We start from the raw sequence: 230,686 nt of genomic DNA on the forward strand, positions 1-230,686 counted from the left end.
CGAGGATCCGGCCGCAACGCTACTATTTCAAGCAGACCTTCGGCTTCGGCGGCGAGCAGGAAGACGTCCCCGACGGTCCCAACCAGATCGCGGGCAAGCGCGACATCGACCGCCTCACGGTCATCGTCGGGCGCTTTGCAGTGGGCGACTTCTTCGACGGCAATTCCTACGCCAAGGACCCGCGCGCCGATTTTCATGAACTGGGCGATGTGGTCGTCCGCCGCCTATGATTTCCCGGCTGACCTGCCCGGTTACACTCGCGGCGCGGTGGTGGAGCTCAACCGCAAGGACTGGGCGGTGCGCGCCGGCGTGTTCCAGGTGCCCAATGCACCGAACAGCGACGTGCTGGTCTCCAACGCCAACAATGGCGGCGCGGTGGTGGAATTCGAAGGCCGCTACTCGATCTTCGATCAACCCGGCAAGCTGCGTGTCGGCGTGTTCGGCAATCGCGGCAACACCGGCAATTATCGCCAGGCGCTCGCGATCGAGGACGCCAACCCCGGGCTCGACATCAACGACGTGATGGCCGGTATCCGCAAGGACAACACCAAGTACGGCTTCTACCTGAACGGCGAGCAGCAGATCGCAACCGATGTCGGCCTGTTCGGCCGCCTGAGCTGGAACGACGGCCGGAACGAGATCCTGTCGTTCACCGACGTCGACCGCAGCGTCTCCGGCGGCGTGTCGATCAAGGGCAGCACTTGGGGCCGGGCGAACGACACGATCGGCATCGGCGGCGCAGTCAACGGTCTGTCGTCAGCGCATCGCGACTACCTCGCCGCCGGCGGCCTCGGCCTTTTGATCGGCGACGGCGCGCTCAACTACAGTCCGGAGCGGATCTTCGAAACCTACTACGCCTATCAGGTCAACAAGAGCCTGACGCTGACCGCGGACTATCAGTTCATCACCAACCCCGCCTACAACGCCGACCGCGGCCCGGTGCACATCTTCTCCGGCCGGCTGCACGGCGAGTTCTGATCCCGAAGTCATTGCGAGCGAAGCGAAGCAAACCATAGTTCCGCACGCGCGGAGGCATGGATTGCTTCGTCGCTTCGCTCCTCGCAATGACGGATTGACCGAGGTTGGGCACGGCCACGCCAACGCTCTCTCCCCACTCAGATATATGTAGACCCCCCGGGCTTGCCGCAAGCCCGGGGTCATCCCGTAGAACGCGCGCCCAATCGAACGGAGGAGTGCGCGATGCGGGAACATGCTGTGGTGATTGCCGGCGGAGGACCGACCGGGCTGATGCTGGCTTGCGAGCTGGCGTTGGCCGGCGTTGACGTTGCGATTGTCGAGCGGCGCGAGAATCCGGACCTGATCGGCGCGCGGGCAGGCGGTCTGCACGCACGCACCATCGAGGTGCTCGATCAGCGCGGCATCGGCGACCGCTTCGTCGCGCTGGGGACGCGGCATCCAGCGGTGCTGTTCCACTCCCATCTGGTTCCGCTGGGGATCAGCGACTTCCCGACCCGGCGCAATTTCACGCTGGGGCTGCGGCAGAACCATATCGAGAGCGTGCTTGGCGAATGGGCCGAGCAACTGGCGGTGCCGATCGAGCACGGGCGCGACGTGACCGGCTTCACGCAGGACGACGATGGCGTCGATGTGGCGCTGTCGGATGGCCAGGTGCTCCGGGCACGCTATCTGGTCGGCTGCGACGGCGGCCGCAGCATCGTCCGCAAGACGGCCGGCATCGAATTCGCCGGATGGGATCCGACCAGGAGCTGGCTGATCGCCGAGGCCGAGATGTCGGACGAACCGGAATGGGGCTTTCGCCAGGACGACGCCGGCATCTATGCCATCGGCAAGGTGGAAGACGGTGAACGGGTGCGGCTCGTGCTGACCGAGCGGCAACTCGGCACCGACAGAGAGCCGACCCTGCGCGACGTCAGCGAGCGGCTGGCCGCGGTATACGGCGCTGATTTCGGCATCCACAGCCCGGTCTGGATATCACGCTTCACCGACATGACCCGGCAGGCCATGACCTACCGCAAGCAGCGCGTGCTGCTGGCGGGCGATGCCGCCCACGTGCATCCGCCGATGGGCGGACAGGGTCTCAATATCGGCGTGCAGGACGCGGTGAACCTGGGCTGGAAGCTCGCCCAGGTGGTCAAGCTGACATCGCCGGACGGCCTGCTCGATAGCTATCAGGCCGAACGGCATCCCGTGGCGGCCCGCGTGCTGCGCAACACCATGGCCCACGTCGCGCTCAGCCGGACCGACGCGCGCAGCAAAGCGCTGCACGAGATCGTCTCCGAACTGCTGCGCATGGACGAGCCGCGCCGAAAATTCGCCGCGATGATGTCGGGCCTCGACCTGCACTACGATCTCGGCGACGGCCACCCGCTGCTCGGACGCCGCATGCCCGATCTCGATCTGGTGACGGCGAGCGGCCCGCTGCCGGTCTTCGCGCTGCTGCACGGCGCGCGGCCGGTGCTGCTCAACTTTGGCGAGCCCGGCAGCTTCGACATCACGGGATGGGCTGACCGGGTTCAGCTGGCCGACGCCGATTGCGCCGGCACGTTGGAGCTTCCCGCGCTCGGAACGGTTGCGGCGCCCGGCGCGGTGCTGGTCCGGCCCGACGGCTACGTGGCGTGGGTCGGAGACCGGAGCCAGTCGGGCCTCGCCGAGGCGCTGACCAAATGGTTCGGCGCGCCAGCTGCGTGACAAGATAGGGCCCCGGCGTTGGCAGCATCGGGACCGCGTCCCCTCTCCCGCTTGCGGGGGAGGGTTAGGGTGGGGGCTCTCTCCGCGTGTCACATCGTGGAGAGAGCCCCCACCCGCCGCGCTATGCGCGGCGACCTCCCCCGCAAGCGGGAGAGGTGAACCGAAACCGCGCCCCTACCCCGCCGGCTGGAACGAATCCGCGCGCGCCATTGCCCAGGCGTCGCGGAAGCGGGGATCCTGGGTGCCTTCAAGCAGTTCGCCCGGGCGCAGCGCCGGGTAAAGCTGTGCGAAGGTGCGGACGTCGGTGGTCGAGCTCCGCTGCGAGAAGTGGATCGGGCGCAGATCCTTGGTGTGCTCGAGGCCGGCGGCCGCGAGCAGCTCGGTCAGCGCGTGCAGGGTCGAGTGGTGGTAGTTGTACACGCGCTCGATCTTGTCGGGCACGTAGAGCGCGCGGTTGCGGATCGGGTCCTGCGACGTGACGCCGGTCGGGCAGCGATCGGTGTGGCAGCTCAGGGACTGGATGCAGCCGAGCGCGAACATGAAGCCGCGCGCCGAATTGCACCAGTCGGCCCCGATCGCCATCGCGCGCGCCAGGTCGAAAGCGGTCGCGATCTTGCCGGAGGCGCCGATCTTGATGCGGTCGCGCGCCCCGATGCCGATCAGCGCGTTGTGGACGAAACTGACGCCCTCGCGCATCGGCATGCCCAGATGGTCCATGAACTCGAGCGGCGCGGCGCCGGTGCCGCCTTCATTGCCGTCGACCACGATGAAGTCGGGATAGAGCCCGCTCTCCTTCATCGCCTTGCAAATCGCGAGGAATTCCCAGCGATGGCCGATGCACATCTTGAAGCCGGCCGGCTTGCCGCCGGACAGCTTGCGCATCTGCGCGATGAATTCCATCATCTGCAGCGGCGTCGAGAACGCCTTGTGATAGGCCGGCGAGATGCAGTCCTCGCCCATCGGCACGCCCCGGATCTTGGAAATCTCCTCGGAGACCTTCGCGGCCGGCAGCACGCCGCCATGGGCCGGGCTTGGCGCCCTGGCTGATCTTGAGCTCGACCATCTTGATCTGGTCGTCGCCCGCGACGCTTGCGAACAGCTCCGGATTGAAGGTGCCGTCGCGGTTGCGGCAGCCGAAATAGCCGGAGCCGACCTCCCAGATGATGTCGCCGCCCATCTCGCGGTGATAGGGGCTGACGCCGCCCTCGCCGGTGTCATGGGCGAAGCCGCCCTTCTTGGCGCCGGCATTCAGCGCCCGCACCGCGTTCGGGCTGAGTGCGCCGAAGCTCATCGCCGAGATGTTGAAGACCGAGGCCGAATACGGCTTGGTGCAGTCGGGGCCGCCGATGGTGATGCGGAATTTCTCGTCGGCACGCGGCTTCGGCGCCACCGAGTGGTGCATCCACTCATAGCCCTCGCGGTAGACATCCTCCTGGGTGCCGAACGGCCGCTTGTCGAGCACCGCCTTGGCGCGCTGATAGACCACCGCGCGGGTATCGCGGGAGAACGGCATGCCGTCCTTCTCGCTCTCGAAGAAATACTGCCGCATCTCCGGGCGGATTTCCTCGAGCAGGAAGCGGACATGCGCCGAGATCGGGTAGTTGCGGAGCACCGCATGGTTCTTCTGCGTCAGGTCGCGGATGCCGAGCAATGTCAGCGCGCCGAAGATCGCCAGCGGGACCACAACGATCTTGAAGACCTTGTGGTCGAAAATCCCGACCAGCAACAGAAGTGCAGTGACGACGGCGCAGATCGTCAGCACGATGAAGCGCGGCGAGAACGGAAGCAGCATCGTATCCATCAAATCCCTCCGGTCTGCCTTGAATACCCCGTCGGCCGTAAGCTAATCCAACTCGCGGAACAAGTGCACTACGGTTATACGGCCGAGCAGTCACAGATGTGACAACCGCCCGGATGGGCGGGTACGGCACCAGTCAAATTTAAACGAAATCGCCTTTTGCAGTGCAACGCAGTGGAGCTCCACAAAGACTGCGCCCCCTCTCCCGCTTGCGGGCAGGGCCCTTGCCAAAATATCGAAAACAACCCCATGCAAAGTAGCCGGCGGACACGGCAACTTGACTCGTCGGGCAAATCAGCGGCATTCTTCCATTATCCAGAAATCGTACAGACACCCCTCGCCCTGGCGGGCTATCGCGCTGCGCTTGCGGGGGCGATTCGCATCACATCTGGGAAAACCTTGGTGCGTTACTTCCCTGTGGCCATCCTTCGAGACGCCCGCCGTTGGCGGGCTCCTCAGGATGACGGGGTAATTGCTCAGCTTGCTCAGTGTCATCACACGCGCACGCGGGTGATCCAGTATTCCAGAGACGCCTCCGCTTGAATCGAGGAGCCGCGGCGTACTGGATCACCTGGTCGAGTGCCGGGCGATGACAGCGGTGGACGAGGATATACGTGTTGTTTCGTGCCTAAACTGTAGATCCTCATGGTGCGGAGCGCCGCTTGCGGCGCGTCTCGAATCACGAGGCCAAGCACCTGCGCGGCCGACGAAGACGCATATGCGATTGCCTGCGCTTGCGGGGGAGTGAGGAGAGTGCACTGTTCGCATCAATGGTCGTGCGGCCGCATTTCGTGGGGGATATGCCCCGCCTTCAGGCCGTCGCTGGCGAGCCACGCGTTGGTGGTGTCGAGAGCGCGGGCGATATGATCGGATGTCCGGGAGAAATCGTAGGGCGAACCGACCAGCGGGCAGAGCGGCGGCACCACGAAATACTCGACGTCGGGACCGATGTTCTCGAGCTCGTTGACGAGCTGCCGCGCGATCAGCAGCGTCAGCGCATGCAGCGCATTGGCGAGCGCGCCGACCGGTGGCGCCTGGTTGGCGCAGGCATATCCGGTCGGCAGCACGATCAGGCGCTTTGCCCCATGCTTCACGGCGACGCGGACCGGTGTGTTGCTGGAGATCGCGCCATCGGCGAGGAAATGATCGCGGTAGTGCACCGGCGTGAATGCGCCGGGGATCGCGGTCGATGCGACGATCGCCTCCGCGGTCGAGCCTTCCGACAGCACCACGCTGTCGCCGCTGATGATGTCCGTCGTGACGATGTGGATCGGGAGCCGCGCGTCCTCGAGATTACGGAACGGGATGTAATCCTCGATCAGCCTGCGGACCCCGTCATGCGGGATCAGGAAGTCGCGCCGCCACAGGAAGCCCACCAGTGTCCGCCAGGTGACCGGAAACACGTCCTGCCGGTTCAGGCCGCGCCAGATCTCGGCCAGCCGTGCCACGCCCGACACGGTCGGGTCGCCGGCATAGAACGCGCCGTTCAAGGCGCCGACGCTGGAGCCGACCACCATATCGGCGGCCACGCCATGCGCGGCCAGCGCCTGCAGCATGCCGACCTGGATCGCGCCAAAGCTGCCGCCGCCGGCGAACACAAAGGCGGTCTTCGGGGCATCCGGATCGGTGATGGACAAGGTGCTGCTCCCTGGGTCGCCGCGTTCAGGAAACGGCTGCGCGGCGTTGGCGGGATTTATAGCAGTCGGGGATTAGACGGCGCCACATACACAGATGTCGTCCTGGCGAAAGCCAGGACCAATAACCACAAATGAAAAAGGCTGGAGCCCGATGGGGCCCCAGCCTTTGTCCAATCAGCAACGGTGGTTGATGGTGTGGACGGCCCCCTACGGCATCAGTGTGCCAGAATGAGGTTGTTGTAAATCTCAGACAAGGAGACCGTCCGTGAGAGAGATTATCCGTATTGGGATGGATACGTCGAAGCATATTTTTGTGCTGCATGGAGTTGACGCGGCGGAACAGCCGGTGTTGCGCAAGAAGCTGTCGCGCAAGCAGGTGCTTGAGTTTTTTGCCAAGCTTCCGCCGACGGTGATCGGGATGGAGGCCTGCGGGGCGTCGCAATATTGGGCGCGCGAGCTTTCCAGGCTGGGCCATGAGGTGAAGCTGATGGCGCCGCAATTGGTTAAACCCTACGTGATGCGGAACAAGAATGACGGGCGTGATGCAGAAGGCCTGTGTGAGGCGATGAGCCGGCCGAGCATGCGCTTTGTTGGGGGGGTGGGGTGGGGGGGTGGGGGGTGTGTGCCGGTGAAGACGGCCGAGCAGCAGGCTGCGCTGATGCTGATGGGGGTCCGCGACGGACTGATCGCCCGGCGCACCCAATTGACCAACACGATCCGCGGCCATGCGGCGGAGTATGGCCTGATCGCGCCCAAGGGACTGGAGGCGATCGAACCACTGCTGGCGCGGATCGCGCAGGACGAGACGCTTCCCGCTCTGGCGCGCGAGCTGTTTGTCGTGCTGGGTCGGGAGTGCGTCAGGCTCGAGGGCGAGTTGGAGGTGGTTGAGGCCAGGCTGATGGCCTGGCACCGCGGCGATGCCACGGGCCGGCGCCTGGCTCAGATCCCCTCGGTCGGTCCGATCATTGCAACGATGCTGGTGATGAAGACACCTGATCCGGGCGCGTTCCGCTCCGGTCGTCACTTTGCGGCTTGGCTGGGATTGACACCCAAGGACCATTCCACCGCAGGCAAGACCAGGCTCGGCAAGATTACCCGGGCGGGCGATGAGGACCTGCGCCGTCTGCTGGTCGTCGGGGCCACGGCGGTGATCCAGCAGGCCAGGCGGGGGCGCAGTCATCACTCGCGCTGGCTGCTGGCGCTGATCAAGCGTAAGCCGCCGAAGCTTGCGGCCGTAGCGCTCGCCAACAAGGTGGCGCGCATCGTCTGGAAGCTGATGGTGACGGGTGAGAGTTATGACGCCGCACGGCTGAATGCCGCGACGACGGGTACCGCTTAACAGATTGGCCGGCTGGCGGGCTCGCTCGTCAGCCGACCCGGAGCTGCAAGAGCAGATGGAGCGATCGATCGAGCAACGATGCGAGACAATCCGTGGGACCCATCGGCCGTCAACAGGTCGCGTGGTTGTTTGGAACTCGCATCGCGCAAACCATCTTGGCCAGCGATCCATTCGATCGCACTCAACAGGCCGGACATATGGATGCAAGCGATCCGATCAATCCCAGAAAGCTCTTGTGCCACGGGGGCCGTCCACATATGGGTCCCGGCTCGCGCTTCGCTTGCGCCGGGACGACAACTAGCGCTCGACGAACGCCTTCTCGATCACGAAGTGACCGGGGGTGTTGCCGCTGCCTTCCTTGAAGCCGCGGGTCTCGAACAGCTGCTTCAGCTCTTCCAGCATCGCGGGGCTGCCGCACATCATGATGCGGTCGGTCTCGATGTCGAGCGGACCCTGATGCAGGTCGGCAAACAGCTGATTCGACGTGATCAGGTCGGTGATGCGGCCGCGGTTGCGGAACGGCTCGCGCGTCACGGTCGGATAGTAGAAGAGCTTCTCGGACAGCAGCGGCCCGAACAGTTCGTCGTCGCGCAGCTTGGCGACCAGCTCCTCGCCATAGGCGAGCTCGGAGACCTGGCGGCAGCCATGCACCAGCAGGATCTGATCGTAGCGATCGTAGACCTCGGGGTCCTTGATCAGGCTCGCGAACGGCGCAAGGCCGGTGCCGGTCGACAGCAGCATCAGCCGCTTGCCGGGGATCAAATTGTCGGTGATCAGCGTGCCGCGTCGCCTTGCGGCCGACCAGGATGGTGTCGCCCTCGCGGATCTTCTGCAGCTTGGAGGTGAGCGGGCCGTCCTGCACCTTGATCGAGAAGAACTCGAGCTCTTCCTCGTGATTGGCGCTCGCCATCGAATAGGCGCGCAGCAGCGGCCGGCCATCGACCTCGAGGCCGATCATGGCAAACTGGCCATTCTGGAAGCGGAAACCGGAATCGCGGGTGGCTCGGAAGCTGAAAAGCGTGTCGGTCCAGTGCTGAACAGAAAGAACTTTCTCTCGATAGAACGCGCTCATGGGTTTTCGTTTTCTCGACTGATCAGATTTAGAATGATTTGATTTCTAGACTGCTCGCGACGGCGCTGAAGTGGCCGAAATCATTGAAGATCTCGCGTGTCCATTGCGCCAATGCATGAGATAGTCAAGATCAACTGGCGTGCAATTGCGATCTCAGAATGGCAGTCGTTCGATTTCGCGCAGAGGTTCAGCCACGACATCGTTAACATGTGGTGCTGCAGGTAATTTACTTGCCGAGATCGGCACCGATCTGGCAATTAATTGCTACGAAAACCGCGGTGAAGGGAAAATGATCTCGTGGTCCTGATCAGCCAGCGAATCTTCCTGGAAACCATCAAAAAATATTGTTTGGCGCGCTCCATTGCCGTCGAGGTGCGGTCCGGCGGCTGGCTGGTCATCATGACCAAGGGCGACGCGCGGCGGCTTGCGATCGGCTACGACATCGGGCTGAACAGCGCGGTCGCGCATCAGGTCGCCAACGACAAATCGGCCTGCGCCGAAGTGCTGGCATCGGCCGGCATGTCGGCCATTCCGCACAGCCTGTTTCTCGGCAGCAAGCTCAGCAAGCACATCCCCGGATCGGACTCGCTGGATGCGATGTTGCTTCTGCTCGCGCAGCATCCGCACGGCCTCGTCGTCAAGCCCAATGAGGGGACCTCCGGCGAGCTCGTCTTCCGCGTGACGACACGAACGCAGCTGGAGACGGCGGTCGCCCGCATCCTCGCTGCGCATCCGAGCCTTGCGATCTCGCCTTATGCCGAGATCAAGGACGAGGTGCGCGTCGTGCTGCTCGATGATCGCGCGCTGATCGTCTACCGCAAGACACGGCCGTCGGTGGTCGGCGACGGCGTCCACTCGCTGCGCGCGCTGGCGCAGGCGACCGCGACGGCAGAACAGCTGAAGGCCCTCCCCGAGGACTTCGATGCCGCCGCGCTCGACGCCGTTCCGCCGGCCGGCGAACGGCTTCTGCTCAACTGGCGGCACAATCTCGATGCCGGCGCCGAGCCGGTGCTGCTCACCGATGTTGCGACACGCGACGATTGCGTCGCGCTCGCGATCGAGGCCGCGCAAGCCGTCGGCATCCGCTTCGCCTCCATCGACGTCGTGCACGTTGATGGCGCGTGGCAGGTGCTTGAAGTGAATTCCGGCGTGAAGATGGAGACGCTGGGCCGCCGCCATCCGGCGCTGGTCGAGGCGGCGTATCACGCGGCGCTATAATTTAAATCGACGCCGTGTTCGCCTAAGCAGCGTGCCACGCGCTTCCCTTGAGCGCCCGATCAGTCTCGCGGGTGCTCTTTCTCATAGCCGGCGACGATCAGTTCCGATTGCTCGACCTGTGCCGTGAGACGGTCGATCTCGGCCTGCGTCTCCGGAAACACGTCAGCGCCTGCCAAATTTCCGGATTGCAACTCCGCGAGCAGTTCACGATTCTTCGTGATCTGCTCGCGGTGCCAATCGATTTCGGGATCGTCTTGCATAGATCTATGTCTTTATTGGACAGGGCTTACGACGCCAGTTCGCGCAGCAACGCGGCTGGATAAACCGGTTTGGCAAAAAATTTGACGCCGTCAGGCAGATCGCTGGGCGGCGCCAGACCCGAGATCACGAGCACGCGCACGCGTGGGTCGCAATCGAGGGCCAATTGTGCGAGTTCGATGCCGTTCATTCTGCCCGTGAGCTTGATATCGGTGACCAGCAGCGACGGGTGACGCATCTTGACGGCCAGCGCTGCCGTCTCGGCATCTTCGCACTGGATGACGTCGAAGCGGCCCTCTTTCAACAACAGCGCAATCATGTCGCGCTGGATCGTGTCGTCTTCGACCACAATTGCGGTCTGGTGAATTGACCTCGCGTAGCCCATGGCAACCTCCAAACGGTCAACCCCAGTGTCAATGACTGAGGACGCTTATTGTTCTGGTTCCAGGCTCGATAACCGGCAGGTTCCGGCGGACGTTTGCAAGTTCCGAGCGGAACAACATTCGAGGTTGCCGCGTCATTGATGAGCGACGAGCCAGATGGTTCGGGCCTGGGGAAAGGAAGTCTTGCCAGGAGGCAAAGCTGATGAAGAACGCTGAACGGCCGGATCAGGATTTTTCTGAACCCTACAAAGCCGACGCGGCGGCTGGCCCGCCCAGCTATCTATCGTCTCGACGACGGGTCGAAGACCCGGTCCCGGATGCCAATGACACGCGGCATCAGGCGATGGAGCGAGAGACGACCGGTTCGCCTGGCAATCCCCTTGGCGCTCGCCTGCCGCACGACATCGTTTCCGAGATGGAAGCGGAGCTCAAGCAGCAGGTCGATCGGCTTGTCGCGGAGCGACACTAGCCGGTGAAGCGACGAGTTCGCAGACTTCAACAGCGGAATCTCGCCTGCCGATGATACTCCTGAGATCGCGGTGTGGAAACTCGAAGCAAGATCCCCGCCGGATCGATGGAGTTTTGATGAGAGCGATCCTTGGACGCGCGATCTTCCAGGTCATGGTTGTTCTGGCGGCGGTCGGCATCGTTGCCATCGCTTCCATGGCGGTCCACGGCGGCTACGCGCGTGCGGCAGTACAGCTTGCCGCAAAATTCTCGCCGCCATTTTGATTCATTCAGCGGCTTGCTCATCCCGCCCAAGGGAGTACGCTGATGCGCATTAATCGATCCGGATACAGATTATGCGCAAACTTGTTTTGAGCTTCCTTGCAATCATGGCGTTCGTCGCTGCCTTCAATCCTCCGGCCGCCAACGCCGTGTTCTGGCGCGGCGTCACCGCCCCGACGAACATCGACATCCACGGATATCCGATCATCAAGGAGCCGCCGCCGAGCACATGCCAGTTGATCCATGTGAACGGATTCTGGGTCCGGCAGTGCCTGGATTTGTCGCATCGCTATTGGCGATGAACGAAGTTGCGGTTCGTCGGCACGGTTCGGGACCGCTTGGAAAGCCGCGCGCGTTGCGCAAGACCCCTCACCCGGATTGCGTCTGCAACGCAATCCGGCCTCTCCCGCAAGGAGAGAGGCCGGACTTCGAGGCTAGTTCGCTCCGCCCGCCGAATCGTCGAGCGCCTTGAAGGCGTCTTCGAGCTGCGGTGAGAGCGCCACGTTGAGCTTCTCGCCGGTCGGCAGGCGGGCGACGAACCACTTGTTGTAGAGCGGGATGATGTCGCGGTTCGAGGCGAGCTTGCGGAAGGCACGCTCGACCACGTCCTTCATCTGCGGCTCGCCCTTGCGGTACATGATGCCGTAGGGATCGTAGGACAGATAGTCACCGGTGACGCGGAACTTGTCCTGCGACTTGTGCCGCGCAATCAGGCCGTAAAGCAGGATGTCGTCGGTCGCGAACGCATCCGCCTTGCCGTCCACCAGCATCTGGTAGGACTGCTCATGGTCGCCGGCGGTCACGATGTTGAGGCCGAGCTGTTGCTTGGCGTCGGCATTGTGCATCGCCTGCTCGTTGGTGGTGCCCTTGGTCACCACCACCGTCTTGCCCTTCAAGTCGGCGACCTGGTTGACGCCGGAGGCCTTCGGCACCATCAGCTTGGTGCCGGCCACGAACATCAGCGGCGAGAACGCGACCTGCTTGCCGCGCTCGGCATTCGCCGTGGTCGATCCGCATTCGAGATCGATCTTCTTGTCGACGACCGCCGGAATGCGGTCGTCGGAGGTGACCTTGACGTAGTCGACCTTGAGGTTGGCGTCGTCGACCTCGGCCGCGATCTCGTCAACGATCGCATCGCACAGCTCGAGGCTGTAGCCGATCGGCCGGTTGGAGTGATCGAGGAACGAGAACGGCGGCGAGCTTTCGCGATAGCCGATCCGCACCGCGTGCGTGGCCTTGATGTTGGCGAGCGTGGGGCTGAGCCCCTCGCCCGCCGGCTGTGCGGACACCGGTCCGATCAGCAGGCTTGCCGCCAGCAGGCATGCCGACAGCAGGCATGTCGACAGTAGAGGCGCCTCAGCCCGTATCGGCCTCCAGCGGGCGCGATGCATGCATCCCTCCCGTCAATGACCGGCCATCACGGCGCCGGGCACCGCATCCTGCGGCACCGCGTCGTCGGGCCCGAGTTCGTGCTCGGCCTTCAGCTCGCCCTCCCACTTCGCGACCACGGCGGTGGCCAGCGAGTTGCCGATCACGTTGGTGGCGCTGCGGCCCATGTCGAGGAAGGTGTCGATGCCCATGATCATCAACAGTCCCGCCTCGGGGATGCCGAACTGGCCGAGCGTCGAGGCGATCACGACGAGGGAGGCGCGCGGCACGCCGGCGACCCCCTTCGAGGTGATCATCAGTGTCGCCAGCATCGCGAATTGCGTGCCGAGCGACATCTCGATGTGGTAGGTCTGCGCGATGAAGATGCTCGCGAAGGTGCAGTACATCATCGTGCCGTCGAGATTGAAGGAGTAGCCGAGCGGCAGCACGAAGGCCGAGATCCGCGAGGAGGCGCCGAACCTGTTCAACCCCTCCAGCGTCTTCGGGTAGGCCGCCTCCGAGGAGGCGGTCGAGAACGCGATCATCAGCGGCTCGCGGATCAGCCGCAGCAGATGGCTGTAACGCGGTCCGATCACGATGAAGCCGACGATGACCAGGATGCCCCACAGGATCAGCAGCGACAGGTAGAAGCCGCCCATGAAGACGATCAGCTTCCAGAGCACGCCGAGGCCGTTCTTCGAGACGGTCGCCATGATGGCGGCCCACACCGCGATCGGTGCGAACAGCATCACATAGCCGGTGACCTTGAAGCATGATGTGGGCGAGATCGTCGATCAGGCTCATGATCGGCTTGGCGCGCTCAGGCATGGCGCCGAGCGCCACCGCGAAGAACACCGCGAACACGACGATCTGCAGGATCTCGTTCTGCGCCATCGCATCCGCGATCGAGGTCGGGATCAGATGGGTCAGGAATTTCTCGATCGAGAAGGCCGAGACCGGCAGGCCGGTCGACTGGGCCTTGTCGGGCAGCGTGCCGGGGAAATTGGCGCCGGGCTGCAACAGGTTGACCATCACGAGGCCGAGCAGCAGCGAGACAAAGGAGGCGGAGACGAACCAGCCCATGGTCTTGGCAAAGATGCGCCCGAGCTTGGCGCCGCTTCCCATATGGGCGATGCCGCCGACGAGGGTCGCGAACACGAGTGGCGCGATGATCATCTTGATCAGGCGCAGGAACAGCATTGCGATCAGGTTGACGTCGGCTGCGATCTCGGCACGGCTGTCAGGAAAGTAGTTGAAGACGATCGTTCCCATTGCGATGCCAAGGACCATCGCAAGCAGGATGTATTGCGTAAACCTGTTCGACATTCTCTTACCCCCGTAAGTTCCCGGCGAAGGGCAAGTGTGGCAGATTTACGCAGCTACGCAACACGCTTCGCGCCACGCGGGACTTTGCCGATCTGTTCCCGTTGTGGAATGCCAGCGCTGGGACTAGAGCCTTTTCCGTTCCGATGAATCGGAACGGGGCTCCAGATTCATGTTTTGACGCATTTTCTTTACGCGAACCGGTTTCCACTTCGCTCGAAAATGCTCTAGCGTTCATGCAGCGCACAATCTGTGCAACACGCTGCGCGCGTCGCAGTCAAACTGCATGCGAAACGACCAACGCGAGGGGAGACACCGCCAATGAACGACACCGTCAATCGCCAGATCCTGCTTGTTGAAAAGCCGACCGGCAAGCTTGGCCCCGAGCATTTTCGCCTGACCAAGGGCGCGGTCCCCGCGCCGAAGGATGGCGAGGCGCTGGTGCGGACGCGCTACATCTCGCTCGACGCCGCCAACCGCGCCTGGATGCACGGCGCCACCTATCGCGCTGCGGTGGAAGCCAACACCGTGATGGCCGGCGGCAGCATCGCCGAAGTGGTGTCGTCGAATGACCCCGGCCTGAAGCCGGGCGATATCGTGTTCGGCGACACCGGCTGGCAGGACTATGCCGCCGTGCCCACCAAGCACCTGGCCAGGATGCCGAAGCTCGAGCCGATGACGCATCTGCTCAGCGTCTATGGCATTGCCGGCCTGACCGCCTATTTCGGCCTGCTCCATGTCGGCAAGCCGAAGGAAGGCGAGACCGTGGTGGTGTCGGCGGCCGCCGGCTCGGTCGGCTCGATCGTCGGCCAGATCGCCAAGATCAAGGGCTGCCGCGTGGTCGGCATTGCCGGCGGCAAGGACAAGTGCCACTGGCTGACCTCCGAACTCGGCTTCGACGCCGCGGTCGATTACAAGGACGGCGCCACCTACAAGGCGCTGCGCGCAGCGGCGCCCAAGGGCATCGACGTCTATTTCGACAATGTCGGCGGCGACATCCTGGAGGCCTGCCTGGCCCAGATGAACAATCGCGGCCGGATCGCCTGCTGCGGCGCGATCTCGCAATATGACGGCGTGCCCTCCGCGCACGGCCCGCGCGGCGTGCCCGGCCTGATCGTGGTGAAGCGGCTGATCATGCAAGGCTTCATCGTGATGGACTACATGGACCAGCGCGATGCCGCGCTCGCCGACCTGCAATCCTGGGTCTCCTCGGGCAAGCTCAAGGTCCAGGAAGACGTCATCGACGGCATCGAGAACACGCCGCAGGCGCTGATCGGCCTGCTCGCCGGCGAAAACCGCGGCAAGCGCATGGTGAGGGTGTAGCCCGGAGCACGGTGCGGAGGGTGGGCTAAGCGAAGCGTAACCCACCATCTTCCGTGCCGCGAACGGTGGGTTACGCCTTCGGATAACCCACCCCTTGCTATCAATCCCGTCATCCTGAGGTGCGCGCTCTTGCGCGCCTCGAAGGGTGCACGGCCCGGACGCCGCCGCGCAGAGAGAGTCGGGCCGTTCGCCCTTCGAGGCTCGCTCCGCTCGCACCTCAGGGTGACGGGGAAAGACTTGAGCGTGGAGCGCGCGGCTCTAATGCACCGTGCCCGGCGCCTGCGGTGCGGCTTGCGGCGTGGCCGCCTTGCCTTTCTTCGCCTTGCGCCAGTTCTCGAAATTCTGAACCACGACGAAGAACGCCGGCACGAACAGCACCGCGAGGCAGGTTGAGGCGATCATCCCGGAGAACACCGTGATGCCGATCGATTTGCGGGCGTTGGCGCCGGCGCCGGTCGCGATCACCAGCGGCAGCACGCCGAGGATGAAGGCGAACGACGTCATCAGGATCGGCCGGAACCGGGCGCGCGCCGCGTCGATCGCCGACTCCAGCACCGGCTTGCCGTCGCGCACATGGTGCTCGAGCGCCACCTCGACGATCAGGATCGCGTTCTTGGCCGACAGCGCGATCAGCAGGATGGTGCCGATCTGGGTGTAGAGGTTGTTCTCGATCCGAAGCAATGTCAGCACCAGCATGGGCCCGAGCAGCGACAGCGGCACCGCCAGGATCACCGAGATCGGCGCGTACCAGCTCTCATATTGTCCGGCGAGCACGAGATAGACCAGCAGCAGCGCCAGCGCGAACACGAGGTAGATCTGGCTGCCGACCTCCTTCTCCTGGTACGACATCGCCGTCCACTCATAGCCGGTCCCGGGCGGCAGCGTCTTCGCGGCGATCTCCTCCATCAGCGTCATCGACTGGCCGGAGCTGTAGCCCTGCGACGGCAGGCCGATGATGGTCGCGGACGGATAGAGGTTATAGAGACTGATCAGCGACGGCCCGACCGACGGCGTGATCTTCGCCACGGTGCCGAGCGGGATCATGTCGCCATTGCTGTTGCGCACCATCATGTTCTCGATGTCGCGCAGCGTCAGGCGGTATTGCGCATCGGCCTGGGTGTAGACCTGGAAGGTGCGGCCGAACTTGGTGAACTGGTTGACGTAGCTCGCGCCGAGATAGGACGACAGCGTCGAGAAGATCTGATCGGTGGTGACGTGCAGCGTCTCGGTCTTGACGCGGTCGACCTGGACGTCGAACTGCGGCACCATCGAGCGGAACGACGACTGCACCCGCTGCAGCGCGCTTTGCGTCTGCGCATTGCTGACGACAGCGCCGGTGACCGCCTGCAGCTTGCCGTAATCGGCGTTGCCGTCACGGAGCTGCACCTGCATGGCAAAGCCGGCGGCATTGCCGATGCCCTGGATCGGCGGCGGCGGGATCACCAGGATCCGCGCCTCCGGAATCACCGCAAGCTTGTCGTTGAGGCCGTAGACCAGCGAGCGCAGATCCTCGCCGGGCCCGCGCGAGCCCCAATCCTTCAGGATCACATAGGCGACGCCGGCATTGGCGAGGCTCGACGAGTTGTCGAGCGCGGAGATGCCGGCGATGGCGACCACCTGCTCGACACCCGGCGTCTTGCGGGCGATGTCGGTGACCTGATCGAGTACCCGCTGGGTGCGATCGATCGCGGCGCCGTCGGGTAATTGCACCGCGGCCAGCAGGTAACCCTGGTCCTCGATCGGAATGAAGCCGGTCGGCACCCGTGACAATCCGTAGCCGGCAATTCCGATCAGGATCAGCGCGACGAGGACCGAGGTCTTGGCGTGACCGGCGATGCTGCCGATCGTCCGCGTGTAGCCCCGCTCCACCCGGTCATAGACCGCGTTGAAGCCGCGGTAGAAGACATTGCGCTGCTCCGGCGGCACCGGCCGTCGCAGCCACAGCGCGCATTGCGTCGGCTTCAAGGTCGCAGCATTGACGGCGCTGAGCAGCGCGGTTGCTGCGATCACCAGGGCGAATTGCGCGTACATCCGGCCGGTCAGCCCCGGCAGGAAGGCCGCCGGCAGGAACACCGAGATCAGCACCAGCGTGATGCCGACGATCGGCGCGAACAATTCGTCCACTCGCCTTGATCGCGGCATCGTGCCCGGACATGCCGCGCTCGATATTGTGCGCGGCCCCTTCGACCACCACGATGGCGTCATCGACCACGATGCCGATCGCCAGCACGATCGCAAACAGCGTCGAGAGATTGATGGTGAAGCCGAGCGCGGCCATCGCCGCGAACGCGCCGATGATGGTGACCGGCACCGTGGTCGCAGGCACCAGCATCGCCCGCCAGTCCTGCAGGAACACCAGGATCACGACCAGCACCAGCAGGCCGGCCTCGATCAGCGTCCGGTAGACCTCGTCGATCGAGGCCTGGACGAATTTGGTGGTGTCGAACGGCGTGTCGTATTTGATGTCCTGCGGGAACTGTTTGGCGAGCTGCGCCACCTTCTTCTGCACTTCCTTCTCGACCTGCAGCGCGTTGGCACCCGGCGACAGGAATACGCCGATGCCGGTGGCCGGCTTCTGGTTGAGCGAGAACACCTGGCTGTAGGTCTGCGCCCCGAGCTCGACCGAGCCGAGATCGCGGACGCGGATGACGTCGCCGACATTGCCCGTCTTGACGATGATGTTCTCGAACTGGCTCGCATCGTCGAGCCGGCCGTTGACGTTCAGCGTGTACTGGAACACATGCCCCTGCGGCGCGGGCGGCGCGCCGACCTGACCTGCGGTGACCTGCTGGCTCTGCTGCTGGATCGCCTGGATGACGTCCTGCGGCATCAGTCCACGCGCCTGCAGCTTGTTCGGATCGAGCCACACCCGCATCGAATACTGCCCGGCGCCGAACACGGTGACGTTGCCGACGCCCGGCAGACGCGACAGCTCGTCGCGAATGTTGATGGTGGCATAGTTCGACAGGAACAGGCTGTCGTAGGTCTTGTTCGGCGAGGTCAGTGTCACGAACAGCAGGATCGAGGTCGACCGCTTCTGCACCGTGACGCCCTGGTTCTGCACCGCGGTCGGCAGTTGCGACAGTGCCGAGGAGACGCGGTTCTGCACCAGCACCTGCGCGAAGTTGAGGTCGGTGCCGATCTTGAAGGTCACCGTCAGCGTGTAGGTGCCGTCGGCGCCGCTGTAGGACTGCATGTAGAGCATGTCCTCGACGCCGTTGACCTGCTGCTCGATCGGCAGCGCTACGGTGTCGATCACGGTTTTTGCCGACGCGCCGGGATAGCGCGTCGTCACCTGGACCGTCGGCGGCACCACATCGGGATATTGCGCGACCGCGAGATTGAACAGCGCGACGCCGCCGATCAGGATCATCAGGATCGCGATGACGTTGGAAAGGACCGGTCGCTCGATGAAGAATTTCGAGATCATGGCGCGCCCCTCACTTGGCCGGTGCCGGCGTCGCGTCGCCCTTCTGCATCTGCGGATCGACCTTCTGCCCCGGGATCGCGCGCAGCAATCCGGCGGTCACGACGCGGTCGTCCGCCTTCAGCCCGCTCTCGATGACGCGCAAGCCCTCATCGAGCGGACCGGTCGCCACCTTGCGCTGCTCGACCACATTGTCCGCATTGACGACCAGCACGTAGCGGCCGCCCTGGTCGCTACCGATCGCAACGTCAGGCACCAGCAGCGCATTGTCCTGCTTATCGATCGGCACGCGAACGCGGACATAGAAGCCGGGCAGCAGCACGCGATCCGGATTGGGCACCAGGCCGCGAACGGCAAGCGTACCGGTCGACTGACTGACGGTGGGCGAGAGATAATCGAGCTTGCCCTTGTGTGGATAGCCGGTCTCGGTCTGCAACCCGACCTCGATCGGCAACTGCCTGATCTCGGCGGTCGTCATGCCGCGGCGGCGCGCTTCGTCGCGGACACGCTGCACGTCCTGCTCGTTGACATTGAAATTCACGTAGATCGGGTCGAGCTGCACGATGGTGGCAAGCTGTGTCGGCGACGCGACGCCGACCAGTTCGCCGACCGAGACCAGATGGTTGCTGACGATGCCGTCGAACGGTGCGGCCACATTGGTGTAGCCGTAATTGACCGCTGCGATCTTGGTGTTGACCTGGGCCTGCTGCAGATTGGCCTGGGCGTTGTCCCGGGTCGAGGTCGAGGTATCGAGTGTCGCTTGCGAGACCGCCTGCCGCTGCACCAGGTCCGCTTGCCGCTTGAAGTCGGCCTCGGCCTGCTTGAGCGTCGCCTGCGCGCCCACTTCCGCGGCCTGCGCCTGCTCCAGCTTCAGCTTGTAGGTCTCGGGCTCGATCGTGAACAGGGTGGTCCCCTCCTTCACCGGCGAGCCGTCCTGATAGTTGATCGACTGCAGAAAGCCTTGCACGCGCGCGACCAGATCGACGGTCTTGATCGGCGCGGTGTTTCCGGTGGCGTCCAGGTAGCGCGTGATGGCGCGCTGCACCGGCGGCGCGACTTCGACCTTGGGCGGCGGCGGCGCAACAAAACTGTTTTGCTCGCAGGCACTTAAACTGACAACGGCCGCTACGGCGAAGGCGATGCGCGGAAGCGGCGCATTTCGCAGCCGCACAAAATCGCTCTGACTGAAATGTGCCGACGCGCGCGCATGCCTCATTTCCGAGCCTCAGTCCGAATGACCTAATTCAAAGATGTCGAAGCGAGCAAAAAATTCAGCCGGCTTCTTCCATAGCAACAATCCGCTTGCAGCGGAACTCGAAAGCGAAAATGATGCCGCTCGCGAAGGTTGTTAGAGCAAAATTATTTCAGACTCAGTTCAGTTGAGCCGGAGGCTTCCGGCGCGACGAGAGGATTTATTCAAATGATCAACGCGTTGACACGTGCAACGAGGCTCTTCGCATGGCTTGCGCTTGCGGCACTGATGAGCACCGCACCAGCCTTGTCGCAGGCGCCGACCCAGGCGCAGCGCGACGCCATCAAGTCGCAATGCCGCAACGATTACATCGCACACTGCTCCAGCGTGCCGCCCGGCGGCGAAGCGTCACTGCAATGCCTGCAGAAAAACATGGCAAGCCTCGGACCTGGCTGCGCCAGCGCCGTGAAGGCCGCGGAAGCACCGGCCGCTGCTCCCGCAGCAGCCAAGACCGACGCGGCTCCGGCGGCGACGGCGGCCAAGCCCGCAGAGACGGCGGCACCGAAGGCCGCGGCTGCAAAGCCAAGCAGCGCACAGATCTCCGCGATCCGCAGCGCCTGCCGCTCCGATTATCCCAAGGTCTGTGCGGGCGTGCCGACCGGCGGTGCGCCGGCGCTGCAGTGCCTCGAGAAGAACAAGGAGAAGCTTTCGCCGGCCTGCGAGAAGGCCGTGGCGGCCGCCGGCGGCGGTGGCGCCGCGGGTGCCACGACAATTGCAGCACCGGCCGCGGCTCCAGCGGCCGCGCCGGCGGTGATCGCGTTGCGGCCGCTGCGGCCGCGCGAAGAGATTTTCGTGCTGCGTTCGGCCTGCGGCGCCGACGTCCGCTCGATCTGCGGCGGCGTGCAGCCGGGCGGCGGGCGGATCGTGCAGTGCCTGGCGACCAATGCCGGCTCGCTGTCGCCGGCGTGCCGCGATGTGCTGGCGCCGTTCGCGGCGCGGTGATCCTGTTGTCACGCGACCGATCGGAGAAGGGAGCAATCGATGCTGCGTCTTGTCCTGACCGCCGTTCTGCTTTGCGGCTCAACCGCCGTCTACGCCCAGGAGCTGACATCAGCGCAACGCGACGCCTGCATGGGCGACTATCAGAAGTTCTGCAAAAGCGTGACGCCCGGCGGCGGGCGCATCATTGCCTGTCTTGCCAAGGAGAGCGACAAGCTGACGCCCGCCTGCAAGAAGGTGCTGGCAGAAGCGGAAAAGAAATAGTCGCGCAGGCGGTGAGACGATAGGTGCCCGGCGATTTGCCGGGCACGGAGCCGCAGCACCTTGTTGTCACAAACAGGCCAACCAACCTCACTCCGGGAGAGATCGCGAACGAAGTGGAATCGAATACGGAACGATTCTGCCCGTTCCTTCGGAACAACCGAATTTTTTGCCATATGCGATTGCCCTGCCCGCAAGCGGGAGAGGTGCAGCCAGACTGCCGCCATCCCGCCTCATCCTAACGCCGTCCTGCTACTGGCCCAGCCGCGCATTTTCCCTCTGGCGTTCCCGCCAGAGGGCGATTAGTCTGGACCAAATTGTAAGTACACTGTCAATCTGGGAGGCAGACGTTGCGGATCGCCGTGATCGGCGGAGGGCCCGGCGGGCTCTATTTCGCCTATCTCTGGAAGAAGCGTCATCCTGACGCCGAGATCGATCTGTTCGAGCAGAACGCCGCCGGCGCCACCTGGGGCTTCGGCGTGGTGTTCTCCGAGCAGGCGCTGGAGTTCCTGCGCGCCGACGATCCCGAGACGGTCGACGCCATCACCCCGCGGATGGAGAGCTGGAAGAACATCACGCTCAATTTGCGCGGCGAGAGCGTCGAGATCGACGGCGTCGGGTTCTCCTCGATCGGCCGGCTGGCGCTGCTGACGATCCTGCAAGAGCGCGTGCGCAGCACTGGCGTCACGCCGCGCTTCGACACCATTGTGCAATCGGTCGACCAGCTCAGGGGTTACGACCTGATCGTCGCCGCCGACGGGTTGAACTCGATGGTCCGCCGCGATTTTGAGGCCGCGTTCGGCGCGTCGGTCTCGCATTCGACCAACAAATTCGCCTGGTACGGCACCACCAAGACCTTCGCGACGTTGTCGCAGACCTTCGTGGCGACCGAGCGCGGCAACTTCAACGCCCATCACTATCGCTATGCAAAGGACATGAGCACCTTCCTGGTCGAGTGCGACGCGGCGACCTGGGCGGCCTATGGCTTTGCCGACAAGACGATCGAGGAATCGCAGGCGATCTGCGAACAGGTGTTCGCCGCGACCTTGGACGGTCACAAGCTGATCTCGAACAAATCGGTGTGGCGCAATTTCCCATGGATCTGGAACGAGCGCTGGTCGCACGGCAACATGGTGCTGATCGGTGACGCGCTGCATTCCGCGCATTTCTCGATCGGCTCGGGCACCCGGCTCGCGATCGAGGATGCGATCGCGCTGACCAAGGCGCTGGAGACCGAAAGCCGCATCGCCGCTGCGCTTGCCCGCTACGAGGCCGAGCGCAAGCCGATCGTGAAGAAGCTCGTCACTGCGGCGCGGACCAGCGCCGACTGGTACGAGCATTTCCCCGCGCATATGAAGCGCGACCCGATGGATTTCGCCTACAGCTACATCACCCGCTCCGGCCGGATCGACGATGCGCGGTTGCGCGCGATGTCGCCGGCCTTCATGGCCCGTTTTGAGGCCGCAAAGGGACGCTCATGACTGGGATCGCCGACCTGGTTCCGCAGGACAATCCCGGTGCACGCGAGATCGGCTTCACGATCCCCGAACGCTACAATGCGAGCCGCATCCTGTTCGACAATCTCGGCAACGGCAACGCCGAACGCCTGGCGCTGACTGGTCCCGCCGGCACGCGGACCTATCGCGAGCTGTGCACTGACGCAGCGCGCTGGGGCCACGCATTTCAATCGCTCGGGCTGCAACGCGGCGACCGCGTGCTGCTGTTCCTCGACGACACGCCGGCCTATCCGGCGGCCTTCTTCGGTGCGGTGCGCGCCGGTTTCGTGCCGCTGCTCATCAACACGCTGACGACGCCGGAGCTGCTACAATTCTATCTGTCCGACGCCGGCGCGCAGGTCGCCGTCACCGATGCGGAGTTCTGTTCGCGCTTCAACGTCGAGGCCTGCAAGGACACGCCGCTGCGCACGTTGATCGTGGTCAATGGCGCCGCCGGCGATCATGCGGTTGCCGAGGCGCGCAACGCCGGCGAATGGCTGCAAGAATTTCCAGGCGAGCTCGACGAGGCCGACACCCACCGCAACGAGATGGCGTTCTGGATGTATTCCTCGGGCTCGACCGGCCGCCCCAAGGGCATCGTGCATCTGCAGCACGACATGGCCTATAGCGAGCGCGCCTTTGCCCGCAGTGTGCTGAAGCTCGAGCCCGGAGACATCTGCTTCTCGGTGCCGAAGATCTTCTTCGCCTATGGCTTCGGCAATTCGATCACGTTTCCCTTCTCGGTCGGCGCCGCGACGCTGCTGCTGCCGGGCCAGCCGAAGCCGGCCGCGATCTTCGCCGCCATCGCGCAGTACCGGCCGACCGTGTTCTTCGGCCTGCCGACGCTCTACATTACCCTGACCAAGGCCGAAGGCGCCGAGCAAGCCGACTTCTCCTCGCTGCGGATGGCGGTCTCGGCCGCCGAGGTGCTGTCGGCCGACGTGTTCAACGGCTGGAAGCGGCTCACCGGGCTCGAGATCATCGAAGGGCTCGGCTCGACCGAGGTGCTGCACGTCTATCTCAGTAACCGCGCGGAGCAGAAGAAGCTCGGCGCCGCGGGCCTGCGCGTGCCCGGCTACGAGATCATGCTGCGCGACAGCGACGGCCGCGAGGTCGGCGACAATGAGGAAGGCATCCTGTGGGTGCGCGGCGATTCCGCGACGCCGCTGTACTGGAACCGGCCGGACAAGACCGCCGAGACCGTGCGCGAGGGCGGCTGGATCTACACCGGCGACCGTTTTGTGCGCGACAGCGACGGCTTCCACTTCTTCCGCGGCCGCGCCGACGATCTGATCAAGATCTCCGGCCAGTGGGTCTATCCGCTGGAGGTCGAGCTGTGCCTTGCCGATCACCCTGACGTCCGCGAATGCGCCGTCTACGCCGCCGAATTGCCTGACCGCCGCATGACGCTGCGCGCCGTGGTGGTGATGAACAAGGCCGGCTTCGACACCAATGAGGCGACGCGACGGCTGCAGGACTACGTCAAGGCAAAGCTGTTGCCGTACAAATATCCGCGCGAGGTAAAATTCATCGACGAGCTGCCGAAGACCGGCACCGGCAAGATTGATCGCCAGGCGGTGATGCGGATGTGATGGGCCGGTCGATGGACGCGACCACCGCAAATTCGGTGTCGTCCTGGCGAAAGCCAGGACCCATAACCACAAATGCCTATTGTTGCACTGGGCTGTGGCCCCAGCTTTTAACCTCATAAACAGTGGTGCTTATGGGTCCCGGATCGCGCTTCGCTTGTCCGGGACGACGGAGAATGCGGCCGCCACCCATCTTCCCTAACTGCCGGCAGCGCCCAGCCCCGTCCCGCCATACAGCCACGCGATATCGTCGCACCACTCGGCTTGCGACTTCGCGCTCATGATCGCGTTGCGGATGCGGGCGTGGTCGCCGGCGGGATGGTAGACGTGCTCGCCGATCGCGCGTGACATCAGCTGCACGCGCGCCGTGCGCGGGAAGCGTTGCGCGCGGTAGGCGTCGAGCGCTGCCGGCTGATCATCATGACTGGCCAGCATGTGCGACAGGCAGACCGCGTCCTCCATCGCCTGACAGGCGCCCTGCGCGAAATATTGCAGCATCGGATGCGCGGCGTCGCCGAGCAGCACCACGCGGCCGTCGATCCAGCGCTCGGTGGGGTCGCGGTCGCACAGCACCCAGAGCTTCCAGTTGGTGCCGTGGCGGATGATGTCCTGTGCCCGCTCATGGACGTGGATAAAGCCCCTCATCACTTCATCCTCGGAGACCGGCTTGCCCGCGACCGGCTCCGGCGCATCGTTGTGATAGGTGACGACGAGGTTGAACACCTTCCAGCCCGAGAGCGGATAATGCACGATGTGGCATTTCGGGCCGGCCCACAACGTGGCCGCGTTCCAGCGCAGATCCTCCGGCATCTGCTCGGTCGGGATCACGGAGCGATAGGTAGTGTGGCCGGAGACGCGCGGCGGGCCATCCGCCGTCACCTGCTTGCGGATGTTGGACCACAACCCGTCGGCGCCGATCAGCAAGCGTCCGGTGATGCGCTCGCCACTGGCGAGCTTTGCGGTCACCGACGAACCGTCCTGCTCGTAACCTATCACCTCGCTGGACACGCGCAGTTCGATCAGCTCATGGTTATGGCACGCGCGCAGGAACACACCATGCAGATCACCGCGATGCACGACGGCATAGGGATTGCCGAACCGCGTGCGGAAGGCGTCGCCGAGATCGATATGGGTAATCTCATCGGCGGTCAGCGCATCCATCAGCCGGAGCTGGTCGATATAGACCGCCATGTTGCGCGCGGCTTCGCCGACGCCGAGATAGTCGAAGGCGTGGAACGCGTTCGGCCCAAGCTGGATGCCGGCGCCGATCTCGCCGAGCGCGGCGGCCTTCTCCAAGAGGATCGAGCGGATGCCCTTCTGCGCGAGGCCGAGCGCCACGGCGAGGCCGCCGATGCCGCCGCCCGCGATCAGGACAGGTCTCGTCTCAGCCATCAGCCCGACCTCCCCAGATGTTCGAGCGCATCCTCGGCGCGCAGCGGCACGCGCGACGCCTCGTTGTTGAGGTCGACAAGTTGGGTCAAGAGCGAGAGAAGCGTCTTGCGATCGGCCGGCTTCAGCGGCTGCAGCATCCGCGCCTGTGCCTTGTCGACCGAGGGCATGATGTCGTTGAGCACGGAAGCGCCGGCCTTGGTGAGGTAGAGCAGCTTGACGCGCTTGTCCTCCGGCGCCGGCTTGCGCACGACGTATTCCTTGGCTTGCAAGCGCTCGATCACATTGCCGAGCGTCGAGCGGTCGAACGCGATCACCGCCGAGAGCCGGGTGGCGTCGATGCCGGGGTGGGTCGAGATCGTGACCAGCGCGGCGTATTGCACCGGCGTCAGGTCGAACGCCTTGCATTCCTCGATGAACAACGCGACCGCAATCTGCTGCATGCGCCGGAACAGGTAGCCGGGCGCGGTGTAGACCGCGTCCATGGTGACGGGTCTTGGCTTGCTATTCGGCATCGGGCTGCTTGTCCGGGGCGGCATCGGCGAACGCCTTGATTTGTTTTGCGGCCGCTTCGGCCTTGAGCAGGCGCGGATAGGCCGACACGTCGACGCCGAAGCGCCGCGCATTGGCGAGCTGCGGCACCAGGCAGAGATCGGCGAGCGTCGGCTGGTCGCCAAAGCAGAACGGCCCGGCCTCCTCAGCGATCAGGGTCTCGCAGGCCGACAGGCCTTCGCGATTGGCCCAGGCCGCCCACTCCGTCACCTGCTCCTCGGGCAGGCCGAGCTGGCGCAGCCGCGCCAGCACCTTCAGATTCTGTACCGGGTGGGTGTCGCAGGCGATCGCCTGCGCGAACGCGCGCACCTTGGCGCGCCGCAGCGGGTCTTTCGGCAGCAGCGGCGGATTGGGATTGGTCTCGTCGAGCCACTCGATGATCGCGAGCGACTGGGTGAGGATCGCGCCGGCATCGCTCTCCAGGGTCGGCACCAGCCCCTGCGGATTGATCGCGAGATAGGCCGGCGCGCATTGCTCGCCCTTGCGCAAATGATGCGGCAGATGCTCTGAAGTCAGCCCTTTCAGATTGAGGGCGATCCGGACCCGGTAGGACGCGCTGCTCCGGAAATAGCCATGCAGCTTCATCGGAACCTCCCTTGCATTTCCTCATTGGCTAGAGCTTTTCCATTCCGATGGAATCGGAACGGAGCTCTAGATTCAAGTTTTAACGCGTTTTCTTCACGCGAACCGGTATCCACTTCGCTCGAAAACGCTCCGGCTTCATTGACGCTAGCCATATTGTAAGTATACTGTCAATCAATTGAACCGACAAGAATGATGGGAGGATTGCCATGGAAGCCGTGCAGAAGACCCCCGAGCGCGAGGCGTTCTACAAGAAGATCGACGGCCAAAACCTCTCGGCGCTCTGGAACGTGATGAACGATCTGATCACGCCGGAGCCAAGGAGCGCCTGCCGTCCGCATCTGTGGAAGTTCGACCAGATCCGCGATTACATGAACGAGGCCGGCAGCCTGATCACGTCCAAGGAAGCCGAGCGCCGCGTGCTGGTGCTGGAAAATCCCGGGCTGCGCGGCCAGTCCAAGATCACGACCTCGCTGTTTGCCGGCGTGCAGATGGTGGTGCCGGGCGACATCGCCCCCGCCCATCGTCACGCCCAGTCCGCGCTGCGCTTCGTGCTCGAGGGCAAGGGCGCCTTCACTGCCGTTGACGGCGAACGCACCGCGATGTCGCCGGGCGACTTCGTCATCACACCGTCGATGACCTGGCACGACCATTCCAACGAAACCAGTGAGCCGATGTTCTGGCTCGACGGGCTCGACATCCCGATGGTGCAGTTCTTCGACTGTTCGTTCGCCGAGGGCGCCAAGGAGGATCAGCAATCGATCTCCAAGCCGGCCGGCGCCAGCTTCGCGCGCTACGGTCACAATCTGCTGCCGATCGACCAGAAGCGGGCCTCGAAGACCTCGCCGATCTTCAACTACCCCTATGAATACACCCGCGAGGCGCTGGAGAAGGCCAGGGTCGGCGACGAATGGGATGCCTGCCACGGCCTCAAGCTGAAATTCTCCAACCCCGAGACCGGCGATTTTGCGATGCCGACCATCGGAACCTTCATCCAGCTGCTGCCGAAGGGCTTCAAGACCGCGCGCTATCGGTCGACCGATGCCACCGTGTTCGCCGCGATCGAGGGCAAGGGCCGCACCCGGGTCGGCGACCAGACTTTCGAGTGGGGACCGCGCGACCTGTTCGTGGTGCCGAGCTGGCACTGGGTCACCCACGAGGCCGACGCCGACTCCGTGCTGTTCTCGTTCTCCGACCGCCCGGTGCAGCAGAAGCTCGACCTGTTCCGCGAGGACCGGGGCAACGCGTAAGAGGCGCAGCAAAGTGTAATGCTGTCGCGAAGCGCGACCCGGGACCCATAACCACAGGGTTTTGTTGTTCGAGGTGCTGGAGCCCCAGCCGCTTCTAACAACGACATCCTGTGGTTATGGGTCCCTGCTTTCGCAGGGACGACAGCGTGCATTGTGGTTCGCACAGTGCGTCTCACCGCCAGTGCAGCAGCCGCGTCTCCAGCAGGTTGATCAGCTTCCCCACCGCAAGCCCGAACAGCGACAGGATCACGACGCCGGCGAGCAGCTGATCGGTCTGCATCAGGTTGCCGGCCTGCAGCACGAAGGCGCCGATGCCGTATTGCGCGCCGATCATCTCGGCGCTGACGACGAGCAACAGCGCGACCGACGCGGTGATGCGGAAGCCGGCGAGGATCGAGGGCAGCGCGCCCGGCCAGATCACGCGGCGCACGATGGCGTGGAACGGCACGTTGAAGCTTTGCGCCATCCGGATCAAATTGCGCGGCACCGCATCGACACCGCTATAGACCGAGATCGCGGTCGAGAAGAATACCCCGAGCGCAATGGTGGCGATCTTCGGCTCCTCGCCGATCCCGAGCCACAGGATGAGCAACGGCAGCAGCGCGATCTTCGGAATCGGGAACAGCGCCGAGATGAAGGTGATGCCGACGCCGCGCGCCATCGTCGACAGCCCGATCGCGAAGCCGACAATGACGCCCGCTGCCGTGCCAATGATCCAGCCGGTGCCGATCCGCATGATCGACCACGAGAGGTGCTGCCACAGCGCCCCCGACATCGCGAGCTTGGTGATCGCAACCGCGATCGCCGACGGCGCCGGCAGGAACAGCGGGTTGACCCAGCCGGCGCTGCCGGCGAGCTGCCAGACCGCGATGACCAGCGCGAGCGCGATCCAGCCGGCATAGCGGCTGCCGCCGGGCGTGAAGCCGGCGCCGCGAAACGCGACCGGCCGCGTCGCTTCCGCCGATTGGTGCTTCGTCTCTTGCGGGGAGCGCTCAAGCATGCTGGACCTCGCGCTCGGCATCGATCGCTTCTTTCCGAATCAGCGACCATAACTCGCCCTGCAAGGCGGCCAACTGCGCGCGGGCATCAGCCGTGCCGCGCTCGGCGCGCGTCATCGGGATGGTCACGATCTCCCTGATGCGGCCAGGGCGGCGCGACAGCACCACGACGCGGTCGGCGAGCCGCACGGCTTCCTCGAGGTTATGCGTGACATAGACAGCGCCCATCGCGCCGTCGGCGAGCAGGCCGACGAAATCCTCCATCAGGAGCTCGCGGGTCTGCGAATCCAGCGCCGACAGCGGCTCGTCCATCAACAATATGGCTGGGCGAACCGCCAGCGCACGCGCGATACCGACGCGCTGGCGCATGCCGCCGGACAGCTGCTTCGGATAAGCCGCGCGAAAGTCCGACAGTCCGGTGCGGCGCAGCGCGTCGTCGATCACGGCGCGGCGCTCGCCGGCGCTCAAGGCCGCGTGCAGCAGCGGAAACGCGACGTTCTCCTCGACCGTGTTCCACGGCAGCAAAGCAAAGTCCTGGAACACGAAGGTCAACGGATTGAGGCTGCCGGCCGGCGGCGCCCCGCGCAACTCGGCGGCGCCCGCCGCGGGCCGCAGCAGGCCGCCGAGGATCGACAGCAGCGTGCTCTTGCCGCAGCCGGACGGCCCGACGATCGCGACGATCTCGCCGGCGCGAACCGTGAAGGAAACGTCGTCGAGCACGTCGAGTGCACCGAAGCGATGGCTGATATGGTCGGCGATCAGGTCCATATTGCCCCGCTTTCCCAGCTCGAACCGTCATCCTGAGGAGCGCAAAGCGCGTCTCGAAGGATGCACGGCCCCGATGCAGCCGGGCCGTCGACCCTTCGAGACGCCGCTGCGCGGCTCCTCAGGGTGACGGTGATAGAGTGGTGCACGCGATCCGACATCAATCCGCCTTCACGTAATCCTTGGCGATGATCGCGCCGGCGTCAAAGCCCTTGTCCACAAAACCCTGCCCTTGCAGCCATTTGATCTGGTTGTCGACGTTCTTCACGTCGAGCTTGCCGTCGGGATCGACATAGGCGCAGTTGCCGACCACCTGCTCGACCGGCAGGTTGGTGTATTTGGCGATGATCTCGAGCAGCGGTTTTGTTTTCTCGTTGATCGGCACCACGCCATCCTTGATCGCCGTCAGGATCACGTCGTGGTATTCGTGGTCGGCGCGGGTGAGCGCGGTGAGCAGCCTGGTCACCAGTTGTGGATTGGTCAGCGTCTTCGGCGAGGCGAAGATCGCCCCCAACTGCCACGGCTTCTCGTCGCCGACCCAGCCGAGGAATTTCGCGCCGCCCGAATCCATCAGCGTCCGCGCGGTCGAGACCGGCAGCAGCGCCGCGTCGACGGTTTCGCCCTTCAGCGCCGCGGCCGCGTTCGACAGCGATTGCAGCGGCACGATCTTCACGTCGGACAGCTTGAAGCCGTATTTGTCGGCGAGCAGGCCGAGCGAATAGTGGAAGCTGGAGCCGACCTGGGTCACCGCCACGCGCTTCCCGGCGAGATCCTTCGGGGTCTTGAGGCCGGCCGCATAGGCATTGTTGCTGGCGAAATAGCCGATCAGGGGATAGCCGGCCTTCTCGCGGCTCATGCCGCCGATCACCTTCAGCGTGCCCTTGCCGGCGAGATTGTAGAGCCCGGCGGTGAAGGCGGTGATACCGAAATCGACATCGCCTGACGTGGTCGCGACCGCGATCGGCTGTGCCGCGTCAAAGAACTTCAGCTCGACATCGAGGCCGGCGTCGCGGAAATAGCCCTTGTCCTGCGCGATGAACACCGGCGCAGAGGACGACAGACGCAACACGCCGACCTTCGCCTTCCGGAGATCATCGGCCCGCGCGATGCCGCTCGCGGCCCAGACCAGCAGACCCGCGAGTGCGAGCCGCGCCCAACCCTTCATTGCCTTCCTCCGCCTAGATTCCTTCGGGCACGGCCTGATCGCGACCGATGAACGCGCCCTGCTTGCCAAGCTGTTGTTGCAACTTTTCGACGGAAATGTCGCGCGGAATCGTATTGCCCGACAGTGCCAGCGCCGCCGCGGTTCCCGCCGCCTCGCCCATCACGAAGCAGGCACCGGAGACGCGCGCCGCCGATTGCCCTTCATGGGTCATCGAGGCGCAGCGGCCGGCGACCAGCAGATTGTCGACGCCATCAGGCACCAGCATGCGGTACGGCAACTCGTTATAGCCGCGGCTTTCCGGGATCGGCGGAAACTCGAAGATCACGTCGCCCGGCACGTGCGATTCCTTCGGCCAGCCGTTGACGCCGATCGAATCCTCGAACGAGGCGCAGCCCAGCACGTCCTCGCCGGACAGCATGTAGCCGCCGATCACGCGCCGCGTCTCGCGGATGCCGAGCTGCGGCGGCAGATCGACGATGTAGGAATTCTCGAAGCCGGGCACCGTACGCAGGAAGGCAAAGGCCTCGACCGCCTGACGGCGGCCCTCGATCTCACCGCGCGTCATGTCATCGGGATCGATGCCGGAGATGGCGCCGCCATCGCTTCGCGTCACCTGGGTGAAATTCACCCGCCATTCGATCTGCGATTTCTGCGGCCGCACGATCGCGGACTTGCGCGGGAATTTATGCGTGCCGGCGGCCTCGGCCTGCGCCATCAACGCCGGGATCGTCCGCCACGCATCGCCGGCTTTGGTCGGATCTATGCCGTTGAGGCGGAACATCATCGAGGGGTAGAGCATGCCGCCCTTGTTGTCGCCGACCTCATAGGGCGCGCCGGCCCACACTGCGAGGTCGCCGTCACCGGAGCAATCGATGAAGATGCCGGCGCGCACGGCCTGCCGGCCGGCCTTGGTTTCCACCATCAGCGCGCGGATGTGCGCGCCGTCCATGACGACGCCGGCGCCGAGCGCGTGAAACAGGATATCGACCTTGTGATGCGCCAGCAGATCGTCCGCCGCGATCTTGTAGGCCGCGGTGTCATAGGCCTGCGCAAGGATCTTGCCGAGGATCAGATGCGGCGCGTTCAATCCGCCGAGCCGGTCGATCCGCGCCAGCAGGTCGGAGGCGATGCCCTGCACCACGCGGTGCATCTCGCCGAAGATGTTGGCGTGCAGCCCGCAGAAATTCGTCACGCCGGCCGCGGTGGCCATGCCGCCGAGAAAGCCGTAGCGCTCGATCAGCAGGGTCCGCCGCCCGGCGCGCGCCGCGCCGACGGCCGCCGCGATGCCGGCCGGACCGCCGCCGAGCACCACCACGTCATATTCGCCATAGACCGGGACCTGCCGCGCAGGCTCTTCGATCGTGCTCGCTCGCATCATTTCCGCCCTGAACAAAGTTGATAGGGCCAACTATGAATTGATGCGGATTGCAGTACAATCCACCAAATTATGTAATCAGCTTTCGCGAATCGAGAAAAGCTCTTGGGAAGAGCGGATGGACACGCTGGTCAACCTCGAAGCCTTCCTCGCTACCGCCGACGCCGGCGGCTTCTCCGCCGCGGCGCGCAAGCTCAACGTCGCGACGTCAGTCGTCGCCAAGCGCGTCACCCAGCTCGAGGGGCGGATCGGCACCGCGCTGTTCCACCGCTCGACCCGCCAGTTGCGGCTGACCGAGGCCGGGCAGCAATATGTGCATCGCGCCCGCGGCGTGGTTGCCGATGTCGGCGATCTCTTGTCGCGGATGGGCGAGAAGCAGCGCGACCTCACCGATCATCTGCGCGTGAAGGCGCCGACCTCGCTGACGGTGGCGCGGCTCGCCGATGCCTTCACGATCTTCCAGAAGCAGAACAAAAGCGTGAAGCTCGAGATCGTGATGATCGACCGCCCGGTCGATCCGGTGACCGAAGGTTTTGACATCGCGATCGGCGCCTTCCCGCATTCCTTCGGCGGCGTCGTCGACGAGCCGCTGTGCCGGCTGCCGCGGCTGTTGTGCGCCTCATCAGCGTATTTGAAGAAGCACGGCACGCCGAAACATCCGCGCGACCTGGTCGATCACCGCTGCCTCAGCTTCCTGCCGACCGGACCGGAATGGCCGTTCGAGGGACCCCGCGGCCGCATCAATGTCCAGGTGCGCCCGATCCTCTCGTCGAACGAGGGTAGCGTGTTGACGCAAAGCGCGATCGCCGGCAACGGCATCGCGCTGCTCTCGCATTATCTGGTCGCGGACGCGCTGCGCGACGGCGCGTTGCAGCCGATCCTCGCCGAGTTTCCGATCCCGGAACTGTGGGTGAAGGCCGCCGTTCCGGAACGCCGCATCAATGCCGCCGCGGTGCAGGCGCTGCTGAAGACACTGAAAAAGTCGCTGTCGCAATCGCTTTGACACGGCGGCGGTCTTGCCCCCTGCATGCCGACCTGAGACAAGGACGGATAAGGATCGTCCGCTTTGAAACTCCTGATGTCAGTGTCGCTTGGCCTCATCCTCGCCGCCGGACCCGCGGCGGCGATCGAGACGTGCCGGTTCATCGAGGCCAAGCCGGAACGCGAGGGCTGCTACCATCGCCAGGAGCAGGAGCTGGCGGCCAAGCGCAAGCCCGAGCCGACGATCACCCAGTCGAGCGAATCCAGGACATTCGAATCGCTGCAGCAGATGCGCCGTGACGACGAAGAGGTCTATCGCAGCATGCGTGGCATCTGCCGGGGTTGTTGAGCTGAGCGACCGAGCTTATGCCGCGCCGCTACCCCATCGGCCCGCGCGCTTCTCGGCAAAGGATGCGAGCCCTTCGGCGGCCTCGGCGGTCTGCCGCTTGGCCGAGTGCAGGTGCACGAGGCGCTTATATGCCTCATCGTCCACGCCCATGCCGCCGAACGAGCTTTCCATCGCGAGCTTCTTGGTCTCTGCCATCGCATCCGGCGCGTTGCCGAGCAGTTGCTCCACGACCTTGGCCCCTGCGCTCTCGATCGAGATCAGCAAGCGGCACCACCTCGTGCACGAGGCCGATGCGGCGGGCGTCCTCAGCGCCGAAACGTTCGCCGGTCAGCGCGTAACGGCGCACTTGGCGCACGCCGATGGCATCGCAGAGCTGCGGGATGATGATCGCAGCCGTCAGGCCCCAGCGCACCTCGGTGATCGAGAACAGGGCATTGTCGGCCGCGATCACGATATCGCAGGCTGAGATCACGCCGGTACCGCCGCCGAAACAGCCGCCCTGCACCAGCGCCACGGTCGGGACCGGCAGTGTATTGAGGCGCTGCACCGCCTCGAAGGTGGCGCGCGACGCCGCCTCGTTCTCCTCCAAAGATTTCGGCCGCACGCCGTTGATCCATTTCAGGTCGGCGCCGGCCTGGAAATGCTTGCCGTTGCCGTTCAGCACCACGACGCGCACCGGCTTGGTTGAGAGATCGTCGATCGCGGCCAGCACGCCCGCGATCAGCGCGCCGTCATAGGCATTGTTGACCTCGGGGCGATTCAGCGTGACGGTCGCGACCCCGCGCGCATCGAGGCTCCACAGGACTGGGCTGGCCGACATGACGTTTCTCCCTCGTTCGGCATTGCTGTTATCAGGCACTATGGCGAGAGGAGCTGCCTTGATCCATCACTTTCGAGCGCGCGCGGCCGCGCCGCATGCATGGCGGGTTGCGCAATGCCCTGCGCTTGTGGAAACTGACGCGACACGTTGCAAGGACTTGTTCCACTGATGCGCATTTGCATTTTCGGCGCGGGCGCCGTCGGCAGCCATTTCGCGGTCCGGCTGGCACGCGCCGGCCACGATGTGTCCTGCGTGATGCGCGGACCGCATCTCGACGCGGTCCGGTCCAACGGCTTGACGCTGAAGGTCGGCGACAGCAGCGTGACCGCGAAGGTGAAGGCGTCGGCCGATCCTGCCGAGCTCGGGCCGCAGGACGTCGTGATCAGCACGCTGAAGGCCACCGGCATCGGCGCGCTCGCAACCGGGCTGTTGCCACTATTTGAACGCGACACCGCAATCGTGTTCGCGCAGAATGGCATTCCCTGGTGGTACGACCTCGGCCTGCCGCCGCAGCATCCTGCGATCCCCGATCTCGGCTTCCTCGATCCCGGCGGGCGCCTGCGCAGCGCGATCCCGAAAGAGCGGGTCATCGGCGGCGTGATCTTCTCCTCCAATGAAGTGGTTGCGCCCGGCGTGGTGGCGAACCTGTCGCCGGATCGCAACCGCCTCCTGATCGGCGAATGCGACGATCGCCAGAGCGAGCGCATCGCCACTCTGCGTGCGGCACTTAACGACGCCGCGATCGAATCGCCCGAGGTCAAGGAGATCCGCGAGACGATCTGGTCGAAGCTACTCACCAACATGTCGATGTCGGTGCTCTGCCTGCTGACGGGTCTGACCGCACGCGGCGTCCGCGACGATCCCGACATGCAGGACATGATCCCGCGCCTGCTCGGCGAGGCCAATGCGGTGGCGACACACTACATTCCGGAGGTCAAGCGCGTCACCCGCTCAGGGCCGGCGCCGGACCACAAGCCGTCGATCCTGCAGGACTACGAGCTCGGCCGCGCCATGGAGATCGATGCGCTGGTGCGCGCACCGGCGGCGTTTGCCCGCGCAGCTAACCTTCCGACCCCGATGGTCGACCTGATGGCCGCGCTCGCGATCCAGAAGGCGCGTGACAAGGGGCTCTATCAGAGCTGACAATCCGCCCACGACGCTAACAAGCAGGGATATCGAACCATGCAAGTCAAGGACAAGGTCTGCATCGTCACCGGCGGCGCGAGCGGGATCGGCGAAGCGGTGGCGCGGGCCTATGCCGACGCCGGCGCCCGCGGCGTCGTGGTCGCCGATCTCAAGACCTCGCGCGACCGGCTCGCCAACGTTGCCGGCGACATCGACGGGCTTGCGGTCACTGCCGATGTCGGGCTCGAGGAGGACGTCAAGGCGCTGATCGCCGCGGCCGAGGACAAATATGGCCCGGTCGACGTGTTCTTCTCCAATGCCGGGCTGTCGCGCAAGGGACAGGAATCGGCGTCCGATGCCGACTGGGATGTGAGCTGGCGCGTCCATGTGATGAGCCACGTGTTCGCGGCGCGCGCGCTGGTGCCCGGCATGCTCGCGCGCGGCTCCGGCTATCTGCTCAATACGGCGTCCGCGGCGGGGCTGCTGGCCTCGCTGAACTCGATGCCTTACGGCGTGACCAAGAACGCCGCGGTCGCGCTCGCCGAACATCTCGCCATCCAGTATGGCGATCGCGGCATCCGGGTCTCCGTGCTCTGCCCGCAATCGGTGCAGACCGGAATGACGACGCCGGGCCCGAGCGCGGCGCGCGTCGACGGCGTGCTGCAGCCCGGCGAAGTGGCACGGATGGTGATCGAAGCGATGGCCGAGGAACGCTTCCTGATTCTCTCGCATCCCCAGGTGCAGGAATACATGCAGCGCAAGGCCACCAATCGCGAGCGCTGGCTGTCCGGCATGCGCCGCCTGCGCGACCGGATCTATGGCGGTGCGGCGTCATAAACCCGTCTCCCCGTCATTGCGAGGAGCGACAGCGACGAAGCAATCCATTTCCCGGCGTGCGGCGCCATGGATCGCTTCGCTTCGCTCGCAATGACGGCGGTTAGTCCTCTGGAACCGGCGCGAATCCTTCGAGCAACCCCGAGTATCTTTTCGCCACCGGCGAAGCGTAGGCGCCGCGGCGTGAGGTCGTGAGCTTGAGGCCGGCGAGCGCTTCCGCCTGCTTTACCGCGGCGGCCACGCCGTCCACCACCGGCACGCCGAATTGCGCCGACAGCTCATGGGCGAGATCGGCCATGCCGGCACAGCCGAGCACGATGGCGTCGGCGCCCTTTTCCAGCGCGCGGGCGATCTCCGCCTCTAGCTTTGGCCTGGCGCCCGACCCCGGCTTCTCCAGATCGAGCACAGCGACGTCGCAGGCGGTGACCGTTGCGCGGTCAGCAAAGCCGTAGCGGCGGACCAGTTCCTTCGAGCGGCACGATCGAGCGCGGCAGCGTGGTGACGATGCCGATGCGCTTTGCGATCTGTCCGGCCGTAACCAGCGCCGCCTCGCAGATGCCGACCACCGGGTAACGCGCCGCCGACCGCGCGGCGTCGAGCCCGGTGTCGTCGAAGCAGGCGATGATGCCGGCATCGGCGTCCGGCGTCTTCAGCAGTGCCTCGATCAGCCCGGGAACGGCGAACGCCTCGTCGTAGAAGCCTTCGATCGAGGCGGGTCCCATCGACGATGTGACGGCCACGATCTCGGTACCATCAGCGGCAACCGCCCGCGCGGCGGTGGCAATGGTCGCGGTCATCGCCGCGGTGGTGTTGGGATTGACGATCAGGATTCTGGTCATGGACGAAGATTAGTAGCCCGGATGCAGCGAAGCGCAATCCGGGACGGTGTCACAGGCGGAAAAGTCTGCCCCGGATTTCGCGGAGCCTGTCATCGGGCGCGCGTTCGCGCGACCCGTTGGCTCCATCCGACTTACGAAACAATGCCTGCTTACGCATGCTTCGCCACCCAGGCCGCGAAGCCATCTAGCACCTCGGCCATCACCTCGCGGTCGTTGCGGCCGGAGCGCTTCAGGACATGGAAGGAGTGATCCGCCTCCTGCACCAACTGCAACGTGGCGCGCGCGCCCAGCGCCTTCACCACCGGTTCGAGCATATCGAGCTCCGCCAGCGCGTCGCGCGTCCCCTGCAGGAACAGCATCGGGACCTTGACCTCGGCGAGGTGCTTGGCGCGCTCGCTCGACGGCTTGCCGGCGGGATGCAGGGGAAAGCCGAGGAACACCAGCCCGCGCACGCCGGCGAGCGGCGCTTTGGCCTGCGCCTGCGAGGTCATGCGGCCGCCGAACGACTTGCCGCCGGCGAATAGCGGCAGTTCGCCGCAACGGCGCGCAGCCTCCGCGACCGCGGCACGGACCGTCGCCTGCGCGACGGCGGGCGGATCGGGCCGCTTGCTGCTCTTCTCCATGTAGGGAAACTGATATCGCAAGGTCGCGATGCCGCGCTCGGCGAGGCCGACCGCAATCGTCTCCATCGAGGCATGCGTCATGCCGGCGCCGGCGCCGTGCGCGAACACATAGGCGCTACGGGCCTGCGCCGGGCGCAGCAGCAGTGCGGACACCGCGCTGTCGTCCGAGACCGTGATCGTGAGCGGTTGTGCGCCTGCCGCGTTCAAGATGACATCTCGAAGAATTGTTGCTCCGTCATTTCTAGCCGTAGGCGTCCATGCGCGCAAATGCCGCCGAGGAGAGCACGCCGCTCGTGAACTGGCTCACAGCCAATCGAGATTTCCTCTGCAACATTTCCGTTGTTAGACCAAGAGCCGCTACTGTAGGATGGCGCACAGCGCATCACACGCTTAACGCGAACCTGTTTCGGCGATTTTTAATATCTCATCAATATGACGCGCGGGTACCGCGAATTGGGGGATGGGGCATGCCTCGCAAGACGATCTTCTTCATCGGGCTGCTGATTGTCGCCGGCATCCTCTACCTCAAGGACGATATCGAGACGGTGGCGAGCGGCTTCCGCGTCAAGGTCGTCGACTACCAGCCGCCGGCAAAGACGGTGTGGCTGGATCAGAATGTCAGCGCCGAACGGCTGCGCTGGTTCTATCACGCCGACCAGGGCACTCGGACTTTCGGCATTCCCCTTGAGTGGTTCATGGCGCTGGAGCAGCCGACGGTCTGGCCGCTGCTCACAGCGGCACCGCGGCTCAGCGAGACCAATTATCTCGGCCGCTTCGGCTTTATTCCCGACACCGTGATTCCGGGTAGCCCCGATGCACTGCCGATCGGCTTTGCGCCGAGCGGCCCGATGGCCGACGCCAACGGCGCGCCCTGGCGCAACCCGCATAGCAAAGCCGACATGAACGGGGTCGGGCTGACCTGCTCCGCCTGCCACACCGGAAGCTTCAGCTACCGCGGTACCGAGATCGTGATCGACGGCGGGCCCGCCAACACCAATTTGTTCGAAATTCCAGAAGAGCGTCGGCGTCTCGCTGCTGTTGACGCGGTTCTGGCCGGGCCGCTTCTCGCGCTTCGCCGACGAGATCCTCGGCAAGGATGCCAGCCTCGACGAGCGCATGGCGCTGCGCGGCCAGCTCGATCTCGTGCTGAAGCAATACGCCAACATCAATTCATTGGAGAACAAGGTCGCCGCCAACAGCGTCGAGGAAGGCTATGCACGGCTCGACGCGCTCAACCGGATCGGCAACCAGGTGTTCTCGATCGACCTAAACAATCCGAACAACTACGCCTCGCATTCGGCGCCGGTGCATTTCCCGCGGATCTGGAACGCGCCTTGGTTCAGCTGGGTGCAGTATGACGGCTCGATCATGCAGCCGATGGTGCGCAATGCCGGCGAGGCGCTCGGCGTCAGCGCCGAGCTCAATCTGCTCGACGAGTCCAGGGGCCTGTTCAAATCGAGCGCGCGGATCGACGTGCTGCACGAGATGGAGCGGATGATCGCCGGCGAGCCGCCCAGCGAGGACAAGGGCTTTGGCGGCCTGGCGTCACCGAAATGGCCGGAGAGCATCCTGGGGCAGATCAACATGGATCTCGCGAAGAAGGGCGGCGAACTCTACAAGACGCATTGCCAAGGTTGCCACGGCCCGGCGATCGACAGCAAGGCGCTGCCCGCGAGCGAAGCCTTTGCGCTGTTCAAGGACAAGAAGCGCTGGATCAAGAACGACGCCGGCCAGCCGCTGCTCGACGTCGAGATGATTCCGATCAGCCATATCGGTACCGACAGCGCGCAGGCCGAAGGCCTTGCGAGCCGCACCGTCGAGACGCCCGCCAATCTGAAGATCAAGGACGGTGGTTTCGGACCGGCGCTCGGCGAATTGGTCGAGAAGACCGTCGACTACTGGTACGACCAGAACAAGACTCCGCCCGAAGACCGCAAGCGCATCAACGGCTACCGGCCGAACGAGATCCAGGCGCCACTGGCCTACAAGGTCCGGCCGCTCAACGGCATCTGGGCGACCCCGCCCTATCTGCACAACGGATCCGTGCCGACCATCTACGCGCTGCTGTCGCCGGTGAAGGATCGTCCCTCGACCTTCTACCTCGGCAACCGGGAGTACGATCCCAAGGATCTCGGCCATGTCTGGAAGGACAACATCAAGAACGCCTTCGTGCTCGACACCAGCAAGCGCGGCAACAGCAATTCCGGGCACGAATTCTCGAACGAGAAGCGCCTCGGCGTGATCGGGCCGGAGCTGAAGGAAGACGAGCGCCGCGCCTTGATCGAGTTCATCAAGACGCTTTGAGCTTCGGCCTGCTCCTCATGCCGTCGGGACGCTGAGCGGCACGCTTTGGGCGTGGTGAAACGAATCATCGGGATCGTATTGCTGCTTCGCCGCGACCAGGCGGGCGAGGTTGTCGCCCCAATAGGCTGAAGCATAGTCGTCGAGGTCGAGGTCGCAATAATTGACGTAGGACGCGCCCGGCATGAAAGGGCGCATCGCCGCATAGACCCTTGCGACGTCAGCGAGATGCGCCGCGGTGTCGGCGGATCGGCTCCAGCTCGAGAAATACTGGATACAGTACTGCGTGCCGGCGCGGCGCGGGAATGCGGTGGCCTCGGCGGCAACATCGGCGATCCGACCGCCATAGGAATCGCACAGCAGCACGATGCCGCCCGGCACGATCGGCGCGACCGCCGCCATCATGGCTTCGATGCCGTCGGAGGCGAGCGGCGTCAGCACATAGTCCGACTTCGCCTTCATCAGCACCGACTCATAGGCGAGCGGTCCGGCAAAGTGCTTGACCGCATCGAGGAAGGCGAGCGATTGCACCGACAGCGCCGATGACGGCGGCCGCACCGCCGTCAATCGCCGGAGTTCGCTGCGCAGCTCGCTCTCGCTGCCGACCGACTGGCCAATGCAGCGCATCGTGATCAGGCCGTGGCCGGCCGGGCCGACCTTCATGATCGAGGTGATGTTCGACGGCGCATTCGGCGCCCAGTCCTGCCAGGCGGCGAACAATTGCGCGGCGTGGGCCTGCGACAGTTTCCAGGAGACACCGAACACCCGCGTCGTCTTCAAGGGAAACACCTCGATCTTGAACTCGGTCGCGATGCCGAAGCTGCCACCGCCGCCGCCGCGGCAGGCCCACCAGAGGTCCGGCTCCGATGTCGCATTGGCCTGCAGCACACGCGCCTGGGCGTCGACGACATTCGCCTGCAGCAGGCCGTCGCAGGTCAGTCCATGCGAGCGCGCGAGCAGGCCGTGGCCGCCGCCGGTGAGGTGGCCGGAGATGCCGACGGTTGGGCAACTCCCTGCCTGCAGTGCGAGGCCCTGGGCGGCCAACGCGGAATAGAGCGCGTACAGCGATACGCCGGAGCCTGCCGTGACGAGGTTCGAGGCCTTGTCGACCACAATCTGCTTCAATCCGCGCACGTCGATCGCAACCCCGGACGATTGCGACAGGCCTTCATAGGAATGCCCTCCGCAGCGAACGGCGAAGCTCAATCCGTTGCTGCGCACCCAGTCGACCATCACGGCAACCGCGTGCTCGGTCTTGCAGATCGCACGCAGCGCCGGCGCCAATTGCTTGCGCTTGCTCGCGGCAGGCAGGTAATCCGCATAGTGCGCGTCCTGCGGCCGCAGGAACTGAACGTCGGCCGCCGGCAGGTTCGGCAATGGCGGCAGCGGCGCCACGGCCCCCGCCGGCGGCGCGGCGATCTCGGCGTCGGCGGCGGCAACCGGCGCATCGGATGGCAAGAACTCGCCGACGCGAAGCGGATGTTCCATGGCGAACCCTCAGACCTCGGGAATTGCCGGGTTGACGATCGGCGCGTGGACGGGGTTGTGGATATGGATGTCGGGCAGCGGCCTCGCCGGTGCCTTGCCGAACAGCGAGGCGATGTGATCGACGAGGCCCTGGCACACCGCCTTGTCCGGGGTCTCGTTGTTGACGCCGGGCTCGAAGGTGCCGCCGATCACGACGTGGTCGCTGCGCGGGAACAGGTAGCCGTTCTGGCCGTAGAGATATTGCAGCTCCGGCTGCGGCCGCAGCAGCGCAAGCTGTCCCTTGATCGGCATCATTTTGGTGTCGCTCCACAACGTCATCGATCCGAGCCCGGTGCAGTTGACGACGATCGGCTGCGGCACGCTGGCCAGGATATCGGACCGGTTGACGAACCGCTTCGACACGAAGCTGACGCCGCGCTGGTCGAGGTCAGCCTTCAGCCTGGCGAGCAGGACCGGCGGCTCAATCAGCAGGGTCTGGTAGATGAAGCCGGGCTTGGTGTGGTGCGCGAACGGCAAGCGCTGCAGCGGCTGCCGCGGCGGGATCAGGCCGGGCGCGAGTTGCAGCACGATGTCGAGATTGTGCGCGCGCGTCGCGGTGTAGTTCGGCCGCTCGAACACGCCGAACCCCTGCCCGATCCGATCCTTGAACGCACGATAGGCGCTCTTGATGATGTCGGTGAGCTCGCGCTCCTTGCCGGCGAATTCCACCACCGAGACGGCCCACTGGCCGCCGGCCTTGGCGGAGGTGGTCTCGAGCGGCGCGCGATCGGAATAGACCGTGACCTTGAGCCCGAGATCGAGCAGCAACGTCGCGGCGGTCAGACCCATCACGCCGGCGCCGAGCACGGCGGCTTCGGTAACCCCACGGCTTGCGGCCAGATGATCCCTGACGATGTCGCGGACCTTCGCGGCGCAGCCAAAACTCAGCGTGATGCCGGCGCCGCCATGCCCGTAATTGTGCACGATGAAGCTCTGCGAGATGGTTTCGGCATCGAGCCGGTACGATCCGTTGCGATAAGGCCGCACGCCGGCAATGCAGGCGCCGGGCTGATTGGGATCGAAGGCGAAATCTGGCGTCGGCAGGTTCGGCGTGGCCATGGCAAACCTCGCAATCCCTGTGCCGCGAGCGCGCGGTACATCAATTATCTAGAGTTGGTTCATCGTATCATACATCTCCGATGGACGTGTGACCGGCTTCACAAAAGCGCCATCACGGACGCGTCGGCATGTGGCCGGCAGGTCCGTCCTGCAAGGGTCAAAATGGATGTTCGTCGCGCGGGATCCGTAACGCCTGCTCTCAACTTTCCTTCAACTTGGGCACGGGCTGACGGCGCGCCGGGCGGGTCATGGCTTCGAGCTCGAGCAGCTGGTTGAGCTGCTCCTCGGTCAGGAGCTTTTCCTCCAGCACGATGTCGGCGACCGAGCGGTTCTCCTTCAGCGCGCGGCGCGCCACGCGCGATGAGGCCTCATAGCCGAGCGCCGGCGCCAGCGCCGTGATCAGGCCGATCGAGCCCTGCACCAGGCTGCGGCAACGCTCGCGGTCGGCCTCAATGCCGTCGACGCAGCGCTTGGTCAGCGTATCAATCGCCGCCGTCAACATGCGCAGCGAGCTCAGCACGCAATAGCCGATGGTCGGCTCGAAGGCGTTGAGCTGGAGCTGGCCGCCCTCGGCGCACATCGTCACCGTGAGATCGTGCCCGATCACGAGGAAGGCGACCTGGTTGACCACCTCCGGAATCACCGGGTTGACCTTGCCGGGCATGATCGACGAGCCGGCCTGCACCGCGGGCAGCCTGATCTCGCCGATGCCGGTCCGCGGGCCCGACGACAGCAAGCGGAGGTCGTTGCAGATCTTCGACACCTTCACCGCGACGCGTTTCAGTACGCCGGAGAACAGCACGAAAGCGCCGAGGTCGGAGGTTGCCTCGATCAGGTTCGAAGCCAGCACCATGGGCTGGCCCGACAACCGCGACAGCTCCTCGACCGCCAGCGCCGCATAGCGTGGATCGGCATTGATGCCGGTCCCGATCGCGGTGGCGCCGAGATTGACCTCGCGGAACAGACTGGAGATCTCGTTCAGCCGGGCGACGTCCTCCTTCACGGTGGCGTGGAAGGCGTCGAATTCCTGGCCGAGTGTCATCGGCACCGCATCCTGAAGCTGGGTACGGCCCATCTTCAGGACATCGGCGAACTCCACCGCCTTGCCCTTGAAGGCATAGGCAAGGTCATCGAGCGCACGCACCAGCGGCTGGGTCGCAAAGATCACCGCGAGCCGCAGCGCGGTCGGATAGGCGTCGTTGGTCGACTGCGCCATGTTGACGTCATCGTTCGGATGCAGCGTGTGATAATCGCCGGGCATCTTGCCCATCAGCCGCAGCGCGACGTTGGCGATCACCTCGTTGGCGTTCATGTTGGTCGAGGTCCCGGCGCCGCCCTGGATCGCGTCGACGACGAAGGACTCGGCATAGACCTTGTCGGTCGCGATCTGGGTGCAGGCCTTGTCGATCGCATCGGCCTTTTCCGGCGAGAGATAGCCCAGGCGCTTGTTGGCGCGGGCGGCCGCCTGCTTCACCAGCGCCAGCGCGCGGACGAATTCCGGGAAATGGCCGACCGGCACGCCGGTGATCGGAAAGTTCACCACCGCGCGCTTGGTGTGGATGCCCCACAGCGCATCGGCCGGCACATCGTCCTCGCCGAGCAGATCGTGCTCGGTGCGGGACTGCGCCTGCCCGATCGGCACGGTGCGGACGGTCGCGATCGCGAGTTCGCTGACGCCGCCGCTGTCGCCGGAGGGTGGCGCGGCGCCTGCAGTGTTGGCGGTCTCAACCTTCGATTCGGCCATCAGTCCCTCCGTTACCTGCTGCAATTCTCGTCGTCGGCGACACCAGCCATGATGCGCCCGACAGGCATCGAAAGCCAATGCCTATCGGCAAAGTCTTGCACACCGGCGAACGAAAAGGCGCGTCAAAACGGGATCGGCATGCGCGCCGCACGGGGAATTGAGGGCTTACCTTATCCGTCATGATAACAACAACTTATAGATCTACACCGCGGCTCGCGCTGCACGAGATGCGGCTGCTTTCTCCGCCCCGTCATCGCGTGCTAGATCAGCATCGACTGGCGCAAGGGCGCTGCCGACACTGAACGAACCAAGGGCCAAACCGTGTCCAACAACAACGAAGCGTTAGCCATCAAATTCCGCTGCCCAGCGGAACTCGAGGGTAAGATTCCAGCGCCGGTGCCCGCGTCATTGGGCCTTCCCGGATGGCTCAAGGCGATGCCGACGCAGGCCTTCAATGCGATGAGCAATCGCGAGGAGGATACCGTCAAGCGCTGCCCGCCATTCGTTGATGCGATGACATCGGGTTTCCTGATGCCGCTGGTCTGCGACCTCAAGATCGAGAATGGCGAGATCACATGGGACAACGACCTGCCGTCCGGAGGCGTGCTCGAATTCCCGCGCTCGCCGGTCGGATTCCACGACGAAAGCCAGGTGATCGGCTCGCCGCTGTTCGAACAGGACCGCTTCCTCATCAAGTTCGTCAATCTGTGGACCATCGAGGCGCCGGCGGGCTACTCGCTGTTCTTCACGCATCCGGCCAATCGGTTCGACCTGCCGTTCACCACACTGACCGGCATGGTCGATTGCGATCAGTTTCACGACAGCTGGATTCATTTCCCGGCGCGCTGGCACGACACCAATTTCAGCGGCACCTTGCCCAAGGGCACGCCGGTTGCGCAATGCTTCCCGGTGAAGCGCGAAAACTGGGTCGCCCAGACCGCGGCGATGACACCGGATGAAACGTCGCGCGCACAGGAACTGTCCAACAGGATGGCCCGCGAGCCTGGACTCTATCGCCGCCAGTTTCGCACGTAGATCGGGCGCAAGAGACGGCGTTCGGCGCGGCTTCCTCCATTCGTGGTCCCTGCGCAAGCAGGGACCCATACGCCGCAGCGGATGTGGTGAAGGGGCTCGTCGTTCCGGCAGTGCTTAACAATGACCATTCGTGGTTATGGGTCCCTGCTTGCGCAGGGACGACACTCGCACGGCCGGGACAATCCGTGTTCTCGCGACATGATTTGCCCGAGCTTTGCCTAGCTTAGAAATTTCGCAACCGCGCTCGGACGGAAGAAGAAGCGGCCGTGCGATGCCATGGCCAGCGCGGACGTCGTGCGGCCTATCATTTGCGGCCGGCCGCGCAACGCCAGACGCAGATTGGCTTCGCCGGCGGCGCGGTCGCCCATCTCCAGAAGACAGGCGGAGAAGCTGGTCCGCGTCAGGGGATCGTCGGGGCGCTGCGCCAGCACCTGACGGTAGAGATCCGCCGCAGCCGCGTATTCACCATCGAGTAGCAGCACGCGCGCGAGCGCGGCCAGGATATCGGGATGCCCCGGCGCCACGGTGCGCAGCTTCTCCAGAATCTCCCGCGCGCGGCCGCGCTCATTGCGATGGGGCAGGATCTGCGCGAGCAGGAGCTGCAATTCGAGGCTCGCGGGCGCGAGAGCAAGCGCGCTATCGATGACGGCAACCGCCTCGTCAAAGCGGCCGGCCGCGGCCAATTGCCCTGCCAACTCCTGAAATGCGGGAAGGAACGGCGGCCGCCGCGCGGTGGTTCGCCGCAACAGATCGATCGCCTCGCTGCGGCGACCGGCGCCGCCGAGCGCCGCGCTGAGCAGGGTTTCGAGGCCGGGATCCTCGACGCGGCGCGTGGCGCGCTCGAGCGGCGCGATCGCCTCCTCGTTGCGCCTCTGGGCCATCAGCGCCCGTGCCAGGATCGAGGCCGCGCCGACATCGGTCCGGTTTGCCTTCAACACCTCCGCCGCCAGCCGCTCGGCTTCGACGACTTGCCCCATCTGCAACGCGACCATGGCGCGTTGCAGAGCCGGGGGTGGGCTGGGCCCGCGATGGGAAGGAGGCGGAGGTTTCGGCATGCGGCCCGTCATGAGATGGTTTTCCCAGCCGTTATCACTGCCGCCGACAGAGCTCCAGCGAAAGTCGCTGCCGGGCACCAAGATACCGCCCGGTTCCGGCAACGCCCCCACGGGCCGATGTGATGCGTCCCGGCGGCTATCGGGCGACAGGCGCCGAACTACGCTCTCCCACCCGATTTTTCGACTGCTTAACCTATTCGGCCTAGCCTGAACTGCCGAAACAGGGCCCGGCTTGATGTTCGCAACTACCCTCGAAGCTATTCGGTCGACCACGTCGAAACGGACCGCCTACATCCGTGGAATCCTCGCGCTCCTGGTCATCGCCATCGTCTTCAAGGCGGTGTGGCTCGCTCAAGTCGGGCTCGGGCATGGCCGCGAGCTCGTCGATTTTGCCGCCTTCTACATCACCGCAAAGCTGGTGTGGCTGGGCACCGTGGATCAGGCCTACCAGTTCGCGAAGCTCATCGTCATCCAGAGGGAGGCATCGGGCGGGCACGATGGTTTCATGTCGTGGACCTATCCGCCGCAGTTCAGCCTGCTGCTGGCGCCGTTCGCGCTGATCCCGGTCGGGATTGCCTATTCGCTGTTCGCCGCCTCGACGCTGACGCTTTACCTTGCCGTGCTGCGCCGTCTCGCAGGCGAGAACTTTGTGCTCGTGCTCATCGTCTTCTTTCCGACCATCGGGATCACACTGGCCTGCGGGCAGAACGGCCTGCTGACGGCCGCGCTGATCGGAATGGTCTGCCTGTTCTTTGAAGAGCGGCCGATCCTCGCCGGGGCTTCCCTCGGCCTGATGATCATCAAGCCGCATCTCGCCATCGCGTTCGCGGTCTACGCCATCCTGCGGCGTTCCTGGATCGTCGTGATGACGGCCGCCGCCGTCGTGCTGGTCAGCTCAGCGATCTGTACGGCGGCTTTCGGCGTGGAGATCTGGCGCGCGTTCCTGCAGAGCGTGCGCGAGTCGTCGGTGTTCCTGGAGCAAGGAAATTACCCGATGCATCGCATGATCTCGATCTATGCCGCGTCGCGAACGGCAGGGACGTCCGCGTCGGCAGCATTCGTCGCCCAGGGCGCCGTCGCGGTCCTGGCGCTTGCCGTCGTTCTCATCGCCGCCTTCCGGGCGATACCGGCGCGCGAACGCCTCGGCCTCGTCGTGATCGTGTCGGTCTGCATCAGCCCCTACGCCTACGACTACGACTTTCTGATCTTCAGCGTCGGCCTGGCGCTGCTGTTGCCGGCGCTTCTGGCGAGCGCGCGCGAGTGGGAACGAGGCATCATTTACGCCTTGCCGATCCCGATCGGGGCGTTTGGCTACCTGCAAGCGACCCAGATGGCGTCCTCCCACAACGGCGAACAGGCGCTCGGCACGCTCTCGATCGGCGGCTTCGCAATCGTTCCGCTGATCGCGCTCATTGTCGGAATTGTGCTGCTACGCAGCTCAAGAGCGGAAGCAATCAACGAGGCCAGCGTCAGATGCGCATCCGCTTGAAGATCGTCTCCGGCAGCGCGCAGATGATCGCCATCACGAGCCAAAATCGCCTGGCCACATAGATCACGTCCCGCGGCCTCGTCACGTTGGCGCGGTAAATATCCTCCGCGACCCGATCCGGCTGCACGGTCAGGGGCGCCGGCAGCTTCATATGCGCCGTCATCTTCGTGCGCACGAATCCGGGCTTGACGGTGACGACGCGGACCGTGCCCGCGAGCGCCAGGCGATTGCGCAGGCCGGACAGAAATTGCGTGAAGCCGGCCTTGGCCGCGCCGTAGTAGTAGTTCGACGCCCGCCCGCGATCGCCCGCGACCGAGCTGACCCCGACGATGGTTCCCGAGCCGCGCGCCTCGAAGGCTTGCGCGAACTGTTCGAGCAACAGGCTCGGTGCCTCGAAATTGGTACGCATGATCGTCGTCGCAAGCTCGGGATCGGTTTGGGCACGCAGCTGATCGCCGAGTTCTCCGACAACGCACACGACGGTGTCCGGAAGCACGGAAAGCCCGGCAACGAAGCCGGCAAGCTGCCCGGTCTGCAGCACGTCGAGCGACTGAACCGTCGTGTCGACGCCGCTTCGCGTCCCGATATCGTCGGCGTTGCGCTGCGCGGCTGCGAGATCGCGGGCGGCGAGCGTCACGCGCCACCCCTCCTTTGCATAACGCAGCGCCGTCGCGTGCCCGATGTCCGAGCTGCCGCCAATCACCAGAATTGATTTTGTGCCGGTCATCAAATTCCAAGCCGTGCTGAAAGATGCGACGCGAGGCGCGTGTTCGCCCCAGTCTGCTGGCGGATGTCCCCGCAGGGCCGCAAGGCCGGGATATCCGGATTCGAATGTCGCGCGCGATTGCCGCGCGTCCTTGGCGAGGTAGAGCCGACCGCCGGCATCGACCACCAGCGCGTCGAGCTGATCAAGAAACGCGAACAGCGTGTCGCTGATGGGAAAGTCCATCGTCAGGGTGTAGCCGCGAAGCGGAAACGACATCGGCCCGCCGCCATCGCCGAGCTGCTTGAGCACCGCAAGAAACGACGCATCGCCGCGCCGGGACACCCGATCCAGGATGTCGGCAAGCACGCGGCGGGCGCGCTCGAGCGGGATCACGCATTGATACTGCACGAAACCGCGCCGGCCGTAGATCCTGTTCCAGTCGGAGATCGCATCGAGCGGAAAGAAATGGGGATCCCAGTGGACGAGCCGCTGCTTGCCCTGATGTGCAGCGCCGCGGCGGAAATACAGCTCGTTGAATACACGCATCGACGTGCCATTGAGCAGCCATCCAGGAAACAACTCCGGCACCGACAGAAGCCGGGTGCGAGGGCTGGGGAACGGCGCGAGGTCGGGCCCCAACCTATCGATGTCGCGGCGGGTGGCGTGCTCGGCCGAATAGACCAGCGACCGTCCGAGCGCCGCGCCGCGCGCAAGGCAGTCGATCCAGGCCACCGAATAGGTGGAGGACGCGTTGCCTTCCAACTGATCGATCGCTGCGTCGAGATTGCCGGCGACGCGGGTGTCTTGCCGCAGCCAGGCCGTCTCGATCGGGAGCAGCCGCAGTGTCGCCTCGAGGATCATGCCGGTCAGGCCCATGCCGCCCAGCGTCGCCGCGAACAGCGCGGCGTTTTCCGACCTTGAGCAGGAAACGATCTCACCGCCGGGCAGCGCAAGGCGGAATGAATCGACGATGTTGCCGAAGCCGCCGTCGCGATGGTGGTTCTTGCCATGAACGTCGGCTGCGATCGCACCTCCGACCGTCACGAATTTCGTGCCGGGCACGACTCTCAGGAAGAAGCCCCGCGGCTCGAACGCGGCAAGGATGTCGGCGATCGTCACGCCGGCTTCGACCGTCAACTGGGCGGTCGCGGTATCGAAGCTCCGCATCCGGCTCAGGCCGCGCGATGAAATCGTGGCTTGCGTGCCGATCGCCGCATCGCCATAGGCGCGGCCCGCTCCGCGCGCGACGACGCCGGAGCGTCCGAGCAGAGCATCCCGCGCGGCCGCGGGCGTCGGTGGCTCCAGCAGTTTGGTCGATGCCTTCGGATAGTTGCCCCAGCCGGAGAGACGAATCTCGCCCGGATCGGAGATCACGCTTGCACGTCCTGGCAATGCTACGGTCGGCATCGCTAGATGGCGGCGAGCATGATGACGCCGATCGCGCCAAGCGCGGCCCAGCTGGCGCGATCGCGCAGCGCGAACATCACGGGATCATCATCGATCAATCCGCGCTGCGCGAACAGCATCACGCGGCCGATCCAGTACATCAAGATCGGACAGCAGACCCAGAGCAGCTGCGGATGGCTGTAGAGCGCGCGAACCGTATCGGACGAGATGTAGAGCGTGAAGATCACGACGGCGTTGAAGCCCGACGCCGCGGCGAGGATCGCGACCATCGACTTGTCTTCGATCCGGTAGCCGCGCGCCGCCAGCACCGCGGCGTCCGGCTGGCTGGCGAGCTCGATATGGCGCTTCACCAGCGCCAGCGACATGAAGATGAACAGCGAGAACGCGAGCAGCCATTCCGACATCGGCACGCTGATCGCGACCGCGCCGCCGATCACCCGGACGGTGTAAAGCGTCGCCAGCACGACGACGTCGACGATCGCGATGCGCTTGAGCCGTAATGAATAGGATGTGGTCAGCACGAAATAGCCGAGCAGGACGCCGCTGAATTCGACCGATATGCACAGTGCGATCGCGAACGCGGCGGCCAGCGCGAGGGCCATCGCACCGGCAGCTTGCGGCGCCGGGATGGCGCCGCTTGCGATCGGACGGTTGCGCTTGGCCGGATGCGCGCGGTCGGCGTTGATATCGAGAATGTCGTTCAGGATGTAGGCACCCGACGCACAGAGCGAGAATGCGATCACCGCAAGCAGCGACGTCGCCGCTGACGCCGGTTCAAATTTATGCGCGGTCAGCAGCGGCACCAGCACGAGCGCATTCTTCGCATATTGATGCACCCGAAGCAGCTTCAGCCAGCTGCGCACACCGGCCGGGGCGGATCGACCGTGGCGCGCCACGCGCGACGAAAAGCCGGGCAGCGCGACTGCTTCGCCGCCGATGTAGTCGAAGCCCTGCCGGAGCACGGGCGGCAGGTCGTCGCTCCGCGAAGCCGGCGAACGGCCGTCCGGTGTAGCGGCCCAGGCCGTGAAGACGCCGAGATGCTGGGCAACCGCGCTGACGAACGGCTCGGGATGGATTTCCGAACAGAGATAGACGGGGCGGCCTTCGCCCAGCACCTGCAAAAGGAAGGTCACGACGTCGTGGTCGAACCGCGCGCGGGATGGATCGAAGCCCGATGCATCAGCAATACGTGCTGCGAGTCCCAAGGCGGTGGCAATCGCCGTGGTGACGGCGCGAAAGCGGCTTGTGATCCCGGAAGCGATATCCGCCGGGAAGGAGCTTCCCGGAACCATCACCCCGTCGACATCGACAACGAGCGGCCGGCCCTTCGAACGCAGCGGATCGCGAACGGCGTCGTTGCCGCCCTCTCCAACCCGTTCTGGAACGCTGGCTCGCATGCGCGCGGTCTTCCGGTGGCCCCCTCCCCATTGTCCCGGGCTTTCCCTAATTTGGGGTGAACTGAGGCGGCTGACGCCCGGCAGACCGTGCGCGAGCCCGTTGCGCAAACACCGTTGGGGCTTCGATGAGAGGTGAAGGGTGCGCCCATGGCGCGCATTGGGCGCAGCCAGGCGGAAAATGGCGATCCCGGGAAGACTCGAACTTCCGACCTACGGTTTAGGAAACCGTCGCTCTATCCGGCTGAGCTACGGGACCGCACCGCCCGCTAGCCGAAGCATGCGGTGCGTCGCCATCCCATAGCAGAGGTGCCGAATGATCGCCAGCCCGCGTCCCATCGGGCGCGTGCGAAGTTACGTTGAGTTCGGCGTAGCGCTTTTACGCCACTTGCCGGGCCGGGTTCGCAGCAGCATTCGGCGCGCTGGCCCGGCGCGCCGGCAGAAACTCGATCGCCTCATCCTTCAGCGAGCCGAAACGCAGCGTCATGATATCGAGCGCATAGTTCTGGTAGAGCCGCCACGGCCGGCGCGAGCCCTGTTTGGGGAACCTGGCGGCGGCGCGCTGGATATAGCCCGAGGAGAAATCCACCCAGGGCAGCTCGGTCACGGTCGGATCGTTCCGCCGCGGCGTCACTTGCGCGTAGCCGTTCGCCTTCATGTGGTTGAGGATGCGGCAGACATATTCGCAGGTCAGGTCGCATTTCAGCGTCCAGGACGCGTTGGTGTAACCGAACGCCGCGGCAAGGTTCGGCACGCCCGAATACATCAGCCCCTTGTAGTTCATGGTCTTCGACAGATCGATCGGCGCGCCGTCGACCTTGATCTCGAGCCCGCCGAGCACCTGCAGATCGAGGCCGGTCGCGGTCACCACGACATCGGCCTCGAGCACATTGCCGCTCTTGAGCTTGATGCCGCCGGGCGTGAAGGTCTCGATCTGGTCGGTCACGACAGACGATCCGCCGCTGCGCAGCGACTGAAAGAGATCGCCGTTCGGCACCAGGCAAAGCCGCTGGTCCCACGGATTGTAGCTCGGCGTGAAATGGGTGGCGACGTCGTAATCGGGGCCGAGCGCATGGCGCACGCCGCCGAGGATCAGCTTCTTCACGCGCTCCGGATCGCGCTTGCAGAGCCGGTAGAAATACATGCCGAACAGCACGTTCTTCCAGCGCGTGAGGCCGTAAGCGAGTTTTGCCGGCAGCCGCGCCCGCAGCCAGTTGGCGACCTTGTCCTCATCCGGCCGCGCCACGACATAGGTCGGCGAACGCTGCAGCATCGTGACATGCGCGGCGGTCTTGGCCATTTCCGGCACCAGCGTCACCGCGGTCGCGCCGCTGCCGATCACCACCACCTTCTTGCCGGCATAGTCGATGTCATCGGTCCACTTCTGCGGATGGACGACGCGGCCGGCGAAATCGGCGATGCCGGGGAAGTCAGGCGTGTAGCCGTGCTCATATTTGTAGTAGCCGCTGCACATGAACAGGAAGGTGCAGGTGAGACGCTCGATCGTCTTCTCCGGCCCGCGCTCGACTTCGACCGTCCATTGCGAGTCGGCCGATGACCAGTCGGCGCGCACGACGCGGTGGTTGAAGCGGATGTTCTTGTCGATGCCGTACATGCGCGCGGTCTCGCGCACATAATTGAGGATCGACGGGCCGTCGGCGATCGCCTTCGGCTCGGTCCAGGGCCGGAACGAATAGCCGAGCGTGTACATGTCGGAGTCGGAGCGGATGCCGGGATAGCGAAACAGGTCCCAGGTCCCGCCGATGCAATCGCGGCCTTCGAGAATGGCGTAGCTGCGATCCGGACAGTTGGTCTGCAGATGATAGCCGGCACCGATGCCCGACAGCCCGGCACCCACGATCAACACGTCGAAATGAGCAGACATGCCCTGACCCTCCCGCGGCACAATTGACAATCCGTATTGTCAGATAACTTGACATCTGACAATGGCGCGTGTCAATACACTTTTCATGGCAAGCAGCCGGAAAGCCCGCCTCTATGGCGGTATGGACGCCGAGGAACGCCGCGCCGAGCGGCGGCTGAAGCTGATCGATGCGGCGATCGAGGTCTATGGCGAGGTCGGCTATCGCGGCGCCACCGTGAAGGCGATCTGCGAGGCGGCCGAGCTCACCGAACGCTATTTCTACGAATCCTTTTCCAACAGCGAAGCCCTGCTGATCGCCGCCTACAACCATGTCGTCGGCCACCTCCACGAGGAAATGACGGCCGCCGCGGCGGCCGCCGGCGGCGATGCCGAGATGAGGCTGCGCGCCGCGCTGACGCTGTATTTCACCCGTTTGAAGGAGCACCCGAAGCCCGCGCGGGTCTTCCTGCTGGAGATTTCCGGCATCAGTCCGGCGGTCGATGCCGTCAAGCTCGACGCCCTGCGCGTCTTCAGCGATATCCTGGTGCCGCCGACGCTTGATCCCAGACACGGCGACAAGGCCGCCGCTGCCACGCTGCTCTCGATCGGCATGGTCGGTGCGGTCATCTCGATCGCCCTGCGCTGGGTCTCGAAGCAATATCCGCAAGCCGTCGAGGACGTCGTCGCGATCGCCGCCAGCTTCTGCCGCGTGGCGCTGGCCGAGGCCGATCGCCGCCGGGATCTGCATTTGCTGTAGCGGCGGGCTCGCGCCGCTCGCCGATTTTCGATCATGTTTCGTCGGGGTTTGCGGGCCCGGCCCTCGGGCGCGCCGCTGATTTAACTTGCATATTTGGCGGTGCGGGCCTTCTTATGCACGGTAGCGGGCGAAACAGGTCCGACCTGTTTCGTCCTGTGAAACAACAAAAATCTGCATCAGGCGGAGCTGAGCCTTTGGTCGACGTGCACAGGCTGGACGACGTGACCGCGCGCCTTGGCGACGTGGTTCTCGATCCCGCGACCTGGCCGTCCTTCATGGACGAGGTCTGCGGGGCCGTCGGCGCGACCGGGGCGGCGATGCTTCAGAGCGATATCCGCACCGAAGACATTCCGCGCACGCAATCGATCACCGACTATTTCACCAAGACCTACTTCCCGCAGAATCTTCATCTCACCGACATTCGCGCAGCGCGCGGCGTGCCGCTGATGCTCGCCGGCACCAACGTCATCACCGACGCCGACCTGTTCGGCGGCGAAACCGAGATGCTGCGCGACCCCCTCTACACGTCGCTCGGCGAGTTCGGACTGAAATGGTTTGCCGCTATCGGCTTCCGCTCCGGCCCTGCGTTGTGGGGATTGACGATCCAGCGCTCGCCGAAGGAAGGCATGTTCGACGCCGACGAGGTCAAGGCACTCTCGCGCGTGTCGGCGCGGCTCACCGAAGCCGCGACGCTCTCTGCCGTCGTCGGCCGCTCCGCAATTTCGGGCATCACCAGCGCGCTCGACCTGATTCAGGTCGCGGCGATTGCCGTCGGCCGCTTCGGCGCCGTCATCGGCATGAACGGCCAGGCGGAAGCCTGCCTCGGCCATGAACTTGCGATCCGGAACAACCGCCTCACCTTGCTCGACCGGCAGGCCAATGCCGATCTGACCAGGCTGATCGATCTGCTGGCCCACAGTTCGGACCTGCACCCGCTCCCGACATCGCCGATCGTGGTGCGCAGGATCGACAAGCGGCCAATCGTGATCCAGATGCAGCCGGTGCCTCCCGCCGCACGCTCACCGTTCCTGGGCGCGCGCGCGATCCTGTTGATCCGCGATCTCGAGGGCAACGCCGCATTCGATCAGGCGCTGCTGGCGGCGGCATTCGAGCTGACGCCGGCCCAGGCGCGCCTCGCCACGCGACTTGCGCGCGGCGATTCGATCGAGGCGGCCGCACGGGAGGCCGGCATTGCCCTTGCCACCGCGCGCAATCAGCTCAAGACGATTTTCCAGAAGACCGGCACACATCGGCAGGCGGAACTCGTCGCATTGCTGCATAGAGTGAAATGAACTATTCGAGGCGAATTGTTCCAATTACCGCCGCGCCGTTACGCTAAGAATTCTTGATACATTGCAATTGCGTACAGCGATTACTCGATCAGGCCAAATGGCTGATCTGCGACTTAAATGGTCAGGGAAATCGTCCGGTTCCAGGTGACAAGCGTCACTAAAATGGCGACAATCTGCTCACTCTGTGTCGTTCGGATTTGGTTGCAATGTCCGTGATGCCGTCACGATCATCGACGTTGGCTGTTGCCGCTTTTGTCGCCGCGTTGGCGCTGGCGCCGTTGAGCGCGCACGCGCAATGGTGGCGCGGCGCGCCGAAGGATTTTGAGGATTGCGCCGACGTCGCCGAGAAGGCGAAGTCCAGGGAAGACAAGACCGCGCAACTCGCCGACTGCAATGCCAAGTTTGCCGGACGCCGCAAGCCCGGCGGCGGCTACACCTACTACGACTTCATGCAGGATCGCAGCTTCGACATCGCCGGCCCCAATCCGACGCCGGACGAGCAGAGGAAGATCGACCAGGAATATACCGGCTATCTCGAGAAGGAGCGCCGCTCGAGCATCGTCGCGGCGTTCAATGCCAAGCAGCTCGAGCGGCAGGACAAGCAGCAGGTGCGGCCGCCGCAGCTTCAGCAGGCGTCACTGCAGAGCGAGCCAGTGCACAGCGAGCCGGCGAAAGTCCCGGCCCCGGTCGCACGGCCGGTCAAGCCGCGGGTTGCTGCTACCCCTCTTCCCAAGGTACGGCCGCAGGCAGCGAGTTGCGTGAAGGGCACGTTCTCCTGCGAATGGCCGCGGCTTTCCGAAGGATTGGACGGCCTGAAGAAACTGTTCACGCCGGCATCGCCGCCGCCGACCAAGGTTGCGAAGCGAACCGACGTCAGTCGGTAATCACCATCGCCCAGAACCTGCGGTACGGCGACTTCGGATTGTCGACGAAGGCAACACCCACGCGCTTCGCGCCTGGCATCAAGAGATTCTCGCGATGTCCCGCCGAGTTCTCCCACTGCTTCAGCATCTCGGCGAAGGCGATGAAGCCGGCGCCGATATTTTCTGCGGCGCGCTGCTTCTTCAGCGGCGCGATGCGGGTGAAGAAGCTGCCGCCCGCGGAGTGGCTGACCGATCCGGTTGCCGACATCGCCTGCGCCTGCTTCAGCGCCATCGCATTCAGCTTCGCGTCGAGCTTCACCGCGGGCATATGATTGGCGTGCCGGTAGGCACTGATCGAACCGGCATAGTCGGCGGCGTCGGCGGCCGTCGTGATGCCGAGCACGAAGGTGAGCGCGAGGAACGGCAGCTTCATTTGAGGTCTTCTCTGCAATGGCTCAGTGCGCGCGACTGCGCTTGTGGTGGCGATGCGTGACCGGCTTGCGCGCAGGCCACCCAGCCGATCGGCTCGATGCCGCAGCCGCTGCGCGCTGCTCCTGCAAACGCGCATCATAGCCCGGCGAAGGCGTCACGGTCGGCGGCGCCGCGCGCACCGGGCCGGTGCCAAGCGCAACAAGCGTGAGCAGCATGATGCAGCATCGTTTCATGATGTCACCTCCTCGGTTATCCGAATGCTATGCCAGACGATCGTCGGCGCTCACGGTCAGCGGCCATTGCGAATCTGCTCCGGTGTCAGCCCCGGCGAGCCCTTGCCGTCGGCCTCCGCCTTGCGGATCAGCGCGATGACGCGGCGCGACAACGGAGCCTCCAGGCCGCGGCGATCCGCGATCGCGGTAATCACGCCCTGCAGATAGTCGATCTCAGTACGCCGGCCACGCTGCAGATCCTCCCACATCGAGGAGCGCGCTTCGAGATCGATCTTCATGGTACGGCCGAGCAGCATGTCGAACAGCGCGTCCGGCAGCCGCAACAATGCGGGCATCCAGCTCGAAGGCAGCGGCGTCGGCGACACCGGCACAATCCCTTCGGCGCGAATCGCGGCCAAACCCTCGGCCATCTGGTCGGCGAACAGTCGTCGCCAGCCGCGCTGTGCGAGCTGCTGCCGCAGCGGAATGTTGGACAGCGCGTTGAGCGCGTTGTTGAGATTGACGATCAGCTTGCCCCACTGCACGCCGTCGATGTTGCCGGTGCCCTTCATCGCAAGACCCGGCACCGAGAGCCGCGCGGCGGTGCCGGCATCGTCCTGCGCGATCACGATGTCGCCCGAGGTCGAGCGATGGAAGCGGCCGTCGCCGAGCGCCACCACATTGAACGGCACCATCCCGCCGAGCACCTTGCGACCCGGCAGGCGGTCGCGCAGCAGCGGCACATTGCCGACGCCATTCTGCAGGCTGATCACCGCGGCATCGGCAGCTGCGTGGCGTGCGATCAGTTCGGCGATCTCGGCTGTATCGGCGCTCTTCACCGTCACCAGCACCGTCTGGACGTCGTGCAGGATCGACGGATCGTCGGACAGAATGAACCGGTCCGCGGATACCGCCCGCTCCGAGCCGTCGAAACTGCTGACCCGCAAGCCGTTGCCTGCGATCTCCTGGATCAACCGCGGCCGCGCCAGCAGCGCGACGCGGCGGCCGGACGCAGCCAGCATGCCGCCGACGAAGCACCCGATGCTTCCGGCGCCCGCGATGCCGATCGGCCGGTCCGCGTTCATCTGGCTAAACGTCCGTTCATCAGGGCTCGATAGCAGACCTGGGGTTGCCTGCCTATTTCCACGCGCCGCCGCCCGGGTGGCCCGCCTTGTAACCGTCATGGCCCGAAGCTATGTTTCCGGCTCGGGGCACGGTTGCGGCAGGAGACGATCATGGGTTTACTCGACGTACTCAACGGCATGCAGAACGGGCCCCGCGGTCCCAGCGCGCCGAGCACACCATCCGACAGCTCCAGCAGCGGCGGCAGCGGAATGTCGCCGATGACCATGGCCATCCTGGCGTTGCTCGCCTGGAAGGCGGTCAAGCATTTCTCCGGCGGCCAGCCGGGCGCGACCGCCCCTCAGCCGACGCCGGCGCAAGCGCCATCACTCCCCGGCAACGTCACCGCGAGCCTGCCCGGCGGAGCCGGTGGTGGCGGGCTCGGTGATCTGCTCAAGGGCGGCCTTGGCGGCCTGCTCGCCGGCGGCGCAGCCGGCACCGTGCTCAGCGGCGGCCTCGGCGATCTGCTCAGCCAATTGCAGCAGAAGGGCCATGGCGACGCGGCCAATTCCTGGGTCAGCAACGGCCCCAACAAGCAGATCGCGCCCGGCGATCTCGCCAACGCGCTCGGCGCCGACCAGATCGACTCGCTGGCGTCGCAGAGCGGCATGTCGCGCGACCAATTGCTGCAGGGCCTGAGCCAGTATCTGCCCGACGCGATCAATCATCTGACGCCGGACGGCCGGCTGCCGAGCGGCGACGAGCTGAACGGCCGGCTTTAGCGCCAGCGTTGATTCCATCTGAGGAGGACGACAGTCATGGGCGGCATCATCTGGGTCATCATCGTCGGCTTTGTCGCGGGGATCATCGCGCGGCTCCTGTCGCCGGGACCGAATAATCCAAACGGCTTTATTCTCACCACCGTGCTCGGTATCGCCGGCGCGTTTCTCGCGACCTTCATCGGCCAGGCCATCGGCCATTACGGTCCTGAACAGGGCGCCGGCTTCATCACCGCCACGATCGGCGCGCTGGTGGTGCTGTTCATCTGGAACCGGCTGGTCGCGGCGCGCGTGATCCCGGATATCGGAAACCGGTGACGGCGAAGCCGCACATTGGGTCAAAATCAAAATGCCCGGGCCAGGCCCGGGCATTTTCGTTTCAGCAACTACCCTGAAGGCGTGGATTGCGACGTCACTGAATGAGATGCATGCCGGCGTCCATGCGGACGAATTCGCCGGTCATGTTGCTCGACGCCGGGCTCGCCAGGAAGCAGACGAGATTGGCGATATCTTCGGCCGTTGATGCGACCTTCAGCGGCACGCGCGCGACCACGGCATCACGCACCTGCTTGGCGCCCGCCTCGCCGCGCCCCTTGGTGAACCAGGGCGTATCGATATAGCCGGGGCACACGGTGTTGACGCGAATCAACGGCGCCAGGGCGCGCGCCAGCGACTGCGTCATGGTGTTGAGCGCGCCCTTGCTCGCGGCATAGGCGACCGACGAACCGCCGCCGGAAATGCCCGCGACCGAGGAAACGTTCACCACCGCCGAGGGATGGCCGGAAGCCTTTGCGCCGGCCTCGAGCAGAGTGCGCGCAGCACGGACCATCTGGAACGGGCCGATGGTGTTGACGGCATAGATGCGCTGGAAGTCCTCCGCCGTCAGGCCGTCGAGATCGTGATGCGGCACATGCTTGGTGGTGCCGGCATTGTTGACCAGTACGTCGAGACGGCCCCAGCCCTGCGCAGCGGCTGCGATCTTCTTGCAGTCCTCATCGCGCGACACGTCGCCCTGCACCACCAGCACCTCGGCGCCTTGCTTGCGGCAGGCTTCCGCGGTCGCCTCGGCTTCCGCCTTGCTGTTGGAATAGTTGATGATGAGGCGCGCGCCCTCGGTGGCGAGGATTTGCGCGGTGGCGGCGCCGAGGCCCGATGCCGATCCCGTCACGATCGCGCACAAACCATCCTTGGACATCTGCATTTTCCTTGTTGTTGTGAGCCAGATGAACTCCGGCGGCGGCACACCATATCGCGCGGAACGACATCTGCAAACCGCGCCAAAGCCTCAGGCGCAGGTCCTCACGTATATGCGTTCAGGCCCTTCTGCAGACTGGTCCACTGCGCGTCGTCATGACCGCAGATGATCTTGACGCCGGATGCCTCGAGCCTGGCGATCTCGTCGAGCGAGTTCAGGAACTGGTCGACGTCGAGGCTGTTCCTCGGTGAGGTCCGCTGATCGAGATTGGCGCGCACGCTGAGTGCGTCGGACGCGAGCAGATATTCGCCGCTCTGATCCAGCTTGACCAGCGCGCCGGTCGTTCCCTTCGAATGTCCCGGCAGCGGGACCAGCGTCAGTTTGCCATCGCCGAACACATCCATCTGCCGGTCGAAGATCTCCATTTTCAGCGGATGATCCCAATCCGCCTTGATGTATCCGCGATCGAACGCGTTATCCGCATTCGCGGCCTCGACCTCGAGGGCGTGAACGAATATCGTCGCCCTCTCGAAGAAGGCGTTGCAGCCGCAATGATCGGTGTGCAGGTGAGAGCAGATCACCACGTCGATATCGTCGGGGCCAAGGCCAACCGCCTTCAAGCTCGTCAGCACATGATCGTCCGCCGGCATGATCGGCTGCATGTATTTGGCGAGCGTTCCGAGCCGCCCTTCTGGATCGGTCGCGACGTCGGGATGGCATCCGGTGTCGAACAGCACATTGCCCTGCGTATGCCGCAACAGCACGCAGGCGACCGGCAGATCGATCATCTCGCCGCGCACGGCGTCAGGCAGATACGTGCGCTTGGACATCCGCAGACGTCCGCCCGACAGCATATGCATCTTCATCTCGTTACCTCCCGATTTGACTTCAAACTACATATGAGTTTTTTAAAAACTCATAATCAATTTGACAGCACATTACCCAGCCTTATAGCTTCCGCGCAACGCCGCGATCGCGGCAGCGCGCTCAACGAAGCAGCTCTCTATGGACCGGCATCGTTGACATCGACCTGCGGCCGCCAGAGGGAAGCTTTGTCACGATGTACACCGTGTTCAGCGTGTTCGCTGCGACTGCAGATGCGGCGGCGTTCAAACCCTTCCTCTGCATTCCCGCGCGTCCCGACCGCGGCTATTTTCCCGATGGCGTCGAATTGTCCTATGGCGACATTGCGCGGCAGGTCTGCGCATTGCGCGAACAATACCGCGCATCGGGCTTCGGCCATGGACACCGTGCCTGTCTGTTGCTGGAGAACCGGCCCGATTTCATCGTGCATTGGCTGGCGCTCAACAGCCTTGGCGTCTCGATCGTTCCGATCAACCCGGCCTATCGCGCGGCGGAAATCGAGTATTTGATCGCACATGCCGAGCCCGACCTGATCGTCACGCTGCACGACCAGAAGGAATTGCAGAAGGCACTGGCCGGCGCGGTGCCCGTGCTTGAAGTATCCGGCGACGATCTCGGCGCGAGCGTGAGGCAGATTCCACTTGCTCGGCGGCCACCACCGCGCACCTGCGAGCCCGGAAGCGAGACCGAGGCGGCGCTGCTCTACACGTCGGGCACGACGGCGCGTCCGAAGGGCTGCATCCTGACCAACGAATACGTGGTCTCGACCGGCCGCTGGTACGTCAGCCACGGCGGCGAGGCGACGTATCATGCCGGAACGGAGCGCCTCTACAGCCCGCTGCCGCTGTTCCACATGGCCGGCCTGACGCTGACCCCGATCGCGATGATGCTGACCGGCGGCTGCCTGATCCTGCCGGAGCGCTTCAACGCGAAATTGGCCTGGCGCGACATCGTCTCCTGCCGCGCAACCGTGCTGCACTATCTCGGCGTGATCGTCGCGGCCCTGCTCGCCCAGCCGGAGACGCCGGACGAGCAGGCCCATGCGCTCCGCTTCTCGATGGGCGTCGGCGCCAATCCCGAGCAGCGCGCGCGAGCCCGCGAGCGCTTCGGCATCCCGTTCGTCGAGGGCTGGGGCATGACGGAGACCGGACGCAGTCCGTTCAACACGGTCGAGCCGCGCCATCTCGAGACCAACACGATCGGCCACAGCGTGCCCGGCCTCGAAATGACCATCCTCGATGCCGACGACAACGCTGTGCCGCCGGGCACGGTCGGTGAACTCTGCGTGCGTCATTCCGAAGCGACGCCACGGCGCGGCTTCTTCTCGGGCTATCTGAAAGACCCCGAGGCCACCGAGCAGGCCTGGCGCGGCGGCTGGTTTCACACCGGCGACAGCGCCTGGCAGCACGAGGACGGTGCCTTCGTGTTCGTCGACCGGTTGAAGCACCTCGTGCGGCGCGCCGGGGAAAACATCTCAGCCGCGCAGATCGAGGCCGTGCTCACGACGTCGCCTCTGGTCAAACAGGCGGCAGTCGTTGCCGCGCGCGATCCGATCCGCGACGAAGAGGTTGCGGCCTTCATCGTCGTCAACGACGGCGCTGCCGCTTCGCGCGCGCTCGCGCAGGAGATCTTCCATTTCTGCCGCGAGCGCCTGGCGCCATTCAAGCTGCCGGCATGGATCGCCTTCGTCGGCGAGCTGCCGCTGACCTCGACCAACAAGATCCAGAAGCACACGCTGCTCGGCGCGGACCGGGACCCGCAGGCGCATCCTGACATGATCGACCTGCGGCAAGAAAAGACCAACGCCATACGGCAATCGAACTAGAGGAAACCAGGGACAATGACATCGAGTTACGGATGGCTCGCCGCGAGCGCTGCATTGCTGATGGCCACCTTCGCAGCCACTCCATCCCGCGCGCAGATCTCCGACGACATGGTGAAGATCGGCGTGCTGACCGATCAGGCCGGCCTCTATGCCGACGCTGCCGGTCCCGGAGCGGTCGAAGCGGTCCGGATGGCGATCGCGGATTTCGGCGGCAAGGTGTTGGGCAAGCCGATCACGATGGTCGATGCCGACCACCAGAACAAGGCCGACATCGGCGCCGGCATCGCGCGGCGCTGGTATGAGCAGGAGAATGTCGACGTCATCGTCGATTTCGCCAATTCCGCCGTCGCCTTCGCCGTGCTCGAACTCACCAAGCAGAAGAACAAGGCGATGCTGGTGTCGTCGGCCGGCTCCTCCGATCTGACCGGAAAGGGCTGCTCGGCCAATTCGGTTCAGTGGACCTACAACACCTATGCGCTCGCCAACAGCACGGTTCGGGCGCTGGCCAAGGAAGGCGCAAAGAGCTGGTACTTCGTCACGGTCGACTACGCTTTCGGGCACGCCCTGCGCAACGATGCAGCCAAGACCGTGGAGAAGGTCGGCGGCAGCATCGCCGGCGAGGTGCGGCATCCGCTCAACAGCATGGATTTCTCGTCCTATCTGCTGCAGGCCCAGAGCTCGAAGGCGGACGTGATCGCCTTCGCCAACACCGGCGGTGATCTCGCCAATTCGATTCGGCAGGCGCAGGAATTCGGGATGGCGCAAAAGCAGAAGATGGCAGCCTTCCTGATGCAGACCAGCGACATTCACGCGATCGGCTTGCAGGCGGCCCAGGGGCTGCAGCTCGCGACCGCGTTCTATTGGGATCTCGACGACAAGACCCGCGACTTCGCCGCGCGCTTCATGGCCAAGACCAACAAGCGGCCGACCATGGTGCAGGCCGGTCTCTACTCGGCGGTCATGAACTATCTCAAGGCAATCGAGAAGTCCGGCACCGACGACGGCCCCAAGGTGATCGCGCAGATGAAGGACATGCCGATCGACGACTTCTTTGCCCGCAACGCATTCCTGCGCGCGGATGGCCAGCTGATCCACGACATGTATCTCGTGCAGGTGAAATCGCCGGCGGAATCCCAGGGCGCCTGGGATTACGAGAAACTGGTTCAGGTGATCCCGGGCAAGGAGGCATTTGCGACGCCCGAGGAGAGCGCATGCCCGCTGCTCAAGAAATGATTGCCCGCACGAATCCGCAAATCACAAGCAAGGCTGGACATCGCATGACCGAACTGCCGCTGCTCTTTACCCCGCTGCAACTCCGCGACCTCGAACTGAAGAACCGGATCATGGTCTCGCCGATGGCGACCTATTCGGCGCAGGACGGACGCGCCACCGATTGGCACACCGCCCATATCGGCAAGCTCGCCGCCGGCGGCGCCGGTCTCGTGTTCGTCGAGCAGAGCTCGGTGAACGTCCAGGGACGCATCACCCATGGATGCCTCGGCATCTGGGATGATACGCACATCGCGGATCATGCCGCCCTCGCCGCGCTGATCCACAGCTTCAACGCCAAGGCCGCGATCCAGATCGCACATGGCGGCCGGAAGGGCTCGGCGCAGCGGCCGTGGGAAGGCGGCAATCCGCTCGGCGAGGCCGATATCAAGGCGCGTGGCGAAGGCCCGTGGCAGATCGCGGCCTCGAGCGGCATTCCGTTCGACGACGGCTGGCCGGCACCGCAGATGATGACGTCGGAGCAGATCGATACCCTGGTCGACGACTACCGCCAGGCGTTTCGCCGCGCCAGGGCCGCCGGTTACGACGTCATCGAGCTGCACTGCGCGCACGGCTATCTGATGCACTCGTTCCTGTCGCCGCTCGCCAACAACCGCAACGACGAGTATGGCGGGTCGCGCGAAAATCGCATGCGCCTGCCGCTGCGGATCGCTGCGATCATGCGCGAGGAATGGCCTGATCACCTGCCAGCCTTCGTCCGCATCTCGTCGGTCGACGGCGTCGACATCGGCTGGTCGATCGAGGACTCCATCGCATTTGCCACCGAGCTGAAGGCGATCGGGATCGACATGGTGGACTGCTCATCGGGCGGCATGAAGCTGCCGCGCGGCAACTCGCTGGTGTCGCGCACCCCGGGCTTCCAGGTGCCGTTCGCCGAGCGCATCCAGAAGGAGGCCGGCATGCCGACGGTCGCCGTCGGGCTGATCCGCGAACCGGATTACGCGGAAACCATCTTGCGGGACGGCAAGGCGACGCTTATTGCACTCGGCCGCGAACTGCTGTGGAATCCGAACTGGCCCGCGCAGACGGCGCTGGCGCTCGGATGCGATCCGGAGTGGACGAGCTGGCCCGAGCAATATGGCTGGTGGCTGAAGCGGCGGGTGGCACAGCAGGGACGATAGCGATGCCGGTGGCGAAGAAAGATGCAGCGAACGCCGGCGCGGCCGCCGGCCCGCGGTCTTTCGACGGCCCCGATTTCCCCGGCGATACCTCGCGCGACCTGCCGAAGATGGACAATGCGGTCAAGTCGGCGCGGAGGGTGTTCGACGTGCTCGAATTCTTCGAGGAGCACCAGCGCGCAGCTTCCGCCATCGAGGTCGCAGCCGCGCTCAAATTCCCGCAGTCCAGCACCTCGGCGCTGATGCGGACGATGACCGCGTTCGGCTATCTGCATTACGACACCAGCCGCCGCACCTATATCCCGACGCCGCGGATCTCGATGCTGGGGCACTGGCTGAGCCCGGCGCTGTTCACGCGGGGGCGCCTGATCAATTTGATGAACGAACTCTCCGAGAAAACCGGGGAGACCATCATGCTCGCGGTGCGCAACGGGCTCAGCGCGCAATATGTCCATATCGTTCAGGCCAGACTGCCGATGCGGCTCTATGTCAAGGCCGGAACGCTGCGGCCGCTGGCGCGATCCGCATCGGGTTACGCGCTGCTGTCGGCCTATCCGGACAAGGAGGTCCGCCGCCTGGTGCGCCTGATCAACGCCAACGAGCCGCGACCCGATCGGCAGATCGACATCAAGGCCTTGCTGCTGGAGCTGAAGAAGGTCCGCGCCAAGGGGCATGCCTTCTCGCTCGGCCTGGTCACGCCGGGCGCGGGCGCCGTTGCCATGAACCTGCCGCCATCAGCGGAATCGAACGAGCCGCTGGTGCTGTGCGTGGCCGGACTGAACGACGCGCTGGTCACCCAGGAGACCGAGTTCGTCGACCTGATGCGGAAGGCGATCGAGTTTCATCTGGCGGACTGAACTTATGTCGCCGGTCAATTTGCTGCCGCGCGTGGCATACAAACCGAGGCGGTCGAAAGTTCACTATGCGGAATTCATGCATCGGGTCCGGCTTCATGCCATCCGCGCAAGTGGCCCTGCGGGCAACGCTTGTCACGGCTATGGCTTTTCCGCATCATTGAGCGCAAGACAACATCGCAAGCAGGGCCAGCCGAACGGCGAGCCCCAAGCCAATCAACACGAGGAACGCTGTGGCGGAGAGTGAGAACATCGTCGCCGAGACCGCGGAAAAGATTTTCGCCGATCTCGCGGATGCCCAAACCATCAATCACGATAAGCACGGCGCATGGAAGGCACCGCTGTGGCAGGCGCTGACCGAAGCCGGCCTGCCGCTCTCCTGGGTGCCCGATGATCTCGGCGGTTCCGGCGCCAGTCTCGCGGAAGGTTTCAGCGTCCTCAACGTCGCCGGACGGCACGCGATCGCTGTTCCGCTGGCCGAAACAATGCTGGCGGGCTGGCTGCTGACGCAAGGCAAGATCACCTCCCCGGAAGGCGAGATGACCGTGCTGCCGGCAAGCCCGAAGGACCGCGTCACGGTTGGCGGCGACGGCTCGCTCTCCGGCCGTGCCCGCGGCGTGCCGTTCGCGAAAGACGCAAAACATTTCGCCGTGCTGGCTGATGGCAATGGCGGCATCTCGATCGCGCTGGTCGACGCCGCGAAGTGCCGGATCGAATCCGGCATCGGGCTTGGCGGCGACCACAACGACACCGTCACGCTCGACAAGGTGCAGCCGGTCACGACCAGGCCGGCGCCGAAGGGCTTTGGCCAGGGCACGCTGATGCTGATGGGCGGCGTGGTGCGGTCGCTCCAGATCGCAGGCGCCCTGGAATCGATGCTCGACATTTCCGTGCGCTATTCCAACGAGCGCGTCGCCTTCGAGAAGAAGATCTCCAAGTTCCAGGCGGTGCAGCACAACCTCGCCCGTCTCGCCGGCGAGTCCGCCGCGGCGCTGGCTGCCGCGACTTCCGCGGCTGACAGCATCGCGAGCGCGGCATCGCTCGACAATGACGCGGTGTTCCTTGAAGCCGCCTCGGCAAAAATCCGTTGCTCGGAAGCGGCCGAGAAAGGCAGCGGCATCGCCCACCAGGCGCATGGCGCGATCGGCTTCACCATCGAGCACATCCTGCACCGCTACTCGCTGCGCGCCTTGGCATGGCGCGACGATTTCGGCTCGGAGAGCTACTGGGCGGTGGAGCTCGGCAAGCTCGTCGCCGAGCGTGGCGCCGATAAATTGTGGCCGCTGGTGGCTTCGCGCTGAGATCAGGACAGAGACATCATGACCGCAGCCCTTCGTTTCGATCCGATCCGCCTGCCGGAAAAATGCGAGCAGCTCCGCAAGGAAGTGCGCGCCTTCCTCGCCGAGGAAATCGCCGCCGGCACCTTCGATCCCCACGCGCCGAACCGCGAGGACAATGACGCGCCGGAATTCTCCCGCCGCGTCGGCGCCAAGGGCTGGCTCGGCATGACCTGGCCGAAGAAATATGGTGGCCAGGAGCGCTCGTTCCTCGAACGCTATGTCGTGACCGAGGAGATGCGGGTGGCGAACGCGCCGACCCGGCGCTTCTTCGTTGCCGACCGCCAGAGCGGGCCGGTGCTTCTGAAATACGCGCCCGAACACATCAAGATGGACATCCTGCCGCGCATCTGCCGCGGCGAGGTCTGCTTCGCGATCGGCATGAGCGAGCCGAACTCCGGCTCCGACCTGTTCGCGGCAAAGACCCGCGCCACCAAGACCGATGGCGGCTATCTGATCAACGGCACCAAGATCTGGACCTCGTCGGCGCACATCGCCGACTACATGATCGCGATCTTCCGGACCTCGCCGCCGACCAAGGAAAACCGCCGCCACGGCCTGACCCAGTTCCTGGTCAAGATGAAGCAGCCGGGCATCCAGGTGAATCCGATCGGCCAGATCACCGGCCAGTTCGAGTTCAACGAGGTGGTGTTCACCGATTACTTCGTGCCCGACGATCACGTGCTGGGCGAGGTCGACGGCGCCTGGAAGCAGGCAACATCCGAGCTCGCCTATGAACGCTCCGGCCCCGAGCGCTTCCTAGAGACCTATTACGTGCTCACCGAGCTCGTGCGTGCGGTCGGCAAGAACCCGGACACCCGCAGCGCCGAGGGTATCGGCCGCCTGGTGGCGCAGGTTCACACGATGCGCCGCATGTCGGTGTCGGTCGCGGGCATGCTGCAGGCCGGCAAGGAGCCGGTGGTGGAGGCCTCCATCGTCAAGGACATCGGCACGGTGTGGGAGCAGCAGCTGCCGCATCGCGTCCGCGATCTAGCGGCGTTCGTCGAAGAGACCGCGACCAATCGCGAGACGCTGGAAAAGCAGCTCGATTTCGCCATCAAGACCGCGCCCAAGCTGACGATTCAGGGCGGCACCACCGAAGTGCTGCGCGGCATCATCGCCCGCGGGCTTGGTTTGCGCTGACCGTCAATGGGACCGATGATCTCACCGCAAGCTCTTGCACCTCTCCCATCGGGAGAGGTCGGCGCACGGCGCCGGGTGAGGGATCACGGTCCCTCGATAGAGCACAGCCCCTCACCCGATTTGCTGGCGCAAATCGACCTCTCTCCTTGGGAGAGGTGACTCGCTTTCGCGCCGAGAGATTGAAGCCCTTACTGGAGACAACAGATGACCAAGTATACTGATATCGGCGTCGAAACCCATGGCCATGTCGGCCTGATCGAAATTCGCAAGCCGCCGCTGAACTTCTTCGACGTCGCGCTGATCAACCAGATCGCCGACGCGCTGGAGGAGTTCGACAACAACATCGAGATCCGCGCCTCGGTGCTCGCAGCCCAGGGCAAGGCGTTCTGCGCCGGCGCCAATTTCGGCGACCCGGCCCGCCAGGAGCAGGAGGAGCGGTCCAAGAGCGATCCGGCTTCCAACCTGCCGATCAACCATCTCTATGTTCAGGCGGTGCGCATCTTCCGCAACAAGAAGCCGATCGTCGCGGCGATCCACGGCGCCGCGATCGGCGGCGGCCTTGGCCTTGCGGTCTCCGCCGACTTCCGTGTCGCCTGCCCCGAGGCGCGCTTCGCGGCGAACTTTACAAAACTCGGTTTCCATCCGGGTTTCGGCCTGACCACCACGCTTCCCGAACTGATCGGCAAGAACAATGCGGAGCTGATGTTCTACACCAGCCGCCGCGTCACCGGCGAGGAAGCCTATCGCTGGGGCCTCGCCAACGTGCTGGTGCCGCAGGACCAGGTGCGGGCCGAGGCGATGAAGCTCGCGCAGGAGATCGCCGAATGCTCGCCGCTCGGACTGGTCTCGACCCGCGCCACGATGCGCGCCGGCCTCGCCGACCGCGTGCTCGCCGCAAACCAACCATGAGCTGGCCGAACAGACCAAGCTGCGCGCCACCGAGGACTTCAAGGAAGGCGTCAAGGCCACCGCCGAGCGCCGCGTCGCCAACTTCAAGGGGCGGTGAGGGCCGCGCGCCGCTCTCTCCACGGGTCGTCCCGGCGAAGGCAGGGACCCATAACCACCGGTGCGAGTGACGTGACGAGCCGTCTCCCCTTGTGCCCTTTCCGCGGGCCGCGGCGTATGGGTCCCGGGTCAAGCCCGGGACGACGTTGGGGAGATGGCTCGCTATCCCCTCGGCACCACCAGCGCATCGACGATCGTGACGCCCTGCCCCTCCGGATGCACGAGCACGGGATTGACCTCGATCTCGGCGATCTCGTTTCGGTGCTGCGCCGCCAGCACTGAAATCTGCGAGATCAACCGCGCGAGCGCGGCGACATCCGCTTTCGGCGCACCACGGAAGCCGTGCAGCAGCGGCGCGGCCTTCAGCGTCTCCAGCATCGTGGTCGCCTCAGCCTGGGCTCACCGGCGCCGGACGATAGATCACATCCTTGAACAGCTCGGTCGTGATGCCGCCGAGCCCCACCATCACCAGCGGCCCGAACGTGGCATCTAGTATGGTGCCGACGATGATCTCAACGCCCTTCTTCGCCATCGGCCCGACCAGCACGCCCTGGATCGCAGCATCCGGCCGCGCCTTCTGCACCGTCTCCAGCATGTCGCGATAGGCGATGAACGCCGCGCCCTTGGCGGCGATGTTGATGCGGACGCCGCCGACCTCGCTCTTGTGCGCGATGTCAGGCGACTGGATCTTCATGACAAGTGGAAATCCGGCCCGCTCGATCGCCGCGTCGAGCCCGTCGCGATCGATCACCAGCACCTCGTCCGGCAACGCGACGCCGGCGGCGCGCAGCAGCGACTTGCTGTCATGTTCGGAGAGTGTCTTCGCTGTGAGATGCGCAGAGAGATCGCGCATCTGCGAGTCAGATGCCGCGACCTCCGGTGCGGGCCTGAACGCTGCATAGTCCGCCAGCCGCCGCATCGCGACGCCGACATGGGTCAGCCCCGAGAGCACCACCACGCCCGACTTCGCCAGCTCCTGCCGCGCGAAGTGCGACGGCAGCGTGTAGGAATAGAACACCACCGGCTTGTTCTGCCTTGAGATCACCGGCTTCAGCTCGGCCTCCTTGAACGGCATCCGCGTCTCGCTCGACAGCGACAGCACGACCAAGGTCGCATCGACCTCGTCGGAGGCGTCGAACAGCTCGATGCTCTTCTGCAGGCCGCCGGAGGAGACGCCCTGCGCGGTGACGTCGACCGGGTTGCCCGCCGCGCCATAGGACGGCATCCATTGCTTGATCTGGCTCTGGATCGCGGCCGAAAGCTCCGGCACGCGCAGGCCCTGCATCGACACGGTATCGGCGCCCCAGATGCCGGCGCCGCCGGACACCGTCAGCACCGCGACGCGATCGCCCTTCGGCAGCGGATTGGTGGCGAACACGGCAGCAATGGTCACAGGCCTAGCCTCGTCGAGGTCGTTGGAGACGATGAAGCCGTACTTTGCGAACACCGCGTCATAGGCCGCGGACCAGCCCGCCATGCTCGCGGTGTGTGAGGCCGCCGCGCGTTCGCCGGCGCCGGAACGGCCCACTTTAGTTACGATGACAGGCTTCCTGAGCTCTGCCGCGCGCTTCGCTGCAAGCAGGAACTTGTCGACGTCGCGGATGCCTTCGATGAACAGCAGGATCACGTCGGTCGAGGGATCCTGCACCATGTAATCGAGGAATTCGCCGGCGCCGAGATCGCTCTCATTGCCGGCGCTCACGACATAGCTGAGCGCGACACCAAGCGCCTTGGCGCGATGATAGATCGCAAAGCCGATGCCGCCGCTCTGCGCGACGATGCCGATCCGCCGCTGGCTCGCAGCCAGAACGGGCGCATCCGGCTTGACGTCGACGGTCGGGCTGAAGGTCGCGGCGACCTTCTGCACCTGGCTGTAGAATCCTTCCGCGTTCGGGCCACTGATCCGCATGCCCGTTCGCTTCGCCAGCGCCGCGATCGCGTCCTGCATCGCTGCGCTGTCGCCGCCCTCCTCGGCAAAGCCGGACGAGATGATGACCGCGTTCTTGACGCCGACTGCCGCGCACTGCTCCAGCGCCGGCAGCACCGCGCGCGCCGGAATGACGATGACGGCGAGGTCGATCGGCGCGCCGATGTCGGCGATCGACTTGAAGCACTTCAAGCCGTCGATCTCGTCATAGTTCGGATTGATCGGATAGAGCCCGCCCGGATAGCCGTTCTTGCGCAGCATCGCGAGCAGCCGCCCGGGAATCTTCTCGTGATCGCGCGAGGCGCCGATCAGCGCGATGCTCTTTGGGGCGAAGAAGGTTTCGAGCGGATGCGGCATGGGGCGTTCCATTGTTCTTGTTGTCAGCCACGATATTGGATAGCGGCCACTCGCTCAATCTTTCCCGTCATCCTGAGGAGCGCGTCGCGCGTCTCGAAGGATGAACGGCCCGGTCGGTGGCCGTGCATCCTTCGAGGCTCGCTTCGCTCGCACCTCAGGATGACGGGGTTGGCGCTGCGTAGCCCGGATGGAGCGCAGCGCAATCCGGGGGCGGTCCAACCGCGGACGGAGTGGCCCCGGATTTCGTTTCGCTGCATCCGGGCTACAGATCAGTCCGTCAGCTTGAACATCACGCCGCAAAGCTGGAACTCATCGCCATCAACCGCGCAGCCCCTGGCTTTCGCGACCTCCAGCACCTTGGCCTTGTCGACGACCTTGAAGGTCAAGCCGCTCATGATCTCGCTATCGCCCTTGACGAAGCGGAAGCTAGTGTTCGGCAGCTTCACCACGGTGCCGTCGGCGGGAACGCCGACGATCCTGCTCCAATGCGCCGCCAACCCCTCGGGCTCGGGGCTCTGCATCTCGACCTCGGTGAGCGCCAGGGTCGTGTCCTTGCGGATCGACTTCTGCCAGTCCGGGCCGGCCGGCGGGTATGGCCCGAGAATGTCGTCGCTGCCGTCCGTGTGATTGAACTCGATGAAGGCGGCGCGGCAGTCGCGCGGGTGCAGCTGCACGCCGTGATAGGGCGCGTGCGTGATCACGTTGGCGGCGCGCACGCCGATCGCATTGGCCTTGGCGCCGCGCGCGTCGGGATCTTCGCAGCAGAAGATCGCCATGTAGCCGCCGCGACCGCCGGTCTTTTCCATGAAGCGGCCGGCCGCGGTGCCCGGACCCGGCTGGAACGGCGCGACCACCTCGAGCAGGATGGTATCGACCGGCAGCAGCGCGTTCTCGAGGCCGTATTTGGCGACGTTGCCGTCGCGGTAGCAGACATCGAGGCCCATGATCGCGGAAATGTCCGCGATCACGGGCGCAAGCTGCGGCGCCACCAGGCAGATCTGCCGCAGCCGCATGTATTCGGCCATGGAATTGGTCACGGCTTACTGCCCCTGGAAGGTAGGCTTGCGCTTCTCGACGAACGCCTTGGCCGCTTCCTTGTGGTCGGTGGTCTCGCCGGCACGGGTGTGGTGGATCGCCTCACCGTCGAAGCAGGCTTCGAGTGTCATGGTTTCGGCATTGTTGATGTTGCGCTTGATGTAGCCGAGCGCCACCGACGGTCCCTGCGCCAGCGAGCGCGCCAACTCCAGCGTCTCGGCCTCGATATCGGCATCAGGCACCACCTTGGAGACCATGCCGAGGTTATAGGCTTCCTGTGCCGACAGCACCGGCGACATCAGATAGAGCTCGCGCGCCTTGGCGCTGCCGAGCATCTTGGTCAGGAAATAGGTGCCGCCGTAGTCGCCGGAGAAGCCGACTTTGGCAAACGCGGTGGTGATCTTGCAGGAGGCGCTGGCGACGCGCAGATCGCAGGACAGCGCGATCGAGAGGCCTGCGCCGGCCGCCGCGCCGTCGAGCTGCGCCACCACCGGCTTCGGCATCTGATGCAGGATACGCGAGACCTCCATGCCGCGGCGTAGGTTGGCCATCTTGGCCTCGAACGGCAGCGGCGCGCGGCCTTCCGCCATCGACTTGACGTCGCCGCCGACGCAGAAAGTGCCTCCGGCGCCGCGGATCAGCACGGCACGCACCTCAGTATCGTCCTGCGCACGCCGCGCCGCCTCAACGAGGCCGCGCGTCATGTCGGGATTGAGCGCATTGCGCCGATCCGGCCGGTTCATGGTGATGGTGAGCAGGCCCTTGTCGAGGGATTGGAGAACCATCTGATTATCGCTCATGGCGTTTGGCCTTTCGTTGTTTTGGTTGTTTCCCCACCGTCATTGCGAGCGAAGCGAAGCAATCCATGCCTCAATCCTGGGAGAGATGGATTGCTTCGTCGCTATTGCTCCTCGCAATGACGGCCGAACATTGTCACTTCTTCACCATCGGGCAGCGCGACTCCGACAACGGCTGGAACGCCTGGTCGCCGGGCACGGTCGCGAGCAGCTTGTAGTCGTCCCAGCGGCCTTTCGACTCCGAAGGCTTCTTGACCTCGAACAAATACATGTCGTGCACCATGCGGCCGTCCTCGCGAATCCGGCCGTTCTTGGCAAACATGTCGTTGATCGGGGTCTCCTTCATCACCTTCATGACAGCGGCCGCATCGGTGGTGCCGGCGGCCTTCACCGCTTTCAGGTAATGCATCACAGAGGAATAGACGCCGGCCTGGGCCGAGGTCGGCACCCGCTTGGTGCGCTCCATGAAGCGCTTGGTGAAGGCGCGGGTGTCGTCATTGAGGTCCCAATAAAACGCTTCCGCGAGCAGCAGCCCCTGCGCGGTCTCAAGCCCGACGCTGTCGATATCGGTCACGAAGGCCAGCAGCGGCGAGATCTTCTGGCCGCCCTTGGTGATGCCGAACTCGGCGCCCTGCTTGATCGCGTTGATGGTGTCGCCGCCGGCATTGGCAAGCCCGATCACCTTGGCCTTGGAGGCCTGCGCCTGCAGCAGGAAGGAAGAGAAGTCCGAGGTATTGATCGGGTGCCGCACGCTGCCGAGCACCTTGCCGCCCGACTTCACCACGACATTGCTGGTGTCCTTTTCGAGGTCCTGGCCGAACGCATAGTCCGCGGTCAGGAAGAACCAGGTGTCGAGCCCGGATTTCACCGCGGCAAGGCCCGTCACATTGGCCTGCGCGAAGGTGTCGAACACGTAGTGCACGGTGTAGGGGCCGCAGGCCTCGTTGGAGAGGCGGATCGAGCCCGGGCCGTTGAACATGATGATCTTGCCGCGGGCCTTGGCGATCTCGCCGGCGGCGAGCGCCGTCGCGGACGCCGCGACGTCGAAAATCATCTCGACGCCCTGGTTATCGATCATGTCGCGGGCGATATTGGCGGCAAGGTCGGCCTTGTTGAGATGGTCGCCGACCACGATCTCGACCTTGCGGCCGAGCACCGTGCCGCCAAAATCCTCCACCGCCATCTTGGCGGCGGTCTCGCTGCCCGAACCGGTGATGTCGGCATAGAGGCTCGACATATCGAGGATGCCGCCGAGCTTCAGCGGAGGCTTGTCCTGCGCCAGCGACGCATTCGCCGAGATCGCAAACACACAGGCCAACACGCCGGCCAAAACCCGTCTCATTCAAACCCTCCCCTTGAGATGCGGACCTCATTCCATCAGGTCCGTTTCGAGGGCCGGATCATGCCGCATGCCATGCACAGCGGCAAGCCGCGGAGCTGACACGTGTTTTCCGCTGAACGGAATGGTCAAGATGTGCGAAGATCGAGCCATGCAGATTCAATCGATGAAGATTCTGTCGACGCTAGCCCGTCTTATTCATGATTGCCGGGCGGGGCAGCTGGAACATTTCCGGTCGGGGTGAAGGCGCGCGCGAACGCTTCGGCTTTTTCGCCGCTTTTCGACCCGACTTCGTGAACGCGTTGGAGGACGGCAGCGGGGTGACCGGGGGCTCATGCCCCGCGCGTCAGGGTGCTTGCGGGACCAGAGCGTTTGCCAAGCCGCGGAACAGGTCGGCGTCGGGGCACGCCGCAGCGAAGGCAAGACGGACGCGGGTGGCGGTCTCGATGACGCGGGCTGCGATCTTGAGAAGCCTGAGCCTGATCGTGTTGAACTCGGCCGTTGCCAGATCGCGCGGCTTTGGGATGGCATCGCGCACGGCGAGGATGAGCCAATAGGCGGCGGTGTGGAAGACGAGGCGGACCTGGTTGGCGAGCGCCGAGCGGCAACTGGTGCGATCGGAGGCGAGCTGGGTCTTGTGCAGCTTGATCAGGTTCTCGGCCTGTCCGCGAGCGCAATAGAGGCTGTCATAGATCCACTCAGCCGAGCCGATATCCAGGCTGGTGACGACGTAGCGGACGTCGAGCCCTTGTTGGGTTGCCTCGATGCGGGCGACGACGCGGCGCTCACGATGCCAGGAGCCGGCCGCGTGGCGGGTCTCGGTGTAGCCGCGAACCACGATCTTGTTCTCGATCGCACGTTCGGTTCGAAATGCATCACAGACCTCGTCGACCTTTCTGGCGAGCGGCTTCGTGCCGGCTAGAGCATGTTGTTTTTTGCCGGAATCGGGATTCCCAGAAGGGACAATTTCTGATTCAAACTCCATGCTGGAACGGGGGCCAGCATGGATGACGCGACCCTATTCGGAAGATCTTCGTGAACTCGCTCTGGCGCGGGCTGACGCGGGCGAGACCGTGCGTTCGATTGCAGAAGCGCTTCAGATCAGTCCTTCCTGTGTGACAAAGTGGAAGAATCTGCGGCGGGAGACCGGAGGCGTTTCTCCCGGCAAGATCGGCGGTCACAAGAAGCCGGTTCTGTCCGGCACCAATGCCGACTGGCTGCGCAAACGCATTCGCTCCGGCCCATTCACTTTGCGGAAGCTGACGCAGGAACTGGCTGCGCGCGGGATCAAGACCGACGTGCGGGCAGTGTGGACGTTCGTCCATGCCGAAGGGCTGAGCTTCAAAAAAAACGATCCTGCCGGCCGAACAAGATCGTCCCGATATCGCCCGTAAACGGACGCGCTGGAAGACCCATCAGGGCAGGATCGACGCCTCGCGCCTGGTCTTTATCGACGAGACCTGGATCAAAACCAACATGGCGCCGCTGCGAGGCTGGGGACCGAGTGGGCAACGTCTCCAGGCGTCTGCGCCTTTCGGCCATTGGAAGACCATGACCTTCATCGCGGCGCTGCGCCACGACCGGATCAGCGCGCCATGGGTCATCGACGGCCCCATCAATGGCGAGCTCTTCACCCTCTATGTCGAGCAGGTGCTGGCGCCGACCCTCGCAAAGGGTGAACTCGTCATTCTCGACAATCTCGGCAGTCACAAGGGCAAGGCGGCGCGCAACGCCATCCGCGCCACAGGAGCCCATCTGCTCTTCCTGCCGCCCTATAGCCCCGACCTCAATCCGATCGAGCAGGTCTTCGCCAAGCTCAAACACCTGATGCGAGCCGCGCAGCCGCGTGATGTCGAAGCGACTTGGCGCAAGGTCGGCGAACTCCTCGACGTCTTCTCCAAGGAGGAGTGCGCCAACTATCTCAAAAATTCAGGGTACGTTTCCGTATAAACACATCATGCTCTAGCGCGAAGATGTAATCGACGCCGTTTTGCTCGCAAAAAGTCATCGCCTCGGGGCCGGCGTAATGGCTGTCGCCGCGGAAGGTGATACGCGTATCGGGCCAGCGCCGGCGAATGCGCCGAACCAGGCGGCGCAGGTGTGCCCGCACCTCGCGGCCGCTCGGCGTCTTGCCGGGGCGCAGGATGACCGCAACAGGCCGGCTGTGCTCGGTGTCGTAGACGTGGATCGGCAGGAAGCAGTGTTCATCATAATGGGCGTTGAACAGCGAGAGTTGCTGACGGCCATGCACCACGTCGACCGTGTCGTCGATGTCGAGCGTGATTGCGCTCGGCGCTCGCGCGTAGCTGTCCATCCATAGGTCAACCAGCACAGAGCTCAGCCGGATCACCTCGCGCAGGTGTGGTGCATTCTCCAGGCGCGATAGGGTCGGCTGCGAACACAGATCCCGGCCAGTGTCCGGCAGTCGGCCGCAAGCCAGCTTGAACGCCGGATCGCCGCGTAAACGATCGAGATCATTGCCATCCTCGTAGCCACACGCGATGGCGAAGATGCGGGCGCGGATCATATCCGCAAGGCTGTGCACGATGCGTCCCGGATCGCGCCGCTCGGGGAATACGCAGGACAACTTCGCGGCCAAGCCGAGGCGCCGGTCCGCCATGGCCAGAAGCATGACGCCGCCATCCGACGTCAGCTTGCCGCCGTCGAACGAGGCTGTGATCTTCTTGCGGGAAACGGCTGGAAATGAGAACGGCAGACTCGTATCGTCGGTCATGGCGAGTGTGGCGGCCCGGATGCGCGGAGGGTGGGTGTCAGCAACCGAATCCTACGCCATCTCAGCGGCTTACGCCACGCTCGCCAGCCTCTCAACAAGCCGCTGATGAATAAGACGGGCTAGCTCGCAGCACCCTCCTCGCGTGCACGACACTGCTTGCTTGCGGCGCAAGTCACGCGGCTGGATGCAATTTCGAGATTCAGGGCGAAGGTGGTCGCGTCGCCGCTGTGGTCGATGCACGCAGCCTGCGGCTGGACGACGGCCGCGAGGTCAAGCTCGCCGGCATCGAGGTGCCGGACCGGGCGAAGGCCACCACAGTACTGTCGGCGCTGCTGGTCGGACGCGAGGTGACGCTGCGCGGACAGGACGACACGCCGGACCGCTACGGCCGGCAGCCGGCTTACGCATTCCTCGATGGCCAAGAGATGCCTGTACAAAGCGAGCTGCTGCGCCAGGGCCTCGCGCTGGTGTCGTCCGAGATCGCCGACAGGGACTGTGTCAGCACGCTGATGGTGGCGGAGGCCGAGGCGCGGGCCGCCCGATCGGGAACCTGGGCCGAGTCCACGGTCATAAAAAACGCCGAAAGTCCGGACGATATTTTGGCCGGGATCGGGCGCTTTACCGTCGTCGAGGGCAGGGTTTTGTCCGTGCGTCAGGCGGGGGCGACGACCTACCTGAATTTCGGCCGAAACTGGACACGGGACTTTGCTCTGACTATTTCAAGGCGCATAGTCCCTGCGTTTGAGGCGGCCGGGCTTGCGCCCAAGTCTCTGGAAAATCGTAGGATTCGAGTACGAGGCTGGGTGGAAGCACGACGTGGGCCGCGAATCGAATTGCTCCGGGTGGGGCAGATTGAAGTACTCGGCGGGAACTAGGGGCCCACAGGCCACGGCCTGGCCGATTACGGGACAGTTTGTGGGTTTTTGACGTGATTGAGCGCGCTGGACGGCGTGAAGATGGAACTGGCCGCCGGCTTTCGGCTGCGCTGGCGCTCGTCTGCGCGGCCCTGACGCTGTCGGCCTGCGGCAATGTCGGCCGCTTCGAGCAGGTCGCGCCGACCGCGGCGGCGGCGCCGGTGAAGCCGAACCGCGTGGTGCAGCAGACGCCCAACAGCGAGCGCGAGCATGAGCGCATCCTGTCGTCCTATGGCGGCGCCTATGACGACCCGAAGCTCGAGGCGCTGATCGGCAAGACCGTCGACCGGCTGGTCGCCGCGTCCGAACGGCCCGACCAGGCCTACAAGGTCACGATCCTCAATTCCGGCGCGGTGAACGCCTTCGCGCTGCCGACCGGCCAGCTCTATGTCACGCGCGGCCTGATCGCGCTCGCCAGCGACACCTCCGAGCTCTCCTCGGTGCTGAGCCACGAGATGGCGCATGTGCTGGCCAAGCATGCCGCGATGCGCGAGGACCAGGCGCGCCAGGCGGCGGTGGTGACGCGCGTCGTCACCGACATGAGCACCGACCCAGATCTCACGGCGCTGGCGCTCGCCAAGACCAAGCTGACGATGGCGAGCTTCTCGCGACAGCAGGAGTTCGAGGCCGACGGCATCGGCGTCGGGATCGCCGCGCGCGCGCATTTCGATCCCTACGGCGCGGCACGCTTCCTGACCGCGATGGAGCGCAATGCCGCGCTCAAGATCGGCAAGACCGCGCTCGATCCGCGCGCTCAGGACTTCACCTCGTCGCATCCGGCAACGCCGGAGCGCATCTCCAATGCGCAGACCACCGCGCGGCAATACTCATCGCCCGAGAGCAACGAGCGCGACCGCGAGACCTATCTCGCCGCGATCGACAACATCGTCTATGGCGAGGATCCCAGCGAAGGTTTTGTGCGCGGCCGCCGCTTCCTGCATCCCAAACTCGGCTTCACCTTCACCGCGCCCGACAATTTCACGCTCGACAACACCGCGCAGGCGGTGATCGGCGTGCGCGAGGGCGGCAGCCAGGCGATGCGCTTCGACGTGGTGCGGGTGCCGGCCGAGCAGTCGCTCGGCGACTACCTGAATTCCGGCTGGATGGAAGGCGTCGAGAAGTCCTCGACCGAGGACCTCAACATCAACGGCTTTCCGGCGGCATCGGCCACCGCGCATGGCGACCAGTGGCAGTTCAAGGTCTACGCGCTGCGCTTCGGTAGCGACGTCTACCGCTTCATCTTCGCCGCCAAGCAGAAATCCACCGAGAGCGAGCGCAACGCGCGCGAGACCGTCAACTCGTTCCGCCGCCTGACCCTCGACGAGATCCAGTCCGCGCGCCCGCTGCGCATCAAGGTCATCAACGTGCAGCCCGGCGACACCGTGGAATCGCTGTCGCATCGCATGGCCGGCGTCGATCATCCGGCGGAGCGCTTCCGCGTGCTCAACGGCCTCGACGCCCACGCCCAGGTGAAGCCGCGCGACCGCGTCAAGATCGTAGTGGATTGAGGCTGCACGCACCCTCACCACCGTCGTCCCGGCGAACGCCGGGGACCCGGACCCATAGCCACCGCTACCGATTGATGGAAAAAGCTGGGGCCGCAGCGCGCCCTGACAACATCTTCCTGTGGTGATGGGTCCCTGCTTCCGCAGGGACGACGTAGAGAGAGAACGCCCTACTTCGCCTTCTCCTTGAGGAAGGCAATGATGTCGGCGCGATCCTTCGGATCCTGAACCTCGTAGAACATCTTGGTGCCCGGAACCATCGCGTCGGGACCGGTGAGCCATTTGTCGAGATTGGCCTCGGTCCACACGATCTTCGAGTCCTTCAGCGCCGGCGAGTAATTGTAGCCCGAGACCGAGCCGGCAAGGCGGCCCACCACCCCCTTGTGCATCGGACCGACGTCGTTCTTCTCGATCGAATGGCAATCGCCGCAGCCCTGGTACAGCGTGGCGCCGCGCGCCGGATCACCCGCCGCGCGGGCGCTGTTGACGGCGAGCAAGATCGCGATAGCCGCCATCGCGGCGATTTTGGCCTGCCGCGGCGCTAGCACGCCTGCGATCGAACGAATGGTCATTCCGGGGGGTCTCCTGTTTGCCACCACAACAGGAGCCGCCAGGCTGCCATTCTATTCCCCGAAATTCCCCGGCCCGTAATTGCGCTGGACGCCGGCCGCATCGATCGCCGACAATCGCACTTCTTGTTGAAGTTTTTTTCGCCCGCGAGGAATATCCGCGTCATCGGCCGATCTCTATTCAAGCTGCCACCTCCGCAGCGGCGCCGGGTTTTTGGAGCATCCCCAGTGTTTCACAATCGGTTCGGCGCCGTCGCTCGACTTGCCGAACTCGGGTGCGTGCTTGCTGCGCTCACCCTCGCAGCAGCCACCGCCGCGCGCGCGGACGGTTGTCCCAAGCCGAGCGACGAAATTGCGACCGACCGGCCCGACGTCACCAATTCGAGTATCGTCGTGCCGGTCGGGAGCCTGCAGAGCGAAAACGGCATCAACCTGACCGGCCGCAACAGTGGCCGCAGCATCGACGGCAGCAACAGCCGCTGGCGGCTCGGCATTGCGCCCTGCCTCGAGGTCCTGATCGACCTGCCGAGCTATACCGGCACGATGAGATCGCCGGGTGCCTCGGGCTTCTCCGACGTCGCGCCCGGACTCAAATGGCAGATCAGCCCGGTGCCGGGAAAGGTCGACCTGTCGATCACCGCCGGCGTCGCGCTGCCGACCGGCGCAGCCGCCATCGCCGGGCGCGGCGCGCAGCCCTACATCCAGCTGCCATGGTCATGGGAGCTGCATGACGGCTGGGGCGTCAGCGGCATGTTCACGGAATTCTTCCGCCCCGCCGAGCTGACCGGCCAGCACATGTCGGAAACGACATTCGTGATCGAGAAGAAATTGACCGAGCGGATCAGCGTGTTCACCGAATATGTCGGCGACTATCCCGATGGCGCGCGGCCGACCCAGCTGATCAATTCCGGCGGCCTGTACCGGCTCACACCGACCCAGCAGCTCGATCTCCATTTCGCGTTCGGGCTCAACCGCAATTCGCCGAACTACATCGTCGGTCTCGGCTATTCGTTCCGCGTCGACGGGCTGTTTCGCTAAGCGAAGCTCGGTAGCCCGGATAGAGCGCAGCGCAATCCGGGGCAGGATTATCCGCGGTGAGAGCGGTCCCGGATTTCGCTTCGCTGCATCCGGGCTACAGGACTAATTGACTTCCGCTTCGCGCAGGCCGCTCAGCCAAAGCGCGAGCAGCGTCCACACGGCGCCCGATAACAGATACGCGCCGGCCGAGATCAGGCCGAAATGCGTCGCCAGCAGCAGCGCGGCGAGCGGCGCAAAGCCGGCGCCGAACAGCCAGGCGAAATCCGAGGTCAGCGCCGAGGCGGTGTAGCGATAGGTCCGCGCGAAGTTCGAGGCGATCGCGCCGGACGACTGGCCGAACGACAGCCCGAGCAGCACGAAGCCGAGCACCATGTAGATCGTCTCGCCGAACGCACCGGCATCGAGCAGCTGCGGGGCAAAGCCGCTGTAGACCGCGATCGCGACCGCGGAGCCCAGCAGCAGCGGCTTGCGGCCGACGCGGTCGGCGATCATGCCGGAGGCGATGATCGCGACGACGCCGACCATGGCGCCGATCATCTCGATGATCAGGAAGCGCACCGGGCTTTCCCTGGTGAACAGGAACACCCAGGACAGCGGAAACACCGTGACCATGTGGAACAGCGCAAAGCTCGCCAGCGGCGCAAAGGCGCCGAGCAGGATGTTGCGGCCCTCCTGCGCCACGGTCTCGCGCCGACGCGCGCCGGCTCGAGGTCGCGGCTTTCGAACAGCTCGGAATATTCATCCGTCGCCACCATGCGCAGCCGCGCGAACAGCGCCACCACGTTGATGGCGAAGGCGACGAAGAACGGATAGCGCCAGCCCCAATCGAAGAAATCATCCGCCGAGAGGTTGCCGGCGAAGAACGCGAACAGCGCGCTCGCCACGATCAGGCCGAGCGGCGCGCCGAGCTGCGGCACCATCGCGTACCAGCCGCGGCGATTCGCCGGCGAGTTCATCGCGAGCAGCGAGGCGAGGCCGTCCCACGCGCCGCCCCAGGCAATGCCCTGCAGGACGCGCGCGGCGGCGAGCAGCCAGATCGCCGCGACGCCGATCGTGTCGTAGCCGGGCAGGAAGGCGAGCGCGACCGTGGCGGTGCCGAGCAGGAACAGCGCGATCACGAGCTTGGCGCCCTTGCCGTGGCGGCGGTCGACCGCCATGAAGATAACGGTGCCGAGCGGCCGCGCGGCAGAAGGCCAGCGCGAAGATCCCGAATGAACAGAGCGTGCCGGTCAGTTCATTGACGAACGGGAATACCAGCTTCGGGAACACGATCACCGAGGCGATCGCGTAGACGAAGAAGTCGAAGAATTCCGACGTGCGCCCGATGATGACGCCGATGGCGATTTCGCCAGGTTTCGCCTGCCCGTGACCTGACGCGGTCGGGGTGCCGTGAGCCATTGCTGGGGCCTGTGCCATCGCCGGAGAACCGTCCTTTGGAGCCTGATCCGGAAAAGTGGAAACCGGTTTTCCGAACAGATCATGCTCAGCCTAGAGATGAGGCCACGGGCAGCCTTGCCACGCGGTCCACCTCACCTTCTGATCTCCTATCCCGCAGTGCAACATTGGACAAATTGTCCAATGTCAACTTTGCTGCATCGCAGCTACCCCTTGGCGGAACTCATAAAATTCAAGTGGGGTGAGCCGTGCGCGCCTTGAAATTATTGGCCTTATTGCCGTTCGCGGCGCTCCTTGGCGGGTGCGATTTCGTCGTCCTGGCCCCTGCCGGCGACGTCGCCGTCCAGCAGCGCGACCTCGTCGTGATCTCCACCGTCCTGATGCTCATCATCGTGCTTCCGGTGATGGCGCTGACCATCTTCTTCGCCTGGCGCTACCGCCAGTCCAATACCGCAGCCCCCTATGAGCCGGAGTGGGATCACTCCACCCAGCTCGAGCTCGTGATCTGGTCGGCGCCGCTTCTGATCATCATTTGCCTCGGTGCGCTGACCTGGATGGGCACGCATCTGCTCGATCCCTACCGCTCGCTCGGCCGCATCGCCGCCGACAAGCCGATCGAGAGCAAGGACGCCCCGCTCAATGTCGAGGTGGTCGCGCTCGACTGGAAGTGGCTGTTCATCTACCCGGACTATGGCGTCGCCGCCGTCAACGAGCTCGCAGCCCCGGTCGACCGCCCGATCCGCTTCCGCATCACGGCCTCCTCCGTGATGAATTCGTTCTACATCCCCGCCCTCGCCGGCCAGATCTACGCGATGCCCGGCATGGAGACCAAGCTGCACGCGGTCTCCAACAAGGAAGGCACGTACAGAGGCTTCTCCGCCAATTACAGCGGCGCCGGCTTCTCCGGCATGCACTTCGAGTTCAAGAGCCTCTCGACGGCCGATTTCGACAAGTGGATCGGCACCGCCAGGGCCAGCGGCAACATGCTCGGCCGCACCGACTATCTGCAGCTCGAGCGTCCGAGCCAGAACGATCCGGTCCGTCTCTATCGCTCGGTCGATCGCGATCTCTACAAGGCGATCCTCAACATGTGCGTCGAGCCCGGCAAGATGTGCATGAGCGAGATGATGGCGATCGACGCCAAGGGCGGCCTCGGCCGCGAAGGCCTCAACAACACGCTGCCGCTCACTTACGACAAATACGCCCGCCGCGGCGCGCCGCTCGGCGCCTCACCGACTTTCGTCGCCGGCATCTGCGCGATGGACGAGATCAAGGACGCGCCGTCGCGGGACGTTCTCGCGCCGCTCGACCTGACGCCGCTGCGTGGCGTCGGGCTGAAGCGCCCGCCGTTCTCTCCCGCTCATCCGTCATCGACATCCTTGCTGCTCGGCCAGCGCCCAAAATCAGACTCCTGAGGAGCGCCGCATGAATCCCGATCTCATCAAGATGATCTTCGGCCGCCTCAATCTGGACGCGCTGCCGCTGCACGAGCCGATCCTGGTCGCCACCTTCGCGGTGGTCGCGACCGGCGGGCTGGCGCTGTTCGCCATCGTCACCTACTTCCGGCTCTGGGGCTATCTGTGGCGCGAATGGTTCACCACCGTGGACCACAAGCGCATCGGCATCATGTACATGATCCTCGGCATCGTGATGCTGCTGCGCGGCTTCGCGGACGCGCTGATGATGCGCCTGCAGCAGGCGATCGCCTTCAACGGCTCCGACGGCTATCTCCCGGCCCACCATTACGACCAGATCTTCACCGCGCACGGCGTGATCATGATCTTCTTCGTGGCGATGCCGCTGGTGACGGGTCTGATGAACTACGTGGTGCCGCTGCAGATCGGCGCCCGCGACGTCTCCTTCCCCTTCCTCAACAATTTCAGCTTCTGGATGACAGTCGGCGGCGCCGTGCTGGTGATGATGTCGCTGTTCGTCGGCGAATTCGCCCGCACCGGCTGGCTCGCCTACCCGCCGCTGTCCAACATCGGCTACAGTCCTGACGTCGGCGTCGATTATTACATATGGGGACTACAGGTCGCCGGCGTCGGCACCACGCTATCGGGCATCAACCTGGTCTGTACCATCGTCAAGCTGCGCGCACCGGGCATGACGATGATGAAGATGCCGGTGTTCACCTGGACCTCGCTCTGCACCAACGTCCTGATCGTCGCCTCCTTCCCGGTGCTGACAGCGGTGCTGGCGCTGCTGTCGCTCGACCGCTACGTCGGCACCAACTTCTTCACGAACGACTTCGGCGGCAACCCGATGATGTACGTGAACCTCATCTGGATCTGGGGCCATCCCGAGGTCTACATCCTGGTGCTGCCGGCATTCGGCATCTTCTCCGAAGTGACCGCGACGTTCTCCGGCAAGCGGCTGTTCGGCTACACCTCGATGGTCTACGCCACCGTCGTCATCACCATCCTGTCCTATCTGGTCTGGCTGCATCACTTCTTCACGATGGGCTCTGGCGCCAGCGTCAACTCGTTCTTCGGCATCACCACCATGATCATCTCGATCCCGACGGGCGCGAAGATGTTCAACTGGCTGTTCACGATGTATCGCGGCCGCATTCGCTTCGAGCTGCCGATGATGTGGACGGTGGCGTTCATGCTGACCTTCGTGATCGGCGGAATGACCGGCGTGCTGCTCGCGGTACCGCCGGCCGATTTCGTGCTGCATAACAGCCTGTTCCTGATCGCGCATTTCCACAACGTGATCATCGGCGGCGTGCTGTTCGGCCTGTTCGCCGGCATCAACTACTGGTTCCCGAAGGCATTCGGCTTCAGGCTCGATCCGTTCTGGGGCAAGCTGTCGTTCTGGTTCTGGGTCTCGGGTTTCTACTTCGCCTTCATGCCGCTCTATGTGCTCGGCCTGATGGGCGTGACCCGCCGGCTCCGCGTGTTCGACGATCCATCCCTGCAGATCTGGTTCGTCATCGCGGCCTTCGGCGCCTTCCTGATCCTGCTCGGCATCGGCGCGATGCTGGTGCAGTTCGCGGTGAGCATCCTGCGCCGCGAGCAGCTGAAGGACACCACCGGCGATCCCTGGGACGCGCGCACGCTGGAATGGGCGACCTCCTCGCCACCGCCGGACTACAACTTCGCCTTTACCCCGGTGGTTTACGACAACGATGCCTGGTGGGACATGAAGCGCCGCGGCTACAGGCGGCCGCTGACCGGCTTCAAGCCGATCCACATGCCCTCCAACACCGGCACCGGCATCATCCTCGCAGCCTTCGCGACGGTGATGGGATTCGGCCTGATCTGGTACATCTGGTGGCTTGCCGCCGTCAGCTTCATTGCGCTGCTCGCGGTCGTGATCGGCCACACCTTCAACTATCACCGCGACTTCCACATCCCGGCGGATGAGGTGGTGCGGACCGAAGACGCGCGGACGCGCGTTCTCGCCGCGGGAGCCCAGACATGACCGTTGCTACCGTCTCCACACAAAGCTCCGAACCGGTCTTTCACGTCCTCGACGAGCACGCGCATCCGGAAGGCGCCAGCACCATGCTGGGTTTCTGGATCTACCTGATGAGCGACTGCCTCATCTTCGCGATGCTGTTCGCGACCTACGGCGTGCTCGGCGGCAACTATGCCGCCGGTCCGGCGCCGAAGGACCTGTTCGACCTCAAGCTCGTCGCGCTCAACACCACGATGCTGCTGCTCTCCTCGATCACGTATGGTTTTGCCATGCTGACGATGGAGAAATCGAGGATCAGCGCGACGCAGGCCTGGCTCGCGATCACCGGGCTGTTCGGCCTCGCCTTCCTCGGCATCGAGCTCACCGAGTTCGCGCACATGATCCATGAGGGCGCGACGCCGCAGCGCAGCGCCTTCCTGTCGTCGTTCTTCACGCTGGTCGGCACCCACGGCCTGCACGTCACCTTCGGCCTGGTCTGGCTGGTGACGCTGATGGTGCAGACCGCGCGCTTCGGCCTCACCGAAGCCAACCGGCGCCGGCTGATGTGTCTTTCCATGTTCTGGCACTTCCTCGACGTGGTCTGGATCGGCGTCTTCACCTTCGTCTACCTCCTGGGAATGCTGCGATGACAACAGAAGCCCGCACTCTCGAAGCCAATGCCGGCGGTCACGGCCATGATGACCATGGCGGCGCGGCCCACGGGTCGCTGAAGAGCTATCTGATCGGCTTCGGCCTCTCCGTCGTCCTCACCGCGGTGCCGTTCTGGCTGGTGATGACCGGCGCGATCGCCGACAAGCAGGTCACCGCACTGATCGTGCTGGTGCTCGCCGCGGTGCAGATCGTCGTGCACATGGTGTACTTCCTGCACCATGAACACGCGGTCCGAGAACGGCTGGACCATGATGGCGATGATCTTCACCGTGATCATGGTGGTGATCGCGCTGACCGGCTCGCTGTGGGTCATGCATCATCTCAACATCAACATGATGCCGATCCACGACATGAGCCAGATGCCGTGACGATGCGCTCTGCCGGACCATCGCTTGTGCTGCTCACGCTCGGCATGCTGGGCGTGGTGCTGCTGAGCGCACTCGGTATCTGGCAGATCGAACGCAGGACCTGGAAGCTGGCGCTGATCGAGCGGGTCGAGCAGCGGATGCATGCGGCGCCGACAGCGCCGCCGCCTCCCTCGTCATGGCCGGCGGTTACGGCCGCGAGCGACGAATATCGCCGCGTCACCGTGCGCGGCACCTTCCTCAACGCCGACGAGACGCTGGTGCAGGCCGTCACCACGGACGGCCCTGGCTTCTGGGTGCTGACCCCGCTGCAAATAGCTGACGGAACCACGGTGCTGGTCAATCGCGGCTTCGTTCCGCCTGATCGGCGCGATCCCGCGACGCGGCGCGACGGCATCCCGCAGGGCGTGCTCAGCGTGACCGGGCTGCTGCGGATGTCGGAGCCCAAGGGCGGTTTCCTGCGCAACAATGACCCCGCGGCCGGCCGCTGGTATTCGCGCGACGTCGCCGCGATCGCTGCCTTGCACGGGTTGTCGCAGGTAGCCCCCTTCTTCATCGACGCCGATGCGACGCCCAATCCGGGCGGCACCCCCATCGGCGGGCTCACGATCGTGCGGTTTCCGAACAACCACCTGATTTACGCGCTGACATGGTTCGCGCTGGCCTTTATGCTGGGCGGCGCGCTCCTGCGCGTCGTCAGCGGCAGGGGCCGCGCCGGCGCCTCCGATCCAAGGTGGGGCTTAAGGCGCGCCGCCGTGCGCCGCCTGATCGGCGCAGCCCGCAATCTGTCTCGCGACACAGGCCCAGATGCTCGAGCGCACATCGGATCTGCATGACGAAAATGCCACGGCCCGTGATGCCGTCCGCCGTGCGCGCGGCTGCCGGCATGCCGTTCGATCTCGCAGCACCCGCCGACATCGCGACCAATCGCAAGAACATGGCCCTGCTGGTCCAGCTGCGCTGGATCGCCGTGATCGGGCAGATCGCCACCATCGGCTTCGTGCAGTTCTGGATGGACGTCGCGCTGCCGCTGCTGCCGATGGCCGCCGTGATCTTCGGGCTCGTCGCGCTCAACCTCGTCAGCCTGCTGTGGCTGCGCTACCGCGCCGACATCAACAACCGCGAGCTACTGGTTGCGCTGGCGCTCGACGTTGCGGCGCTGACCGCCCTGCTCTATCTCAGCGGCGGCGCCACCAATCCTTTCACGTCGCTCTATCTGCTGCAGGTGACGCTCGGCGCGGTGCTGCTCGATGCACCCTCGACCTGGTCGCTGGTGGCGCTGGTCTGCATGAACTTCGCCTGGCTGACCAGCTACTATCGGCCGCTAGAGCTGCCGCAGGGCTTTGCCGAAGCCTTCAATCTCTATATTGCCGGCACGTTCATCGGCCTCGTGCTCGACGCCGTGCTGCTCGTGGTGTTCATGACCCGGATCAACCGCAACCTGCGCGACCGCGACCTCCGCCTCGCGGCGCTGCGCCAGCACGCGGCCGAGCAGGACCACATCGTGCAGATGGGCCTTCTGGCCTCCGGCGCCGCGCATGAGCTCGGCACCCCGCTCGCCTCGCTCTCGGTCATCCTGGGCGACTGGCGCCGGATGCCGGCGCTCGCCTCCGATCCCGAGCTGTCGCAGGACCTCGGCGAGATGGAGATCTCGGTGCAGCGTTGCAAGTCGATCGTGACAGGCATCCTGCTGTCGGCCGGCGAAGCCCGCGGCGAAGGCTCCTCGCCGACCACGGTCGCGGCGTTCCTGACCGCGCTGGTGGAGGAATGGCGGACGACGCGGCCGTCGGCGACGCTGTATTTCCGCAACGCCTTCGGCGCCGATCTGGCGATCGTCTCCGACATCGCACTCAAGCAGGCGATCTTCAACGTGCTCGACAATGCCGCCGAGGTCTCGCGTGACTGGATCGAGCTGATGGCCGAACGCAATGCCGACAAGCTTGTGCTGTCGGTGACCGATCGCGGTCCGGGCTTCTCGCGCGAGATGCTGGCGCATGTCGGCAAGCCGTATCAGTCGACTAAGGGCAGCTCCGGCAGCGGCCTCGGCCTGTTCCTGGTCGTCAATGTCGTGCGCAAGCTGGGCGGCGTGGTGACGGCGCGCAACCGGCCGGATATCGGCGCCGCGGTCAGGCTCGAGCTGCCGCTCTCGACGCTTGCGATCGGAGACCATCTTGACGGATGAACGCCAGCTCCTGATCGTCGAGGACGATTCAGGTTTTGCCCGCACGCTGAAGCGCTCGTTCGAGCGCCGCGGCTACGGCGTCGCGGTGTCGGCCTCGCTCGACGAAGTCCGCGAGCTGCTCGAGCAGCAATCGCCCGGCTATGCCGTCGTCGACCTGAAGCTCGCCGGCGGCGCATCGGGCCTTGCCTGCGTCGAAGCGCTGCACGCGCATGACCCGGATATGCTGATCGTGGTGCTGACCGGGTTCGCCAGCATCGCGACCGCGGTCGAGGCGATCAAGCTCGGCGCCTGCCACTATCTGGCCAAGCCGTCGAACACCGACGACATCGAGGCCGCGTTCCTTAAAGCGCAAGGCAACGCCGCCATCGAGGTCGGCGCGCGGCCGACCTCGATCAAGACGCTGGAATGGGAGCGCATTCACCAGACCCTGATGGAGACCGATTTCAACATCTCCGAAGCCGCGCGCCGCCTCGGCATGCACCGCCGCACCCTGGCCCGCAAGCTGGAGAAGCAGCGGGTGAAGTAGACGATAGAGGCGGATGATGCCAACGAGGAACGCGAATCCGCTCCCGATCAGCCGGCCGCCTCTCGGTCCGTTACGACATCGCGGCGACATCCGCCGCAGTGTCGATGTACTCCTGAAAATAGACCGCCTTTCCTCCGCGGTACTTGAAAACGTGGGCCCATTCGTTCTTGACGGTCTTCCCCGTTCTCTTTGCCCGCGCCGTGAGCGTACCCAAGACCACGACAGTGTCGCCCTGCTCAATCATCTCACGTGGTGCAAACTCGCTGAATTCCAGATTCTCGCCGACCTGGACGAAGAAGTTTGCAATCTGCTGCTTTCCTCTAAAGGTCCCAGCCCAAGGCAATTTATCCTGGGGACCTGGGGTTATCCACGTGCAGTCGTCATCGATCAGATCTCTCATGAGCGCCGGAATGTCACCACGTTGAAACGCCTCATAACCCTTCCTGGTTGCCTCAACATTGGATGTCATCGGATTTCTCCTCGCTGCAAATTGATGGGTCACCTTAATGTCGATCAAATAGCGGTCGGGCAGCCAGCATAGCATGCCGCGCTCCGATCGCCGTCGTCATCCGTGAAACAGCACGGGACGATTCTGGTCAGGATTGCTTACGTGGCTTTCGAGCGCCGTTCGGCGTCCGGAGGTCCCTGGCGCGGAAGCTCGAGAGAAACAGCGGGTGAAGTAGCCGATGCAGTAGCCCGGATGGAGTCAACGGGTCGCACGAATGCGTGCCCGATGACAGGCTCCACTCAGTCGGCAACAGGCCCATCGACAGACCGGACCGTCCAGCGCTACCGCCGAGCCAAGAAGACCCCTAGCAAGAATGCAACGGCAAGTGATTGAAGGGGAGCCGCCTTGGCCACTTCACTCAAGTGATGCAGCCACCGATCTTGCGGCAAAGGCTCAAAGACATCGTGCTCAGCCATCTGACGGATCGCCTCTGACGCCCGCTCTATTCGCTGTTCAGGGGTAGCACTGGAAGCAATGGAGTCTTCGTTAGCCATGTACATCCCTCAGGCATAGCACTGCAACGCAGTCCACGCTGTCTGAACAGGTCGGAGCAAGCTAAACGCGGCACTCCGACGTCCGTTGTAAGGCCAGACCAATGGATGGTACTAACGTTCGAAAACCGCTGACCGTTCCTCGGCTCCTCTAAGGGAGCGTGTTGCCGCGCAAATGCACTCAATCATCCCCGAAGAAATTCGCGATCGGACGAGGCGGGGAGGCATCGCCTTCGGATGCCATAATCGGCGCTTCGCGGCGCTCTGCCTGCTCCAGGAGCACCGGAACTTCGCGGCGTTGTTCGCTCTGCTCGATGCGCCGCTGTTGACGCCTTGCCTGCTCGGACGCAATGCGCTTCGCTTTGCGTTCAGCGTACCGCTTTCCCCGTTCCCTTTCTTCAACTTCAGATCTCCTCGCGTCCACCGCATCCGCCTGCCTCTCGACGGGCGCTTGCACAACCTTGACTGGCTCCGGGTGTACCTGCGACTGCGAAGGCGGGGTAGCTTGTTGCGTGGCGGGCTCCGGCTGGGTGGCAGGTTGCGGCGCCTGCGCGACTTCTGCTGTCGATGGCAGGACAACGCGTGCTGGTTCCGCAGGTGCTGGCGAAGAGACGCGCGTCTGAATGTTGGCAGTATCCCTGAGCGCCGAATTGGCCATGAGTAGTCCACCACCGAAACCAGCACCGAGAATCATGAAGGTTGTTCCGACGCCAGCGAAAAATATGACTGTCTTTGATGTCATGGCCCACTCTCCTCCGATGACGAGCGAACGCGCGAAAGATACCGGCGTTCCGTTTCGGATAACTCGGCAATGAGTGCCCTCGTCCGAGGGGCTGACGGTGCGGACAGCTTGGAACATCAACCTCCTCGGCTGAAGATCACGATCGAGAGCCTACCCCTTCCCACGCTCTCAGCGCGCGACGTGGCAGCAATAACGGCGTCGTCAGCAGAAGCAGTCCGCTGAGCGCGATCGCCGTCCGGACACCGGCGAAGCCCGCCAGCAGGCCCCAGAACGCGGTCAGCACCGCGATGGTTGCACTGCTGGTGATCGTCCAGGCCGAGAGCACGCGCGCGGTCCGCTCGATCTCGACCTGGGCCAGACGATAGGCCGCAAACACCGGATTGAAGATACCGGCGCAGGTGACGAGACCGAACTGAAGCGCAAAGACGACCGCGATGCCCGCGACACCGTTCGGCATGAAGGCGAGGCCGAGCGACCAGCAGGCACGCAGCGTACCGGCCGCGAGCAACACATTGTGCTGCCCGAAGCGCGCGGCCAGCGCTGGCGCGAGCCGTGCGCCGATCAGGCCGCCGATACAGGGCGCCCCGAATGCGAGTCCGTACTGCCAGGGCGCAAAGCCGAGACCGCGCAGCATCAGCACCGCAAGCAGCGGCGCTGTCGCCATGATCAGGCCGTTGACCAGCACGGTGTTGAAGAACAGCAGGCGGAGCACGGGATGCGCGAGGATCGCCCGCCATCCCTCGATCAGTCCGGCCGCGCGAAATCCCTGGGCCTGGCGCTGGGCGGGCGCAGGCTCGCTTCCGCCGATCCGCCGGATGGCCAGCGCCGAGAGCAGAAAGCTGAGCGCGTTGGCGATCACGGTCACCACCGGGCCGAACACTCCGATTGCCGCGCCGCCAAGCGGCGGCCCGATCGCGGTCGCGGTCCAGGTCGTGGCTTCGAGCCGCCCGTTCGCGATCACGAGATCGCCCGGCTCGACCAGCGCCTTCAGGCAGGCGCCGCTCGCCGCACGGAACGCGATGTCTGCGGCGGCCATGATGACGGCGACGACGACGAGCTGGACGAAGGTCAACCGTCCCAGCACGAACGCGATGGGAACGCTGATCGTCGCCGCGAAGCGGATCAGATCCATCGCGATCATCACCGGCCGCTTGCGGCGGAATTCGATCCAGGGCCCGAGCGGCACCGCCACCGCGGCCCCGGCCAGCAGCCCCACGGCCACAAGCGCCGAGACCGCCTCCGGCCTTGCATGCAGCACCAGGATCGCGAGCAGCGGGAACGCGTCGAAGGCGATCCAGGTACCGAATGTCGAGACCGTGAACGCGGTCCACAGCCAGTCGTAACCGCCCCCCAGCGACCGTCCTGCAAGCATGCCGCGCCCCTCGCCGGCTCCGCGATCTCGCCGCCAGCGCGGCGCAGCAGGTCATGAGTCGCGGCGATCAGCCAAGGGGCGATTTGTGCACGACGATATGCAAGGCCGTACGCACGACGCCGCTTCCGTGCCCGGCGAGATCGTGCACCAAAACAAAGAGCCCCGTCTCTCGACCGGGCTCTTCGAAATCCTGCAGCGTTGTTTAGGCGGCTTCGTCTTCGACGGCGGTATCGTCGCCATCGGTATCGGCATCCTCACCGTCGGCATCGCCCTCGCCTTCACCCTCGGCTTCCGCCTTGGCGCCGCGGCGCGGGCTCTTGGCGAGCTGGCCTTCGATCTCCTTGATCGCCTCGGTCTCGGTCGAGTGCTGCACAACCGCGATTTCGCGCGACAGACGGTCGAGCGCCGCTTCATAAAGCTGGCGTTCGGAGTAGGACTGCTCGGGCTGCGATTCCGAACGGTAGAGATCGCGGACCACCTCGGCGATCGCGACGATGTCGCCCGAATTGATCTTCGCTTCGTATTCCTGGGCGCGGCGCGACCACATGGTGCGCTTGACGCGGGCGCGACCCTTCAACGTCTCCAGCGCCTTCTTGACCAGCGCCGGCTCCGACAGCTTGCGCATGCCGACATTGGCGACCTTCGCCGTCGGGACGCGCAGCGTCATCTTGTCCTTCATGAAATTGATCACGAACAGCTCGAGCTTGGCGCCCGCGATCTCCTGCTCCTCGATCGCCAGGATCTGGCCGACGCCGTGAGCGGGATAGACGACGAATTCATTGGCCTTGAAGCCCTGGCGCTGGGTCACGACCTTCTTCTCTTCCGGGCGGGACGGAGCGGCCGGCTTGGCGGCAACCTTCGGAGCAGCGGCGGGGACGGCAGCCTTCGGTGCGGCCGGCTTCGGCGCGACAGCAGCAGTCTTGGGGGCGACCTTCGCAGCAGCGGGCTTCGCAGCTGCCGCTTTCGCGGCAGTCTTGGCAGTCTTTTCTGGCATCACGCTTCTTTTGTTCTTTGAGGACTTTGCAGCCGCCGCCTTCTTGGCTCCCTTCACGGGCGCCTTGGCACGGCCCTTGGTTGCGCTGCGAGCAACGACAGCGGCTTTCTTCGTCGTCTTTGAAGCACTCTTTTTACGCGTTTTCTGTGACACAGCCTGCGCGCGGAAACTGCCACGCCCCTGTTCGATGTTTGCGGGAACCTCGACGCCACAAGGTACGCATGGCAGGGGGTTCTTGGCCTGTAATGGTGCAGATATAGCACATTTTCCGCAAAAATCAATGGTTTACGCCCGATTCCGGGCATAACGGGGCATCCTCAGGTCATATGTCCGTCATTAGGGTTAAATCGGCGGCTGAACGGAGGGCCAGCGGCGGCCCAAGCCCGCCCCTATCGGGGTAATGCCGAAGAGTGCGTCAGCGAATCAGTCGCCGCTGCCCGGTTTCGGAGAAAAATATTTCTCGAACTTGCCTTCCTTGCCCTCCCACTCCTTGGCGTCCTCGGGCGAGTCCTTCTTCTGGGTGATGTTCGGCCAGCTCTTGGCATATTCGGTGTTCACCTCGAGCCACTTCTCCAGCCCCGGCTCGGTATCCGGCTTGATGGCGTCAGCCGGGCATTCCGGCTCGCACACGCCGCAATCGATGCATTCGTCAGGATGGATGACCAGCATGTTCTCGCCCTCGTAGAAGCAATCGACGGGGCAGACCTCGACGCAGTCGGTATATTTGCACTTGATGCAGGCTTCAGTGACGACGTAGGTCATCCAAAACTCCGGAACGATCGATTTTTCTGGGGTTGCGTAGCGCAGGAATACCGGGGCCGCAAGGGAAGCCGACCCTGAAAAACGCCAGTATTCTCACGCGCCTGCCACCCCAAATTGGGATAGCAAGCGCTAGATAACTACTCCTTGCCTGCTTGCAAATTGCCGGCCTGCAAATCCTCGTACAGCACGCGCGCCGAACTGGCATCGCCGCGCCGCTCGGCAAAGCCCGTGACCTTCAGCACGCGGACACTGTTGTCGAGCGCGACGGTAATGACGTCGCCCGCCTTCACCGCATGGCCCGGCGATTTCTCGCGCGTGCCGTTGATGCGGACATGACCTGATGCGACGAGTTCAGCCGCGCTGGTGCGGGCCTTCACCAGGCGCGCGTGCCACAGCCATTTGTCGAGCCGCTGTCTGTCCAAGCGTCAGACCAAGAACCAGACCAAGGGTTGGATTATTCCTTCCGGCCGGCGAGCTGCTCCTTCAGGGCAGCGAGCTTGGCGAACGGCGAGTTCGGATCGATCGGACGGTCGCGCTCGCGCGGCGCGCTCGAGGCGTAGGGCCGATGCGATGGGCCGCCCTCGCGCTTGTCGCGGCCGCCCTTGCCGAAATCGCGGCCGCCGCGGTCACGATCACCGCCCTTGCGGTCACCACCACCGAACTTGTTGTCGCGGCGACGCTCATTGTCGCGATCGCGACCCTTGCCCTCGAAGCGCTCGCGGCGCTGGCCCTTGTCCTCGCGCGGCGCGCCGTCGGCCGGCGCGGCAGCGGCCGGCCGCAGCGCCGTCAGCGGGCGCGCCTGGGCGCGGAACGCGGAAATCCTGGTGGCGGCGCGGCCGGCGATGATGCTCGCGCTTCTGGCCCTCGCCACCGCCCTCCGTGGCCTGCGCACCCTCGGCGGGCTTATTCTGGTGACGGCCGCGGTTGCGGTCGTGACCGCGATGATGCGGACGGCGCTCGTCGGAGCGACCACCGGGACGCCAGACTTCGACCATTTGCGGCTCGGCCGGCGTTTCCGCGGCGGCCTCGGCGGTTGCTGCGTCAGCGCTCGCGGTCTCCGCAGGCGCTTCGGCGGCGGACTCTGACGGTGTCTCTGCGGCAACGGCCTCCGGCGCCGTCTCCGCAACGGCTTCCACCGCAGGCGCGGGCTCGGCCGGGACTTCAGCAGCGGGGGCTTCAGCAGCGGGCGCTTCGGCAACAGCGGGCTCATCGACCGGCGCGGCGCGCTCGGCGACAGCATCCTGCTGGGTCTCGAGCACCACCGGCGTCGCTTCGCTGGCGACCACCTCGGCAAAGCCGACGTCGGGCAGCAGCGCGGCCGAAGGCGCGGGATCGCCGGACACCGGCTGATCGGCGGCGGCTTCGGCCTCAGGCGCAGCGGCGGCTTCCGGCGCATCGGCCACGACCTCGGCAGCCGCATCGACCGGCGCGTCCGCGGCGACATCAGATGTCGCCTCGACCGGCGGCGTCTCGGCGGCGATGGTCTCGGTGGTCTCGACCGGCGCAACCTCGACTGCCTTCGGCGGCAGCGGCGGACGGCGGTCCATGCGATAGCCGAGCGCGCGCAGGATGGAGGCAAAGTCCTCACCGGCGGAGCCGGTCAGCGAGGTCATCGCCTGGGTGACGACAAAGCCGCGGCCATCGAACGCACCGGCCGGCTTCTCGCCGGGCGAGGTCTCGCGCCAGGCCAGCGCCGGACGGATCAGATCGGCGAGCCGCTCGAGAATGTCGACGCGCACCGCGCGCTCGCCGCACTGGCGATAGCCGAGCACGCGATAGCCGTCGCGCGGCAGGGCCTTGTCGACCGGGAACGAGGTGCGGCCGCTCGACGCCAGATGCTGCACATTCGACAGCGCGCCCATGTCGACATTGCTCTGCTTCTCGGCCCACAGCAGCGACGCCAGCGAGCGCGCCGCGGGCTTCAGGAGCTGCGGAAAATAGATGTGATAGGCGCCGAACCGCACGCCGTATTTGCGCAGCGCGGCGCGCGAGGGCTGGTCGAGATCCTTCATCTCGGCGGCGATCTTGCTGCGCTCGAGCACGCCGAGCGCCTCGACGAGCTGGAAGGCGATGCCGCGGGCGATGCCCTGGATATCCTCGGCCTTGGACAGTTCGAACAGCGGCCCGAGCAGCTTCTCGATATGCGTCTTGAGCCAGAGATCGAGCCGGGTCTGCACGGCCTCGCGCGAGGCGCCGGTCAGCCGCTCGTCGGAAATGATGCGCAGCCGCGGATGCAGCGCGTCGTCGGCGGCCACCAGCTTGGCCACCGCATCGCCCGGTCCAGCGGATGGTACCGTCGGAGGTCAGCACGAACTGCTCGTCGGGGGCGGCGCCCAGTTTCTCGGCACGCGTATCGATCTCGCGCGCCAGCACCTGCTGGGCGGCGGCTTGCAGCGCCTTGGCGTCGCTGCCGGCCTCGGCCGCATCAGGTGCGAAGGTGAAACCATCGAGCCGGCCGATCACGTGGCCTTCCACGATCACTTCACCGGTCTTGCCAATTTCCGTATTCAAAACTGAGTTCTCCCGCAGGCGGCGCATCAATACACTGGTCCGCCTGTCAACGAAACGCTCCGTGAGCCGTTCATGCAGCGCATCGGACAATTTATTTTCGAGATCGCGCGTGATCCCCTGCCAGTGCTCCGGGTCGTAGAGCCAGTCGGGCCGGTTGGCAACGAAGGTCCAGGTCCGGATCTGCGCGATCCGGCCCGATAGCGTGTCGATATCGCCGTCGGTCCGGTTGGCCTGGTCGACCTGGGCGGCAAACCATGCGTCAGGGGATACGCCCCTTTTGCATCAGGAAGCCATACAGCGTGGTCACGAGTTCGGCATGGGCGGCCGGCGACAGCTTTCGGTAGTCCGGAACCTGGCAGGCCTCCCACAGTCGCTCCACCGCGGCCGCGCCATGCGCGAATTCGCGCACCTCGGCGTCGCGTGCGACATGTTCGAGCACGCGCAGGTCCTCGGCCACCGGGGCCCGCGTCAGTGCCTCATGATTGGGCGTCAGCGCCAGCGACACCTGCAACGCGCCGAGCGAGGCGAAATCGAGCCTGGCGTTGCGCCATTGCAGCATCTTCACGCTGTCGAAGGTGTGGTTCTGCAGCGCATTGACGAGCTCCGGCTCGAACGGCGCGCAGCGGCCGGTGGTGCCGAAGGTGCCGTTGCGCGTGGCGCGGCCGGCACGGCCGGCGATCTGCGCGAATTCGGCCGGCGTCAGCCGGCGGAACTGGTAGCCGTCATATTTGCGGTCGGAGGCGAAGGCGACGTGATCGACATCGAGATTGAGCCCCATGCCGACCGCGTCGGTGGCGACGAGATAATCGACGTCGCCGTTCTGGAACATCTCGACCTGCGCATTGCGCGTGCGGGGCGAGAGCGAGCCCAGCACCACGGCCGCGCCGCCATGCTGGCGGCGGATCAGTTCGGCAATCGCGTAGACTTCATCGGCGGAGAACGCGACGATCGCGGTGCGCCGCGGCTGCCGCGTGATCTTGCGGTCGCCGGCGAATTCGAGCTGCGACAGCCTCGGCCGCGTGACGATCGAGGCGCCCGGCAACAGCCGCTCGATGATCGGCCGCATAGTCGCAGCCCCAAGCAGCAGCGTCTCGTCGCGGCCGCGGCGATTGAGCATGCGATCGGTGAACACATGCCCACGCTCGAGATCGGCCGCGATCTGGATCTCGTCGACCGCGAGGAACGAAACATCGAGATCGCGCGGCATCGCTTCCACGGTCGAGACCCAGAAGCGCGGCGCCTTCGGCTTGATCTTCTCTTCGCCGGTGATCAGCGCGACATTGTCGACGCCGGCGCGGGCCGCGACCTTGTTGTAGACCTCGCGCGCGAGCAGCCGCAGCGGCAGCCCGATCAGGCCGGACGAATGCGCCAGCATGCGCTCGATCGCGAGATGCGTCTTGCCGGTGTTGGTCGGCCCCAGCACCGCAGTGACGCCTGCGCCGGGCACGCGGTCATTTCCGAACGAAGTTGAGAAAGCCATATTTTGCAGGTGTTTCTTTTATTGAAGGCGATATCCCCAACCCGTCATCCTGAGGTGCGAGCGAAGCGAGCCTCGAAGGATGCACGGCCAAGATCTATCCGCACGTTCTGATCGAACCTTCCTCTCGCGGACAGAGCGGGGCTGTCGCCCTTCGAGACGGCCGCTGCGCGGCCTCCTCAGGGTGACGGTCTGGCTGCATGTTTCGCATTGGCAGCGTGTTTCGCAAAATCTGTCTCACAATGCGACGCTTTCTGCGCCCGGCTTAAGCTTCGGAACGACTCCGGAACGAATCGCGCCCGAATCGGTGACTCCATTCCAGACCTGAAACGTTCACCGCAACATCTCGGGCAGGCTGATGGCGGCGGCACTAGATCAAGTTTGAGAGGGCTCCACAAGCACGGGATATGCGGACTGAATTCCTTAAATTCCAGAGGCGGCCGAGTCGAATCAGAAGCGGACAAGAGTCAACTGGATTCCGGTGACGTTCGTTGCATTCCTTGAACCGGTCACCTTCCCTGACCCGTCATCCCCGCGCAAAGGCTTCGCCTTTGTCGCTGGAGGAGCGCAAAGCGCGTCTCGAAGGAGCACGGCCCCGCTGGTGGCCGTCGATCCTTCGAGACGCGCGCAAGAGCGCGCTCCTCAGGATGACGGTCAAGCACTTCCGCTGCTCACCCCTACTGCGTCTTCGCCACGCGCGGCGGCGCGGCTGTGGTGACGAACGAGGTGGCTTCCAGCATGGCCTGGCCGAGCGGGGTCGGGATCGTCATGCGGAACGGCACCAGAAGGCGGGTGCCCGCGATCGGCACGAAGGCGATCTCGATGTTGCGCTGGGCGGCGAGATATTTGATGACAGGGCGATCCGGGATGTAGCCCGAAACAGGCACGAAATAGAGCGCGCAGACCAGCGCCGGGCCGTGATAGCCGCGCTCGGCTTTCACGATCTCGACCCGCTTGAAATCGAGCTTGAGGTCGTAGCGCATGCGGCCGTCGAACACGCCGGCGCCGGTGCGGCAGACATCCGGGCTCATCAATTCGGCATTGCCGGGCGCGCGCAGGAACGAGCCGGTCATCGGATCGAACACGTTCTTCTTCTGCGCATCGGTCACCGGAAGCCGGTCGGCATCGACTGGCGGCTCCGGCTCGATCGTGGATTCCTTGATGCCGCCATTGGCGAGCACCATCCGGATCGTCTCCGACTTCTTCGAGGTGGTGGTGGTCGCGGTGTAGGACGAGGCTGTCAGCGCGCCGTTGACGACGCGGCCCTGCGAGGCGCCCGAGCCGCTGCCGCCGGAAAACGCCTTCAGGATGCCCGCGGTGCCGCCCTGGGCCGAGGCCGAGAAGCTGTCGTCGCCGATTTCGATGGTCCAGCTGCCCTTGCCGACCGGGATACCGGCCAGCGTCGCCTCATACTGGGCGTCGAGCCGCCCCTGCGCGCTCGCGCGCTCGGCGCAAAACAGCAAGAGGGCACCGGCGCACAGACCGACGAGCCGGCCGAGCGGGGGCAAAAGGGCAATGGCGGTGGTCACTTAACCTACCTGACGGTCCTGCTATCGGCGCTCTTTCGTCATCCATCTGGACGTTCAATTCGGCCGGACAACGCGCGCATCTGTTATGGAACCAAGACTTGCAGCCGAATACGCCCTTTATATGGTTGCCATATCCGCTGTTAAGTGGCTGGTAGCGCTTATGAACCGCCATTTCCCGCGACGTCCATGCGGCGATATAATCTTGACGCTCGGGTATTCTCCCCCTATACACCCGCGGTTCCTGGAAAATGGACGCGAATTCAAAACCCCCGCGCGGGCCGCGTGATTGCACGCGCCGCCAGAGGCGGGGATGCAATAAGGATTTTGGTAATGTCCCGGCGCTGCGAACTGACGGCCAAGGGCCCCCAGACGGGCCACAAGGTGAGCCACTCCAACATCAAGACCAAGCGGCGCTTCCTGCCGAACCTGGCCAACGTGACCTTCATCTCGGACGCGCTCGGCCGCAACGTGCGCCTGCGCGTCTCGACCAATGCGCTGAAGAGCGTCGACCACAATGGCGGGCTCGACGCCTATCTGCTCAAGGCCAAGGCCGACGTGCTGTCGCCCCGCGCGCTGGACCTCAAGCGCGCGATCGAGAAGAAGGTCGGCAAGCCGGTTTTTGTGAAGAAGGCGAGCTGAGCTAGACCGAACGCGGAATACGCGGAGAGAGTTTTGAACGGCCGGGTCGGATGACCCGGCCGTTTTTGTTTTGCGACAATTCGACCATCGGAGAAGTAAGCGAACCCTATGCCGCAGACAAACCACCCGCTATGATCGCAGGAACGAGAACACTCAACTGCGATAACGAAGGGGTGGCTGTTGGCAGTCAATGTCGAAGAGCTGAGGGGGATCGCGGCCCAGCGCGAGCGTTACCTAGGTCAACTCAATCGCCTAAAGAAACTCAACAAACAGACATCCTGCGTGGAGGCTGCGGTTTCCAGCCCTGCGAGACTTTGCGTGCGGGCACGAGTTCGTTCGTCATCTACGGCGAGCCACAAAGCGGCAAGACGGAAATGATGATCTGCCTTACCGCAAAATTACTCGACGATGGAAACCGAGTTATCATTCACTTATTGAATGACAGCGTTCAACTGCTCCAACAGAATCTTGATAGATTTCAGCGATCAAATCTGTCGCCAGCCGCACGTAACTTCTCTGACGTCATTGATCCCGAGTACTCTTTCGCGACGGGATTCCATGTCATCTTCTGCAAGAAGAATGCTAGCGATCTCGCAAAGCTGAATCAAAAGCTAGAACGCGTGCGCGAGAAGGTCGTAATCGACGACGAAGCCGACTTCGCGACACCGAACGCGCTGATCAACAAGGGCGACGTAACGCGGATCCTGGGATTGCTCTCGATATTATAGCAGCCGAGACGAAGCCCATCCGCATTCTTGACCCGATGATGGGCTCCGGTACGGTTCTGGCCGTTGCCCGCGCTAAGGGGCATACCGCATTGGGCGTAGATATTGACCCCTTGGCCGTCTTGCTTACTCGCGTTTGGACTAGCGAGATCGACGTGAATAAAGTCGAGCGCAAGGCCTCTGAGATTCTGGTGCGCGCTCGGAGCGACTTTGGCTGCCGACGTACCGCCGACGCGTACCCGCGCCATGCTGACGACGAGACACGAAAGTTCATTCGATACTGGTTCGATCCGTATGCGCGTCGTCAGTTGGCGGCTCTAGCGGAAGCTATTCATAGGGTCCAAGACAGCCATACGAGAGAGGCGCTTTGGTGCGCTTTCTCGCGTCTTATCATCACGAAACAAGCCGGCGCGTCTCTTGCGATGGACCTTTCGCACAGCCGCCCGCACAAGGTTTTCGAAACCGCTCCGGTGAAGCCGTTTGGGAAGTTTCTTACGGCAACAGGTCACGTTCTCAAGAATTGCATTCGACAAGATCAAGCTCACAACAGTCCCGCGACACACGCCGCACTTGGCGACGCACGATCATTGGCGATCGCCAGCGGAGCCATCGATCTTGTGCTGACCTCTCCACCCTACCTGAACGCAATTGACTACATGCGCTGTAGCAAGTTTTCGCTAGTTTGGATGGGCTACAATATTAAGGAGCTCACGGACATCCGAGCGGAGAGTGTTGGGAATGAGACGAGCGACAAAGATGCTCACAAGGATGACGTCATTAAGAATATCATGTCGGATCTCAAATTGAGCCCTCGTTTGTCCCCGAGACATGAGGCCGTACTTGCTCATTATATCGAGGACATGCGCCAAGCTGTTGCAGAGGCGGCACGCGTTCTCAAGCCAGGTGGCAGAGCCATTTATGTAGTGGGAGAAAATACGGTTCGCGGGACGTTCATTCCAAACGCAAAGATTGTATCTGCGGTCGCGGAAAGAGCAGGTCTAAAAAATGAAACAAAACGCGTTAGGCTCCTGCCAGCCAACCGTCGCTACCTGCCTCCTCCATCCGTTGGGAACGGCCGAGAGTCGCTCGATGGGCGCATGCGGCGGGAGGTAATCTTGTCATTTTCTAAACCTGGCTAGGAAAATCCGCACTGGCGGAGCCTAAGCGTCTGCCCCAACGCGTGCGTCGTCATACTTTGGCACCGGCGAATTCGCCGACGTCGCGGCAGCTGCCGATCACGCACTCCTAATCGTGACACGTCGCGAGGGCAGGACGGATCGCGCCGCCACCCACCTCACTTCGGCGACCGCAGTCCCGGCGACATCACCCACGCGTTGATGCGCGAGGCGGTTTCGGCCTGACGGGCCATGCGGATCAGGCGGTCGCGTGCGACGCCGGGCGGCATGACGCGGGCCTGGTCGCGCAGGCGGATCGATTCATCCGCAAGGTGTTGCTCCGGGGATCTGCGCGGGTTGGGAAGGCTGTTCTGCATCACGCTGCTCCATTGCATCCGAAGGCGGGAGCGCAACTGGCGTTCTCGGTCACCGGCAGTGCCGGACATTCGCGCGGTGATGAGCCGAGACTACGCCTGCGGGGCGCGGCTTGACGGTGCAGTAGTGAACACAGCGAAGGAAATCGACTGCGACCTTTTGAAGGGAGTTGGAGCCACGCGGGCTAGGCCCCGGGAGCTGGCGCCCCCGGGGGGAGTGCACGGCCCTGGCTTTGGGGGCAGGAAATTGCAAGGCCGTGCAGGCCGGTAACCAGCCCGCAGCATCAAGTCGGAACCGCAGCGCAAGTTCCACGGCCTCGGCGGCCGTGCGGAAAAAACGAATTTCGCCAGCAAGTTCAAGGCGACACACCCCGTCCAGTCCGCGCGAAGAAAATATTCCTCTTCCCCGAGACCCCAACTCAGCATTACAAGACCGCGTCCCGCCTCCTCTGAGAGGGGCGTATCGCGATCGTCACGGACGTTGGGTGCGGGATGCGGTGGACGCGAGAAGCGCGCGAGACGAGCGCGCCTCATCGCGGACGGCGAAATCGTGCAGGCCTGACGCCCTAGCGGCAGGTGTCTCTTCACAAGACGCAAACGCGTCCAGTGAAGACGGTGACAAACAAGCCCAGTCTCGCCGGGGAGAGCACGTATAAGCCGTAAACCAACCGCGCGGGGAACGCCGGGATCGCCCGGCCGTACCTGTGGTCCTACCTCCCGAGCTTTTTGTTGCTCGGGACCTATGGGTGCGTGCTGGCACCCGGCGTTCCCCGCGCCCTCTGCTCATCAGCGAGGGTCAAGCTACAGCGCAGCTCGGGCCGATCGTGCCGCGAGATCGCGAGCGCATACCCTCTCCTGCTGTCTGACAGGTGAATCGATCCGACCACGACGTGCATGCGCCGCGCCGGAGAGGATTCTTCTTTGCGTGATGATGCGCGGAGTAAAACAATCCATCGCGTCGCGTGAGGAGAGATGGATTGCTTTCCGCCTTCGCTAAAGCGACGGCGCGACACGCCTCGCAATGACGACGGCGCGAGGTTTATGGCAAGTCAACTGACAGCTGCTGCCAATGACAGCGGTGTCATCGCTTCCATCACGCGCACATCACACGAATCTCTATGTGATGCGTCGAAAGCGCGTGAAAAAAGCCTTAACGCACACGCCATGCACAGCGAAGAAAGCCTCTAAATCACGGCAAAAAGAGCCTGTCGCGGCGACGTTAATCACAAACTCACGCGCATCATCACGAGCGCATGAGGCGCATGCAAAACGCCACGATCTCTTCCAACTCATGGTGTGCAAACAAGCCGTCCGACACGAATGCGATTCGACGTGGCGACCGCCGCGCGGCTCGAACACCGTGAAGGACATCACGGCCGGCACAACTGATTGTGAGGCATGTGCGCCGCACTCTTGGGAAGAAGCCTGGCCGTTCTTACATCACGTCCAAAGAACGACCCCAATAAAGGAATTGGTCAATGCAAGTTCGCGCAGCCGATCCGCGCGGAAGACTGGTGCCTGCGCTCGCAACCGCCGCCGTGGCGGTGCTGGCCACGGCAGTCCTCGTCATCCTCGAATTCAACCCGCCCCGCGATGTGCAGGCCGCGGCCGAGCCCGGCATGATCACCTCCGCCGCCGCCAGTAGAGCCGGCGCCACGGTGCTGCCGACCGATCCGGTCACGACCGGCAGCGTGCGCTACCGCTGAGGTTATTAGGAGGTCTCTCCCTCGCCCCGCTCTTGCGGGGTCGAGACGAGCGAAGCTCGCTCTTAGAGGGTTGCGGTGAGGGGCTCTCTCCGCCAGCAAGACTCGCGGACGTACCTGTACCCCTCACCCGGATCGCATTGCGCTACGCTCCATGCGATCCGACCTCTCCCCGCAAGCGGGGCGAGGTAAGAAACGCCCCGCACGCGGGGAGATTTTGATAATCATTCCACATCGCGGCAGGCCACCGCACACTCACTGATTTCGCCAGCCTCGCTATTGGACCCCCGCCGCATTTTCGCATCCCTGCCCCGGCGTCTCGTCGCAAGCCTGCCTCCCTCGACCTCACGTAAGCTCTCCCTCGCGAACAATAAGAACGCCACAGGGAGGCTCACGATGATCTGGAAGGCCATCACGGCAGCACTCGCGCTTGCGCTCGCGACACAGGCGCACGCCGCCGAGAAGAAATATGGCGCTGGGACCAGCGACACCGAGATCAAGCTCGGACAGACCTCGCCATTCTCCGGCGCGGCGTCGGCCTACAGCGTGATCGCGAAGACGCAGGCCGCCTATTTCAAAATGATCAACGACCAGGGCGGCGTGAACGGGCGCAAGATCAATCTGATCACGCTCGACGACGGCTACTCGCCGCCGAAGACGGTGGAGCAGACCCGCAAGCTGGTCGAGCAGGAGGAGGTCGCCGCGATCCTCAATCCGCTGGGTACGCCGACCGGCCTTGCGGTGCGCAAATATCTCAACGACAAGAAAGTGCCGCAGCTGTTCGTCGGCGCCGGCGCCACGCTGTGGGGCGACTATCAGCATTATCCGTGGTCGATCGGCTTTCAGCCGTCGTACCAGGCCGAGACCGCCGTCTATGCGAAATATGTGCTGACACAAAAGCCGGACGCCAGGATCGCGCTGTTCTACCAGAACGACGACGCCGGCAAGGATTACGGCAACGGCTTCAAGAAGGGGTTGGGACCGGAGAACACCGCCAGGATGGTGGTGGCGGAGACCACCTACGAATCCACCGATCCGACCGTCGACAGCCAGATCGTGAAGCTGAAAGCCTCCGGCGCCAACGTGCTGTTCATGCACGCGATCCCCAAGCAGGCCGCGCAGGCGATCAAGAAGATCGGCGAGATCGGCTGGAAGCCGGACCTGTTCTTCCTCGCCGCGACCTCGACCTCGGTGTCCTCGGTGCTGAAGCCCGCCGGCTTCGAATACGCCAAGGACATCATCTCGTCCTACTCGCTGAAGGATCCGAACGATCCGCAGTGGAAGGACGATAAGGACGTGATCGCCTGGCAGGCCTTCATGAAGAACTATTTCCCGGACGGCAATCTGCAGGACCAGCTGATCGTCTACGGCTATGTGGTGGCGGAGGCGACGGTGCAGGTGCTCAAGCAATGCGGCGACGACCTCACCCACGAGAACATCATGAAGCAGGCCGCCAACCTCGACATCGCGCTGCCGATGTTCCTGCCCGGCATCAAGGTGAAGACCTCGCCGACCGACTACTTCCCGGTCGAGGCGATGCGGCTGCAGAAGTTCAGCGGCGAAACCTGGCAGCTGTTCGGCGACACCATCGGGAATGATTGAGGTGAGGTTGTTGAACGCGAACTATCCACACCAAGATTGTCGTCCCTGCGAAAGCAGGGACCCCTAACCACGAATGTCCGTGTGGCATGACGCTGGGACCGCAGCCGACTACAACGGCAGGCTGCGGTGGTTGATGGTGTGGACGGCCCCCTACGGCATCAGTGTGCCAGAATGAGGTTGTTGTAAATCTCAGACAAGGAGACCGTCCGTGAGAGAGATTATCCGTATTGGGATGGATACGTCGAAGCATATTTTTGTGCTGCATGGAGTTGACGCGGCGGAACAGCCGGTGTTGCGCAAGAAGCTGTCGCGCAAGCAGGTGCTTGAGTTTTTTGCCAAGCTTCCGCCGACGGTGATCGGGATGGAGGCCTGCGGGGCGTCGCAATATTGGGCGCGCGAGCTTTCCAGGCTGGGCCATGAGGTGAAGCTGATGGCGCCGCAATTGGTTAAACCCTACGTGATGCGGAACAAGAATGACGGGCGTGATGCAGAAGGCCTGTGTGAGGCGATGAGCCGGCCGAGCATGCGCTTTGTGCCGGTGAAGACGGCCGAGCAGCAGGCTGCGCTGATGCTGATGGGGGTCCGCGACGGACTGATCGCCCCGGCGCACCCAATTGACCAACACGATCCGCGGCCATGCGGCGGAGTATGGCCTGATCGCGCCCAAGGGACTGGAGGCGATCGAACCACTGCTGGCGCGGATCGCGCAGGACGAGACGCTTCCCGCTCTGGCGCGCGAGCTGTTTGTCGTGCTGGGTCGGGAGTGCGTCAGGCTCGAGGGCGAGTTGGAGGTGGTTGAGGCCAGGCTGATGGCCTGGCACCGCGGCGATGCCACGGGCCGGCGCCTGGCTCAGATCCCCTCGGTCGGTCCGATCATTGCAACGATGCTGGTGATGAAGACACCTGATCCGGGCGCGTTCCGCTCCGGTCGTCACTTTGCGGCTTGGCTGGGATTGACACCCAAGGACCATTCCACCGCAGGCAAGACCAGGCTCGGCAAGATTACCCGGGCGGGCGATGAGGACCTGCGCCGTCTGCTGGTCGTCGGGGCCACGGCGGTGATCCAGCAGGCCAGGCGGGGGCGCGGTCATCACTCGCGGCTGGCTGCTGGCGCTGATCAAGCGTAAGCCGCCGAAGCTTGCGGCCGTAGCGCTCGCCAACAAGGTGGCGCGCATCGTCTGGAAGCTGATGGTGACGGGTGAGAGTTATGACGCCGCACGGCTGAATGCCGCGACGACGGGTACCGCTTAACAGATTGGCCGGCTGGCGGGCTCGCTCGTCAGCCGACCCGGAGCTGCAAGAGCAGATGGAGCGATCGATCGAGCAACGATGCGAGACAATCCGTGGGACCCATCGGCCGTCAACAGGTCGCGTGGTTGTTTGGAACTCGCATCGCGCAAACCATCTTGGCCAGCGATCCATTCGATCGCACTCAACAGGCCGGACATATGGATGCAAGCGATCCGATCAATCCCAGAAAGCTCTTGTGCCACGGGGGCCGTCCACATATGGGTCCCGGCTCGCGCTTCGCTTGGCCGGGACGACGAGGAGGTTAGACTCCCTTCGCCAACAACGGCCGGAACGACGGGAGGCTACACCCCCTTCTCCAACAGCACCCGAAAATCCGCCCGCGCCCGCTGCGCCTCGGCCCGCGCCGCCTCCGACGCATCGCCGAGACCGAAGTAACCGTGAATGAGGCCTTCGCCGGTATGATACGTCACGGGCACGCCGGCCGCCTGCAACGCCTTGGCGTAGGCATGGCCCTCGTCGCGCAGCGGGTCGAACCAGGCGGTGGTGACGACCGCCGGCGCGACACCGGCGAGAGACTTCGCGCGCAGCGGCGAGACCCGCCAGTCGGCGCTCTGCGCGGGATCTGCGAGGTAATGCCCCGCGAACCACTGCATCGTCGCACGGGTCAGGAAATAGCCCTCGGCATTCTCATCGCGCGACGGAAATCTCGCGTTCTCGCCCGCATCGGCAAAATTGCCTGCTACGTCGGTGACGGGATAGACCAGCAATTGCCCGGCGAGCCTGATGCCGGCGTCGCGGCAGGCGAGCGCCGTGGCGGCGGCGAGATTGCCGCCCGCGGAATCGCCGGCGACGCCGACGCGGGAGAAATCGCCGCCGAATTCAGCGAGGCGCGCGATCACGTCGCGGACAGCAGTGAACGCATCCTCGAAGGCGCCGGGAAAGCGCGTCTCCGGCGGGCGGCGGTAATCGACCGAGATCACCACAGCGCTGGTCTCGATCACGAGGTTGCGCGCCTGGCGGTCGTGGGTCTCGAGATCGCCGGCAACCCAGCCGCCGCCGTGGAAAAAGATCACGGTCGGCGCCGTGCCACGGCCGTTGCGATAGAGCCGCGCCCCGAGCTTGCCGGCAGCGCCCTGCACCTGAATGTCGCGCGCCACATCGACCGGCGGCGGCGGCACCGCGGCCCGCGCATCGGCCAGCGCGCGGAGCGAATCGCGGCAGCTCTGCGGCGTCATGGTTGCGGGATCGCGCAGCGGCAGCAGCGGGATGATTGTCTCAATGACGGGGTCGAGCGGAAGCGGCATGGGAATCCTTTAGGTCAGTTCAGATGCTTGGAGAGCGCGCCGGCCTCGATCGCCGCGATTTGCAGCGCGATGAAGCGGCTGTAGATGCGGGCCTGCGAGAACGCGCCGCCGGTGAACCAGAGGCCGGGCTGGCCCGTGCGCGTCCACATGTTGCGCAGCTCCTGCGTCGCCTCGTCGAAGCCCCAGACGCGGCCGACGCGCGCTGCGACGTCGTCGCCGAACAGCCTGCCCACCAGATGGTCGGGGCCCTTGTAGCCGGTGGCGAGCACAAATAGCTCGGCGTTCAGCGTCGTGCCGTCTTTCAGCGCGAGGCCATCGGCGGTAAAGCCGGTGATGTCGGCGGCCTGGATCAGGCGGATCTTGCCGTCGGCGATCAATTCGGAGCAGCCGACATTGAAGTAATAGCCGCCGCCGCGGGAGCGGAATTTCAGCGGCCAGCCGGTGCCGTCCTCGCCGAATTCGAGCCGGAAGCCGGCGCGCTCCAGCCGCGACAGCAAGGGGGCATCGAGCCGCTTCACCTCGTCGGTGATGATCCGGTGCGCGATCTTCATCACAGGCAGCGGCACGCCCGAATTGAGGATGTCGCGCACCTCGATCGGCGGACCGTCGCCGAGATAGGTCTTGTCGTAGAGCTGCGCGGGCTCGACATTGACCACCATGGTCGGGCTGCGCTGCACCATGGTGACGTCGGCGCCGGCGGCATGCAGCTCCTGGCAGATGTCATGCGCGCTGGTGCCGGTGCCGAACACGACCACCGAGCGCCCTGCCCATTCGCGTCCCGCCGCGAACGCGCTGGAATGCAGCACCTTGCCGCCGAACTGCGCGATGCCCGGGATCGTGGGGATGTTCGGCGTGCCGCTGACGCTGGTCGCGAGCACGACGTGCTTCGGATGCAGCGTACGCGGACCATCAGGCCGTTGCAGCGTCGCCGTCCAGCGCTGCGCGGTCTCGTCATAGCGCGCGCCTTCGAACGAGGTTTCGGTCCAGAAGTCGAGCTCCATGATGTCGACATAGCTCTCCAGCCAATTCGCGATCTTGTCCTTCGGGATGTAGTCCGGAAAGGTCGGCGGGAACGGCAGGTAGCGGAACAGATTGACCGGCGTCTTGTTGTGCAGCTTGAGGCCGCGATAGCGCAGCCGCCAATTGTCGCCGATGCGCTGCTGGCGATCGACGATCAGGGCATGGAGCCCAATCCGCTTGCACTCGACGGCGGCCGCGATGCCGGCATGGCCGCCGCCGACAACAAGCACGTCGGGCTCGCGGTCGGCATAGGCGCGCGAGGTCTGCCGCTGCTCCAGCCAGTCGGGCGCGGCGAAATCGCGCGCGTGTAATTGCTCGGCGGCGTGCGTAGCGCGCGCGTCGCAGATGCGGTCGAAGTCAGGCATCGTGGAGAACGTCCACGCCGCGGAATTTGCACCCCTCTCATGCAACAGGCGGACCGCGCCGGTGCCGGGGCCATTCGACGTGTCGAAGGTGAAGACCGCCTCGATCACCTCGCGTCCGGCCATCACGGCGCGCCGCGGTATCAAGGCACGGTCATCGAGACGAAAGCCGCGCGCGTTCACTGCGCCTGCGCGCGCGAGCAGCTCGGCAACCACGCGCTGCCGCCCGCTGAACGTCGCAAAATGCCAGGAAATGCCGAGGATGTTGCGCCAGTGGCTCTCGGGCGCAAACAGCGCGGAGAGAGCATCAGCGGAGCGGCTGGCGAGCGCCGCATCCAGCGTGGCGATCCAGCGCTCGGCCAGGAGTTCAGGCGTGTCCTCGGTAGCCGGGTTCAGTTGGTCCAGCATGATCGTGCTTTCTCGGGAGCAGTTGCCGTCTATCTGACAACATGCTCCCGAAAAGCACAACCATCATGCGACGTGTTGCTGCAGCGACGCCGGCTCGGCCTCACCCTCCTCGCCGGCAGGCTCGGCCTGCGCCGCAGGTGCCGCAGCGAGTTCATTGACAAGCGCAGTAGCACCGACATAGTCGGTCTTGCCGGTGCCGAGCAACGGCACCTTGTCGACGACGCGGATGTCGGCGGGCACCGCGAGCTCGGACGCGCCGACGCTCTTGGCCTGGCGCTGCATCGCGGCGCGGTCGGCATCCTTCTGCGTCGTGAGCAGCACGATGCGTTCGCCCTTGCGCGCGTCGGGGATCGAGACCGCAACCGACATCGCCTGCGGCCACAGCGCCGATGCCATGGTCTCCACCGCCGACAGCGAGACCATCTCGCCCGCGATCTTGGCAAAACGCTTGGCGCGGCCCTTGATCGCGATGAAGCCCTGCGCATCGACGGTGACGATGTCGCCGGTGTCGTGCCAGCCTTCCGGCAGCGGCTCGAGCACGCCGGGATTTTCGGCGCGGAGGTAGCCTATCATCACGTTCGGACCCTTCACCGACAGCCGTCCGCCTTCCTCGATGCCGGGGACCGGATCGAGGCGGTATTGCATCAGCGGCGAAATGCGGCCGACGGTGCCCTGGCGGTTTGCCATCGGCGTGTTCATTGCCAGCACCGGCGCGGTCTCAGTGACGCCATAGCCTTCGAGGATGCGGATGCCGTAGCGTTCCATGTAGATCTGCCGCGTGCGCTCCTTCACCGCTTCCGCGCCGGCAATGACCAGCCTAAGCGTGCGGAAATCATAGGCATGCGCCGAGCGGGCGTAGCCGGTGAGGAAGGTGTCGGTGCCGAACAGGATAGTGGCACCGGTCTGGTAGATCAGCTCGGGCACGATCCGGTAGTGCAGCGGCGACGGATACATGAAGATCGGAATGCCGCCGAGCAGCGGCATCATCATGCCGCCGGTCAGACCAAACGAATGGAACACCGGCAGGACGTTGAACACCTTGTCGTTGGCATTGGCATCGACCCGCGCCAGCGCCTGCGCCGCATTGGCGAGGATGTTGCGGTGGGACAGCACGACACCCTTCGGCGTGCCTTCCGAACCCGAGGTGAACAGGATGACCGCGGGATCGTTGGCCTGGCGGGCGACGCGCGGCGCGATGCCGGCGCGGAAGCCTGCGATCTTGTCGGCGAGGCCGATGTCGGCCCTGACGTCCTCGAGATAGACGACGCGCGCCTGGCCGGCCATCGCCGTGATCAGCTTGTCGAGCTTGCCCTTCTCGATGAATGCCTGCGAGGTCAGCACGGTCTTCACCTGCGCCGCCTTCATCGCGGCCAGCACGTTGACTGGACCGGCCGAGAAGTTGAGCATCGCCGGCACGCGGCCGATGGTCTGCAGCGCCATGAAGACCACAGCGACGCCGGCCGAGTTCGGCAACAGCACGCCGACATTTTCGCCGACGGCAGTGCCCTGCTCGAGCTTGCGGCTCAACACCTGCGCGCCGAGGATCAGCTTGCGATAGGTCAGCTTGGTGCCGAGCGCGTCCTCAATGATCGGCTTGCCGGTGTCGCGGTCGCGATAGGCGTGGCCGAGGCCCTCGAAGAGCGTCTGGTCGAGCATCGCGTTCTGGACCATGGCGTCGATCATGACGTCCTGCAGCGCGGCCCCGGCGGCATTGCGGCGCGCCTTGCCCTTCAGCGACTGGTCGATCGGCAGCTTCACCGGCGGCAGGATCGAGATCGTCACCTTGGGGAACCAGGAGCGCTTGATCTCGCCATTCTTGAGATAGCTGAGATGCGAACGCTGCGCGCCCTCGATCCGAACCGGGACGACGACCGCATCGGCCTTGTCGGCGATCATCGCGGTGCCGTCATAGACTTTCATCAGCGAACCGGAGACCGTGATGCGCCCTTCCGGGAAGATCACGACCGGCTCGCCGGCGGCGACCAGCTTGATCAGGTCGCGCGCGGCCAGCGGCTTGGATGGGTCCATCGTGTAGTGCTTGATCATCTTCAGGAACGGCTTGGCCCACCACGCCTTGGCGATGCCGGTGTCGACCGCGAAGCTCGCGTCGATCGGCAGCATGGCGTGCAGCAGCGGACCGTCGACCAGGCTGACATGGTTGGGCGCGATCAGCATCCGCGTGCCGGCCGGAGGCAGATTCTCCATGCCGCGCACCTCGAGGCGGAACAGCGCCCGGAACAGCAGCGCGCCGAAATCGCGCACGCCTTCCTTGCCCCACTTGTTCAGCACGAACCAGACGGTGCCGAAGCTCGCGATCGCAAGGCCGAAGAAGATCCAGGCGATCGGCAGGCCGGCAGCTTGCAGCGCGCCGACGAACACCGCGCCGGCAACCATGAAGCCTGCCTGCAGGATATTGCCGGCAGCGATGATGCGGGCGCGCTCGGACGGCGCGGTCCAGGCCTGCACGGCCGCAAACGACGGCACCACGAAAAGGCCGCCGCCGAACGCGAACAGGAAGAAATCAGCCAGCATGCGGAAGCCGCCGAACGAGGCCGCGAACGCCGCCGCGGTGACCTCCTTGCCGAGCGAGGTGGTGGCGATCGCCCAAGCGAGGTCGAGGCCGATCACGCCCATCACGATGGCGCCGATCGGCACCAGTGCGAGATTCGGGCGGACGTGGCTCAGCTGCGCGGCGAACAGCGAGCCGGCGGCAATACCGATCGCGAACACGGCGAGGCACAGCGTGACCACACCCTCGGTGCCGCCGACGCCTTCCTTGATCAGCGCAGGCAGCAGCGACAGCACGATCGCACCGACCATCCAGAACCAGGACACGATCACCATGCCGTCCCACAGCCGCTGCTCGGCATAGAGCGACTTCAACAGACGCACCGTCGAGGTCCAGGGGTTCTTGGTGATCGGCAGATCGGGCGCGGAGGGCTGCGTCACCGGAATGCGCGACGCAAATCCCCAGGACAGCACCGACAGACCCACGACGGCCGCGCAGATCCAGCCCATGTGGCTGGCGCCGGCGACGAACATGCCGCCCGCGATGGTGCCGATCAGGATTGCCATGAAGGTCGCGCCCTCGACCAGCGCGTTGCCGGTCGCGAGCTCGGAAACCGAGAGCTGGTCGGGCAGCACAGCATATTTCACCGGGCCGAACAGCGCGGCGACGATACCGAACAGCGCCAGCGCGATGAACAGCAGCGGGATCGAATGGGTGAAGAAGCCGGCTGCGGCAAAGGCCGCGGCGAAGATCTCGAAGAACTTCAGCCGGCGCGCGACGACGGATTTGATGTAGCGGTCGGCGAGTTCGCCGCCGAGTGCCGACAGCACGAAGAACGGCGCGATGAAGACCGCACCCGCGAGCTGGACCAACGCCGGCCCCTGCTCGTTGGCGACGCCATACAGCAGCATGATGACCAGCGCGTTCTTCAGCACGTTGTCGTTCAGCGCCGAGCAGAACTGCGACCAGAACAGCGGCGCGAAGCGGCGGGACGTCATCAATTCCTTGATCATGACCAGTTCCTTGGGTTAGCGCGCGCGGCGCTGGCAGGTCTGCGAATTCGCGTGGCAGAGAATGGAGAGCATGGTGAAAATGACGAAGATGCCGCAGCCTTTAGTCTTTTCCGCAACGTATCGGTTCGAACGGGCGGGGATCGGCCGCGCCGGGCGCCGCGACAATGCCCGGCAGAAATGTACGAGACCTTATCCAGGGTTGTGGTCGATCGACATCGAAACGGGCTCGCGAGGGACATGGTGAGCGCTTTGTTGAGGCTTCGGCGACAATTGCGATGTGGGCGCGTCAGGTCAGATCACTCAGGCCGCCGAACGGCGACCATCGGCAGCTGCGCGACTTGCACCGGCCACCACGCGCCGCCGCCTTGCGCGGCGCGCGCCGATCCGCGCGCCGCTGCTCCAGCACACCTGCGACGTCGCAGGCGCGGGCGATCCGCTCGATCGGGGCAGTCGCCAGTGAGAAAATGGCGCGGCCAAAGCCCTTCACGAGCTCGATCGCGTCATCGACAAAGGTGGTGGTCAATTGAAGTGCTAGGGTCTGCATGTGAGTGGCCTCCTATGCCAACTTGAGCAACGCTCAAATTATTAATACGAAAATGAACATTGTTCAAGAAGAAACGCGACGCGACCGGAAAAAACTTCAGCGGCGAACTTTGCTGATCGAGATCGCGCGCCGGTATATTGCAACTAAAGGCTTGAGATCATTGAAGGTTCGCGATGTTGCCGAAGCCGCCGGCTGCTCCATCGGCAGCGTCTATAACGAGTTCGGCGACTTCGACGGCCTGATCCTCACCGTGAACCGGGAGACCGTTCAGGCCCTGACCACGCGGCTCAAGGCTGTCCCGGCCGACGATCCCCTGCGCCAGCTGCACGGGCTTGCTGACGCCTATCTCGGCTTCGCCACCGAGCACGCCAATCTGCTGCGCTCGCTGTTCGAGCACCGGATGGAGGATGACCGACCGTTTCCGGAAGATATCCTGGCGATGGTGATGGATGCCTTCGCGCTGATGCACGCGCCGCTGGTGCGTCTGTTGCCCGATCGCGATCCCGACGACGTCGCGCTGCTGTCGCGGATGATGTTCTCTGCGGTTCACGGCATCATCACGCTGGGCCTTGAGGAGCGCATGGTCGCGGTGCCGCCGGAGCAGCTGCGCGAGCGCCTCGCGCAGTTCGTCGACACGCATCTTGCAGGGCTCGGCGCTTCGCGCAGCGATCAGGTTTGATTGCGTGCGACGCGGCCTGAGCGGGCGAGCGTCCAGAGCGGTTCAAGAAACACTACCCCGGTGCCTCCCGCGCGGAAGATGAGCTTGAACTCGATCCGTCCGTCCGCGGTGATGGAGGCGGAATGCAGGCCCGCATTGCCGTCATATCGCAAGACGTCGTCGAGGACAGCCCCGGTGAAGCCGCCGGAAAAGCCGGGTCCAGGCGTGCGGCTGTGAGGCATGGCCGGTCCGTTCACGAGATAGCCGGTGGCAGCACCGTCACGATCGACATTGGTCACGATCATCATGAATTGGCGATGCGAGTTGATCCATCCTTCGTGGCTCACCCACACGCCGAGAAAACGGCGGACATTGTCCGGCACGTCGTTTGCGGGCGCGCGAATGCGAAAGGCTGGAAGCGGCAACTGCTTCTCCGCGGCCAGCGCGGTGATCCGCTCGACATCCTGATCTGGCACGATGCCGTGATCCTGCGGCGCAAGCCAGTTCGCCAATTCGGCCAGAGGGTGCCACATGCCGTTGGCAATCGGCGGCGCAGATGCGAGAGCCACGAAGGCGCTCACCGACAGGCCGGCGACCAGCAACCATCGGGGAAGCCCGGCCAGGCGGGCTGCAACGACACGGCGAGCAGACGTGCTGCGCGGGACACTCTTCGGTCCATGATCGTGCGATGGCGAAATCGGTGCGGCATCGAGCCGGTAGCCTCGGCGAGATAGCGTCTTGATGATGCGGTGGTCGTCATCGTGCAGCTTCAGGCGCAGCTCGCGGATGCATTGGACGAGCGAGTCGTCCGAAACGGCGACGTTGCCCCAGACCGCCTCGTGCAGGTCCTGCTTGGATACCAGCCGTCCAGCATTGCTGACGAGATGGCGGAGGACCGCGAATGATTTTGGCCGGAGATCAAGCTCGACGCCATCGACGCGGGCGACGCCGCGGGCGAGATCGAGCACAAAGGAATCAAATATCAAAACGGAATCAGTCGCCGGGTTCATAGAGGTCACTCCATGCCCACAGACGGCACCAATCAGAAGAATTTAGCAGGAAATTCGCCGTTCTGTCACTTCTTCATCAGGACTTCCCGGAAGCGCAGCCGATAGTCGTGAACCGGCCCGGCATCATTTCCGGGCACGCGGGAGGTTGACCATGTCGAGGATGCCGTTTGCCGGGTTGGTCGGGGCCGTTCTGGCGCTTTCGGCGGTGCAATCGGGACATGCCCGGGCGCAGGACGCCGTAAGGGTCGGGCTGGTGATGCCATTGACCGGCGTTCTGGGGCCGGTCGGCAAGCAGGCGGTCGCCGGGGCACGGCTCTACATGGCGCAGCACGGCGATATGGTCGCCGGTCGCAAGATCGAATTGATCGTCCGGGACGACGCCAGCGTGCCCGACAATGCCAAGCGCATCGCTCAGGAGCTGATCGTCAACGACAAGGTCGCGATCCTCGGCGGCGGACTGACGCCGAGCGTGCTGGCGCTCGCGCCGCTGGTCAATGAGAGCAAGACGGCGACCGTCGTCATGGTGTCGGGCACATCGATCGTGACCGAACGATCGCTCTATTTCGTCCGCACCAGCTGGACGCACGCGCAGCAGGCCAGCGTGCTGGCGGATTGGGCGGCCAGGAACGGATCGAGGCGGGCCACCATCATCGCGTCCGACTGGGCACCCGGGCATGAAGCCGCCGGCGTATTTTCGGCAAGCTTCACCGCGGCGGGCGGATCGATCGTCGAAGCGCTGAAAGTGCCGCTGGCCAATCCCGATTTTGCGCCGTTCCTGCAGCGCGCGCGGGACGGCAATCCCGATACCCTGTTCATTTTCGTGCCGGCAAGCCAGGCCGCCATCCTGGCCAAGCAATTTGTCGAGCGCGGGCTGGACAAGAGCGGGATCAAGCTGATCGGCCCCGGCGACATCGCTGACGACGAGGACCTGCCGGGAATGAGCGATGCCATGATCGGCATGATCACGGCCGGATTCTACTCTGCCGCTCATCCATCCGACCTGAACCGCGCCTATGTCGCAGCGTTCCGCAAGGCCAATGCCAACGTCCGTCCGAACTTTATCAGCGTCAGCGCCTATGACGGTATGCATCTGATCTACGAGGCGCTGAAGGCGACCGGCGGCAAAACCAATGGCGACGCACTGATCGAAGCCATGAAGGGCATGGCTTGGGAAAGCCCGCGCGGTCCGATGTCGATCGACCCGAAGACGCGCGATGTCGTCCACGACATCTACATTCGCAAGGTCGAGAGGGTCGGCGGCGAGCTCTACAGCGTCGAGCACGAGACCTTCAAGGCGATCAAGGACCCCGCCAAGGTCGCGAACAAGTAAGCCAGGCGGCGAAGCCGGTCGGGCCTGGCGCCGCTCCGACGCGTCAGACCCGGGTGCGGGCGATCGTGCCGGCGACGATCTGCATGGCGACGCCGAGCACCCAGCCCGCCATGATCACCGCGGTCCAGGCGATATCCGGCTCGCTGCGCAGCACGACGACGCCGACCGAGAAGAACGCGACCATGGTCGCGAGGAAGGTGCCGATCGCGCTGAGCAGCTCCGCCGCGTCGATCTTGCGCGTCGAGCTCCCGTCCTTCGGATGAAACAGCTTTGGCGGCGTGTCGATGCCGAGATAGAAGCCGATCGCGCCGCCCAGCATCATGATCAACAGGAACGCCTGCGACGTCAGCGCCGAGACGCTCGAGCCGACATGGATGGCGACGAACAGACCGCTGGCTGCTCCCGCCAAGGCGAGGCCGAAGCGCTCCAGGATATGGGCAAATTTTCTGACGCGGCGACGCATTGCTTTGCCTCATCAATGAATTGCACCACTGGTCAGGCTAGGCCTTTTCGTTACGCCGCGAAAGCCGTCTCGCCTCAAATGGCCGCGACCTCGGGGCGCTTTTGTGCGCCAGTTCACACCTATCGCGGCGCCGAGTGATTAAAGATCGATCCAAGGTAGCAATCGATCCGGCCCCTGCTACGCTGCGCCATCCGCTTCATCCACTTCAGCGAGCGTCTTTCGATGCCGGCGAGCCCCAAGATCATTATCCTGTCCGACGGCACCGGCAACGCCGCTTCCAGCGTCTGGCGCACCAATGTCTGGCGGATATTCCAGTCGCTGGATTTGCAGGGCAACGCGCAGGCCGCCAAGTATGATGACGGCGTCGGCACGTCGTCCTTCGTCCCGCTCGCGCTGCTCGGCGGCGCCTTCGGCTACGGCCTCAAGCGCAATATCCTGGATGCCTACAAATTCATCTGCCGCAACTACGACCACCAGAACGATTCGCAAATCTACCTGTTCGGATTCAGCCGCGGCGCATTCACCGTGCGCACGCTCGCCGCACTCATCCTCGATCAGGGCCTGATCGTCGCCGGCACCGAAGCCGAACTGCACGACGGCGCGGTGAAAGCCTATCGCGCGTACCGGGCCGCGGGCTACCACTCGATCTGGCGCATCGAGGTGCTGTTCCGCGCGCTGCGCGACTACGTCTTTGTGCCGGTGCTGGACCGCCTTCAGCGCAACAAGCCTTATGCGGAGATCGCACGGAAGTCGGTGCCAGCGATCGAGTTCATCGGCATCTGGGACACCGTCGCGGCCTATGGCCTGCCGATCGACGAGATGACACGCGGCATCTCCAACTGGGTGTGGCCGCTCGAGCTGCCGAACCGGATTCTCAGCCCGAAGGTCAAGTGGGCACGGCATGCGCTGGCGCTCGACGATGAGCGCACGACCTTCCATCCGGTGCTCTGGACGGAGCAAGAGCCGGGACAGCCCGCACCGGCCGTGCCGGCAACGATCGATGGCGAGCGTCTCGTCCAGGTGTGGTTCGTCGGCATGCATGCCAATGTCGGCGGCGGCTATCCGGACGACGCCGTCGCCTTCGTGCCGCTGGCCTGGCTGGTCGACGAAGCCGTCAAGCGCGGGCTCGTGTTCAAGAGCGCGCCGATTGCCGATCCCGATGCGATCAAGGCGATCAGGTCCTCCGAGGACAAGGATGGCCGCCTCTACGATTCGCGGGCCGGCCTCGGTGCCTATTACCGGTACGGTCCCCGCAAGGTCGCCGACCTCTGCAACGATCCCTACGCCGGCGTCAGCGTGCCGATGCCGAAGATCCACGAAAGCGTGTTCGAGCGGATCGACAGCGGCGCCAATGCCTATGCCCCGATCGGACTTCCGCCGAGCTATGTGGTCGTCTCCCGCAGCGGCCAGGTGACACCCCTGGGCACCAATACCTTTGAAACGCCCAGTGGCGCGCCGGCGCGTCATGCCGCCCAGGAGAAGCTGTGGAATTTCGTCTGGATGCGGCGGATCGCTTACTTCGCCACCTTGGCGGCGTCGCTGCATTTGGCGACGTTCTGGCTGTTCCACAACCAGCACAAGGAGCACGAATTCAGCTCCTGGTTCAGGATGATCTCGGAGCTGGTGCGCTTCATCGAGTCATTCCTGCCCGCTTCGTTTCATTGGTGGACCGATTGGTATGCCGGCAACCCGGAATGGTTCGCGGGCGGCATCGTCGCCGTTATCGCGCTGATGGCTGTGGGCAGTTCGCTCAGCGCAACGATCAGCGACAGGATGCGGATCATCTGGCGTGACCGTGCGAACCCGACGCCGCTCTCCGGGATCGTGCACAATGCGATCTATCGCTTCCGGACCAGCACGATCTATCAGTGGATTCTCAATGTCGGGAAACGGCATGTCGCGCCGTTCCTGCTCACGGCCTTGCTGGTCTGGTTCGGTGCGACCCTACTCAGCCATTTCCTGTTCAATGCCGCGGACTCGATGGGCGCCTTCTGCAAGGGGACCACGGCCGACAAGCTCGTCGCCGCCGACAAGGGCATCCCGCAGGATGCGGCCGACTTCGACACCAGCGCGATCTGTGCGCCGACCGGCCTCAAGGTCCGCACCGGCTTCAAGTACGAGATCGCGATCACGATGTCGGAGCCATGGGAGGACGCCGGACGCGCGGTCACGCCCATCGGATACCGGACCTCGACCATCGAGGGCGCAAAACGCTGGCGCGGATACGCCACGATCTTCCTGCGGCGTATCCTGTTCCGGCCATGGTTCAGGCTGATCGCACGGGTCGGAGAGACCGGCGTCGACGAGTATTTCCTCGATCCCTTGCCGGCGCCGAACACCGATCCGCAAGTCTACAAGGCGTGGTTCACCGCCGATCGCAGCGGCGAGATCTTCCTCTACGTCAACCAGGCCGTCATCGGCCTGCCCTGGATCTACAAATGGTTCTACGGCGATCACAAGGGCAGGGCGAAGGTCACGGTGAAGTTGCTCTAGACAGCTGCAACCGCAGCGGAACGGTCCGCACGGCGTGATCCATCTGTGATCCAGCCGATAGTTTCGGTTGCAAATTTTATTACATACTCCTCTTGCTAGACGAACCGCCCGACGCCCGGAACGATCCGGCGCGACACGTCGGATCTCCTGCAGCGCTGACGCGCCAGGTTCATATCGAGCGGATATTTCTCATCAGTGATTTGGAGGCGTCACCATGATTTCCACAATTCAGGCGTTTCCAACCACCGACGGCATCTTCGTGGTTTGGGAGGTCGCGGCAATGATCCCGGACTGCCTCGGCTTTGCGCTCTATCGTCAGCAGCAGGGCAAGAGCGCGACCGTCGTCGACACCTGGGTCGGGTTTGACGATCAGGTGCAGGGCCACAAGGCGGGAGATCATCGTCCGAGCACCGAATGGCCGGTGCAGAAGACGAACTGGACCGATTTCCTGGCCCCGGCCGATGCGCCGGTCCGCTATGGCGTCGTGCCGGTTCTCAAGGACGGCGCCACCAAGGTGAAGCCCGCCTACGGTGCCCCAGCGACATGGACCGACTACGTCTCGGCCACGCCGTCGGGCCCGCTGAAGCCATGGTTCAACCGCGGCACGATCTCGGCACAATGGCTGTCGCGCGCGATCGGTACCACGCCGAAAGCCTCCCAGACGCTGGAGAAGGCGATCTCCACCAAGGGCAACAAGATCCGCGACTTCCTCAAGGGCGAGCTTGGCGCGCGCCTGCTCGCCCTGCTGGCCGGGGCCAAGAAGGACAAGGTCGACGTCTATGTCGCGCTTTACGAGCTCAACGACCCCGAATTGGTTGCCGCGCTGACGGCCATGAAGGGCAAGGCCCACGTCGTGCTCGGCAACAGCACCGGCAAGTCCGACGCTACCGCAAAGGAAGCCGAGAAGAACGCCGGCGTGCTGAAGAAGGCGGGCGTCGACATCGTCCGCCGCAACATCGCGCCGGCTCGTTACGCCCACAACAAGTTCGCGGTGTTCTGCGACGGCGCCGAGACACCGAAAGTGGTCTGGACCGGCAGCACCAACTGGACCCCGACCGGATTGTGCACCCAGAACAACAATGGGCTGGAGATCACCGACGACAAGATCGCGGCGGCCTATCACGAGCATTGGAAAGCGATCTACGCCGACGGCAGCAAGTCGCCGAAGGCGCTGGCCGTGGCCGGCGATCACGAATGGCCGTTCACGATCGGCAACTCGAACATCAGCGTCTGGTTCACGCCGACCACGAAGAGCGGCGATCTCAAGGAAGCGACCAAGATGATCGAGGACGCCGAGCATGGCGCGGTGTGCCTGATGCTCAATCCGGGCAACAAGGGCCTGCTCGGCCCGATCCTGCAGAAGGCACAGGACAAGAACCTCTATGTGCGCGGGGTGCTCAACAATTTCCCGGCGCAGGGCAAGGACAGTCCGAAGGATCAGCTGCAACTGCTGGCCGGCGGCGGTCAGCAGCAGGTCTTCAAGGGCAAGCAGATTGCCGACGTAATCCGGCCCGCCGGCATCGACAAGACCGCCGACTGGTGGCAGCACGAGATCAAGAACAGCGGAAAGTTCATGATCGCCGTGCACAGCAAGGTGATCGTGCTGGATCCGGCCGGCAAGAACCCGGTGGTCATGACCGGCTCGCACAATTTCTCCGACCGCGCCAGCACCAAGAACGACGACAACCTCGTCATCATCAGAGGCGATTCACGACTGGCGCTGACCTACGCCGCGCGCATCGTCAGCATCTACGGCCAGTACCGCTGGCAGGCTTGGCGCAACACGCCGCAAGGCCAGAAGGACAAGGGTCTGAAACGCAGCGACAGCTGGCTGAGCAGCCGCATCGGCAAGGGCTGGGCGCAAATCGAAACCCGGTTCTGGCTCGGCACCGCCTGAGGCCGGCGATCCATCATGACGTACGGGGCAGCGTTACCGCTCCCCCGCGCTCCTCCTCAAGCCTACGCCGCGCGGCCGACCGAGGCGTCGAGGTGCTTCAGCTTCGGCAAGACCTCCTGCTTCAGCAGCCGCAGCGAATTGTGCCAGGCTTCGGGCTTGTGCTTGTAGTCGAAACCGAACACCAGCAGCACGCCGAAGCCGCCGACCTCCTGATAGATCTTCTCGATCTTCTCGGTGACGGTCGCGGGCGAGCCGACGATCCAGTTGTTGCGGGCGCAATACTCGACCGTGACGTCGCTATCGGGCACGTCGGGCGACGCCTTCAAATAGTCCTTGAAACCAAAGTGGCCGAGCAGCGGCAGGAAGTACTCGCCCATCATCCGGCCCATCATGTCGCCGGTCGAGAGCTTCCATGCCTCCTCGTCGGTATCGGCGACGAACACCTCGCGCACCATCCGCCAGTCCTTGCGGCTCGGCTTGCGGCCGGTCTTGGCGGCACCGGCTTCGACCGAGTCCCAATGGCTGCCGACATACGCCGGGTTGAGGTTCAGGCTCATTGGGATGAAACCGCGCTCGCCTGCGAGCTTGAGCGTATCCGAGTTCTTCGACAGGCCGGCGACACCGATCGGCGGATGCGGTGCTTGCTGTGGCTTGATGTGGGGCTTGAGGAAATCGAACATCGTGTCCGGCTTGGTCACCGTCCAGAACTTGCCCTTGTGGGTCCACGGAGCCGGCTCGGTCCACATCTTCAGGATGATCTCGAGTGCCTCGCGGGTCATGTCGCGATTCTGGCCGGACATGCCGTCGACATTGAACATCGCCCAGTCGCTCGGCAGGCCTGAGGCCGCGACGCCGAAATTCAATCGTCCATTCGAGAGATGGTCGAGCATCGCAACGCGGTTCGCCAGTTCGGCCGGATGATGATACGGGAGCAGGAAGCCGCCGGGTCCGATGCGGATGTTCTTGGTCTGCAGCAGTGCCTGCGCGATCAACAGGTCCGGCGACGGATGCGGCTCCCAGGGCGCGGTGTGGTGCTCGCCGATCCAGGCTTCCTGGTAGCCGAGCTCGTCCAGCCACCGCAGCACCTGAAGATCCCAGTCGTGGCCCTCTTTCAGTCCGCACTCCGGCGGATGCGACGGCATCGCGAAGTATCCGAGTTCCATGGGTTTCCTCTCTTTGTTCGATGCGTGTCTTCCGCACGCGCTCCGGAGAGTACCTGCCCCGGCTACGGCAGAACAATGGCTTTGTCGCATGCGGCCCCGGCGGGAATTACGCGTAAGGCGTCCCCTTCAGCATGATCGCGATGCCCGAAAAGCTGCGCTCCATGATCTGCAGGAAGGCCTCGCGTGTCGAGGCCGCCGATCGGCGAGCCTTGTGCTCGCGAAGCCCCTCCGCATAGGCGACGGTCACGGCCGTCACCACCATCGACGCGGCGAGCCGGGCATCGGCATCGGCGAGCGGCCGCTTGATGGCGCCCGCCAGCACGGTTGCAAGATCATCGATCAACTCGTCACGCAACGGGCGGGGCCGCGTCAGCAATCGCGGCTCGCTGGGACATGTTCGTACGATGCGTATCAAGGCGCGCCGGCCCGTCGCTTCTGATCCGGCCCGATGCCTGCATCGCCTGGGTGGCCGACGGCGAGGACCTTGCGGGCCTCGACGCCGCGCTGACGCGGTGGTTCGGACCCGCCATGCATTGACCTCGCAGGCGAGGCCAGGCGAGACGGCGTCTCAGCGCGTCCCGAACGTGGTCTTGCCGAACAGCGCCTTCTGCGTTGAGGGCTGCGAGCGCCAGTATTGCGGCGGCGCACTCACCTCACCGCCGAGCTCGGCGGCGGCGTGCCAGCCCCAGCGCGGGTCGTAGAGCATGCCGCGGGCGAGCGCGACCATGTCGGCCTTCCCTGACCCGACGATCTCCTCCGCCTGCTTCGCTTCCGTGATCAGGCCGACGGCCATCGTGGTGACGCCGGTCGCCTCCTTCACCGCCTGTGCCGCCGGCACCTGGTAGCCCGGGCCGAGCGGAATCTTCTGCAGTGGCGAGACGCCGCCGGAGGAGACGTCCATCCAGTCGACGCCGCACTTCTTCAGCTCCTTGGCAAATTCGATGGTCTGCGCGAGGTCCCAGGCCCCCTCCACCCAGTCGGTCGCCGACACCCGCATGCCGATCGGCTTGTGATCCGGGAATACGGCGCGCACCGCGTCGAACACTTCCAGCGGGAAGCGCATGCGGTTTTCGAGCGAGCCGCCATAGCGGTCGGTCCGCTTGTTGGCGATCGGCGACAGGAACTGGTGCAGCAGATAGCCGTGCGCGCCGTGCAGCTCGAGCGCGTCGATGCCGAGCCGGTCGGCCCGCCGGGCGGCCGCGACAAAGGCCTCGCGAATGCGCTTCAGGCCGGCGTCATCGAGCGCCAGCGGCGGCGCCTCGCTTTCCTTATGCGGGACAGCCGACGGCCCAACCGTCTGCCAGCCGCCTTCGGCGGTCGGGATCAATTGCCCGCCCTCCCAGGGACGCTGGCTCGAAGCCTTGCGGCCGGCATGGGCGAGTTGCATCGCGACCGCCGCCTTCGAATGCTTGCGCACCGAGGCCAGGATCGGCTTCAGCGCCGCCTCGTTGGCATCGCTATAGAGGCCGAGGCAGCCCGGCGTGATCCGCCCGATATCCTCGACATGGGTGGCCTCGATGCAGAACATTGCGGCGCCCGACAGCGCCAGCATGTTGATGTGGGTGAAGTGCCAATCATTGGCGGAGCCGTCGTCGGCCGAATACTGGCACATCGGCGAGACCATGATCCGATTGGAGAGCTTGAGGCTGCGCAGTTCGATCGGGGAAAACAGGGTGCTCATGCGAGGGGTATCCGGGATCGGGGAAACGGCCACGATAAGATAGAGGCGGCCGCCGCGATCACCAACTGCCGCGGTCGCCGAACCGGCCGGGGCAGATCAGCAATGCGATAACGGTGGCCCGCAGGCCGGCACCTCAGTCCACCAGCGTGAATTGCAGCAGCAAATTGCGCTGGATCAGGGAGAAATTGTCGTCGGAGATCATGGTCAGCACAGTCTCGCCCTCCGCCGTGACATGGGCGTCGATGCCTTCCATGTTGTCGATCTCGTTGCCGAGATCGGCATTGAAGATCGCCGGACCGTCGACGACGGCGCCGGGCGCGATATCCGACAAAGCGAGGCGGCGGATGCGAATCCCGGCGCCGCCGAGCCAGGAGAATTTCCGCTCCAGAATCAACAGATCGCCCGACGGCAGCAGGACCGCGTCGCTGATGTCGTAATTCTCGGTGCGGCGGACGCTGAACTGGCCCGGCGTCCTGCCGCCGACCAGGAAGGCGATCAGGTTGCCGCCGGCATCGAGCCCGCGTTCGGAAAGCGCGATCAGCGTACCGGCCAGCGGCTGGCTCGGCGGTGTGGCTTTGGGCATGACCTTGGGCACGAAGACCAGCGCCTCGAGCCCCTTGTTGATGGGCAGCTTGCGCGCCGCCGCCGGCAGCGGCACCAGCTCGCCGCGCGCGCGGGTGAAGCCCTTGGCGAAATCGTAGCGCAGCACCTGGTTGACGCGCTCGAGCCCGACATAGGCAATGGAGCCGTCGAGCGCGAGCGATTCCGAATCGTACCAGCCGCGAGTGGCGGTGATCGGTTTGCCGTCAGCGCCGAGCAGCGGCGCCGCCTCGACATCGTCGAGCCCGGCCATCTCCCGGCCGCGATAGACGATGCGGCCGGTGAACCAGGTGCCCTGGTCGCTGACCGCAATGAGGCGCTCGCCCTTGGCATCGAGCCGCAGCGCGGACAGACCGCCGAAGCCGGTGAACGACGAGGTCAGGATCAGGCCGCTGCGATATTCCAGCGCGCCGAACCGCACCCGCGCACGATCGCGAATATCGAACGACGGCAGCGGCCGTGCGTTGACCTCGACAGCTGCGGGTTCGTCGACGCGGTGGCGGCCCGGCCTGCCGGGCGGTCCCGGCGTCAGCGCCGGCTGGCTCGCGCCCTGTGCCTGCGCGAGACGCGGCGATGCTGCGGCCGACAGCCCCGCCGCCATCCCATGCAGGACATGGCGGCGGCTAACGGGTGATCGCATGTCTCACGAGTGGAGACGGCGCCGCGTGCCCGGTGCGGGCGCCGAGCCGTGGGTCTCGCTGAACAGCTCGGCGAGCTTTTCGGTGATGGCGCCGCCGAGTTCTTCGGCATCCACGATGGTGACGGCGCGGCGATAGTAGCGCGTCACGTCGTGACCGATGCCGATCGCGATCAGCTCGACCGGCGAGCGGGTCTCGATCTCCTCGATGATGTGGCGCAGGTGCCGCTCGAGATAGTTGCCGGGATTGACCGACAGCGTGGAGTCGTCGACCGGCGCGCCGTCGGAAATCATCATCAGGATGCGGCGCTGCTCGGGACGCGCAAGCAGACGCTTGTGCGCCCAGTCGAGCGCCTCGCCGTCGATGTTCTCCTTGAGCAGGCCCTCGCGCATCATCAGGCCGAGATTTTTCCGCGCACGACGCCACGGCGCATCCGCCGACTTGTAGATGATGTGGCGCAGATCGTTGAGGCGGCCGGGATTGGCCGGCTTGCCGGCCGCAAGCCACGCCTCGCGCGACTGCCCGCCCTTCCAGGCGCGGGTGGTGAAGCCCAGGATCTCGACCTTGACGCCGCAACGCTCCAGCGTGCGCGCCAGGATGTCCGCGCAGGTGGCGGCAACCGTGATCGGACGACCGCGCATCGAACCTGAATTGTCGAGCAGCAGCGTCACCACGGTGTCGCGGAAGGTCGCCTCCTTCTCATGCATGAAGGACAGCGGGTGATAGGGATCGGTGACGACGCGCGACAGCCGCGCCGGATCGAGGATGCCTTCCTCGAGATCGAAATCCCAGGCGCGGTTCTGCTGTGCCATCAGGCGGCGCTGCAGGCGGTTGGCGAGCCGCGCCACGATGCCTTGCAGATGCGCGAGCTGCTTGTCGAGATAGGAGCGCAGCCGCTCGAGCTCGTCGTGATCGCAGAGATCCTCCGCGGCGATCACCTCGTCGAACTTCGGCGCAAACGCATGATATTCCGGGCCGCGCGGTTCGTTCTGGCCACGCGAATTCGGCCGCGTCGCCTCGCCCGGCGTCTCGTCGTCGCCCAGTTCGCCGTCGTCGAACGTGTCTGAGGTGGAGGCCTGCGCGCTCTCCATCGCGCTTTCGCTCATCTCTTCCGCGCTCGTCTGGGCCTGATCGGCGCTCATCTCCTGCGCAGCATCAGAATCAGGCGAACCCTCGGCACCGGACTGATCGTTCTCGCCGTCCTGGTTCTCGTCCTGGTCATCGTCGTCGTCGGAATCCATGTTGCGGTCGTCGCCGAGATCGAGCGCCGACAGCAGATCGTGGACCATATCACCGAACCTCGCCTGGTCCTCGGTGAAACGGCTGAGCTGGTCGAGCCGCGAGCCGATCTTGTCCTCCAGCGTCGGACGCCAGAGATCGACCATCTTCTTGGCGGCCGCGGGCGGCGCCATGCCGGTCAGGCGTTCGCGCACCAGCATCGCCAGCGCGTCCGACAGCGGCGCATCGGCGCGGTCGGTGATCTCGTCATACTTGCCGCGGTGAAAATGATCGTCGAGCATCGCGGTGAGGTTCTTCGCGACGCCCGCCATCCGCCGCGAGCCGATCGCCTCGACGCGCGCCTGCTCGACCGCCTCGAACACGCCGCGCGCCTGCGGGTTGCCCGGCATCAGCTTGCGATGCACCTTGGGATCGTGACAGGCGATCTTGAGCGCGATCGAATCGGCATGGCCGCGCACGATCGCCGCATCGCGCTTGGTCATCTTGCGCGCCGGCTCCGGCAGCCGCGCCTTGCCGGGCGCAAGCCCCGGCCGCTCGGCGGCGAAAGAGACCTCGAGCTCCGGCTTCTTGGCGATCGCCTTCAGGCACGCCGACACCGAGCGCTTGAACGGCTCGGTCGGCGCTTCCTTTGATCCGGGACGGAATTTGATATTGGAGGTTGTCATAGCGATTTCGTAAACCAGTGGCGCGTGACGCCGCCGGGATACCCCTCAATCGAACCGAACTCTTTATATCCATTGGCGCGGTAGAAGCCCGGCGCCTGGAAGCTCATCGTATCCAGATAGGATCGCGTCGCTCCGAAGCGCCGCGCCTCGTCTTCGATCGCCTTGATCAGCTTCGCGCCAAAACCCTTGTTGCGAAACTTCTGCTCCATCCAGAACAGCTGGATGAACAACACCGCGGTCCAGACCTCGCCGACGATGCCGCCGACGATCTCGTCGCCTTGCCGCAATGAGATGGCGAAGCGCTTGTATTTCTGCTTCCCCATCTTCTCGTTGTTGTAGCGGAGCAATCCGCCGAGCACCGCTTTCTTCGTCTGTGTGACTGTGCGCTCGACGGAGATTTTCGGCATGGACTAGCTGAGCGCCACGTTGACCGAGGATTCCGGCAACTCGACGTTGAAGCAGCGCTGGTAGAACTCGGCGACCAGCGGCCGCTCCAGCTCGTCACACTTGTTGAGGAAGGTGACGCGGAACGCGAAGCCGATGTCGTTGAAGATGTCGGCGTTCTCGGCCCAGGTGATCACTGTGCGCGGGCTCATCACCGTCGACAGGTCGCCATTGGCGAACGCGTTGCGGGTGAGATCCGCCAGCCGCACCATCTTGTTGACGATGTCGCGGCCCTCCTGGGTGCGATAGTGCTTCGCCTTCGCCAGCACGATCTCAACTTCCTCGTCATGGGCGAGGTAGTTCAGCGTGGTGACGATCGACCAGCGGTCCATCTGGCCCTGGTTGATCTGCTGGGTGCCGTGATAGAGGCCCGAGGTGTCGCCGAGGCCGACCGTGTTGGCGGTCGAGAACAGGCGGAACGCCGGGTGCGGCTTGATCACCTTGTTCTGGTCGAGCAGCGTCAGGCGGCCGGACACCTCCAGCACGCGCTGGATCACGAACATCACGTCCGGACGGCCGGCGTCGTACTCGTCGAACACCAACGCGATGTTGTGCTGCAGCGCCCAGGGCAGGATGCCGTCGCGGAATTCGGTGACCTGCTTGCCGTCCTTGACCACGATGGCATCCTTGCCGACGAGATCGATACGGCTGATGTGGCTGTCGAGGTTGACGCGCACGCAGGGCCAGTTGAGTCGGGCCGCAACCTGCTCGATGTGAGTCGATTTGCCGGTGCCGTGATAGCCGGTGACCATCACGCGGCGGTTCTTGGCAAAGCCGGCGAGGATCGCGAGCGTGGTGGCGCGGTCGAAGCGATAGTCGCTGTCGACTTCCGGCACATGCGGATCGACTTCGGAATAGGCCGGAACTTCCAGATCGCTATCGATCCCGAAGACCTGCCGAACCGACACCTTCATGTCGGGCAACCCGACGGGTTCTTGCGCTTTGGTCTGGACGGCCGTCGTCATTCATCCTCCGAGGTCCCGGGCATTCCCGAAACCAGATTTAGGTCATTTGGCTGCGGATGGGGTGCTACGCACAAGCCTAGCAGAGAGCATCGGCCGGCAGAAGCCCACGGGCAAATCAAAGTTCCGTTGTTGTATCATAAAGATAGGCGCGAAACTCGGTTTTTGGAAGGCTGCTCTGCAAATCCCGCCGTACTTTCGCCGTAGCGCCACGGCGGCCTGCCCGGCGAGGCACTTTTCAGCCCGGTGGGGAGTTGTTAGCTCTCGGACCTGTTTCACCGCACCCAGGGATTCTGTGACTTCATTCCTTGACCCATTGATCGCGTTCGTTTCGGCCCATGCCTGGCTCGCCTATCTGACGCTGTTTCTGGCCGCCCTGCTGGAAGCAGTCCCGGTGGTCGGTTCGCTGGTGCCGGGCTCGACCATCATCCTGGCGCTGAGCGCATTGGTCCCGGGCGGCGAATTGAAGCTCGTGCCGGTGCTCGCCGCCGCGGCCGCCGGCGCGATGCTCGGCGACGGCACCGCCTACCTGATCGGCTACCGCAGCCAGCGCGAGATCCTGTCGGCCTGGCCGCTCTCCAATTATCCGCGGGTGGTCGCGCAGAGCGAGGCCTTCTTCAACCGCTGGGGCGTGCTCGCGGTGTTCTTCGCCCGCTTCGTGCCGCCGATCCGCGCCTTTGTGCCGATCACCGCCGGCGCGCTCGACATGCCGCCGGCGCGCTTCTACGCGATCAACATCCCCGCGATCCTGCTCTGGGCACCGGCGCATGTGTTGCCCGGCGTGCTCGCCGTCACCGCGCTGCACGACTATGCCGGCCTGCCGCATCATCAACATGTCGGCAAGCACCTGTGGATGTTCGCGGTCGCGGGTTGCGCCGTCATCCTGTCGCTGGCGATCTGGACCATCCGCCGCCGGCATGGCGGCGGCATGATCGAACCGGCCAAGCCGGCAAAATAGCTAGATACTATTGGTCGTGCCGGCCCGCCCGGGTGCCGGGCCGACATAGCGCGCGCGGGGCCGAATCAGCTTGCCAAACTGAAGCTGCTCGCTGGCATGCGCGATCCAGCCGACGCTGCGGGCCATCGCGAACAGCGCGAGCTCGCTCCCCGCCGGCATCCGCAGCGCATGCACCAGCACCGCCAGCGCGTAGTCGATGTTGACGAACTCGCCGGTCGCTTCCGCGATCCGCTCGGGCACCTCCCTGGTGAATTTGCGCGGCGCGCCGGCCCGGGTCAGGGCCTCGAGCAGCGAGATTGCGCGCGGATCGCCCTTCTTGTAGACGCCGTGCCCGAAGCCGGCGAAGCGTTCGCCGAGCGCGACCCGCTCGCGGACCACAGGCGCAACGTCATTGTCGATCATGGTCTTGACCAGGCGCGAGGCGAGCACGCCGGCGCCGCCATGCATCGGCCCCTTCAACGCGACGAGACCCGCGATCACGGCGTCGTACAGATTGAGGCCAGTCGATGCCGCGCAGCGCGCCGTGAAGGTGGAGGCATTCAGTTCGTGATCGGCGAGCAGCACCAGCGCGCGGCGAATCAGGTCGGGCGCGTGCTTGTTGTCCGGCGTCCAGACCCGCGCCACCTGCTCATGCAGCGGCTCGGCCGATGGCACGGCGTTCAGCATGGTCGCGACCAGCAGCCGCAGGATGCGCCCGCCGACCATCGCGCGTCCATCAGGCGCGCGGGTGAAGGCACCGGGATCGGCACTCGCCGCCAGCGCCAGCACCGCGACCGTCCGGTCGATCGGCTGGGCGCGCCGCGCGGCCTCGGCGATCGACCGCATTTCATCCGAGACATGCGGGCAATTGTCGGGCGCGAACGGGTCGACGCCGGTGACGTCCCACAGCAGCGTCGCGGTGTGCTCCAGCGTGTCACGCTCGGCGAGATCGACGCAGTTCACGCCGCGATAGATCGGGCCCTGCTCGGTGATGGTCGCGATCGCCGAATCCATCACCGGCAGGTCGGCGTCGAAATTGCGAAAGCCGCGCGGCTCCGGTGACGGCACGCGGCGCTCCTTCAACCCCCTGATGTCCTCGGCGCGGTAGCGGTGGCTGCGCGAATCCGGCGACGGCTCGGAGCGGATCAGGCCGCGGCTGACATAGGCGTAGAGGGTCGCCTGCGAGATCGCGAGTTCGGCGGCGGCCTCGCGGGCGGACAGGTAAAGCTCGGCGGATTTTTTCATATTGATTTATATAATCAAGATTGATCAACTCGTCGAGAGGCTCGATCTTTAGAGGGTGAAGCAAGGAGATCGGGCCATGAACATGATTCTCACCAAGAGCCAGATCGGTCTGGATGGCGTCCCCGCTGCCGAGACCGTGTTGAGCCATGTCGACGGCGAGCGCGGCGAATTGATCATCGCCGGCGAGCATGTCGCCAACCTCGCAAGCAAGTCGAGCTTCGAGGGCGTCACGGCGCGGCTGTGGAATGGCGCCACCGGCAAGTCGCTGAGCGAAGCCAACGTCCGCGCCGGCCTCGGCGCCGCCCGCGAACGCGCCTTTGCGCGGCTGCCGGACCTGATGCCGGCGACGCGCGGCATGTCGATCGTCGACGGCTTCCGGGCCGCGATCGCAGGCCTCCGCGGCGAGAACGGGCTGGAGCACGAGGCAACCATCGTCGGCGCCTTCCCTGTGATCGCGGGCGCCCTGGTCCAGCACGCCAAGGGACATGCCCCGATCGCGCCCGACCCGAATGTCAGCCACGCGGCCGACACGCTGCGGATGCTGCGGGGGCGCAAGGCCGAGCCGCGCGAGGTTGCGGCGCTCGACGCCTATTTCGTCACCGTCTGCGACCACGGCATGAATGCATCGACCTTCACGACGCGGGTGATCGCGTCGACCCAGGCCGATCTGTTCGCGGCCGTCACCGGCGGCTACTGCGCGCTGACCGGCCCGCTGCATGGCGGCGCGCCGGAGCCGGTGCTGGAGATGCTGGACGCAATCGGCACCCGTGAGCGCATCAAGCCCTGGGTCGACGGCGCGCTGGCGCACGGCGAACGGCTGATGGGCTTTGGTCATCGGGTCTATCGCGTGCGCGATCCGCGCGCCGACGTGCTGAAGGTTGCGATCGAACGCCTGGAAGCCGACGGCGCCGACCTGCCGTTTGCCGGCGAGGTCGAGGCCTATATCCGCGCAGCGCTGCGCAAGAAGAACCCGGAGCGGCCGCTCGAGACCAATGTCGAGTTCTTCACCGCGATCCTGCTCGATGCGCTGGAAATCCCGCGCCAGGCGTTCACGCCGATCTTTGCCGTGGCCCGTGCCGCCGGCTGGACCGCGCATGCACTGGAACAGCGGCGCACCGGCCGGTTGATCCGGCCGAGCTCGTCCTATGTCGGAGCAGTGCCGAAGGGCTGAACAGCAGGAAGCATCCGACGGCGGAGCCACAAACTCTGCCGTCGTCCCTGCGGAAGCAGGGACCCGTACGCCGCGGCCTATCAATGGGACGATGGGGTCGACACCTGACGAGAACTATAACCGCTGGTGGTTATGGGCCCCTGCGTTCGCTGGGGCGACGGAGGCAAGAGCTTACGCCTCGCGCACCACGGTCTTCAGATAATTGTACGCCTTGATGATCTCGATCAGGCGATCCTCGGTGGAGCGGTCGCCGCCATTGGCGTCGGGATGGTGCTGCTTGACCAGCGCCTTGTACTTCGACTTGACGTCTTCGAGCGTCGCGCCGGCGCCGAGCCCCATCACCAGCAACGCCTTGCGCTCGGCGTTCATGACCTTGCGGGTCTCGGGCTTGGGCTCCGCGCCACCCGGTCCGGGACGCCAGCGGCCGCGGCCGTTGAGCTCGGAGAACACGTGGAACGGATCGGAGGCGGCGTCGAGCCCGCTCTCCTTCTTGCCGTTGTTGGCGCCCATCTTCCAGGTCGGACGGTGGCCGGTCAGCGCGTCCTTCTGGTAGCGCGCCACGTCGTCAGGATTCATGCCCTGGAAGAAATTGTAGGACTGGTTGTACTCGCGGACGTGATCGAGACAGAAGTGCCAATACTCGCGCGAATTCTCGCGGCCCTTCGGGGCGCGGTGCGCGCCCTTGTTCTGGCAACCCGCCCACTCGCAGGCGACGGCCTGCTCGCCGGCTTGCGCCTGGCGCTTCGCACTCACCTTGGTCGGCTTGATGCGAATGGAGTCGAAGAATTTTGATGAATCGATCGGCATGTTCTCTTTGACTACGCAATGCACAAATCTTCAAGTCTTGACATTGCGCAGACCTCGTTTCCCGCTTGCGCCATTGACGAAAAGCCGTCGCGGACCTAACTCCGCCGCCATGAGCACCAAAGACGCTATCATAAACAAGTTGCGTGAAGCTTTCTTGCCCGAAAGCCTCGACGTGGTCGATGAGTCACATCTGCATGAGGGCCACGCCGGCCACAGGCCAGGCGGCGAGACGCATTTCAGGGTATATATTGTGTCTCCCTCCTTCGAAGGGAAGAGCCGGATCGAACGCCATCGCATGATAAATGCGACGCTGGCGCAGGAACTCGCCGGCTCGGTGCATGCGCTGGCGATCCACGCCCACGGCCCCGGGGAAAAGCCGCGCTAGCTCGCGCTTGGCTCAAGACGAAGCAGTGGTTTTCCGTTATGAGAATGGGACCTCCGGCGATGGACCTGCTCCATATGTGAGCAGGTGAATGATGGATCGCATCGCCACGCTTGTTATGGGGCCATTGATGATCCCTTGCTGGCCACGTTTCCGGTCGATTGTCGCCGCCGCCGGCCTGCTCCTGATCTGCGCGTTGCGCCCGGCCTTGGCGCTGGATATGCCGAGCCCGTTCGTCCAGGAGGTGCTGATCAAGAGCATCATGGTCTCGCTCAACGACGCGGTGGCCGCGAACAATTTCGCCGTGTTCCACGCCAAGATCTCAAAGCCGTTCCGCGACCAGTTTTCGCCGGACAAACTGAAGACGATCTTCAAGGATCTGGTCGACAAGCATGCGGTGTTCGACGCCGTGGTCGCCAAGCCGATCGTCCTCGATGAGGATGCCAAGATCGACGACAAGGGCGCGTTGCGGCTGAAGGGCCATTTCGACACCACGCCCAAGCAGGTGAAGTATCAGCTCGGCTTCATCCCCTCCGACGGCGCGTGGAAGCTGTCGGGCATCTCGATCGATATCGAGTAGCGTTCGGAACAATCGCCAGACCCGTCATCCTGAGGCGCGAGCCCTTGCGAGCCTCGAAGGATGCGCGGCCACCAGCCGGGCCGTCGACCCCTCGAGACGCCGCTTCGCGGCTCCCCCAGCGACAACGGCAAAGCCGTTGCGCGGGGGTGACGGGGATAGGCTTCGTTCGCCGGACCAGGACTAGAACGCCGTCCCCGCCCGCCTCGGCTTCTTCTCGTCGGGCTCGGCGGCCTCGCGCGGGACGGCGACGATGCGCAGCGCGGTGATGCGGTTGCGCTCGCGGCGGAGCACGCGGAAGCGGAAGCCGTGGAAGGTGAAGCTCTGGCCGCGATCAGGAATCGACCGCGCCTCATGGATCACGAGGCCGGCGACCGTGGTCGCCTCCTCGTCCGGCAGGCGCCAGTCCATCGCGCGGTTCAGATCGCGGATCGGCACCGAGCCGTCGACCACCACCGAGCCGTCCGGCTGGGCGCGCACGCCGGCGACAACGACATCGTGCTCGTCGGAGATGTCGCCGACGATCTCCTCCAGAATGTCCTCCAGCGTCACCATGCCTTCGACCTCGCCATACTCGTCGACCACCAGGGCGAAGTGGGTCTTGCGGCGGCGGAACGCCTTCAGCTGTTCGGAGACCGGGCGCATCTCCGGCACGAACCAGGGCGGCAGCGCGATCGCCGAGGCATCGATCGCCGACATGTCGCCTTCATTGGCCCGCATCGCCCGCAGCAGATCCTTGGCGTGGAGCACGCCGACGATGTTCTCCGGCTTCTCGCGCCACAGCGGGATGCGGGTGTATTCGCTCGCCAGCACCTCGCGCACCAATTCCTCGGGCGGCAGGTCGGCATTGACCATGGTCATCTCGGTGCGGTGGACCATCACGTCGGAGACCTGCAGTTCGCTGAGGTCCAGCAACCCGCCGAGCATGTCGCGGTCCTGCTTCTCGACCTTGCCTTCGTGATGCAGCAGATCGACCGCGCCGCGCAGGCGTTCGGTCGGCGACAGGATGGCCTGATGCGCGCCGATCTTGATGCCAAGCAGCCGCATCAGGGCGCGGACGATCCCTTCAATGATGGTGAGAAGCGGCCCGAGCACGAACACCGTCAACCGCATCGGCCGGGCCACCAGCAGCGACACTCGGTCCGGCGCATTGATGGCGACGGTCTTGGGCAGCACTTCCGCGAAGATCACCACCAGCACCGTCATGACGCCGGTGGCATAAAGCACGCCGACATCGCCGAACCAGGCGGTGAAGATGCCGGTGGCGAGCGCGGAGGCGCCGATATTGGCGATATTGTTGCCGAGCAGCAGCGCGCCGATCATCCGCTCGCGCATCGCCATCAGGCTCGAGACGACCGTGGCCTCGCTGTTGCCCTGCTTCGACAGCCGCAACATGCTGGCGCGCGAAGCGCCGGTCAGCGCCGTCTCACTCGCCGAGAAGAAGGCGGAGACGAGCAGACAGAGCAGCACGATCGAGAAGGTCAACCATCCCACTGGCTTGATCCGTGGCTTTAAGCCTTCAGCTTGGCTTGCAGGAAGTCGCGCACCGGCTGTGGCTCGACATTGTTTGCAATCACGGCGCGGCCGACCGCCTCCAGCAGGATGAAGGTGAGCTTGCCGCGCTTGACCTTCTTGTCCTGCGCCATCAGCGCCAACAGAGCGTCGGCATCGGCAAGCCCTTCCTGCGTGAAGCCTGCGATATCCTGCAGGCGCGTCGGCAATCCTACCGCAGAAAGATGACGCGCGATGCGGGCAGCGTCGTCCGTCGAAATCATGCCGAGCTGCGCGGAGAATTCCGCCGCGAGCACCATGCCGACCGCGACACCCTCGCCATGGAACAGGCGGTCGGAGAAGCCGGTCGCGGCTTCCAGCGCATGGCCGAAAGTGTGGCCGAGATTGAGCAGCGCACGCTCGCCGGTCTCGCGCTCGTCGCGGGAGACGATGGCGGCCTTGGCGCGGCAGGAGGTCGCAATCGCGTGCTCACGCCCCGCGCCGCCCGAGAAGATGTCGGCATGGTTCTTTTCGAGCCAGGCGAAGAAGGCCTCGTCACCGAGGATGCCGTATTTCGCGACTTCGGCGTAGCCGGCGCGAAACTGGCGCGGCGACAGCGTGTCGAGCACCGAGGTGTCGGCGATCACCAGCACCGGCTGGTGGAATGCGCCGATCAGGTTCTTGCCCTGCGGCGAGTTGATACCGGTCTTGCCGCCGACGGAGGAATCGACCTGCGCCAGCAGCGAGGTCGGCACCTGCACGAAATCGACGCCGCGGCGCAGGATCGCGGCCGCGAAGCCGGCGAGATCGCCGACCACGCCGCCGCCGAGCGCGATCACCAGATCGTTGCGCTCGATCTTCGCCGCGATCAGCGCCTCGCTGACCTGCGTCAGGGTGGCGTAGCTCTTCGAGCCCTCGCCCTCCTCGACGACGATCCGCGACGTCGGCACGCCCGCGGCCGCCAGCGACGCCTCGGCCGGCTCCAGCCAGTGCCTGGCGACGGTGCGATCGGTGACAACAGCGGTCCGCACGCCGGGCCGCAGCGCCGCGACACGCTCGCCCAGCGAGGCCAGCACGTCGCGGCCGATGACGATGTCATAGGCGCGGTCGCCGAGCGCGACATCGACGGTAACGGAGGCGGAGTGTTTCAAGGGCGCAGTCATGAGGTCGCGTTCAATCCATCAGGTGGTGGCTCGCCGGCCGGACGCGCGCCGCACAGATGCGCGTGCAGGGCCTCGAGGCATTCGTCGACAATGCGGTCGTGCGGCACGTCGCGCGAGGCGATCGTCAGATCGGCGTTCTGGTAGACCGGCTCGCGCTCGCTGAGCAGCCGGTTGACGGTCGCCTCGGGGTCTGCGGTCTGCAGCAGCGGACGATCGGCGCGGCGGCGGACCCGGCGCATGATGATATCACTGTCGGCCTTGAGCCAGATCGAAACTGCGCGGTCGCGGATCCGGTTGCGGGTCTCCTCGCGCATGAAGGCGCCGCCGCCGGTCGCCAGCACGATCGGGCCGCTGTCGAGGATGCGGGCGATCACCCGCGCCTCGCCGTCGCGAAAATACGGTTCGCCGTGGGTCTCGAAAATCTCCGGGATCGTCATGCCGGCCGCCGCCTCGATCTCGGTGTCGGCATCGGTGAACGCCAGCTTGAGCCGCGCCGCCAGCCGCCGGCCAATGGTCGACTTGCCGGCCCCCATCATGCCGACCAGCACGATCGACCGCGTCCCCAGCGCGGCCGTAATGTCGGCCTCCAGGGTCGGGTGGGTGGGCGCCGGGACGGCTGCGTCGGACATCAAAAAGCTCGGATATTGGGACGAATTGTTCGGAATTCGAGCCACCTATACTACCCCCGGCGACACCGTTACCAGCGACTCTTGCAACCGCGCGGGGAACATGTTGGATGATTTCATTGGTTAATTCGCCGCCTGAGTCGCCTCCATGCCCAGCCTGTTCCGCTTCCTGACGGTCGTCGCCGTGATTTTCGGGATCGGCTACGGCATCGTCTTCGCGCTGGCGAATTTCGTGCACCCGAAACCGCGGGAAATGACCGTGACCATCCCGCCGGATAAGTTCCTCAAGAAATAGCCGCTATGATTCTGGCATGCCCGTAGCAGCCAAGATCCCCGCCGAGTCTCCCACCAGGTCCTCTGACGCCAAGCTGACCGCGCTGTTCCTCGACATGCTCGCCGCGGAACAGGGCGCCGGCGTGAACACGCTCGACGCCTACCGGCGCGACCTCACTGACTTCTCCGATTATCTCGCCCATGCCGGCGCCGATTTCGCCGGCGCCGACACCGACGCGCTGCGCGGCTACCTTGCCGACCTCGATACCAGAGGCTTCAAGTCGACGAGCGTGGCGCGGCGGCTGTCGGCGATGCGGCATCTCTATCGCTTCCTGCTCAACGAGCGGATCCGCGGCGACGATCCGGCCGCGATCCTGTCGGGGCCGAAGCGCGGCCGCGGCCTGCCCAAAGTGCTGTCGATTGCCGATGTCGACCGCATGCTGACCCGCGCCAAGGAGCTGACCCAGACCGACGTCTCGCCGGCGCAGCGGCTGCGCGCGCTGCGGCTGTATTGCCTGCTCGAGGTGCTCTACGCCACCGGGCTGCGCGTCTCCGAGCTGGTGTCGCTGCCGGTCTCCGCGGCGCGGCGCGATGCGCGGATGATCGTGGTGCGCGGCAAGGGCAACAAGGAGCGGCTAGTGCCGCTGAACGACGCTTCGCGCCAGGCGATGGCGGATTATCTCGCGGCGCTTGAGGTGATGCAGCCGAAGGCGAAGAAAACAGCGCCGTCGAAATGGCTGTTTCCGTCCTCCGGCGAGAGCGGCCATCTGACCCGGCAGCATTTCGCACGCGACCTGAAGGAGCTCGCGGCCGCCTCCGGGCTTGCGCCGCGGCTGGTCTCCCCGCATGTGCTGCGCCACGCCTTCGCCAGCCACCTGCTGCACAATGGCGCGGACCTGCGCATCGTGCAGACCCTGCTCGGCCATACCGATATCTCGACCACCCAGATCTACACCCATGTGGTCGAGGAGCGGCTGAAGAGCCTGGTCCGCGACCTGCATCCGCTCGCCGAGAAGTAAGTCCGCCGCCCGCCAGACATCGATACCTTCACCTGATCCGCCTTGACTTCCGCGTCGTCTCCGCAGAAAGAGCGTCACCTGCCTGCGATCCCGAAGCGTGCATTCCGCCCGAATGCGCGTTAACCGATTGAAGTTACAAAACTTCTCTTGCTACCGCCAAAACCGCTTCGCCCCTCGCACTGTTCCTCCCTATATTGAGTTGATGCCCGACCCGATGCGCAGCTATCTCGACTTCGAAAAACCCGTCGCCGAGCTTGAATCCAAGATCGACGAGTTGCGTGCGCTTGCCGCGAGCGGCAGCGACATCGGCGACGAGGTCGCGCGGATCGAGGACAAGGCGGCGCAGGCGCTCACCGACCTCTATGCCAATCTGACGCCGTGGCAGAAGACACTGGTGGCGCGGCATCCGCAGCGGCCGCACTTCACCGATTTCATCGGCGGCCTGATCACCGAATTCACCCCGATGGCCGGCGACCGCAAATTCGCCGACGACGAGGCTCTGATCGGCGGCTTCGGCCGCTTCCGCGGCGAGAGCATCTGCGTGGTTGGCCAGGAGAAGGGCGCCACCACCGATACCCGCATCAAGCACAATTTCGGCATGGCGCGTCCCGAGGGCTACCGCAAGGCGGTGCGCCTGATGGAGATGGCCGACCGCTTCGGCATCCCGGTGCTGTCGATCGTCGATTCCGCCGGCGCCTATCCCGGCATCGGCGCCGAGGAGCGTGGCCAGGCCGAGGCGATCGCGCGCTCGATCGGACGCCTGCCTGTCGCTCGGCGTGCCCAACGTCGCGATCGTCACCGGCGAAGGCATGTCGGGCGGCGCCATCGCCATCACCACGGCCAACCGCGTCCTGATGATGGAGCACGCGATCTACAGCGTGATCTCGCCGGAGGCGGCGTCCTCGATCCTGTGGCGCGACGGCACCAAGGCGCAGGAAGCCGCCAACAGCATGAAGATCACCGCGCAGGACATGCTGCGCTTCGGCGTGATCGACCAGATCCTGAAAGAGCCCTCCGGCGGCGCTCATCGCGACCCCGCCGCGATGATCACGATCACGGGCGATGCAATCGCCCAAGCGTTCAACGACCTACGAAATCTTGATCCGGACGCGATTCGCAAACAGCGGCGCCAGAAATTCCTGGATATCGGCCGCAAGCTGGGCTGAGGCGCCCAAACCGCGGATTTTTCGACCAAATCAGCCGATTTTGCCGTAATTGGGCCCCGAGACGGGTCTTTAACGTTCCTTGAACCATGCCTGCTACCGTGAAGGCTGTCAGCCTCGGTTCAGGTTGCGAGCAGGGGTGGTCGAAGGCTAATATTTTACACAATGGCTTCAGGGCATATTCGCCGTGTTGGGGTCGCGAAAATCGCCCGGTGGGTGTGGAGCTCGGACTTGACTCATCGCACGCTCGTACGCGCGCTTCTGACTTCGGCGGTCCTCGCCGCGGGTGTCATGCTCGCCGGCTGTGACAGCGACCAGATCTCGCTCGCCCAGAACGCCAAGGCCAACCAGCCGGTCCCGCCCAAGCTCGTCGCTGCCATGACCGAGAAGGACATGGACATGCAGTCGCCGATCCTGGTGCGGCTGTTCAAGCAGGAGGCCGAGCTCGAGGTCTGGAAGCAGACCCGCTCCGGCCAGTTCGCGCTGCTCAAGACCTATCCGATCTGCCGCTGGTCGGGCGATCTCGGCCCGAAGGTCCGCGAAGGCGACCGCCAGGCGCCCGAGGGATTCTACTCGATCAATCCGAGCCAGATGAACCCGCAGTCGGCCTATTATCTGTCGTTCAACACCGGCTACCCCAACGCGTTCGACAAGGCGCTCGGCCGCACCGGCTCGCAGCTGATGGTGCACGGCGACTGCTCCTCGCGCGGCTGCTACGCGATGACCGACGAGCAGATCGGGGAAATCTATTCGCTCGGCCGCGAGTCGTTCTTCGGCGGCCAGAAGGCGTTCCAGCTGCAGGCCTATCCGTTCCGGATGACGCCGGTGAACATGGCCAAGCACCGCAACAATCCGAACATGCCTTTCTGGAGAATGATCAAGGAAGGCTACGATCATTTCGAGGTGACGAAGCAGGAGCCGAAGGTCGACTTCTGCGAGAAGAAGTACGTGTTCGATGCCGTCAAAGCCCCGAACGCAACTCGCGATCCGGTGTTCGACGCCTCCGCGAAGTGCCCGGCCTATGTGATCCCCGAGGAGATCGCGAGCGCCGTGCGCGAGAAGGAGCAGCGGGACGCCGCCGAGACCGCCAAGCTGGTGTCCAAGGGCACGCCCGTGGCGCGCCTCAACACCGGTATCGACGGCGGCATGAACGCGATCTTCGCCTCGAAGATTCCGGAAGGAAACACCGGTCTGTCCGAAGGCGGCGACAGCCAGGCGCTGCAGTCGATGTCGCTGGCGCGCGCGCCCGGCACGATCCCCGGCACGGTCAATCCGCCGCGGCCCAATCTCGCGGTCCAGCAGGAAGAACCTGTTGTGGCGACGACGTCGTCGACTGCCCGCGTTGCCTCGGCCAACACGTCCGACAAGTCCGAAGGTTTCTTCTCGAGCTTTGCCCAGAAGGTCGGCATCGGCGGCACCGCCGACGCCAGCAAGACCACCGCACCGCCGCCGGCTCCGGTCGCTGCCGCACCGGCCAAGCCGAAGGTCGCCGAGGCCAGGCCGCAATCGGTGGTTCGCGTCGCCCCCAAGGCGGAGCCGAAGCAGGCCGCCAAGCCCGCGCCGAAGCCGCAGGCAACCAACACTGCGGCCGCCGCGCCGGCCCCCGCGGCATCGTCGACCCAACTCGCCGGCTCCGCGCCGGTCGTGCAGACCAACTCGTTCGACACCCGCTTCTCCGCGGTGAAGTAAGCGCGGCCGGCTTGCGCCGCGGCGCTCGTCGTCTCCAATCAGCGCTTCGAACAGCACAAGGTGTTATCCCCGCGAAAGCAGGGACCCCTAACCACAGGGCCGTGTTGTTGAAGCGCGCCGTGGCCGCAGCTTTTCAAGACAATTCGCATTCGTGGTTGATGGTGTGGACGGCCCCCTACGGCATCAGTGTGCCAGAATGAGGTTGTTGTAAATCTCAGACAAGGAGACCGTCCGTGAGAGAGATTATCCGTATTGGGATGGATACGTCGAAGCATATTTTTGTGCTGCATGGAGTTGACGCGGCGGAACAGCCGGTGTTGCGCAAGAAGCTGTCGCGCAAGCAGGTGCTTGAGTTTTTTGCCAAGCTTCCGCCGACGGTGATCGGGATGGAGGCCTGCGGGGCGTCGCAATATTGGGCGCGCGAGCTTTCCAGGCTGGGCCATGAGGTGAAGCTGATGGCGCCGCAATTGGTTAAACCCTACGTGATGCGGAACAAGAATGACGGGCGTGATGCAGAAGGCCTGTGTGAGGCGATGAGCCGGCCGAGCATGCGCTTTGTGCCGGTGAAGACGGCCGAGCAGCAGGCTGCGCTGATGCTGATGGGGGTCCGCGACGGACTGATCGCCCGGCGCACCCAATTGACCAACACGATCCGCGGCCATGCGGCGGAGTATGGCCTGATCGCGCCCAAGGGACTGGAGGCGATCGAACCACTGCTGGCGCGGATCGCGCAGGACGAGACGCTTCCCGCTCTGGCGCGCGAGCTGTTTGTCGTGCTGGGTCGGGAGTGCGTCAGGCTCGAGGGCGAGTTGGAGGTGGTTGAGGCCAGGCTGATGGCCTGGCACCGCGGCGATGCCACGGGCCGGCGCCTGGCTCAGATCCCCTCGGTCGGTCCGATCATTGCAACGATGCTGGTGATGAAGACACCTGATCCGGGCGCGTTCCGCTCCGGTCGTCACTTTGCGGCTTGGCTGGGATTGACACCCAAGGACCATTCCACCGCAGGCAAGACCAGGCTCGGCAAGATTACCCGGGCGGGCGATGAGGACCTGCGCCGTCTGCTGGTCGTCGGGGCCACGGCGGTGATCCAGCAGGCCAGGCGGGGGCGCGGTCATCACTCGCGCTGGCTGCTGGCGCTGATCAAGCGTAAGCCGCCGAAGCTTGCGGCCGTAGCGCTCGCCAACAAGGTGGCGCGCATCGTCTGGAAGCTGATGGTGACGGGTGAGAGTTATGACGCCGCACGGCTGAATGCCGCGACGACGGGTACCGCTTAACAGATTGGCCGGCTGGCGGGCTCGCTCGTCAGCCGACCCGGAGCTGCAAGAGCAGATGGAGCGATCGATCGAGCAACGATGCGAGACAATCCGTGGGACCCATCGGCCGTCAACAGGTCGCGTGGTTGTTTGGAACTCGCATCGCGCAAACCATCTTGGCCAGCGATCCATTCGATCGCACTCAACAGGCCGGACATATGGATGCAAGCGATCCGATCAATCCCAGAAAGCTCTTGTGCCACGGGGGCCGTCCACATATGGGTCCCTGGCTCAAGGCCGGGACGACACCGAATGTGTTGCTCCACCAGTGGGGCGCAGTTCCGCATTCTCGCGACATGCCCTCTCAATCATAGCCGCCCTTCGCCACCACATTCCTCTTGCCAACCACGCGTAGATGATCGCCAGATCATGCACGGGGCACAGCCGGGAGATTGCGATGGATGATCGGGCCATACGCACGGCGCTGCAGCGCCATTGGGAGGCGTCGGACGCGAGCGATTTCGAGCGCGAGCACGAGATCTATCGCGAGGATGCAGTGCTCGACTATCCGCAATCGGGCGAGCGGATCCGTGGCCGGCGCAACATTCAACAGAGCCGGACGGTTCAGCCGAACAAGAAGCGCTTCACGATCCAGCGCATGATCGGTAGCGGCGATCTCTGGATCACCGAATTCGTGCTGACCTATGACGGCATACCGTCTTACACGGTGAGCATCATGGAGTTCCGCGACGGTTTGGTCGCCCACGAAACGCAGTACTTCGCGGACAGGTTTGAGCCGTCACCCTCGCGCGCGCACCTTGTCGAACACGTCGGCGGACCGTCGTCGCGTTGATCAACAAGAAGATCTGCGTCGACCGGTGACGGTTACATGCCGTGACTTTCGAAGACCTTCTTGCAGCTTGAACTCAAGCTGGCTCGCTTCATCTGAAGGCAGTTCTGCACGGCGCCGTCATTGCCGAGGTCCTTGCGGCAGAAGCGCTGGGCATCGCGCGAGCATGCTGATTGTTCGGACTTGGTGCCGGCATGCTGCGCCAGCGCAGTACCGCCGCTCATCACGGCAGCGGCACAAAGGGCTATGATCGAAAGATAACGCATCGGTGAATTCCTCCCGCTGCCCAACGGCAGCCGGGGCTCTTCGTTCCCTGGGGAACGAAGATCGAACTGCCGTTGGCTCCTCCGTGGACCTCGCCCACACGCCCGATTAGGACCCATGCCGTGGTTGGCGCGTTGGAAAGGAACCCGGCTTTGGAGGACCATGCGTACCGCGGCCGAACTTCGAGCACGCCGCCTTCCAGGCGCACCAACATTCCCGATGACCATCCGCCCGACCGACGCGGACGTCACGATCGCGCATGCGATCGCCCGCAACACCGCACCTGCTCCGGAGCAAATTGCCCGCGGGCTGACCTGGGGCGCGGACGAAAAGGTGCTGCTCGTTCTCGCCACCGCGGGCTGGCTCGCCTCGCGCGGGCGCGGCGCAGCGCCGGAACGCGCCGGCAATCATGCGCTACTGGTGACGGTCGCGGCGTCGCTGCTGCCGCACGGCCTGAAGTTGCTGTTCAACCAGACCCGCCCCGACCGTCTGACCGTGGTTGGCCACCTCAACGGCGTCTCGATCTCCGGCAAGCGTGAAGACGCCTTTCCCTCCGGCCACGCACTGCATATGGGCGCGTTGGCGTCGGCGGCCGCGACGCTGCCCGCCAGCGCTCGCCGCATAATTCAGGGGCTTGCGGTCGGCCTTTCGCTGACGCGCATTGTCGTTCTCGCACACTGGACAAGCGACGTGATCGCAGGATTCGCGCTCGGAGCGGGTCTCGAGCGGCTGCTGCGCTTGTGGACCGGCTATCCAGGTGACGATCCGCAGCGGAGCAAGGCGCGATGACCGAATATGTCGTCCGCTTTCTCTTGGGCGGGGCCGTGGTGTCGGCCTTCGCGATGCTGGGTGACGTTCTGCGCCCGAAGAGCTTCGCCGGCCTGTTCGGCGCGGCGCCTTCCGTTGCGCTCGCCACGCTCGGCATCGCCGAGTACCAGCACGGCGCTGAATACGCCGCCCTGCAGAGCCGCGCGATGATCGCCGGCGCACTCGCGCTCGCCGTCTATAGCTTCGTGGTCTGCCAACTGCTGATTTCGTACCAGGTTGCGCGCAATCCCTGCAACATCGCTGTCGCTTGCCGTCTGGCTGACGATCGTGTTCGGCCTGCTGGCCCTTGCCGGAGGGCAAGCATGACGCCGGTCCGCTTCTCATCGTCGGCGCTGAGAGAGGGCAGCTGGAGCGAATATCTGATCCGCTTCGTGCTTGGCGGCGGCGCGACGGTCTTCACCGGGCTGATCAGCAGCTATTGCGGCGCGTATATCGGCGGCGCCTTCCTTGCACTTCCTGCCATTTTCTGCGCCAGCGCAACCCTGATCGAGAAGCATGAGATCCGCCGCAAGCGGCAAGCGGGACTCATTGGCACGCGGCGCGGCCAGCAAGCCACCGCGCTCGATGCCGCGGGCGCGGCGCTGGGCGCGGTCGGCATGCTGGCGTTTGCGATTGTGTTCTCGCTGACGGTGGATCGCAGCGTCGCGGCCGCCTTCATCGCCGCATCGTTTGCCTGGCTGATTTGCTCGGTTGCTGCCTGGTATGTGCGTCGCAAGATGCGATCAGCACGACGGACGCGGAAGCCGGGAAACGACCCTGTCCGGCGCAAGGCTGACCGCATCGTGCAGTGAACCTGGCAAGAACGGGGCAGAGCAATCGGTTGGACATTGAACTTCATTTTTGATCGGTGACGACCGACATTGTGTCGGCGGCCGATGCGCGGTCATTCGCGATCGCTTCAACCGTCTCGACGACACGTCGTCGTGCAGCACGGTCCCGGATCGAGCGAAAGGCCCGAAGGAGCCGGAATGTATCCGCCGCATCTTCCGCCTGCCGTTCTTTCGTCAAGACTGTCCCCGCACGATAGCCGATCCAACGAATGCAAAAATCCGTTGCGGGTCCAGGACGCAACCGGAAGCCCGTTGGCGATTCAGCACGTCCTCGCCGGGTCTGCGTTGACCTTTGTCAAGATAACGAACGCTCGTGGCGGCTATGGCCCTCGCCGGCCGGAACGGTCAGAGCCAGGCCAGGGATGGTGCCGCCCCTGCGAGCCGGAGCCGGTCCGCCGCGATCCCGACAATCCAGGAAGGGTTCCAGGCCCCGTTCGCTGGCGGCTATGGCGCCAGATACCGCAGCAGTTCCGGATCGCTTCGCACTTCGCTCGCACCGCCTTGCAGGGCAACGCGGCCGCGGTCCAGCACATAGGCGTAATCGGCGACGCGCAGCGCGAGGTCGAGGTGCTGCTCGACGATCAAGACCGAGATGCTCTTGGCGAGCTCGATCAGCCGCTCGGTGATCTCCTCGATCACGCCGATCCAGACGCCTTCGGTCGGCTCGTCCAACAGCAGCAGTTTCGGATTGCCGAGCATGGCGCGGCCGATCGCCAGCATCTTGCGCTCGCCGCCGGACAGCGTGCCGGCCGGCTGGTCGAGGCGCTGGCCGAGCTTGGGGAAGATCGCGAGCACGCGATCGACCGCGCTCGTATCGGAATTGGTCAGCGAGCCGACGGCGAGGTTGTCGCGCACCGACAGGCGGGCGAACACCGAATGCTCCTGCGGCACATAGCCGATGCCGGAGCGCACGCGCTCCTCGGTGCGGCGGCGGGTGATGTCGCGGCCGTCGAAGAACAGTTCGCCTTGCGAGCTCGCGAGCTCGCCGACGATGGTCTTCATCAGCGTGGTCTTGCCGGCGCCGTTGCGGCCGAGCACGGCGACGCCGCCGCGCCAGGGAATGCCGATGTTGACATCGAACAGGACCTGGCTGCGGCCATAACCGGCATCGAGATGCCGGATATCGAGGAAGGACTGGTCAGGCACGGCGAAGATAAATCTCCTGGACGTTTCTGTTGGCCTGGATTTCCGCGACCGTACCCGACGCCAGCACCTTGCCCTGGTCGAGCACGGTGAGGCGGTCGCAGATGTCGCGGATGAAATCGAGGTCGTGTTCGACGATGACGAGCGAGCAATGCTGCTTGATCGGCTGCAGCAGCTCGCCGGTGACGCGGCGCTCCTCGAGGCTCATGCCGCCGGTCGGCTCGTCCAGCAGCAACAGCCGCGGCTTGCCGGCGAGCGCCATCGCGATCTCGAGCCACTGCTGCTGGCCGTGCGACAGTGCCGCTGCGGCGTCATACGCTCGATCGGCGAGACGGAACTGGGTCAGCATCGTCATCACCTGATCGTGCAGCCTGTTGCGGGTGCGCGAGAGCACGAGATCGAACAGCGAGGACTGCGCCTGCAGCGCCAGCAGGATGTTGTCGTACAGCGTCAGCGTCGGCAGCACCGAGGTGATCTGGAACTTCAGGCTCATGCCGGCGCGGGCGCGCTCGGTCGGCGTGAACGCGGTGATGTCGGTGTTGACGAACGAGACCTTGCCCGTGGTCGGCACCTCGGCGCCGGCGACGCATTTCATCAGCGTGCTCTTGCCCGAGCCGTTGGGACCGATCAGGCCGTGAAACTCGTTCTCGCCGACGGTCAGCGCCGCACCGTCGAGCGCGGTGAGCTTGCCGTACACCTTGCTGATGCCCTGCGCTTCAAGGAGCGGCATTGCCGGTCTCCTTTGGCTTTGGCGCCTTGTTTGCTCCCTTGCCGAAGCTGCCGACCCGCTCGCGCTCGCCGAGCACGAAGGAGACTAGTCCGAGCGGGCGGAACATGATCACGAGCAACAGCAGCACGCCGAGGATGATCGGCCAGACGTCGCGGTAATTGTCCGACAGCCAGAAGCTGACGCCCTCGATGATCACGGTGCCGATCACCGCGCCGATCAGCGTGCCGGAGCCGCCGAACAAGACGTAGAGCACGACCTGGGTCGAGAACACGACGCCCAGCATGTTGGGCCAGACAAATCCTTCGTGGAAGGCATAGAGGCTGCCGGCGAGACCGGCGATGGTGCCGCCGACCGCGAAGATGATCGCCTTCAGATGCTGCGCCTTGTAGCCGAAGAAGGCGATGCGCTGCTCGTTCTCGCGCAGGCCGGCGAGCGCCAGCCCGAATTGCGAACGGACCAGGAAGCGGCAGAGCAGATAGACGACCACGAGGATGCCGAGCACCATGTAGTAGTAGACCGGCCCTTCCTCGAACTCGTAGCTGCCGAGCGTGAGCGGCGGGATCGACGGGATGCCGTTCTGGCCGCCGAGATAGTACCAGCCGCGCGCCAGCCGATCCGCCGCATAGGAGCCGGTCAGGGTGCCGAGCGAGACGAAGATCACGCTCGAGGGATAACGCCCGAGCAGCAGGAAGCCGCCGAGCAGCAGCGCCGCCGTGAGGCCGATCAGCATGCCGGCAGGCAGGATCAGAAGGATCGAGGTGACGTTGAGGTCGCGCGCCATCAGCGCCACGCCGTAGCCGGCGGCGCCGAAGAACAGCGCCTGGCCGAAGCTCATGATGCCGGCATAGCCCCACACCAGATCGAACGACAGCGCGAACAGCGCGAGGATCACCACGCGGGTGGCGAACACCGTGAGATAATCCTGCAGCACCCACGGCAGGACCAGTGCGATCAAGAGCACCAGCCCTTCCACGATCGGCAGGACCTTCCATCCCGCCGCTGCCACGTCCCGCCGGCGCGCTCGCGGCCGGTGCACCTTCACCCGTCACGACATCCGGTCCCTCACCGATGCGTGCGACGGCCTCTCTTGCTCCACCCATTGATTGCTCAGCATTCCTTGGGATCGACGAGACCGGCACTGCGTGCCACGATCTCATAGTTCCCGCCTTTGGCAACAGCGGTGTACATCTTCATCTTGCAGTGACGCTTGCCCGGAACCATTTCGGCGGGGCCGCCGGGCCCTTCGGCGATCTTGGCGTGATCGAGCGCGGCCGCAACCGAGTCACGGTCGACCTTGCCGGCTTCCTTGACCGCGGCTTCCCACAGCTTGAGGCCGCGATAGGTTCCGGTGGCTGCGCTGCCGGCCGCGAACAGGAAGTTGCCCGGGAAATCCTTCTCATAGGCCGCCTGGATCTTGGCGTTGAACGGATCCTCCTTGGTCAGCACCTTGAAGTAATCGAGGCAGCTCGCCAGACCCTCGATCTCGTTGGCCTGATTGATGTTGAGCGTATTCTCGTCATAGTAGACGCAGGCGAGCCGCCCGCCGTTCTTGAGGAAGCCGGCTTCATAAAGCTGCTTGAAGAACGGGCCGACGCCCGGCGGGATCACGGTGTTGAAGACGACGTCGACCTTGTTGGAGATGATGCGGTTGACGGTCGACGAGAAATCGACCTGATCGAGCGGGTAATACTCCTCGAACACGACCTCGCCGCCATTGTCCTCGATCACCTTGCGGGCGTAGACGTTGAGCGTGTGCGGCCAGACATAGTTGGCGCTCGGCAGCGCGAACTTCTTGCCGCCGTTCTTGATCAGCCACGGAATGAACTCGTCGCATTGCTGCGCCGGCGTCGGCCCGGTGCAGAACAGATAGGGCGTGCACTCCTTGCCCTCGTAGAGCTGCGGATAGATGTAGAGCGTCTTGCCGCGCGCCACGATCGGGTCCTTGATCGCGTTGCGCATCGACGAGGTGATGCCGCCCAGCACCATGTCGACCTTGTCGCGCTGGATCAGCTTGCGGACATTGCCGACCGCGACCGATTCGTTCGAGGCGGTGTCCTCGATGTAGAGTTCGAGCGGCCGGCCGAGCAGGCCGCCGCCGGCGTTGATCTCCTTGATCACCATCTTGGCGACGTTGGCGTCGGCATTGCCGGCATAGGCGATCGGGCCGGTCAGGTCGGTTGCGATGCCGACCTTGATCGGGCCCTCGGCGGCGTTGGCCCAATCGGGCCTCACCACCCAGCTTCCGACCCCGGTCGCGAGCGCGCCGGTCGCGAAGGCGAAATTGCTCATGAAGCGGCGGCGTGTGAGATTCATGCGTTCAATCGACATGGTGATTAGACCCCTTTCCCAGCAATGAGGCCTTGCGGCCGGAATTTGATGAAGGCGATGGCGAGCACGAAGACGAGGACGTCGGCGACGACGGGAGACATGACCCATGGCAGCGCCGCGCTGAGCGTGCCGATCACACCGGCGCCGGCGACCGGACCGATGAAGGAGCCGACCCCGCCGACCATCACGGCGACGAAGCCCTGGATCAGGAACCGGATGCCGAGATCGGCAAACAGGCTGAACACCGGCACGATCAGCGCGCCGGCAAGCCCGGCCAGGGCCGCGCCGAATGCAAAGGTCGCGCCGTAGATCAGCGGCGTCGAGATGCCCGACGCACGCGCCAGCGCCGGGTTTTCCAGCGTGGCGCGGACCCGAAGCCCGAAGCTCGTGCGCGCCAGCAGCAGATAGCAGCCGCCCATCACCAACAGCGTGATCACGATGATGGTGAAGCGCCAGGCCGAGATGTGGACGGAGCCGAGGTCGATCGAACCGCCGATCGGCTCCGGCACCGTGAGATAGAAGCCGCCGATCAGGCCGCGGACGCTTTCGCGGATGATCAGCCCGAGCGCATAGGTGCCGAGCATCGCCACGATCGGCGCGGCATAGAACCGCCTGATGATCAGCGCCTCCAGCACGAAGCCGAGCGCGCCGACCACAAAGGGCGCCGCGACCATGCCGACCCAGACCGGCGCACCGTGGGCGTAGGCCAGATAGGTCACGTAGGCCCCGAGCAGGACGAATTCGCCCTGCGCGAAGTTGAAGATGCCCATCATGCTGGCGATGATGCCGAGCCCGAGCACGACCAGCACGATGATCGCGCCGAAGCTCACGATCTCGAACACCGCGGCGAAGGTGCTAGCCATGGTGCCCGATCCGTTCGGCCTGTTTCTGCGACAAGCGGCGCCTCACATCTTCTTCCAGTCGCCGGCCTGTTCGAAGGCGTGCGCGGCGCGGTAGATGGTGGATTCCTCGAACATCCGGCCGACCAGCATCAGGCCGACCGGCAGGCCGTCGACCATGCCGCAGGGCAGCGACATCGCCGGGTGATGGGTGATGTCGAACGGCGCGGTGTTGGAGATCATCTCGAGCGCGCGGGCGACATACTCCTCGCGGCTGGCATTGGCCTCGGGCAACTTCGTCGCCTTCATCGGCGTGGTCGGCATCAGCAGCAGATCGTAGTCCTTGAAGGCCTTGTCATAGGCTGCGGCCAGCCGGCGGGAGATGTTGAGCGCCTTGCCGTAGAAGCGCGGACCGAAATTGTTGTTGATGTAGGTGCCGAGCATCATGAACAGCTTGGTGGTCTCGGACAGCGAATCCGCCTGACGGCGCCAGCCGCGATGGTGATCCATCAGCGAGGTCGAATAGAGGTCGCCACGGCTGAGGCCGTAGCCGTCGCCGAACATCATGGTCTGGGTCAGGCCTTCGGTGCCGATCGGCGTCCAGATCGCGCCGCCCAGCATGTGCATCGGGATCGAGACCGTTTCGACGCTCGCGCCGAGATCCTTGAAGCGCTTGGCCGCCTCATGCACGCTTTCATTCACCGCGGCCTCCGCGGTCGGCTGCTCAAAACCTTCCTTGACGATGCCGATCTTCATGCCCTTGACGCCCTTGCCGAGCGCCTTGGTGTAGTCGTCGACCTTCGGCGCCTTGATCCGGGGATCGTAGCCGTCGTCGCCGGGCCAGCACTTCCAGCAGCAGCGCGTTGTCTTCCACGGTCGCGGTCATCGGGCCGGTGTGGTCGACATAGATCTCGATCGGCATGATGCCGGTGTAGGGCACGAGGCCCCAGGTCGGCTTCATGCCGTAGGTGCCGCAGAACGAGGACGGCATGCGGATCGAGCCGCCCTGGTCGCCGCCGATTGCCATGTCGACCTCGCCGAGCGCGACCACCACGCCCGAGCCCGACGACGAGCCGCCGGCCGAATAGCCCATCTTGTGCGGATTGTGCACCGGCCCGTAGGAGCCGGTGTGGCTGCCGCCGGACAGGCAGAAATGCTCGCAGTGCGTCTTGCCGGCGATCTCGGCGCCGGCATCCAGCATGCGCGTGACGATGGTGGCGTCGAAATCGGGGATATAGCCTTCCAGTGTCGACGAGCCGTTGGTCATCGGCACGCCGGCCAGCATGATGTTGTCCTTCAGCGCCACCGTCTTGCCCTTGAGCTTGCCGGAGGCCGCGCCCTTCACCGTCGATTTGCGGTACCAGGCGTTGTGCCTGTTGTCTTCCGGTGCCGGACGATGGCCAGGCGTGCGCGGATATTTCACTTCGGGCAATTCGTCCGGCATCTGGGCGACGAGGTTGTAGGCATCGACCGAGCCCTGCATCAGGCCGCGGAACGAGGCCACGTCCTCATCGGTCAGGGACAGGCCGCACTGCTCGGCGACGGCACGAAGTTGCGTTGGCGTGGGAAGGACGACGGTCACGGCGCTCTCCTGAAGCTTTTGATCTTTGGACTTGATTCCTGGATCGGATTCCTTGGGCACGAAGCAGCAGCGGCGCGTTTGCCCCGCGCGAACCGCTCACCCCGATGTTGTATTCAAAACGGAAATATTTTCCTTTTCAAGTATTATTTCATGGATCGGTTCGGCAGGCTGTCGCATCCGGCGTCAGATCGCCTTGATCACCCTGAAGTCGAGGCCATCGGCTTCGGCAAGATACATCGGCATCCTGGCGTGGCCATTGCGCACCGTGACCGGACCGCGCGGGCCGCGATAGACGAGATTGTCCGCTGCCGCGAGCAGCGGGCGCATGTCCAGCGTGCCGGCGCGGTTGGCGGCAGCCTCCAGCAGGCAGAAGCCTTCATAGGCGGACTCGCCGCACGATCCGACCGGCGGCGCGAACGGACCGAACATCGCGCGATAGCGGTCCCTGAAATCGTCGCCGGCCTGCGAGCCGACAGAGGGGAAATAGCCGGAGGCGCAGAACAGGTTCTCGGTCTTGTCGGCGCCGATGCCGAGCAGCGCCGTTTCGTCGAAACAGCCGGCAAAGCGCAACGTGGTAGCGGCGAGCCCGGCGTCGGCGAAGGCGCGGTTGAAGGTCACGCCGTCGGTACCGATCAGCGAGATCAGCACGACATCGGGCTTCGCCGCACGGATCCGCTCCAGATGCGCCTCGTGATCGTCCTCGCCGACCGGCACGAACTCCTCGCCGACCACGAGGCCCCCGGTCTCCTTGATGTAGCGCTTCACCGCGCGGTGCGACTGCCAGGGCCAGACATAATCGCTGCCGATCAGGTACCAGCGCCCGGCGCGCTTCGCCTCGGCCAGCCAGTGGATCGACGGCCGGTTTTGCCAACGCGGCGTCTCGCCGATCGCAATAACGCCCGGCGTCCGCTCGCCGCCCTCATAGACCGGCGTGTAGATGTAGGGGATCTTGCTGCGGGTGATGAGGTTGCGCAGCGCGACACGCACCGCGCTGGTGTGCATGCCCATGATGAGATCGACCTCGTCGGAGGCGATCGCCTGCTCGGCGCGGTCGATCACCTCGTCGAGTGGGCCGCCAGCGTCGTAGACCGAGAACTCGATCTCCCGGCCAAGAATGCCGCCGCGCCGGTTGATTTCCGCAACGGCGAGCTGCGCGGTCGAGGTCGCGGCCGGCCCCCACATCCCGGGCGAACCGGAGCAACAGACGAAGCCGCCGATCCGCAGCCGGTTGCGCGCGCCGCGCGGACCGAACCCGCCACGATCCATCGGCGCAAGCAGGCGATCCGACGCCGCCGACGCCAGGTTCCTGAACAGCAGGGATGGCGGGAACGGGAGGTTTCTTGCCATGACGTTGGGCGTCGAATGCACACCTGCTCCTGTCCGGCACCCGCACGCCGCTCACGGCATCGCCCTCACGGGCGACGGTGCCACGCTAGATCGTCTTGATCACATTGAAGTCGAGACCGTCGGCCTCGGCAAGATAGATCGGCATTTCGGCACGGCCGTCGCGAATAGTGACGGTGCCGCGGGCGCCGCTGTAGACGAGGTTGCGCGCCGCGGCGGACAACGGCCCCGCGGACAGCGAGCGGGCGCGGTTGGCCGCCGCTTCGAGAAAGCGCATCCCCTCGTAGTTCGACTGTCCGACCGAGCCGATCGGCGGCGCGTGCGCCCCGAACATCGCGCGGTAGCTGATCTGGAACTCGTCATTGGCGCGCGAATCGACGCAGCCGAAATAGCCGGAGGCGCAGAACAGGTTCTCGGTCGCGTCCGGCCCGATGCCGAGCAGCACGGTCTCGTCCATCGCGCCGGCATAGCGCAGCGTGGTGGCGGCGAGTCCTGCGTCGGCGAAGGCGCGGTTGAAGGTGATGCTGTCGGTCCCGATCAGGGTGATCAGCACGACATCGGGCCGGGCCGCGCGGATCCGCGCCAGATGCGGCTCGTGATCGTCCTCGCCGAGCGGGACGAATTCCTCGCCGACCACCTGGCCGCCGGCCTCCTTGATGTAGCGCTTCACCGCGCGATGCGACTGCCAGGGCCAGACATAGTCGCTGCCGATCAAATACCAGCGCTGCGCCTTCTTGACCTCGGTGAGCCAGTGGATCGCCGGACGGCTTTCGGCGCGCGGCGTCTCGCCGATCGCCATCACGCCGGGCGTCCGCTCGCCGCCTTCATAGACCGGCGTGTAGACATAGGGGATGCGGCCGGCCGTGACCTTGCGCAGCGCGAGGCGGACCGCCGAGATATGCGACCCCATGATCACGTCGATCTCGTCGAACGCGATCGCCCGCTCGGCGCGGCGCACCACTTCCTCGATCGGCCCGCCGGCGTCGTACATCGACAATTCGACCTCGCGGCCGCGGATGCCGCCGCGCCGGTTGATCTCGGCAACCGCCAGCATGACGCTGTTGGCCGAGATCGGCCCCCAGATCCCGGGCGCGCCGGAGAAGGTGATGAAATTGCCGATCCTGAGCTTGCCGTCGGTGCCGCCACGGCGCGAAGAGCCCGGCTTGACGGTCAAAGCGAGATCGGCCGCGCAGGACGACGGATTTCGAAACAGGTGCGGCGGCGCGACGGGCAAGCCGCCATACGCCTGGAAGGAGACCGTCGAGAGCACGCCAACTCCTGTCTGGGAAGCAGTACGCAACGCAGCCAGCGGGCGGTCGCGGCATCCGCCCTTTGGTTGGGGGAATATCCTAGGGGAAAATATTGAATATTCAACAATTGAAGTGCATATAGAAATGGCATGAGTTGCCGGACATTCATTCACCGGGTCAGGAACCAGGTCTCACGCCGTGGCTAAACCGCCGAAAGAAAATTCCCCGATCACCGAACACCTCACCTACCTGCTCGCGCAAGCCAACCGGGAGATCAACCGGCAGTTGGAGACGCGGCTGGCCAAGGAAGGCGTGCCGGTCGAGCAGTGGCGCATCCTCAAAGTGCTGTCCGACGGCAACGGACACTCGATGGGCGAGCTTGCCGACGCGGTGCTGCTCAACCATCCGACGCTGACCAAGATGATCGACCGCATGGTGTCGGACGCGCTGGTCTATCGCGTGCAGGATCCGAAGGATCGCCGCAAGGTCCTGATGTTCGTCTCCGACCGAGGCAAGGCGCTGTGCCGCCGCCTGAACTCGCTGGCGGTGAGCCAGGAGGAGCACATCGTCGAGAGCTATGGCGACAAGTCGACCACCGAGCTCAAGCGCCTGCTGGAAAGCCTGATCGGCAGCGCGAACTGAGGCAATAGCCTCCGCTACGACGCCACCTCGTCCTGCGCCATCAGGCCGGCCGGCCGCACCGGCTTGAGGGCGGTATCAGCGACCGGATGGGCCAGCCGGTTGCCGACGATCATGATCGCGCACACCGCATAGCAGCAGACGCCGAGTGCGAATGTCGTGGTGATGCCGAACTGGATCGACAGCGCCATGCCGAGCACGGAAGCAAGCATCGAGGTGATGCCGTTGGTGCTCCAGAAGAAAGGCAGCAGCCCGTCATGCCGCCGCCAGATGCCGAGGCCCAGCGGGAACATCATGCCCATGCAGAAAGCCGGCGGTGCCAGCAGCGCGACCGATACCAGGATGCGGATGTCGGTCGGCGCGGAGCGCGCCCAAGCGGTGACGGCCGGCGTGAGCAGGCCTGCGGCCACCAGCGTTGCGCCCAGCGCCACGAGGCGAGCGATCAACATGGCCGGCCGCGAAGGCGCGGCACCCACAGTGGCGCTGCCGATGCCGCCGAACAGCAGGATCGTGAACAGCACGACGCTGAGCCCGTAGACCGGGTGGCCGAGGAACACCATCAGCCGTTGCATCTGCGAAATCTCGATCAGCATGAAGCCCATGCCGATCGCGGCGAAATAGGCCACCGGCGGCACCAGTGTGGCCACCGGCATCCGCCGCATCAGGCGCGTGAAGGGAATGCCGATGTAGTAGATGCAGATGCCGAGCTGGAAGACGAGCACCCATTTGATGATGCCGAGCGCTGCGTTGTTCTGCGCCTCGAATCCGTTCTTGAGGAACAGATCGGCAAGTCGCGCGGTATAGAAGAAGAATGGCTTGTCGTCGGTCGAGGCCGCGATGTTTGCCGGTAATGAATCAAGGAAGCTCTGGTCGGCCTTGCCCGATAGAAGGGTCGAGGTGACACTGTCATACGCGATATCCGGCCCGAGCAGCAGCTTGAATCCCTGTGCTTCCAGCCGGTCGCGCGCGCCCTGCCATTGCACCGCCGTGAACGCCTCGGGCCGGGTCATGACCGTGACAACGCTGCCGACATTCGCCGCAATCACATGCTGCGACAGTTCGGTCATCGGCACGCCCTGATGCTGCAGCGCCTCGGCCGCGATCGCAATCAGGCGATAGAACTCGCCGCGATAGACCGTCGGTTCGTACCAGCGCGACACCGAGAGCATGCCGCCCGGCTTCAATGCGCGGAAGAAATCGTCCCACGCCTCCACAGTGTAGAGCCTGTTCTCGGTCAGCGTCAGCCCGCCGGCTGCGGTGGCCGCCCAGGTGTCGATCAGCGAGATCTGGATCAGGTCGTAGCGATCGGGCGAGTGGTTGATGTAACTGCGCGCTTCGGCATTGACCAGCGACACGCCGGGCTGACGATGGAGATGGCCCGAATAATCGGCGAACTTGTCGGTCAGCACTTCGAAGATCGCGGGATTGATTTCGATGCCGTGAATTCGCTGCGCGCCGAAATAGAGGCCGGAGAGGATGTCGCGGCCGCCGCCGACGCCGACCACGGCCACATCGCCCGGCCGTTGCTGCACCAGATAGGGCGCGTTGATGACGTCGTCCTTGAGATAGGAAACCTTCGTCAGATCGCCGGAGAAGCGGGTGATCGGCGTCGCCGCGTCGGCATCGATGTCGAGATAGAGCTGCTCGATCCTGGTATCCGGGGTGCGCGAGAAGGACCAGCCGAACGGAATCGTAAGCCCGAGATCGGTCACGCGGATGCGCGAATAGGTGTTCCAGCGCTCGAACAACGTTCCGGTCTGCGGGGCGCCCTTGGCCCAGATCACGCCAAGATGGCTGCTGCCGGTTGCGGCAAGCGCGGTGTGAACCGCGGCGAGCGCGGCGAGACCAAGCGCGGCGTTGCGGCTCAGGCGCACATCGCTTCGGCCTTCACCGTGACGGACCACGAACCAGCCGACGGCCGCGGCGCAGGCGCCGATCCACAGCGTCGCGCTGACCGGATCGATCACCAGCAGCACGAAGATGATGCCGAGGCATCCGACCGCGGCGCCGACCAGATCGGCAGCGTAAAGCCAGCCGCCGACATAGGGCAGCCGGGTCAGGAGAATCGTGATGCAGATGCCGCCCTCGGCAAACGGAATGGTGAAGGCGAGCGCCACCACAGCGAGCGCAGACATGGCATATGCGTCGGGCACGACCAGCGGCGCATACAAAAAGGCGCACATGACAGCGACGCCGCTGAGCGCGAACCGCGCGGCGTGACAGGCAAATTCCGGCGCCACACGCTCCGGCGCATAACGGGTGGAATCCTCATAAACCTTCATTGCACCGCGCGTCAGCCCGAACATCGCAAGGGCGATGGCTCCGAAAGCGAAGTGGTAATGCACCATCACGCTGAAGAAGCGGGTGATGAGGATCTGATAGGCCAGCGTGGCCGACGCCAGCACGAAGATCGCCGGATAGTAGCGGCCGGGCATCGTCGTCGCGGTCTGCAAGGCGCGGCCTCCTGATCGAGCCTTGATCAAAGAGACGCTTTGATGCGCGTTGGCGGCTCGCCCAACGCGCCCCGGCAATATTGAAGCACAGAGCACTAACAAGTGATTGATTGGACGAGCCAATACCGACTTTGAGTAGTGGCCGGACCGTCGGCGGGCTTAGCGCGGGGTTACCAGGGAACCCAAAATCGCGAAAATAGTCCGGTCAACATGTCGGAGAGCCGGTCGCGGGCTCGTCCTCCGGATGCGCTAACGCTGCGCGCGCGGTTCCGGCTCATCCTCCTCATCGATCACAAGGATCCCCCCGTCATGACTTCGATCACGCCGTTCCTCTGGCTCGACAACAACGTCCGCGACGCCGTCGCCTTTTACAAATCGGTGTTTCCGAACGCGGAGATCGAGACCGTCAGCGATTTCATGGCGAGTTTCGAGCTCGAGGGGCAGCGGTTCTACGCGCTCAATGGCGGACCGCAGCACAAGTTCAACGAGGCGGTGTCGTTCTTCCTCAGCGTCGAGACCCAGGAGCAGGTGGATTACTTCTGGGAGAAGCTCACCGACGGCGGCCAGGAATCGCGCTGCGGCTGGCTCAAGGACCGCTTCGGCCTGTCCTGGCAGGTGATCCCGACGGCGCTGAGCCGCTATCTCGGCGATCCCGACCGCAAGGCGGCCGATCGCGCGATGCAGGCGATGCTGAAGATGCAGAAGATCATCATCGCCGATCTCGACAAGGCGTTCGCCGGCTGACGGCGATGCGGCTTCGACGGCGGGCCAGGCGCCCGCCGCGTCAGGGCTTGCGACGGCTTACGCGTAGCGGCCGTGGCAGTGCTTGTACTTCTTGCCTGAGCCGCAGGGGCAGTCCTCGTTGCGGCCGACCTTGCCCCAGCTTGACGGGTCATTCGGATTGCGGTCGGCGGCCGGCATCCCCGGCGCCAGCGAGGCCTGTGCGTAGGTGGCCTCGGTCAGGCGGGCCTGCGCGAACTCGTCCTCGCCGGTGTGGGGATCGAGCTTGTGCGCTTCCATCGGCGGCAGCGGCATCGCAGGCTCGTCCGGCGGCACGATCTCGACCCGCATCAGCTGCGCGGTGACCGCCTCGCGCAGATGCGCGCTCATCTCCTGGAAGAGATTGAAGGCTTCGGTCTTGTACTCTTGCAACGGGTCGCGCTGGCCGTAGCCGCGCAGGCCGATCACCTGGCGCAGATGGTCGAGCATGATCAGGTGCTCGCGCCAGAGATGGTCGAGCGTCTGCAACAGGATGGTCTTCTCGACGTAACGCATCACGTCGGGGCCCCATTGCGCGACCTTCGCCGCCATGCGCTCGTCGACATGATTCTCGATGCGGTTGAGCAGCTCCTCGTCGGCGATGCCCTCTTCCTTGGCCCATTCGTCGACCGGCAGGTCGACGTCGAGCACGCGCTTCAACTCTTCCTTGAGGCCCGCGGTGTCCCACTGCTCGGCATAGGCGTGCTCGGGGATGTGCTTGGCGACGACGTCCTCGACGAAGGCGTGGCGCATGTCGGTCACGGTCTCGACGACGCTGTCGTCCTTCATCAGGTCGATGCGCTGGTCGAAGATCACCTTGCGCTGGTCGTTCTGGACGTTGTCGAACTTCAAGAGGTTCTTGCGGATGTCGAAGTTGCGCGCCTCGACCTTCTGCTGGGCCTTCTCCAGCGCCTTGTTGATCCAGGGATGGATGATGGCTTCGCCTTCCTGCAGGCCGAGCCGCTGCAGCATGCTGTCGAGCCGGTCGGAGCCGAAGATGCGCATCAGATCGTCTTCCAGCGACAGGAAGAATTTCGAGCGGCCCGGGTCGCCCTGGCGGCCGGAACGGCCGCGCAGCTGGTTGTCGATACGGCGGGATTCGTGGCGCTCGGAGCCGATGATGTAAAGGCCGCCCGGCTTCTTCACCGTCTTGGCGGGCTTGTTGCCCTTGGCGGGCTCGACCTCGAAATCCTCTTCCGCCTTCAGCACCAGCTCGCGGAAGCGTTCGATGTCGGCCTTGATCAGCTCGATCTTCTTGGCCTTCTCGGCCTCGTCGGTGATCGCGGCGGTCTCCTGCTGGATCCGCATCTCGAGCGAGCCGCCGAGCTTGATGTCGGTGCCGCGGCCAGCCATGTTGGTCGCGATCGTGATCGCGCCCGGTACGCCGGCTTCCGCGACGATATAGGCTTCCTGCTCGTGGAAGCGCGCGTTCAGCACCGCGAACAGTTTTGCAGGTTTGCCCGCGCGGGCCGCCGCATAAAGCTTGTCCATGCCGGACTCGGAGCCGAAATCGATCTGCTTGTAGCCGTGCTTCTTGAGGTACTCGGCCAGCACTTCCGACTTCTCGATCGACGCCGTGCCGACCAGCACCGGCTGCAACCGCTTGTTGGCGCGCTCGATCTCGGCAAGGATCGCGGCGTATTTCTCGTTCTGGGTGCGGTAGACCTCGTCGTCCTCGTCGAGACGCGCCACCGGCAGGTTGGTCGGGATCTCCACGACCTCGAGCTTGTAGATGTCGAACAGTTCGTCGGCTTCGGTCAGCGCCGTGCCGGTCATGCCGGACAGCTTCTGGTACATCCGGAAATAGTTCTGGAAAAGTGATCGAGGCCAGCGTCTGGTTCTCGGGCTGGACCGTGACATGCTCCTTGGCTTCCAGCGCCTGGTGCAGGCCTTCCGAATAGCGCCGGCCCTGCATCATGCGTCCGGTGAACTCATCGATGATGATGACCTCGTCGTCGCGGACGATGTAATCCTTGTCGCGCGTGAACAGCGTGTGCGCGCGCAGCGCCTGGTTGACGTGATGCACGACGGAGACGTTCTCGACGTCGTACAGCGACTCGCCCTTGAGCTGGCCGGCGTCGCGCAGCAGGTTCTCGAGCTTCTCCATGCCGCCTTCGGTCAGCGTCACCGTGCGCTGCTTCTCGTCGACCTCGAAGTCGGCGGCCTTGGTGAGCTGCGGCATGAAGGTGTCGATGGTGTTGTAGAAATCCGAACGGTCGTCGAGCGGGCCGGAGATGATCAGCGGCGTGCGCGCTTCGTCGATCAGGATGGAGTCCACTTCGTCGACGATCGCGTAGAAATGCTCGCGCTGGACCATGTCCTCCAGGCGGTACTTCATGTTGTCGCGCAGATAGTCGAAGCCGTATTCGTTGTTGGTACCGTAGGTGATGTCGCAGGCATAGGCGGCCTTGCGCTCGGCGTCGTCGAGGCCGTGCACGATCACGCCGGTGGTCAGCCCCAGGAACGAATAGATCTGGCCCATCCAGCCGGAGTCGCGGCGGGCGAGGTAGTCGTTGACGGTGACGACGTGGACGCCCTTGCCGGCGAGCGCGTTGAGGTAGACCGCGAGCGTCGCGACCAGCGTCTTGCCTTCGCCGGTCTTCATCTCGGCGATGTCGCCCTCGTGCAGCACCATGCCGCCGATCAGCTGGACGTCGAAATGGCGCTGGCCGAGCGTCCGCTTGGCCGCCTCGCGCACCGTGGCGAAGGCCGGAACCAGCAGGTCGTCGAGCGTCTTGCCGCTGGCGAGCTGCTGCTTGAACTCGGCGGTGCGGGCCTTGAGCTGGTCGTCCGTCAATTTGACGAGGTCGGGCTCCAGGGCGTTGATGGCGCTGACACGGGACTGATACCCCTTGACCCGACGGTCGTTGGCGGAGCCGAAAAACTTGCGGGCGAGCGCGCCGATCATGCGAAATTCCTGTTCTTCGGTCTCGAGTTCGGTCTTGGTTCAGTCTTGAATTTCAGTCTTGGAATACAGCCTGAGATGGCCCGTCGGATCGCCTATCAACTCACCGTGACGCGCTACGGTTCGAGCCCCGACCCGGGGCTCCTCCGCCAATTGAGTGGGAAACAGGCCATCCTGGGTTCAACGGCGAAAAACGCAGCAAAATAAGCGCTCTCACCGCCGACACGGTCGGCCAGAGATATGGCCCGGTCGGGGGGTTGTCAACGCCGCCAAGATGTCAAGGAATTCATCATTTTGACAAGACTTTCGCGTTGCCAATGTAACACGATTGGGCGAGTGTCCGCCCCGCTCGAGCTTCCCCCCTTTGAGACAAGGATTTTGCATGACCACCTCGCCTCCGGAAACCAAAACCGGCCTGCGCCTCGGCCTCGCCACCCTGGCCGCCACGGGCTGTCTTGTCGCAGTGCTGGCTGCCGGCCTCCCGGTCCGCGCCGCGGAATCCGACCCGGTGCTGGCGAAGGTGAACGGTTCCGAGATCCACGCCAGCGACGTCGCGCTCGCCGAGGAGGAGCTCGGCCCGAGCCTGGCGCAGATGGACCCCGCGACCAAGAAGGACAACGTGCTGTCCTTCCTGATCGACATGAAGATCGTGTCCAAGGCCGCCGAGGACAAGAAGATCGAGAACAACGACGACTTCAAGAAGCGGCTCGCCTTCACCCGCAACCGCCTGTTGATGGACAGCCTGCTTGCCAGCGAGGGCAAGGCCGCGACCACCGACGACGCCATGAAGAAGGTCTATGAAGAGGCCTCCAAGCAGATCACCGGCGAGCAGGAGGTGCGCGCGCGCCACATCCTGGTCGAGACCGAGGACGAGGCCAAGGCGATCAAGGCCGAGCTCGACAAGGGCGCGGACTTCGCCGAGCTCGCCAAGAAGAAGTCCAAGGATCCCGGCGCCTCCGACGGCGGCGACCTCGGCTTCTTCACCAAGGAGCAGATGGTGCCCGAATTCTCCGCGGTCGCCTTCACCCTCGAGCCGGGCAAGATCTCCGATCCGGTCAAGTCGCAGTTCGGCTGGCACATCATCAAGGTCGAGGAAAAGCGCAACCGCAAGGCGCCCGACTTCGAGCAGGTGAAGGCCCAGATCGAGACCTATGTGACCCGCAAGGCCCAGGCCGACTATGTCGCCAAGCTGCGCGAGGCCGCCAAGGTCGAGCGCCTGGACAAGCCGGCCGAGACGGCCAAGGACGCGACGGCGCCGGCGGATGCCGCCAAGGATGCGCCGAAGCCCGCCGACAACAAGATGGCGCCGGCGAAGAAGTAAGCTTCGCTAAGCCAACAGCTTCAATGCGCGATGGCCGGGCTCGTCCCGGCCATTTGCGTTTTGAGGTGCGTTCGATTGATCGCGTCGTCCCGGCGCAGGCCGGGACCCATAATCCGCGGCGGAGCCCTTCTTGCCGCGGCAGCAGTTTCTTGAACAATTGATGACGGTGGTCATGGGTCCCGGCTTTCGCCGGGAAGACGCCGCTGCGCGTTCGCGCCCGAGCCCTCTCCCGCTTCAGCCGGCGAGATGTTATGCAGCGCTTCCCTCCCCGTAGCCGGAAGCCTCTCATGTCCACCGCCGTCTCCCCCCTCGCCCCGCCCGACGTTCCCGAGATGCCCGTGATCGCGGGTGTGCGGCTTGCGACTGCTGCCGCCGGCATCCGCTACAAGGGACGTACCGACGTGCTGCTCGCGCTGATGGACAACGGCACCACGGTGGCCGGCGTCTTCACCAAGTCGAAGTGCCCGTCGGCGCCGGTCGAATGGTGCCGCGCCAAGCTGAAGGGCGGGGCTGCGCGCGCGCTGGTGGTCAATTCCGGTAACGCCAACGCCTTCACCGGCAAGACCGGCAAGGCGTCCACCGCGCTGACCGCGCAGATCGCGGCGAAGGCGGTCGGCTGTTCGACGTCGGACGTGTTCCTTGCCTCCACCGGCGTGATCGGCGAGCCGCTCGACGCCACCAAATTCGACGGCGTGCTGGCGCAGCTCGCGGAGACTGCGACCCCCGATCTGTGGATGGACGCCGCCAACGCGATCATGACCACCGATACCTTCCCGAAGGTCGCCACCGCGACCGTCAAGCTCGGCAAGGCCAAGGTGACGATCAACGGCATGGCCAAGGGCGCCGGCATGATCATGCCCGACATGGCGACCATGCTGTCCTTCGTCTTCACCGACGCGCCGCTGTCGGCATCCGTGCTGCAATCCCTGCTCAAGGCCGGCGTCGAGGACACCTTCAATGCGCTGACCATCGACGGCGACACCTCGACCTCGGACACGCTGCTCGCGTTTGCGACCGGGGCTGCGGCCGCCAACGGCGCACCGAAGATTTCGCGCGCCAGCGACCCGCGCTTGAAGGCCTTCACCAAGGCGTTCCAGCAGATCCTCGCCAATCTGTCCGAACAGGTGGCACGCGACGGCGAAGGCGCGCGCAAGCTGGTCGAGGTCGTGGTCGAGGGCGCGACGACAAAGCCGTCGGCGCGCAGAATCGCGATGTCGATCGCCAATTCGCCGCTGGTGAAGACCGCGATCGCCGGCGAGGACGCCAATTGGGGGCGCGTGGTGATGGCGGTCGGCAAGGCCGGCGAGCCCGCCAACCGCGACAAGCTCTCGATATCCTTCAACGGCATCCGCGTCGCCAGGAGCGGCGCGCGCGATCCGTCCTACAATGAAAAAGAAGTGTCGGAGGCGATGAAGGCGCCGAAGATCCAGATCAAGGTCGCGCTCGGCCTCGGCAAGGCGAGAGACCGCGTGCTGACCTGCGACCTCACCAAGGAATACGTCACGATCAACGGCGATTACAGATCGTAGGGTTCACATCTCGACCCGTCATCCTGAGGAGCGCGCTCTTGCGCGCGTCTCGAAGGATGCACGGCCCTGATGGCGCCGCGTGGTAAGAGCCGGGCCGTCGACCCTTCGAGACGGCCGCTTCGCGGCCTCCTCAGGGTGACGGTGAGAGATAAGACTCGCGGCCTTAACTGCTGATCCGCGCGTCGGCGACTGCCTTCTTGAACAGCGCGTTCATCGCGTCCGCGATGCCCTGGGTCGGGCTGACCTCGAAATAGAAGCCCGGCGAGGCACAGGCCTGCATGTTCTGCGCGATCTGGCTGTTCGGCGAGGGGCCGAACGGGCCCTGATTGAACGGATCGATCCAGGTCATGTACCAGTTGTTGGTCGGCAGCTGCAGATAGGTGGTGTAGAGCACCGCGATCTTGATGTTGCGCTTCTTGATCGCATCGCAGAGCGCCGGATTGATCGGCGACTGGCAGCGATTGCTGCCGGTGATCGGCTTCAGGCAGCTTGAATTCGGCTCGTCGGCGACCCCGTCGGATACGAAGAACAGGTATTTGAGCGGCGCCGACGACGTGCCCGCGCCCGGGTTTGCGATCGCATTGTTGATCTGCGGGAAAATCGTGGTGAACTGGCTGTCCTTGTCCGCGGTGTAGGAATCGTTGTTGCCGTAGACGCCCATCAGATCGATGTTGCCGGCCGCCGACTTTGCACTCGACAGACTCGACGACAGCGAAAACAGGCTTCGCAGTCCATAGGTCTTCGAGGACGCGCCGAAGTCATAGATCGCCATGCGGAACTGGCTCGAATAGGTCTGGGTCGCCGCCGCGGTGTCCATCAATTGCTGGGTCGCGCTGCGAAGCACGTCGATCCGCGTCGTGACGCCAAGCGATTTCGCCAAATTGTAGTAGTTGTTGGGGTCGTTGTAGTCGTGGCAGGCGAAGGCGCACTGGTCGTTGGGTTTGAAGCTGTTGCCGGTGGTGGCCGTGACCAGCTTGGCGACGTCCGTCGGCGTGGCGCCGACGCCCATCGACGGCGAATTGTCGAGCAGCAGATAGAAATCGATATAGAGCGGCATGTTCGCGGTCGAGGTCGAGGTGCCCGACACCGACACCTTGCTCCGCCCCAACACGCCGAGGAACATGGTCGGGACATCTGCGGTGAATTGGACCGTCGAGGTGATGGTGCCGCCGCTCTTGGTCATGGTCGGCGTCACGCTGGTCAGCGTGAAGCCGTTCTGGTTGAAGACGTTGCCGTTGAAGATCTTCCTCGCGTCGGCCTCGCCCGCCGAGATCTCGCCGTCCGAGGTCATGGCGCCGGCCGCGATGAAGCCGGGCGATGCCTTGGCGACCGATCCGACGCTCGCCGCGTCGGCGGCGGATATCAGCTTGCTGCGGATCTGGTTGGCGCGGGAATAGTCGACCGCGCATCCGACCGCGACCAGGAGCGGCAGCAGGGCCAGACCGAAGATCATCGCGATGTTGCCGGAGCGATCGCGGCGGAAACGGCTGACGGTCCGGAGCAAGGTGCGCATGGGTTATATCGGCAGAGACAATGATGGGCTGATAAATCAGGACCCTTCACTCTGCCGACCGCGCATTAAGGCCGACTTATCGCGAATGCGGAAAAAGCGCACCGGCACAAATCGTTTGGCTGACGGCGCGTTGCTGGTTAATGAAAGCTTGCAACACCAGAAGGAACATTCGTGCTGCATGGCTGACATCAAGCTGACCCTCGTCGTCGCCTGCGCGCTGGTCGATGCCGACAAGCGCGTGCTGCTGGCGCAGCGTCCCGAAGGCAAGGCGCTGGCGGGGCTGTGGGAATTCCCCGGCGGCAAGATCGAGCCCGGCGAGCGGCCGGAACAGACCCTGATCCGCGAGCTGCACGAGGAGATCGGCATCACCGTGAGCGAGCCGTGCCTCGCGCCGCTGACCTTCGCCAGCCATGCCTACGAGACCTTCCATTTGCTGATGCCGCTCTACATCTGCCGGCGCTGGGAGGGCATGGCGGTGGCGCGCGAGGGCCAGAACCTGGCCTGGGTCCGCGCCAGCAAGCTGCGCGACTACCCGATGCCGCCCGCGGATATCCCGCTGCTGCCGCATCTGATGGATCTGTTGCTGTGATCTTAGCCTCCCCCGCTGGCGGGAGAGGCGGCTACCCAAAATATCGAAAACAACCCCATGCACAGTAGCCGGCGGCGGCCGGCGTTCGGCCAAGCGACTTGACGCGTCGGGCAACTCACAGGTATTTTCCAATATTCCGAAATCGCGCAAGCAGCCGCCGCCACGGGGGCGGTCGCATTTGGCATCTGTGCGGACTTCTGCCACGGCCACAGTCCCGATGCGGCCCGCGGACATCCCGCTGCTGCCGCATCTGATGGATTTGCTGCTGTGATCTCTTCATCCTCCCCCTTCAGGGGAGGATGAAGCCTTCACCGCCGCTTCCAGACTCGCCTTCGCCGAGCCGGGCTTCAGCGGCTTCGGCTGGCTGTCATGCGGCGCCCAGCCGGACAGCCAGACGATGTCGAAGGTGGCGCGGATGCGGCCGTCGGGGTCGGCGAAACGTTCGGCATAAATCCTGCGCCATGCGCAGCATGGTGGCGCGGCGGGTCGGGGTGTGGCGGCGCTCGCGCAGCACATTGGTCGCGCCCATCCGCCTGAGATCGGCCATCAGCGCGAACGCGCTTGAATAGCGCACCACGACGCGGTCGACGTCGGTCACCGGCAGCGCGAAGCCGGCCCGCTGCAACAGCGCGCCGATATCGCGCAGATCGGCGAATGGCACAACGCGCGGCGACACCCCGCCCTCGCACTCGGCTTCCGCCGCGGCAAAGCTCTGCCTGAGCTCGGTCAGCGTGTCGCCGCCGAGCATCGCCGCGAGCAGCAGCCCATCGCCCTTCAGCGCCCGGCGAAGTTGCGCCAGTACACCCGGCAGATCATTGACGAACTGGAGCGCCAACGCGGAGACCACGAGATCGAGCGACTCGGGCGGCAGGCCGAGCGCTTCCGTCTCAGCGAAACCGATCGTATCGACCGATCCGACTCGCCCGCGCAAGGCGTCCGCGAGCCCGTCCCCCGGCGTCCAGACGTCGGCCGCGGAAGAAAAGCTGCGCGACACCGCCAGCAAGCGGTCGGCCATGTCCTCTGTGGCGCGCTCGAGCAGGAACGTCGCCGCCCCCTCGCGCCGCGCGCGCGCCAGCCGCGCGCCAAGCAGTGCGCGATCGAACAGGATGGGGGCCGTGGCCGGGGTCGGTGCCATCCGCGCTGGTTACGCCGGACCGCCGCAGCAGGCAATGCGCGCCTTGAGCCCGTGCGGCTCAAACGCTAGCCTCGTCAGCCATGGACGCCGAGGCATCACCGACACGCTCCATTTCCGGTCACATCCAGCGTGCGCTCGGCACAGTCGGGGGCGCGTGGCTGCGCACCGCGCGGCTGGCGCTCGACATCGCGCTGCCGACGCTGTGCGTGTCGTGCCGCGAGCCGGTCGATGGTGCCGGCGTCTGCGCGGCCTGCTGGGCCAAATTGTCGTTCATCGCGCCGCCGTTCTGCCCGCGGCTCGGCATTCCCTTTGTCTACAGATCCCGGACCGGAGCTGCTGTCAATGGAGGCGATCGCCAATCCGCCCGCCTACCAGCGCGCCCGCGCCGCGGTGCGCTATGACGACGTCGCGCGCACCTTGGTGCATGCATTGAAATACCAGGATCGCACCGATCTGGCGCCGACAATGGGCCGCTGGATGGCGCGGGCGGGGAAGGAATTGCTCCAAGGCGCCGACATGCTGGTGCCGGTTCCCCTGCACTGGCGGCGCGGCTGGAGCCGGCGCTACAACCAGTCCGGCGCGCTGGCCAAGGTGATCGCACGCCAGAGCGGCGTCAAAATGGTCTCCGAGGCGCTGCGGCGCACCCGCGCCACCGAGCAGCAGATCGGGTTGTCGCGCAAGGATCGCGCCAGCAATGTGCAGGGCGCATTCGGGGTCGCCGATGAACGCAAGGCTGACATCCAGGGCCGCCGCGTGATCCTGGTCGACGACGTCCTGACCTCAGGCGCCACGGTGGATGCCTGCGCGCGGGCACTATTGCGCGCCAAAGCCGCGCAGGTCGACGTGCTGGTGTTTGCCCGGGTTGTCGATACCCACCGCGCTCCCATATAATCTGTCACTCAGGTTCAACCGAGCACACCATGACCGCTGCCATCGAAATCTATACCCGCCCGGGCTGCGGTTATTGCACCGCGGCCAAATCGCTTTTGACGCGCAAGAACGCCGCGTTCACCGAATTGAGCGTTGCGAGCAACCCGGCCTATCGCGACGAGATGTACGACCGCGCCGGCGCCGGGTCGACGTTCCCGCAGATCTTCATCGACAAGACCCATGTCGGCGGCTGCGACGAGCTCTACGCGCTCGACCGCGAGGGCAAGCTCGACGGCCTGATCAGCAACGGAGGCGGCGCCTGATGAGCACGGACAACATTTTCACCGCCGCCATGGTGCAGATGCGCACCGGATTGCTGCCCGAGCCGAGCCTCGAGCAGGGCACGCGGCTGATCCGCGAAGCCGCGGCGCAGGGCGCCAAATACGTGCTGACGCCTGAAGTCAGCAACATGATGCAGCTGAACCGCAAGGCGCTGTTCGAGCATCTGGCCAGCGAAGAGGACGACAAGTCGCTGCAAGCCTATCGCGCGCTAGCCGCCGAACTGACGATCCATCTGCATATCGGCTCGCTGGCGCTGCGCTACTCGCCGGAGAAGGCGGTCAACCGCTCGTTCCTGATCGGGCCCGAGGGCAATGTGCTCGCGAGCTACGACAAGATCCATATGTTCGACATCGATCTGCCGGGCGGCGAGAGCTATCGCGAATCGGCCAACTACCAGCCCGGCGAGACCGCCGTGATCTCCGACCTGCCCTGGGGCCGGATCGGACTGACGATCTGCTACGACGTGCGCTTCCCGGCGCTGTATCGCGCGCTCGCGGAAGCCGGCGCGTCGTTCCTCACCGTGCCATCCGCCTTCACCCGCAAGACCGGCGAAGCGCATTGGCACACGCTGCTGCGCGCCCGTGCCATCGAGACCGGCTGTTTCGTGTTCGCTGCGGCCCAGGCCGGCATGCACGAGAACAAGCGCGAGACCTTCGGGCATTCGCTGATCATCGACCCCTGGGGCGAGATCCTCGCCGAGGGTGGCGTCGAGCCCGGCGTGTTCCTGGCCGAGATCGATCCCGCCAAGGTCGAGACCGCGCGCAAGACCATCCCTTCACTTCAGCACGGCAGGCGTTTCGGCATCGCCGACCCCAAGGCCGGCCCGGAGCATCTGCACCTCGTCCGGGGTTCGGCATGATCCGCTACACGCTGCGCTGCGAGCGCGGCCATCAGTTCGAGAGCTGGTTCCAGAGCTCGTCGGCCTATGAATCGCAGGAGCGGCGTCACCTGATCGATTGCCCGGCCTGCGGCTCTGATAAGATCGAGCGCGCGATCATGGCGCCGCAAATCGTCAGCAAGAAGGGCCGCGAACCGGCGCAGCCGGCGCCAGCCGCTCCCGTCGAGGCACCTGTCAGTGAATCGACGTCACTGATGATGGCCCAGGAGCCGCGCGAGCTGCGCAGCAAGCTGAAGGAACTGCGCGACCATATCGTGAAGAACGCCGACAATGTCGGCGAGCGCTTCCCGAACGAGGCACGCAAGATGCATTACGGCGATATCGAGCATCGGCCGATCTATGGCGAGGCCTCGCCCGAAGAGGCGCGCGCGCTGATCGACGAAGGCGTCGAGGTCTCGCCGCTGCCGACGCTGCCGGAAGACCGGAATTGACCGCGACCTGGCAGGTCTGGGCGTTCCTTTCGGCTATTTTCGCCGCGCTGACCGCGATCTTCGCCAAGGTCGGCGTCGAGGGCATCAACTCCGATCTCGCCACGCTGATCCGCACCGTGGTCGTGCTGATCACGCTGTCGGCCATCCTGTTCGCGACCGGGCAATTCACCCAAGCCGGACCAATCTCGGGCAAGAGCTGGCTGTTCCTGCTGCTGTCCGGGCTCGGCACCGGCGCGTCGTGGATCTGCTATTTCCGCGCGCTGAAGCTCGGCCCCGCGACGCTGGTCGCGCCGATCGACAAGCTCAGCGTGGTGCTGGTGGCGCTGTTCGGCGCCGTGTTCCTCGGCGAGCGCCCTTCGGCCTATGGCTGGATCGGGATCGCTTTGATCTCGGCCGGCGCGGTGCTGATCGCCGTCAAGGGCTGATCTTAAGCGGCGATCAACAAGGCAACGCCAACGACGATCAGGACGATGCCCAAAACCTCACGCAGCGAGAATGGCTGCTTGAGCGAGAAATACGCCACGCCCTGCGCGAAAAGCACCTCGATCAGCGCCAGTGTGCGCACGTTGGCGGCAGCGGTGAGCGCGAACGCCAGGAACCAGAATTGCGAGGAGAACGCGCCCATGAAGCCCGCGAACATCGAGGGCCGCCACAGGCCGAGGATCTTTCGCAGCACGTCGGGCGCGCGCAGCAACAGATAGACAGACAGGATCAGCGTCTGGACGAACAGGCTCCACATCAGCGTGTAGGAGGCCGCCGTCACGAACGAGACGCCGGGCACGGCAATGATCGCGCCGCGAAAACTCACCGCCGAGATCGCGAACACCGCGGCGGCGCCGAGGCCGAGCACGGTCGGGCGCAAATCGGCAAAGCTCCTCGAGCCGCCGGGCCTGAGCGCGGTGACGACGACGCCGATGGTCGCGATCACGATTGCGATCACCTTGGCTGACGTCAGATGGTCGCCGAGGGAGATGAAGCCGAAGATCGCGGTCTGGATCGCCTCGGTCTTCATGTAGGCCGTGGTCACCACGAAGGAGCGGTCGTTCATCGCCAGCAGCATGAAGCCGGTGCCGACGATCTGGCTGAGTGCGCCGGACAACAGCCACGGCCAGAACGACTCCGCCGGCCACGGCACGCGATCGCCGGTCAGCAGCACCGCCAGCGCGAAGAACACCACCGAAAACGGCAGGCCGAACAGGAAGCGGATATTGGTCGCACCCCAGGTCCCGAGCGGCCCGGTCAGATGCCGCTGCATCGCATTGCGCGCCACCTGCCCGAACGCAGCGACGATGGTGAAGGGGATCCAGAGCGAGGCGATCGTGAGCATGCGGGAAGGGAAATGTGCCGGGCAGGAATACGCGCGCAGCGTGCCCGGCGCGACGGATGCGGTCAACCAACGCGGCGCATGACTGGGCTGCGCGACATCCACAAGGTGTCGTCCCTGCGAAAGCAGGGACCCATAACCACAGAGAGCGGTTCGTGGCACACCGGTCAGACAAGCAAGTCACTGAGGTCCCGCCACTCGGGATTATCGCGCTCGATCAGCTCGATCTTCCAGTCGCGCTTCCATTTTTTGAGCTGCTTCTCGCGCGTGATGGCTTCCTCCGCACGCTGATATGATTCGACATGCACGAGGCGATGGACGCCATATCTCTTGACGAACAGTGAGCCTGTACCGGCCTTGTGCTCATCCAGCCGTTTGTGAACGGAATTCGTCACGCCGATATACAGCGTGCCATGGCGACGGCTGGCGAGGATGTAGACATAGTACATGCTCGGAACGCAGATCTCGCCCAATTATTTGGGCCGGTGGTTATGGGTCCCTGCTTTCGCAGGGACGACACCGGATGTATCGGCGAAAGCCGGGTTAACTTCACTGACTTTAAGCCGCCAGCAAGGGGCACGCCGATACCCAAACTCCCCGTCGTCCCTGCGAAAGCAGGGACCCATAACCACAGGGAGCGGTGCGGGGCACGGCAGTCAGACAAGCAGGTCGCTGAGGTCCCGCCACTCGGGGTTTTCGCGCTCGATCAGCTCGATCTTCCAGTCCCGCTTCCATTTCTTGAGCTGCTTTTCGCGCGCGATGGCTTCTTCTGCGAGTTGGTAGGACTCGACATGCACGAGGCGATACACGCCGTACCTTTTGACAAACGACGAGCCCTTGCCGACCTTATGCTGCTCGAGCCTTGTCTGCACGGAATTCGTCACGCCGATATACAGCGTGCCATGGCGTCGGCTAGCGAGGATGTAGACGTAGTACATGCTCGGAACGCGGATCTCGCCTAGCCATGTGGGCCGGTGGCTATGGGTCCCTGCTTTCGCAGGGACGACACCTGCCGCGAGGCAACAGCGTCTCACATCGCCGCGATTCACGCCATAAGCTCGCTGTCGTCCCTGCGGAAGCAGGGACCCATAACCACAGGGAGCGGTTTGCGGCGCGGTGGTTGAGCCGGCGATGAGACGGATGGTGTCGATCGGATTCCGAAGCAGGTCCTGAGCTAAGGTCGCACTCAACAACATCGGCCGATGGTTATGGGTCCCTGCTTTCGCAGGGACGACAGCGGCCTTGTGGTTGAAGTCGCGGCAAGTTCGGAGTCCTACACCTCTTCCGCCACCACCATGTAGTTCACGTCCATGTCGGTCGAGACGCTCCATTTGTCGGCGAGCGGGTTGTAGACCACGCCGGCCTGTTCGGTGACGGCGAGATTGACGTCGCCGAGATAGCGCTCGAGCTCGGCGGGGGTGACGAACTTGCTCCAGTCATGGGTGCCGCGCGGCAGCCAGCGCAGCACGTATTCGGCGCCGACGATCGCCAGCGCAAAGCTCTTCCAGTTGCGGTTCAAGGTCGAGACCACCATCAGCCCGCCGGGCTTGAGCATGACGGCGCAGCGCTTGATGAAGGCGCCGACGTCGACGACGTGCTCGACCACCTCCATCGCCAGCACGATGTCGAAGCGCTCGCGTGCGTCCATGTCCTCCACCGTGGTGCAGCGGTAGTCGATCGACAGATGCCCCTTGTCGGCGTGCAGCTTCGCCGCAGCGATGTTGGTGGCGGAGGGATCGATCCCGATCACCTGGGCGCCGAGCCGGGTGAACGGCTCGCACAACAGCCCGGCGCCGCAGCCGATGTCGAGCAGGCGCAGGCCGGACAGGCAGCTCAGGCTCTTGGCGTTGCGCTCGAACTTGCGGCAGGCGGCGTCGCGGATATAGGTCAGGCGCAGCGGGTTGATCTTGTGCAGCGGCGCCATCTTGCCGCGCGGGTCCCACCATTCATCCGACAGTTTCGAGAACTTCGCGATTTCGGCCGGATCGACCGAGGCGGCGGTGGAATTGGAAAGCGTTGTGGTCATGATTGCGCGCGCCCCTATCGCGCGGTGATCGAATTGCGAAACGACAGCGGCGAGGCGATGGTCTTGATGGTCTCGATGCCCTCGCCGACGCCGCGGATGGTGACGTCGCCATAATTGAGCAGGCGCCCCATGATGCTCTGGTTGACGTCGACGCTCTCGACCTTGTCGAGGCTCATCTCGAAGGTGCGCCGCTTGATGAAGCCGGTTTTGTGCACGACGCGGAAATTGGTCACGTCAGTCTCGGTCGTCCAGCGATGGAACCAGGCCGCGCCGGTCCAGTACAGCGCCGCGACCGCGACCACGGCGGCGCCCGTAAGGCAGGCCAGCACCAGGCCGTCGACCGTCGTCATCCGTGACAGGATCAAGAGTGCCAGGACCAGGATCCAGGCCGCGATCGCCGGCAGATAGAACATCCAGTGCGCATTGGTGGAAATACAGCACCTTCTCGCCAGGCTGCAGGATTTCGTCGATGTAGCGTCCCATCCAATCCGCCTTCGCGTTGCCCCCGCGTTACCCTTGCGCCACAGCCGGCCTGCAACCGGTAAAACACCCCCAAAAGACCCTCGGGGGACCCCTACCAACCGGCTTGCCCCCGGGCGCGGCGCTATGTATACGCGCCTTTCGGTGCCCGCGCTTGCGGTTTTCGGCGTGGGTTAACCTACTTATCCTCTTAAAGGAATAGACGCGTCGTCATGGGCCGCCTCGTGATGAAATTCGGCGGTACGTCCGTCGCCAATATCGATCGTATCCGCAACGTCGCCCAGCACGTGAAGCGCGAGGTCGACGCCGGCCACGAGGTCGCCGTCGTCGTCTCCGCAATGTCCGGCAAGACCAACGAGCTGGTGGCCTGGTGCACCGAGGCCTCGCCGATGCACGACGCGCGCGAATATGACGCGGTGGTCGCCTCCGGCGAACAGGTCACTTCGGGCCTGCTCGCGATCGTGCTGCAGGGCATCGGCATCCAGGCGCGCTCCTGGCAGGGCTGGCAGATCCCGATCAAGACCTCGGAGGCGCATGCCTCGGCGCGCATCCTCGATATCGACGGCAGCGAGATCATCGGCCGTTTCAAGGAGCGCAAGGAAGTCGCCGTGATCGCCGGCTTCCAGGGCATCAACCCGCAGACCGGCCGCATCACCACGCTCGGCCGTGGCGGCTCGGACACTTCGGCGGTGGCGATCGCGGCCGCGCTGCGCGCCGACCGCTGCGACATCTACACCGATGTCGACGGCGTCTACACCACCGATCCGCGCGTGGTGCCGAAGGCGCGCCGGCTCGACAAGATCGCATTCGAGGACATGCTGGAGCTGGCCTCGCAGGGCGCCAAGGTGCTGCAGGTTCGCTCGGTGGAACTCGGCATGGTGCACAACATGCCGATCTTCGTACGCTCCAGCTTCGACAAGCCAGAGGATATCGACCCGCACGCCAACCAGCCGCCGGGCACGCTGATCTGCAGCGAGGAGGAAATCATGGAAATGCACGTCGTCACCGGCATCGCCTTCTCCAAGGACGAAGCCCAGATTTCCGTGCGCCAGATCGAGGACAAGCCCGGCGTCGCCGCGGCGATCTTCGGGCCGCTCGCGGATGCCAACATCAACGTCGACATGATCGTGCAGAACGTGTCGGAGGACGGCAAGACTACCGACCTCACCTTCACCGTGCCGGCCACCGACTACAACCGCGCCAGGGACACCATTACCTCCGCCAAGGCCAAGATCGGCTACGCCAGGCTCGACACCGCGACCGATGTCGCCAAGGTCTCGGTGATCGGCAGCGGCATGCGCAGCCATGCCGGCGTCGCGGCGAAGGCGTTCAAGGCGCTGGCCGATCGCAACATCAACATCCGCGCCATCACCACCTCCGAGATCAAGTTCTCGGTCCTGATCGACGCCGCCTACACCGAACTCGCGGTCCGCACGCTGCACACGCTGTACGGGCTGGACCAGGCGTAGGGCTTTGGGAAACCCTCTCCCCTTGTGGGAGAGGGTGGTTTCGATGGGTCTAGCATCGAAACCGAGTGAGGGGTCTGCCTCCGCGGATAGAGACCCCTCATCCGTCGCGGACTGCGCGTAGCCGATGCGCAGCATCGGCGTTTCCAAGAACGGCGGCCGCAGGCCGGCTGTGGCCACCTTCTCCCACAAGGGGAGAAGGAAGAGGGCCTCCGGTACCTACATCCCGGAGTTAGAATTTCTCTTAGCGGGCGCAGCATCGGGCTGACGCAGACGTTATTTGCTACTGGCAGGCGTTTTGCTTGGCAAAGCGAGCCTCGATTGGCTATACGGCCAGTCAGGTGGGCTGTCGCAAACTGTGGCACAGTTTGTGCGATCCCGAATCGGCGGGAACTGGCGCGAGCGGCGACGCCGAATGACTAAAATTGTTGTGTTTGACGAGTTTTGCGCCAACGGCCGGCCGGCCCCGTGGGCCGGCCTGGTGGGGGAGGGACTGAAGCACATGCGGAGCGCGTCGGGAGGCCCCCGCGTCCTGTTGAGGCGGCTCCGCGAAACCATGGCGGAGCAAGTCTCCGCCCAGGAACGCCTCGACAAGATCGTGGTGCTGATCGCGGCCAACATGGTGGCCGAGGTCTGCTCCTGCTACGTGCTGCGCATCGACAACACGCTCGAGCTCTACGCCACCGAGGGTCTGAACCGCGACGCCGTGCACCGCACCGTGCTGAGCGCGCATGAGGGCCTCGTCGGCCTCGTCGCCAGCGAGGCGACGCCGCTCAATCTCTCCGACGCGCAAAGCCACCCCGCCTTCGCCTACCGCCCGGAGACCGGCGAAGAGATCTACCACTCGTTCCTCGGCGTGCCGATCCTGCGCGCCGGCAACACGCTCGGCGTGCTTGTCGTGCAGAACCGCGCCAAGCGCACCTATGTCGAGGAAGAGGTCGAGGCGCTGCAGACCACCGCCATGGTGCTGGCGGAGATGATCGCCTCAGGCGAGCTTGCCGCGCTGGCCCAGCCCGGCGCCGAGCCCGCCGCGCGGCACTCGCTGCACAAGACCGGCGCGGTGCTCTCCGACGGCATCGCGCTCGGCCATGTCGTGCTGCACGAGCCGCGCGTCGTCATCACCAACTATATCGCCGAGGACCTGCCGAAGGAGATCAAGCGGCTCGACACTGCGCTCGCCAATCTGCGCGCCGATCTCGACCGCATGCTGGAGCGCGGCGACGTCGCCGAAGGCGGCGAGCATCGCGATGTGCTGGAAGCCTACCGCATGTTCGCCAACGACCAGGGCTGGTCGCACAAGCTGCATGAGGCGGTCGCCACCGGCCTCACCGCGGAAGCCGCCGTCGAACGCGTGCAGTCCGACACCCGCGCGCGCATGCTGCGCTCGACCGATCCCTATTTGCGCGACCGCCTGCACGATCTCGAGGATCTCGGCCATCGCCTGATGCGGCAACTGGTCGGCCAGGACCACGCGCCGACGCGCGAGCAGCTGCCCGACAACGCCATCCTGATCGCCCGCGCGATGGGCCCCGCAGCGCTGCTCGACTATGACCGCAAGCGGCTGCGCGGCCTCGTGCTGGAGGAAGGCACCGCGAATTCCCACGTCTCGATCGTGGCGCGCGCGCTCGGCATTCCCGCGGTCGGCGAGGTGCCGAACGCGCCCGGCATTGCCGATCCGGGCGATGCCATCATCGTCGACGGCATTTCCGGCGAGATCTATGTCCGCCCCTCCGCCGAGATCGAATCCGCCTACGCCGAGCGCGTCCGGTTCCGGGCGCGGCGGCAGGCGCAATATTCGGCGCTGCGCGACAAGCCCTGCGTGACCAAGGACGGCCAGCCGATCGAGCTCCTGATCAATGCCGGCCTGACCATCGACCTGCCGCATATCGAGGACACCGGCAGCGCCGGCATCGGCCTGTTCCGCACCGAATTGCAGTTCATGGTGAGCCCGAGCCTGCCGCGTTCGAGCGACCAGCTCGCGCTGTATCCGCACCGTGCTCGATGCCGCGGGCACCAAGCCCGTCACCTTCCGCACGCTCGACATCGGCGGCGACAAGGCGCTGCCCTACATGGAGACCGTGGTCGAGGAAAATCCCGCGCTCGGCTGGCGCGCGATCCGGCTCGGCCTCGACCGCCCCGGCCTGCTGCGCGGCCAGATCCGCGCACTGCTGCGCGCCGGCGGCGGCCGTGCGCTGAAGATCATGTTCCCGATGATCTCCGAGATCGCCGAGTTCGACCAGGCCAAGGCGATTGTCGAGCGCGAGCTGACCTATCTGCGCCAGCACGGCCATTCGCTGCCGGAGCGGATCGATATCGGCACCATGGTCGAGGTGCCGGCTCTGCTCTACCAGCTCGACGAGCTGCTGAAGAAGGTCGACTTCGTCTCGGTCGGCTCCAACGACCTGTTCCAGTTCCTGTTCGCGGTCGACCGCGGCAATGCCAAGGTCTCCGAACGCTTCGACATCCTGTCGGCGCCGATCCTGCGCGCGCTGCGCGACATCGTGCGCAAGGCCAAGATCGCGAAGAAGGCCGCTTCGCTGTGCGGTGAGATGGCGTCGAAGCCGATCGGCGCGCTGGCGCTGATTGCGCTCGGCTATCGCTCGCTGTCGCTGTCGGCGACCGCGCACGGCCCGGTCAAGGCCTTGATCCTCGACCTCGACGCCAAGAAGGCCGAGGCGATGATCAATCCGCTGCTGGACGCGCCGGTCGGCAGCGTCTCGATCCGCGGGGCGCTGACGAAGTTTGCGGAAACCGAGGGGCTGGCCTTGTAGCGACGCTGCCGTCGCCTCTGCCACCCCTTCGCGCTTTCAGCAATTCGAGACTCCGCCATGCTACCCGAAGCCAAACTCGACGTCCTGCTCGCCCATCACGCCTCGCTGGAGGCCGAGCTGCTCGGCCAGGTCAACTCCGAGCGCTATGTTGCGATCACGCGCGAGCTCGCCGAGCTCAATCCGCTGATCGATGCGGTGAAGGTCTATCGCTCTGCCCGATCGGAACTTGCCGACACCGAGGCGTTGCTGGCCGATGCGGGGACCGATCCCGAGATGCGCAGCATGGCGGAAGCCGAGCTGGAGACACTGCAGGGGCGCATCGGCGAGCTCGAGCAGGAGATCCGGATCGCGCTGCTGCCGAAGGACGCGATGGACGACCGCAACGTGGTGCTGGAAATCCGCGCCGGCACCGGCGGCGACGAGGCCTCGCTGTTCGCCGGCGACCTGTTCCGGATGTATGAGCGCTTCGCGGCCTTGCAGGGCTGGAAGGTCGAGGTGATCTCCGCGAGCGAAGGCACCGTCGGCGGCTACAAGGAAATCATCGCCGAGGTGCAGGGCCGCGGCGCCTTCGCCAAGCTGAAATTCGAGTCCGGCGTGCACCGCGTACAGCGCGTGCCCGACACCGAGACGCAAGGCCGCATCCACACCTCGGCCGCCACGGTCGCCGTGCTGCCCGAGGTCGAGGACGTCGACGTCGACGTCGACATCAAGGACACCGATTTGCGGATCGAGACCATGCGCGCCGGCGGCGCCGGCGGCCAGCACGTCAACAAGACCGAATCCGCGATCCGCATCACCCATCTGCCGACCGGCATCGTGGTGATGATGCAGGACAGCCGCTCGCAGCACAAAAACCGGGCGTCGGCGATGAACATCCTGCGCTCGCGCATCTATGACGCCGAGCGCCAGCGCGTCGATGCCGCGCGTTCCGCCGACCGCAAGGAGAAGGTCGGCTCCGGCGACCGCTCGGAGCGCATCCGCACCTATAATTTCCCGCAAGGGAGAGTCACCGACCATCGTATCAACCTGACGCTCTACAAGCTGCCGCAGGTGATCGCGGGCGAGGCGCTCGGCGAACTGATCGATGCGCTGACCACCGAGCACCAGGCCGCGCAGCTCGCGGCACAGGGCGCGGCGGCGTGAACCGATCCGGCTGCTGGCTCCATTGATCGTCGTCATCCCTGCGAAAGCAGGGACCCATAACCACAAGGCGTCATTGTTGATCCCGATATCGACCCCGACCGCCCAGATCGAAGGGCCGCGGCGTATGGGTCCCCGCTTTCGCGAGGACGACGGGCGGTTGGTGCTGCGCGAGGACACGGCGTGATGGCGCCTGTGGTCAACGCAACAGTCGAGAGCGCCCGCCGCACACTGGTTGCGCGGCTGCAATCGGCCGGCAACGATTCCGCCGAACTCGATGCACGGCTGCTGGTCGGCGCGGCGCTTGGCCTCGATCTGACCGGCATGGTCACGGGAGCGAAACGTACGCTGACCCAGGACGAAGCGGATCGCCTCGAGGGCCTGGCGCGGCGCCGCCTCGCCGGCGAACCGGTCGCGCGCATTCTCGGCATCAAGGAGTTTTGGGGGCTGCCGCTGCATCTGACCGCCGCAACGCTGGTGCCGCGCCCCGACACCGAGACCGTGGTCGAGCGCGCGCTCGAGCTGCTGCGCGCCGACGGCGCGGCGGATCGCGCGTTGCGGATCGCCGATCTCGGCACCGGTTCGGGCGCGATCCTGCTGGCGCTGCTCTCGGAACTGCCCCACGCGCATGGCTTCGGCACCGACATCTCCACAGAGGCGCTGCAGACGGCGAGCCGAAACGCCGCCGAACTCGGATTCGCCGATCGCGCGACATGGATCGCGTGCGACTATGGCGGCGCGCTGACCGGCGCGTTCGACCTGATCGTGTCCAATCCGCCCTACATCCCCTCGGCCGACATCGCCGGTCTCGACATCGAGGTGCGCGCGCACGACCCGCGCGCGACGCTCGACGGCGGGTCCGACGGGCTCGACGCCTACCGCACGCTGATTTCGCAATCTGCGGGTCTTCTGACCTTGGGTGGATTTCTGGTTGTGGAAGTCGGGCAGGGCCAGTGCGGCGACGTTGAAGCGCTGATGACGGCTTCCGGGTTATCCCCAACGGGGCCGCCCAAGGCCGATCTCGGGGGCGTTCCGAGGGCCGTTTCAGCCCGCCGGCTGCCCCGATAAAGTCCTATTGGAACGCAAAAAAACCTCTTGGAATATCCCCCGGGAACGACTACGTTCCGCCCACGACATCGGTGCTGGCCCCGTAACCGTTACGGGTGATGACCAGGGTTCAGCAGAGCCCGCCGATCGAAAGGTTCCAGGAACGCAGGTCTCATTGAGCGCAATAGCCGAAGCTGTGCTGCTCTCGACCGCCAAGCGAACGAAAGCCTGTTATTGCGCTTGAACACTTACGCACGAGAACTGGGCCTGTCTCAACGGGCGGAATGATTTTGTCGCTGGCGTGTTTGGCCGGCGGCGGTTGGGGAACGCGTCTTTGCTGAACGCGACTTTGCTGAACGAGATGGTCGGCGACATCGATGCCACTTCGAACGGTATTGCGATTCCGTGCGCCTGGGCGCACGCCGAATCGGACTCTGGGAATTGGAATCTGGGAATCGGACTTCTGAGAATTCGGACTTCTGAGAAATCGGACTGTGGACTGCAATAACTTCAGGGCTGGAATAAAAGGGCGACAGATGAGAAACGGTCAGAACAACAAGCGGATGCGCAACCGGAATAACAACAACAACAATAACAACAACAATAACCGGCGCGGCCAGAATCCCCTGACACGGGTGTACGAATCGAACGGACCCGACATCAAGATCCGCGGCACGGCCTCCCACGTGGCCGAGAAATACGTCCAGCTTGCGCGCGATGCACGCTCCTCCGGCGATCCGGTGGCAGCTGAGAACTACTACCAGCACGCTGAGCACTATTACCGGATCATCGCGGCCGCGCAGGAGCAGTTCCGGCAGAGTCAGCAGCCGCCGCGCCCTGACGCCGAGGTGACGCAGACCGAAGACGGCGACGACGACAGCGACGGCTATTCGAGCTTCGGCCAGGAGCCTGGCTTCGTGCCGCAGCAGCAACAGCCGTTCATGCGCGACAACGGCCAGCAGCCCTACCAGCAGCCGCGGGAGCATCGCGAGCGTGACCAGCAGCCGCGTGAGCACCGCGAACGCGAACAATCGTCCGCAGCCGCAGTATCAACCGCTACCGCAGAACCAGCCGCAGCCGGTGCTGGCCGATGCCGGCGGCGTCGATCGCCTGCCCTCGTTCATCACCGGCGGCGCGCAGCCGCAGGTCAACGGTGGCGCTTATGAAGCCAGCAATGGCGGCGCAGAACGCGGCGAACGGAGCGAGCGTTTTCCGCGCCGTCGCCGCCGTCCGCACGGCCCGCGCCCCGACATGGCGGCGCAGCCGGCGCCGAGCGACGACTTCAATCCGGGCAACGAGTAACGCAACTGTGCGGCCACCCTCCCCCTTCAGGGGAGGGTGAATCATTCGTGTCATGTCGCTTACGACTCCGCGTGACTGGATTTGCGCGTCGCCGTCGAGGACGGCACAAGCACCGGACGCAATGACGGGATCAGTTGCGTGCGCTCACGGCGCGCCGGGATCGCGCGATAGACCTGCTTGCTCGCTTCCACGATATGCACACCGGCGAACGGCATCGACAGCGCCGCACCGACCCGCTCCCACGCCATCGCCGAGCGCAGGAACCAGTTGCCCTGCACCGGCGGCATGAACAGCGCCTCGCCCCATGACGCCGGCGTGAACCAGGTCTGCCGCAACAACTGGGTGATCTGCGCCCGCGAATAGGGCCGGCCATGGCCGAACGGCGTGGCATCGGTGCGCGTCCAGACGCCGCGCCTGTTCGGGATGATCGCGATCAGCCGCCCCGACGGTGACAGCACCCGCCACACCTCGCGCAGCAGCCGCTCGGGATCGTCGGACATCTCCAGCGCATGCACCAGCAGCACGCGGTCGACCGCGGCATCCGGCAGCGGCATCGAGAATTCGTCGATCAGGGTCGCCAGCGCCGGCCGGCCGGTCGGCCATTTCAGCACGCCCTGGGCCGCCGGCATGAAGGCGATGCAGCGCTCGCAGGTATCACGGAACAGGCCGAGATAGGGTGTCGGATAGCCGAGCCCGAGCACGCGCAGGCCTTCCGCGTTCGGCCACCGCGCACGGATGCCACGGTTGATCAGCTGCCGCGCGACGATGCCGAGGCGCTGCGAATAGAAGTCGCGGAGGTCGATGACGTCCATGATCCTAGCCTAACATGCCCGTTACAGCCGGGGAGCGCCGAAATTTGCGTTGCCGCCGGAGCGTTAACGCCATATTTCACCCCTATATTGGGCGAGGTAAGAGCATGATCCGGAAACGGCGACGCCGGCTTTTCGAAAAAAACATGCTCTGAAATGTCCGTCCCGTTTGTTCGTGGAGATATCATGACCGCCGAAATTCGCACCTTCAGCTGCCTCACCGACAATTTCGGGTACCTGATCCACGATCCCGCCACCAAGGCGACGGCATCGATCGACGCGCCGGAGGCCGGCCCGATCATCAAGGCGCTGGAGCACGAAGGCTGGACGCTGACCGACATCCTGATCACCCATCACCATGGCGACCATGTCGGCGGCGTCGCCGAGCTGAAGCAGAAATACGGCTGCCGCGTCGTCGCGCCGCACGACAAGTCTGCCAAGATCGCCAATGTCGATCTGCGCGCCGCCAATGCGGACGTCATCAAAGTCGGCAGCCTGCTCGCGCGCGTGGTCGAGACCCCCGGCCATACGCTCGATCATATCTCCTATGTATTCGACGGCGAGAAGGCGGTGTTCGCCGCCGACACGCTGTTCTCGATCGGCTGCGGCCGGGTGTTCGAGGGCACCTATCCCATGATGTGGGATTCGCTGCTGAAACTGCGTTCGCTGCCGGACGATTTCCGTCTCTATTGCGGCCATGAATACACCGCCTCCAACGTGAAGTTCGCGCTCACCATCGAGGGCGACAATCCGCATTTGCAGGCCCGCGCCGAGGAAGTGACGAAGCTGCGCGCCGAGAACAAGCCGACGATTCCCGTGCTGCTGGGTGACGAGAAGAAGGCCAACGTGTTCCTGCGCGCCGACGAGCCTGTTGTCGCCGCCAAGCTGCACATGAAGGGCGCCGACCCGGCGCTGGTGTTCGGCGAGCTCCGCGAGCGCAAGAACAAGTCCTGATGGCCGACCTCTCGGCTGCCGACATCATCGCGCGGCTTGAGCTAAAGCCGCACCCCGAAGGCGGGCACTATCGCGAGACTTTTCGCGACCAACGCTGCGATGCCAGTGGACGCGCGCATTCGACCGCGATCTATTTCCTGCTCGCGCGCGGCGAGCGCTCGCACTGGCACCGCATCGACGCGGTGGAGATGTGGCACTATTACGCCGGCGCACCGCTGACGCTGAAGATCGCGCAGGACGGCGCGCAGCCGCATGCGATCACGCTCGGACCTGACTTCGCGCAGGGCGAACAGCCCCAGGCGATCGTGCCGGCGGGCGCCTGGCAGGCCGCGGAAAGCCGCGGCGACTGGACGCTGGTCGGCTGCACCGTCGCGCCGGGATTTGAGTTTGCGAAATTCGAGATGGCAAAGCCCGATTGGTTCCCCGGCAACTGAAAGAAGGTACTCGGGAATCGGGTGGGTAAGCGGGCACCAAGCCATTAGCTCTAGCAGTTTACTGAAAAATCCAAGGAATTGGGCGTTTGTTCTGTCGCGGGTGCCATTTTTGGGATGATTTGTTTGAGAGTTTGAAGCGCTTTGGTGGTCTGGACGCCAAGTTGGCTACGCTGCAACCAGTTTGGGGATGCGGATCAGGTTGTAGGCGATCAGATTGAGCATGAAGTCGGCAGCGACCCGAGCGATGCCGCGATGTTTGGTCTTGCGCATGGTGCCGTGCTGCTTGCCCCAGCCGAAGATGCACTCGATCATCGCCCGGCGCGATTGCGACATGCCATAGCCCGGATGCCGCGTGGTTCGTTGGTCGATGGCGCTGTTGCGGGTCTTGCCGGTTTTGGTGACGGCCTGGTTCTGCGTCACATGCGGTGTCACGTTGATGGCGCGAAGATTGGCCACATGATCGACCGTATCGTACGCTTTGTCCTCACCGGCCGTGATGCGGCAGCCGGCAACTTTGCCTCTCGCCTTCAGCATGATCTCCGAGGCTCGGCGTTCGGCGGTGCCATTGGCGTGCGTGACCATGCCGGCTACCGCCAGCCCATGCCGGTTCTCCATGGTGGCGTGGCCCATATAGCAGAGCTTCGCCTCCCGCCCGGCAGCCTTGCGATAGAGCCGGCTGTCGGGGTCGCTGGTACTCGCATGGGTGTCGTTCTTGCGCTTCTGGCCGTGGAAGTTAGCGCCGTCGTCGTCATCACCGCTGCCGTCTTTGGGGCGAAAGCTCTTCTGTGATGCCCAGGCTTCGATCAGCGTTCCGTCCACCGAGAAATGCTCGTCCGACAATAGTGGCTTGACTTGCGGATGGTTCAGAAGCCGGTTCATGAACGTCGCAAACACCTCGCCGTTCTGCAGCCGGTCGCGGTTCTTGGTGAAGGTGGTCGGGTCCCAGACGGGGGCGTCCGGCGAAAGTCCTACGAACCAGCGGTACAAAAGATTGTAGTCCAGTTGCTCCATCAACTGGCGTTCCGATCGAATGCCGTAGAACACCTGCAGCAACATTGCGCTCAGCAATTGCTCCGGAGGGATCGAGGGCCGTCCTTCGCTCGCGTAAAGCTTCCCCAAGTTACGGTTCATCTCGCCCAGCACATCGCGGACGAGCCCTCGGATCTTCCTCAGCGGATGGTTCGGAGGTACCCGTGCCTCCGGCGAGATGTACGAAAACAACCCGCCTTGATCCGCAAAATCGCCCCGCATGCGAGCCCCCGACGATTCATGATAGATAATTGAATCATCAACCGCAGCCCTTTGCGAGGGCTTTTTCAGCAGACTGCTAGGCTTCACATGAGGAAGCCAGCATGCTCAGCACCGTCGATATCACCGGCACTGCGGAATCGCGGAGCATTGAGCCGGCCATACTCTACTTCGGGACACCCGTCGTTCTGATTGGTTCGTCCAATGAAGACGGCTCGCCCAATCTGGCGCCGATGTCGTCGGCGTGGTGGGTTGGCTGGCGATGCATGCTTGGCCTCGCAAGGGCAATTCCAAGACCACCGAGAACATGATCCGCACCGGCGAATGCGTGCTCAATCTCCCATCGGTCGATCTTGTCGATGCCGTCAATGCTCTGGCGCGCACCACCGGCTCGAACCCCGTGCCGGCAGGAAAAATCAAGCGCGGTTATCGGCACGAACGGGACAAGTTCGACATCAGCGGCTTGACGCGATTGCACGGCGAGACCGTCGCCGCCCCGCGCGCCGCCGAGTGCCCGGTACAGATTGAGGCAAAGGTCGCCCACGTCCACAGAATGGCGCAGGAGGACGAGGTCTGGCGCGGCAATCTCACGGCAATCGAGGTGCGCGTGACCCGCGTGCACGCTCATCCGGGGATTTTGATGGACGGCCAAACCGACCGCATCGATCCCGACAAATGGCGGCCGCTGATCATGAGTTTTCAGCAGTTCTACGGCCTGTCGCCCCAGAAGCTGAAGCATTCCGTGCTCGGGCAAATTCCGGAAGGTGCTTACAAGCCGCCAGGCTGGCGGCCAGCCGCCTAGTGTTTCCAGACCATGTCTTTCGCCGCGATCAGGCCGCCGCCGGCGATCAGGATCGCGGCGATTGCGATGTTGGCGCTGGGCTTGGCGAAACCCGCGGCAATCAGGAACGCAGTCGAGAGCAACGGCGTGGCATAGGAGGCGGCGCCGAGCACGCGGATGTCGCCGCGCTTCATGCCGATGTCCCAGGCGAAGAACGCGGCGCCCACCGGGCCAATGCCGAGCGCGATTACCGCGAGCCATTGCAGCGGCGTCGCGGGCCACACCGTGGTTTCCGCCAGCATGTGCACCAGCGCGGCAAGCACGGCCGTCGCAAGACAGAAGCCCGCCACCGCATCCGTCGGCACCGCCTTGAGCCGGCGCGACATCACCGAATAGGCCGCCCAGACGAACGCCGCGACGAAGGCCGCCGCGAAGCCTGGAATCTGCGCGCTTGTGAAGGCGCCGGTGTTGCCGGCGAACAGCAGCACGGTGCCGGCAAGGCCTAGCAGCGCGCCGACGATGTGATGGATCGCAAGCCGCTCGCCCGGCAAGAGCGACGAGAACAGCACGATCAGCAGCGGCCAGAGATAGTTGAGCAGGCCGGCCTCGGCCGGCGGCGCGAAACGCAGCGCCAGGAAATACAGCGCGTGATAGCCGAACAGCCCGCCGACACCGACGACCCAGGCGACCAGCGGCTGCTTCAATGCGCCGAACGCTGCGGGACGGAAGAGGAAGCTTGCGAACGCGACCGCGGCGCCGATCGCAAACGTCATGGCGGCGAGCTGGAACGCCGGAATCTTGCCGGTCGCGACCGTCATGACCGACAGCAGCGACCACATCAGGATGGCGGTCAGTCCGACAAGGGTGGCAGTTCGGGTCGTCATCTGAACTCAATCCGTCGTGGCCGCCCCGGCCACGTCTCTGCTTCGCGCCTTGCGGTTGTAACGACGAAAATGCCCGGCACAAGGCCGGGCATTACGACGTGATTGATGGCACCTGCGACGCGACGACGCTTCTCGCGTCAGGCGTGATACTGGCCGCCGTTGATGGTCAGCGTCGAGCCGGTGATGAAGCCCGCTTCGTCAGCCGCGAGGAAGACCACGGCACGCGCGATCTCCTCGGGTTCGCCGAGCCGGTTGACCGGAATCTGCGGGATCACGTTCTTCTCGAGCACGTCCTTCGGCACCGCCTGCACCATCTCGGTGTTGATATAGCCCGGGCAGATCACGTTGACGGTGATGCCGCCCTTGGCGTTCTCCAGCGCGAGCGCCTTGGTGAAGCCGATATCGCCGGCCTTCGCCGCGGAGTAGTTGACCTGGCCGAACTGGCCCTTCTGGCCGTTGATCGAGGAGATCGAGATGACGCGGCCGAACTTGCGGGCGCGCATGCCCTCGATCACCTGGCGCGTCATGTTGAACAGCGAGCCGAGGTTGGTGTTGATCACGGCATTCCACTGCTCCAGCGTCATCTTGTGGAATGCAGTGTCCTTGGTGATGCCGGCATTGTTGACGAGCACGTCGACCGGACCGAGATCGGCCTCGACCTGCTTCACGCCGGCCGCGCAGGCGTCGAACGATGCGACGTCCCACTTGTAGACCGGGATGCCGCTCTCCGCCTTGAACTTCTCCGCCGCGGCGTCATTGCCGGCGTAGCTCGCCGCCACCTTGTAGCCCGCCGCTTTCATCGCCTTGCTGATTGCAGCTCCAATGCCCCGCGTTCCGCCCGTCACCAATGCAACACGTGCCATGTCCGTCTCCTCCTTGGCCGTCTTTTATAACCGGATCACTCCGGTCCTCGCACTCACTCGACAAAGCGCGATGAGATTAGGCTCAACCGTCATCGCGCTTTAGCTCGCTCTTTTGAGCATGATCCTTTCGGAAAGCCGCTTCACACTTTTCCGGATCCTGCTCTCGAAACAAAAATGCCCGGCACAAAGCCGGGCATCTTTTCTATCAGCTCGCGCCGTGGTTGACAGATGATCTTTTCATCACCTAACCGACCTCGCTGCCTCTTGTTCAGTCGCGTGCAACGCACATAGCGATGCCCATGCCGCCGCCGATGCACAGCGTCGCGAGGCCCTTCTTGGCATCGCGCTTCTGCATCTCGTGCAACAGCGTCACCAGCACGCGGGCGCCCGACGCGCCGACCGGATGGCCGATCGCGATCGCGCCGCCATTGACGTTGACCTTGGCCGGATCCCAGCCGAGGTCCTTGTTGACGGCGCAGGCCTGCGCTGCGAACGCCTCGTTGGCCTCGATCAGGTCGAGGTCGGCGATGTTCCAGCCGGCCCTCTTCAGCGCGGCGCGCGAGGCGGGGATCGGCCCGGTGCCCATGATCTTGGGGTCGACGCCGGCCTGGCCCCACGAGACGATGCGGGCGAGCACCTTCTTGCCCTGCTTGGCGGCTTCCTTGGCGGTCATCAGCACGACGGCGGCGGCACCGTCATTGATCCCCGAGGCGTTGCCGGCGGTCACGGTGCCGTCCTTCTCGAAGGCGGCGCGGAGCTTGGCCATCGCATCGATCGTGGCGCCATGGCGCGGATACTCGTCGGCGTCGACCACGATATCGCCCTTGCGGGATTTGATCGTGACCGGGACGATCTCGTCCTTGAACCTGCCGGCCTTCTGCGCCGCCTCGGCCTTGTTCTGCGAACTGACCGCGAACTCGTCCTGCTGGGAACGGGTGATCTGGTACTGCTTGGCGACGTTCTCGGCGGTGTTGCCCATGTGGTAGCCGTTGAAGGCATCCCACAGGCCGTCCTTGATCATGGTGTCGATCAGCTGCAGGTCGCCCATCTTGACGCCGCCGCGCAGATATTGCGCGTGCGGGGCCATGCTCATGGATTCCTGGCCGCCGGCGACGACGATTGAGGAATCGCCGTTGAGCAGCGCCTGGTAGCCGAGCGCCACCGTGCGCAGGCCCGAGCCGCAGAGCTGGTTGACGCCCCAGGCCGGGCTTTCCACCGGAATCCCGGCCGCGATCGAGGCCTGGCGGGCCGGGTTCTGGCCCTGCGCCGCCGTGAGGATCTGGCCCATGATGACTTCGGAGACCTGACCACCCTCGACGCCGGCACGCTCCAGCGCCGCCTTGATGGCGATCGCGCCGAGGTCGTGGGCCGGCGTGGTGGCGAACGCACCGTTGAAGCTGCCGACCGGGGTGCGGGCGGCGCTGACGATGACGACATCGTCTGACATGGACATCTCCTTTGGGTTGTAGCTGGGTTTCTCGACGGCGGGCGGCCGGGTCGGCGGACCTGTCTCTTAATGACTATCCTGTAAACCTCATTGAGCCATGTCAATCGCGCTGACGCGCAAATCGCGCGCCGCGACGCACTCAAAATGATGTCCTTGGCACTTTCCTGAGCAATACCTTTGCTTTGGGATTAACCGTGCAGCACAAAACGGTAGCCGAACGGCTTTGAAAATGCTTACCTTTGCTGCGATGCGTTGCATTTAGCCCAGCGGCGATGCTGCCGGGTTCCAGGTCCTTCGGTGTTGAAGTGTGAGCCCATGGCAAAATCTGAACAACCGACCACGATCAAGAAATACGCGAACCGGCGGCTCTATAATACCGGTACGAGCACCTATGTGACGCTCGAGGATCTCGCGGCGATGGTGAAGGAAGGCGAGGATTTCCTCGTCTATGATGCCAAGACCGGCGATGACATCACCCGCTCCGTGCTCGCGCAAATCATCTTCGAACAGGAGAACAAGGCCGGGCAGAACCTGCTGCCGACCACCTTCCTGCGCCAGCTGATCCGGTTCTACGGCGACAGCATGCAGATGGTGGTGCCGAAATATCTCGAGCAGTCGATCGATACGCTGACCCGGGAACAGGAGAGATTCCGCAAGCAGATCGCAGGCGCCCTGAGCGGGACGCCGTTTGCTCCCCTGGAAGAACAGGTCCGCCGCAACATGGAGCTGTTCCAGCAGACCTTCTCGATGTTCAAGCCGTTCGTGCCGCAGCGCGGCGGCACTGAAGCCGAGAAGGCGCCGGAGCCCGCGGCCGACGACGGCAACATCGACGACCTTCGCCGCCAGATGAAGGACATGCAGGAACGCCTCGAGCGCATGTCGCAGCCGACGAAGAAGGACGAATAGGTCTCGTCCGGCTCCCCTTGCAGGTCCTTTGGCCGATCGGCCGGACGCACCGGCCGTCGTCGTTTCCTAAAATCCTGGCGACGGCGGCTCCCGCCGACGTCAGGCGGTCGCCGCCTGATCGCGCATGCTGTTGCGGACGCTTCTATGCAGGTCGGCGGCAGACGAGATCGATTTCGATCAACGCATCATAGGCCAGACCGGTGACGCCGACGCAGGTGCGGGCCGGCAGGCGGTTGGACCGGAAGTAGCTGCGATAGGTCTCGTTCATCGCCGCATAATCTTCCCGAAAGCGCGTCAGATAGATGCGCGACATCACGATATGCTCGAAGCCGAGATCCAGGCCCGCAAGCACCACGCGCAGATTCTCCATCACCGCGCGGGTCTGCGCCACGATACCGTCGGGCAATACGCCGGGTGCGGCCGGTGTATCCGGCATCTGGCCGGTGACGAAGACGAAGCCGTCGGTCTCGACCGCGTGGCTGAACGGCGCGACCGGCTTCGGGCCGCCGGATATCATGTGAAATTGCAACGACGTCTCCTCGCCTGCTCTTTGATGGATCATGATGCGTTTCTACGGAATCGCATCATGATCTCATGTCTTTGCTTGAGCATGATCTCCGCGCAAACGCGTTCCGCGTTTGTCGCGAGGGAAAACCGGCTTCCATTATTCCGGATCATGCTCTAGTTTTGCGGCGCGTGATCGAAGACGCGCTTGCTGAGAATGGCATGGACGCCCCAATTGCCGTCCACCACCTGCGTCACGCCGAAGTCCACCGCCACCGACATCAGCGCGATCGCCTCGTCCTCGGTGAAGCCTTTGATGTTCATCAGGAAGCGGCGCATCTTGCGGAACGCATCCTTCATCGCGAGATCGAGTGACGAAGTGGCATAGACCTCGCTCTGGCCCCTTGGCGCCGAATTCGGCGAGATAGTTGGGATGACTGAAGCCCATCAGCACCCAGTCGGATTCAGTCTCGATCAGTGGATAGGTAAGATCGGCGAAGGGCTGATTGGTAAACTCGTTCTTTTTGTGCAGGATGACCTGGAATGTGCCGGTCATCGAACATTCGATGGCGGTGCCGCCGAGTTCGCCGTCGCCCTGTGCAGCATGGGGATCGCCGACCGACAGCAGCGCGCCCGGCACCGACACCGGCAGATAAATCGTCGAGCCCTTGCCGAGCCGCCAGTTGTCGAGATTGCCGCCGAAATATGCGGGCGGGACGGAATCGACAAGTTCGGCCTCGCGCGGCGCCAGCGCGATGACTCCGAAATGCGGACGCAGCGGGATGCGGATGCCGTCGAGCACGTCGTGGCGGCGCCGCACCGATGACGGCGGGATCGGAATGCCCGGATAGTCGTAAGTCTTGTGCAGCGTCCCGAAGGGATCGGTCTGCGGTTCCCAGCGATAGGAATACAGCGCACGCGCATACGGCGCGTCATCGTCGTCGACGATCTCGTAGATAGTCACCGTCTCATGGGCGTTCTGCTCGGCGAGGAACTCCTTGTAGTGATATCCCCACCAGGCCGCGACGCTGCTGCCGAACACGCGGCCCTCGAAGTCCGGATTGCGGCTCGCGCGCGGCACGATGTCGAGGATGCGGATTTCCAGTACGTCGCCTGGCTCCGCGTCCTTCACGGCCACCGGCCCGGTGCAAATGTGCACGCCGAATCCCTCGCCGGCTCCGCGGCCATAGATCGAGGCATCGAGCGGGCCGGCGCCGCGACGATCGACGTTCTTCCGATCGCGCGTCCAGTGGAACACACTCTCGGCGCCTGGATCGCCCTCGATCATGCGCTCGGGATCGTCGGAGGCGTGCTGGGTCAGCGTCTCAATGGTGATGGTGTCGCCGGAGCCGATCTCGACCTGCGGCGGCAACGAATGGCTGAAATAGCCCCAGTGCACGCGCGAAGCGTCGGCGGCGAGATGGTGATGGCGCGGCGCGGCTGCGATCTCCACGTCATGTGCGCTAAAGGGGGCAGCGGTCTTGCGCGCCAGCGCGACATGCCGGCTGCGCAGTTGCGCCAGGGCTTGTTGGGGCCAGCCGCGTTGGCCGGCTGTGGCTGTCGCTACGGTTTGGCGCTCGGCTTCATGCTGGCGGAATTCGCGCGGCGACAGACCGAAGCGCTGGCGAAAGGTGCGGCTGAAATGCGCGGAGTCGTTAAAGCCGACCCGGAAGGCGATCTCGGAAATCGAGTGATGCGCCTCGGCGGGATTGGACAGATCGGCCCAGGTGCGCTGCAGCCTTCGTTCGCGCAGGTAATGCGTGAAACTGGTGCCGGCGCCCTCGAACAGTTTTTGCAGATAGCGTTCGGAAATGCCCTCGGCGCCGGCGATTTTCGCCGGCGTCAGGTCGGGATCGTCGAGGCAGCGTTCAACGGTCTCGCACAGGCGATGCAGCGTCGCCGCCTTGGAGGCGCTGCTGCCGCCGAGATCGCTTGCTGTATCGCTGTGCTGACACATGAATGTCGGCAGCAGATCGGCGAGACTTCGCGCGAGCGCGGTCCATTCGACATCGGACAGCGCGTCGAGATCGCGCGCGGCGAGTTCCATCATCTGCGCAAATACGCTGCCAAAGCCACCAGGCGGAAGCACACGCATCTCGCCGTCTTGCGGCGTGGCGCGGCGGCGATACGCCGGTTCGGACGCCACCGACAGCACCACCGCGCGCATCTCGCGCTGGAACGACACGCTCCAGTCCCCCGCGCGCGGGAGTAGCAGAAGATGGCGCGCCGCCACGATCTGATAACCGGCCGCCGTCTTCAGTGCCACCCCGTCTTCGAGCGGCAGGAGCACCAGCGGATGATCGGCCACAACATCGGTGCGCGGCGACACCGATTGTGGCCCCGCCGAAAGCCTGGCCAGCGTCACGCCCTGAAAATTGCGCCGCACCGCGGTGGCATGGCCGGCATGAGTGGTCGTGGCGGCCGTCGGCTGCAAGCCGACCGACGCCAGGACGTCCCGCCAGGCCTCGGGGCGGTCGCCTTCGGAATAGGATTCACTCGTGAACGGACGCGGCCTCATGCATCGACCTTCTGAGCCGAAGCCTAGCAATCTCCATGCCACCCCAAAGGATGACACGTCCTGGCCTGTAGCCGGCACGTGGTCAGTCACACCGGAACACGTTCTTGCGGATGGTCCCGTGCACGCCCCAATTGGCATCGACCACCTGCGTCACGCCGAAATCCGCGCCCACCGACATCAGCGAGATCGCCTCGTCCTCGCTGAGCTTGTGCACCGTCATCAGGAAGCGACGCATCTTGCGGAAGGCGTCCCGCATTGCGCGGTCGAGGCTGGAATGATTGGCGATTTCGAGCTGCGCATTGGCGCCGAGCTCGGCGAGATAGTTCGGATAGGTGAAGCCGTAAACCGACCAGGCGTCGGGAGTTTCCAGCATCGGATGGGTCAGGCCTTCGAGCTGTGTGCCGCCGAGATCGCGATGCTTGTGCAGGATGAACTCGAAATCGCCGGTGAGCGAGGTCTCGATTGCCGTGCCGCCGAGCTCGCTGTCGCCCTGCGCGGCATGGGGATCACCGACCGAGAAGAACGCACCGGGCACCGCAACCGGATAGAACATCTTGGCACCCTTGCCGACGCGCCAGTCGTCGATATTGCCGCCGGTATAGCTCGGCGGAATAGAGGACACGAAATCCTGCTCCGACGGCGCGAGGCCCATGGTGCCGAAATGCAGCCGCGCGGGCACACGGACATTGCTCAGAATATTCTCGCGCTTGACGATGGTGGCGTGATCAACGCGCACGCCGGGATAGTCGATGGTTGGATGCACGATGCCGTCGGGATCGGTCTGCGGCGTCCAGACATAATTGTAGACCGCCCTGGCGAAGGGCTCGCCCAACGTGTCGAGCTCGAAGATCGTCACCACCTCGCGCGGCTTCGGCGCTTCGATCAAGTCGTGATAGTGGAAGCCCCAATTGGCCGCGACATTGGAGCCGAAGCATTTGCCGGCATGGCAGGCCTTGCAGGCCGGCCTTGGACGCACGTCGAGAATGCGAACCTCCAGCACGTCGCCTGGCTCGGCGCCCTCGATCGCCACCGGACCGGTGAGCAGATGCACGCCGACGCCTTCGCCGGAGCCGCGGATGAACGGGCCTTCGGCAGGTCCCGAGCCGCGCCGCGCCACCGCCTTGTGCTCGCGCGTCCATTTGAACACGCTCTCGGCGCCGGGATCGCCCTCGATCATGCGCTCGTAATCGTCATTGGCGTGATGCGTCAGCGTCTCGATGGTGGCGCGATCGCCAGACTGCAGCGTCAGCGCCGGCGCCACGACCTTGCTGAAATAGCCCCAATGCACAGTCTTCGCAGATACCGGCAGCAGATGATGTTTCACGCAAAGGCCCTCACGCGGATGGAAACGGACTGATTTCTGTTCATGCGATTTCGGCCTCCATGGCGTTGAGGAAACGCTGCGCTAGCGGATTGCGCGGATTGCTCAGCACCTCGTTGGCCGGGCCCTCCTCGATGATTTCGCCGCCCGCCAGCAGCACCACGCGATCGGCGACTTCGCTGGCGAAGCGCAGTTGATGAGTTGAAATGATCATGGTGAGCCCGTCTTCCACCGCGAGGCGACGGATGACTTCAAGCACCTCATTGACGAGTTCGGGGTCGAGCGCGGAAGTCGGTTCATCGAGCAACAGCACGCTTGGATTCGGCGCGATCGCACGGGCGATGGCGACGCGCTGCTGCTGGCCCCCGGAGAGATGCCGCGGCAGCGCATCGGCGCGGTGGCTGAGGCCAACGCGCCCGAGCAGTTCGGTCGCCCGGCGATCCGCATCGATGCGCGACACGCCATGCACCCAGCGCAGCGGCCCGGCGATATTCTCCTTCGCGGTGAGGTGGCCAAACAGGTTGAACTGCTGGAACACCATGCCGACGCCGACTTCGGCGCGCGCCTGCGCCAGCAGTCGCGGCGACAGCGCCTTGCCGTGATCGTTGAAGCCGAGCCGGCGACCGCCGACCTTGATGCTGCCGTCGTTCCAGAGCTCGAGATTGTTGATGCAACGGAGCAGCGTGCTCTTGCCGGAGCCGGACGGCCCGAGCAGCGCGATCACCTCGCCGATCCGCACCGTGAGATCGACGCCTGCGAGCACCACCTGCTTGTCATAGTTCTTGCGCAGCGCGGCGATATCGACGGCCACGTTGTTTCGCGCCAGCATCTCGGTGCGTTTGGCGCGATCGATACGCCCGGACTGCGCACGCGGCGGCGGCAATTCGGCGACACCGGCATCGGGCAATATCTCAGGCGGCGCATCCTCCGCCGCAGTCAGCGGATCATCGAGCCCTTGCGCGCGATACCACGGCATCATCCGCATCAGTTTGATCTGCTTCGATGCGCGGTCGAGATCGAACAGCCATTCGAGGAACAGCTGGATGCCGGCGATCGCCGCAGTGAGGAACAGATAGATCAGGCCGGACGCAAAGAAGATCGAGAAGAAATCGAAAGTTGCCGACGCCATCTGGGTCGAGCGCAACGTCAGCTCCTGCACGGCGATCACCGACGCCAGCGACGAATTCTTCAACGCGCTGACCGTCTCGTTGCCGAAAGCGGGGATCATCGAGCGGATCGCCTGCGGTGCAATGATCCGGCGCATCAGGACGCCGGGCGTCATGCCGAGCGCCTGCCCGGCCAGCACCTGGCCACGATCGACGCCGAGCACGCCGGAGCGCAGCATCTCGGCGATGAATGGCGCTTCGTTGCAGGCCAGCGCGAGGCCGGCGGCGAGAATGGCAGGCAGCTTGATGCCGATCTGCGGCAAGGCGTTGTAGGCGAACACCATCTGCAGGATCAGCGGCGTGCCGCGAAAAACCACGGTGTAGACCCGGGCGAAGGACGCCAGCGCTTTGAAGCGGCTGAGCTGCATCCATGCCAGGATCACACCGAGGGCGAGGCCCGCCGAGTAGACCGAGGGCGGTGACCTGCAAGGTCGCCTGAATGCCCTCGATCATATACGGCATCGTCAGATAGTGGAGGAACAGCTCCATGGAGCGGGCCGTCCTTCTGCCAGCGCTGGACCTACTTGACCGTCAGCAGACCGGGCTCCATCAGGTTCTCCGGATCGAGATTCCACTTCTTCAGCAGCGCGAGCTGATCGCCCGATTTGTAGATCTCGGTCAGCGCCGCCTTCACGGCATCGCGGAAGGCCGGCTTGTCCTTGGGCACGCCGATGCCGACTTTATACGGGATTGTCACAGCGACAGCTTTTTCGAGCTTGTCCGGATAGGCCTTCACCGCATTGTCGACGGTGTTGACGTCGTTGACATAAGTGTCGGCGCGTCCGGCCAGGATCGCCTGGATGCAGTTGGCGTTGTTGTCGTAGAGCTGAATGGTCGGCTCAGGCTTGCCCTCCTTCTTGCACTCCGGCACAAGCGCCTGGATCAGCGGAACTTCAACGTAGCCTGTGTTCTCGGCCGCCGCCGCGCCGCACATCGAGGTATTGATGCCGGAGATCTTCTTCGGATTGCCCTTGGCGACCAATACGCCGTCGAACACCTTCGAATAGGTGATGAAGTCGGCCGCCTTGGCACGCTCTTCCGTGGCGTAGATGTCGGAGATCACAATGTCGGCCTGACCACTGGCCAGCGTGGTGAGGAGTGCGGCGAAGGTAACCGCCTTGTAGGTCAGCTTGAAGCCGAGGCATTCACCAATCTGCTCGCCGAGATCAATATCGAAACCGACATATTTGCTCGGGTCCTTCGGATCGATCGACTCGTAGCCTGGCGTATGCGGATTGATCGCGTTGACGAGGGTCTTGCCCTTCCAGTCCGGATATTTTGTCTGTAGCTCCGCACAGGCGGCCGGCGCAGCCGCCCTTGCGCTGGTTGGAGCACCGACGCCCGCAACCAGCAGGGCCCCTAGCGCCGCGATATGCATCAGTTTGTACGTGCGCGGAAAAGATAGCGTGACCATTCGATCCTCTTTCGACGTTGTCATGGCGCAAGCCACGGTCCAAACCTCGAAGAAGTAAACGGCGGTCTCCGCCGGAAAACTTGTCTGGGAACGCACAATAAATTGGATGAACTCGCGTCAAAGCTTGGGCACGACGCGCTCATATTTTGAGCAACCGCTATCGAGAGCGAAGCGGGAGCGCGGTGATCAGCCGATCATCGCGCTTCAACCCGCGGCGGGCACGGCCTTGTCCGCCGGCGCATTCCACGGCCGGTCCGGCGAGGCGAGGCCGATCAGGCGGCCCTGGATGAAGTCGCAGCCCCACTCGCGCAGCATCACGGCGGCTTCTTCGTCCTGCACCCATTCGGCGACGGTCTTAATTTCAAGGCGGCGCGCGAGATCGATCAGCGTCTGCACGAAGGCGCGGTCGTCGGCCGAACGCACGATGTTCTGCACGAAGGCGCCGTCGATTTTGACAATATCGACGCCGAGCTTGCGCAAATTGCGGAACGAGGTGTAGCCGGCGCCGAAATCGTCGATCGCGATTCGGCTGCCGAAATTCTTCAGCCGCGTGACGAAGCCGCGGACGTCGTCGATGTCCTGGATCGCGACCGTCTCGGTGATCTCGACGATCAGCCGCTCGCCGACGCCGGGATGCGCGCGCATCAGCGATTCGATGGTGGCCCACCAGTCCGGATCCATCGTGGTGTCCGGCGAGATGTTGAGGCTGAGCTGAACGCCAGGGGCGGCGGCGAGCTCGGCGATCGCAAGCTCCAGCACGCGATGATCGACCATCCGGATCAGGCCGAGCCGCTCGGCGACCGGCACGATATCGGGCGCGAGCAGCGCCCTGCCGTCCTCCTGCTCCATGCGGACCAGGCATTCGTAGAACGAAGGCTGCCGCGAACGCGCATCGACCACCGGCTCGAAGCCGATCAGGATGCGGCGCTCGTTCAGCGCGGTGACGATCTCGTCGGTGACGCGGATGTTGACGCGGCGCTGGGCGTCGCGCTCGACATTCGGCTTCCACAGCGCGAACGATCCGGCGCGGCGGCTCTTGGCGGCGTCCAGCGTCTCCTGGGCACGATTGACCGCCTCCTCCGCCGACTTCGCGTGGCGCGGGATGGTGACGGCGCCGATCGAGACCGTTACCGACACCGGGCCGGACCTGGTCGGCACCACCTCGTCGCGCACCGCGGCGAGGAAACGCTCGGCGGCCACGTTGGTGTCGTCGACTGTACAGTTGCGCAGGATCAGCCCGAACTTGTTGCCGGAGAAGCGGCCGAGCATGTCGCCGCTGCGCAGCCGCGCACGAATCCGTTTCGCCACCTCGGCGATGACGGCGTCCGCGACATCGAAGCCGAACGCATCATTGACCCGCGCCAGATGATCGATGCCGATCAGCATGAACGCGCAGGAGGTGCGGAAGCGCGCGCACTCCTCGATGGTCTCGGCGAGCGAGGCGATCAGATGGGTGCGGTTGAGCTCGTTGGTCAGCGGATCGTGCCGCGACAGCTTCACGAGCTGCTCGTCGCGGGCATGCCGTTCATTGTTGATGCGAACGACGCCTTGCACGCGCGCCGGCTTGCCGTCGGCGCCGGCAAACCAGCAGCCGGTCTCCTCGATCCAGATTAACGGCGCTGAGGTGACGGCCCGCACGCCGTATTCGATCCGGTAGGGAACCCCCTCGCCGCCCCGCACCGTTCCAGTCTGGCCGAGCGCATCTGATCGAACCGAGCGCATTGGCTCGATCAGCTTTACGAGCTCGCCGCCGCTCGCAAGCGCAGCGACCGGAATGTCCGGGAAGACCGTCGCCACATTGTCGCTCCAGGCAATCGCGTCGGTCGCCAGGTCCCAGGCGAATGTCGCTTGGCCGAGCGAGGCGAGGATGCTGGCAGCTGGCGGGACAGGGGGCATCGAACGTGTCTCGATTTGGGACGGCACCCGGTGATTCTACACACCCTCAAGATAGTGGTTCCGGCGAATCCAACGCTAGGAGAACTTGATAAATAATCTGGAAACCACGTTTTCGACTGCCGCGGAACGAACTGGGGATGACGGGCATGACCCTTGCCATGAGGGTGTTGCAGAGGGACGCAACGTCCCAAATGATGACGCTCCAACGGGTCGCAGGCGATGCGCGATATCGATCAATCAGAGGTCCTGGACGGCGAGTTCACAGATACTGCCGGGGCGACCGGCACGGCTCTGGTGCCGCTGGCCGCGACCACCCATTGGGCGCCCAAGATCCCGCTGGCGCATGCCGATCCGTCGTTTGTGGCCCATCTGATCGCCACCGCCGCCCACGAGCCGCAGACCTGCTGGCTGCGGCGTGGGTCATTGGCTGACGCGCAGAGCGCCTACGGCCCGCATCTCGACGAACGCCGTAGCGTCGCGCGGCGCACCAGGCAAATCATCTAGAAGGTCAAACGCCGCACTGCGATCAATGGGCCTTGACGGGCCGGTTGCCGTGGCTGTCCTGCGGCACGCCGCGGCGCAGCGACATGTGGGAATGGATGCCGAGCCAGCGCCCGTCGGCCTGACGCGCGAGAATGATCGTCGCCCGTCCCGGCCGGTCGAAGCGGCTGCCGTCCGCATGGAAGCCGGTGCTCGTCCACGGCGTGATCACCGTCGCCATGCCGCCGTCGGCGCTGATCAGCACCTGCGCATGCGCGAGATCGAAGGCGAAATCCGCGGTGCGGGGCCAGACATTGTCCCATTGCATCTCGGTCCAGCGCGCACGGCCGTGGATGAGCTCCTGATAGGTGCCGAACGAGATGATGTCCGAATGCCAGAACGGACGGGCGGCAGCATAGTCGACCGCCCTGACGCAGGCGGCGAACCGTTCGAGCCAGTCGAAGATCGATTGAGTGGTCGTTGAATCGGCGATCGGAAGGGCCGTTTCTCCGCTCATGATCGTCCTCGAAAGGGGTCTAGCGCTGCGGCGTGTCCGACGGTGGCTGGCCGCCGGGCTGCAAATCCGGCGAATTGACCGTGGGCTTTGGCGCGGACTGATCGAGCAGCACGGATTCCGCAACTGACGTCGCTGGCGGGACCGGCGCGGCGGGCGCCGGTGTGACGACGGGTGCAGGCTCGGGCCGCGGCGGGGCAGGCTCCGCCGCGGGTGCGGGCCGTGGCGTCTCGACCGCGGCGGGCTGCGGCTTGCTGACCGGCGCCGGCGCTGCGGGCGCGACCACCGCGCGGCGGCGGGTGCGCAGCGCAATTCCGGAAATGAAATCGACCATCGCCAGCAGCGTCAGCAGGCAATAGGTCGAGTTGCCGAATTTCGGCCAGAGCACGAATTCGGCGGCCGCCGCGCCGAACACGATCAGCGACAGCAGATGGTCGGTGAGATATTTCGCGCCGGGGCGCGTGCCCTTGATGACCTCGAGCAGCAACAACAGCACACCGGCAGCAAGCAGCATGTCACTGAGCGTGATCTGCCACTGCTCGCCCGACAGCAATGTCAGCCTGATCAGCGGGTCCGTGAACGACACGCCGGGCATCAGGAAGGCGATGATGTTGTAGACCGCGAGCGGAACGAGCAGCAGCGGAAAACCGACCATCGGGCTTGCGCCTTATTCAGGGAGAACCAGCAATGCGGCGATGCTCATTGGCCTCGCCGCCGACGCGCCCGTCTTGGCCGCACTCGTTGGCCGAATTCAGGCGCAGCGCCGTCTTGATTGGAGGATGATTTCCGCGCAAACGCCTTTGGCGTTTGTCGCGAGGGAAAACCGCTACGCACTTTTCCGGATCATGCTCCCGCCTGCGGCGCGAAAGCCGAAGGTCCGATCAGGACTCTTTCTTGGCCTTCAGGACCTGGCGGCCCTTGTACATGCCGGTCTTCAGGTCGAGGTGGTGCGGACGGCGCAGCTCGCCGGAGTCCTTGTCCTCGACATAGGTCGGGGTCTTGATCGCATCGGCCGAACGGCGCATGCCACGGCGCGACGGCGAGGTTTTTCTTCTGGGAACGGCCATGACGGTGTCCTCTAGGGTGTTGCGGAGGCATCGTCCGAAATGCGGACGGGCTCAGCGCTTCGAAGCGCAAGCTGCGATGCCGGTAAGGCCGCGCTTATAGAGGAAGGGACCGCGTAAATCTAGGCCCGGAGACAGCAAAATCCGCTCGAAATCGCGCTCAAGAGCCGCGATTTTCGTGCCAGCAGCGCGTCACGGAGTTGGCCCGGGCCATGTAGGTGCCGGACAGCCTGCGGACCCCCGGACCGGGGTTCCGGGCATTCCTTTTGACCGGATTCGGCAGGATCGCCGCCAAAAGCGCCGCCTCCCGGGGTGACAGCTCTGCCGCCGACCGGCCAAAGGCATATTGGGCACCGGCCTCTGCCCCGAACTGCCCGGACGGCCCCATTTCCGCGATGTTGAGGTAGATTTCCAGAATCCGCTGTTTCGGCAGCACGAAATCGATCCAGAGCGCCAACGGCAATTCCAGCCCCTTGCGGATCACGCTGCGGCCGGGCCACAGGAACAGGTTCTTGGCCACCTGCTGGGTGATGGTCGAGCCGCCGCGGGCCGCCTCACCATCCCCGGCGTCGTCGATCACCTCGCGCAGCGCGCCCCAATCGACGCCCCGATGCTTGCAGAAATGGGCGTCCTCCGAGCCGACCACGGACCGCGGCAGATAGGGCGACATCGCGCCGAAATCGATCCAATGCCGTGTGACCGGGGCCCCTCGCAGGGTCCGCCACGCCATCAGGGCCGAAACTGGCTGACCGGTGCGGTAGAACGGCGTCACCAGATAGGGCAGCAACAGCAGGGCCAGCAAAAGCAGCAATAAAATCCGGACAATGCGCAAAGCTGGGGTTTCCGGGGAGGACCTTTCCAGGGAGGATTTCGGACCCGCCCGCCAGAACACGGCCGGCGCCGTCAGACGTCTGCGGGATAATTCACGGTTTTTCCAGCACTTTTAAGGCGCAATCCGTCGCAGGCCGGGAATTGACGAAGCCGATCCCATCAACGATTGTCCGGCCGAAAATCGATCTGGAGCAATTCTTAATGACGACCGGTACTGCAGAGTTTTCCAAGCGGCTGGACCAGACCGCGGAGGATACCGAAGCCCTGCTCGCCAAACTGCTGTCCGATGCGACCGAGAGCGACGAGATCGTGCGCCCGAAGCGGCTGATCGAGGCCATGCGCTATTCGAGCCTCGGCGGCGGCAAGCGGCTGCGGCCGTTCCTCGCGGTCGAGAGCGCTGCGGTGTTCGGCATCCCGCGCGAATCCGCCCTGCTGGTGGGCGCAGCGCTCGAATGCATCCACTGCTACTCGCTGATCCACGACGATCTGCCCGCGATGGACAATTCCGATCTGCGCCGCGGCCGCCCGACCCTGCACAAGGCCTATGACGACGCCACCGCGATCCTCGCCGGGGACGCGCTGCTGACGATTGCCTTCGACATCATCACCCGCGATGCGATCCACAAGGACGCCCAGGTGCGCCTGCTCTTGACCCGCGCGCTGGCGCGCGCCTCCGGCGTCGGCGGCATGGCCGGCGGCCAGATCCTCGACCTCGCCGGCGAAGGCCGCTTCGGCGACCGCGAGCCGGTCGACGTCGCGCGCCTGCAGCAGATGAAGACCGGCGCGCTGCTCCGCTTCGGCTGCATCGCCGGCGCGATCCTCGGCCAGTCCTCGCAGAAGGAATACCAGGCGCTGGACGATTACGGCAAAGCGCTCGGCGAAGCCTTCCAGATCGCCGACGATCTGCTCGACGTCGAGGGCGACGCCGCCGCACTCGGCAAGCCGGCAGGCGCGGACGCGGCGCTCGGCAAGACCACATTCGTCACCCAGCTCGGCATCGACGGCGCCAAGCAGCGCGTGAGCGACCTGCTGGCCCGCGCCGACGCCGCGCTGTCGGTGTTCGGGAACCGGGGCGACGTGCTGCGCGCGGCCGCCCGCTTCGTCGCAGAGCGCAAGAACTAGCTGAAAGCAAAGCGCGAAATGAGCAAGGACCTCGACGATCGCCTTGTTCGCTTCCGCAAGTTGCCGATGCCGGTCCGCGTGGTGGTGGGCCGGCCGCGCACCTTCGTTTCGGTCGCGGTCGGCATCGCCGTCGCGCTGCTGATCCCCGGATCGATGCGCCTCGTCACCCGCATGCTGGCCGGCTGGGACGCCTTCGCCGCGCTCTATCTCGTGCTCGCCTATGTGATGATGCTGCGCTGTGGCGTCGCCCACATCAAGCGCAGCGCCATCTTGCAGGACGATGGCCGTTTCCTGATCCTGCTGCTGACCGCGTTCGGCGCACTGGCGAGCCTCCTTGCCATCGTATTCGAGCTCGGCGCATCCAAGGGCAACCCGGCCGGACTGGCGGTGGCAATCGTCACCATCACGCTGTCATGGACGGCGGTCCACACCGCGTTCGCGCTGCACTACGCCCACGAGTTCTACCGCGGCAAGACGCCCGGCGGATTGCAGTTTCCGAGCGGCGATGCGCATACCGACGCCGATTACTGGGATTTCGTCTATTTCTCGTTCGTGATCGGCATGACCGCGCAGGTCTCCGACGTCGGCATCACCGCCAAGATCATCCGCCGCACCGCAACCGTGCACGGCATCATCTCGTTCGTTTTCAACACCGCACTGCTGGCCCTGATGGTGAATATCGCAGCGAGCGCGATCTAGCCGCTGATAGCTAGTTGCAGACCTCGACATTGCCGACGTTGCCGCCGGGACCGCCGCCGCCGCGGTACTCGAGATGACAGCCGTGCCTGACCGGACGGCACAGATAGGCATCGCACATGATCTGACCGCTGCCGCCGCCTTCCGCCCTGGCGCGGCCCTGCGGGCGCGGAATGTCTGCGGACGGGATCCGTGGCTCGCGCTGCGGACGGAAGGCGCGTTCGCGGTCACGGCGCGACGGATGCTCGTCGCTGTCGCGCTTGGCCACCGGCTTCCGCTCACGTTGCTTCTCGCATTCATTGTCGTCGTTGAGGAACGAGCCCTCGGCGCACACGATCCTGCTACAGCGATCGCCGTTAGCCTTGTAGCCGTGCTCGCAGGCCAGCGGGCAGACGCGGGACTGCTTCAGCTTGACGGCATCGAGGGTGTCGACGCTCGGGGTCTTGATGTCGAGCTTGGTGCCGGCATAGCGGTTGAACAGCGTCAGCGAGCGCTGCGAGGCTGCGTTCCAGTCGCCATCGACGGTGCCGGTCAGGCAGCCGACACGGCGCAATTCGGTCTGCACCGATTTGACCACGTCCACCTCGGGTGACCCGGTGGCCAATGCGGCCACGGTCGTGGTCTTCTCGGGAGCAGCCGGTGGAGCCGGCGGTGTGACCGCGGCCTGCGTTGCCGCTTGATCGGGAACCGCCTTGTTCGTCGCGGCACGATCGGCCAGCGCAACATCCGCCTGCCGCTTCTGCTCGGCGGCCGCGGCCTGTTCCTGTGCGACCTGCTTGGCCCGCTCCGCGGCAAGACGCGCCGCTTCGGCAGCCTTTGCGTCGGCCTCGGCCTTGGCCTGCTGCGCCTTGTGTGCGCCCTCGGCGGCGAGCCGGGCGCGCTCCTGCTCGGCCAGACGCGCCTTCTCGGTGGCGGCCACGCGCGCGTCCTCGGCGGTGAACTTCTCCAGCTGCAGCCTGGCGAGGTTGGCGTAGTAGCCGCTGGGATATTGGGCAAGGAAGGCGTTCATCGCGCTCTTATTGCCGATCTGCAGCGCCAGCTCGTAATCGCGACGGGCCTCCGACTGCGGCGTCGGTGCCGGCGCAACCGGCGCGGCAGCGGCAGCGGCCGGCGCCGGCTTGGCCGGTGCCGGCACCAGCGGCACGTCCTCGCCGCCGAGCGAGCCGTAGACGAACGGCTCCTGGCGGCTGTTCGTGGTCTTCAGCACCTCGTCGCGGACATAGCCGAAGGCGCGGCGGACATCGAGACCGGGGGTCGGCAGGAACTTCGACAGCGCGATCGTGAACGGACTGTTCTTGCCGTCGCCGTCAGCGGCGGTCGAGCCGGCCTTCGCGGAATAGGCGATCAGCACGTTCGGGCTGGTCGGCTCGACCTTGGCGAGCCCCTGCCCGATCGCCCGGGTCGCCAGTGTCCGCTTCATGGTCTTGGCAAACGGATTGTCGCGGCAGGCATCGAGGATCACCAGCCGCAGTCGCCTAGCCGGCTCGATCGCGACCAGGATGCGGTCGAGCGAAAACGCCTCGTCATAGACGTCGGTATCGCGCTCCAGCCGGGCGTCGACCGGGATCAGATAATTGGCGCCGTCGACCTCGATGCCGTGGCCGGCGTAATAGACCAGCGCGATATCGGCATCGCGGGCGAGGTCGGCGAATTCGCGAAGCGCGCGGCGGGTTTCGACGGCCGGGAGGTCCTTGCGGAAGTCGACCACGTCGAAACCGGCATTCTTCAACGTCGCGGCCATCACCGATGCGTCGTTGACCGGGTTGGCCAGCGGCGCCGTATTCCGATAGGCCGAGTTGCCAAGCACGAGCGCCACGCGCTTCTCGGCGAAGGCGGGCTGGCAGGCGATCACCAGCAAGGCCGCCACGGCGAGCAGCAACCGTTTCAAGTTCAAGAGCCCAGACCCGTTCATGGCGACACTCTGGCCGTTTCTAGCATGCAGGTCCGTTTACCAGAAGCAGCCGGGGGGCTTTGTGAGGCGCCTCACGATCCGCGACGGCGTGGACCATGCCATCCTGACTGTTAGTCGACGAAACAGACCGCCGGTTCGGATTTGGCTGGCCACGCGATTTCGTGCACGATCGCGGCAACAGGAACAGAGCCACGGAGGACATGATGCAGGGCACAAGCGTGGCGGTTCCAGCCGCCAGAGCCGGCAAGGTCCGCAGCACGGCACGAGCCCTCCTCGCCCTCACGCTCTTGGCCGGCTGCGCCGCGGGCTGCGGCCTGGTCGATGCCGTATTCGACGGCTTCAAGCACGCCAGGGCCGTGGAGCAGGATCTCCTTGCAACGATCGGGGTCAAACCGGCGGTTGGCTTCAACTGGCACAATGGCCGGCTCTCGTCTGTGACCGTCACCTTCCCTGGCCTGCTGCAGGACAAGCCGTTGCAGGAACTCGCCGACGCCGCGCGCAGCGCGGTTGGGAAGGAATTCAAGCAACGCGCCGACAACGTCGTGCTCGCCTTCGCGCTGGGACCATCCGCGACCGTTGCCGCGCAAGCGGACCAAGCCCAAGACAAGAATTGACTTCACGCGGATCTATTCCCCGCCTTGCGTGACGTGCTCCTGATATTGCGGCAGGTCGTCCAGTATCTCGTACCAGGGCGCCTTGGAGCCGACGAAGATATGCGCGGTCGGCCGGATCGTCGGCGCATCGCGCAGCGTACCCATCGTGACATGGACATAGCCGCCGTTACGGACGCGCGAATAGAGCAGCGACCCGCAGCGGCCGCAATGCGCGTCGTGGGTGAGCTCGTCGCCGTAGATCAAAAGACCATCGGCGCCGCTGGTGACGGTAAATTTTTCGCGCACGATTCCCGCGAACGGCTTGAACGCCGAGCCCGTGGTGCGCCGGCAGTTCGAGCAGTGACAATTCAGCGCATAGGTGAACGCGTCGGCGACTTCGTAGCGCACGTCGCGGCAGAAGCATTCGCCGGTCAGGATAGTTTCGTTCGAGCTTGCGTTCGAATTTGCAGATGCGGTCACAACTCACTCCTCACGCGGATTTTTATCGCCGGCCATGGCGCAATCCAGCGGTTCATGGCTAAATCCTAAGCCCTTTCCGTTCCGATTGAATCGGAACGGGGGCTCGCGATTCCTGTTTGACGCGTTTTCTTCACGCGAACCGGTACCCGCTTCGCTCGAAGGCGCGCTGGTCAACCAAAACCCTGCCGGGAGGACCACCCAATGAACCAAGAACGATCCAGCGTCGAGAGCGTCGTGCAAACCTATTTCGACGGCCTCTACGAGAGCAATGCCGACAAGCTCGCGACGGCTTTTCATCCCAGTGCCGACCTGCGCTGGGTGGACAAGGGCGAGCTGAAGGTCCTCAGCGTGCCGGACTGGCTCGCTTTGGTGCGCAAGCGGCCGTCGGCGAAGGCCGAGGGCAAGCCGCGCGAGGACTTCATCGTCACCATCGACCGCTCCGACGACAATACCGCCTTCATCAAGGTGCGCTGCCAGCTGCCGCCGCGCTATTTCACGGACTACCTTGTCGCAATGAAGCTCGCCGACGGCTGGCAGATCGTCTCGAAGTCCTACCGCTACGATCAGCGGGACTGACCGGCGGCCCCACCGCATCCCTGCGACGGCTTTGTGACATGCCCCAACGGTCCGGCTCCGGCCGGACCGCATTGACTGGCGCTGGTTTCCGGGCGAATTGAGCCCATTATGGAAGCCAAGTTTCAGATCTTTCTCACTTTGCTCGGCGTGCTGGCGGGAACCGCCCTGGTTGCACGGCGGACCGACATCGCGCCGGCGATCCTGCTCCTGCTGGTCGGCATCGCGCTCGCCTTCGTGCCGGGCATGCCGTCGCTGGAACTGCCGCCCGAGCTCGTGCTTCTGGTGGTGCTGCCGCCGCTGATCTATTCGGCAAGCGTCGCGATGAGCTGGCGCGAGTTCAAGGCCAATCTGCGGCCGATCATCCTGCTCTCGGTCGGCTGCGTGATCTTCACCGCCTTCATGGTGGCGGCCGCGACCCACTATCTGATCGGTCTGCCCTGGAGCATCGGCTTCCTGCTCGGGGCGATCGTCGCGCCGCCGGACGTGGTCGCACCGCTCGCAATCGCGCGCAAGCTCGGCATGCCCCGCCGCATCCTGGTCGTGCTCGAGGGCGAAGGGCTCGCCAATGACGCGACCGCGCTGATCCTGTACCGCTTCGCGCTGGCCGCCATCACCACCGGGCTGTTCTCGCTGCCGAAGGCGACCGGCACGTTCCTCGTCATCGTTGCCGGCGAGATCGCGTTCGGCACCGCGGTCGGCTGGCTCAGCCTGCGCGCCCGCCGCCGCGCCAGGGATCCCCAGGTCGAGATCACGCTGTCGCTGATCACGCCCTATCTCGCCTACTGGATCCCCGAGCATTTCGGCGGCAGCGGCGTGATCTCAACCGTCGCCTGCGGCCTCTATATGAGCTGGAACGGACCGCTGCTGATCTCGGCCGCGACGCGCCTGCAGGGCATCTTCTTCTGGGATTTGATCATCTATTTGATCGAGGGCCTGCTGTTCCTCTTGACCGGCTTCCAGATGCGCTCGCTGTACGAGAAGTCGAAGGCGTTTCCGCTGCACGACATCCTGACCGCGACCGCGCTGGTCGCCGTCATCGTGATCGTCGCGCGCTTCCTTTGGGTGTTTCCCGGCACCTATCTGCCGCGCTGGATCAGCCGGCGCGTGCGCGAGCGCGATCCGCTGCCGTCGTGGCGGGCGGTGTTCGTGGTCGCCTTCACCGGCGTGCGCGGCGCGGTCTCGCTCGCCGCGGCACTTGCGCTGCCGCTGACATTGCCCGGTGGCGAGGCCTTCCCGTATCGCGACCTGATCCTGTTCGTCGCCTTCGGCGTGATCTTTGTGACCCTGGTCGGCCTCGGCCTCGGATTGCCGCCGGTGGGTGCGCGTGCTCGGCCTCGCCAAGGACGGGCGCAGCGAGCATATCGCCGAGCACGAGCAGGAAATCGAGGCGCGGCGCGAGGCGCTGAACGCCGCGCTGAAATCGCTCGACGCCATCACCGACGACCGCGAGCTCTCCGACGAGGTGATCAAACTGCTGCGCTCGCGCCACGAAATCCGCATCAACCAGCTGCCTGATACGCTCGATCCCGACAAGCACGACGTCTCCGCCGCCGGCACCGCGCTGACGCGGGAGCTGATCGCCTCCGAGCGCAAGTTCATCCACATGCTGCTGCGCGACGGCAAGATCACCGACGAGACAAGGCGGCGCATCGAACGCGACCTCGACCTGGAGGAGGCGAGCCTCTCCAACCGCGAGTACCGCAGGATACCTTTGTAGCCCCGAATATCTCCACACGTCGTCCCGGGCTTGACCCGGGACCCATAACCACCGTTGCCGGTTTGGCGACGGTTGGGGCCACAGCGCGGCGTGGTAACGAATGGTCGTGGTTGATGGTGTGGACGGCCCCCTACGGCATCAGTGTGCCAGAATGAGGTTGTTGTAAATCTCAGACAAGGAGACCGTCCGTGAGAGAGATTATCCGTATTGGGATGGATACGTCGAAGCATATTTTTGTGCTGCATGGAGTTGACGCGGCGGAACAGCCGGTGTTGCGCAAGAAGCTGTCGCGCAAGCAGGTGCTTGAGTTTTTTGCCAAGCTTCCGCCGACGGTGATCGGGATGGAGGCCTGCGGGGCGTCGCAATATTGGGCGCGCGAGCTTTCCAGGCTGGGCCATGAGGTGAAGCTGATGGCGCCGCAATTGGTTAAACCCTACGTGATGCGGAACAAGAATGACGGGCGTGATGCAGAAGGCCTGTGTGAGGCGATGAGCCGGCCGAGCATGCGCTTTGTGCCGGTGAAGACGGCCGAGCAGCAGGCTGCGCTGATGCTGATGGGGGTCCGCGACGGACTGATCGCCCGGCGCACCCAATTGACCAACACGATCCGCGGCCATGCGGCGGAGTATGGCCTGATCGCGCCCAAGGGACTGGAGGCGATCGAACCACTGCTGGCGCGGATCGCGCAGGACGAGACGCTTCCCGCTCTGGCGCGCGAGCTGTTTGTCGTGCTGGGTCGGGAGTGCGTCAGGCTCGAGGGCGAGTTGGAGGTGGTTGAGGCCAGGCTGATGGCCTGGCACCGCGGCGATGCCACGGGCCGGCGCCTGGCTCAGATCCCCTCGGTCGGTCCGATCATTGCAACGATGCTGGTGATGAAGACACCTGATCCGGGCGCGTTCCGCTCCGGTCGTCACTTTGCGGCTTGGCTGGGATTGACACCCAAGGACCATTCCACCGCAGGCAAGACCAGGCTCGGCAAGATTACCCGGGCGGGCGATGAGGACCTGCGCCGTCTGCTGGTCGTCGGGGCCACGGCGGTGATCCAGCAGGCCAGGCGGGGGCGCGGTCATCACTCGCGCTGGCTGCTGGCGCTGATCAAGCGTAAGCCGCCGAAGCTTGCGGCCGTAGCGCTCGCCAACAAGGTGGCGCGCATCGTCTGGAAGCTGATGGTGACGGGTGAGAGTTATGACGCCGCACGGCTGAATGCCGCGACGACGGGTACCGCTTAACAGATTGGCCGGCTGGCGGGCTCGCTCGTCAGCCGACCCGGAGCTGCAAGAGCAGATGGAGCGATCGATCGAGCAACGATGCGAGACAATCCGTGGGACCCATCGGCCGTCAACAGGTCGCGTGGTTGTTTGGAACTCGCATCGCGCAAACCATCTTGGCCAGCGATCCATTCGATCGCACTCAACAGGCCGGACATATGGATGCAAGCGATCCGATCAATCCCAGAAAGCTCTTGTGCCACGGGGGCCGTCCACATATGGGTCCCTGCTTCCGCAGGGACGACAGTATCCCTACTCCGCCGCCGCGTTCTGCCCGGGACCGCCGACGAAGCCCGCCGGATCGCCGAACCGCTCGATCATCACGGCCGTGAGATCCTTGGTCTTGCTGGTGACACAGGCGCCGGAGCGTACCGTGTAGCGATCCTGGTGCGTCGCGTGCGGCGGCGCCTCGCCCTTTTGCAGCGCGCGGGCCGCCTCCATCACCAGCTTGCGGAAATGCATGATGCCGAGATCGGTCGGGCCGAGATGCTCGCGGGTGCGGTCGGCGATCGGGCCCTGGCTGTCCTGCACCGCGGCGTCCTGCTCGGAGACGCCCCTGATCCCGGTGTAGCTCTTGGTTCGCTGCAGTTGTCGGTCGATCAGATAGTCGTTTGCCTTGTTGCGCAGTGGCATGTAGTTCTCGTCGACGACAGCCATCACGCCGTTGCCATTGGCATAACCGTCGCGTTCGGCATCGGTCAGCGGCCGGTGCGGATTCCAGGCGTAGGTGTAGATCCAGCAATTGGTGTCGCTGACCGGCACGAAGGTCTGGCCGAACATGTTCTCGCCCGGCATCGAGCTCGGCGCATAGCTGTGGAACGGCATCAGGAACTGGGCGATGCGCCAGTAGATGTTGTCGCCGCCGGTCAGCCGTCCGCCCGCGACCGTCAGGCCGGCCTCATGCGGATTGATCTTGATCACCGGCCGCGGATCCTCGGCGATCCAGCGCATGTGGTCGGTCGCGACCCGCGTCAGCGGGTTGACGAAATGCTTCTTGATGTCGAGGATCTCGTTCTCCTCCTTCTCGAAGGAGAGATGCGCGAAGGTGAAATGTGCGGTGTCGATCGAGCCTTCCACCGCCTGCACCCAGTTGCAGTCCTGCCACTTCTTGGTGACGAAGCGATGCGAGGCCGGCAGCAGCGCCATCTCCAGCGCCGGCAATTCGGGCATCACCTCGGCGGGGCCCATATAGGCCCAGATCATCTCGCCCCATTCGCGCACCGGATAGGACTTGATGCGGATCAGGTCCTTGGCGTTGAGGTCAGGATAGGAGGTCGGCATGTCGACGCAGCGGCCGTCGGTGTCGAACTTCCAGCCGTGATAGACGCAGCGGATGCCGCATTCTTCGTTGCGGCCGAGCCAGAGATTGGCGCCGCGGTGCGGACAATACTGATCGATGACGCCGACCACGCCCCTCGAGTCGCGGAAGGCGAGCAGCTCCTCGCCCATGACCACGATCTTCTTCGGGTCGCCGTCCGGCTCCGGCAGCTCTTCCGACAGCAGCACCGGAATCCAGAACCGGCGCAGCAATTCGCCCATTCCCGTTCCAGCACCGGATTCGGTGAGGAATTTGTTGTCTTCGGCGCGGAGCATGGCGTTCCCCGGGAGTTGTTTTTGATTTTCCCGGAGCTTGGCGTAGCCGATGCGCGGCGTCAATGCGATTGGCTGCGCGGCCGGCAGCCCTGTCCCGCGCGCTGATGGATTTACACCCATTCTCTACGCCGGCCCGTCCGCGCCCGCGCAAAGGGGTTCAAGGCAAGCTGGCCCTCGAGCTCACGGCTTCACGTAGGCCCATCCCTTCTCCTGCAGTTCCATCACGCGCACGACGCCGGGACTTCACGACTTCCGCCTGCTTGATGATCGGGATCGACTTGTTCTCGGCCTTCTGCATCTTCTCCTGGGTGTTGCCGCAGGCCTTGAACGACACCTCGGGTGAACTGAGGGCCATTTCCTCGATGCGAGCCTTCACCGGCGACGTATCCTCGCGGAGCATGTGCAGGCCCGGGCCGAACGTGACCACCTCGATCTTCACCTTTTCGCCAAGGCCCTTGTAATACTCGGCCACGTTCGTTGCGTTGTTGAGCGTGAGATTCATGGCGGCAGGATCATTGCTGTTCACCTGCAGGACCAGATGATGCTCCTTCCCTTTCGGCGCCGCCGGATCGTGCATGCGCGCAAGTGCCGCGCGCTTGCGCATTTCGGCGGCGGATCGCGGCGTTTCAGATTTCCGGGCGTTGCTCGCCGGGGCAGTCGTGGACTGCGCAGTCGGCACCCAGTACTTCCCACTTTGCTCGGCCACCGCCAAGGACGTGGAAGCCAGCATAGCGATGGCAGCCATCGCAACAAATTTCGCAACAGACTCAAGATTGCACATTAGGGATCTCCATCTCGAAAAAACGGCGAACACACTTTTTCAATTGCCGGGCCTTGCGACAGCGAGCGGCCATTTGCAGGTCGCAGCCATCCTCGCTCGTATCGCGTCCAGGCCCGCGAGCGAGAATGTTGCATCATGGGCAGCCCCGGTACCGGGTGAGAGGTGGACAGCAAGGACCGCGTTGTCGGGAAGCGATTGCAACAAGCGAACGGCATCGCCCGCGACGGCGACGCCGGAACCAGCCGCCGGCACGGTGGCAGCGACCTGCACAGGCCGACCGTCGTTGATGCGGTAGGAGATCACATAGCCGTCGCCCCGGCCGGAGATCGCGGGCCCCACGAAGGACAATTCGGTCCGCCCGCCGCGACACCGGATCGACAGCTTCATGGACGAATCGACCGAATCGGACGTCGTTGCAGTGGCGATCGGTGAATAATCGACCGGAGACGTCGTCTCGCTGACCGTCCAGTTGTCGGCTCTCGACGCTTCGCGGCGGGCCGGCGCAGTGGCGCGCGACAGCTTGTCGAGGCACTCCAGACGCGCTTCACGTTGCAGCTGAGAACAGGCCCGAAGCTGTGCCATGGGATCTTCCACCCCCTGCGCCAGGGCAACGCCGTTGACGACGGCGATTGCCGCAAGAAGCGGGGCGGTGATCCTGGTCATCGCGATGCCCGTGCCGTCGCCGACTGACGGTCGAGCCACGCCTGCGCGGCAGGGAAGCGCGCGAGACCGGGCACGGTCGCTCCGAGATTGATCGATTTCCACTTCGGGTCGAAGCCGGGTCCCTGCAGCTTGTCGATACGCGAGAACAGATGATCGACGAAACGCGCAACACGCTCAAACCGGTTGGTGTTGGCCGGCCAATTAAAGGCGACGAGAGCGGTCGGCACGGCGATCGTGGCCACGCGATCACCCGGCTTGATCAGATTTGGGTAATCGGCGGCATCGAGCGCTGCCCGGGCAGATAATAGTCCTCGAACTTGCTGTCATACGGGACCGGCAGGAACTTGAACCCCGTTTCGAATCGGCCTTTCACAAAGGCATCGACCGGCTTCGAGGTAATGAAGACGACGGCCGCCATGTCGCCCTTCCGCATCTGCTCGAGCGCGATCTGGTGCGGAATGAACGTTTTCTCGATCTCGATGCCGAGGCGACTGAAAATCAGCGGACCCGAATAGGCCGCGGCGGTACCTTGGCTGTTGAAGTTCACCTTCTTGCCGGCGAGGTCGGCCAGACTCTGAATCTCCGGCCGCACGAAGATATGCAGCTCGGACGGAAACAGATTCAGGACGTAGGTGATCCGTCTCTGGATGTCCGGCACCTGGCTCTTGTATTCCTCCAGTGCGTCGGAATTAATGATCGCCGCGTCGATGCCGCGCAGATACAGTAGCGAGTTCAGATTCTCCACGGGCCCTCGCGTCACGACGGGCAGAACGTGCAGATTGTCGCCGTCATCGACCACGCGGGCCATCTCCGCGGCGAGGCGTATCGGCGCGCCCTCGAGCAGGCCGCCGGCGAGGCCCACGGTCCAGGCATTCATGGCCAGTACCTCGGGCCTGGGTTGGGGCGGTTCGGCTCGGATCAGGCGAGCCTTGTGGGGCTGACCATGTTGCGGCCGCGCATCCGCCGCGGGCGGCTGCGGCACCACGAGCAACGACACCAGGGTCGCAAGCAGGAACAGCGGACGCAATCCGGTAGATCTATTCATCGAGCAACTCCTTTGCACGACATCCCGTCAGCACGATCGTCCTTGCTGCAAGGATCGTTCGATCAATGCAGCGCCTCGAATCGCGCCCTTGCCTCCTTGATTCCACTCGGCCTCAGCCTTCGCGTAGGGATCGCAGGCCTTGGTCGCATGGCCGCGCGTTCCATACGTTCCCCGGGTCGAGTGCTGCAGCAATTCAATATCTCGCCGCGCCGTCGCGAGTTCGCGGACGAGCGCGTCCGCGCTTGGCGCTTGTTTGGCTGGAGCAGCGTTAACCGCAGCGCTCGTCTTGGCTTGTGCCGGTTGCAGGCAATTGCCGGCGCTGCCATGGGACTGCGCGTGCGCGGCGCCGCCGGAACCCGGCACATCCGAAAGACATGTCAGCGCGAGGGTTGCAGCGAACCATAGCGGCGCCACCCGGCGCATCGTCCTCGGAGCAAATGGCGCTCGATCCGATCTGACACGCGAGCCGGCACGTTCACAAGCTGAGTTCCCATCGGCGCGAATGACGATGCTCTCATGTCTGCGCGCATCCAGTATCACCTGCCGCATGGTGATATCGCCCATTCTGATGCGGCATCATAGGGCTCACCGGCTCACGGATACTATGACCCGCAAGGATTACCCCTGTTAACCTCACCGCCTTGGGCCAGGCTGAAGCATCGAGCTCAGCCGCGGCCGGCGCGACGGCGCAAGGCCGGCGCTGTCCTCACACCGGCCGCTCGCCCTTCACGGTCACGCGGGTGCCGGAGCGGGGTGTGCGGCCAGTAGTCCCACATCGCGCGGTGCTGGGCGCAGCGATTGTCCCAGAACGCGATCGCGTTCTCGGTCCAGCGGAAACGGCACTGGAACAGCGGGTTCTCTGCATGCTGGTAGAGATAGGCCAGCATGGCATCGCTCTCGTCGCGTGGGATGCCGACAATGAAGCGGGTGAAGCCGCGATTGACGTAGAGCGACTTCTTTCCCGTTACCGGATGGGTGCGGACCACCGGATGCTCGGCGCGCGGATATTCCCGTTTGTCGGCGACGCCGTAATTGGCGTACAGGCCACGGTAAGTCTGCTCGCCGTCATGCAGCGCGGTCAGCCCGTCGAGATAGGCCTTCATGCGGTCCGACAGCGCCTCATAGGCCGCGTACATGTTGGCGAACAGCGTGTCGCCGCCGCGCGGCGGGCATTGCTTGATGTAGAGGATCGAGCCCATCGGCGGCTCGAGGTCGCAGGACACGTCGGTGTGCCAGCCTTCGCCATTGGCGCGCGGTGAATCCTTGTCGGCATAGATCTTCATCAGCGCCGGATCGCCCTCGTTCGGCGCGGCCGGGTGCACATGCAGCTCGCCGAACTTGCGGCCGAAGGCGAGATGCTGGTCGGGGCTGATGTGCTGATCGCGGAAGAAGATGACGAGGTTTTCGGCGAGCGCGCGATGGATCTCGTCCATCTGCCGGTTGGAGCGCGCATCGTCGCCAACTAGTCTGCCAATATCGACGCCGGAGATTTCCGCGCCGATGATCGGCGTCAGCTTCTCGACGCCGATGGTCTCATAGGGCTCGGATTGGTCGGCGAGGTGGCGGTAGCGCGGACCCTGCTTGCCGGACAGCGAGTTCATGGGCGTTCTCCCGATGGTTCTTGATTGGGAGCATCGTAGCCCGGATGGAGCGGAGCGCAATCCGCGCCGCAAGCATATCCGTCGTCCCGGACAAGCGCAGCGAAGCGGAGCGCAGATCCGGGACCCGTAACCACAGGATCGGGTTTTGCGAAAACTGCAACCCACATCTCGCGCCATAACCACCGCCTGTGGTTGATGGTGTGGACGGCCCCCTACGGCATCAGTGTGCCAGAATGAGGTTGTTGTAAATCTCAGACAAGGAGACCGTCCGTGAGAGAGATTATCCGTATTGGGATGGATACGTCGAAGCATATTTTTGTGCTGCATGGAGTTGACGCGGCGGAACAGCCGGTGTTGCGCAAGAAGCTGTCGCGCAAGCAGGTGCTTGAGTTTTTTGCCAAGCTTCCGCCGACGGTGATCGGGATGGAGGCCTGCGGGGCGTCGCAATATTGGGCGCGCGAGCTTTCCAGGCTGGGCCATGAGGTGAAGCTGATGGCGCCGCAATTGGTGAAGCCCTACGTGATGCGGAACAAGAATGACGGGCGTGATGCAGAAGGCCTGTGTGAGGCGATGAGCCGGCCGAGCATGCGCTTTGTGCCGGTGAAGACGGCCGAGCAGCAGGCTGCGCTGATGCTGATGGGGGTCCGCGACGGACTGATCGCCCGGCGCACCCAATTGACCAACACGATCCGCGGCCATGCGGCGGAGTATGGCCTGATCGCGCCCAAGGGACTGGAGGCGATCGAACCACTGCTGGCGCGGATCGCGCAGGACGAGACGCTTCCCGCTCTGGCGCGCGAGCTGTTTGTCGTGCTGGGCCGGGAGTGCGTCAGGCTCGAGGGCGAGTTGGAGGTGGTTGAGGCCAGGCTGATGGCCTGGCACCGCGGCGATGCCACGGGCCGGCGCCTGGCTCAGATCCCCTCGGTCGGTCCGATCATTGCAACGATGCTGGTGATGAAGACACCTGATCCGGGCGCGTTCCGCTCCGGTCGTCACTTTGCGGCTTGGCTGGGATTGACACCCAAGGACCATTCCACCGCAGGCAAGACCAGGCTCGGCAAGATTACCCGGGCGGGCGATGAGGACCTGCGCCGTCTGCTGGTCGTCGGGGCCACGGCGGTGATCCAGCAGGCCAGGCGGGGGCGCGGTCATCACTCGCGCTGGCTGCTGGCGCTGATCAAGCGTAAGCCGCCGAAGCTTGCGGCCGTAGCGCTCGCCAACAAGGTGGCGCGCATCGTCTGGAAGCTGATGGTGACGGGTGAGAGTTATGACGCCGCACGGCTGAATGCCGCGACGACGGGTACCGCTTAACAGATTGGCCGGCTGGCGGGCTCGCTCGTCAGCCGACCCGGAGCTGCAAGAGCAGATGGAGCGATCGATCGAGCAACGATGCGAGACAATCCGTGGGACCCATCGGCCGTCAACAGGTCGCGTGGTTGTTTGGAACTCGCATCGCGCAAACCATCTTGGCCAGCGATCCATTCGATCGCACTCAACAGGCCGGACATATGGATGCAAGCGATCCGATCAATCCCAGAAAGCTCTTGTGCCACGGGGGCCGTCCACATATGGGTCCCGGCCTTCGCCGGGACGACAATTGCGCGTGGGTCACGCGCGGAGTGAAACTACTCCGCGGCGCCGGCCGGCTCCGGCAGCTTGGCGCCTCTGCCGTAACGCTGGTCGATATAGTCGATCACCAGCGCCTTGAAGTCGGCGGCGATGCCCGGACCGCGCAGGGTGCGGAACTTCTTGCCGTCGACGAAGACCGGTGCGGCCGGCGCTTCGCCGGTGCCGGGCAGCGAGATGCCGATATTGGCGTGCTTGGATTCGCCGGGGCCGTTGACGATGCAGCCCATGACCGCGACGTTGAGCTCTTCGACGCCCGGATATTTGGTCTTCCAGGCCGGCATCTCGTCGCGGATGAAATCCTGGATCGAGCGCGCCAGCTCCTGGAACGTGGTCGAGGTGGTGCGGCCGCAGCCCGGGCAGGCCGCAACCAGCGGCACGAAGGTGCGGAAGCCCATGGTCTGCAGCAATTCCTGCGCGACCTGCACTTCGAGCGTGCGGTCGCCGCCGGGCTCCGGCGTCAGCGAGATGCGGATGGTGTCTCCGATACCCTGCTGCAGGAGGATGCCGAGCGCGGCCGAGGGAGGCGACAATGCCCTTCGAGCCCATGCCGGCCTCGGTGAGGCCGAGATGGATCGCGTAGTCCGAGCGGCGCACGACTTCCTGATAGACCGCGATCAGATCCTGCACGGCCGACACCTTCGCCGACAGGATGATCCTGTTCTTGGGCATGCCGAGCTCTTGGGCGCGGGCCGCCGACAGCAACGCCGACTGCACCATCGCCTCGCGGGTCACCGCGCGGGCATCGCGCGGATTGGCCGAGGCCGTGTTCTCGTCCATCAGCTTGGTGAGCAGCTCCTGGTCGAGCGAGCCCCAATTGGCGCCGATACGCACCGGCTTGTTGTTCTTGTTGGCGATCTCGATGATGTCGGCGAACTGGGTGTCGCGCTTGTTCTTGAAGCCGACATTGCCGGGATTGATGCGGTACTTGTCGAGCGCCTCGGCGCAGGCCGGATACTCGGCGAGCAGCTTGTGGCCGATATAGTGGAAGTCGCCGATCAGGGGCGTGGTGATGCCCAGCTTGCGCAGGCCGTCGCGGATGTGCGGCACGGCGGCGGCGGCTTCCTCGCGGTCGACGGTGATGCGCACCATCTCGGAGCCGGCGCGGGAGAGCGCGGCGACCTGGGCGATGGTGCCCTCGATGTCGGCGGTGTCGGTGTTGGTCATCGACTGCACGACGATCGGCGCGCCGCCGCCGACGGCGACGTTGCCGACCATGACCTGCGTGGTGTGGTGCCGCGGTGCGGGACCGGCGATGTCGTCTTGCGGCAAAATCTCGGGCTTGTTCATGGCGTCTCGAATATCAGGTTTCGGTGACATTCACCAAGGGGGCGAAGGGCCGCGCGCACGGCGGGCCAAACGGTCATGTTTCGGAGTGAATTCAACAGCTTATGGCGCCGATTGAGGCCAAAGGCAAGCCATGCAGCGGCGTCCTGCATGGACAGCTATATTGGGCCGAATTGGGGTGAATCAAAGGGCAAAGTGACAGCTTTTCATATGACCTGGCGGACTCCTTCCGGTTTGAGCATGATCTTTCCGAAAAACCGGTACCCACTTTTTCGGATCATGCTCTAGCATCCCCTTAAGATCATTCCGGGAGAGCGCGACATGGCCGGCCATAGCGAGCTGATCACCACGGCGGAACTTGCCGACATCCTGACCCGCCCCGAACTGCGCCTGTTCGACTGCACGACCTATCTGGAGCCGGCCCCGGCCGGTAGCGGCGTTCCGTATATTGTCGTCTCGGGCCGCCAGACGTTCGAAGCCGGCCACATCCCGGGCGCGAATTTCCTCGATTTGCAGGCCGAGTTCTCCGACCCCCGCACCGAGCTGCGCTTCATGATGCCGCCGACGGCCCAGCTCGAGGCCGCCTTCGGCCGGCATGGGATCTCGGCCGGCAGCCGCGTGGTGCTCTATTCGATCGGCACGGCGATGTGGGCGACGCGGTTCTGGTGGATGCTGCATTCGCTCGGCTTTGACGGCGCCGCGGTGCTCGACGGCGGCATCGACAAATGGACCGCCGCCGAGGGACGCGACATCGAGACCGGGCTTGCCGGCGGCTATCCGCAGGCCACATTCTCGACGCGGCCGAAGGACGGAATGTTCGTCGGCAAGCATGACGTGCTCGCCGCGACCACGGAGCGCGATACCGTGATCGTCAATGCGCTCGGCCCGCAATTCTACAAGGGACTGGAGCCGAGCCGTTACGGCAGGCCGGGCCGCATCCCCGGCAGCGTCAGCGTGCCGGCGGCAATCTTGATCGATCCCAAGGGCAAGACGTTCGTGCCGCTTGCGGAGGCGGAGGCAACCTTCGCCGCGCAGGGTATCAGCAAGGATAAGCGCGTTATCGCCTATTGCGGCGGCGGCATCTCCGCGACCATCGACCTGTTCCAGCTGCATCGGCTCGGCTACGACAATCTCACGCTCTATGACGGCTCGATGGGCGAATGGGCGAAGGATCCGGCGCTGCCGATCGAGACGGGGTAGCGAACGAGGCGCAGTGCCTCCCTCCTTCGTCGTCCTGGCTTTCGCCAGGACGACACTGAATGTCGGGCGCGCTGACGAGGCACACATCCCCGAGCAAACCCTCACGCCGGAACGTTCGGATTCGGCGTCACCTTCGGGTCGGGCTTGTTGACCAGATAAAGCCCGGCGATCACCAGCAGCGCGGCGACGCCGAACACCGGGGTCAACGTGTCGTGCATGATGAAATAGGCCGCGACCACACCGAACAGCGGCGTGACGAAGGTGAAGGCAGAGAGCTTGCTGGCCGAATAGGTCTTCACCATCGCAAACCAAATGACAAAAGTGCAGCCCACCACCCAGACCGCCTGATAGGCGAGCAACGAGATCGAGAGCGCGCTCGGCACGTGCTCGATGCGTTCGCCGGCGATCCAGGCAGCGAACGCGAGAATCGGAATCGAGATCGCGACCTGGTAGCCGAGCGCCTTTTCCGGCGCGGCCTTGCGCAGCTGCGTGCCCTTGGCGACCAGCGTGGTCGCCGCCCAGAGCGCGCCGCCGCCGACCACCATGAGGTCGCCGAGCAGCACCTTGGCATCGACATTCGGCTGCGGCACGCCGATCGCGAGCGCGACGCCGGCAAAGCTCAGCGCCAGCCCGCTCCACTGCACGGTCGAGAGACGCTCGCCGAGAAACTGATGCGAGCCGAGCGCGACGAAGAACGGCGCGGTGTAGAGGAAGACCGAGGCGCGCGAAGCCGAGGTGAAGACCAGCCCGGTGAAGATCAGCACGAACTCGCAGCCGAACATCAGCCCGGCGATCACGCCCGGCAGCAGCGTGCCGTCGCGCTCGAAGAACTTGACGCCGCGCAGCCGGCCGACGATCAGCATGACCGGCAGCGCGCCGGAGGAACGGATCAACGCCTGCAGCATCGGCGGCACATCGGGCAGCGCGAGCTTCACCGCGAGCTGGTTGAAGCCCCAGCTCACGCACAGCATCAGCATCAATGCGATGGCGCCGGGCGGCAGCCCGTGGCCGACGCTGACGGGCCTCGTGACGCTGGCGGAGATCGCTTGGGTCGACATGTTTCCTCGCGGGCCGGCTTGCTGCCGTGTTGTTGTGATTCAATCTCGATTTAAACCGTCATTGCGAGGAGCGGAGCGACGAAGCAATCCATGCCTCAGCAAGTGGGGAGATGGATTGCTTCGCTCCGCTCGCAATGACGGGGAGAGACCTCGGAATAAGTCGTCCTCAATCATTTCTGGCAATGCGCGCAGGTGCCGGCGATCTCGACCACGGAGAGCTTTGGGATGAAGCCCGAGGCCCGCGCCGCGGCGGTCAGGCTTTGCGCGACCGGGGCGGCCGGGATTTCGCCGACCGAGCCGCAATGGTCGCAGATCAGGAACGCCACCATCGAGGTCTCGTCATGATCGTGCGCACAGGCGAGGAAGGCGTTGCGGCTTTCGATGCGGTGAACGAGGCCGTTCTCCATCAGGAAATCGAGCGCGCGATAGACGGTAATCGGTGCCGGCCGCGGCATCGTCTTGGCCAGTTCGTCGATCACCTCATAGGCGCCGAGCGGCCGATGGCTCGACAGCAGCGCCTGCAGCACCTGACGCCGGATCGGGGTGAATTTCTGGCCGCGGCGCGCACACACCTGTTCGGCATGCGCCATCGCGTCCGCGGCGCAGCGGCCGTGATCGTGGTCGGGGGCAGGAAACGTCGGCTTGGCGAGGCTCATTGCCCGGATATGTAGCATTTCCGCGCTCGTTCCCATAGCCCGGCCCAGGCCCAATCATCGAAGCCCAATACCCAAGCCCGGTACCGAAGCCAGTCTCTCACGGCCTTGCAGCCATGTGCGCCATGCGGGGCAGCCTCCCATTAACCTCGCATGCAGAATTCATAAGCAAGCTTATTATATTGCAAGCTTATGGAGGCAAGATTGATGCGCGGTTCCGTGGACGCGAACTTCATGTTTACGCTCGGCGAATTGTTCCGGCTGATCCGCGTCTATGCCGACAAGGAGGCCGCGCGCTACGGCATCACGCGTGCGCAATGGGCCGTGCTGTCGAAGGTGGAGCGCCAGGAAGGGCTGAAGCAGACCGAGCTCGCCGAGCTGCTCGAGATGCAGCCGATCACCCTGACGCGGCTGATCGACAAGCTCTGCGACAATGACTGGATCGAGCGCCGCAGCGACGAGAACGATCGCCGCGTCAACCGCCTCTATCTGAAGAAGGCCGCGCGCCCGCTGCTCGGGAAGCTGGCCGGTCTGCGCTCCGAACTCACCGCGACCGCGCTCGAGGGCATCAGCCCCGCTGACGCGCACCGCCTGCTCACTCAATTGGAATCGATCAAGGAAAACGTTCGCAATGCCATCCAAAACCCAGCCGGCGAGCCCCCCCGAAAGGAACAACGCTATGGCTGAACCCGTCCTCAAGCTGGCCCCTGAACAGAAGGGCAATCCGGGCGTATCAGCGCCGTCGGGCAAGGCGAGCCGCGCGCCGCGCCGCCGCCTGATGGCGGGCCTGCGGCGCTATCGCCGGGTGCTGCTGCTCGTCGTGCTGCCGATCGTGGCGGTGATCGGCGGCGGCGTGTTCTATCTCAATGGCGGCCGCTATGTCGGCACCGACGACGCCTATGTCGGCGCGCAGAAGGTGCTGATCACGCCGGAAATCTCCGGCAAGATCGACAAGATCGTCGTGAAGGAAGGCCAGCACGTCAGGAAGGGCGACGAGCTGTTCGAGATCGACCCGGTGCCGTTCCGCCTCGCGGTCGACCAGGCCAAGGCGGCGCTCGACCAGACCAGGACCACCTATGACAATCTGGTCGAGAACATCAAGATCAACACCAGGATGCTCGAATTCGCCCAGCAGAGCATCGAATTGAAGAGGAAGGACGTCGATCGCAAATCGACGCTCGCCAAGCAGAATTTCGGCTCGCAGCTCGACCTCGACAACGCGGCGAATGCGCAGGTCACGGCCGAGAGCCTGGCGCAATACATCAGGCAGCAGATCTCCAACGCCAAGACGCAGCTGCTCGGCGATGTCGATTTGCCGATCGAGCGATTCCCGCCCTACGCCCAGGCCAAGGCCAAGCTCGACGACGCCCAGCGCAATCTCGATCACACCGTGCTGCGCGCGCCGATGGACGGCGTGGCGACCCAGGTCGACCAGATCCAGCTCGGCCGCTTCGTCGCCGCAGGCGCGCCGGTGTTCTCGGTGATCGATGTCGACCATCCCTGGGTCGACGCCAATCCGAAGGAAAGCGACTTCACCTATGTCGCGGTCGGCCAGCCGGTGACGCTCGACGTCGACGCGTTCCCGAACCATGAATTCAAGGGCAAGATCGGCTCGCTGTCGCCCGGCACCGGCGCGCAGTTCGCGATCCTGCCGCCGCAAAACGCCACCGGCAACTTCGTCAAGGTGGTGCAGCGGGTGCCGGTGCGGATCTACTTCGACGAGAACGATCCGTTCGTGAAGAAGCTGAAGGCCGGCATGAGCGTCTACGCGACGATCGACACCAGCCACCGCCGCACGCTGGCCGGCCTGCTCGGACTGGGCTCAGCCTCCGCGCATCCGGACCACGAGTAGGATGAAATGCGGTCGATAATCGACCGCAGAGACAGTGCGCCCCCTCTCCCGCTTGCGGGGGAGGGCTGGGGTGGGGGCTCTCTCCACGAGTCACATTGCGGAGAGAGCCCCCACCCGGCGCTACGCGCCGACCTCCCCCGCAAGCGGGAGAGGTGACCCCCGACACATTCGACAAAGCGAGATCGACCTGAATGAATGCACCGTCACCATCCGCCGTGCCCGGCATGCGCCGGAACATGGTGACGATCTGCGCGATGACCGCGACGATCATGCAGGCGCTCGACACCACGATCGCCAACGTCGCGCTGCCCTATATGCAGGGTTCGCTGTCGGCCTCGCAGGACCAGATCAACTGGGTGCTGACCTCCTACATCGTCGCGGCCGCGATCATGACCGCGCCGGTGGGCTGGATCGCCAACCGCTTCGGCCGCAAGCGCATCTTCATCATCTGCTCGGCCGGCTTCACCGTTGCCTCGGTGTTCTGCGGCCTGGCGCAGGACATCAACCAGATGGTGCTGTTCCGCCTGTTGCAGGGAGTGTTCGGCGCGGCGCTGGTGCCGCTGTCACAAGCGGTGATGCTCGATTCCTACGCGCTGCATGAGCGCGCCAAGGCGATGTCGATCTGGGGCATGGGCGTGATGATGGGTCCGATCATGGGTCCCTCGCTCGGTGCCTGGCTGACCGAGACCTATTCCTGGCACTGGGTGTTCTTCGTCAATCTGCCGTTCGGCTTCGTCACGGTGCTCGGCCTGATCATCTTCATGGACGAGACCAGGCAGGACCACGCGCTGCGCTTCGACTGGTTCGGCTTCGGCGCGCTCGCGGTCGCGATCGGCGCGCTGCAACTCGCGCTGGACCGCGGCGAGCAGCTCGGCTGGCTGGAATCCAACGAGATCATGATCGAGTTCATTGTGGCGGCGGTCGGCGCCTATTTCTTCTTCGCCCATTCGCTGACCACCGACAAGCCGTTCATCCAGTTCGCGATCTTCAAGGACCGCAATTTCCTCGGCGGCGTCGTGTTCATGACGGTGATGGGCCTCGTGCTGTATTCGACCATGGCGCTGTCCTCGCCGTATCTGCAGAACGTGGTCGGCTATCCGATCATCACCGCCGGCCTGTTGCTGGCGACCCGCGGCGCCGGCACCTTCGTCGCGATGATGCTGGTCGGCCGCCTGATGCGCTACATCGAGGCGCGCACGCTGATCATTTCCGGCCTGGCACTGACCGCGGCGTCGCTGTTCCAGATGACCGGCTGGACCGACATGACGCAGGCGAGCGAGATCATCGTCGTCAGCGTGATCCAGGGCTTTGGCTTCGGCCTCGTGTTCGTGCCGCTGTCGACGGTGGCGTTCCTGACGCTGCCCAACCAGCTGCGTACCGACGGCACCTCGATGCTGACGCTGTTCCGCAACGTCGCAAGCTCGATCGGCATCTCGATCGTGATCGCGCAGCTTACGGAAGGCGGGCGGCGGATCTACGCAAAGCTGTCGGAGCAGATCAATCCGTTCAACCACGCGCTGCAGATGCCCGATGTCGCCGGCATGATCAACCTCAACACCGATGCCGGCCGCGCGATGGCCGACAGGATGGTGGCGGCGCAGTCGCAGATCATCGCATTCTCGCACGACTACCAGCTGGTGATGCTGTTCATCCTGGTCTCGATCCCGCTCGCGCTGATGATCGGCTCGACCAAGGCCACGCTGCGCGCGCAGTCGGCGCCGCCGGATCATGCCGCGGTGATGGAGTAGGTCCTCGCGTCCCTGCGCTTCGATCGCACTCGCTAACCGCGCGATTGATGTCATCGCCCGGCTTGACCGGGCGATCCAGTGCGCCGCGGCTTATCGGCTCAAGCACTGCAGCCTCTGGAATACTGGGTCGCCCGGTCAAGCCGGGCGACGACAGTTTTTCAATGCGGCGCCCCCCTCCGAAAGCGCAAGACGCCGCAGCCGCAAGCGCGTTGACTTTCCGGGGTCGCCTCCCAATACTCGCTAGAAAACAAGCAATACCGTCACAGCAATGACGGCTTCAGGGGAGGACGCGATGCCGACTTCACGCAGGACGCTGCTGAAGACTTCAGCGGCTGCCGCCGCTGCTTTCAGCTTGGATTGGACACGCGCGCAGGCGCAGGCCGAAACGGTCCGGATCGGCGTGATCTACGACCTGACCGGTCCGTTTGCCGCCGGCGGCTCGGTCGCCTCCTCGATCGGCACGCAGATCGCGATCGATCTCGTCAATGAGAAGGGTGGCGTCGGCGGCAAGTACAAGATCGCGCCGGTCAACGTCGATTCCCAAAGCAAGCCTGATGTCGCGATCAACGAGGCCAATCGCCTGATCGACCAGGAGAAGGTCGATATCCTCAACGGCGTGTTCGCGAGCTCGCACGCGGTGCCGCTCGCCGCCAAGGTTGAGCAGCAGAAGCGGATCCTCTGGATCACGACCGCGGTCTCGACCGCCGTATTCAAGGACAAGAACCTGCAATACGTGTTCCGCGCGCAGATCCATTCCGACCAGTACGGCCAGGCCTTCGGCGGCTTCCTCGCCGAACACGCCAAGGCCAGGCTCGGCATGGAGCCGAAAGACGTCAAGGTCGCGCTGATCCATGAGGACGGTCCCTACGGCGTCGGCGTCGCCGCCGCCGACGAAACCTTCGCGAAGGAAGCCGGGCTGCAGGTCGTGCTCAAGGAAGGCTATTCGGCCTCCGCCCCCGATCTCTCCGTGCTGGTGACCAAATTGAAGCGCGCGAAGGCCGACATCATCTCGCATGCCGGCTACAACCCCGACATCACGCTGTTCCTGCGCCAGGCGCGCGAGAGCGGACTGAAATTCAAGATGCTGTTCGGCGCCGGCGCCGGCTATAGCCAGCTCGACAAGCTGCGCACGACGTTCGGCGCCGACATCGACAATTTCTGCAACATCGATCCCGTTCCGGCGCAGCTGCTCGATCCCGCCAAGCTGGCGCCGGGGGTCGGCGACCTCACCAAGGTGATGGTCGCGCGGTATCGCGAGAAGACCAGCGCCACCGAAGTGCCGCCGCACTGCTCGATGGGCTTCAACCAGACCTGGGTGCTGCTCAACAATGTGCTGCCGGTCGCCAAGGAGAAATATGGCGGCTTCGATCCCGAGGCGATCCGCAAGGCCGCGCTCGATGTCGACATCCCGCCGGGCGGCACCATCCAGGGCTATGGCGTAAAATTCTATCCGCCGGGCACGCCGATGTCCGGCCAGAACGAGCGCTCGACACCTGTCGTGATGCAGAACGCCGGCGAGCGCATCACCGTGGTGTGGCCCACCAACATCCGGACGCAGGATCCGGTGTTTCCGCTGCCGAAGGGATCCGTGTACGGGGCGTAGCGTTCGCGCGTTTGTTGGGGCGAGTTGGGAACCAGCCCCGTCATCCTGAGGTGCGAGCCTCTTCGGCGAGCCTCGAAGGATGCGCGGCCCCACTCTGGCCGATTCATCCTTCGAGGCTCGCTCCGCTCGCACCTCAGGATGACGGGGCTGGCATATGCACACGTGAGACGAGAGCAATCATGCTGCTTTTCGCGCGCACCTACAGCACCACCCGCTTGCCCTCATCCGCGGCCCAATAGCCGGCGTAATTCACCTTCGTCGTCTCATACGCCAGCGCAAGGCCGGCGAGCGGTGCGCGGCCGGTCGCGACGCATTCCATGAAATCCTGGATCTCCTGCAGGTAGCCGCGGGTCCATTCCTCTTCGAGGCAGACATATTGCCAGCCGGTTTTGCGATCGACCTTCTCGGTGATGTACACGGAGGCGAGCTTCTCCTCCGAGGTCTGGTAGCTCACAAGGTGCGTGTTCGGCGTGATGTTGGCGAACAGCGAGCCGCCTGACGTGTAGGTCTCGATCAGATTGCGCACGCCGCCCATGATCATGTCGCCGGAGAACACCGTCGCCTTGGTGCCGTCGGAGAAGGTCGCGGTCAGCGTGCCCCAATCCTCGACGTCGACCGGATTGGCCTTGATGTAGCCGCGCTCCTCGGGCTTGAGACCGGCGGTGACGTTGCCGACATCGCAGGTGACGCTGGCAACGTGTATCGCCTCGCCGCGCGCGCGGGCCTCGACCTGCTTGAGATAGAGCACGGCCGACAGCGGATGACAGCCCATCCGGATCAGTGAGCCGCCGCCGGTCATCGCCCACTCTGCGGCGTGCGCGGCATGCGAGCCGGAATGGCTCTCCTCGCCCTTCATGAACAGGATCTTGTCGCCTGTCGCGCGGATGATCTCGGCGGTCTTGGTCACCGCCGGAGCGTAGACCCAGTCCTCGGCATACATGAAGAGCTTTCCGCTGCGCTCGATCGCGGCGCGGGTCTGCTCCATCTCCGCCATCACCCGCTGGTACATCAACGCCTTCGGGACATGCTTGCCGATCGGTTGCTTGTCACCCTTGCGGCCGAAATAGCCGCTGAACGGTTTTTCGCAAATCACGTGCTTGCCGGCCTGCATCGCGTCTACGATCATCGCGGCATGAAGGTTGGGCGGCGTGCAGATGTCGATGACGTCGAGCTCATCGTCGGCGACCAGCTCGGGGAAGCTGCGATAGGCGTTCGGGATTTCGTGCTTGCGCGCGAACTCGACCACGTGAGCGCCGCGCGCCGCCACCGCCCTCACCTCGACATCGACGCCATAGACCCGCCGATAGGCGACCATGTGCAGCTCCGACACGAAGCCGCAGCCGGCCAGACCGATCCTGATTTTTGTCATTGATGTCTCCGCCCTTCAAGCGGGCGGAGAGTAGCGTGCAGCCATCACGGCGTCGAACGCATTTCCCATCGCCGCATGCGACGGTGCCAGTCCCGTGAACAGCTTGAATGCATCGGCCGAGGCGTTGATCGCGAGGTCCCGTCCGGTCAGGACGCTTGCGCCCTTGGCTTTGGCCGCTGTCAGCAGCGGCGTCCAGAGCGGCGTGTAGACCGCGTCGGCAACCCACATCGAGCGTTGCAGCAGCGCATCCGGCACCGGCGTCTCGCGGCTCGGCAGCATGCCGACCGGCGTTGCATTGACCAAGCCCACGGCGCCGTCCACCGCGATCGCGACGCTGGTGGCGTGGACCGCGTGGCGATCCCGCAGCTGGGCCGCAAGCTGCGCGGCCTTGGCGGCATCGGCGTCGAAGATCCTGATCCCGGCGACGCCGAGGCCGGCGAGCGCAAAGGCGATCGCCTTGCCGACGCCGCCGGCACCGATCAGCGCGATCGGACCGCGCGGCGCTGACGCAAGCAGCGGTTCGATCGCACGCGCAAACCCCGTCGCATCGGTGTTGTGTCCGATCAGCCGGGCGCCACTGGCGACGATGGTGTTGACCGCGCCGATCGCGCGCGCATCCGGCGCGAGGTCATCGAGCAGATCGATGACCGCCTCCTTGTAGGGAAAAGTGACGTTGACGCCGGCAAAGCCGAGCCGCCTGACGCCCTCCAGCATCGCACGCAGATCGTCGCGCCCGGCGGCCTTCACTTCGATGAGCTGGTAGTGAGCGCGAACGCCGAGCACGGCGGCGGCCTGCTCGTGCATCGCAGGCGCCGCCGAATGCGCGATCGGACACCCAATCAGACCGGTCAGGAAACGATCGCGCATTGTCCCTCACATCGGTCGCACTCAGCTCATGCGGTCGAGCCGAGCATAGCTGTCTTCCATGCCGTGCTCCATGCCGGTCGCGAGCATCGCCGCGCGCGTCTCGGCATCCGGCAAGGTCATCCGCATCGTCATCACGGTGCCGCTGCCGTCGGGCGCAAACCGCGTCTAGACATGATTGTCCGGCGTCGCATCCGGCAGATGCATGCGCTCGACATGCACGATACGGCTGAACGGTTCGAGCGCGACATATTCGCCGGTCAGATGAAAGCCGCCGCCCTTGCCGTCGGTCCATTCGTAACGAATCTTGCCGCCGGGCCTGAGC

At 64.7% G+C, this 230,686-nt stretch carries 186 protein-coding genes, 1 tRNA gene and 31 pseudogenes (2 of these 218 running past the window's edge); 99 read left to right on the forward strand and 119 right to left on the reverse strand.

Going from position 1 to position 230,686, the window contains the following annotated elements; translation table 11 throughout:
• Positions 1-978 (forward strand): annotated as a pseudogene (locus ACVWW1_RS27830) (carbohydrate porin) (it extends 1,021 nt beyond the left edge of the window).
• A 222-nt stretch (positions 979-1,200) separates the two neighbouring features.
• Positions 1,201-2,670 carry an FAD-dependent monooxygenase gene (locus tag ACVWW1_RS27835; RefSeq protein ID WP_456658119.1) on the forward strand — a complete coding sequence of 490 codons (1,470 nt, stop codon included), beginning with the start codon at positions 1,201-1,203 and terminating at the stop codon, positions 2,668-2,670.
• 174 nt (positions 2,671-2,844) lie between these two features.
• Here ACVWW1_RS27835 and ACVWW1_RS27840 read toward each other — a convergent pair.
• Positions 2,845-4,471 (reverse strand): annotated as a pseudogene (locus tag ACVWW1_RS27840) (FMN-binding glutamate synthase family protein).
• Between the two features lie 764 nt (positions 4,472-5,235).
• Positions 5,236-6,105: a patatin-like phospholipase family protein gene (locus ACVWW1_RS27845; protein ID WP_456658120.1), complete on the reverse strand. Its 870-nt coding sequence runs from the start codon at positions 6,103-6,105 to the stop codon at positions 5,236-5,238.
• 265 nt (positions 6,106-6,370) lie between these two features.
• Between ACVWW1_RS27845 and ACVWW1_RS27850 the strand changes: the two genes are divergently transcribed.
• Positions 6,371-7,444, forward strand: coding sequence for an IS110 family RNA-guided transposase (locus ACVWW1_RS27850; RefSeq protein WP_456658121.1), 1,074 nt, complete (start codon positions 6,371-6,373; stop codon positions 7,442-7,444).
• A 297-nt stretch (positions 7,445-7,741) separates the two neighbouring features.
• Here ACVWW1_RS27850 and ACVWW1_RS27855 read toward each other — a convergent pair.
• Positions 7,742-8,516 (reverse strand): annotated as a pseudogene (locus tag ACVWW1_RS27855) (ferredoxin--NADP reductase).
• Between the two features lie 297 nt (positions 8,517-8,813).
• Between ACVWW1_RS27855 and ACVWW1_RS27860 the strand changes: the two are divergent.
• The gene (locus ACVWW1_RS27860) at positions 8,814-9,734 is read left to right on the forward strand and encodes an ATP-grasp domain-containing protein (RefSeq protein WP_456658122.1); all 921 of its coding nucleotides are present in this window, start codon (positions 8,814-8,816) and stop codon (positions 9,732-9,734) included.
• A 59-nt stretch (positions 9,735-9,793) separates the two neighbouring features.
• On the opposite strand, the gene ACVWW1_RS27865 is transcribed toward ACVWW1_RS27860, so the two are convergent.
• The gene (locus ACVWW1_RS27865) at positions 9,794-9,994 is read right to left on the reverse strand and encodes a hypothetical protein (protein ID WP_456658123.1); all 201 of its coding nucleotides are present in this window, start codon (positions 9,992-9,994) and stop codon (positions 9,794-9,796) included.
• 26 nt (positions 9,995-10,020) lie between these two features.
• Entirely contained in the window at positions 10,021-10,377 is a 357-nt protein-coding gene (locus ACVWW1_RS27870) for a response regulator (protein ID WP_456658124.1), read from the reverse strand.
• Positions 10,378-10,577: 200 nt separating this feature from the next.
• Between ACVWW1_RS27870 and ACVWW1_RS27875 the strand changes: the two genes are divergently transcribed.
• The 3 genes from ACVWW1_RS27875 (at position 10,578) to ACVWW1_RS27885 (ending at position 11,406) form a co-directional block, all read left to right on the forward strand.
• Positions 10,578-10,844: a hypothetical protein gene (locus ACVWW1_RS27875; RefSeq protein ID WP_456658125.1), complete on the forward strand. Its 267-nt coding sequence runs from the start codon at positions 10,578-10,580 to the stop codon at positions 10,842-10,844.
• Between the two features lie 116 nt (positions 10,845-10,960).
• The gene (locus tag ACVWW1_RS27880; RefSeq protein ID WP_456658126.1) at positions 10,961-11,107 is read left to right on the forward strand and encodes a hypothetical protein; all 147 of its coding nucleotides are present in this window, start codon (positions 10,961-10,963) and stop codon (positions 11,105-11,107) included.
• Between the two features lie 71 nt (positions 11,108-11,178).
• Positions 11,179-11,406 (forward strand): hypothetical protein, encoded by a 228-nt coding sequence (locus tag ACVWW1_RS27885; protein ID WP_456658127.1) that lies wholly within the window; start codon positions 11,179-11,181, stop codon positions 11,404-11,406.
• Between the two features lie 132 nt (positions 11,407-11,538).
• On the opposite strand, the gene ACVWW1_RS27890 is transcribed toward ACVWW1_RS27885, so the two are convergent.
• Complete coding sequence (locus ACVWW1_RS27890) at positions 11,539-12,495, reverse strand: amino acid ABC transporter substrate-binding protein (protein ID WP_456658128.1); 957 nt, start codon at positions 12,493-12,495, stop codon at positions 11,539-11,541.
• A 12-nt stretch (positions 12,496-12,507) separates the two neighbouring features.
• Positions 12,508-13,798 (reverse strand): annotated as a pseudogene (locus ACVWW1_RS27895) (dicarboxylate/amino acid:cation symporter).
• Between the two features lie 318 nt (positions 13,799-14,116).
• On the opposite strand from ACVWW1_RS27895, the gene ACVWW1_RS27900 reads away from it, so the two are divergent.
• Positions 14,117-15,118 (forward strand): NADP-dependent oxidoreductase, encoded by a 1,002-nt coding sequence (locus ACVWW1_RS27900; RefSeq protein ID WP_456658129.1) that lies wholly within the window; start codon positions 14,117-14,119, stop codon positions 15,116-15,118.
• A gap of 258 nt (positions 15,119-15,376) precedes the next feature.
• On the opposite strand, the pseudogene ACVWW1_RS27905 reads toward ACVWW1_RS27900, so the two are convergent.
• Both ACVWW1_RS27905 and ACVWW1_RS27910 read right to left on the reverse strand, forming a co-directional pair.
• Positions 15,377-18,548: pseudogene (locus ACVWW1_RS27905) on the reverse strand (efflux RND transporter permease subunit).
• Between the two features lie 10 nt (positions 18,549-18,558).
• Positions 18,559-19,716 (reverse strand): efflux RND transporter periplasmic adaptor subunit, encoded by a 1,158-nt coding sequence (locus ACVWW1_RS27910; RefSeq protein WP_456658130.1) that lies wholly within the window; start codon positions 19,714-19,716, stop codon positions 18,559-18,561.
• 249 nt (positions 19,717-19,965) lie between these two features.
• Here ACVWW1_RS27910 and ACVWW1_RS27915 point away from each other — a divergent pair, with 249 nt between their 5' ends.
• The 4 genes from ACVWW1_RS27915 (at position 19,966) to ACVWW1_RS27930 (ending at position 24,085) form a co-directional block, all read left to right on the forward strand.
• A complete protein-coding gene (locus tag ACVWW1_RS27915; protein ID WP_456658131.1) occupies positions 19,966-20,739 on the forward strand; it encodes a cysteine rich repeat-containing protein in 774 nt (257 codons plus the stop codon).
• A gap of 39 nt (positions 20,740-20,778) precedes the next feature.
• Positions 20,779-21,000: a cysteine rich repeat-containing protein gene (locus ACVWW1_RS27920; protein WP_456658132.1), complete on the forward strand. Its 222-nt coding sequence runs from the start codon at positions 20,779-20,781 to the stop codon at positions 20,998-21,000.
• A gap of 347 nt (positions 21,001-21,347) precedes the next feature.
• Positions 21,348-22,478: an FAD-dependent monooxygenase gene (locus ACVWW1_RS27925; RefSeq protein WP_456658133.1), complete on the forward strand. Its 1,131-nt coding sequence runs from the start codon at positions 21,348-21,350 to the stop codon at positions 22,476-22,478.
• Positions 22,475-24,085: a benzoate-CoA ligase family protein gene (locus ACVWW1_RS27930; RefSeq protein ID WP_456658134.1), complete on the forward strand. Its 1,611-nt coding sequence runs from the start codon at positions 22,475-22,477 to the stop codon at positions 24,083-24,085. Before ACVWW1_RS27925 ends, ACVWW1_RS27930 begins: the two co-directional genes overlap by 4 nt.
• 195 nt (positions 24,086-24,280) lie before the next feature.
• On the opposite strand, the gene ACVWW1_RS27935 is transcribed toward ACVWW1_RS27930, so the two are convergent.
• From ACVWW1_RS27935 to maiA, 3 genes are read right to left on the reverse strand one after another with little or no spacing between them, the layout of a single operon-like run.
• Positions 24,281-25,474, reverse strand: a complete 1,194-nt coding sequence (locus tag ACVWW1_RS27935; protein ID WP_456658135.1) for a 3-hydroxybenzoate 6-monooxygenase — start codon at positions 25,472-25,474, stop codon at positions 24,281-24,283.
• Entirely contained in the window at positions 25,474-25,956 is a 483-nt protein-coding gene (locus ACVWW1_RS27940) for a MarR family winged helix-turn-helix transcriptional regulator (protein WP_456658136.1), read from the reverse strand. The genes ACVWW1_RS27935 and ACVWW1_RS27940 overlap by 1 nt, the downstream gene beginning before the upstream one ends.
• 19 nt (positions 25,957-25,975) lie before the next feature.
• On the reverse strand, positions 25,976-26,608 hold the full coding sequence (gene maiA, locus ACVWW1_RS27945; protein ID WP_176528612.1) for a maleylacetoacetate isomerase: 633 nt from the start codon (positions 26,606-26,608) through the stop codon (positions 25,976-25,978).
• Between the two features lie 206 nt (positions 26,609-26,814).
• Here maiA and gtdA point away from each other — a divergent pair, with 206 nt between their 5' ends.
• Positions 26,815-27,855, forward strand: coding sequence for a gentisate 1,2-dioxygenase (gene gtdA / locus ACVWW1_RS27950; protein WP_456658137.1), 1,041 nt, complete (start codon positions 26,815-26,817; stop codon positions 27,853-27,855).
• 172 nt (positions 27,856-28,027) lie between these two features.
• Here gtdA and ACVWW1_RS27955 read toward each other — a convergent pair whose 3' ends face one another.
• The 4 genes from ACVWW1_RS27955 to ACVWW1_RS27970 form a co-directional block, all read right to left on the reverse strand.
• Positions 28,028-28,855 (reverse strand): ABC transporter permease, encoded by an 828-nt coding sequence (locus ACVWW1_RS27955; protein ID WP_456658138.1) that lies wholly within the window; start codon positions 28,853-28,855, stop codon positions 28,028-28,030.
• Positions 28,848-29,621 carry an ABC transporter ATP-binding protein gene (locus ACVWW1_RS27960; RefSeq protein WP_456658139.1) on the reverse strand — a complete coding sequence of 258 codons (774 nt, stop codon included), beginning with the start codon at positions 29,619-29,621 and terminating at the stop codon, positions 28,848-28,850. Before ACVWW1_RS27960 ends, ACVWW1_RS27955 begins: the two co-directional genes overlap by 8 nt.
• Positions 29,622-29,778: 157 nt before the next feature.
• Positions 29,779-30,783, reverse strand: a complete 1,005-nt coding sequence (locus tag ACVWW1_RS27965; RefSeq protein ID WP_456658140.1) for an ABC transporter substrate-binding protein — start codon at positions 30,781-30,783, stop codon at positions 29,779-29,781.
• A 13-nt stretch (positions 30,784-30,796) separates the two neighbouring features.
• Positions 30,797-32,158 carry an FAD-dependent oxidoreductase gene (locus tag ACVWW1_RS27970; RefSeq protein WP_456658141.1) on the reverse strand — a complete coding sequence of 454 codons (1,362 nt, stop codon included), beginning with the start codon at positions 32,156-32,158 and terminating at the stop codon, positions 30,797-30,799.
• 118 nt (positions 32,159-32,276) lie between these two features.
• On the opposite strand from ACVWW1_RS27970, the gene ACVWW1_RS27975 reads away from it, so the two are divergent.
• Positions 32,277-33,161 carry a LysR family transcriptional regulator gene (locus tag ACVWW1_RS27975; RefSeq protein WP_456658142.1) on the forward strand — a complete coding sequence of 295 codons (885 nt, stop codon included), beginning with the start codon at positions 32,277-32,279 and terminating at the stop codon, positions 33,159-33,161.
• Between the two features lie 75 nt (positions 33,162-33,236).
• Positions 33,237-33,488 (forward strand): hypothetical protein, encoded by a 252-nt coding sequence (locus ACVWW1_RS27980; protein WP_456658143.1) that lies wholly within the window; start codon positions 33,237-33,239, stop codon positions 33,486-33,488.
• 15 nt (positions 33,489-33,503) lie between these two features.
• On the opposite strand, the pseudogene ACVWW1_RS27985 reads toward ACVWW1_RS27980, so the two are convergent.
• Positions 33,504-34,308: pseudogene (locus ACVWW1_RS27985) on the reverse strand (enoyl-CoA hydratase-related protein).
• Between the two features lie 168 nt (positions 34,309-34,476).
• Here ACVWW1_RS27985 and ACVWW1_RS27990 point away from each other — a divergent pair.
• Both ACVWW1_RS27990 and ACVWW1_RS27995 read left to right on the forward strand, forming a co-directional pair.
• Positions 34,477-35,451 carry a ketopantoate reductase family protein gene (locus ACVWW1_RS27990; protein WP_456658144.1) on the forward strand — a complete coding sequence of 325 codons (975 nt, stop codon included), beginning with the start codon at positions 34,477-34,479 and terminating at the stop codon, positions 35,449-35,451.
• Between the two features lie 39 nt (positions 35,452-35,490).
• On the forward strand, positions 35,491-36,270 hold the full coding sequence (locus ACVWW1_RS27995) for an SDR family oxidoreductase (protein WP_456658145.1): 780 nt from the start codon (positions 35,491-35,493) through the stop codon (positions 36,268-36,270).
• Positions 36,271-36,370: 100 nt separating this feature from the next.
• Here the strand turns inward: ACVWW1_RS27995 and ACVWW1_RS28000 are convergent.
• Positions 36,371-37,106: pseudogene (locus ACVWW1_RS28000) on the reverse strand (aspartate/glutamate racemase family protein).
• Between the two features lie 149 nt (positions 37,107-37,255).
• On the reverse strand, positions 37,256-37,936 hold the full coding sequence (locus tag ACVWW1_RS28005; RefSeq protein WP_456658146.1) for an alpha/beta hydrolase family protein: 681 nt from the start codon (positions 37,934-37,936) through the stop codon (positions 37,256-37,258).
• Positions 37,937-38,767: 831 nt separating this feature from the next.
• On the opposite strand from ACVWW1_RS28005, the gene ACVWW1_RS28010 reads away from it, so the two are divergent.
• Positions 38,768-40,033 (forward strand): di-heme-cytochrome C peroxidase, encoded by a 1,266-nt coding sequence (locus ACVWW1_RS28010; protein WP_456658147.1) that lies wholly within the window; start codon positions 38,768-38,770, stop codon positions 40,031-40,033.
• Positions 40,034-40,048: 15 nt separating this feature from the next.
• Here the strand turns inward: ACVWW1_RS28010 and ACVWW1_RS28015 are convergent, their stop codons facing one another.
• The 3 genes from ACVWW1_RS28015 to ACVWW1_RS28025 form a co-directional block, all read right to left on the reverse strand.
• Positions 40,049-41,518 carry an FAD-binding oxidoreductase gene (locus ACVWW1_RS28015; protein WP_456658148.1) on the reverse strand — a complete coding sequence of 490 codons (1,470 nt, stop codon included), beginning with the start codon at positions 41,516-41,518 and terminating at the stop codon, positions 40,049-40,051.
• Positions 41,519-41,527: 9 nt separating this feature from the next.
• Positions 41,528-42,616 carry an FAD-dependent oxidoreductase gene (locus ACVWW1_RS28020; RefSeq protein WP_456658149.1) on the reverse strand — a complete coding sequence of 363 codons (1,089 nt, stop codon included), beginning with the start codon at positions 42,614-42,616 and terminating at the stop codon, positions 41,528-41,530.
• Between the two features lie 199 nt (positions 42,617-42,815).
• Positions 42,816-44,360, reverse strand: a complete 1,545-nt coding sequence (locus tag ACVWW1_RS28025) for an aspartate ammonia-lyase (protein ID WP_456658150.1) — start codon at positions 44,358-44,360, stop codon at positions 42,816-42,818.
• 321 nt (positions 44,361-44,681) lie between these two features.
• Between ACVWW1_RS28025 and ACVWW1_RS28030 the strand changes: the two genes are divergently transcribed.
• The gene (locus ACVWW1_RS28030) at positions 44,682-45,395 is read left to right on the forward strand and encodes a hypothetical protein (RefSeq protein WP_456658151.1); all 714 of its coding nucleotides are present in this window, start codon (positions 44,682-44,684) and stop codon (positions 45,393-45,395) included.
• Positions 45,396-45,613: 218 nt separating this feature from the next.
• Here ACVWW1_RS28030 and ACVWW1_RS28035 read toward each other — a convergent pair whose 3' ends face one another.
• On the reverse strand, positions 45,614-46,387 hold the full coding sequence (locus ACVWW1_RS28035; protein WP_456658152.1) for a tetratricopeptide repeat protein: 774 nt from the start codon (positions 46,385-46,387) through the stop codon (positions 45,614-45,616).
• A 298-nt stretch (positions 46,388-46,685) separates the two neighbouring features.
• On the opposite strand from ACVWW1_RS28035, the gene ACVWW1_RS28040 reads away from it, so the two are divergent.
• Positions 46,686-47,939, forward strand: a complete 1,254-nt coding sequence (locus ACVWW1_RS28040) for a glycosyltransferase family 87 protein (protein ID WP_456658153.1) — start codon at positions 46,686-46,688, stop codon at positions 47,937-47,939.
• On the opposite strand, the gene ACVWW1_RS28045 is transcribed toward ACVWW1_RS28040, so the two are convergent.
• From ACVWW1_RS28045 to ACVWW1_RS28065, 5 genes and pseudogenes are all read right to left on the reverse strand, one after another.
• Entirely contained in the window at positions 47,920-48,666 is a 747-nt protein-coding gene (locus tag ACVWW1_RS28045) for an SDR family oxidoreductase (RefSeq protein WP_456660690.1), read from the reverse strand. The two genes, ACVWW1_RS28040 and ACVWW1_RS28045, sit on opposite strands and share 20 nt — an antisense overlap.
• Before the next feature lie 957 nt (positions 48,667-49,623).
• Positions 49,624-50,052: pseudogene (locus ACVWW1_RS28050) on the reverse strand (FAD-binding protein); the annotation flags it as partial.
• A 2-nt stretch (positions 50,053-50,054) separates the two neighbouring features.
• Positions 50,055-51,449 carry a UbiA family prenyltransferase gene (locus ACVWW1_RS28055; RefSeq protein WP_456658154.1) on the reverse strand — a complete coding sequence of 465 codons (1,395 nt, stop codon included), beginning with the start codon at positions 51,447-51,449 and terminating at the stop codon, positions 50,055-50,057.
• 179 nt (positions 51,450-51,628) lie between these two features.
• Positions 51,629-51,705: transfer RNA gene (locus ACVWW1_RS28060), tRNA-Arg, on the reverse strand.
• 120 nt (positions 51,706-51,825) lie between these two features.
• Positions 51,826-53,331, reverse strand: a complete 1,506-nt coding sequence (locus ACVWW1_RS28065) for a flavin-containing monooxygenase (RefSeq protein WP_456658155.1) — start codon at positions 53,329-53,331, stop codon at positions 51,826-51,828.
• Between the two features lie 85 nt (positions 53,332-53,416).
• Between ACVWW1_RS28065 and ACVWW1_RS28070 the strand changes: the two genes are divergently transcribed.
• The 3 genes from ACVWW1_RS28070 to ACVWW1_RS28080 all read left to right on the forward strand — a co-directional run bounded on the left by ACVWW1_RS28070 (position 53,417) and on the right by ACVWW1_RS28080 (position 56,243).
• A complete protein-coding gene (locus ACVWW1_RS28070) occupies positions 53,417-54,067 on the forward strand; it encodes a TetR/AcrR family transcriptional regulator (protein ID WP_456658156.1) in 651 nt (216 codons plus the stop codon).
• 221 nt (positions 54,068-54,288) lie between these two features.
• On the forward strand, positions 54,289-55,359 hold the full coding sequence (locus ACVWW1_RS28075; RefSeq protein WP_456658157.1) for a helix-turn-helix transcriptional regulator: 1,071 nt from the start codon (positions 54,289-54,291) through the stop codon (positions 55,357-55,359).
• A gap of 215 nt (positions 55,360-55,574) precedes the next feature.
• Positions 55,575-56,243, forward strand: coding sequence for a hypothetical protein (locus ACVWW1_RS28080; RefSeq protein WP_456660691.1), 669 nt, complete (start codon positions 55,575-55,577; stop codon positions 56,241-56,243).
• On the opposite strand, the gene ACVWW1_RS28085 is transcribed toward ACVWW1_RS28080, so the two are convergent.
• The 3 genes from ACVWW1_RS28085 to ACVWW1_RS28095 are packed head-to-tail and all read right to left on the reverse strand — an operon-like array spanning position 56,233 to position 57,951.
• Complete coding sequence (locus ACVWW1_RS28085; protein ID WP_456658158.1) at positions 56,233-56,655, reverse strand: CAP domain-containing protein; 423 nt, start codon at positions 56,653-56,655, stop codon at positions 56,233-56,235. The genes ACVWW1_RS28080 and ACVWW1_RS28085 overlap by 11 nt on opposite strands.
• Positions 56,656-56,677: 22 nt before the next feature.
• Positions 56,678-56,887: a hypothetical protein gene (locus tag ACVWW1_RS28090; protein ID WP_456658159.1), complete on the reverse strand. Its 210-nt coding sequence runs from the start codon at positions 56,885-56,887 to the stop codon at positions 56,678-56,680.
• Between the two features lie 56 nt (positions 56,888-56,943).
• Positions 56,944-57,951 carry a 2-dehydropantoate 2-reductase gene (locus ACVWW1_RS28095; RefSeq protein ID WP_456658160.1) on the reverse strand — a complete coding sequence of 336 codons (1,008 nt, stop codon included), beginning with the start codon at positions 57,949-57,951 and terminating at the stop codon, positions 56,944-56,946.
• A gap of 150 nt (positions 57,952-58,101) precedes the next feature.
• Between ACVWW1_RS28095 and ACVWW1_RS28100 the strand changes: the two genes are divergently transcribed.
• Positions 58,102-58,710 carry a YidB family protein gene (locus ACVWW1_RS28100; RefSeq protein ID WP_176528584.1) on the forward strand — a complete coding sequence of 203 codons (609 nt, stop codon included), beginning with the start codon at positions 58,102-58,104 and terminating at the stop codon, positions 58,708-58,710.
• Between the two features lie 36 nt (positions 58,711-58,746).
• On the forward strand, positions 58,747-59,025 hold the full coding sequence (locus ACVWW1_RS28105) for a GlsB/YeaQ/YmgE family stress response membrane protein (RefSeq protein WP_176528583.1): 279 nt from the start codon (positions 58,747-58,749) through the stop codon (positions 59,023-59,025).
• Between the two features lie 94 nt (positions 59,026-59,119).
• Here the strand turns inward: ACVWW1_RS28105 and ACVWW1_RS28110 are convergent, their stop codons facing one another.
• Together ACVWW1_RS28110 and ACVWW1_RS28115 are read right to left on the reverse strand one after the other, a co-directional pair.
• Positions 59,120-59,902, reverse strand: coding sequence for an SDR family NAD(P)-dependent oxidoreductase (locus tag ACVWW1_RS28110; RefSeq protein ID WP_456658161.1), 783 nt, complete (start codon positions 59,900-59,902; stop codon positions 59,120-59,122).
• Between the two features lie 104 nt (positions 59,903-60,006).
• Positions 60,007-60,768: an N-acyl homoserine lactonase family protein gene (locus ACVWW1_RS28115; RefSeq protein ID WP_456658162.1), complete on the reverse strand. Its 762-nt coding sequence runs from the start codon at positions 60,766-60,768 to the stop codon at positions 60,007-60,009.
• 194 nt (positions 60,769-60,962) lie between these two features.
• Between ACVWW1_RS28115 and ACVWW1_RS28120 the strand changes: the two genes are divergently transcribed.
• The 7 genes and pseudogenes from ACVWW1_RS28120 (at position 60,963) to ACVWW1_RS28150 (ending at position 69,339) form a co-directional block, all read left to right on the forward strand.
• Positions 60,963-62,591: an AMP-binding protein gene (locus tag ACVWW1_RS28120; RefSeq protein WP_456658163.1), complete on the forward strand. Its 1,629-nt coding sequence runs from the start codon at positions 60,963-60,965 to the stop codon at positions 62,589-62,591.
• A 15-nt stretch (positions 62,592-62,606) separates the two neighbouring features.
• Positions 62,607-63,824 (forward strand): ABC transporter substrate-binding protein, encoded by a 1,218-nt coding sequence (locus tag ACVWW1_RS28125; RefSeq protein ID WP_456658164.1) that lies wholly within the window; start codon positions 62,607-62,609, stop codon positions 63,822-63,824.
• Positions 63,825-63,868: 44 nt separating this feature from the next.
• Positions 63,869-65,002, forward strand: a complete 1,134-nt coding sequence (locus ACVWW1_RS28130; protein WP_456658165.1) for an NADH:flavin oxidoreductase/NADH oxidase — start codon at positions 63,869-63,871, stop codon at positions 65,000-65,002.
• Between the two features lie 2 nt (positions 65,003-65,004).
• Positions 65,005-65,856, forward strand: a complete 852-nt coding sequence (locus ACVWW1_RS28135; protein ID WP_456658166.1) for an IclR family transcriptional regulator — start codon at positions 65,005-65,007, stop codon at positions 65,854-65,856.
• 230 nt (positions 65,857-66,086) lie between these two features.
• Complete coding sequence (locus ACVWW1_RS28140; RefSeq protein WP_456658167.1) at positions 66,087-67,154, forward strand: acyl-CoA dehydrogenase family protein; 1,068 nt, start codon at positions 66,087-66,089, stop codon at positions 67,152-67,154.
• Positions 67,155-67,172: 18 nt separating this feature from the next.
• Positions 67,173-68,333: an acyl-CoA dehydrogenase family protein gene (locus tag ACVWW1_RS28145; RefSeq protein WP_018269158.1), complete on the forward strand. Its 1,161-nt coding sequence runs from the start codon at positions 67,173-67,175 to the stop codon at positions 68,331-68,333.
• Positions 68,334-68,537: 204 nt separating this feature from the next.
• A pseudogene (locus ACVWW1_RS28150) lies at positions 68,538-69,339 on the forward strand (enoyl-CoA hydratase/isomerase family protein).
• 161 nt (positions 69,340-69,500) lie between these two features.
• Here the strand turns inward: ACVWW1_RS28150 and ACVWW1_RS28155 are convergent.
• The 6 genes and pseudogenes from ACVWW1_RS28155 to ACVWW1_RS28180 form a co-directional block, all read right to left on the reverse strand.
• Positions 69,501-69,716 carry an acetate--CoA ligase family protein gene (locus tag ACVWW1_RS28155; protein ID WP_456658168.1) on the reverse strand — a complete coding sequence of 72 codons (216 nt, stop codon included), beginning with the start codon at positions 69,714-69,716 and terminating at the stop codon, positions 69,501-69,503.
• Between the two features lie 10 nt (positions 69,717-69,726).
• Positions 69,727-71,622 carry an acetate--CoA ligase family protein gene (locus ACVWW1_RS28160; RefSeq protein WP_456658169.1) on the reverse strand — a complete coding sequence of 632 codons (1,896 nt, stop codon included), beginning with the start codon at positions 71,620-71,622 and terminating at the stop codon, positions 69,727-69,729.
• A 269-nt stretch (positions 71,623-71,891) separates the two neighbouring features.
• Positions 71,892-72,647, reverse strand: a complete 756-nt coding sequence (locus ACVWW1_RS28165; RefSeq protein WP_456660692.1) for a hypothetical protein — start codon at positions 72,645-72,647, stop codon at positions 71,892-71,894.
• 15 nt (positions 72,648-72,662) lie between these two features.
• Complete coding sequence (locus tag ACVWW1_RS28170) at positions 72,663-73,457, reverse strand: enoyl-CoA hydratase (protein ID WP_207834593.1); 795 nt, start codon at positions 73,455-73,457, stop codon at positions 72,663-72,665.
• A gap of 133 nt (positions 73,458-73,590) precedes the next feature.
• Positions 73,591-74,796, reverse strand: a complete 1,206-nt coding sequence (locus ACVWW1_RS28175) for an ABC transporter substrate-binding protein (RefSeq protein ID WP_456658170.1) — start codon at positions 74,794-74,796, stop codon at positions 73,591-73,593.
• A 343-nt stretch (positions 74,797-75,139) separates the two neighbouring features.
• Positions 75,140-75,715 (reverse strand): annotated as a pseudogene (locus tag ACVWW1_RS28180) (transposase); the annotation flags it as partial.
• Between the two features lie 85 nt (positions 75,716-75,800).
• Between ACVWW1_RS28180 and ACVWW1_RS28185 the strand changes: the two are divergent.
• Positions 75,801-76,743 (forward strand): IS630 family transposase gene (locus ACVWW1_RS28185; RefSeq protein ID WP_456655323.1). Its coding sequence is split into 2 segments (ribosomal slippage): positions 75,801-76,136 and positions 76,138-76,743, totalling 942 coding nucleotides; the frame shifts between segments, so codons are not numbered across the junction.
• A gap of 13 nt (positions 76,744-76,756) precedes the next feature.
• Here the strand turns inward: ACVWW1_RS28185 and ACVWW1_RS28190 are convergent.
• Positions 76,757-77,527 (reverse strand): annotated as a pseudogene (locus ACVWW1_RS28190) (IS1380 family transposase); the annotation flags it as partial.
• 152 nt (positions 77,528-77,679) lie between these two features.
• Between ACVWW1_RS28190 and ACVWW1_RS28195 the strand changes: the two are divergent.
• Together ACVWW1_RS28195 and ACVWW1_RS28200 are read left to right on the forward strand one after the other, a co-directional pair.
• On the forward strand, positions 77,680-78,402 hold the full coding sequence (locus tag ACVWW1_RS28195) for a thermonuclease family protein (RefSeq protein WP_456660693.1): 723 nt from the start codon (positions 77,680-77,682) through the stop codon (positions 78,400-78,402).
• Between the two features lie 53 nt (positions 78,403-78,455).
• Positions 78,456-79,949 carry a M48 family metalloprotease gene (locus ACVWW1_RS28200; protein WP_456658171.1) on the forward strand — a complete coding sequence of 498 codons (1,494 nt, stop codon included), beginning with the start codon at positions 78,456-78,458 and terminating at the stop codon, positions 79,947-79,949.
• A gap of 167 nt (positions 79,950-80,116) precedes the next feature.
• On the opposite strand, the gene ACVWW1_RS28205 is transcribed toward ACVWW1_RS28200, so the two are convergent.
• A complete protein-coding gene (locus ACVWW1_RS28205) occupies positions 80,117-80,518 on the reverse strand; it encodes a c-type cytochrome (RefSeq protein ID WP_456658172.1) in 402 nt (133 codons plus the stop codon).
• A 225-nt stretch (positions 80,519-80,743) separates the two neighbouring features.
• Between ACVWW1_RS28205 and ACVWW1_RS28210 the strand changes: the two genes are divergently transcribed.
• Positions 80,744-81,553, forward strand: a complete 810-nt coding sequence (locus ACVWW1_RS28210; RefSeq protein WP_456658173.1) for a transporter — start codon at positions 80,744-80,746, stop codon at positions 81,551-81,553.
• A gap of 102 nt (positions 81,554-81,655) precedes the next feature.
• Here ACVWW1_RS28210 and ACVWW1_RS28215 read toward each other — a convergent pair whose 3' ends face one another.
• Both ACVWW1_RS28215 and ACVWW1_RS28220 read right to left on the reverse strand, forming a co-directional pair.
• The gene (locus tag ACVWW1_RS28215; protein ID WP_456658174.1) at positions 81,656-82,165 is read right to left on the reverse strand and encodes a hypothetical protein; all 510 of its coding nucleotides are present in this window, start codon (positions 82,163-82,165) and stop codon (positions 81,656-81,658) included.
• A complete protein-coding gene (locus ACVWW1_RS28220; RefSeq protein ID WP_456658175.1) occupies positions 82,099-82,710 on the reverse strand; it encodes an MFS transporter in 612 nt (203 codons plus the stop codon). Before ACVWW1_RS28220 ends, ACVWW1_RS28215 begins: the two co-directional genes overlap by 67 nt.
• A 486-nt stretch (positions 82,711-83,196) precedes the next feature.
• Here ACVWW1_RS28220 and cyoA point away from each other — a divergent pair, with 486 nt between their 5' ends.
• The 7 genes and pseudogenes from cyoA (at position 83,197) to ACVWW1_RS28255 (ending at position 90,098) form a co-directional block, all read left to right on the forward strand.
• Positions 83,197-84,363, forward strand: coding sequence for a ubiquinol oxidase subunit II (gene cyoA / locus ACVWW1_RS28225; protein WP_456658176.1), 1,167 nt, complete (start codon positions 83,197-83,199; stop codon positions 84,361-84,363).
• Positions 84,364-84,373: 10 nt separating this feature from the next.
• Complete coding sequence (gene cyoB / locus ACVWW1_RS28230) at positions 84,374-86,377, forward strand: cytochrome o ubiquinol oxidase subunit I (protein ID WP_456658177.1); 2,004 nt, start codon at positions 84,374-84,376, stop codon at positions 86,375-86,377.
• Complete coding sequence (cyoC, locus tag ACVWW1_RS28235) at positions 86,374-87,003, forward strand: cytochrome o ubiquinol oxidase subunit III (RefSeq protein ID WP_456658178.1); 630 nt, start codon at positions 86,374-86,376, stop codon at positions 87,001-87,003. Before cyoB ends, cyoC begins: the two co-directional genes overlap by 4 nt.
• Positions 87,000-87,393 (forward strand): annotated as a pseudogene (gene cyoD, locus ACVWW1_RS28240) (cytochrome o ubiquinol oxidase subunit IV). The gene cyoC and the pseudogene cyoD overlap by 4 nt, the downstream one beginning before the upstream one ends.
• Before the next feature lie 2 nt (positions 87,394-87,395).
• On the forward strand, positions 87,396-88,226 hold the full coding sequence (locus ACVWW1_RS28245) for an SURF1 family protein (RefSeq protein ID WP_456660694.1): 831 nt from the start codon (positions 87,396-87,398) through the stop codon (positions 88,224-88,226).
• A 5-nt stretch (positions 88,227-88,231) separates the two neighbouring features.
• Positions 88,232-89,572: an ATP-binding protein gene (locus tag ACVWW1_RS28250; RefSeq protein ID WP_456660695.1), complete on the forward strand. Its 1,341-nt coding sequence runs from the start codon at positions 88,232-88,234 to the stop codon at positions 89,570-89,572.
• The gene (locus ACVWW1_RS28255) at positions 89,562-90,098 is read left to right on the forward strand and encodes a response regulator transcription factor (protein ID WP_176528563.1); all 537 of its coding nucleotides are present in this window, start codon (positions 89,562-89,564) and stop codon (positions 90,096-90,098) included. Before ACVWW1_RS28250 ends, ACVWW1_RS28255 begins: the two co-directional genes overlap by 11 nt.
• Before the next feature lie 70 nt (positions 90,099-90,168).
• Here the strand turns inward: ACVWW1_RS28255 and ACVWW1_RS28260 are convergent, their stop codons facing one another.
• The 8 genes and pseudogenes from ACVWW1_RS28260 to ACVWW1_RS28295 all read right to left on the reverse strand — a co-directional run bounded on the left by ACVWW1_RS28260 (position 90,169) and on the right by ACVWW1_RS28295 (position 100,463).
• Positions 90,169-90,567, reverse strand: a complete 399-nt coding sequence (locus ACVWW1_RS28260) for a nuclear transport factor 2 family protein (protein ID WP_173640163.1) — start codon at positions 90,565-90,567, stop codon at positions 90,169-90,171.
• 711 nt (positions 90,568-91,278) lie between these two features.
• Entirely contained in the window at positions 91,279-91,839 is a 561-nt protein-coding gene (locus ACVWW1_RS28265; RefSeq protein ID WP_456658179.1) for a hypothetical protein, read from the reverse strand.
• A gap of 136 nt (positions 91,840-91,975) precedes the next feature.
• The gene (locus ACVWW1_RS28270) at positions 91,976-93,211 is read right to left on the reverse strand and encodes an MFS transporter (protein WP_456658180.1); all 1,236 of its coding nucleotides are present in this window, start codon (positions 93,209-93,211) and stop codon (positions 91,976-91,978) included.
• 202 nt (positions 93,212-93,413) lie between these two features.
• Positions 93,414-94,205 carry a CarD family transcriptional regulator gene (locus tag ACVWW1_RS28275; protein ID WP_207834574.1) on the reverse strand — a complete coding sequence of 264 codons (792 nt, stop codon included), beginning with the start codon at positions 94,203-94,205 and terminating at the stop codon, positions 93,414-93,416.
• Between the two features lie 423 nt (positions 94,206-94,628).
• The gene (gene fdxA / locus ACVWW1_RS28280; protein ID WP_426437879.1) at positions 94,629-94,967 is read right to left on the reverse strand and encodes a ferredoxin FdxA; all 339 of its coding nucleotides are present in this window, start codon (positions 94,965-94,967) and stop codon (positions 94,629-94,631) included.
• Between the two features lie 137 nt (positions 94,968-95,104).
• Entirely contained in the window at positions 95,105-95,389 is a 285-nt protein-coding gene (locus ACVWW1_RS28285; protein ID WP_092120020.1) for an RNA-binding S4 domain-containing protein, read from the reverse strand.
• Between the two features lie 32 nt (positions 95,390-95,421).
• Positions 95,422-98,958 (reverse strand): annotated as a pseudogene (locus tag ACVWW1_RS28290) (helicase-related protein).
• Positions 98,959-99,632: 674 nt separating this feature from the next.
• Complete coding sequence (locus ACVWW1_RS28295) at positions 99,633-100,463, reverse strand: DUF3108 domain-containing protein (RefSeq protein WP_456660696.1); 831 nt, start codon at positions 100,461-100,463, stop codon at positions 99,633-99,635.
• Between the two features lie 351 nt (positions 100,464-100,814).
• Here ACVWW1_RS28295 and rpmB point away from each other — a divergent pair, with 351 nt between their 5' ends.
• The 3 genes from rpmB to ACVWW1_RS28310 all read left to right on the forward strand — a co-directional run bounded on the left by rpmB (position 100,815) and on the right by ACVWW1_RS28310 (position 102,987).
• The gene (gene rpmB / locus ACVWW1_RS28300; RefSeq protein ID WP_207834568.1) at positions 100,815-101,123 is read left to right on the forward strand and encodes a 50S ribosomal protein L28; all 309 of its coding nucleotides are present in this window, start codon (positions 100,815-100,817) and stop codon (positions 101,121-101,123) included.
• Positions 101,124-101,173: 50 nt separating this feature from the next.
• Positions 101,174-101,851, forward strand: coding sequence for a hypothetical protein (locus ACVWW1_RS28305; protein WP_456658181.1), 678 nt, complete (start codon positions 101,174-101,176; stop codon positions 101,849-101,851).
• A gap of 152 nt (positions 101,852-102,003) precedes the next feature.
• Positions 102,004-102,987, forward strand: a complete 984-nt coding sequence (locus tag ACVWW1_RS28310) for a methyltransferase domain-containing protein (protein WP_456658182.1) — start codon at positions 102,004-102,006, stop codon at positions 102,985-102,987.
• Positions 102,988-103,142: 155 nt separating this feature from the next.
• On the opposite strand, the gene ACVWW1_RS28315 is transcribed toward ACVWW1_RS28310, so the two are convergent.
• A complete protein-coding gene (locus ACVWW1_RS28315) occupies positions 103,143-103,409 on the reverse strand; it encodes a hypothetical protein (RefSeq protein WP_456658183.1) in 267 nt (88 codons plus the stop codon).
• Between the two features lie 1,406 nt (positions 103,410-104,815).
• Here ACVWW1_RS28315 and ACVWW1_RS28320 point away from each other — a divergent pair.
• From ACVWW1_RS28320 to ACVWW1_RS28330, 3 genes and pseudogenes are all read left to right on the forward strand, one after another.
• Positions 104,816-105,043, forward strand: a complete 228-nt coding sequence (locus ACVWW1_RS28320; protein ID WP_176528552.1) for a hypothetical protein — start codon at positions 104,816-104,818, stop codon at positions 105,041-105,043.
• Between the two features lie 393 nt (positions 105,044-105,436).
• On the forward strand, positions 105,437-106,642 hold the full coding sequence (locus ACVWW1_RS28325; RefSeq protein ID WP_456658184.1) for an ABC transporter substrate-binding protein: 1,206 nt from the start codon (positions 105,437-105,439) through the stop codon (positions 106,640-106,642).
• A gap of 208 nt (positions 106,643-106,850) precedes the next feature.
• A pseudogene (locus ACVWW1_RS28330) lies at positions 106,851-107,893 on the forward strand (IS110 family RNA-guided transposase).
• A gap of 341 nt (positions 107,894-108,234) precedes the next feature.
• Here ACVWW1_RS28330 and ACVWW1_RS28335 read toward each other — a convergent pair.
• From ACVWW1_RS28335 to ACVWW1_RS28350, 4 genes are all read right to left on the reverse strand, one after another.
• A complete protein-coding gene (locus ACVWW1_RS28335; protein WP_456658185.1) occupies positions 108,235-109,197 on the reverse strand; it encodes an alpha/beta hydrolase in 963 nt (320 codons plus the stop codon).
• 14 nt (positions 109,198-109,211) lie between these two features.
• Positions 109,212-110,987, reverse strand: a complete 1,776-nt coding sequence (locus tag ACVWW1_RS28340; protein ID WP_456658186.1) for an NAD(P)-binding domain-containing protein — start codon at positions 110,985-110,987, stop codon at positions 109,212-109,214.
• A gap of 63 nt (positions 110,988-111,050) precedes the next feature.
• A complete protein-coding gene (locus ACVWW1_RS28345; protein WP_456658187.1) occupies positions 111,051-114,509 on the reverse strand; it encodes an acyl-[ACP]--phospholipid O-acyltransferase in 3,459 nt (1,152 codons plus the stop codon).
• Positions 114,510-114,795: 286 nt separating this feature from the next.
• Positions 114,796-115,053 (reverse strand): hypothetical protein, encoded by a 258-nt coding sequence (locus ACVWW1_RS28350; RefSeq protein WP_456658188.1) that lies wholly within the window; start codon positions 115,051-115,053, stop codon positions 114,796-114,798.
• A 52-nt stretch (positions 115,054-115,105) separates the two neighbouring features.
• On the opposite strand from ACVWW1_RS28350, the gene ACVWW1_RS28355 reads away from it, so the two are divergent.
• A complete protein-coding gene (locus ACVWW1_RS28355; RefSeq protein WP_456660697.1) occupies positions 115,106-115,732 on the forward strand; it encodes a TetR/AcrR family transcriptional regulator in 627 nt (208 codons plus the stop codon).
• Here the strand turns inward: ACVWW1_RS28355 and ACVWW1_RS28360 are convergent.
• Positions 115,723-116,313, reverse strand: coding sequence for a hypothetical protein (locus tag ACVWW1_RS28360; protein ID WP_456660848.1), 591 nt, complete (start codon positions 116,311-116,313; stop codon positions 115,723-115,725). The genes ACVWW1_RS28355 and ACVWW1_RS28360 overlap by 10 nt on opposite strands.
• A 168-nt stretch (positions 116,314-116,481) precedes the next feature.
• Positions 116,482-116,721, reverse strand: a pseudogene (locus ACVWW1_RS28365) (winged helix-turn-helix domain-containing protein); the annotation flags it as partial.
• A 151-nt stretch (positions 116,722-116,872) separates the two neighbouring features.
• Between ACVWW1_RS28365 and ACVWW1_RS28370 the strand changes: the two are divergent.
• On the forward strand, positions 116,873-118,051 hold the full coding sequence (locus ACVWW1_RS28370; protein ID WP_456658189.1) for an ABC transporter substrate-binding protein: 1,179 nt from the start codon (positions 116,873-116,875) through the stop codon (positions 118,049-118,051).
• A 43-nt stretch (positions 118,052-118,094) separates the two neighbouring features.
• Here the strand turns inward: ACVWW1_RS28370 and ACVWW1_RS28375 are convergent, their stop codons facing one another.
• A complete protein-coding gene (locus tag ACVWW1_RS28375) occupies positions 118,095-118,514 on the reverse strand; it encodes a hypothetical protein (RefSeq protein WP_456658190.1) in 420 nt (139 codons plus the stop codon).
• Between the two features lie 222 nt (positions 118,515-118,736).
• On the opposite strand from ACVWW1_RS28375, the gene ACVWW1_RS28380 reads away from it, so the two are divergent.
• Both ACVWW1_RS28380 and ACVWW1_RS28385 read left to right on the forward strand, forming a co-directional pair.
• Complete coding sequence (locus ACVWW1_RS28380) at positions 118,737-121,007, forward strand: DUF2235 domain-containing protein (RefSeq protein WP_456658191.1); 2,271 nt, start codon at positions 118,737-118,739, stop codon at positions 121,005-121,007.
• A 214-nt stretch (positions 121,008-121,221) separates the two neighbouring features.
• On the forward strand, positions 121,222-122,904 hold the full coding sequence (locus ACVWW1_RS28385) for a phospholipase D-like domain-containing protein (protein ID WP_456658192.1): 1,683 nt from the start codon (positions 121,222-121,224) through the stop codon (positions 122,902-122,904).
• 62 nt (positions 122,905-122,966) lie between these two features.
• Here ACVWW1_RS28385 and ACVWW1_RS28390 read toward each other — a convergent pair whose 3' ends face one another.
• Positions 122,967-124,067, reverse strand: coding sequence for an LLM class flavin-dependent oxidoreductase (locus tag ACVWW1_RS28390; protein WP_342725127.1), 1,101 nt, complete (start codon positions 124,065-124,067; stop codon positions 122,967-122,969).
• Between the two features lie 106 nt (positions 124,068-124,173).
• Positions 124,174-124,443 (reverse strand): hypothetical protein, encoded by a 270-nt coding sequence (locus tag ACVWW1_RS28395; RefSeq protein ID WP_456658193.1) that lies wholly within the window; start codon positions 124,441-124,443, stop codon positions 124,174-124,176.
• A gap of 17 nt (positions 124,444-124,460) precedes the next feature.
• Between ACVWW1_RS28395 and ACVWW1_RS28400 the strand changes: the two genes are divergently transcribed.
• Entirely contained in the window at positions 124,461-124,604 is a 144-nt protein-coding gene (locus tag ACVWW1_RS28400) for an aromatic-ring hydroxylase C-terminal domain-containing protein (protein WP_456658194.1), read from the forward strand.
• Between the two features lie 31 nt (positions 124,605-124,635).
• Here ACVWW1_RS28400 and ACVWW1_RS28405 read toward each other — a convergent pair whose 3' ends face one another.
• The 5 genes from ACVWW1_RS28405 to cobS form a co-directional block, all read right to left on the reverse strand.
• On the reverse strand, positions 124,636-125,748 hold the full coding sequence (locus tag ACVWW1_RS28405) for an NADH:flavin oxidoreductase/NADH oxidase (RefSeq protein ID WP_456658195.1): 1,113 nt from the start codon (positions 125,746-125,748) through the stop codon (positions 124,636-124,638).
• A gap of 133 nt (positions 125,749-125,881) precedes the next feature.
• Entirely contained in the window at positions 125,882-126,988 is a 1,107-nt protein-coding gene (locus ACVWW1_RS28410; RefSeq protein WP_456658196.1) for an esterase-like activity of phytase family protein, read from the reverse strand.
• Positions 126,989-126,991: 3 nt separating this feature from the next.
• Complete coding sequence (gene cobT, locus ACVWW1_RS28415; protein WP_097671073.1) at positions 126,992-128,890, reverse strand: cobaltochelatase subunit CobT; 1,899 nt, start codon at positions 128,888-128,890, stop codon at positions 126,992-126,994.
• Entirely contained in the window at positions 128,887-129,297 is a 411-nt protein-coding gene (locus ACVWW1_RS28420; protein WP_173640145.1) for a GNAT family N-acetyltransferase, read from the reverse strand. The genes cobT and ACVWW1_RS28420 overlap by 4 nt, the downstream gene beginning before the upstream one ends.
• Before the next feature lie 3 nt (positions 129,298-129,300).
• The gene (gene cobS / locus ACVWW1_RS28425; protein ID WP_173640144.1) at positions 129,301-130,299 is read right to left on the reverse strand and encodes a cobaltochelatase subunit CobS; all 999 of its coding nucleotides are present in this window, start codon (positions 130,297-130,299) and stop codon (positions 129,301-129,303) included.
• A gap of 292 nt (positions 130,300-130,591) precedes the next feature.
• Here cobS and ACVWW1_RS28430 point away from each other — a divergent pair, with 292 nt between their 5' ends.
• On the forward strand, positions 130,592-131,254 hold the full coding sequence (locus ACVWW1_RS28430) for a DedA family protein (RefSeq protein ID WP_456658197.1): 663 nt from the start codon (positions 130,592-130,594) through the stop codon (positions 131,252-131,254).
• Here ACVWW1_RS28430 and ACVWW1_RS28435 read toward each other — a convergent pair whose 3' ends face one another.
• Entirely contained in the window at positions 131,255-132,478 is a 1,224-nt protein-coding gene (locus ACVWW1_RS28435) for a citrate/2-methylcitrate synthase (protein WP_456658198.1), read from the reverse strand.
• Between the two features lie 76 nt (positions 132,479-132,554).
• Here ACVWW1_RS28435 and ACVWW1_RS28440 point away from each other — a divergent pair, with 76 nt between their 5' ends.
• The gene (locus ACVWW1_RS28440; protein WP_456658199.1) at positions 132,555-133,649 is read left to right on the forward strand and encodes a citrate synthase/methylcitrate synthase; all 1,095 of its coding nucleotides are present in this window, start codon (positions 132,555-132,557) and stop codon (positions 133,647-133,649) included.
• A gap of 171 nt (positions 133,650-133,820) precedes the next feature.
• On the opposite strand, the gene ACVWW1_RS28445 is transcribed toward ACVWW1_RS28440, so the two are convergent.
• Positions 133,821-134,456, reverse strand: a complete 636-nt coding sequence (locus tag ACVWW1_RS28445) for a J domain-containing protein (protein ID WP_092120102.1) — start codon at positions 134,454-134,456, stop codon at positions 133,821-133,823.
• Positions 134,457-134,565: 109 nt separating this feature from the next.
• On the opposite strand from ACVWW1_RS28445, the gene ACVWW1_RS28450 reads away from it, so the two are divergent.
• Together ACVWW1_RS28450 and ACVWW1_RS28455 are read left to right on the forward strand one after the other, a co-directional pair.
• Positions 134,566-134,841, forward strand: a complete 276-nt coding sequence (locus tag ACVWW1_RS28450) for a BolA family protein (RefSeq protein ID WP_456658200.1) — start codon at positions 134,566-134,568, stop codon at positions 134,839-134,841.
• A gap of 88 nt (positions 134,842-134,929) precedes the next feature.
• Positions 134,930-135,418, forward strand: a complete 489-nt coding sequence (locus ACVWW1_RS28455) for a hypothetical protein (RefSeq protein WP_456658201.1) — start codon at positions 134,930-134,932, stop codon at positions 135,416-135,418.
• Positions 135,419-135,598: 180 nt separating this feature from the next.
• On the opposite strand, the gene ACVWW1_RS28460 is transcribed toward ACVWW1_RS28455, so the two are convergent.
• The 3 genes from ACVWW1_RS28460 to ACVWW1_RS28470 are packed head-to-tail and all read right to left on the reverse strand — an operon-like array spanning position 135,599 to position 138,698.
• Positions 135,599-136,909: an HlyC/CorC family transporter gene (locus ACVWW1_RS28460; protein WP_456658202.1), complete on the reverse strand. Its 1,311-nt coding sequence runs from the start codon at positions 136,907-136,909 to the stop codon at positions 135,599-135,601.
• Between the two features lie 17 nt (positions 136,910-136,926).
• Positions 136,927-138,069, reverse strand: a complete 1,143-nt coding sequence (aroB, locus tag ACVWW1_RS28465; protein ID WP_456658203.1) for a 3-dehydroquinate synthase — start codon at positions 138,067-138,069, stop codon at positions 136,927-136,929.
• Positions 138,066-138,698, reverse strand: a complete 633-nt coding sequence (locus ACVWW1_RS28470; protein ID WP_456658204.1) for a shikimate kinase — start codon at positions 138,696-138,698, stop codon at positions 138,066-138,068. Before ACVWW1_RS28470 ends, aroB begins: the two co-directional genes overlap by 4 nt.
• A 145-nt stretch (positions 138,699-138,843) precedes the next feature.
• Between ACVWW1_RS28470 and ACVWW1_RS28475 the strand changes: the two genes are divergently transcribed.
• The 6 genes and pseudogenes from ACVWW1_RS28475 (at position 138,844) to ACVWW1_RS28500 (ending at position 144,945) form a co-directional block, all read left to right on the forward strand.
• Positions 138,844-138,990, forward strand: a complete 147-nt coding sequence (locus ACVWW1_RS28475; RefSeq protein WP_016843561.1) for a hypothetical protein — start codon at positions 138,844-138,846, stop codon at positions 138,988-138,990.
• A gap of 16 nt (positions 138,991-139,006) precedes the next feature.
• Positions 139,007-139,987 carry a site-specific tyrosine recombinase XerD gene (gene xerD, locus ACVWW1_RS28480; protein ID WP_456658205.1) on the forward strand — a complete coding sequence of 327 codons (981 nt, stop codon included), beginning with the start codon at positions 139,007-139,009 and terminating at the stop codon, positions 139,985-139,987.
• Between the two features lie 202 nt (positions 139,988-140,189).
• Positions 140,190-141,153: pseudogene (locus tag ACVWW1_RS28485) on the forward strand (acetyl-CoA carboxylase carboxyltransferase subunit alpha).
• Positions 141,154-141,381: 228 nt separating this feature from the next.
• Complete coding sequence (locus ACVWW1_RS28490) at positions 141,382-142,839, forward strand: L,D-transpeptidase family protein (RefSeq protein ID WP_456658206.1); 1,458 nt, start codon at positions 141,382-141,384, stop codon at positions 142,837-142,839.
• Positions 142,840-143,072: 233 nt separating this feature from the next.
• The gene (locus tag ACVWW1_RS28495) at positions 143,073-144,113 is read left to right on the forward strand and encodes an IS110 family RNA-guided transposase (protein WP_456658207.1); all 1,041 of its coding nucleotides are present in this window, start codon (positions 143,073-143,075) and stop codon (positions 144,111-144,113) included.
• Between the two features lie 436 nt (positions 144,114-144,549).
• Positions 144,550-144,945, forward strand: a complete 396-nt coding sequence (locus ACVWW1_RS28500) for a nuclear transport factor 2 family protein (RefSeq protein WP_456658208.1) — start codon at positions 144,550-144,552, stop codon at positions 144,943-144,945.
• A gap of 32 nt (positions 144,946-144,977) precedes the next feature.
• On the opposite strand, the gene ACVWW1_RS28505 is transcribed toward ACVWW1_RS28500, so the two are convergent.
• The gene (locus ACVWW1_RS28505; protein ID WP_176528529.1) at positions 144,978-145,208 is read right to left on the reverse strand and encodes a hypothetical protein; all 231 of its coding nucleotides are present in this window, start codon (positions 145,206-145,208) and stop codon (positions 144,978-144,980) included.
• Between the two features lie 217 nt (positions 145,209-145,425).
• Between ACVWW1_RS28505 and ACVWW1_RS28510 the strand changes: the two genes are divergently transcribed.
• The 3 genes and pseudogenes from ACVWW1_RS28510 (at position 145,426) to ACVWW1_RS28520 (ending at position 146,825) form a co-directional block, all read left to right on the forward strand.
• Complete coding sequence (locus ACVWW1_RS28510) at positions 145,426-145,995, forward strand: phosphatase PAP2 family protein (protein WP_456658209.1); 570 nt, start codon at positions 145,426-145,428, stop codon at positions 145,993-145,995.
• Positions 145,992-146,340: pseudogene (locus ACVWW1_RS28515) on the forward strand (DUF3147 family protein). The gene ACVWW1_RS28510 and the pseudogene ACVWW1_RS28515 overlap by 4 nt, the downstream one beginning before the upstream one ends.
• Positions 146,337-146,825, forward strand: coding sequence for a DUF3147 family protein (locus ACVWW1_RS28520; RefSeq protein WP_456658210.1), 489 nt, complete (start codon positions 146,337-146,339; stop codon positions 146,823-146,825). The pseudogene ACVWW1_RS28515 and the gene ACVWW1_RS28520 overlap by 4 nt, the downstream one beginning before the upstream one ends.
• Before the next feature lie 43 nt (positions 146,826-146,868).
• On the opposite strand, the gene ACVWW1_RS28525 is transcribed toward ACVWW1_RS28520, so the two are convergent.
• The 9 genes and pseudogenes from ACVWW1_RS28525 to ACVWW1_RS28565 form a co-directional block, all read right to left on the reverse strand.
• Positions 146,869-147,042 (reverse strand): hypothetical protein, encoded by a 174-nt coding sequence (locus tag ACVWW1_RS28525; RefSeq protein WP_456658211.1) that lies wholly within the window; start codon positions 147,040-147,042, stop codon positions 146,869-146,871.
• Between the two features lie 266 nt (positions 147,043-147,308).
• Positions 147,309-148,010, reverse strand: a complete 702-nt coding sequence (locus tag ACVWW1_RS28530) for a branched-chain amino acid ABC transporter ATP-binding protein (protein WP_456658212.1) — start codon at positions 148,008-148,010, stop codon at positions 147,309-147,311.
• Positions 148,003-148,737, reverse strand: coding sequence for an ABC transporter ATP-binding protein (locus ACVWW1_RS28535; RefSeq protein ID WP_456658213.1), 735 nt, complete (start codon positions 148,735-148,737; stop codon positions 148,003-148,005). Before ACVWW1_RS28535 ends, ACVWW1_RS28530 begins: the two co-directional genes overlap by 8 nt.
• Positions 148,724-149,743: a branched-chain amino acid ABC transporter permease gene (locus tag ACVWW1_RS28540; RefSeq protein ID WP_456658214.1), complete on the reverse strand. Its 1,020-nt coding sequence runs from the start codon at positions 149,741-149,743 to the stop codon at positions 148,724-148,726. The genes ACVWW1_RS28535 and ACVWW1_RS28540 overlap by 14 nt, the downstream gene beginning before the upstream one ends.
• Positions 149,744-149,844: 101 nt before the next feature.
• On the reverse strand, positions 149,845-151,065 hold the full coding sequence (locus ACVWW1_RS28545) for a substrate-binding protein (protein ID WP_207834528.1): 1,221 nt from the start codon (positions 151,063-151,065) through the stop codon (positions 149,845-149,847).
• A 5-nt stretch (positions 151,066-151,070) separates the two neighbouring features.
• Entirely contained in the window at positions 151,071-151,928 is an 858-nt protein-coding gene (locus ACVWW1_RS28550) for a branched-chain amino acid ABC transporter permease (RefSeq protein ID WP_092120142.1), read from the reverse strand.
• A gap of 42 nt (positions 151,929-151,970) precedes the next feature.
• Positions 151,971-153,387: pseudogene (locus ACVWW1_RS28555) on the reverse strand (amidase).
• A gap of 282 nt (positions 153,388-153,669) precedes the next feature.
• A complete protein-coding gene (locus ACVWW1_RS28560) occupies positions 153,670-154,833 on the reverse strand; it encodes a substrate-binding domain-containing protein (protein ID WP_456658215.1) in 1,164 nt (387 codons plus the stop codon).
• An 85-nt stretch (positions 154,834-154,918) separates the two neighbouring features.
• Positions 154,919-156,100, reverse strand: coding sequence for a substrate-binding domain-containing protein (locus ACVWW1_RS28565; protein ID WP_456658216.1), 1,182 nt, complete (start codon positions 156,098-156,100; stop codon positions 154,919-154,921).
• 178 nt (positions 156,101-156,278) lie between these two features.
• Between ACVWW1_RS28565 and ACVWW1_RS28570 the strand changes: the two genes are divergently transcribed.
• Entirely contained in the window at positions 156,279-156,722 is a 444-nt protein-coding gene (locus tag ACVWW1_RS28570) for a MarR family winged helix-turn-helix transcriptional regulator (RefSeq protein WP_038387042.1), read from the forward strand.
• Between the two features lie 14 nt (positions 156,723-156,736).
• Here ACVWW1_RS28570 and ACVWW1_RS28575 read toward each other — a convergent pair whose 3' ends face one another.
• Positions 156,737-159,172: a hypothetical protein gene (locus tag ACVWW1_RS28575; protein ID WP_456658217.1), complete on the reverse strand. Its 2,436-nt coding sequence runs from the start codon at positions 159,170-159,172 to the stop codon at positions 156,737-156,739.
• A gap of 309 nt (positions 159,173-159,481) precedes the next feature.
• Here ACVWW1_RS28575 and ACVWW1_RS28580 point away from each other — a divergent pair, with 309 nt between their 5' ends.
• Positions 159,482-159,916 carry a VOC family protein gene (locus ACVWW1_RS28580; RefSeq protein ID WP_173640120.1) on the forward strand — a complete coding sequence of 145 codons (435 nt, stop codon included), beginning with the start codon at positions 159,482-159,484 and terminating at the stop codon, positions 159,914-159,916.
• Between the two features lie 57 nt (positions 159,917-159,973).
• On the opposite strand, the pseudogene secA reads toward ACVWW1_RS28580, so the two are convergent.
• Positions 159,974-162,839: pseudogene (secA, locus tag ACVWW1_RS28585) on the reverse strand (preprotein translocase subunit SecA).
• A 379-nt stretch (positions 162,840-163,218) separates the two neighbouring features.
• Here secA and ACVWW1_RS28590 point away from each other — a divergent pair.
• Both ACVWW1_RS28590 and argJ read left to right on the forward strand, forming a co-directional pair.
• The gene (locus ACVWW1_RS28590) at positions 163,219-164,157 is read left to right on the forward strand and encodes a peptidylprolyl isomerase (RefSeq protein ID WP_176396250.1); all 939 of its coding nucleotides are present in this window, start codon (positions 163,219-163,221) and stop codon (positions 164,155-164,157) included.
• A 287-nt stretch (positions 164,158-164,444) separates the two neighbouring features.
• Positions 164,445-165,686 carry a bifunctional glutamate N-acetyltransferase/amino-acid acetyltransferase ArgJ gene (argJ, locus tag ACVWW1_RS28595; RefSeq protein WP_456658218.1) on the forward strand — a complete coding sequence of 414 codons (1,242 nt, stop codon included), beginning with the start codon at positions 164,445-164,447 and terminating at the stop codon, positions 165,684-165,686.
• 163 nt (positions 165,687-165,849) lie between these two features.
• Here the strand turns inward: argJ and ACVWW1_RS28600 are convergent, their stop codons facing one another.
• Positions 165,850-167,199 (reverse strand): pilus assembly protein TadG-related protein, encoded by a 1,350-nt coding sequence (locus ACVWW1_RS28600; protein ID WP_456658219.1) that lies wholly within the window; start codon positions 167,197-167,199, stop codon positions 165,850-165,852.
• Positions 167,200-167,377: 178 nt separating this feature from the next.
• On the opposite strand from ACVWW1_RS28600, the gene ACVWW1_RS28605 reads away from it, so the two are divergent.
• Complete coding sequence (locus ACVWW1_RS28605) at positions 167,378-167,788, forward strand: (deoxy)nucleoside triphosphate pyrophosphohydrolase (protein ID WP_212311948.1); 411 nt, start codon at positions 167,378-167,380, stop codon at positions 167,786-167,788.
• Positions 167,789-168,064: 276 nt separating this feature from the next.
• Here the strand turns inward: ACVWW1_RS28605 and ACVWW1_RS28610 are convergent.
• Positions 168,065-168,923 (reverse strand): annotated as a pseudogene (locus tag ACVWW1_RS28610) (methyltransferase domain-containing protein).
• Positions 168,924-169,003: 80 nt separating this feature from the next.
• Between ACVWW1_RS28610 and ACVWW1_RS28615 the strand changes: the two are divergent.
• The 5 genes and pseudogenes from ACVWW1_RS28615 (at position 169,004) to ACVWW1_RS28635 (ending at position 171,889) form a co-directional block, all read left to right on the forward strand.
• Positions 169,004-169,814: pseudogene (locus ACVWW1_RS28615) on the forward strand (ComF family protein).
• A gap of 29 nt (positions 169,815-169,843) precedes the next feature.
• Entirely contained in the window at positions 169,844-170,116 is a 273-nt protein-coding gene (gene grxC, locus ACVWW1_RS28620) for a glutaredoxin 3 (protein WP_176528510.1), read from the forward strand.
• The gene (locus tag ACVWW1_RS28625; protein ID WP_456658220.1) at positions 170,116-170,994 is read left to right on the forward strand and encodes a carbon-nitrogen hydrolase family protein; all 879 of its coding nucleotides are present in this window, start codon (positions 170,116-170,118) and stop codon (positions 170,992-170,994) included. The genes grxC and ACVWW1_RS28625 overlap by 1 nt, the downstream gene beginning before the upstream one ends.
• Complete coding sequence (locus ACVWW1_RS28630; protein WP_456658221.1) at positions 170,991-171,464, forward strand: DUF1178 family protein; 474 nt, start codon at positions 170,991-170,993, stop codon at positions 171,462-171,464. Before ACVWW1_RS28625 ends, ACVWW1_RS28630 begins: the two co-directional genes overlap by 4 nt.
• Positions 171,461-171,889 (forward strand): EamA family transporter, encoded by a 429-nt coding sequence (locus ACVWW1_RS28635; protein WP_173640110.1) that lies wholly within the window; start codon positions 171,461-171,463, stop codon positions 171,887-171,889. Before ACVWW1_RS28630 ends, ACVWW1_RS28635 begins: the two co-directional genes overlap by 4 nt.
• Before the next feature lie 2 nt (positions 171,890-171,891).
• On the opposite strand, the gene ACVWW1_RS28640 is transcribed toward ACVWW1_RS28635, so the two are convergent.
• From ACVWW1_RS28640 to ACVWW1_RS28660, 5 genes and pseudogenes are all read right to left on the reverse strand, one after another.
• The gene (locus ACVWW1_RS28640; RefSeq protein ID WP_456660698.1) at positions 171,892-172,791 is read right to left on the reverse strand and encodes an EamA family transporter; all 900 of its coding nucleotides are present in this window, start codon (positions 172,789-172,791) and stop codon (positions 171,892-171,894) included.
• A 164-nt stretch (positions 172,792-172,955) separates the two neighbouring features.
• On the reverse strand, positions 172,956-173,237 hold the full coding sequence (locus ACVWW1_RS28645) for a GIY-YIG nuclease family protein (protein ID WP_456658222.1): 282 nt from the start codon (positions 173,235-173,237) through the stop codon (positions 172,956-172,958).
• 207 nt (positions 173,238-173,444) lie between these two features.
• The gene (locus ACVWW1_RS28650) at positions 173,445-173,726 is read right to left on the reverse strand and encodes a GIY-YIG nuclease family protein (protein WP_456658223.1); all 282 of its coding nucleotides are present in this window, start codon (positions 173,724-173,726) and stop codon (positions 173,445-173,447) included.
• Between the two features lie 335 nt (positions 173,727-174,061).
• The gene (gene ubiG / locus ACVWW1_RS28655) at positions 174,062-174,814 is read right to left on the reverse strand and encodes a bifunctional 2-polyprenyl-6-hydroxyphenol methylase/3-demethylubiquinol 3-O-methyltransferase UbiG (RefSeq protein ID WP_456658224.1); all 753 of its coding nucleotides are present in this window, start codon (positions 174,812-174,814) and stop codon (positions 174,062-174,064) included.
• Between the two features lie 14 nt (positions 174,815-174,828).
• A pseudogene (locus tag ACVWW1_RS28660) lies at positions 174,829-175,297 on the reverse strand (PH domain-containing protein).
• A 209-nt stretch (positions 175,298-175,506) separates the two neighbouring features.
• Here ACVWW1_RS28660 and ACVWW1_RS28665 point away from each other — a divergent pair.
• The 5 genes and pseudogenes from ACVWW1_RS28665 to ACVWW1_RS28685 all read left to right on the forward strand — a co-directional run bounded on the left by ACVWW1_RS28665 (position 175,507) and on the right by ACVWW1_RS28685 (position 183,020).
• Complete coding sequence (locus tag ACVWW1_RS28665) at positions 175,507-176,763, forward strand: aspartate kinase (RefSeq protein ID WP_176528503.1); 1,257 nt, start codon at positions 175,507-175,509, stop codon at positions 176,761-176,763.
• Positions 176,764-177,262: 499 nt separating this feature from the next.
• A pseudogene (gene ptsP, locus ACVWW1_RS28670) lies at positions 177,263-179,531 on the forward strand (phosphoenolpyruvate--protein phosphotransferase).
• A gap of 57 nt (positions 179,532-179,588) precedes the next feature.
• On the forward strand, positions 179,589-180,674 hold the full coding sequence (prfA, locus tag ACVWW1_RS28675) for a peptide chain release factor 1 (RefSeq protein ID WP_456658225.1): 1,086 nt from the start codon (positions 179,589-179,591) through the stop codon (positions 180,672-180,674).
• Positions 180,675-180,857: 183 nt separating this feature from the next.
• Positions 180,858-181,739, forward strand: coding sequence for a peptide chain release factor N(5)-glutamine methyltransferase (prmC, locus tag ACVWW1_RS28680; protein ID WP_456658226.1), 882 nt, complete (start codon positions 180,858-180,860; stop codon positions 181,737-181,739).
• 515 nt (positions 181,740-182,254) lie between these two features.
• Positions 182,255-183,020, forward strand: a pseudogene (locus tag ACVWW1_RS28685) (DUF4167 domain-containing protein).
• Positions 183,021-183,079: 59 nt separating this feature from the next.
• Here the strand turns inward: ACVWW1_RS28685 and ACVWW1_RS28690 are convergent.
• On the reverse strand, positions 183,080-183,832 hold the full coding sequence (locus ACVWW1_RS28690) for a class I SAM-dependent methyltransferase (protein ID WP_456658227.1): 753 nt from the start codon (positions 183,830-183,832) through the stop codon (positions 183,080-183,082).
• Positions 183,833-184,015: 183 nt separating this feature from the next.
• On the opposite strand from ACVWW1_RS28690, the gene gloB reads away from it, so the two are divergent.
• Together gloB and ACVWW1_RS28700 are read left to right on the forward strand one after the other, a co-directional pair.
• The gene (gene gloB / locus ACVWW1_RS28695; RefSeq protein ID WP_207834497.1) at positions 184,016-184,783 is read left to right on the forward strand and encodes a hydroxyacylglutathione hydrolase; all 768 of its coding nucleotides are present in this window, start codon (positions 184,016-184,018) and stop codon (positions 184,781-184,783) included.
• On the forward strand, positions 184,783-185,217 hold the full coding sequence (locus ACVWW1_RS28700; protein WP_456658228.1) for a cupin domain-containing protein: 435 nt from the start codon (positions 184,783-184,785) through the stop codon (positions 185,215-185,217). Before gloB ends, ACVWW1_RS28700 begins: the two co-directional genes overlap by 1 nt.
• A gap of 165 nt (positions 185,218-185,382) precedes the next feature.
• Here the strand turns inward: ACVWW1_RS28700 and ACVWW1_RS28705 are convergent, their stop codons facing one another.
• Positions 185,383-186,468 (reverse strand): IS5 family transposase, encoded by a 1,086-nt coding sequence (locus ACVWW1_RS28705; RefSeq protein ID WP_456655252.1) that lies wholly within the window; start codon positions 186,466-186,468, stop codon positions 185,383-185,385.
• Positions 186,469-186,569: 101 nt separating this feature from the next.
• Between ACVWW1_RS28705 and ACVWW1_RS28710 the strand changes: the two are divergent.
• Positions 186,570-187,267: pseudogene (locus ACVWW1_RS28710) on the forward strand (flavin reductase family protein).
• On the opposite strand, the gene yddG reads toward ACVWW1_RS28710, so the two are convergent.
• From yddG to ACVWW1_RS28725, 3 genes are all read right to left on the reverse strand, one after another.
• The gene (yddG, locus tag ACVWW1_RS28715) at positions 187,264-188,130 is read right to left on the reverse strand and encodes an aromatic amino acid exporter YddG (protein ID WP_456658229.1); all 867 of its coding nucleotides are present in this window, start codon (positions 188,128-188,130) and stop codon (positions 187,264-187,266) included. The pseudogene ACVWW1_RS28710 and the gene yddG sit on opposite strands and share 4 nt — an antisense overlap.
• A gap of 137 nt (positions 188,131-188,267) precedes the next feature.
• On the reverse strand, positions 188,268-188,993 hold the full coding sequence (gene phbB / locus ACVWW1_RS28720) for an acetoacetyl-CoA reductase (protein ID WP_092120223.1): 726 nt from the start codon (positions 188,991-188,993) through the stop codon (positions 188,268-188,270).
• 268 nt (positions 188,994-189,261) lie between these two features.
• Positions 189,262-190,440 carry an acetyl-CoA C-acetyltransferase gene (locus tag ACVWW1_RS28725; protein WP_456658230.1) on the reverse strand — a complete coding sequence of 393 codons (1,179 nt, stop codon included), beginning with the start codon at positions 190,438-190,440 and terminating at the stop codon, positions 189,262-189,264.
• Positions 190,441-190,755: 315 nt separating this feature from the next.
• Between ACVWW1_RS28725 and phaR the strand changes: the two genes are divergently transcribed.
• Positions 190,756-191,346 carry a polyhydroxyalkanoate synthesis repressor PhaR gene (gene phaR, locus ACVWW1_RS28730; protein WP_176528494.1) on the forward strand — a complete coding sequence of 197 codons (591 nt, stop codon included), beginning with the start codon at positions 190,756-190,758 and terminating at the stop codon, positions 191,344-191,346.
• A 142-nt stretch (positions 191,347-191,488) separates the two neighbouring features.
• Here phaR and ACVWW1_RS28735 read toward each other — a convergent pair whose 3' ends face one another.
• From ACVWW1_RS28735 to ACVWW1_RS28760, 6 genes and pseudogenes are all read right to left on the reverse strand, one after another.
• The gene (locus tag ACVWW1_RS28735; RefSeq protein WP_207834489.1) at positions 191,489-191,875 is read right to left on the reverse strand and encodes a RidA family protein; all 387 of its coding nucleotides are present in this window, start codon (positions 191,873-191,875) and stop codon (positions 191,489-191,491) included.
• Between the two features lie 152 nt (positions 191,876-192,027).
• Positions 192,028-194,368 (reverse strand): annotated as a pseudogene (locus tag ACVWW1_RS28740) (acetamidase/formamidase family protein).
• An 82-nt stretch (positions 194,369-194,450) separates the two neighbouring features.
• Positions 194,451-195,692, reverse strand: a complete 1,242-nt coding sequence (locus ACVWW1_RS28745) for an acetamidase/formamidase family protein (RefSeq protein WP_207834485.1) — start codon at positions 195,690-195,692, stop codon at positions 194,451-194,453.
• A 40-nt stretch (positions 195,693-195,732) separates the two neighbouring features.
• The gene (locus ACVWW1_RS28750; RefSeq protein ID WP_456658231.1) at positions 195,733-197,223 is read right to left on the reverse strand and encodes an amino acid ABC transporter permease/ATP-binding protein; all 1,491 of its coding nucleotides are present in this window, start codon (positions 197,221-197,223) and stop codon (positions 195,733-195,735) included.
• A gap of 152 nt (positions 197,224-197,375) precedes the next feature.
• The gene (locus ACVWW1_RS28755; RefSeq protein WP_456658232.1) at positions 197,376-198,269 is read right to left on the reverse strand and encodes an ABC transporter substrate-binding protein; all 894 of its coding nucleotides are present in this window, start codon (positions 198,267-198,269) and stop codon (positions 197,376-197,378) included.
• A 204-nt stretch (positions 198,270-198,473) separates the two neighbouring features.
• Positions 198,474-200,165 (reverse strand): putative bifunctional diguanylate cyclase/phosphodiesterase, encoded by a 1,692-nt coding sequence (locus ACVWW1_RS28760; RefSeq protein WP_456658233.1) that lies wholly within the window; start codon positions 200,163-200,165, stop codon positions 198,474-198,476.
• A 219-nt stretch (positions 200,166-200,384) separates the two neighbouring features.
• Between ACVWW1_RS28760 and ACVWW1_RS28765 the strand changes: the two genes are divergently transcribed.
• Positions 200,385-200,669, forward strand: coding sequence for a hypothetical protein (locus ACVWW1_RS28765; RefSeq protein WP_176528492.1), 285 nt, complete (start codon positions 200,385-200,387; stop codon positions 200,667-200,669).
• A gap of 22 nt (positions 200,670-200,691) precedes the next feature.
• On the opposite strand, the gene ACVWW1_RS28770 is transcribed toward ACVWW1_RS28765, so the two are convergent.
• The 4 genes from ACVWW1_RS28770 to mtgA form a co-directional block, all read right to left on the reverse strand.
• Complete coding sequence (locus ACVWW1_RS28770) at positions 200,692-201,162, reverse strand: YybH family protein (RefSeq protein ID WP_092120233.1); 471 nt, start codon at positions 201,160-201,162, stop codon at positions 200,692-200,694.
• 19 nt (positions 201,163-201,181) lie between these two features.
• The gene (locus ACVWW1_RS28775) at positions 201,182-201,814 is read right to left on the reverse strand and encodes a hypothetical protein (RefSeq protein ID WP_456658234.1); all 633 of its coding nucleotides are present in this window, start codon (positions 201,812-201,814) and stop codon (positions 201,182-201,184) included.
• Positions 201,815-202,040: 226 nt separating this feature from the next.
• Positions 202,041-202,226 (reverse strand): 50S ribosomal protein L32, encoded by a 186-nt coding sequence (gene rpmF, locus ACVWW1_RS28780; RefSeq protein ID WP_021077536.1) that lies wholly within the window; start codon positions 202,224-202,226, stop codon positions 202,041-202,043.
• A gap of 157 nt (positions 202,227-202,383) precedes the next feature.
• On the reverse strand, positions 202,384-203,055 hold the full coding sequence (gene mtgA, locus ACVWW1_RS28785) for a monofunctional biosynthetic peptidoglycan transglycosylase (RefSeq protein ID WP_456658235.1): 672 nt from the start codon (positions 203,053-203,055) through the stop codon (positions 202,384-202,386).
• A gap of 200 nt (positions 203,056-203,255) precedes the next feature.
• Here mtgA and ACVWW1_RS28790 point away from each other — a divergent pair, with 200 nt between their 5' ends.
• Positions 203,256-204,176, forward strand: a complete 921-nt coding sequence (locus tag ACVWW1_RS28790; protein ID WP_456658236.1) for a polyprenyl synthetase family protein — start codon at positions 203,256-203,258, stop codon at positions 204,174-204,176.
• Between the two features lie 18 nt (positions 204,177-204,194).
• Positions 204,195-204,875, forward strand: a complete 681-nt coding sequence (locus ACVWW1_RS28795) for a DUF1345 domain-containing protein (protein WP_456658237.1) — start codon at positions 204,195-204,197, stop codon at positions 204,873-204,875.
• A gap of 10 nt (positions 204,876-204,885) precedes the next feature.
• On the opposite strand, the gene ACVWW1_RS28800 is transcribed toward ACVWW1_RS28795, so the two are convergent.
• Positions 204,886-206,784 carry a caspase family protein gene (locus ACVWW1_RS28800; protein WP_456658238.1) on the reverse strand — a complete coding sequence of 633 codons (1,899 nt, stop codon included), beginning with the start codon at positions 206,782-206,784 and terminating at the stop codon, positions 204,886-204,888.
• A gap of 203 nt (positions 206,785-206,987) precedes the next feature.
• Between ACVWW1_RS28800 and ACVWW1_RS28805 the strand changes: the two genes are divergently transcribed.
• Positions 206,988-207,398: a hypothetical protein gene (locus ACVWW1_RS28805; RefSeq protein ID WP_456658239.1), complete on the forward strand. Its 411-nt coding sequence runs from the start codon at positions 206,988-206,990 to the stop codon at positions 207,396-207,398.
• A gap of 12 nt (positions 207,399-207,410) precedes the next feature.
• On the opposite strand, the gene ACVWW1_RS28810 is transcribed toward ACVWW1_RS28805, so the two are convergent.
• Positions 207,411-207,857: a GFA family protein gene (locus ACVWW1_RS28810; RefSeq protein ID WP_456658240.1), complete on the reverse strand. Its 447-nt coding sequence runs from the start codon at positions 207,855-207,857 to the stop codon at positions 207,411-207,413.
• Positions 207,858-208,058: 201 nt separating this feature from the next.
• On the opposite strand from ACVWW1_RS28810, the gene ACVWW1_RS28815 reads away from it, so the two are divergent.
• From ACVWW1_RS28815 to ACVWW1_RS28825, 3 genes and pseudogenes are all read left to right on the forward strand, one after another.
• Complete coding sequence (locus ACVWW1_RS28815) at positions 208,059-208,433, forward strand: nuclear transport factor 2 family protein (protein ID WP_456658241.1); 375 nt, start codon at positions 208,059-208,061, stop codon at positions 208,431-208,433.
• 108 nt (positions 208,434-208,541) lie between these two features.
• Positions 208,542-210,150: pseudogene (locus tag ACVWW1_RS28820) on the forward strand (Na+/H+ antiporter).
• Positions 210,151-210,338: 188 nt separating this feature from the next.
• On the forward strand, positions 210,339-211,379 hold the full coding sequence (locus ACVWW1_RS28825) for an IS110 family RNA-guided transposase (protein ID WP_456658207.1): 1,041 nt from the start codon (positions 210,339-210,341) through the stop codon (positions 211,377-211,379).
• 291 nt (positions 211,380-211,670) lie between these two features.
• Here the strand turns inward: ACVWW1_RS28825 and ACVWW1_RS28830 are convergent, their stop codons facing one another.
• From ACVWW1_RS28830 to ACVWW1_RS28855, 6 genes and pseudogenes are all read right to left on the reverse strand, one after another.
• Positions 211,671-213,011 (reverse strand): Rieske 2Fe-2S domain-containing protein, encoded by a 1,341-nt coding sequence (locus ACVWW1_RS28830; RefSeq protein WP_456658242.1) that lies wholly within the window; start codon positions 213,009-213,011, stop codon positions 211,671-211,673.
• 180 nt (positions 213,012-213,191) lie between these two features.
• Positions 213,192-213,741, reverse strand: a pseudogene (locus tag ACVWW1_RS28835) (DsrE family protein).
• Positions 213,742-213,831: 90 nt separating this feature from the next.
• Positions 213,832-214,455 (reverse strand): hypothetical protein, encoded by a 624-nt coding sequence (locus tag ACVWW1_RS28840; protein ID WP_456658243.1) that lies wholly within the window; start codon positions 214,453-214,455, stop codon positions 213,832-213,834.
• Positions 214,452-215,500: pseudogene (locus ACVWW1_RS28845) on the reverse strand (TAXI family TRAP transporter solute-binding subunit). The gene ACVWW1_RS28840 and the pseudogene ACVWW1_RS28845 overlap by 4 nt, the downstream one beginning before the upstream one ends.
• 27 nt (positions 215,501-215,527) lie before the next feature.
• Positions 215,528-216,064: a hypothetical protein gene (locus ACVWW1_RS28850; protein WP_456658244.1), complete on the reverse strand. Its 537-nt coding sequence runs from the start codon at positions 216,062-216,064 to the stop codon at positions 215,528-215,530.
• Between the two features lie 142 nt (positions 216,065-216,206).
• A pseudogene (locus ACVWW1_RS28855) lies at positions 216,207-217,101 on the reverse strand (TauD/TfdA dioxygenase family protein).
• Positions 217,102-217,371: 270 nt separating this feature from the next.
• Between ACVWW1_RS28855 and ACVWW1_RS28860 the strand changes: the two are divergent.
• Positions 217,372-218,412, forward strand: a complete 1,041-nt coding sequence (locus ACVWW1_RS28860; protein ID WP_456658207.1) for an IS110 family RNA-guided transposase — start codon at positions 217,372-217,374, stop codon at positions 218,410-218,412.
• A gap of 314 nt (positions 218,413-218,726) precedes the next feature.
• Here ACVWW1_RS28860 and ispG read toward each other — a convergent pair.
• Positions 218,727-220,017: pseudogene (gene ispG / locus ACVWW1_RS28865) on the reverse strand (flavodoxin-dependent (E)-4-hydroxy-3-methylbut-2-enyl-diphosphate synthase).
• A 318-nt stretch (positions 220,018-220,335) separates the two neighbouring features.
• Here ispG and ACVWW1_RS28870 point away from each other — a divergent pair.
• The gene (locus ACVWW1_RS28870) at positions 220,336-221,214 is read left to right on the forward strand and encodes a sulfurtransferase (RefSeq protein WP_456658245.1); all 879 of its coding nucleotides are present in this window, start codon (positions 220,336-220,338) and stop codon (positions 221,212-221,214) included.
• Positions 221,215-221,315: 101 nt separating this feature from the next.
• On the opposite strand, the gene ACVWW1_RS28875 is transcribed toward ACVWW1_RS28870, so the two are convergent.
• Positions 221,316-222,272 carry a DMT family transporter gene (locus ACVWW1_RS28875; RefSeq protein WP_456658246.1) on the reverse strand — a complete coding sequence of 319 codons (957 nt, stop codon included), beginning with the start codon at positions 222,270-222,272 and terminating at the stop codon, positions 221,316-221,318.
• Positions 222,273-222,442: 170 nt separating this feature from the next.
• Positions 222,443-222,928, reverse strand: coding sequence for a Fur family transcriptional regulator (locus ACVWW1_RS28880; protein WP_028338147.1), 486 nt, complete (start codon positions 222,926-222,928; stop codon positions 222,443-222,445).
• Positions 222,929-223,129: 201 nt separating this feature from the next.
• Between ACVWW1_RS28880 and ACVWW1_RS28885 the strand changes: the two genes are divergently transcribed.
• The 4 genes from ACVWW1_RS28885 (at position 223,130) to ACVWW1_RS28900 (ending at position 228,128) form a co-directional block, all read left to right on the forward strand.
• A complete protein-coding gene (locus ACVWW1_RS28885) occupies positions 223,130-223,612 on the forward strand; it encodes a MarR family winged helix-turn-helix transcriptional regulator (protein ID WP_173640067.1) in 483 nt (160 codons plus the stop codon).
• Positions 223,605-224,777: an HlyD family secretion protein gene (locus tag ACVWW1_RS28890; RefSeq protein ID WP_456658247.1), complete on the forward strand. Its 1,173-nt coding sequence runs from the start codon at positions 223,605-223,607 to the stop codon at positions 224,775-224,777. The genes ACVWW1_RS28885 and ACVWW1_RS28890 overlap by 8 nt, the downstream gene beginning before the upstream one ends.
• Positions 224,778-224,968: 191 nt before the next feature.
• Entirely contained in the window at positions 224,969-226,525 is a 1,557-nt protein-coding gene (locus ACVWW1_RS28895) for an MDR family MFS transporter (protein ID WP_456658248.1), read from the forward strand.
• Between the two features lie 292 nt (positions 226,526-226,817).
• Positions 226,818-228,128, forward strand: a complete 1,311-nt coding sequence (locus tag ACVWW1_RS28900) for an ABC transporter substrate-binding protein (RefSeq protein WP_456658249.1) — start codon at positions 226,818-226,820, stop codon at positions 228,126-228,128.
• 199 nt (positions 228,129-228,327) lie between these two features.
• Here ACVWW1_RS28900 and ACVWW1_RS28905 read toward each other — a convergent pair whose 3' ends face one another.
• The 3 genes from ACVWW1_RS28905 to ACVWW1_RS28915 all read right to left on the reverse strand — a co-directional run.
• On the reverse strand, positions 228,328-229,497 hold the full coding sequence (locus ACVWW1_RS28905) for a Gfo/Idh/MocA family protein (RefSeq protein WP_456658250.1): 1,170 nt from the start codon (positions 229,495-229,497) through the stop codon (positions 228,328-228,330).
• 15 nt (positions 229,498-229,512) lie between these two features.
• The gene (locus ACVWW1_RS28910) at positions 229,513-230,364 is read right to left on the reverse strand and encodes a shikimate dehydrogenase (protein ID WP_456658251.1); all 852 of its coding nucleotides are present in this window, start codon (positions 230,362-230,364) and stop codon (positions 229,513-229,515) included.
• 165 nt (positions 230,365-230,529) lie between these two features.
• A protein-coding gene (locus tag ACVWW1_RS28915) for an SRPBCC domain-containing protein (RefSeq protein ID WP_456658252.1) crosses the window boundary here: on the reverse strand, positions 230,530-230,686 show its 3' end. Its footprint extends 164 nt past the window's final position; the window shows 157 of its 321 coding nt (coding positions 165-321); its start codon lies off the right edge, out of view; it ends in the stop codon at positions 230,530-230,532.

The sequence above is a fragment of the Bradyrhizobium sp. JR3.5 genome, from assembly GCF_054057015.1.

Bases quoted from the DNA above. Each gene is read 5' to 3' on its own strand.
- ACVWW1_RS28470 (WP_456658204.1), bottom strand. From the start codon at position 138,698: ATGTCCGACGCAGCCGTCCCGGCGCCCACCCACCCGACCCTGGAGGCC.
- ACVWW1_RS28870 (WP_456658245.1), top strand. From the start codon at position 220,336: ATGGCCGGCCATAGCGAGCTGATCACCACGGCGGAACTTGCCGACATC.
- ACVWW1_RS28045 (WP_456660690.1), bottom strand. From the start codon at position 48,666: ATGACCGGCACAAAATCAATTCTGGTGATTGGCGGCAGCTCGGACATC.
- ACVWW1_RS28840 (WP_456658243.1), bottom strand. From the start codon at position 214,455: ATGACCAGGATCACCGCCCCGCTTCTTGCGGCAATCGCCGTCGTCAAC.
- ACVWW1_RS28305 (WP_456658181.1), top strand. From the start codon at position 101,174: ATGACCCGGCCGTTTTTGTTTTGCGACAATTCGACCATCGGAGAAGTA.
- ACVWW1_RS28130 (WP_456658165.1), top strand. From the start codon at position 63,869: ATGACCGAACTGCCGCTGCTCTTTACCCCGCTGCAACTCCGCGACCTC.
- ACVWW1_RS28775 (WP_456658234.1), bottom strand. From the start codon at position 201,814: ATGGTCGGTTTTCCGCTGCTGCTCGTTCCGCTCGCGGTCTACAACATC.
- ubiG (WP_456658224.1), bottom strand. From the start codon at position 174,814: ATGACCACAACGCTTTCCAATTCCACCGCCGCCTCGGTCGATCCGGCC.
- ACVWW1_RS28095 (WP_456658160.1), bottom strand. From the start codon at position 57,951: ATGAACGCGGACCGGCCGATCGGCATCGCGGGCGCCGGAAGCATCGGG.
- ACVWW1_RS28090 (WP_456658159.1), bottom strand. From the start codon at position 56,887: ATGAAACGATGCTGCATCATGCTGCTCACGCTTGTTGCGCTTGGCACC.
- ACVWW1_RS28725 (WP_456658230.1), bottom strand. From the start codon at position 190,440: ATGTCAGACGATGTCGTCATCGTCAGCGCCGCCCGCACCCCGGTCGGC.
- ACVWW1_RS28380 (WP_456658191.1), top strand. From the start codon at position 118,737: ATGCCGGCGAGCCCCAAGATCATTATCCTGTCCGACGGCACCGGCAAC.
- xerD (WP_456658205.1), top strand. From the start codon at position 139,007: ATGCCCGTAGCAGCCAAGATCCCCGCCGAGTCTCCCACCAGGTCCTCT.
- ACVWW1_RS28400 (WP_456658194.1), top strand. From the start codon at position 124,461: ATGTTCGTACGATGCGTATCAAGGCGCGCCGGCCCGTCGCTTCTGATC.
- ACVWW1_RS28245 (WP_456660694.1), top strand. From the start codon at position 87,396: ATGCGCTCTGCCGGACCATCGCTTGTGCTGCTCACGCTCGGCATGCTG.
- ACVWW1_RS27885 (WP_456658127.1), top strand. From the start codon at position 11,179: ATGCGCAAACTTGTTTTGAGCTTCCTTGCAATCATGGCGTTCGTCGCT.
- ACVWW1_RS28505 (WP_176528529.1), bottom strand. From the start codon at position 145,208: ATGCGTTATCTTTCGATCATAGCCCTTTGTGCCGCTGCCGTGATGAGC.
- ACVWW1_RS28850 (WP_456658244.1), bottom strand. From the start codon at position 216,064: ATGGGCGATATCACCATGCGGCAGGTGATACTGGATGCGCGCAGACAT.
- ACVWW1_RS28125 (WP_456658164.1), top strand. From the start codon at position 62,607: ATGACATCGAGTTACGGATGGCTCGCCGCGAGCGCTGCATTGCTGATG.
- ACVWW1_RS27890 (WP_456658128.1), bottom strand. From the start codon at position 12,495: ATGCATCGCGCCCGCTGGAGGCCGATACGGGCTGAGGCGCCTCTACTG.
- ACVWW1_RS28875 (WP_456658246.1), bottom strand. From the start codon at position 222,272: ATGTCGACCCAAGCGATCTCCGCCAGCGTCACGAGGCCCGTCAGCGTC.
- ACVWW1_RS28800 (WP_456658238.1), bottom strand. From the start codon at position 206,784: ATGAACGGGTCTGGGCTCTTGAACTTGAAACGGTTGCTGCTCGCCGTG.
- gtdA (WP_456658137.1), top strand. From the start codon at position 26,815: ATGGAAGCCGTGCAGAAGACCCCCGAGCGCGAGGCGTTCTACAAGAAG.
- ACVWW1_RS28205 (WP_456658172.1), bottom strand. From the start codon at position 80,518: ATGACCATTCGTTCGATCGCAGGCGTGCTAGCGCCGCGGCAGGCCAAA.
- ACVWW1_RS27875 (WP_456658125.1), top strand. From the start codon at position 10,578: ATGAAGAACGCTGAACGGCCGGATCAGGATTTTTCTGAACCCTACAAA.
- ACVWW1_RS28880 (WP_028338147.1), bottom strand. From the start codon at position 222,928: ATGAGCCTCGCCAAGCCGACGTTTCCTGCCCCCGACCACGATCACGGC.
- ACVWW1_RS27865 (WP_456658123.1), bottom strand. From the start codon at position 9,994: ATGCAAGACGATCCCGAAATCGATTGGCACCGCGAGCAGATCACGAAG.
- ACVWW1_RS28375 (WP_456658190.1), bottom strand. From the start codon at position 118,514: ATGCGTCGCCGCGTCAGAAAATTTGCCCATATCCTGGAGCGCTTCGGC.
- yddG (WP_456658229.1), bottom strand. From the start codon at position 188,130: ATGACGACCCGAACTGCCACCCTTGTCGGACTGACCGCCATCCTGATG.
- ACVWW1_RS28250 (WP_456660695.1), top strand. From the start codon at position 88,232: ATGCCACGGCCCGTGATGCCGTCCGCCGTGCGCGCGGCTGCCGGCATG.
- ACVWW1_RS28165 (WP_456660692.1), bottom strand. From the start codon at position 72,647: ATGGCCGAATACATGCGGCTGCGGCAGATCTGCCTGGTGGCGCCGCAG.
- ACVWW1_RS28055 (WP_456658154.1), bottom strand. From the start codon at position 51,449: ATGCGAGCCAGCGTTCCAGAACGGGTTGGAGAGGGCGGCAACGACGCC.
- ACVWW1_RS27965 (WP_456658140.1), bottom strand. From the start codon at position 30,783: ATGAAGGGTTGGGCGCGGCTCGCACTCGCGGGTCTGCTGGTCTGGGCC.
- ACVWW1_RS27960 (WP_456658139.1), bottom strand. From the start codon at position 29,621: ATGGACCTGATCGCCGACCATATCAGCCATCGCTTCGGTGCACTCGAC.
- ACVWW1_RS28325 (WP_456658184.1), top strand. From the start codon at position 105,437: ATGATCTGGAAGGCCATCACGGCAGCACTCGCGCTTGCGCTCGCGACA.
- ACVWW1_RS28455 (WP_456658201.1), top strand. From the start codon at position 134,930: ATGATGGATCGCATCGCCACGCTTGTTATGGGGCCATTGATGATCCCT.
- ACVWW1_RS28110 (WP_456658161.1), bottom strand. From the start codon at position 59,902: ATGTCCAAGGATGGTTTGTGCGCGATCGTGACGGGATCGGCATCGGGC.
- ACVWW1_RS28065 (WP_456658155.1), bottom strand. From the start codon at position 53,331: ATGTCTGCTCATTTCGACGTGTTGATCGTGGGTGCCGGGCTGTCGGGC.
- ACVWW1_RS27900 (WP_456658129.1), top strand. From the start codon at position 14,117: ATGAACGACACCGTCAATCGCCAGATCCTGCTTGTTGAAAAGCCGACC.
- ACVWW1_RS28560 (WP_456658215.1), bottom strand. From the start codon at position 154,833: ATGGCAAGAAACCTCCCGTTCCCGCCATCCCTGCTGTTCAGGAACCTG.
- ACVWW1_RS28340 (WP_456658186.1), bottom strand. From the start codon at position 110,987: ATGCTGGACCAACTGAACCCGGCTACCGAGGACACGCCTGAACTCCTG.
- ACVWW1_RS28445 (WP_092120102.1), bottom strand. From the start codon at position 134,456: ATGCCGATCGATTCATCAAAATTCTTCGACTCCATTCGCATCAAGCCG.
- ACVWW1_RS28420 (WP_173640145.1), bottom strand. From the start codon at position 129,297: ATGCCGAAAATCTCCGTCGAGCGCACAGTCACACAGACGAAGAAAGCG.
- aroB (WP_456658203.1), bottom strand. From the start codon at position 138,069: ATGACTGCGCCCTTGAAACACTCCGCCTCCGTTACCGTCGATGTCGCG.
- ACVWW1_RS28105 (WP_176528583.1), top strand. From the start codon at position 58,747: ATGGGCGGCATCATCTGGGTCATCATCGTCGGCTTTGTCGCGGGGATC.
- ACVWW1_RS28265 (WP_456658179.1), bottom strand. From the start codon at position 91,839: ATGACATCAAAGACAGTCATATTTTTCGCTGGCGTCGGAACAACCTTC.
- phbB (WP_092120223.1), bottom strand. From the start codon at position 188,993: ATGGCACGTGTTGCATTGGTGACGGGCGGAACGCGGGGCATTGGAGCT.
- ACVWW1_RS28170 (WP_207834593.1), bottom strand. From the start codon at position 73,457: ATGAGCGATAATCAGATGGTTCTCCAATCCCTCGACAAGGGCCTGCTC.
- ACVWW1_RS27990 (WP_456658144.1), top strand. From the start codon at position 34,477: ATGCGCATTTGCATTTTCGGCGCGGGCGCCGTCGGCAGCCATTTCGCG.
- ACVWW1_RS28755 (WP_456658232.1), bottom strand. From the start codon at position 198,269: ATGGTCACGCTATCTTTTCCGCGCACGTACAAACTGATGCATATCGCG.
- ACVWW1_RS28155 (WP_456658168.1), bottom strand. From the start codon at position 69,716: ATGCTGGAGACGCTGAAGGCCGCGCCGCTGCTGCACGGCTTCCGTGGT.
- ACVWW1_RS28500 (WP_456658208.1), top strand. From the start codon at position 144,550: ATGGATGATCGGGCCATACGCACGGCGCTGCAGCGCCATTGGGAGGCG.
- ACVWW1_RS28145 (WP_018269158.1), top strand. From the start codon at position 67,173: ATGACCGCAGCCCTTCGTTTCGATCCGATCCGCCTGCCGGAAAAATGC.
- ACVWW1_RS28770 (WP_092120233.1), bottom strand. From the start codon at position 201,162: ATGAGCGGAGAAACGGCCCTTCCGATCGCCGATTCAACGACCACTCAA.
- ACVWW1_RS28805 (WP_456658239.1), top strand. From the start codon at position 206,988: ATGCAGGGCACAAGCGTGGCGGTTCCAGCCGCCAGAGCCGGCAAGGTC.
- ACVWW1_RS27975 (WP_456658142.1), top strand. From the start codon at position 32,277: ATGGACACGCTGGTCAACCTCGAAGCCTTCCTCGCTACCGCCGACGCC.
- ACVWW1_RS27880 (WP_456658126.1), top strand. From the start codon at position 10,961: ATGAGAGCGATCCTTGGACGCGCGATCTTCCAGGTCATGGTTGTTCTG.
- ACVWW1_RS28640 (WP_456660698.1), bottom strand. From the start codon at position 172,791: ATGCTCACGATCGCCTCGCTCTGGATCCCCTTCACCATCGTCGCTGCG.
- ACVWW1_RS28025 (WP_456658150.1), bottom strand. From the start codon at position 44,360: ATGGCCGAATCGAAGGTTGAGACCGCCAACACTGCAGGCGCCGCGCCA.
- ACVWW1_RS28890 (WP_456658247.1), top strand. From the start codon at position 223,605: ATGGCTGAACCCGTCCTCAAGCTGGCCCCTGAACAGAAGGGCAATCCG.
- ACVWW1_RS28815 (WP_456658241.1), top strand. From the start codon at position 208,059: ATGAACCAAGAACGATCCAGCGTCGAGAGCGTCGTGCAAACCTATTTC.
- ACVWW1_RS28510 (WP_456658209.1), top strand. From the start codon at position 145,426: ATGACCATCCGCCCGACCGACGCGGACGTCACGATCGCGCATGCGATC.
- ACVWW1_RS28115 (WP_456658162.1), bottom strand. From the start codon at position 60,768: ATGAAGATGCATATGCTGTCGGGCGGACGTCTGCGGATGTCCAAGCGC.
- ACVWW1_RS28355 (WP_456660697.1), top strand. From the start codon at position 115,106: ATGAACATTGTTCAAGAAGAAACGCGACGCGACCGGAAAAAACTTCAG.
- ACVWW1_RS27970 (WP_456658141.1), bottom strand. From the start codon at position 32,158: ATGCGAGCGAGCACGATCGAAGAGCCTGCGCGGCAGGTCCCGGTCTAT.
- ACVWW1_RS28520 (WP_456658210.1), top strand. From the start codon at position 146,337: ATGACGCCGGTCCGCTTCTCATCGTCGGCGCTGAGAGAGGGCAGCTGG.
- ACVWW1_RS28700 (WP_456658228.1), top strand. From the start codon at position 184,783: ATGGCCGACCTCTCGGCTGCCGACATCATCGCGCGGCTTGAGCTAAAG.
- ACVWW1_RS28605 (WP_212311948.1), top strand. From the start codon at position 167,378: ATGGCTGACATCAAGCTGACCCTCGTCGTCGCCTGCGCGCTGGTCGAT.
- ACVWW1_RS27835 (WP_456658119.1), top strand. From the start codon at position 1,201: ATGCGGGAACATGCTGTGGTGATTGCCGGCGGAGGACCGACCGGGCTG.
- ACVWW1_RS28040 (WP_456658153.1), top strand. From the start codon at position 46,686: ATGTTCGCAACTACCCTCGAAGCTATTCGGTCGACCACGTCGAAACGG.
- maiA (WP_176528612.1), bottom strand. From the start codon at position 26,608: ATGAAGCTGCATGGCTATTTCCGGAGCAGCGCGTCCTACCGGGTCCGG.
- ACVWW1_RS28220 (WP_456658175.1), bottom strand. From the start codon at position 82,710: ATGGCGGTCGACCGCCGCCACGGCAAGGGCGCCAAGCTCGTGATCGCG.
- ACVWW1_RS27920 (WP_456658132.1), top strand. From the start codon at position 20,779: ATGCTGCGTCTTGTCCTGACCGCCGTTCTGCTTTGCGGCTCAACCGCC.
- ACVWW1_RS28335 (WP_456658185.1), bottom strand. From the start codon at position 109,197: ATGCCGCTTCCGCTCGACCCCGTCATTGAGACAATCATCCCGCTGCTG.
- rpmB (WP_207834568.1), top strand. From the start codon at position 100,815: ATGTCCCGGCGCTGCGAACTGACGGCCAAGGGCCCCCAGACGGGCCAC.
- ACVWW1_RS27955 (WP_456658138.1), bottom strand. From the start codon at position 28,855: ATGCTTGAGCGCTCCCCGCAAGAGACGAAGCACCAATCGGCGGAAGCG.
- ACVWW1_RS28405 (WP_456658195.1), bottom strand. From the start codon at position 125,748: ATGAGCACCCTGTTTTCCCCGATCGAACTGCGCAGCCTCAAGCTCTCC.
- ACVWW1_RS28035 (WP_456658152.1), bottom strand. From the start codon at position 46,387: ATGGTCGCGTTGCAGATGGGGCAAGTCGTCGAAGCCGAGCGGCTGGCG.
- ACVWW1_RS28475 (WP_016843561.1), top strand. From the start codon at position 138,844: ATGCCCAGCCTGTTCCGCTTCCTGACGGTCGTCGCCGTGATTTTCGGG.
- ACVWW1_RS28750 (WP_456658231.1), bottom strand. From the start codon at position 197,223: ATGCAGCTCAGCCGCTTCAAAGCGCTGGCGTCCTTCGCCCGGGTCTAC.
- ACVWW1_RS28370 (WP_456658189.1), top strand. From the start codon at position 116,873: ATGTCGAGGATGCCGTTTGCCGGGTTGGTCGGGGCCGTTCTGGCGCTT.
- ACVWW1_RS28910 (WP_456658251.1), bottom strand. From the start codon at position 230,364: ATGCGCGATCGTTTCCTGACCGGTCTGATTGGGTGTCCGATCGCGCAT.
- ACVWW1_RS28160 (WP_456658169.1), bottom strand. From the start codon at position 71,622: ATGCCGCATCCGCTCGAAACCTTCTTCGCCCCAAAGAGCATCGCGCTG.
- ACVWW1_RS28765 (WP_176528492.1), top strand. From the start codon at position 200,385: ATGCGCGATATCGATCAATCAGAGGTCCTGGACGGCGAGTTCACAGAT.
- ACVWW1_RS28390 (WP_342725127.1), bottom strand. From the start codon at position 124,067: ATGGAACTCGGATACTTCGCGATGCCGTCGCATCCGCCGGAGTGCGGA.
- ACVWW1_RS28175 (WP_456658170.1), bottom strand. From the start codon at position 74,796: ATGAGACGGGTTTTGGCCGGCGTGTTGGCCTGTGTGTTTGCGATCTCG.
- ACVWW1_RS28215 (WP_456658174.1), bottom strand. From the start codon at position 82,165: ATGGTCACGGTGTTTCCGCTGTCCTGGGTGTTCCTGTTCACCAGGGAA.
- ACVWW1_RS28070 (WP_456658156.1), top strand. From the start codon at position 53,417: ATGGCAAGCAGCCGGAAAGCCCGCCTCTATGGCGGTATGGACGCCGAG.
- ACVWW1_RS28385 (WP_456658192.1), top strand. From the start codon at position 121,222: ATGATTTCCACAATTCAGGCGTTTCCAACCACCGACGGCATCTTCGTG.
- ACVWW1_RS28600 (WP_456658219.1), bottom strand. From the start codon at position 167,199: ATGCGCACCTTGCTCCGGACCGTCAGCCGTTTCCGCCGCGATCGCTCC.
- ACVWW1_RS28690 (WP_456658227.1), bottom strand. From the start codon at position 183,832: ATGGACGTCATCGACCTCCGCGACTTCTATTCGCAGCGCCTCGGCATC.
- ACVWW1_RS28315 (WP_456658183.1), bottom strand. From the start codon at position 103,409: ATGTCCGGCACTGCCGGTGACCGAGAACGCCAGTTGCGCTCCCGCCTT.
- ACVWW1_RS28410 (WP_456658196.1), bottom strand. From the start codon at position 126,988: ATGCGATCACCCGTTAGCCGCCGCCATGTCCTGCATGGGATGGCGGCG.
- fdxA (WP_426437879.1), bottom strand. From the start codon at position 94,967: ATGACCTACGTCGTCACTGAAGCCTGCATCAAGTGCAAATATACCGAC.
- ACVWW1_RS28450 (WP_456658200.1), top strand. From the start codon at position 134,566: ATGAGCACCAAAGACGCTATCATAAACAAGTTGCGTGAAGCTTTCTTG.
- ACVWW1_RS28015 (WP_456658148.1), bottom strand. From the start codon at position 41,518: ATGGAACATCCGCTTCGCGTCGGCGAGTTCTTGCCATCCGATGCGCCG.
- ACVWW1_RS28535 (WP_456658213.1), bottom strand. From the start codon at position 148,737: ATGCCGCTCCTTGAAGCGCAGGGCATCAGCAAGGTGTACGGCAAGCTC.
- ACVWW1_RS27935 (WP_456658135.1), bottom strand. From the start codon at position 25,474: ATGGCTGAGACGAGACCTGTCCTGATCGCGGGCGGCGGCATCGGCGGC.
- ACVWW1_RS28350 (WP_456658188.1), bottom strand. From the start codon at position 115,053: ATGCAGACCCTAGCACTTCAATTGACCACCACCTTTGTCGATGACGCG.
- ACVWW1_RS28440 (WP_456658199.1), top strand. From the start codon at position 132,555: ATGAACATGATTCTCACCAAGAGCCAGATCGGTCTGGATGGCGTCCCC.
- ACVWW1_RS28630 (WP_456658221.1), top strand. From the start codon at position 170,991: ATGATCCGCTACACGCTGCGCTGCGAGCGCGGCCATCAGTTCGAGAGC.
- prmC (WP_456658226.1), top strand. From the start codon at position 180,858: ATGGCGCCTGTGGTCAACGCAACAGTCGAGAGCGCCCGCCGCACACTG.
- phaR (WP_176528494.1), top strand. From the start codon at position 190,756: ATGGCAAAATCTGAACAACCGACCACGATCAAGAAATACGCGAACCGG.
- ACVWW1_RS27940 (WP_456658136.1), bottom strand. From the start codon at position 25,956: ATGGACGCGGTCTACACCGCGCCCGGCTACCTGTTCCGGCGCATGCAG.
- ACVWW1_RS28270 (WP_456658180.1), bottom strand. From the start codon at position 93,211: ATGCTTGCAGGACGGTCGCTGGGGGGCGGTTACGACTGGCTGTGGACC.
- ACVWW1_RS28665 (WP_176528503.1), top strand. From the start codon at position 175,507: ATGGGCCGCCTCGTGATGAAATTCGGCGGTACGTCCGTCGCCAATATC.
- cyoC (WP_456658178.1), top strand. From the start codon at position 86,374: ATGACCGTTGCTACCGTCTCCACACAAAGCTCCGAACCGGTCTTTCAC.
- cobT (WP_097671073.1), bottom strand. From the start codon at position 128,890: ATGACAACCTCCAATATCAAATTCCGTCCCGGATCAAAGGAAGCGCCG.
- ACVWW1_RS28790 (WP_456658236.1), top strand. From the start codon at position 203,256: ATGACGACCGGTACTGCAGAGTTTTCCAAGCGGCTGGACCAGACCGCG.
- grxC (WP_176528510.1), top strand. From the start codon at position 169,844: ATGACCGCTGCCATCGAAATCTATACCCGCCCGGGCTGCGGTTATTGC.
- ACVWW1_RS28085 (WP_456658158.1), bottom strand. From the start codon at position 56,655: ATGAAGCTGCCGTTCCTCGCGCTCACCTTCGTGCTCGGCATCACGACG.
- ACVWW1_RS28545 (WP_207834528.1), bottom strand. From the start codon at position 151,065: ATGTCGATTGAACGCATGAATCTCACACGCCGCCGCTTCATGAGCAAT.
- ACVWW1_RS28260 (WP_173640163.1), bottom strand. From the start codon at position 90,567: ATGACATCCAATGTTGAGGCAACCAGGAAGGGTTATGAGGCGTTTCAA.
- ACVWW1_RS28590 (WP_176396250.1), top strand. From the start codon at position 163,219: ATGACCACCTCGCCTCCGGAAACCAAAACCGGCCTGCGCCTCGGCCTC.
- ACVWW1_RS27930 (WP_456658134.1), top strand. From the start codon at position 22,475: ATGACTGGGATCGCCGACCTGGTTCCGCAGGACAATCCCGGTGCACGC.
- ACVWW1_RS28905 (WP_456658250.1), bottom strand. From the start codon at position 229,497: ATGACAAAAATCAGGATCGGTCTGGCCGGCTGCGGCTTCGTGTCGGAG.
- ACVWW1_RS28705 (WP_456655252.1), bottom strand. From the start codon at position 186,468: ATGCGGGGCGATTTTGCGGATCAAGGCGGGTTGTTTTCGTACATCTCG.
- cyoB (WP_456658177.1), top strand. From the start codon at position 84,374: ATGAATCCCGATCTCATCAAGATGATCTTCGGCCGCCTCAATCTGGAC.
- ACVWW1_RS28080 (WP_456660691.1), top strand. From the start codon at position 55,575: ATGCCGTCACGATCATCGACGTTGGCTGTTGCCGCTTTTGTCGCCGCG.
- ACVWW1_RS28275 (WP_207834574.1), bottom strand. From the start codon at position 94,205: ATGCCAGAAAAGACTGCCAAGACTGCCGCGAAAGCGGCAGCTGCGAAG.
- ACVWW1_RS28895 (WP_456658248.1), top strand. From the start codon at position 224,969: ATGAATGCACCGTCACCATCCGCCGTGCCCGGCATGCGCCGGAACATG.
- ACVWW1_RS28830 (WP_456658242.1), bottom strand. From the start codon at position 213,011: ATGCTCCGCGCCGAAGACAACAAATTCCTCACCGAATCCGGTGCTGGA.
- ACVWW1_RS28135 (WP_456658166.1), top strand. From the start codon at position 65,005: ATGCCGGTGGCGAAGAAAGATGCAGCGAACGCCGGCGCGGCCGCCGGC.
- ACVWW1_RS27995 (WP_456658145.1), top strand. From the start codon at position 35,491: ATGCAAGTCAAGGACAAGGTCTGCATCGTCACCGGCGGCGCGAGCGGG.
- prfA (WP_456658225.1), top strand. From the start codon at position 179,589: ATGCTACCCGAAGCCAAACTCGACGTCCTGCTCGCCCATCACGCCTCG.
- ACVWW1_RS27980 (WP_456658143.1), top strand. From the start codon at position 33,237: ATGTCAGTGTCGCTTGGCCTCATCCTCGCCGCCGGACCCGCGGCGGCG.
- ACVWW1_RS28435 (WP_456658198.1), bottom strand. From the start codon at position 132,478: ATGAAAAAATCCGCCGAGCTTTACCTGTCCGCCCGCGAGGCCGCCGCC.
- gloB (WP_207834497.1), top strand. From the start codon at position 184,016: ATGACCGCCGAAATTCGCACCTTCAGCTGCCTCACCGACAATTTCGGG.
- ACVWW1_RS27915 (WP_456658131.1), top strand. From the start codon at position 19,966: ATGATCAACGCGTTGACACGTGCAACGAGGCTCTTCGCATGGCTTGCG.
- ACVWW1_RS28320 (WP_176528552.1), top strand. From the start codon at position 104,816: ATGCAAGTTCGCGCAGCCGATCCGCGCGGAAGACTGGTGCCTGCGCTC.
- ACVWW1_RS28580 (WP_173640120.1), top strand. From the start codon at position 159,482: ATGACTTCGATCACGCCGTTCCTCTGGCTCGACAACAACGTCCGCGAC.
- rpmF (WP_021077536.1), bottom strand. From the start codon at position 202,226: ATGGCCGTTCCCAGAAGAAAAACCTCGCCGTCGCGCCGTGGCATGCGC.
- ACVWW1_RS28120 (WP_456658163.1), top strand. From the start codon at position 60,963: ATGTACACCGTGTTCAGCGTGTTCGCTGCGACTGCAGATGCGGCGGCG.
- cobS (WP_173640144.1), bottom strand. From the start codon at position 130,299: ATGACGACGGCCGTCCAGACCAAAGCGCAAGAACCCGTCGGGTTGCCC.
- ACVWW1_RS27870 (WP_456658124.1), bottom strand. From the start codon at position 10,377: ATGGGCTACGCGAGGTCAATTCACCAGACCGCAATTGTGGTCGAAGAC.
- ACVWW1_RS28100 (WP_176528584.1), top strand. From the start codon at position 58,102: ATGGGTTTACTCGACGTACTCAACGGCATGCAGAACGGGCCCCGCGGT.
- ACVWW1_RS28550 (WP_092120142.1), bottom strand. From the start codon at position 151,928: ATGGCTAGCACCTTCGCCGCGGTGTTCGAGATCGTGAGCTTCGGCGCG.
- ACVWW1_RS28645 (WP_456658222.1), bottom strand. From the start codon at position 173,237: ATGTACTATGTCTACATCCTCGCCAGCCGTCGCCATGGCACGCTGTAT.
- ACVWW1_RS28650 (WP_456658223.1), bottom strand. From the start codon at position 173,726: ATGTACTACGTCTACATCCTCGCTAGCCGACGCCATGGCACGCTGTAT.
- ACVWW1_RS28760 (WP_456658233.1), bottom strand. From the start codon at position 200,165: ATGCCCCCTGTCCCGCCAGCTGCCAGCATCCTCGCCTCGCTCGGCCAA.
- ACVWW1_RS28345 (WP_456658187.1), bottom strand. From the start codon at position 114,509: ATGATCAAGGAATTGATGACGTCCCGCCGCTTCGCGCCGCTGTTCTGG.
- ACVWW1_RS28795 (WP_456658237.1), top strand. From the start codon at position 204,195: ATGAGCAAGGACCTCGACGATCGCCTTGTTCGCTTCCGCAAGTTGCCG.
- ACVWW1_RS28625 (WP_456658220.1), top strand. From the start codon at position 170,116: ATGAGCACGGACAACATTTTCACCGCCGCCATGGTGCAGATGCGCACC.
- ACVWW1_RS28020 (WP_456658149.1), bottom strand. From the start codon at position 42,616: ATGGCCACGCCGAACCTGCCGACGCCAGATTTCGCCTTCGATCCCAAT.
- argJ (WP_456658218.1), top strand. From the start codon at position 164,445: ATGTCCACCGCCGTCTCCCCCCTCGCCCCGCCCGACGTTCCCGAGATG.
- ACVWW1_RS28900 (WP_456658249.1), top strand. From the start codon at position 226,818: ATGCCGACTTCACGCAGGACGCTGCTGAAGACTTCAGCGGCTGCCGCC.